At 72.6% G+C, this 230,686-nt stretch carries 194 protein-coding genes, 1 tRNA gene, 1 rRNA gene and 5 pseudogenes (1 of these 201 cut by a window edge); 130 read left to right on the forward strand and 71 right to left on the reverse strand.

The genetic code is table 11. From position 1 onward, the window contains the following. The 3 genes and pseudogenes from rrf to ACZ7LV_RS14330 all read left to right on the forward strand — a co-directional run. Positions 1-92: ribosomal RNA gene (gene rrf / locus ACZ7LV_RS14320) — 5S ribosomal RNA — on the forward strand; the annotation flags it as partial. 538 nt (positions 93-630) lie between these two features. Then, positions 631-1,239: pseudogene (locus ACZ7LV_RS14325) on the forward strand (hypothetical protein); the annotation flags it as partial. A gap of 291 nt (positions 1,240-1,530) precedes the next feature. Next, a complete protein-coding gene (locus tag ACZ7LV_RS14330; protein WP_471939880.1) occupies positions 1,531-2,328 on the forward strand; it encodes a tetratricopeptide repeat protein in 798 nt (265 codons plus the stop codon). A gap of 82 nt (positions 2,329-2,410) precedes the next feature. Here the strand turns inward: ACZ7LV_RS14330 and ACZ7LV_RS14335 are convergent, their stop codons facing one another. Continuing rightward, complete coding sequence (locus ACZ7LV_RS14335) at positions 2,411-3,697, reverse strand: DUF1015 family protein (RefSeq protein WP_471939237.1); 1,287 nt, start codon at positions 3,695-3,697, stop codon at positions 2,411-2,413. 82 nt (positions 3,698-3,779) lie between these two features. On the opposite strand from ACZ7LV_RS14335, the gene ACZ7LV_RS14340 reads away from it, so the two are divergent. The 4 genes from ACZ7LV_RS14340 to ACZ7LV_RS14355 all read left to right on the forward strand — a co-directional run bounded on the left by ACZ7LV_RS14340 (position 3,780) and on the right by ACZ7LV_RS14355 (position 7,871). Beyond that, positions 3,780-4,808, forward strand: a complete 1,029-nt coding sequence (locus tag ACZ7LV_RS14340) for an HAD hydrolase-like protein (protein WP_471939239.1) — start codon at positions 3,780-3,782, stop codon at positions 4,806-4,808. A gap of 77 nt (positions 4,809-4,885) precedes the next feature. Beyond that, on the forward strand, positions 4,886-5,929 hold the full coding sequence (locus tag ACZ7LV_RS14345; RefSeq protein WP_471939241.1) for a FecCD family ABC transporter permease: 1,044 nt from the start codon (positions 4,886-4,888) through the stop codon (positions 5,927-5,929). After that, complete coding sequence (locus ACZ7LV_RS14350; RefSeq protein ID WP_471939243.1) at positions 5,926-7,011, forward strand: FecCD family ABC transporter permease; 1,086 nt, start codon at positions 5,926-5,928, stop codon at positions 7,009-7,011. The genes ACZ7LV_RS14345 and ACZ7LV_RS14350 overlap by 4 nt, the downstream gene beginning before the upstream one ends. After that, positions 7,008-7,871: an ABC transporter ATP-binding protein gene (locus ACZ7LV_RS14355; protein WP_471939245.1), complete on the forward strand. Its 864-nt coding sequence runs from the start codon at positions 7,008-7,010 to the stop codon at positions 7,869-7,871. Before ACZ7LV_RS14350 ends, ACZ7LV_RS14355 begins: the two co-directional genes overlap by 4 nt. On the opposite strand, the gene ACZ7LV_RS14360 is transcribed toward ACZ7LV_RS14355, so the two are convergent. Next, entirely contained in the window at positions 7,855-8,202 is a 348-nt protein-coding gene (locus ACZ7LV_RS14360; protein WP_471939247.1) for an SCP2 sterol-binding domain-containing protein, read from the reverse strand. The genes ACZ7LV_RS14355 and ACZ7LV_RS14360 overlap by 17 nt on opposite strands. 42 nt (positions 8,203-8,244) lie before the next feature. Between ACZ7LV_RS14360 and ACZ7LV_RS14365 the strand changes: the two genes are divergently transcribed. The 5 genes from ACZ7LV_RS14365 (at position 8,245) to ACZ7LV_RS14385 (ending at position 13,528) form a co-directional block, all read left to right on the forward strand. Further along, positions 8,245-8,523: a hypothetical protein gene (locus ACZ7LV_RS14365; protein ID WP_471939249.1), complete on the forward strand. Its 279-nt coding sequence runs from the start codon at positions 8,245-8,247 to the stop codon at positions 8,521-8,523. Between the two features lie 7 nt (positions 8,524-8,530). Continuing rightward, positions 8,531-9,346, forward strand: coding sequence for a TlyA family RNA methyltransferase (locus ACZ7LV_RS14370; RefSeq protein WP_471939251.1), 816 nt, complete (start codon positions 8,531-8,533; stop codon positions 9,344-9,346). After that, complete coding sequence (locus tag ACZ7LV_RS14375; protein WP_471939253.1) at positions 9,343-10,248, forward strand: NAD kinase; 906 nt, start codon at positions 9,343-9,345, stop codon at positions 10,246-10,248. The genes ACZ7LV_RS14370 and ACZ7LV_RS14375 overlap by 4 nt, the downstream gene beginning before the upstream one ends. A gap of 135 nt (positions 10,249-10,383) precedes the next feature. Beyond that, positions 10,384-12,126 (forward strand): DNA repair protein RecN, encoded by a 1,743-nt coding sequence (gene recN / locus ACZ7LV_RS14380; protein ID WP_471939255.1) that lies wholly within the window; start codon positions 10,384-10,386, stop codon positions 12,124-12,126. Positions 12,127-12,391: 265 nt separating this feature from the next. Further along, on the forward strand, positions 12,392-13,528 hold the full coding sequence (locus ACZ7LV_RS14385) for a glycosyltransferase family 4 protein (RefSeq protein ID WP_471939257.1): 1,137 nt from the start codon (positions 12,392-12,394) through the stop codon (positions 13,526-13,528). A 10-nt stretch (positions 13,529-13,538) separates the two neighbouring features. Here ACZ7LV_RS14385 and ACZ7LV_RS14390 read toward each other — a convergent pair whose 3' ends face one another. The 3 genes from ACZ7LV_RS14390 to ACZ7LV_RS14400 form a co-directional block, all read right to left on the reverse strand. Continuing rightward, positions 13,539-15,185: a PucR family transcriptional regulator gene (locus ACZ7LV_RS14390; RefSeq protein ID WP_471939259.1), complete on the reverse strand. Its 1,647-nt coding sequence runs from the start codon at positions 15,183-15,185 to the stop codon at positions 13,539-13,541. 88 nt (positions 15,186-15,273) lie between these two features. Beyond that, on the reverse strand, positions 15,274-16,650 hold the full coding sequence (locus ACZ7LV_RS14395; protein ID WP_471939261.1) for an FAD-binding oxidoreductase: 1,377 nt from the start codon (positions 16,648-16,650) through the stop codon (positions 15,274-15,276). 43 nt (positions 16,651-16,693) lie between these two features. Continuing rightward, positions 16,694-18,496: a glycoside hydrolase family 15 protein gene (locus ACZ7LV_RS14400; RefSeq protein WP_471939881.1), complete on the reverse strand. Its 1,803-nt coding sequence runs from the start codon at positions 18,494-18,496 to the stop codon at positions 16,694-16,696. 504 nt (positions 18,497-19,000) lie between these two features. Between ACZ7LV_RS14400 and ACZ7LV_RS14405 the strand changes: the two genes are divergently transcribed. The 16 genes from ACZ7LV_RS14405 to der all read left to right on the forward strand — a co-directional run bounded on the left by ACZ7LV_RS14405 (position 19,001) and on the right by der (position 36,981). Next, positions 19,001-20,650 (forward strand): CTP synthase, encoded by a 1,650-nt coding sequence (locus ACZ7LV_RS14405; protein ID WP_471939263.1) that lies wholly within the window; start codon positions 19,001-19,003, stop codon positions 20,648-20,650. Between the two features lie 94 nt (positions 20,651-20,744). Next, a complete protein-coding gene (locus tag ACZ7LV_RS14410; RefSeq protein ID WP_471939264.1) occupies positions 20,745-21,371 on the forward strand; it encodes an NUDIX domain-containing protein in 627 nt (208 codons plus the stop codon). A gap of 206 nt (positions 21,372-21,577) precedes the next feature. Beyond that, positions 21,578-23,641, forward strand: a complete 2,064-nt coding sequence (locus ACZ7LV_RS14415) for a tetratricopeptide repeat protein (protein ID WP_471939266.1) — start codon at positions 21,578-21,580, stop codon at positions 23,639-23,641. Positions 23,642-23,772: 131 nt separating this feature from the next. Then, positions 23,773-24,897: an alanine dehydrogenase gene (ald, locus tag ACZ7LV_RS14420; protein ID WP_471939268.1), complete on the forward strand. Its 1,125-nt coding sequence runs from the start codon at positions 23,773-23,775 to the stop codon at positions 24,895-24,897. A gap of 360 nt (positions 24,898-25,257) precedes the next feature. Beyond that, positions 25,258-26,436 carry a ParA family protein gene (locus ACZ7LV_RS14425; RefSeq protein WP_471939270.1) on the forward strand — a complete coding sequence of 393 codons (1,179 nt, stop codon included), beginning with the start codon at positions 25,258-25,260 and terminating at the stop codon, positions 26,434-26,436. After that, positions 26,421-26,996 (forward strand): hypothetical protein, encoded by a 576-nt coding sequence (locus tag ACZ7LV_RS14430; RefSeq protein ID WP_471939272.1) that lies wholly within the window; start codon positions 26,421-26,423, stop codon positions 26,994-26,996. Before ACZ7LV_RS14425 ends, ACZ7LV_RS14430 begins: the two co-directional genes overlap by 16 nt. Positions 26,997-27,527: 531 nt before the next feature. Next, the gene (locus tag ACZ7LV_RS14435; RefSeq protein WP_471939883.1) at positions 27,528-28,736 is read left to right on the forward strand and encodes a segregation and condensation protein A; all 1,209 of its coding nucleotides are present in this window, start codon (positions 27,528-27,530) and stop codon (positions 28,734-28,736) included. Continuing rightward, positions 28,733-29,389: an SMC-Scp complex subunit ScpB gene (scpB, locus tag ACZ7LV_RS14440; RefSeq protein WP_401678230.1), complete on the forward strand. Its 657-nt coding sequence runs from the start codon at positions 28,733-28,735 to the stop codon at positions 29,387-29,389. Before ACZ7LV_RS14435 ends, scpB begins: the two co-directional genes overlap by 4 nt. Continuing rightward, positions 29,389-30,456, forward strand: a complete 1,068-nt coding sequence (locus ACZ7LV_RS14445; protein ID WP_471939274.1) for a pseudouridine synthase — start codon at positions 29,389-29,391, stop codon at positions 30,454-30,456. The genes scpB and ACZ7LV_RS14445 overlap by 1 nt, the downstream gene beginning before the upstream one ends. A gap of 67 nt (positions 30,457-30,523) precedes the next feature. Beyond that, positions 30,524-31,243: an NUDIX hydrolase gene (locus tag ACZ7LV_RS14450; protein WP_471939276.1), complete on the forward strand. Its 720-nt coding sequence runs from the start codon at positions 30,524-30,526 to the stop codon at positions 31,241-31,243. Further along, on the forward strand, positions 31,240-32,262 hold the full coding sequence (locus tag ACZ7LV_RS14455) for an ADP-ribosylglycohydrolase family protein (protein ID WP_471939278.1): 1,023 nt from the start codon (positions 31,240-31,242) through the stop codon (positions 32,260-32,262). Before ACZ7LV_RS14450 ends, ACZ7LV_RS14455 begins: the two co-directional genes overlap by 4 nt. A 117-nt stretch (positions 32,263-32,379) precedes the next feature. Next, the gene (gene aroH / locus ACZ7LV_RS14460) at positions 32,380-32,742 is read left to right on the forward strand and encodes a chorismate mutase (protein WP_471939280.1); all 363 of its coding nucleotides are present in this window, start codon (positions 32,380-32,382) and stop codon (positions 32,740-32,742) included. Continuing rightward, positions 32,739-33,824 (forward strand): prephenate dehydrogenase, encoded by a 1,086-nt coding sequence (locus tag ACZ7LV_RS14465; RefSeq protein WP_471939282.1) that lies wholly within the window; start codon positions 32,739-32,741, stop codon positions 33,822-33,824. Before aroH ends, ACZ7LV_RS14465 begins: the two co-directional genes overlap by 4 nt. A gap of 203 nt (positions 33,825-34,027) precedes the next feature. Then, positions 34,028-34,708: a (d)CMP kinase gene (gene cmk / locus ACZ7LV_RS14470; RefSeq protein WP_471939284.1), complete on the forward strand. Its 681-nt coding sequence runs from the start codon at positions 34,028-34,030 to the stop codon at positions 34,706-34,708. Continuing rightward, positions 34,705-35,376 (forward strand): lysophospholipid acyltransferase family protein, encoded by a 672-nt coding sequence (locus ACZ7LV_RS14475; RefSeq protein WP_471939286.1) that lies wholly within the window; start codon positions 34,705-34,707, stop codon positions 35,374-35,376. Before cmk ends, ACZ7LV_RS14475 begins: the two co-directional genes overlap by 4 nt. Positions 35,377-35,496: 120 nt before the next feature. Further along, complete coding sequence (der, locus tag ACZ7LV_RS14480; RefSeq protein WP_471939288.1) at positions 35,497-36,981, forward strand: ribosome biogenesis GTPase Der; 1,485 nt, start codon at positions 35,497-35,499, stop codon at positions 36,979-36,981. 38 nt (positions 36,982-37,019) lie between these two features. Here der and ACZ7LV_RS14485 read toward each other — a convergent pair whose 3' ends face one another. After that, the gene (locus ACZ7LV_RS14485; RefSeq protein ID WP_471939290.1) at positions 37,020-37,397 is read right to left on the reverse strand and encodes a hypothetical protein; all 378 of its coding nucleotides are present in this window, start codon (positions 37,395-37,397) and stop codon (positions 37,020-37,022) included. A 134-nt stretch (positions 37,398-37,531) separates the two neighbouring features. Then, entirely contained in the window at positions 37,532-38,314 is a 783-nt protein-coding gene (locus ACZ7LV_RS14490; RefSeq protein WP_401678205.1) for a hypothetical protein, read from the reverse strand. Positions 38,315-38,860: 546 nt separating this feature from the next. On the opposite strand from ACZ7LV_RS14490, the gene ACZ7LV_RS14495 reads away from it, so the two are divergent. From ACZ7LV_RS14495 to ACZ7LV_RS14515, 5 genes and pseudogenes are all read left to right on the forward strand, one after another. Further along, positions 38,861-39,535 carry a LysM peptidoglycan-binding domain-containing protein gene (locus tag ACZ7LV_RS14495; RefSeq protein WP_471939292.1) on the forward strand — a complete coding sequence of 225 codons (675 nt, stop codon included), beginning with the start codon at positions 38,861-38,863 and terminating at the stop codon, positions 39,533-39,535. 116 nt (positions 39,536-39,651) lie between these two features. After that, entirely contained in the window at positions 39,652-40,254 is a 603-nt protein-coding gene (locus tag ACZ7LV_RS14500; protein WP_471939294.1) for a LysM peptidoglycan-binding domain-containing protein, read from the forward strand. 245 nt (positions 40,255-40,499) lie between these two features. Beyond that, positions 40,500-42,674, forward strand: coding sequence for an acyltransferase family protein (locus ACZ7LV_RS14505; RefSeq protein ID WP_471939296.1), 2,175 nt, complete (start codon positions 40,500-40,502; stop codon positions 42,672-42,674). Positions 42,675-42,685: 11 nt separating this feature from the next. Further along, a pseudogene (locus tag ACZ7LV_RS14510) lies at positions 42,686-43,491 on the forward strand (helix-turn-helix transcriptional regulator). A 343-nt stretch (positions 43,492-43,834) separates the two neighbouring features. Next, entirely contained in the window at positions 43,835-44,044 is a 210-nt protein-coding gene (locus ACZ7LV_RS14515; protein WP_471939298.1) for an I78 family peptidase inhibitor, read from the forward strand. 93 nt (positions 44,045-44,137) lie between these two features. Here ACZ7LV_RS14515 and ACZ7LV_RS14520 read toward each other — a convergent pair whose 3' ends face one another. After that, the gene (locus ACZ7LV_RS14520; protein ID WP_401678190.1) at positions 44,138-45,193 is read right to left on the reverse strand and encodes a phosphatase PAP2 family protein; all 1,056 of its coding nucleotides are present in this window, start codon (positions 45,191-45,193) and stop codon (positions 44,138-44,140) included. A gap of 237 nt (positions 45,194-45,430) precedes the next feature. Further along, complete coding sequence (locus ACZ7LV_RS14525) at positions 45,431-46,672, reverse strand: mannosyltransferase family protein (RefSeq protein WP_471939300.1); 1,242 nt, start codon at positions 46,670-46,672, stop codon at positions 45,431-45,433. A 261-nt stretch (positions 46,673-46,933) separates the two neighbouring features. On the opposite strand from ACZ7LV_RS14525, the gene ACZ7LV_RS14530 reads away from it, so the two are divergent. Both ACZ7LV_RS14530 and ACZ7LV_RS14535 read left to right on the forward strand, forming a co-directional pair. Continuing rightward, positions 46,934-48,556, forward strand: coding sequence for an MFS transporter (locus ACZ7LV_RS14530; RefSeq protein WP_471939302.1), 1,623 nt, complete (start codon positions 46,934-46,936; stop codon positions 48,554-48,556). Positions 48,557-48,675: 119 nt separating this feature from the next. Continuing rightward, complete coding sequence (locus tag ACZ7LV_RS14535) at positions 48,676-49,866, forward strand: acyl-CoA dehydrogenase family protein (RefSeq protein ID WP_471939304.1); 1,191 nt, start codon at positions 48,676-48,678, stop codon at positions 49,864-49,866. A 35-nt stretch (positions 49,867-49,901) separates the two neighbouring features. Here ACZ7LV_RS14535 and ACZ7LV_RS14540 read toward each other — a convergent pair whose 3' ends face one another. Then, positions 49,902-50,339: a cell division protein SepF gene (locus ACZ7LV_RS14540; RefSeq protein ID WP_401678178.1), complete on the reverse strand. Its 438-nt coding sequence runs from the start codon at positions 50,337-50,339 to the stop codon at positions 49,902-49,904. Between the two features lie 335 nt (positions 50,340-50,674). Here ACZ7LV_RS14540 and ACZ7LV_RS14545 point away from each other — a divergent pair, with 335 nt between their 5' ends. From ACZ7LV_RS14545 to ACZ7LV_RS14555, 3 genes are all read left to right on the forward strand, one after another. After that, positions 50,675-51,829, forward strand: coding sequence for a DUF5685 family protein (locus tag ACZ7LV_RS14545; RefSeq protein ID WP_471939306.1), 1,155 nt, complete (start codon positions 50,675-50,677; stop codon positions 51,827-51,829). Between the two features lie 549 nt (positions 51,830-52,378). Beyond that, complete coding sequence (locus tag ACZ7LV_RS14550) at positions 52,379-53,284, forward strand: S1 family peptidase (protein WP_401678173.1); 906 nt, start codon at positions 52,379-52,381, stop codon at positions 53,282-53,284. A gap of 437 nt (positions 53,285-53,721) precedes the next feature. Next, positions 53,722-54,804: a S1 family peptidase gene (locus ACZ7LV_RS14555; RefSeq protein WP_471939308.1), complete on the forward strand. Its 1,083-nt coding sequence runs from the start codon at positions 53,722-53,724 to the stop codon at positions 54,802-54,804. A gap of 186 nt (positions 54,805-54,990) precedes the next feature. On the opposite strand, the gene ACZ7LV_RS14560 is transcribed toward ACZ7LV_RS14555, so the two are convergent. After that, positions 54,991-56,178, reverse strand: coding sequence for an AAA family ATPase (locus tag ACZ7LV_RS14560; protein ID WP_471939310.1), 1,188 nt, complete (start codon positions 56,176-56,178; stop codon positions 54,991-54,993). Positions 56,179-56,377: 199 nt separating this feature from the next. Between ACZ7LV_RS14560 and ACZ7LV_RS14565 the strand changes: the two genes are divergently transcribed. The 3 genes from ACZ7LV_RS14565 to ACZ7LV_RS14575 all read left to right on the forward strand — a co-directional run bounded on the left by ACZ7LV_RS14565 (position 56,378) and on the right by ACZ7LV_RS14575 (position 61,900). Continuing rightward, positions 56,378-59,896: a DNA polymerase III subunit alpha gene (locus ACZ7LV_RS14565; RefSeq protein ID WP_471939312.1), complete on the forward strand. Its 3,519-nt coding sequence runs from the start codon at positions 56,378-56,380 to the stop codon at positions 59,894-59,896. Then, complete coding sequence (locus ACZ7LV_RS14570; RefSeq protein ID WP_471939314.1) at positions 59,893-60,867, forward strand: DNA polymerase Y family protein; 975 nt, start codon at positions 59,893-59,895, stop codon at positions 60,865-60,867. Before ACZ7LV_RS14565 ends, ACZ7LV_RS14570 begins: the two co-directional genes overlap by 4 nt. A 160-nt stretch (positions 60,868-61,027) precedes the next feature. Then, positions 61,028-61,900 (forward strand): lipase family alpha/beta hydrolase, encoded by an 873-nt coding sequence (locus ACZ7LV_RS14575; RefSeq protein WP_471939316.1) that lies wholly within the window; start codon positions 61,028-61,030, stop codon positions 61,898-61,900. Positions 61,901-61,964: 64 nt separating this feature from the next. Here the strand turns inward: ACZ7LV_RS14575 and ACZ7LV_RS14580 are convergent, their stop codons facing one another. Beyond that, positions 61,965-63,026, reverse strand: coding sequence for a lytic polysaccharide monooxygenase auxiliary activity family 9 protein (locus ACZ7LV_RS14580; RefSeq protein WP_471939318.1), 1,062 nt, complete (start codon positions 63,024-63,026; stop codon positions 61,965-61,967). Positions 63,027-63,218: 192 nt separating this feature from the next. Next, entirely contained in the window at positions 63,219-63,356 is a 138-nt protein-coding gene (locus ACZ7LV_RS14585; RefSeq protein WP_471939320.1) for a hypothetical protein, read from the reverse strand. Between the two features lie 159 nt (positions 63,357-63,515). Here ACZ7LV_RS14585 and ACZ7LV_RS14590 point away from each other — a divergent pair. Next, positions 63,516-63,936, forward strand: a pseudogene (locus ACZ7LV_RS14590) (class I SAM-dependent methyltransferase); the annotation flags it as partial. A gap of 3 nt (positions 63,937-63,939) precedes the next feature. On the opposite strand, the gene ACZ7LV_RS14595 reads toward ACZ7LV_RS14590, so the two are convergent. Both ACZ7LV_RS14595 and ACZ7LV_RS14600 read right to left on the reverse strand, forming a co-directional pair. Continuing rightward, positions 63,940-64,455 (reverse strand): ribonuclease FAU-1 family protein, encoded by a 516-nt coding sequence (locus ACZ7LV_RS14595; protein WP_471939322.1) that lies wholly within the window; start codon positions 64,453-64,455, stop codon positions 63,940-63,942. Beyond that, positions 64,424-65,362: a GNAT family N-acetyltransferase gene (locus tag ACZ7LV_RS14600; RefSeq protein WP_471939324.1), complete on the reverse strand. Its 939-nt coding sequence runs from the start codon at positions 65,360-65,362 to the stop codon at positions 64,424-64,426. Before ACZ7LV_RS14600 ends, ACZ7LV_RS14595 begins: the two co-directional genes overlap by 32 nt. Before the next feature lie 71 nt (positions 65,363-65,433). On the opposite strand from ACZ7LV_RS14600, the gene ACZ7LV_RS14605 reads away from it, so the two are divergent. Next, a complete protein-coding gene (locus tag ACZ7LV_RS14605; RefSeq protein ID WP_471939326.1) occupies positions 65,434-65,823 on the forward strand; it encodes a GntR family transcriptional regulator in 390 nt (129 codons plus the stop codon). Between the two features lie 55 nt (positions 65,824-65,878). Here ACZ7LV_RS14605 and ACZ7LV_RS14610 read toward each other — a convergent pair whose 3' ends face one another. Beyond that, positions 65,879-66,652, reverse strand: a complete 774-nt coding sequence (locus ACZ7LV_RS14610) for a DUF72 domain-containing protein (RefSeq protein WP_471939327.1) — start codon at positions 66,650-66,652, stop codon at positions 65,879-65,881. 44 nt (positions 66,653-66,696) lie between these two features. Continuing rightward, entirely contained in the window at positions 66,697-67,791 is a 1,095-nt protein-coding gene (locus tag ACZ7LV_RS14615) for a DUF5925 domain-containing protein (RefSeq protein ID WP_471939329.1), read from the reverse strand. 168 nt (positions 67,792-67,959) lie between these two features. Between ACZ7LV_RS14615 and ACZ7LV_RS14620 the strand changes: the two genes are divergently transcribed. After that, a complete protein-coding gene (locus ACZ7LV_RS14620; RefSeq protein ID WP_471939331.1) occupies positions 67,960-69,372 on the forward strand; it encodes a GH39 family glycosyl hydrolase in 1,413 nt (470 codons plus the stop codon). 4 nt (positions 69,373-69,376) lie between these two features. Here the strand turns inward: ACZ7LV_RS14620 and ACZ7LV_RS14625 are convergent, their stop codons facing one another. The 6 genes from ACZ7LV_RS14625 to ACZ7LV_RS14650 all read right to left on the reverse strand — a co-directional run bounded on the left by ACZ7LV_RS14625 (position 69,377) and on the right by ACZ7LV_RS14650 (position 77,558). After that, entirely contained in the window at positions 69,377-73,024 is a 3,648-nt protein-coding gene (locus ACZ7LV_RS14625; protein ID WP_471939333.1) for a lipopolysaccharide biosynthesis protein, read from the reverse strand. Continuing rightward, complete coding sequence (locus ACZ7LV_RS14630; protein ID WP_471939335.1) at positions 73,017-73,817, reverse strand: polysaccharide deacetylase family protein; 801 nt, start codon at positions 73,815-73,817, stop codon at positions 73,017-73,019. Before ACZ7LV_RS14630 ends, ACZ7LV_RS14625 begins: the two co-directional genes overlap by 8 nt. Beyond that, positions 73,810-74,880, reverse strand: coding sequence for a glycosyltransferase family 2 protein (locus tag ACZ7LV_RS14635; protein ID WP_471939337.1), 1,071 nt, complete (start codon positions 74,878-74,880; stop codon positions 73,810-73,812). Before ACZ7LV_RS14635 ends, ACZ7LV_RS14630 begins: the two co-directional genes overlap by 8 nt. Then, positions 74,877-75,698, reverse strand: coding sequence for a glycosyltransferase family 2 protein (locus ACZ7LV_RS14640; protein ID WP_471939339.1), 822 nt, complete (start codon positions 75,696-75,698; stop codon positions 74,877-74,879). The genes ACZ7LV_RS14635 and ACZ7LV_RS14640 overlap by 4 nt, the downstream gene beginning before the upstream one ends. A 326-nt stretch (positions 75,699-76,024) precedes the next feature. Next, on the reverse strand, positions 76,025-77,122 hold the full coding sequence (locus ACZ7LV_RS14645; RefSeq protein WP_471939341.1) for a GNAT family N-acetyltransferase: 1,098 nt from the start codon (positions 77,120-77,122) through the stop codon (positions 76,025-76,027). 1 nt (position 77,123) lies between these two features. Next, positions 77,124-77,558 carry a hypothetical protein gene (locus ACZ7LV_RS14650; protein WP_471939343.1) on the reverse strand — a complete coding sequence of 145 codons (435 nt, stop codon included), beginning with the start codon at positions 77,556-77,558 and terminating at the stop codon, positions 77,124-77,126. A 186-nt stretch (positions 77,559-77,744) separates the two neighbouring features. Here ACZ7LV_RS14650 and ACZ7LV_RS14655 point away from each other — a divergent pair, with 186 nt between their 5' ends. Beyond that, positions 77,745-78,548, forward strand: coding sequence for an SGNH/GDSL hydrolase family protein (locus ACZ7LV_RS14655; RefSeq protein WP_471939345.1), 804 nt, complete (start codon positions 77,745-77,747; stop codon positions 78,546-78,548). Positions 78,549-78,552: 4 nt separating this feature from the next. Here the strand turns inward: ACZ7LV_RS14655 and ACZ7LV_RS14660 are convergent, their stop codons facing one another. From ACZ7LV_RS14660 to ACZ7LV_RS14675, 4 genes are all read right to left on the reverse strand, one after another. Next, on the reverse strand, positions 78,553-80,154 hold the full coding sequence (locus ACZ7LV_RS14660) for a serine/threonine-protein kinase (RefSeq protein WP_471939347.1): 1,602 nt from the start codon (positions 80,152-80,154) through the stop codon (positions 78,553-78,555). Positions 80,155-80,212: 58 nt separating this feature from the next. Next, complete coding sequence (locus ACZ7LV_RS14665; RefSeq protein WP_471939348.1) at positions 80,213-81,784, reverse strand: HoxN/HupN/NixA family nickel/cobalt transporter; 1,572 nt, start codon at positions 81,782-81,784, stop codon at positions 80,213-80,215. Continuing rightward, positions 81,781-83,778: a tetratricopeptide repeat protein gene (locus tag ACZ7LV_RS14670; protein ID WP_471939350.1), complete on the reverse strand. Its 1,998-nt coding sequence runs from the start codon at positions 83,776-83,778 to the stop codon at positions 81,781-81,783. Before ACZ7LV_RS14670 ends, ACZ7LV_RS14665 begins: the two co-directional genes overlap by 4 nt. 101 nt (positions 83,779-83,879) lie before the next feature. Then, entirely contained in the window at positions 83,880-85,403 is a 1,524-nt protein-coding gene (locus ACZ7LV_RS14675; RefSeq protein WP_471939352.1) for a DUF4331 domain-containing protein, read from the reverse strand. A gap of 213 nt (positions 85,404-85,616) precedes the next feature. On the opposite strand from ACZ7LV_RS14675, the gene ACZ7LV_RS14680 reads away from it, so the two are divergent. The 3 genes from ACZ7LV_RS14680 to ACZ7LV_RS14690 all read left to right on the forward strand — a co-directional run bounded on the left by ACZ7LV_RS14680 (position 85,617) and on the right by ACZ7LV_RS14690 (position 87,405). Then, the gene (locus tag ACZ7LV_RS14680) at positions 85,617-86,159 is read left to right on the forward strand and encodes a sigma-70 family RNA polymerase sigma factor (protein ID WP_471939354.1); all 543 of its coding nucleotides are present in this window, start codon (positions 85,617-85,619) and stop codon (positions 86,157-86,159) included. A gap of 43 nt (positions 86,160-86,202) precedes the next feature. Next, on the forward strand, positions 86,203-87,009 hold the full coding sequence (locus tag ACZ7LV_RS14685) for an anti-sigma factor (protein WP_471939356.1): 807 nt from the start codon (positions 86,203-86,205) through the stop codon (positions 87,007-87,009). Positions 87,010-87,135: 126 nt separating this feature from the next. Next, a complete protein-coding gene (locus ACZ7LV_RS14690; RefSeq protein WP_401678093.1) occupies positions 87,136-87,405 on the forward strand; it encodes a hypothetical protein in 270 nt (89 codons plus the stop codon). Between the two features lie 42 nt (positions 87,406-87,447). Here ACZ7LV_RS14690 and ACZ7LV_RS14695 read toward each other — a convergent pair. The 4 genes and pseudogenes from ACZ7LV_RS14695 to hmgA all read right to left on the reverse strand — a co-directional run. Then, positions 87,448-87,873, reverse strand: a pseudogene (locus tag ACZ7LV_RS14695) (CoA transferase); the annotation flags it as partial. 179 nt (positions 87,874-88,052) lie between these two features. After that, positions 88,053-89,195 (reverse strand): type ISP restriction/modification enzyme, encoded by a 1,143-nt coding sequence (locus ACZ7LV_RS14700; protein WP_471939358.1) that lies wholly within the window; start codon positions 89,193-89,195, stop codon positions 88,053-88,055. 26 nt (positions 89,196-89,221) lie between these two features. After that, positions 89,222-89,971: a GntR family transcriptional regulator gene (locus tag ACZ7LV_RS14705; protein ID WP_471939360.1), complete on the reverse strand. Its 750-nt coding sequence runs from the start codon at positions 89,969-89,971 to the stop codon at positions 89,222-89,224. 27 nt (positions 89,972-89,998) lie between these two features. Then, positions 89,999-91,351 (reverse strand): homogentisate 1,2-dioxygenase, encoded by a 1,353-nt coding sequence (hmgA, locus tag ACZ7LV_RS14710; RefSeq protein WP_471939362.1) that lies wholly within the window; start codon positions 91,349-91,351, stop codon positions 89,999-90,001. A 165-nt stretch (positions 91,352-91,516) separates the two neighbouring features. Here hmgA and ACZ7LV_RS14715 point away from each other — a divergent pair, with 165 nt between their 5' ends. From ACZ7LV_RS14715 to ACZ7LV_RS14755, 9 genes are all read left to right on the forward strand, one after another. After that, on the forward strand, positions 91,517-92,104 hold the full coding sequence (locus ACZ7LV_RS14715; protein WP_471939364.1) for a hypothetical protein: 588 nt from the start codon (positions 91,517-91,519) through the stop codon (positions 92,102-92,104). Then, a complete protein-coding gene (locus tag ACZ7LV_RS14720; RefSeq protein WP_471939366.1) occupies positions 92,101-92,718 on the forward strand; it encodes a TetR/AcrR family transcriptional regulator in 618 nt (205 codons plus the stop codon). Before ACZ7LV_RS14715 ends, ACZ7LV_RS14720 begins: the two co-directional genes overlap by 4 nt. 298 nt (positions 92,719-93,016) lie before the next feature. After that, positions 93,017-95,269, forward strand: a complete 2,253-nt coding sequence (locus ACZ7LV_RS14725; RefSeq protein ID WP_471939368.1) for a molybdopterin oxidoreductase family protein — start codon at positions 93,017-93,019, stop codon at positions 95,267-95,269. Between the two features lie 133 nt (positions 95,270-95,402). Next, a complete protein-coding gene (locus ACZ7LV_RS14730; RefSeq protein ID WP_471939370.1) occupies positions 95,403-96,815 on the forward strand; it encodes a CitMHS family transporter in 1,413 nt (470 codons plus the stop codon). A 39-nt stretch (positions 96,816-96,854) separates the two neighbouring features. After that, the gene (locus ACZ7LV_RS14735) at positions 96,855-98,099 is read left to right on the forward strand and encodes an MFS transporter (protein ID WP_471939372.1); all 1,245 of its coding nucleotides are present in this window, start codon (positions 96,855-96,857) and stop codon (positions 98,097-98,099) included. Between the two features lie 593 nt (positions 98,100-98,692). After that, positions 98,693-99,151 (forward strand): DUF3574 domain-containing protein, encoded by a 459-nt coding sequence (locus ACZ7LV_RS14740; RefSeq protein WP_471939374.1) that lies wholly within the window; start codon positions 98,693-98,695, stop codon positions 99,149-99,151. A gap of 101 nt (positions 99,152-99,252) precedes the next feature. Further along, positions 99,253-100,641, forward strand: a complete 1,389-nt coding sequence (locus ACZ7LV_RS14745; protein WP_471939376.1) for an aldehyde dehydrogenase family protein — start codon at positions 99,253-99,255, stop codon at positions 100,639-100,641. 14 nt (positions 100,642-100,655) lie between these two features. Further along, positions 100,656-101,741 (forward strand): Zn-dependent alcohol dehydrogenase, encoded by a 1,086-nt coding sequence (locus ACZ7LV_RS14750; RefSeq protein ID WP_471939377.1) that lies wholly within the window; start codon positions 100,656-100,658, stop codon positions 101,739-101,741. 205 nt (positions 101,742-101,946) lie between these two features. Further along, positions 101,947-103,275: an MFS transporter gene (locus ACZ7LV_RS14755; RefSeq protein WP_471939379.1), complete on the forward strand. Its 1,329-nt coding sequence runs from the start codon at positions 101,947-101,949 to the stop codon at positions 103,273-103,275. Here the strand turns inward: ACZ7LV_RS14755 and ACZ7LV_RS14760 are convergent. From ACZ7LV_RS14760 to ACZ7LV_RS14770, 3 genes are all read right to left on the reverse strand, one after another. After that, entirely contained in the window at positions 103,267-104,208 is a 942-nt protein-coding gene (locus ACZ7LV_RS14760; RefSeq protein ID WP_471939381.1) for a DMT family transporter, read from the reverse strand. The genes ACZ7LV_RS14755 and ACZ7LV_RS14760 overlap by 9 nt on opposite strands. An 89-nt stretch (positions 104,209-104,297) precedes the next feature. Further along, entirely contained in the window at positions 104,298-105,131 is an 834-nt protein-coding gene (locus ACZ7LV_RS14765) for an ArsR/SmtB family transcription factor (RefSeq protein WP_471939383.1), read from the reverse strand. Positions 105,132-105,177: 46 nt separating this feature from the next. Continuing rightward, positions 105,178-105,819, reverse strand: coding sequence for a TetR/AcrR family transcriptional regulator (locus ACZ7LV_RS14770; RefSeq protein ID WP_401678047.1), 642 nt, complete (start codon positions 105,817-105,819; stop codon positions 105,178-105,180). A gap of 89 nt (positions 105,820-105,908) precedes the next feature. Between ACZ7LV_RS14770 and ACZ7LV_RS14775 the strand changes: the two genes are divergently transcribed. The 3 genes from ACZ7LV_RS14775 to ACZ7LV_RS14785 all read left to right on the forward strand — a co-directional run bounded on the left by ACZ7LV_RS14775 (position 105,909) and on the right by ACZ7LV_RS14785 (position 108,149). Further along, the gene (locus tag ACZ7LV_RS14775; RefSeq protein ID WP_471939385.1) at positions 105,909-107,060 is read left to right on the forward strand and encodes an acyl-CoA dehydrogenase family protein; all 1,152 of its coding nucleotides are present in this window, start codon (positions 105,909-105,911) and stop codon (positions 107,058-107,060) included. A gap of 59 nt (positions 107,061-107,119) precedes the next feature. Beyond that, positions 107,120-107,407 carry a YiaA/YiaB family inner membrane protein gene (locus ACZ7LV_RS14780; RefSeq protein ID WP_471939387.1) on the forward strand — a complete coding sequence of 96 codons (288 nt, stop codon included), beginning with the start codon at positions 107,120-107,122 and terminating at the stop codon, positions 107,405-107,407. Positions 107,408-107,507: 100 nt separating this feature from the next. After that, complete coding sequence (locus ACZ7LV_RS14785; RefSeq protein WP_471939389.1) at positions 107,508-108,149, forward strand: TetR/AcrR family transcriptional regulator; 642 nt, start codon at positions 107,508-107,510, stop codon at positions 108,147-108,149. Between the two features lie 50 nt (positions 108,150-108,199). Here the strand turns inward: ACZ7LV_RS14785 and ACZ7LV_RS14790 are convergent, their stop codons facing one another. Continuing rightward, on the reverse strand, positions 108,200-108,661 hold the full coding sequence (locus ACZ7LV_RS14790) for a MaoC family dehydratase (protein ID WP_471939390.1): 462 nt from the start codon (positions 108,659-108,661) through the stop codon (positions 108,200-108,202). A 112-nt stretch (positions 108,662-108,773) separates the two neighbouring features. Between ACZ7LV_RS14790 and soxR the strand changes: the two genes are divergently transcribed. Further along, positions 108,774-109,319, forward strand: coding sequence for a redox-sensitive transcriptional activator SoxR (gene soxR / locus ACZ7LV_RS14795; protein WP_471939392.1), 546 nt, complete (start codon positions 108,774-108,776; stop codon positions 109,317-109,319). A gap of 148 nt (positions 109,320-109,467) precedes the next feature. Here the strand turns inward: soxR and ACZ7LV_RS14800 are convergent, their stop codons facing one another. The 4 genes from ACZ7LV_RS14800 to ACZ7LV_RS14815 all read right to left on the reverse strand — a co-directional run bounded on the left by ACZ7LV_RS14800 (position 109,468) and on the right by ACZ7LV_RS14815 (position 113,705). Continuing rightward, positions 109,468-110,535 carry an RNA ligase (ATP) gene (locus ACZ7LV_RS14800; RefSeq protein ID WP_471939394.1) on the reverse strand — a complete coding sequence of 356 codons (1,068 nt, stop codon included), beginning with the start codon at positions 110,533-110,535 and terminating at the stop codon, positions 109,468-109,470. 74 nt (positions 110,536-110,609) lie between these two features. Then, positions 110,610-111,350, reverse strand: a complete 741-nt coding sequence (locus ACZ7LV_RS14805; protein ID WP_471939396.1) for a 3-keto-5-aminohexanoate cleavage protein — start codon at positions 111,348-111,350, stop codon at positions 110,610-110,612. A 187-nt stretch (positions 111,351-111,537) separates the two neighbouring features. Further along, positions 111,538-112,140 carry a hypothetical protein gene (locus ACZ7LV_RS14810; protein ID WP_471939397.1) on the reverse strand — a complete coding sequence of 201 codons (603 nt, stop codon included), beginning with the start codon at positions 112,138-112,140 and terminating at the stop codon, positions 111,538-111,540. A 320-nt stretch (positions 112,141-112,460) separates the two neighbouring features. Further along, the gene (locus tag ACZ7LV_RS14815) at positions 112,461-113,705 is read right to left on the reverse strand and encodes an exo-beta-N-acetylmuramidase NamZ family protein (RefSeq protein WP_471939399.1); all 1,245 of its coding nucleotides are present in this window, start codon (positions 113,703-113,705) and stop codon (positions 112,461-112,463) included. A 181-nt stretch (positions 113,706-113,886) separates the two neighbouring features. Here ACZ7LV_RS14815 and ACZ7LV_RS14820 point away from each other — a divergent pair, with 181 nt between their 5' ends. Genes ACZ7LV_RS14820 through ACZ7LV_RS14830 form a run of 3 tightly spaced genes read left to right on the forward strand, consistent with a single transcriptional unit; the run spans position 113,887 to position 116,935 of the window. Then, positions 113,887-114,651 carry an SDR family oxidoreductase gene (locus tag ACZ7LV_RS14820; protein ID WP_471939401.1) on the forward strand — a complete coding sequence of 255 codons (765 nt, stop codon included), beginning with the start codon at positions 113,887-113,889 and terminating at the stop codon, positions 114,649-114,651. Beyond that, positions 114,648-116,315, forward strand: a complete 1,668-nt coding sequence (locus ACZ7LV_RS14825; RefSeq protein ID WP_471939403.1) for a class I adenylate-forming enzyme family protein — start codon at positions 114,648-114,650, stop codon at positions 116,313-116,315. Before ACZ7LV_RS14820 ends, ACZ7LV_RS14825 begins: the two co-directional genes overlap by 4 nt. A gap of 26 nt (positions 116,316-116,341) precedes the next feature. Then, positions 116,342-116,935 (forward strand): TetR/AcrR family transcriptional regulator, encoded by a 594-nt coding sequence (locus ACZ7LV_RS14830; protein ID WP_471939405.1) that lies wholly within the window; start codon positions 116,342-116,344, stop codon positions 116,933-116,935. A gap of 54 nt (positions 116,936-116,989) precedes the next feature. On the opposite strand, the gene ACZ7LV_RS14835 is transcribed toward ACZ7LV_RS14830, so the two are convergent. The 7 genes from ACZ7LV_RS14835 to ACZ7LV_RS14865 form a co-directional block, all read right to left on the reverse strand. Beyond that, positions 116,990-118,204: an acyl-CoA dehydrogenase family protein gene (locus ACZ7LV_RS14835; RefSeq protein WP_471939407.1), complete on the reverse strand. Its 1,215-nt coding sequence runs from the start codon at positions 118,202-118,204 to the stop codon at positions 116,990-116,992. Between the two features lie 5 nt (positions 118,205-118,209). After that, positions 118,210-119,232: a phosphotransferase family protein gene (locus ACZ7LV_RS14840; RefSeq protein ID WP_471939409.1), complete on the reverse strand. Its 1,023-nt coding sequence runs from the start codon at positions 119,230-119,232 to the stop codon at positions 118,210-118,212. Positions 119,233-119,397: 165 nt separating this feature from the next. Further along, a complete protein-coding gene (locus ACZ7LV_RS14845; RefSeq protein ID WP_471939411.1) occupies positions 119,398-119,694 on the reverse strand; it encodes a hypothetical protein in 297 nt (98 codons plus the stop codon). 214 nt (positions 119,695-119,908) lie between these two features. Then, positions 119,909-120,232, reverse strand: coding sequence for a DUF202 domain-containing protein (locus tag ACZ7LV_RS14850; protein ID WP_471939413.1), 324 nt, complete (start codon positions 120,230-120,232; stop codon positions 119,909-119,911). Then, positions 120,229-120,621, reverse strand: a complete 393-nt coding sequence (locus tag ACZ7LV_RS14855; RefSeq protein WP_471939415.1) for a YidH family protein — start codon at positions 120,619-120,621, stop codon at positions 120,229-120,231. Before ACZ7LV_RS14855 ends, ACZ7LV_RS14850 begins: the two co-directional genes overlap by 4 nt. 37 nt (positions 120,622-120,658) lie before the next feature. Next, on the reverse strand, positions 120,659-121,168 hold the full coding sequence (locus ACZ7LV_RS14860; protein WP_471939417.1) for an NUDIX hydrolase: 510 nt from the start codon (positions 121,166-121,168) through the stop codon (positions 120,659-120,661). Between the two features lie 34 nt (positions 121,169-121,202). Next, entirely contained in the window at positions 121,203-122,111 is a 909-nt protein-coding gene (locus ACZ7LV_RS14865) for a DMT family transporter (protein WP_471939419.1), read from the reverse strand. Between the two features lie 346 nt (positions 122,112-122,457). On the opposite strand from ACZ7LV_RS14865, the gene ACZ7LV_RS14870 reads away from it, so the two are divergent. The 3 genes from ACZ7LV_RS14870 to ACZ7LV_RS14880 all read left to right on the forward strand — a co-directional run bounded on the left by ACZ7LV_RS14870 (position 122,458) and on the right by ACZ7LV_RS14880 (position 125,055). Beyond that, complete coding sequence (locus tag ACZ7LV_RS14870; protein ID WP_471939421.1) at positions 122,458-123,408, forward strand: hypothetical protein; 951 nt, start codon at positions 122,458-122,460, stop codon at positions 123,406-123,408. Positions 123,409-123,713: 305 nt separating this feature from the next. Continuing rightward, positions 123,714-124,439 carry a molybdopterin-dependent oxidoreductase gene (locus ACZ7LV_RS14875; RefSeq protein ID WP_471939422.1) on the forward strand — a complete coding sequence of 242 codons (726 nt, stop codon included), beginning with the start codon at positions 123,714-123,716 and terminating at the stop codon, positions 124,437-124,439. After that, the gene (locus ACZ7LV_RS14880) at positions 124,423-125,055 is read left to right on the forward strand and encodes a cytochrome b/b6 domain-containing protein (RefSeq protein ID WP_471939424.1); all 633 of its coding nucleotides are present in this window, start codon (positions 124,423-124,425) and stop codon (positions 125,053-125,055) included. Before ACZ7LV_RS14875 ends, ACZ7LV_RS14880 begins: the two co-directional genes overlap by 17 nt. Here the strand turns inward: ACZ7LV_RS14880 and ACZ7LV_RS14885 are convergent. The 4 genes from ACZ7LV_RS14885 to ACZ7LV_RS14900 form a co-directional block, all read right to left on the reverse strand. Then, positions 125,044-126,102: an L-idonate 5-dehydrogenase gene (locus tag ACZ7LV_RS14885; protein ID WP_471939426.1), complete on the reverse strand. Its 1,059-nt coding sequence runs from the start codon at positions 126,100-126,102 to the stop codon at positions 125,044-125,046. The two genes, ACZ7LV_RS14880 and ACZ7LV_RS14885, sit on opposite strands and share 12 nt — an antisense overlap. 31 nt (positions 126,103-126,133) lie before the next feature. After that, complete coding sequence (locus tag ACZ7LV_RS14890; protein WP_471939428.1) at positions 126,134-126,895, reverse strand: SDR family oxidoreductase; 762 nt, start codon at positions 126,893-126,895, stop codon at positions 126,134-126,136. An 82-nt stretch (positions 126,896-126,977) separates the two neighbouring features. Beyond that, positions 126,978-128,375 carry a GntP family permease gene (locus ACZ7LV_RS14895; RefSeq protein ID WP_471939430.1) on the reverse strand — a complete coding sequence of 466 codons (1,398 nt, stop codon included), beginning with the start codon at positions 128,373-128,375 and terminating at the stop codon, positions 126,978-126,980. A 49-nt stretch (positions 128,376-128,424) separates the two neighbouring features. After that, the gene (locus ACZ7LV_RS14900; RefSeq protein WP_471939431.1) at positions 128,425-128,952 is read right to left on the reverse strand and encodes a gluconokinase; all 528 of its coding nucleotides are present in this window, start codon (positions 128,950-128,952) and stop codon (positions 128,425-128,427) included. A gap of 141 nt (positions 128,953-129,093) precedes the next feature. Between ACZ7LV_RS14900 and ACZ7LV_RS14905 the strand changes: the two genes are divergently transcribed. Continuing rightward, positions 129,094-129,795, forward strand: a complete 702-nt coding sequence (locus ACZ7LV_RS14905; protein WP_471939433.1) for a FadR/GntR family transcriptional regulator — start codon at positions 129,094-129,096, stop codon at positions 129,793-129,795. A 38-nt stretch (positions 129,796-129,833) separates the two neighbouring features. Here the strand turns inward: ACZ7LV_RS14905 and ACZ7LV_RS14910 are convergent, their stop codons facing one another. Beyond that, positions 129,834-130,256 (reverse strand): YchJ family protein, encoded by a 423-nt coding sequence (locus ACZ7LV_RS14910; protein ID WP_471939435.1) that lies wholly within the window; start codon positions 130,254-130,256, stop codon positions 129,834-129,836. Between the two features lie 371 nt (positions 130,257-130,627). Between ACZ7LV_RS14910 and ACZ7LV_RS14915 the strand changes: the two genes are divergently transcribed. The 20 genes from ACZ7LV_RS14915 (at position 130,628) to ACZ7LV_RS15010 (ending at position 160,617) form a co-directional block, all read left to right on the forward strand. Further along, the gene (locus ACZ7LV_RS14915) at positions 130,628-132,493 is read left to right on the forward strand and encodes a phage tail sheath family protein (protein WP_471939437.1); all 1,866 of its coding nucleotides are present in this window, start codon (positions 130,628-130,630) and stop codon (positions 132,491-132,493) included. Between the two features lie 33 nt (positions 132,494-132,526). Then, entirely contained in the window at positions 132,527-133,051 is a 525-nt protein-coding gene (locus tag ACZ7LV_RS14920) for a phage tail protein (protein ID WP_141309194.1), read from the forward strand. Positions 133,052-133,071: 20 nt separating this feature from the next. After that, a complete protein-coding gene (locus ACZ7LV_RS14925) occupies positions 133,072-133,800 on the forward strand; it encodes a T4 family baseplate hub assembly chaperone (RefSeq protein ID WP_471939439.1) in 729 nt (242 codons plus the stop codon). Continuing rightward, complete coding sequence (locus ACZ7LV_RS14930) at positions 133,793-134,602, forward strand: hypothetical protein (RefSeq protein ID WP_471939441.1); 810 nt, start codon at positions 133,793-133,795, stop codon at positions 134,600-134,602. Before ACZ7LV_RS14925 ends, ACZ7LV_RS14930 begins: the two co-directional genes overlap by 8 nt. 46 nt (positions 134,603-134,648) lie before the next feature. Beyond that, positions 134,649-135,629, forward strand: a complete 981-nt coding sequence (locus ACZ7LV_RS14935) for a Pvc16 family protein (RefSeq protein ID WP_471939443.1) — start codon at positions 134,649-134,651, stop codon at positions 135,627-135,629. A 33-nt stretch (positions 135,630-135,662) separates the two neighbouring features. Then, the gene (locus ACZ7LV_RS14940; RefSeq protein WP_471939445.1) at positions 135,663-137,645 is read left to right on the forward strand and encodes an ATP-binding protein; all 1,983 of its coding nucleotides are present in this window, start codon (positions 135,663-135,665) and stop codon (positions 137,643-137,645) included. After that, complete coding sequence (locus ACZ7LV_RS14945) at positions 137,642-137,950, forward strand: hypothetical protein (RefSeq protein ID WP_471939447.1); 309 nt, start codon at positions 137,642-137,644, stop codon at positions 137,948-137,950. The genes ACZ7LV_RS14940 and ACZ7LV_RS14945 overlap by 4 nt, the downstream gene beginning before the upstream one ends. Continuing rightward, complete coding sequence (locus ACZ7LV_RS14950; protein ID WP_471939449.1) at positions 137,947-144,483, forward strand: eCIS core domain-containing protein; 6,537 nt, start codon at positions 137,947-137,949, stop codon at positions 144,481-144,483. The genes ACZ7LV_RS14945 and ACZ7LV_RS14950 overlap by 4 nt, the downstream gene beginning before the upstream one ends. 33 nt (positions 144,484-144,516) lie before the next feature. Then, positions 144,517-145,224, forward strand: a complete 708-nt coding sequence (locus ACZ7LV_RS14955; RefSeq protein ID WP_471939451.1) for a hypothetical protein — start codon at positions 144,517-144,519, stop codon at positions 145,222-145,224. Continuing rightward, the gene (locus tag ACZ7LV_RS14960) at positions 145,221-145,907 is read left to right on the forward strand and encodes a hypothetical protein (protein WP_471939453.1); all 687 of its coding nucleotides are present in this window, start codon (positions 145,221-145,223) and stop codon (positions 145,905-145,907) included. Before ACZ7LV_RS14955 ends, ACZ7LV_RS14960 begins: the two co-directional genes overlap by 4 nt. Positions 145,908-145,914: 7 nt before the next feature. After that, positions 145,915-146,283 (forward strand): hypothetical protein, encoded by a 369-nt coding sequence (locus ACZ7LV_RS14965; RefSeq protein ID WP_471939455.1) that lies wholly within the window; start codon positions 145,915-145,917, stop codon positions 146,281-146,283. Next, the gene (locus ACZ7LV_RS14970; protein ID WP_471939456.1) at positions 146,276-147,415 is read left to right on the forward strand and encodes a hypothetical protein; all 1,140 of its coding nucleotides are present in this window, start codon (positions 146,276-146,278) and stop codon (positions 147,413-147,415) included. The genes ACZ7LV_RS14965 and ACZ7LV_RS14970 overlap by 8 nt, the downstream gene beginning before the upstream one ends. A 22-nt stretch (positions 147,416-147,437) precedes the next feature. Further along, a complete protein-coding gene (locus ACZ7LV_RS14975) occupies positions 147,438-147,974 on the forward strand; it encodes a phage baseplate assembly protein V (protein WP_471939458.1) in 537 nt (178 codons plus the stop codon). 22 nt (positions 147,975-147,996) lie between these two features. Next, positions 147,997-148,341, forward strand: coding sequence for a hypothetical protein (locus ACZ7LV_RS14980; protein ID WP_471939460.1), 345 nt, complete (start codon positions 147,997-147,999; stop codon positions 148,339-148,341). Positions 148,342-148,675: 334 nt separating this feature from the next. Further along, positions 148,676-149,056, forward strand: a complete 381-nt coding sequence (locus ACZ7LV_RS14985) for a GPW/gp25 family protein (RefSeq protein ID WP_471939462.1) — start codon at positions 148,676-148,678, stop codon at positions 149,054-149,056. Then, positions 149,053-152,160 carry a putative baseplate assembly protein gene (locus tag ACZ7LV_RS14990; protein ID WP_471939464.1) on the forward strand — a complete coding sequence of 1,036 codons (3,108 nt, stop codon included), beginning with the start codon at positions 149,053-149,055 and terminating at the stop codon, positions 152,158-152,160. Before ACZ7LV_RS14985 ends, ACZ7LV_RS14990 begins: the two co-directional genes overlap by 4 nt. Continuing rightward, complete coding sequence (locus ACZ7LV_RS14995; RefSeq protein ID WP_471939466.1) at positions 152,157-156,017, forward strand: putative baseplate assembly protein; 3,861 nt, start codon at positions 152,157-152,159, stop codon at positions 156,015-156,017. Before ACZ7LV_RS14990 ends, ACZ7LV_RS14995 begins: the two co-directional genes overlap by 4 nt. Next, a complete protein-coding gene (locus ACZ7LV_RS15000) occupies positions 156,017-158,170 on the forward strand; it encodes a hypothetical protein (protein ID WP_471939467.1) in 2,154 nt (717 codons plus the stop codon). Before ACZ7LV_RS14995 ends, ACZ7LV_RS15000 begins: the two co-directional genes overlap by 1 nt. Positions 158,171-158,203: 33 nt before the next feature. After that, positions 158,204-159,733, forward strand: a complete 1,530-nt coding sequence (locus tag ACZ7LV_RS15005; protein ID WP_471939468.1) for a DUF6519 domain-containing protein — start codon at positions 158,204-158,206, stop codon at positions 159,731-159,733. Continuing rightward, positions 159,733-160,617, forward strand: a complete 885-nt coding sequence (locus tag ACZ7LV_RS15010) for a peptidoglycan-binding protein (RefSeq protein ID WP_471939470.1) — start codon at positions 159,733-159,735, stop codon at positions 160,615-160,617. The genes ACZ7LV_RS15005 and ACZ7LV_RS15010 overlap by 1 nt, the downstream gene beginning before the upstream one ends. A 54-nt stretch (positions 160,618-160,671) precedes the next feature. Here the strand turns inward: ACZ7LV_RS15010 and ACZ7LV_RS15015 are convergent, their stop codons facing one another. The 3 genes from ACZ7LV_RS15015 to ACZ7LV_RS15025 all read right to left on the reverse strand — a co-directional run bounded on the left by ACZ7LV_RS15015 (position 160,672) and on the right by ACZ7LV_RS15025 (position 166,345). After that, the gene (locus tag ACZ7LV_RS15015; protein WP_471939471.1) at positions 160,672-162,042 is read right to left on the reverse strand and encodes a M1 family metallopeptidase; all 1,371 of its coding nucleotides are present in this window, start codon (positions 162,040-162,042) and stop codon (positions 160,672-160,674) included. A 65-nt stretch (positions 162,043-162,107) separates the two neighbouring features. After that, complete coding sequence (locus tag ACZ7LV_RS15020; RefSeq protein WP_471939473.1) at positions 162,108-165,977, reverse strand: Pls/PosA family non-ribosomal peptide synthetase; 3,870 nt, start codon at positions 165,975-165,977, stop codon at positions 162,108-162,110. A 280-nt stretch (positions 165,978-166,257) separates the two neighbouring features. After that, positions 166,258-166,345 (reverse strand) — tRNA-Leu (locus ACZ7LV_RS15025). A gap of 198 nt (positions 166,346-166,543) precedes the next feature. Here ACZ7LV_RS15025 and ACZ7LV_RS15030 point away from each other — a divergent pair. From ACZ7LV_RS15030 to ACZ7LV_RS15040, 3 genes are all read left to right on the forward strand, one after another. Further along, positions 166,544-167,869, forward strand: a complete 1,326-nt coding sequence (locus tag ACZ7LV_RS15030) for a M20/M25/M40 family metallo-hydrolase (RefSeq protein WP_471939475.1) — start codon at positions 166,544-166,546, stop codon at positions 167,867-167,869. 157 nt (positions 167,870-168,026) lie between these two features. Next, positions 168,027-168,260, forward strand: coding sequence for a chaplin ChpH (gene chpH / locus ACZ7LV_RS15035; RefSeq protein ID WP_401677907.1), 234 nt, complete (start codon positions 168,027-168,029; stop codon positions 168,258-168,260). A 111-nt stretch (positions 168,261-168,371) separates the two neighbouring features. Next, positions 168,372-169,202, forward strand: a complete 831-nt coding sequence (locus ACZ7LV_RS15040) for a chaplin (protein ID WP_471939476.1) — start codon at positions 168,372-168,374, stop codon at positions 169,200-169,202. Positions 169,203-169,294: 92 nt separating this feature from the next. Here ACZ7LV_RS15040 and ACZ7LV_RS15045 read toward each other — a convergent pair whose 3' ends face one another. Further along, positions 169,295-169,483 carry a DUF5703 family protein gene (locus ACZ7LV_RS15045; protein WP_401677901.1) on the reverse strand — a complete coding sequence of 63 codons (189 nt, stop codon included), beginning with the start codon at positions 169,481-169,483 and terminating at the stop codon, positions 169,295-169,297. A gap of 47 nt (positions 169,484-169,530) precedes the next feature. Between ACZ7LV_RS15045 and ACZ7LV_RS15050 the strand changes: the two genes are divergently transcribed. Beyond that, positions 169,531-170,238, forward strand: coding sequence for a hypothetical protein (locus ACZ7LV_RS15050; RefSeq protein ID WP_471939478.1), 708 nt, complete (start codon positions 169,531-169,533; stop codon positions 170,236-170,238). Positions 170,239-170,341: 103 nt separating this feature from the next. Here the strand turns inward: ACZ7LV_RS15050 and ACZ7LV_RS15055 are convergent, their stop codons facing one another. Both ACZ7LV_RS15055 and ACZ7LV_RS15060 read right to left on the reverse strand, forming a co-directional pair. Then, a complete protein-coding gene (locus tag ACZ7LV_RS15055; RefSeq protein ID WP_471939480.1) occupies positions 170,342-172,519 on the reverse strand; it encodes a helix-hairpin-helix domain-containing protein in 2,178 nt (725 codons plus the stop codon). Then, the gene (locus ACZ7LV_RS15060) at positions 172,516-173,502 is read right to left on the reverse strand and encodes an aldo/keto reductase (RefSeq protein WP_471939481.1); all 987 of its coding nucleotides are present in this window, start codon (positions 173,500-173,502) and stop codon (positions 172,516-172,518) included. The genes ACZ7LV_RS15055 and ACZ7LV_RS15060 overlap by 4 nt, the downstream gene beginning before the upstream one ends. A gap of 181 nt (positions 173,503-173,683) precedes the next feature. Here ACZ7LV_RS15060 and ACZ7LV_RS15065 point away from each other — a divergent pair, with 181 nt between their 5' ends. Together ACZ7LV_RS15065 and ACZ7LV_RS15070 are read left to right on the forward strand one after the other, a co-directional pair. After that, positions 173,684-174,739 carry an LLM class F420-dependent oxidoreductase gene (locus ACZ7LV_RS15065; RefSeq protein ID WP_471939885.1) on the forward strand — a complete coding sequence of 352 codons (1,056 nt, stop codon included), beginning with the start codon at positions 173,684-173,686 and terminating at the stop codon, positions 174,737-174,739. Positions 174,740-174,966: 227 nt separating this feature from the next. Beyond that, positions 174,967-175,755, forward strand: a complete 789-nt coding sequence (locus ACZ7LV_RS15070) for a ferritin-like domain-containing protein (protein WP_471939483.1) — start codon at positions 174,967-174,969, stop codon at positions 175,753-175,755. A gap of 12 nt (positions 175,756-175,767) precedes the next feature. On the opposite strand, the gene corA is transcribed toward ACZ7LV_RS15070, so the two are convergent. Beyond that, positions 175,768-176,763: a magnesium/cobalt transporter CorA gene (corA, locus tag ACZ7LV_RS15075; protein WP_471939485.1), complete on the reverse strand. Its 996-nt coding sequence runs from the start codon at positions 176,761-176,763 to the stop codon at positions 175,768-175,770. A 62-nt stretch (positions 176,764-176,825) separates the two neighbouring features. Between corA and ACZ7LV_RS15080 the strand changes: the two genes are divergently transcribed. The 4 genes from ACZ7LV_RS15080 (at position 176,826) to mshC (ending at position 180,350) form a co-directional block, all read left to right on the forward strand. Then, positions 176,826-177,512, forward strand: coding sequence for a histidine phosphatase family protein (locus tag ACZ7LV_RS15080; protein ID WP_471939486.1), 687 nt, complete (start codon positions 176,826-176,828; stop codon positions 177,510-177,512). Positions 177,513-177,634: 122 nt separating this feature from the next. Then, positions 177,635-178,225, forward strand: a complete 591-nt coding sequence (locus tag ACZ7LV_RS15085) for a DUF3090 domain-containing protein (protein WP_471939488.1) — start codon at positions 177,635-177,637, stop codon at positions 178,223-178,225. After that, the gene (locus ACZ7LV_RS15090) at positions 178,189-179,007 is read left to right on the forward strand and encodes an SCO1664 family protein (protein ID WP_471939489.1); all 819 of its coding nucleotides are present in this window, start codon (positions 178,189-178,191) and stop codon (positions 179,005-179,007) included. The genes ACZ7LV_RS15085 and ACZ7LV_RS15090 overlap by 37 nt, the downstream gene beginning before the upstream one ends. Before the next feature lie 113 nt (positions 179,008-179,120). Beyond that, entirely contained in the window at positions 179,121-180,350 is a 1,230-nt protein-coding gene (mshC, locus tag ACZ7LV_RS15095) for a cysteine--1-D-myo-inosityl 2-amino-2-deoxy-alpha-D-glucopyranoside ligase (protein WP_471939491.1), read from the forward strand. 52 nt (positions 180,351-180,402) lie between these two features. Here the strand turns inward: mshC and ACZ7LV_RS15100 are convergent, their stop codons facing one another. The 6 genes from ACZ7LV_RS15100 to ACZ7LV_RS15125 form a co-directional block, all read right to left on the reverse strand. Further along, positions 180,403-181,356 carry a PAC2 family protein gene (locus ACZ7LV_RS15100; RefSeq protein ID WP_471939493.1) on the reverse strand — a complete coding sequence of 318 codons (954 nt, stop codon included), beginning with the start codon at positions 181,354-181,356 and terminating at the stop codon, positions 180,403-180,405. 167 nt (positions 181,357-181,523) lie between these two features. Further along, entirely contained in the window at positions 181,524-182,195 is a 672-nt protein-coding gene (locus ACZ7LV_RS15105; protein WP_401677869.1) for a FadR/GntR family transcriptional regulator, read from the reverse strand. 148 nt (positions 182,196-182,343) lie between these two features. Beyond that, positions 182,344-183,960, reverse strand: coding sequence for a glycerol-3-phosphate dehydrogenase/oxidase (locus ACZ7LV_RS15110; protein WP_471939495.1), 1,617 nt, complete (start codon positions 183,958-183,960; stop codon positions 182,344-182,346). Positions 183,961-184,009: 49 nt separating this feature from the next. Continuing rightward, positions 184,010-185,551 (reverse strand): glycerol kinase GlpK, encoded by a 1,542-nt coding sequence (glpK, locus tag ACZ7LV_RS15115; RefSeq protein WP_471939497.1) that lies wholly within the window; start codon positions 185,549-185,551, stop codon positions 184,010-184,012. An 87-nt stretch (positions 185,552-185,638) separates the two neighbouring features. Further along, positions 185,639-186,427 carry an MIP/aquaporin family protein gene (locus ACZ7LV_RS15120; protein ID WP_471939499.1) on the reverse strand — a complete coding sequence of 263 codons (789 nt, stop codon included), beginning with the start codon at positions 186,425-186,427 and terminating at the stop codon, positions 185,639-185,641. 339 nt (positions 186,428-186,766) lie between these two features. Beyond that, on the reverse strand, positions 186,767-187,531 hold the full coding sequence (locus tag ACZ7LV_RS15125) for an IclR family transcriptional regulator (protein ID WP_471939501.1): 765 nt from the start codon (positions 187,529-187,531) through the stop codon (positions 186,767-186,769). 315 nt (positions 187,532-187,846) lie between these two features. Here ACZ7LV_RS15125 and metH point away from each other — a divergent pair, with 315 nt between their 5' ends. From metH to ACZ7LV_RS15145, 4 genes are all read left to right on the forward strand, one after another. After that, positions 187,847-191,362 carry a methionine synthase gene (gene metH, locus ACZ7LV_RS15130; RefSeq protein WP_471939503.1) on the forward strand — a complete coding sequence of 1,172 codons (3,516 nt, stop codon included), beginning with the start codon at positions 187,847-187,849 and terminating at the stop codon, positions 191,360-191,362. A gap of 125 nt (positions 191,363-191,487) precedes the next feature. Further along, on the forward strand, positions 191,488-192,180 hold the full coding sequence (locus tag ACZ7LV_RS15135) for an HAD family hydrolase (RefSeq protein WP_471939504.1): 693 nt from the start codon (positions 191,488-191,490) through the stop codon (positions 192,178-192,180). Between the two features lie 437 nt (positions 192,181-192,617). Continuing rightward, on the forward strand, positions 192,618-194,219 hold the full coding sequence (locus ACZ7LV_RS15140) for an ABC transporter substrate-binding protein (RefSeq protein ID WP_471939506.1): 1,602 nt from the start codon (positions 192,618-192,620) through the stop codon (positions 194,217-194,219). A gap of 68 nt (positions 194,220-194,287) precedes the next feature. Beyond that, positions 194,288-195,868: an ABC transporter substrate-binding protein gene (locus ACZ7LV_RS15145; RefSeq protein ID WP_471939507.1), complete on the forward strand. Its 1,581-nt coding sequence runs from the start codon at positions 194,288-194,290 to the stop codon at positions 195,866-195,868. Positions 195,869-195,951: 83 nt separating this feature from the next. Here the strand turns inward: ACZ7LV_RS15145 and ACZ7LV_RS15150 are convergent, their stop codons facing one another. Together ACZ7LV_RS15150 and ACZ7LV_RS15155 are read right to left on the reverse strand one after the other, a co-directional pair. Beyond that, positions 195,952-196,623, reverse strand: a complete 672-nt coding sequence (locus ACZ7LV_RS15150) for a response regulator (RefSeq protein WP_201840033.1) — start codon at positions 196,621-196,623, stop codon at positions 195,952-195,954. 14 nt (positions 196,624-196,637) lie between these two features. Beyond that, positions 196,638-197,693, reverse strand: a complete 1,056-nt coding sequence (locus ACZ7LV_RS15155) for a RecB family exonuclease (protein WP_471939508.1) — start codon at positions 197,691-197,693, stop codon at positions 196,638-196,640. Positions 197,694-197,868: 175 nt separating this feature from the next. Here ACZ7LV_RS15155 and ACZ7LV_RS15160 point away from each other — a divergent pair, with 175 nt between their 5' ends. The 3 genes from ACZ7LV_RS15160 (at position 197,869) to ACZ7LV_RS15170 (ending at position 201,078) form a co-directional block, all read left to right on the forward strand. After that, on the forward strand, positions 197,869-199,365 hold the full coding sequence (locus tag ACZ7LV_RS15160; protein WP_471939510.1) for a site-2 protease family protein: 1,497 nt from the start codon (positions 197,869-197,871) through the stop codon (positions 199,363-199,365). 38 nt (positions 199,366-199,403) lie between these two features. Next, positions 199,404-200,306: a tRNA (adenine-N1)-methyltransferase gene (locus ACZ7LV_RS15165; RefSeq protein ID WP_471939511.1), complete on the forward strand. Its 903-nt coding sequence runs from the start codon at positions 199,404-199,406 to the stop codon at positions 200,304-200,306. Positions 200,307-200,508: 202 nt separating this feature from the next. Then, the gene (locus ACZ7LV_RS15170) at positions 200,509-201,078 is read left to right on the forward strand and encodes a hypothetical protein (RefSeq protein ID WP_471939513.1); all 570 of its coding nucleotides are present in this window, start codon (positions 200,509-200,511) and stop codon (positions 201,076-201,078) included. Between the two features lie 58 nt (positions 201,079-201,136). On the opposite strand, the gene ACZ7LV_RS15175 is transcribed toward ACZ7LV_RS15170, so the two are convergent. Next, positions 201,137-201,442: a ferredoxin gene (locus ACZ7LV_RS15175; protein WP_471939515.1), complete on the reverse strand. Its 306-nt coding sequence runs from the start codon at positions 201,440-201,442 to the stop codon at positions 201,137-201,139. Positions 201,443-201,686: 244 nt separating this feature from the next. On the opposite strand from ACZ7LV_RS15175, the gene arc reads away from it, so the two are divergent. From arc to prcA, 6 genes and pseudogenes are all read left to right on the forward strand, one after another. Continuing rightward, a complete protein-coding gene (gene arc / locus ACZ7LV_RS15180) occupies positions 201,687-203,453 on the forward strand; it encodes a proteasome ATPase (RefSeq protein ID WP_401677831.1) in 1,767 nt (588 codons plus the stop codon). A gap of 234 nt (positions 203,454-203,687) precedes the next feature. Continuing rightward, entirely contained in the window at positions 203,688-205,199 is a 1,512-nt protein-coding gene (gene dop, locus ACZ7LV_RS15185) for a depupylase/deamidase Dop (RefSeq protein WP_471939517.1), read from the forward strand. A gap of 179 nt (positions 205,200-205,378) precedes the next feature. Beyond that, on the forward strand, positions 205,379-205,597 hold the full coding sequence (locus ACZ7LV_RS15190; RefSeq protein ID WP_393102727.1) for a ubiquitin-like protein Pup: 219 nt from the start codon (positions 205,379-205,381) through the stop codon (positions 205,595-205,597). 83 nt (positions 205,598-205,680) lie between these two features. Then, positions 205,681-205,867: pseudogene (locus ACZ7LV_RS15195) on the forward strand (endonuclease domain-containing protein); the annotation flags it as partial. Then, positions 205,819-206,664, forward strand: a complete 846-nt coding sequence (prcB, locus tag ACZ7LV_RS15200; RefSeq protein WP_401677823.1) for a proteasome subunit beta — start codon at positions 205,819-205,821, stop codon at positions 206,662-206,664. The pseudogene ACZ7LV_RS15195 and the gene prcB, both read left to right, overlap by 49 nt. A 61-nt stretch (positions 206,665-206,725) precedes the next feature. After that, positions 206,726-207,475, forward strand: a complete 750-nt coding sequence (prcA, locus tag ACZ7LV_RS15205; RefSeq protein ID WP_401677820.1) for a proteasome subunit alpha — start codon at positions 206,726-206,728, stop codon at positions 207,473-207,475. A gap of 76 nt (positions 207,476-207,551) precedes the next feature. Here the strand turns inward: prcA and ACZ7LV_RS15210 are convergent, their stop codons facing one another. Continuing rightward, a complete protein-coding gene (locus tag ACZ7LV_RS15210) occupies positions 207,552-208,562 on the reverse strand; it encodes a LacI family DNA-binding transcriptional regulator (RefSeq protein ID WP_471939519.1) in 1,011 nt (336 codons plus the stop codon). A gap of 114 nt (positions 208,563-208,676) precedes the next feature. Between ACZ7LV_RS15210 and ACZ7LV_RS15215 the strand changes: the two genes are divergently transcribed. The 17 genes from ACZ7LV_RS15215 (at position 208,677) to ACZ7LV_RS15295 (ending at position 225,998) form a co-directional block, all read left to right on the forward strand. Next, complete coding sequence (locus tag ACZ7LV_RS15215; RefSeq protein ID WP_471939520.1) at positions 208,677-209,936, forward strand: MFS transporter; 1,260 nt, start codon at positions 208,677-208,679, stop codon at positions 209,934-209,936. A 9-nt stretch (positions 209,937-209,945) separates the two neighbouring features. Beyond that, entirely contained in the window at positions 209,946-211,307 is a 1,362-nt protein-coding gene (gene pafA / locus ACZ7LV_RS15220) for a Pup--protein ligase (protein WP_471939521.1), read from the forward strand. 126 nt (positions 211,308-211,433) lie between these two features. Next, the gene (locus ACZ7LV_RS15225; RefSeq protein WP_471939523.1) at positions 211,434-212,438 is read left to right on the forward strand and encodes an FKBP-type peptidyl-prolyl cis-trans isomerase; all 1,005 of its coding nucleotides are present in this window, start codon (positions 211,434-211,436) and stop codon (positions 212,436-212,438) included. Positions 212,439-212,498: 60 nt separating this feature from the next. Next, positions 212,499-212,870 carry an FKBP-type peptidyl-prolyl cis-trans isomerase gene (locus tag ACZ7LV_RS15230; protein WP_471939525.1) on the forward strand — a complete coding sequence of 124 codons (372 nt, stop codon included), beginning with the start codon at positions 212,499-212,501 and terminating at the stop codon, positions 212,868-212,870. A gap of 122 nt (positions 212,871-212,992) precedes the next feature. Then, positions 212,993-213,946: a helix-turn-helix transcriptional regulator gene (locus ACZ7LV_RS15235; protein ID WP_401677803.1), complete on the forward strand. Its 954-nt coding sequence runs from the start codon at positions 212,993-212,995 to the stop codon at positions 213,944-213,946. 19 nt (positions 213,947-213,965) lie between these two features. Continuing rightward, entirely contained in the window at positions 213,966-215,027 is a 1,062-nt protein-coding gene (locus ACZ7LV_RS15240; protein ID WP_471939527.1) for a helix-turn-helix transcriptional regulator, read from the forward strand. A gap of 26 nt (positions 215,028-215,053) precedes the next feature. Continuing rightward, a complete protein-coding gene (locus ACZ7LV_RS15245) occupies positions 215,054-215,314 on the forward strand; it encodes a hypothetical protein (protein ID WP_401678307.1) in 261 nt (86 codons plus the stop codon). A gap of 57 nt (positions 215,315-215,371) precedes the next feature. Next, the gene (locus tag ACZ7LV_RS15250) at positions 215,372-215,566 is read left to right on the forward strand and encodes a hypothetical protein (protein ID WP_471939529.1); all 195 of its coding nucleotides are present in this window, start codon (positions 215,372-215,374) and stop codon (positions 215,564-215,566) included. A gap of 271 nt (positions 215,567-215,837) precedes the next feature. Then, the gene (gene tatA, locus ACZ7LV_RS15255) at positions 215,838-216,131 is read left to right on the forward strand and encodes a Sec-independent protein translocase subunit TatA (RefSeq protein ID WP_471939531.1); all 294 of its coding nucleotides are present in this window, start codon (positions 215,838-215,840) and stop codon (positions 216,129-216,131) included. Positions 216,132-216,179: 48 nt separating this feature from the next. Next, positions 216,180-217,142, forward strand: a complete 963-nt coding sequence (tatC, locus tag ACZ7LV_RS15260) for a twin-arginine translocase subunit TatC (RefSeq protein ID WP_471939533.1) — start codon at positions 216,180-216,182, stop codon at positions 217,140-217,142. A gap of 57 nt (positions 217,143-217,199) precedes the next feature. Further along, positions 217,200-218,093 (forward strand): diacylglycerol kinase, encoded by an 894-nt coding sequence (locus tag ACZ7LV_RS15265; RefSeq protein ID WP_471939534.1) that lies wholly within the window; start codon positions 217,200-217,202, stop codon positions 218,091-218,093. 39 nt (positions 218,094-218,132) lie between these two features. Beyond that, positions 218,133-220,982: a DEAD/DEAH box helicase gene (locus ACZ7LV_RS15270; RefSeq protein WP_471939536.1), complete on the forward strand. Its 2,850-nt coding sequence runs from the start codon at positions 218,133-218,135 to the stop codon at positions 220,980-220,982. A gap of 388 nt (positions 220,983-221,370) precedes the next feature. Continuing rightward, entirely contained in the window at positions 221,371-222,972 is a 1,602-nt protein-coding gene (locus ACZ7LV_RS15275) for a sensor histidine kinase (protein ID WP_471939538.1), read from the forward strand. Beyond that, positions 222,969-223,376, forward strand: a complete 408-nt coding sequence (locus ACZ7LV_RS15280) for a roadblock/LC7 domain-containing protein (RefSeq protein WP_189699588.1) — start codon at positions 222,969-222,971, stop codon at positions 223,374-223,376. The genes ACZ7LV_RS15275 and ACZ7LV_RS15280 overlap by 4 nt, the downstream gene beginning before the upstream one ends. Continuing rightward, positions 223,373-223,822 carry a DUF742 domain-containing protein gene (locus ACZ7LV_RS15285; RefSeq protein WP_471939539.1) on the forward strand — a complete coding sequence of 150 codons (450 nt, stop codon included), beginning with the start codon at positions 223,373-223,375 and terminating at the stop codon, positions 223,820-223,822. The genes ACZ7LV_RS15280 and ACZ7LV_RS15285 overlap by 4 nt, the downstream gene beginning before the upstream one ends. Next, positions 223,803-224,423, forward strand: coding sequence for a GTP-binding protein (locus ACZ7LV_RS15290; protein WP_471939541.1), 621 nt, complete (start codon positions 223,803-223,805; stop codon positions 224,421-224,423). The genes ACZ7LV_RS15285 and ACZ7LV_RS15290 overlap by 20 nt, the downstream gene beginning before the upstream one ends. Before the next feature lie 69 nt (positions 224,424-224,492). Next, positions 224,493-225,998, forward strand: coding sequence for a cytochrome P450 (locus tag ACZ7LV_RS15295; RefSeq protein ID WP_471939542.1), 1,506 nt, complete (start codon positions 224,493-224,495; stop codon positions 225,996-225,998). Here ACZ7LV_RS15295 and ACZ7LV_RS15300 read toward each other — a convergent pair. The 3 genes from ACZ7LV_RS15300 to ACZ7LV_RS15310 form a co-directional block, all read right to left on the reverse strand. Beyond that, positions 225,992-226,939: an RluA family pseudouridine synthase gene (locus tag ACZ7LV_RS15300; RefSeq protein ID WP_471939544.1), complete on the reverse strand. Its 948-nt coding sequence runs from the start codon at positions 226,937-226,939 to the stop codon at positions 225,992-225,994. The genes ACZ7LV_RS15295 and ACZ7LV_RS15300 overlap by 7 nt on opposite strands. Positions 226,940-227,028: 89 nt before the next feature. Next, positions 227,029-227,880, reverse strand: a complete 852-nt coding sequence (locus ACZ7LV_RS15305) for a siderophore-interacting protein (RefSeq protein ID WP_471939546.1) — start codon at positions 227,878-227,880, stop codon at positions 227,029-227,031. Positions 227,881-228,004: 124 nt separating this feature from the next. Beyond that, positions 228,005-228,967 (reverse strand): 5'-3' exonuclease, encoded by a 963-nt coding sequence (locus ACZ7LV_RS15310; RefSeq protein WP_471939548.1) that lies wholly within the window; start codon positions 228,965-228,967, stop codon positions 228,005-228,007. 168 nt (positions 228,968-229,135) lie between these two features. Here ACZ7LV_RS15310 and ACZ7LV_RS15315 point away from each other — a divergent pair, with 168 nt between their 5' ends. Both ACZ7LV_RS15315 and ACZ7LV_RS15320 read left to right on the forward strand, forming a co-directional pair. Continuing rightward, the gene (locus ACZ7LV_RS15315) at positions 229,136-230,218 is read left to right on the forward strand and encodes a quaternary amine ABC transporter ATP-binding protein (protein ID WP_471939550.1); all 1,083 of its coding nucleotides are present in this window, start codon (positions 229,136-229,138) and stop codon (positions 230,216-230,218) included. Then, positions 230,211-230,686, forward strand: the 5' portion of a protein-coding gene (locus tag ACZ7LV_RS15320; protein WP_471939552.1) for an ABC transporter permease/substrate binding protein. It continues 1,345 nt past the right edge of the window; the window shows 476 of its 1,821 coding nt (coding positions 1-476); it begins with the start codon at positions 230,211-230,213; its stop codon lies off the right edge, out of view. The genes ACZ7LV_RS15315 and ACZ7LV_RS15320 overlap by 8 nt, the downstream gene beginning before the upstream one ends.

Below are 230,686 nucleotides of genomic sequence, written 5' to 3' on the forward strand. Positions count from 1 at the left end.
CGCCCGGTTACATTCCGAACCCGGAAGCTAAGCCTTTCAGCGCCGATGGTACTGCAGGGGGGACCCTGTGGGAGAGTAGGACGCCGCCGAACAATCTTTGGAAGGACCCTTGGTCCCAGCGTTCAGCTGGGACCAAGGGTCCTTTTTGTTTTTACGGAGCGCGCCGGGTTGCCGGGTGCGCGAGAATGACTGCGGTAGCAAAGACAGGAGTCACCGATGTCCACCAACTCTCCCGAGGACCGACCGGAGCGCGACCAGCGGCGACGGGATGGTGGGGAACGCGGCGACCGTGGCGGCTTCCGACGCGACAACAGCCGTGGTGGCTACGGCCGTCGGGACGGCGAGCGCGGATCGCGGCCGTCGTTCCAGCGCGACGACCGTGATCGTGGGCCGCGTCGCGACGACCGCGAGGGACGGGACGGTGGCCGGCCCGGCGGGTTCCGCAGGGACGACCGCGGCGACCGCCCCGCCTTCCGCCGTGACGACCGCGGGGACCGTCGGGATGACCGGCGTGACGACCGTCGTGGTGATGACCGTGGTGGGTTCCGTCGGGACGACCGTCGTGGTGATGACCGCGGTGGCTTCCGTCGGGATGACCGCCGTGACGACCGCCGTGACGACCGTCGTGGTGACGACCGCGGTGGGTTCCGCCGTGACGACCGACGCGGCGACGACCGGGGCGGCTTCCGTCGCGACGACCAGCGCGGTGACGACCGGGGCGGTTACCGCCGCGACGACCGACGTGGCGACGACCGCGGTGGCTTCCGGCGTGACGACCGACGTGATGATCGTCGTGGTGATGACCGCGGTGGGTTCCGTCGGGATGACCGTCGTGACGAGCGCCGTAGTGACGACCGTGGTGGCTTCCGCCGGGACGACCGTCGCGGTGATGACCGTGGCGGGTTCCGTCGTGACGACCGACGTGGCGACGACCGGGGTGGCTTCCGTCGGGATGACCGTCGTGATGATCGTCGTGGTGACGACCGTGGTGGGTTCCGTCGGGATGACCGTCGCGGTGATGACCGTGGTGGCTTCCGCCGTGACGACCAGCGGGGCGACGACCGTGGCGGGTTCCGCCGCGATGACCGCCGTGGCGACGACCGTGGTGGCTTCCGTGGCGACGACCGCGGTGGTTTCCGCCGTGACGACAGGCGCGACGACCGGCGCGATGACCGGCGTGACGGGGACCGTGGCGCCTATGTCCGTCGGGACGACCGTCGGGAGGACCGGCGTGACGACCGTCGGGACGACCGGGACCGTGGCTTCCGAAGGGACGATCGCGGGGACCGCGGTGGCTTCGTGCGGCGGGACGACCGGGGTGAGCGTGGCGGGTTCCGGGGCCGGGACGACCGCGGTGCGCGCGGTCCGCGTCGTGACGACCGTGGCGGCCGTGACGGTGGCTACCGTGGACGCGACGACCGGCGCGGCGCCGGCGGCGGACGGTTCCGCGAGGAGCGGGAGCGCGACCGTGAGCCGATCAAGCGGCTGCCGATTCCGGAGGACGTCACCGGCGACGAGATCGACAAGGACGTGCGGCAGGAGCTGCAGAGCCTGCCGAAGACGCTCGCGGAGGATGTGGCCAAGAACCTCGTCATGGTCGCGCGGCTGATCGACGAGGACCCCGAGGGCGCCTACGGCTACTCCCGGGTGGCGCTGCGGCTGGCGTCGCGGGTCGCCGCCGTGCGCGAGGCGGCCGGGTTCGCGGCCTACGCGAACCAGAAGTACGCGGAGGCGCTCGCCGAGTTCCGTGCGGCGCGACGGATGACCGGCAGCGTGGAACTGTGGCCCGTCATGGCGGACTGCGAGCGGGGACTCGGACGGCCCGAGAAGGCGCTGGACATGGCCGGGGCGCCCGAGGTCCAGAAGCTCGACAAGGCCGGTCAGGTGGAGATGCGGCTCGTCGCGGCCGGCGCCCGGCGTGACATGGAGCAGCTGGACGCGGCCATCGTGACGCTGCAGAGCCCGGAGCTGGCCTCCAGTTCGGTCCAGCCGTGGACCGCGCGGCTGCGCTACGCGTACGCCGACGCGCTGCTCGCGGCCGGGCGGGACGGTGAGGCCCGCGAGTGGTTCGCCAAGGCCGTCGAGGCCGACCGGGACGGCAGCACGGACGCCTCGGACCGGCTGGCCGAGCTGGACGGAGTGGAGTTCGTCGACGCCCTCGACGAGACCCGGGCGGACGACGCCGTCGTGGCGACCCACGTCGCCGAGCCCAAGCCCGACTCGAAGGCCCGTGTGGACGACGCCGAGATCGACGGCATCGACGAGTTCGACGAGATCGACGAAGACGACAAGGACGACGAGTTCGACGAGGACGACGATCGGGACTGACGTCCGGGTGTGACAAGTGGTGGGCGGGACCTGAGATCAAGGTCCCGCCCACTTCGTGTTCCTGTCCGCGTGACTTCGTGCGTCAGAGGTCCAGCGCGCGGAGCACCAGTCCCGAGGCCGGTTTGGGGCCGAACGACGTCGACTTGCGGGGCATGGTCACGCCTTGGCGGGCGAGGTCGCGGACGACGTCCTCGTGGACCGGGTGGAGCAGGACCGCCGTTCCGCCCTGCCGTTCCGCCTTGCGGACCGTGGCCGCCGCGTCGTGGATGTAGGCGATGTGGGCGGGGGAGTCCTCGGGCACGTGCCAGATGTGGTCGAGCAGGGTGGCGTGCAGGACCGTGGCGTCGAGGGTGCGCCATGCCTCGGGGCGGCCGGTGGGGACCGTGCGGGCCAGCAGGTCGGGGTCGGGACGGTCGACCAGGTGGAACCCGCCGGCACCGGCGAGCAGGAAGGCGTTGCCCGCGGCCGCGGCCTCGGCGAGGGCCGTGAGGGCCTCGGGGAGCGGGGCGTCCAGGCGGCGTACCCGGAAGCGGCCGTCGAGCGCGCTCAGCGCGTCGGTCACCGCGAGGCCGTGCAGGAGGCGGTGGATGGCGCGGACCCGCAGGGGGTAGCGCGCGGTGTCGACCAGGAGGACCAGGCCGTAGTCCCAGGGGCTGGGGGAGGGGTGCTCGGCGCGCAGCCTGCGGTAGGTCGCCCAGCGGTGGTGGCCGTCGGCGATGAGGGCCACCTGGTGGGCCAGGCCGGACTGGACGCGGGCCACGTCGTCGGGGTCGGTGACGGACCACAGGCGGTGGCGGTAGCCGTCCTCGGTGGTGGTGGCGAGCAGGGGCGGCTTCTCGGCGGTCCGTTCCACGACCTCGGCACAGGCATGGCCGTCGCCGCGGTAGGTCAGCAGCAGGGGTTCGAGGTTCGCGGAGGTGGCCCGCATCAGGTCGGCGCGGTCGGCGACGATGTGCGGCATGACGTCCTCGTGCGGCAGGACCACGCCGTCGGAGGGGTCCGAGACCCGCAGGGCGCCGATGATGCCGCGCTGGAGCATGCCGTCGCCGTGGCGCTGTTCGTAGACGTACAGGCCGGGTTCGGCGTCGGCGGCCAGCACGCCCTCGGTGAGCCAGTCGTGCAGCGTGTCGGCGGCCTGGGCGTTGCGCGCGGTGGGCGTGGCGGCCTCGGGGAGGATCAGCCGGACGATGTTGTGCGGGTCCGCGGACTGCAGGTGGTGCACGCCGTCGGGGCGTACGACGACGTCGTACGGAGGGGACGTCACGGCCGCCAGGCTGCCGACCCGGTCGGGGTCGTAGCGAAGGCCTCGGAACGGGGTGAGTTCCAGGCCTCGGCGCCTCGTTGCTTCCGGGTGACCTGCTGTGTTCATCTCGGCATCGTACGTGCGCCGCGCCTGTCGGTGGCATGGGGCATGATCGGGGGAAAGCCGGTGGACCGAGGAGCGGTGCCAAATGAGCCAGCAGGTCAGGACCAGGCCCGACGCCAGTGGGCGGGCGCTGAGCGAGGCGTACGACACGGCGCTGCTCGACCTCGACGGGGTGGTGTACGCGGGCGGGGAGGCGATCGCGCACGCGGTCGACTCGCTGGGCACCGCCCGCGCGGGCGGCATGCACCTGGCGTACGTCACGAACAACGCGTTGCGGACTCCGGACGCCGTGGCCGCGCACCTGACGGAGCTGGGGATACCGGCGCGGGCCGATGACGTCATCACCTCGGCGCAGGCGGTCGCGCGGCTGATCGCCGAGGAGGTGCCCGCGGGGGCGCGGGTGCTGGTCGTCGGCGGTGAGGGGCTGCGGGTCGCGCTGCGGGAGCGGGGGCTCGAGCCGGTGGAGTCCGCGGACGACGATCCGGTGGCGGTCGTACAGGGGTACGGCGGGCCGGAGTTGCGGTGGGGGCGGTTCGCCGAGGCGTGTTACGCGATCGCGCGCGGAGTGCCCTGGTTCGCGTCCAACACGGATCTGACGATTCCCAGCGCGCGCGGCATCGCGCCGGGCAACGGGGCGGCGGTGGAGGTGGTGCGGATCGCGACCGGCGCCGAGCCGCGGGTGGCGGGCAAGCCGCTGCCGCCGATGCACCGGGAGACGATCCTGAGGACGGGCGCGCGTCGGCCGCTGGTGGTGGGCGACCGTTTGGACACGGACATCGAGGGCGCGTTCAACGGCGAGGTCGATTCGCTGTTGGTGCTGACCGGAGTGACCGACGGACCGCAGTTGCTGGCGGCGCCGCCGCGGCATCGGCCGACGTATGTCGACGCGGATCTGCGGGGGATGCTCACGGGTCAGCCGGAGGTCGTCGAGGCCGGTGCGGGCTTCCGTTGCGGCAGCTGGACGGCGACGGCCGGGGAGGAGCGGCTGGAACTGGACGGCGAGGGCGAGGCCCTGGACGGGTTGCGGGCCTTGTGCGCGGCTGCCTGGACGGCGGCCGGAGACGGGGTCTGCGAGCTGGACGGCGGGAAGGCGCTGACGCGGCTGGCGCTGTAGCGGTGGCGCCCGGCCGGGGTGGGGCCTGGCGCGGAGCAGGATCTTGATCCGATGCGAGGGTAGGCTAACCTAACTGCGTGTTGGTCGAGAGTCCCCCAGAAGAGCGCGCGGGCGCAGTCCCCGCGCCCCCGACCCGTCGGGCGATACGCGCCTTTGGTCTGCTTCTCGCCGTGTTGCTCGTGGTGCTGGTCGCGTTGACGAGTATCGCCGTCGGCGCGAAGGAGCTGTCCCTCGGGGAGGTCTGGCACGGCCTGTTCCAGGAGTCGGGGACGTACAGCGACGTCGTGGTCGGCGAGCGGTTGTCCCGGACCCTGCTCGGGCTGCTCGCCGGCGCCGCGCTCGGCCTGTCCGGAGCCGTGCTCCAGGCGCTCACCCGCAACCCGCTGGCGGACCCCGGGCTGCTCGGCATCAACGCGGGCGCGTCCGCGGCGGTCGTCACCGCCATCACCTTCTTCGGCGTCACCAGCGTCGGCGGCTATGTGTGGTTCGCGTTCTTCGGCGCGGCCGCGGTCGGCGCGCTCGTGTGGTTCCTCGGCGGCAGCCGGGGCGCGACGCCGGTACGGCTCGCCCTCGCCGGTACGGCGATCAGCGCCGCGCTCTACGGCTACCTCCAGGCCCTGATGATCCTGGACGACGCGGCACTGGACCGGATGCGTTTCTGGACGGTCGGTTCGCTGAGCGCGGCGACCGACCGCACCATCACCCAGGTGCTGCCGTTCCTGGTGGCCGGCTCGCTCCTCGCGCTCGCGCTGGCCCGCCCGCTGAACGCGATGGCCATGGGCGACGACACCGCCAAGGCCCTGGGCGCCCACCTCAACCGAACCCGGGCGCTGTCCATGCTGGCCGCCACCGTGCTGTGCGGGGCGGCGACCGCCGCCTGCGGGCCGATCGTGTTCGTCGGGCTGATGGTGCCGCACGTCGTGCGGTCCTTCACCGGGCCCGACCTGCGCTGGATCCTGCCGTACGCGGCCGTTCTGTCGCCGGTGCTGCTGCTCGGCGCCGACGTGCTGGGCCGGATCGTCGCGCGGCCCGCGGAGCTCCAGGTCGGCATCGTGACGGCGATCCTCGGCGGCCCGGTCTTCATCTTTCTCGTACGACGGCGGAGGACGGCCCAGCTGTGACCACCAACCGTGCCCGGCGAGCCGACGGCCCGGCCGCGACCACCGACCGCGCCCACCGCGCCGTACGGACGCCGGGCGGGCTCTCCGTCCGCCTGGACGCCCGGGCCCTGACCGTCGTCGTCCTGCTGCTGCTCGCCGCGCTCGCGGCGAGCGTGGTGCTGATCGGCACCGGCGACTTCCCGATCCCCGCGGGCGACGTGCTGCGGACGCTGTTCGGCGAAGGGGACCCCGGGCAGGAGTTCATCGTCACGGAGCTGCGGCTGCCGCGGGTCCTGGTGGGGCTGCTGGTCGGCGCCTCGCTGGGGCTCGGCGGCGCCCTGTTCCAGTCCATCTCCCGCAACCCGCTGGGCAGTCCGGACGTGCTGGGCCTCGGGCAGGGCGCGACCGCCGGCGCGCTCGTGGTGATCGTGCTGTTCTCCGGCGACGCGGGCGCCGTCACCCTCGGCGCGCTGGTGGGCGGCCTGGGCACGGGGCTTGCCATCTACGTGCTGGCCTGGAGGCAGGGTGTCCACGGATACCGGCTGGTGCTGGTCGGCATCGGTGTCTCCGCCGTCGTCACCGCCGTCAACGGCTATCTGCTGACCAAGGCCGACCTCGTCGACGCCGCCCGGGCCGTCGTCTGGATGACCGGCTCGCTCAGCGGCCGTGACTGGGCGCAGGTCTGGCCGCTGCTCGCGCTGTGCGCCGTCCTGGTGCCGCTCGTCCTGGCCAACGCGCGCGGGCTGCGGATGCTGGAGATGGGTGACGACGTGTCGTACTCCCTGGGGGTGCGGGTCGAGCGGGTACGGCTGGTGCTGCTGGTGTCCGCGGTGCTGCTGACCGCCGCCGCCACCGCCGCCGCCGGTCCCGTCAGTTTCGTGGCGCTCACCGCCCCGCAGCTGGCCCGTCGGCTGACCCGCTCGCCCGGCCCCAACCTGCTGCCGTCGCTGTGCATGGGCGCGGCCCTGCTGGTCACCGCCGACTGGGTCTCGCAGCGTGTCTTCGGTGCCGACCAGCTGCCGGTGGGGGTGGTCACCGGCGTGCTCGGCGGGGCCTACCTGCTGTGGCTGCTGGTCGCCGAGCGCAGGGCGGGCCGGATATGAGCGCCGCCGCCCACCCGAACATCCAAAGGAGCACCGTGAACCGCCTGTCCGCCGAGAACGTCACCCTCGCCTACGACCAGCGCGTCATCGCCGAGCGGCTGTCGGTGGAGATACCCGACAACTCGTTCACCGTGATCGTCGGCCCGAACGCCTGCGGCAAGTCGACGCTGCTGCGCGCGCTGTCGCGGATGCTCAGGCCGAACGAGGGCCGGGTGCTGCTGGACGGGCAGGTCATCCAGTCGATGCCGGCCAAGAAGGTCGCCCGCACGCTCGGCCTGCTGCCGCAGTCGTCGATCGCGCCCGACGGGATCACCGTCGGTGACCTGGTGGGCCGTGGACGGTATCCGCACCAGGGGATCCTGCGGCAGTGGTCGACCGAGGACGAGCGGGTCGTGCGGGAGTCCATGGCGCAGACCGGGGTCGCCGAGCTCGCCGATCGCTATGTCGACGAATTGTCCGGTGGTCAGCGACAGCGGGTGTGGATCGCGATGGCGCTGGCCCAGCAGACACCGTTGCTGCTGCTGGACGAGCCCACGACGTTCCTGGACATCCAGCACCAGATCGACGTGCTGGACCTGTGCGCGGAGCTGCACGAGGAGCAGGGGCGGACGCTCGTCGCCGTCCTGCACGACCTCAACCACGCCGCGCGCTACGCCACGCATCTCATCGCGCTGCGCGACGGCTCGGTGATCGCCGAGGGGGCCCCGGGCGAGATCGTCACCGCCGAGCTGGTGGAGGAGGTCTTCGGACTGCGCTGCCAGGTCGTCGAGGACCCGGAGACGGGGACGCCCCTGGTGGTGCCGGCGGCGCGCAAGGCGCGGGCGGACGTCCGGAAGGCCGCCGCTACAGAAGTTTCCTGAGGCGGAACAGGTCCCGCAGCCCTGCCTCCAGCTTCACCCGCCCCGACCCCCAGGCCTTGGCGAAGTGCAGTTCGCCGGCCACGAGGGCCACCAGGTCGTCGCCGGTCAGCGCGAGCCGGAGCTCCGCCTTCTCGCGCGGCGGCCCCTGGAGCGTCTCGCGCACCCTGATCCGGCCGTCCTCGAGGCGGCCGGCGAAGGTGACGTCCAGGTCGGTGACGTGGCAGCTCACCGAGCGGTCCAGGGCGGCGGCCGCACGGGCGTCGCCGTCGGCGTCCCGCAGGTTCCGGGAGAACTGTTCGAGCGCGGCGCGGCACTCCTCGATCGTTGCCATCGCGGTCGACGGTACCGCAGGCTCACGAGGTAGCGTCGGGGCATGAACGACGCGGTTCCCCCGGCGCAGGCCCCCCAAGCGGCCGCGCCGCCCGATCACGACCCCGCCGCACCGGCCTCGCTCGGCGTGCCTCGCATCCCCACGGGCGACGCCGAGGTGGACGCCCGGCTGGAGCGGCTGGCCGACGCCGACCACCTGGACACCGACGGACACGTCGAGGTGTACGAGGATGTACACCGGGGGCTGCGCGACGCGCTCACCGCGCTCGACGCCCGCCCGGGACCTCCGGCGCCCCCTTCGCCGTACCGACAGGGGAGCTGAACCGAACGTGGCAGGAGTCGCACGCCGCCGTCTCGACGCGGAGCTGGTCCGCCGCAAGCTCGCGCGCTCCCGCGAGCACGCCGGCCAGCTGATCGCCGCCGGGCGGGTCAGCGTCGGCAGGACGGTCGCGACCAAGTCGGCCACCCAGGTGGAGACCGCGGCGGCGATCGTCGTCACGGCGGACGAGGGCGATCCCGACTACGTCTCCCGGGGCGGGCACAAGCTCGCCGGGGCCCTGGAGGTCTTCGTACCGCAGGGGCTGGCCGTCGAGGGCCGGCGGGCGCTGGACGCCGGGGCCTCCACCGGCGGATTCACCGACGTGCTGCTGCGGGCGGGGGCCGCGCACGTCGTCGCCGTCGACGTGGGATACGGCCAACTCGCCTGGACGCTGCAGAGCGATGAACGCGTCACCGTCAAGGACCGTACGAACGTACGGGAGTTGACGCTTGAAGCGATCGATGGGGAGCCTGTGGATCTTGTCGTGGGGGATCTTTCGTTCATCCCGCTCGGGCTGGTCCTGCCCGCCCTCGTGCGCTGTGCGCGACCGGACGCCGATCTGGTGATGATGGTCAAGCCGCAGTTCGAGGTGGGCAAGGAACGGCTGGGCAGCGGGGGAGTGGTGCGCAGCCCGCAACTGCGGGCCGAGGCCGTGTGCGGTGTGGCCGAGCGGGCCGCGGAGCTGGGGCTCGGGGTGAAGGGCGTGACGGCCAGCCCGTTGCCCGGTCCCTCGGGGAATGTCGAGTACTTTCTGTGGCTTCGGGCCGGGGCTCCCCGACTGGACCCGGCCGACGTCGACCGTGCAGTTGCGGAGGGGCCGCGTTGACAGCGAACCGAGCTCGTACTGTTTTCCTGCTCGCCCACACCGGACGGCCCGCGGCCGTGCGCAGCGCCGAGCTGGTGGTCAAGGGACTCCTTCGGTCCGGGATCGGCGTGCGGGTGCTGGAGGCGGAGGCGCCGGACCTGCCGCTGCCCTCCGAGGTGCAGCTGGTCAAGGAGGCGACACCGCAGTGCCTCGACGGGTGCGAGCTGCTGATCGTGCTCGGCGGTGACGGGACGCTGCTGCGCGGCGCGGAGTTCGCGCGGGCGTCCGGGGTGCCGATGCTCGGCGTCAACCTCGGGCGGGTCGGGTTCCTCGCCGAGGCCGAGCGCGACGACCTCGACAAGGTCGTCGACCGTGTGGTGACGCGGGCGTACGAGGTCGAGGAGCGGATGACGGTCGACGTCGTCGTGCACAGCAACGGCGACATCGTGCACACCGACTGGGCGCTGAACGAGGCGGCGGTGCAGAAGGCGGGCGCCGAGAAGCTGCTGGAGGTCGTCCTGGAGATCGACGGGCGGCCGGTGACCGGGTTCGGGTGCGACGGGATCGTGCTGTCGACGCCGACCGGGTCGACGGCGTACGCGTTCTCCGCCGGCGGGCCCGTGGTGTGGCCCGAGGTGGAGGCGTTGCTGATGGTGCCGATCTCCGCCCACGCGCTGTTCGCCAAGCCCCTCGTGACCTCGCCGGACTCCGTGCTGGCGGTGGAGGTGCTGCCGCACATTCCGCCGGGAGTGCTGTGGTGCGACGGGCGGCGGACCGTGGAGCTGCCGCCGGGGGCACGGGTCGAGGTGCGGCGGGGGGCGGTGCCGGTGCGGCTGGCCCGGTTGCATCACGCCTCGTTCACGGATCGGCTGGTGGCGAAGTTCGCGTTGCCCGTGTCCGGGTGGCGGGGGGCTCCCCACTAGCGGTTCGCCGTACGGGTGCGGGGGCGGCCGATGCGCCGTCGTGGTCGCTCGCGCAGTTCCCCGCGCCCCTGAGCGGCGTGCACTCGCGTGAGTGACAAGGGGGACCGGCGTCGCGCTTTCGGGGCGGGACCTCGTATGGTCGTGTCCGTGTTGGAGGAGATGCGGATACGGTCGCTCGGAGTCATCGACGATGCCGTCGTCGAGTTGTCGCCGGGGTTCACCGCCGTCACCGGTGAGACCGGTGCGGGCAAGACCATGGTGGTCACCAGCCTGGGGCTGTTGCTCGGAGGCAGGGCGGACCCCGCGCTCGTGCGGATCGGCGCCGACAAGGCGGTCGTGGAGGGGCGGATCACCGTGCCCGCGGACGCCTCGGTCGCCGTACGCGCCGAGGAGGCGGGCGCCGAGCTCGACGACGGGGCCCTGCTGATCAGCCGTACCGTTTCCGCCGAGGGGCGGTCCCGGGCGCACGTCGGCGGGCGGTCCGTGCCCGTGGGCGTGCTGGCCGAGCTGGCCGACGAGCTGGTGGCCGTGCACGGGCAGACCGACCAGCAGGGGCTCCTGAAGCTCACGCGGCAGCGGCAGGCACTCGACCGGTACGCCGGCGACGCGGTCGCCGGGCCGCTCGCCAAGTACTCCGGGGCCTACCGTCGGCTGCGGGCGGTCTCCGCCGAGCTCGACGAGATCACCACGCGCGCGCGTGAGCGGGCCCAGGAAGCCGACATGCTGCGGTACGGGCTCGACGAGATCGCCGCCGTGGAACCGCGGGCCGGGGAGGACGTCGAGCTGGCCGAGGAGGCCGAGCGGCTCGGGCACGCGGAAGCGCTCGCGTCCGCCGCCACGGTCGGGCACGGCGCACTGGCCGGTAACCCCGAGGACCCCGAGGGCGTCGACGCCTCGACGCTCGTCGCGGGGGCGCACCGGGCCCTGGAGGCCGTACGGTCGCACGACCCCGCGCTGGCCGCGCTCGCCGACCGGATCGGGGAGATCGGCATCCTGCTGGGCGACGTGGCGGGCGAGCTGGCGGGGTACGCCGACGATCTGGACGCCGATCCGCTGCGGCTGGCGGCGGTCGAGGAACGGCGGGCCGCGCTGACCGCGCTGACCCGCAAGTACGGCGAGGACGTGGGCGCCGTCCTCGCCTGGGCCGAGCAGAGCGCCGCACGGCTCACCGAACTCGACGGCGACGACGAGCGGATCGGCGAGCTGACCGCCGAGCGCGACGCGCTGCGGGCCGAACTGGGCGGGCTGGCGCAGGCCTTGACGGACGCGCGGACGGAGGCGGCAGAGCGGTTCGCGGCGGCCGTGACGGCGGAGCTGGCCTCGCTCGCCATGCCGCACGCGCGCGTGTCGTTCGCGCTCCGGCAGACCGAGGACCCCGAGGGCGTCGAGGTGGGCGGCCGTCCGGTGGCGTACGGGCCGTCCGGCGCCGACGAGGTCGAGCTGCTGCTGGCGCCCCACCCGGGCGCGCCGCCCCGGCCGATCGCCAAGGGCGCGTCCGGCGGTGAGCTGTCGCGCGTGATGCTGGCCGTCGAGGTCGTGTTCGCGGGGACGGATCCGGTGCCGACGTACCTCTTCGACGAGGTGGACGCCGGAGTGGGCGGCAAGGCCGCGGTGGAGATCGGGCGGCGGCTGGCCCGGCTGGCGAAGAGCGCGCAGGTGGTCGTGGTGACGCATCTGCCGCAGGTCGCCGCGTTCGCCGACCGGCAGTTGCTGGTCGAGAAGACGAACGACGGCTCGGTGACCCGGTCCGGGGTCAAGGTGCTGGAGGGCGAGGACCGGATCCGCGAGCTGTCCCGGATGCTGGCCGGCCAGGAGGACTCGGAGACGGCCCGGGCGCACGCGGAGGAACTGCTGGCGACGGCGCGGGCGGACGGCTAGCGTCCGCCCCCGCCCGGGGCCGTCACGTCACACGGGATCACACCGGTCGTCACTCGGGCGAGTGACGCGGAGCGGCGCGTTGCCCCGGCGTGTGGGAGCGTGTGATCTCCGGCGTTGCCGGAACGGCCGTACGTCCTGGCATCCTTGAGCGTGTACGCGGAGGACGTCACGCGGTACACCCCCACCGCGGCGTCTTCTGTACGTTTCTCCGAGACCGTCGTGACGGCCGTGACCGTCCCACGCCGAACCCAGGAGCCCGGGCCACGTGACCCCCGCGAGCAGCCACTCCCCGCACGGCCGGCCGACGCTGCGCACCGTGCAGGTGCTGGGCGGAGGCAACGCCGGCAGCAGCGCGCACGTGCGCTCGCTGGCCGCGGGGCTCGTCGCGCGGGGCGTGCGGGTCACGGTCTGCGCCCCGGTCGAGGCGGAACGCTCCTACGACTTCGGCGGGGCCGGCGCCGAGCACATCCACGTGCCGCGCAGCAGCGACCCGGGGTCGGTGGCGGCGCTGCGGGCCGCCTGCACCGGCGCCGACCTGGTGCACGCGCACGGGCTGCACGCCTCCTTCCGTGCCGTGCTCGCCCTGGCCGGGCGGAGCACCCCGCTGATCGTCACCTGGCACAACCACACCCACTCCGAGGGCGCGCGCGCCCACTTCCTGCGGATGCTGGAACGCCGGGTGGTGCGGGCGGCCGCCGTGGTGCTCGGCACCACCTCCGACCTCGTCGACCGGGCGCGGAAGGCGGGCGCCCGGGACGCACGGCTCGCCGCCGTCACCCTGCCCGGCCGCCGCCCGCCCGTCGAGAGCGACGAGGCCGACCTCACGAGTCCCAAGGTCCGCGCCGAACTCGGCGCCATCGGACGGCCCTTGCTGATGGCCGTCGGCTCCCTCGACCCCCAGCGCGGCTACGACATGCTGCTCGACGCCGCTCGCGCCTGGCGGGGGCTCGACCCGGTGCCGCTGGTCGCCATCGCCGGGGAGGGGCCGCTGCGGGCGGCGCTGCAACGCCGGATCGAGGACGAGGAGCTCCCGGTGCGGCTCATCGGCCGGCGCGAGGACGTGCGCGACCTGCTCGCCGCCGCCGATCTGGCGCTGCTGCCGAGCCGCGCGGAGTCGCGGTCCGTGCTGGCGCAGGAGGCCCTGCACGCGCGCGTGCCGCTGGTCGCCACGTCCGTCGGCGGCGTCCCCGAACTCGTCGGCGACGCGGCCGCACTCGTCCCCGCCGAGGACGCGCGGGCCTTCGCCGCCGCCGTCGTCCGGTTGCTGGACGACCCCGAACAGCGGGAGCTGCTCCAGGAGAAGGGCCTGCGACAGGCGGCGACCTGGCCGACCGAGGACGAGACGGTCGCCCAAGTGCTCAGCGTGTACGACGAGTTGACGCAGCCCCGGCCGCTGATCTGACCTGCCGCCGCTAACCGGTACCGCCGCTGCGCCCGGTGTGCCGGCGGGCCCGCAGCGCGAGGCTCAACGCCAGCACCGTCTGCGGATCGTCGAGGTCGGTGCCCAGCAACTCGCCGATCCGGGCCAGCCGGTTGTAGAGCGTCTGACGGTTGAGATGCAGTTCGCGGGCCGTCTCGGCCTTGCGTCCCGCGTGCGCGAGATAGGTCTCCAGGGTCGGCAGCAACGGGGGCTTGGCACGGCTGTCGTGGTCCCGGACCGGCCCGATCGCCCGCTCCACGAAGGCGGCCAGGTCGGGATGGTCGCGCAGCCGCCACAGCAGCAGGTCGATGTCCAGGCGCCGGGCGTCGTACCAGGGCCGGTCCGTGAGCCCCTGTGCGGCGGTCGCCGTCTCCGCCGCGTGCCGCAGTCCCGCCGACGCCGCCGCCCAGCCGCCGGCCACCCCGACGACCACCACGGGCGGCTGCGCCCCCGGACGCTGCATCCCGGCCCGCTCCACACCGGCCCGCAGCGCCGCCGCGACCCGGTCGGCGACCGCCGAGCGCTCCGACTCCGAGCGCAGGCCGAGCAGTACCAGGACGCGGCCCTCCACCGGCCGCACGCCGAGCAGGACCGGCACGCCCACCGAGGCCAGCTCCTCCGAGACCGCACGCGCCAGCACCGCCCAGCCCCCGCCCGGGGACAGCGCGTCGCCCAGCCGCATCACCACCGGCAGCAGCGGGCCGCCGCCCGGCCGGAAGCCCAGGACGCGGGCCTGCGCCGGAGCGTCCTCCGCCGTGATCCGGCCCTCGGCGAGGTCGGTCAGGAAGTCGCCGCGCCCCCGCGCCGCCAGCTCCTCCTCCTGGCGGGCCTGCATCAGCACCACCGCCAGGACGCCCGCGGTCCGCTCCGCGGCGATGCGGTGCACCGGCGCCAGCGGCGCGCGCACCGGCAGCAGCGCCAGCCGCGCCCGCACCGAGCCCGCTCCCGGCCCGCCTCCCGGCACGTCCACCAGCACCGAACCGGCCGGCGGGGCGTCCTTGTGCTGGCCGCGCAGCCCCTCCCAGACCTGGAGCGGGTCCGCCCCCTCGGGTCCGGCCCCGGCGGCGTAGAGGAGCTGACCATCGGTGGTCTCCAGGAAGACCGGGTTGCCGCTGAAGTCGGCCAGGATGCACAGGACCTGCGGGATGCCGCCGCCGCCGAGCAGCGCCTCCGTGCAGCGGCGGTGCACCTCCTCGGCGCGCTGGAGCAGCGCGTAGTGCCCGTTGACGATCTCGGTGTGGATCTCTTCCGTGACGGTCACGAAGGCGACCTCGCGGTGCAGTTGGACCAGCGGCAGCCCGGCGGTGCGGGCCGTCTCCACGAGGGCCGAGGGCAGCCGTGCGAAGCGCGGGCCGAGCTCGACGACCAGCGCCGCGATACCGCGCTCGGCCAGGGTGCGCACGAACGCGCGCTGCTCGGCGGGACGGGTGCCGAGGCCGTAGCCGGTGGTCAGCAGCAGTTCGCCGCCCTTCAGCAGCGAGGCGATGTGCGGCACCTCGCCCGCGTGCACCCACCGCACGGTCCGCTGCAGCCGCTCCGCGCCGGCGAGCACCTCCGGGAGGCCGCTGCGCAGGCCGGGCAGCTCCAGCGCCCGCTGAACGGTGATGCCGGCGCCCGTGCTGTCGAATCGGCTGTCCATGCAGCGGACGCTACCCGCGCGCACGCTGCGACGACATCTCCGGTCGGTCACGGAAACGATCACCGCGCCGCCGGCGTCGCCCACGGGCCTACACGGGCTTGATGTTGTGGTTGAAGCGGAAGACGTTGTCCGGGTCGAAGCGCCGCTTCACCACGCCGAGGCGCCACAGGTTCCGCGGGCCGAGCCCGGCCCGTACGCGGTCCCGTCCCTCGTCGCCGACGAAGTCGGGATGGACCGCCCCGGTGCTCCACGGCCGGACGGCGGCGGCCGCGTCCCGGACCCAGTCCACGTACCGACCGTCGTCCGCCGGGTCCGTCCAGACGGCGTGGGGGTGCGCGACCCAGGAGGCGTCGCGGTACGGCACGGCGTGGTCGTCCGGGGCGTCCGCGACCGCGCCGCCCAGAGGGAACAGCAGGAGCTCGCAGCCCGCCCTCGCCGGCCGCGCGTCCGCGAGGGCGCAGAAGACGTCCACGAAGTCGTCCGGCGCACCGGACAGACACTCCGCCGAGCAGTGGTGGCGCAGGCCGGGCGGCTCGTCGAACAGGCACTGCGCGTCGGCGTACGGCAGCGCGCGGACGGCCTCCGAGACGTGCGGCAGCGCCAGCAGCGGCTCGGCGAGCTTGCGCAGGTCCTCCTCGGATCCCGCGTACGTCAGCAGCACACAGCACAGCGGCCGCCCGGCGAGCGACGGCGCCGGGAACGCGTCCGGCGGACCGGACCGGCAGACGACCGCGCCACCGGCCTCCAGCGGGCTGGATCCGATGACCTCCCGGTAGGTGCGGACCGCCGTACGGGCGTGTTCCGGGAGGTAGATCAGCAGGGCCAGGGAGAACTCCGGCACCTCGTACAGCTTGAGGGTGAGGGCGGTGGCGACGCCGAAGTTGCCGCCGCCGCCGTGCAGCGCCCAGAACAGCTCCGGGTTCTCGTCGGCGCCGGCGCGGATCCGGTCGCCGTTCGCGGTGACCAGCTCGACGCCGAGCAGGTTGTCGGCGCCGAGGCCGCAGGAGCGCTCCAGCCAGCCGCTGCCGCCGCCCAGGACGAAACCGGCGATGCCGGCGGCGGAGTCCCGGGCGCCGGTGGTGGCCAGGCCGTACGGCTGGGTGGCCCGGTCCAGCACGCCTGTCGTGACACCGCCCTCGACGCGGACCGCCTCGGACACGGGGTCGACGCTCACGCCCCGCATCCGGCGCAGGTCGATGACGAGACCGGCGTCGTTGGTGCCCGAGCCGCCGATGCCGTGGCCCCCGCCGCGCACCGCGACGGCGAGGTCGAGGTCCCGGGCGAACCGCACCGCCCGGACCACGTCGGCCTCGTGCGCGCAGCGCGCGATCACCGCGGGGCGCCGGTCCACCCGGGCGTCGAACACGGCGCGGGCCGTGTCGTAGCCCGGGTCCCACGGGGCGAACACCTCGCCGTCGAGGTCCTCGCGGAGCTCGACGAGGGCCGTGTGGGCCTTGGAGGACATGGCCGCCCCTTCCCCAACGGGATCAGGTGCGATTCCAGCCTACTCAGCCGCCGTAGGCCCCCGAGGCCGTCAGCCGCAGGGCGGTGTCGATCAGCGGGACATGGCTGAAGGCCTGCGGGAAGTTGCCCACCTGGCGCTGGAGGCGGGGGTCCCACTCCTCGGCGAGCAGCCCGAGGTCGTTGCGCAGCGACAGGAGCCTCTCGAACAGCTTGCGGGCCTCGTCGACGCGGCCGATCATCGCCAGGTCGTCGGCCATCCAGAACGAGCAGGCGAGGAAGGCGCCCTCGTCGCCGGGGAGGCCGTCGACGCCGGCGTCCTCGCCGGAGGTCGGGTACCGCAGGATGAAGCCGTCCGCCGTGGACAGTTCGCGCTGGATGGCCTCGATGGTGCCGATGACCCGCTTGTCGTCCGGCGGCAGGAAGCCCATCTGCGGGATCAGCAGCAGCGACGCGTCCAGCTCCTTCGAGCCGTACGACTGCGTGAACGTGTTGCGCTCCTTGTCGAAGCCTTTCTCGCACACGTCCCGGTGGATGTCGTCGCGCAGCTCGCGCCAGCGCTCCAGCGGTCCGTCCGCGTCGCCGGACTCCAGCAGCTTGATCGTGCGGTCGACGGCGACCCAGGCCATGACCTTGGAGTGCACGAAGTGGCGGCGCGGGCCGCGCACCTCCCAGATGCCCTCGTCCGGCTCCTGCCAGTGGTCCTCCAGGTAGCGGATCAGCTTCAGCTGGAGCAGCGAGGCGTAGTCGCTGCGGGCCAGGCCGGTCATGTGGGCCAGGTGCAGGGCCTCGGTGACCTCGCCGTACACGTCGAGCTGGAGCTGGTGGGCCGCGCCGTTGCCGACCCGCACGGGCGCCGAGTTCTCGTAGCCGGGCAGCCAGTCCAGCTCCGCCTCGCCCAGCTCGCGCTCACCGGCGATGCCGTACATGATCTGCAGGTTCTCCGGGTCGCCGGCGACCGCGCGCAGCAGCCACTCGCGCCAGGCGCGGGCCTCCTCGCGGTAGCCGGTGCGCAGCAGCGAGGACAGGGTGATCGCCGCGTCCCGCAGCCAGGTGTAGCGGTAGTCCCAGTTGCGCACGCCCCCGATCTCCTCGGGCAGCGAGGTGGTGGGCGCGGCGACGATGCCACCCGTGGGCGCGTACGTCAGCGCCTTCAGCGTGATCAGCGAGCGGACCACCGCCTCGCGGTAGGGGCCGTGGTACGTGCAGTGCTCCACCCACTCGCGCCAGAAGTCCTCCGTGGCCTCCAGCGACTGCTCCGGCTCCGGCAGCGGCGGCGGCTCACGGTGCGAGGCCTGCCACGAGATGGTGAACGCGATCCGGTCGCCGGGCGCGACCGTGAAGTCCGCGTACGTCGTCAGCGCCTTGCCGTAGGTCTCGGCGGAGGTGTCGAACCACACCGAGTCCGGGCCCGCCACGGCGACCGTGCGGCCGTCGTGCTTGTGCACCCACGGGACGATCCGGCCGTAGGAGAACCGCATCCGCAGCGCGGACCGCATCGGCACCCGGCCCGAGACTCCCTCGACGATCCGGATCAGCTGCGGGGCCCCGTCACGCGGGGGCATGAAGTCCGTCACGCGGACCGTGCCGCGGGGGGTGTCCCACTCCGACTCCAGGATCAACGAGTCACCGCGGTAGGTGCGCCGGGCGGCGGAGGGCGGCTCGGCGTCGGCGGCGTGCGCCGGGCCGATCCGCCAGAAACCGTGTTCCTCCGTACCCAGCAGACCGGCGAAGATGGCATGCGAGTCGAAGCGGGGCAGGCACAGCCAGTCGACTGTGCCGTCCCGGCAGACCAGGGCGGCGGTCTGCATGTCTCCGATGAGTGCGTAGTCTTCGATGCGCCCGGCCACGTGCAACTCCAGTCGAACGGCCACGTAGCCCCATGACGGGGCTTTCGCTATGTGCGGTCAAGGGGTCGTTGTAATGCGTCGTCGAGCTGTGAAGTAAAACCGCCGCTGTGCCCGGAGGCAAAACGACCGTCGTCGCCCGACGATCTGACGAGCTCTTGTTCTTCCGGTGCTTACGGGCGGGGGTGGTGCCGTGTTTCCGGCGGGCTCGGCAGCGAGTGTCCGAGCAGGATACGACGCACGTAGATGATCTGCGTGCCGCTCCGGGCAACCCACATGCGCCGAACGAGTGAGCACAGGGTGAGAAACAGGTGAGCAGTACGCGTACGTGGCGGGACGTACGCGGAGCGTGGCCGGACACCATCGCTTCGAGGCGCTGATACCCTGGTAGCCCGTGGACCGGTGGGCTCGAAACCCCCGAACCGCAGCGACGGCACCCCCGGCGAAGCCCGGCACGGCAGCCGCCCCGCACCCCCAGACCGAGACCACGGGAGCCTCCTCTTGGCCATGACGCCCAAATCTTCGACGACCAAGCACATCTTCGTCACCGGGGGTGTCGCCTCCTCTCTCGGCAAGGGCCTGACCGCGTCCAGCCTGGGAATGCTGCTCAAGGCCCGGGGTCTGCGCGTCGTGATGCAGAAGCTCGACCCGTACATCAACGTCGACCCCGGCACGATGAACCCCTTCCAGCACGGTGAGGTGTTCGTCACCAACGACGGCGCCGAGACCGACCTGGACATCGGCCACTACGAGCGCTTCCTGGACCGCGACCTCGACGGCACCGCCAACGTCACCACCGGCCAGGTCTACTCGACGGTCATCGCCAAGGAGCGGCGCGGCGAGTACCTGGGCGACACCGTGCAGGTCATCCCGCACATCACCAACGAGATCAAGCACCGCATCCGCCGCATGGCCACCGACGACGTGGACGTCGTCATCACCGAGGTCGGCGGGACGGTCGGCGACATCGAGTCCCTGCCGTTCCTGGAGACCGTCCGCCAGGTCCGCCACGAGGTCGGCCGCGACAACGTCTTCGTCGTGCACATCTCGCTGCTGCCGTACATCGGCCCCTCCGGCGAGCTGAAGACCAAGCCCACCCAGCACTCGGTCGCCGCCCTGCGCAACATCGGTATCCAGCCGGACGCCATCGTGCTGCGCTGCGACCGCGAGGTGCCGACCGCGATCAAGCGCAAGATCTCGCTGATGTGCGACGTCGACGAGGACGCCGTCGTGGCCTGCCCGGACGCGCCGTCGATCTACGACATTCCCAAGGTCGTGCACTCCGAGGGCCTGGACGCCTACGCCGTCCGCCGCCTCGACCTGCCGTTCCGGGACGTCGACTGGACGACCTGGGACGACCTGCTGGACCGCGTCCACAACCCGGACCACGAGATCACCCTCGCACTGGTCGGCAAGTACATCGACCTGCCCGACGCCTACCTCTCGGTCACCGAGGCGCTGCGTGCGGGCGGCTTCGCCAACAAGACCCGCGTGAAGATCAAGTGGGTCACGTCCGACGACTGCCGGACCCCGTCCGGCGCCGAGGCGCAGCTGTCCGACGTGGACGCCATCTGCATCCCGGGCGGCTTCGGCGACCGCGGTGTCTCCGGCAAGGTCGGCGCCATCCAGTACGCCCGCGAGCACCGGATCCCGCTGCTCGGCCTCTGCCTCGGCCTGCAGTGCATCGTGATCGACGCCGCGCGCAACCTGGCCGGCATCGCCGACGCCAACTCCACCGAGTTCGACCCGGCCACCGCCCACCCGGTCATCTCCACGATGGCCGAGCAGCTCGACATCGTCGCGGGCGAGGGCGACATGGGCGGCACCATGCGCCTCGGCATGTACCCGGCGAAGCTGGCCGAGGGCTCCATCGTGCGTGAGGTCTACGACGGCAAGGAGTACGTCGAGGAGCGGCACCGGCACCGCTACGAGGTGAACAACGCCTACCGCTCGGAGCTGGAGAAGAAGGCCGGCATCCTCTTCTCGGGCACCTCCCCGGACGGCAAGCTCGTCGAGTACGTGGAGTACCCGCGCGAGGTGCACCCGTACCTGGTCGCCACGCAGGCGCACCCGGAGCTGCGCTCCCGGCCGACACGCCCGCACCCGCTCTTCGCCGGGCTGGTCAAGGCCGCGGTCGAGCGGAAGATCGCGAAGTAGCACCGCAGTTGTACGGTTGCCGGGGTGTGGGCCTCGAAGGTGAGCACCCCGGCGTGGCACTCGCACGCCGGTGGCACGTCGGGAAGGACAGGGCATGACGATCAAGGACACCCACGAGGAGTGGGAGGTCCGGGCGACGCGGACCCCCTTCGTGGGCAACAAGACCTCGGTCCGTACGGACGACGTGGTCATGCCCGACGGCACGGTCGTGCACCGCGACTACCAGGTCCACCCCGGCTCCGTGGCGGTCCTCGCCCTCGACGACGCCGGCCGGGTGCTGGTGCTGCGCCAGTACCGGCACCCGGTGCGCCAGAAGCTGTGGGAGATCCCGGCGGGCCTGCTCGACGTGCCCGGGGAGAACCCGCTGCACGCCGCCCAGCGCGAGCTGTACGAGGAGGCGCACGTCAAGGCGGAGGACTGGCGGGTGCTGACCGACGTCTACACCACGCCCGGCGGCTGCGACGAGGCCGTGCGCGTCTTCCTCGCCCGGGGCCTGTCCGACGCCGAGGGCGCCCGCTTCGCGGCGGAGGACGAGGAGATCGACCTGGAGCTCGCGCGGGTTCCGGTGGAGGAGCTGGTACGGGGCGTCCTGGCCGGTGAGCTGCACAACACCTGCCTCGTCGTGGGCGTTCTCGCGCTGGTCGCCGCGGAACGGGGCGACGGACTCGACGCCCTGCGCCCCGCACAGGCCCCCTGGCCGGCCCGCCCCTTCCCAGCCTGACCGCATCGCCGGGCCGGTGTCGTTTCCCGGTCGGGGCGCCGCGTGGCGTAAGGGGTGTCCTCCGGTGTGACGATCGCCTGATCCGATCGGGGGACGTCCCCGCCGTGCTCGACCGGGTTCGTCGCAGAGCGTGAACTAGGCTCGGGAACGCCCGAACCGGAGTCCCGGCGGGCTTTTGCGCGTGCGGTGGGACGGGAGTGTGGCCCGTGACGGATCAGGCGGTGGACCGAGACGGCGTGCAGGTGCCGGGCGCGTCTGCGCAGAGCCAGTTCCTGGGCCGCACACGGGAGTTGAAGGAACTGCGCGCCGACATCGAGCGTGCCGGACTGGACACCCTCTCCGGCCGCAAGGCCCCTCGCGCGCGCGTCCTGCTGATCGCGGGCCGACCCGGTTCCGGCCGCACCGCCCTCGCCGAGGAACTCGTACGGCAGGTCGCCGCACGCTACCCCGACGGAGTGCTGCGCGCCCGGCTCAGCGAACCCGACGGCACCGCCGTGCCGACCGCCCGCACCGCGGGGGACCTGCTCGGGGCGCTGGGCCTGCCGACCCCGCCCGGCGCCGCCGACGACGACCTGGCGGCGACGCTCCGTGAGGCCCTGACCGACCGCCGGGCCCTGCTCCTGCTGGACGACGCGGCCGACGCCGAGCAGGTCGACGCCCTGCTGCCGGACACCCCGGAGTGCCTGGTCGTGGCGGTCGCCCGGGGCCCCCTGACCGGCATCTCCGACGTCCGCCCGTGCACGCTCGGCGGCCTCGACACCAAGTCCGCCGTCGAACTGCTGTCCCGGCACACCGGCTCCGTCCGGATCACCGTCGACCCGCGGGCGGCGGAAGGGCTGGTCGAGGCGTGCCAGGCCCAGCCCGCCGCGTTGATGCTGGCCGGCGGCTGGCTCGCCGCCCGCCCCCAGGCGGCCGTCGCCGACCTCACCAAGCAACTGCACGCCGAGGGCGACGACGGGACGCCCCTGAGCCGGGTCTTCCGGCTGGTGCACTCCTCGCTGCCGGGCAGCGCGGCCCGCATCCTGCGCCTGCTCTCGCTGGCGCCCGCGGGCCGTATCGACCAGCACACGGCGTCCGCGCTCGCCGGCTGCTCCGTGGGCGGCGCCCGGCACACCCTGGACGACTTCGCCGCCCTCGGCCTGCTGCGCAGGATCGACTCCGCACTGCCGGAGTACGAGGTCCCCGGCTGCCTGCACCCGCTGCTGCGCTCCGTCACCGAGACCGACGACCGCCCCGCCGAGCTCCAGCTGGCCCGCGCCCGGATGCTGGAGCGGACCGTACGGCTGCTGCAGTCCTGCCGGGCGGTCACCGAGACGGACAACCCGCAGGCCCGCGAGAAACTGGCCGGCACGCCGCGCACCCTGCGCTTTCCCACTCCCCGGGCGGCCGCGGACTGGCTGAGCATGCGTCGCCCGGCCCTGCTCGCCTCGGCCCGCCTCGCGGTCGCCGACGGGGAGCTGGACACGCTGGCCAGGCGGCTGATGTCCCAGCTGGTGCGGGCGATGGTGGCCCATTTCGGCATGCAGGCCGCGGCGCCCGACCTGTACGGCATCCACCGGCTCGTCCTCGACGTGGCCGAGCGCCAGGACCTGCCCCGGGAGCAGGCGGCGGCGCTGCTGAATCTGGGCGATCTGGACGCCAGAACCGGCCGGACAGCCGACGCCCTGGTCCGCTACCGGGCCGCGCTGGACGCCGGACGCCGGGCGAACGACCCGTACGCGACGGGTCGCGCGATGGAATCCGTAGGGGGCGCGCACCAGGAACTCGGGGATCACGACCGGGCGGCCGACTGGTTCGGCCGGGCCCTGGCCGAGCGGCTGGCCCGCGGGGAGGGCGAGGAGGCCGCCCGGCTGTACGGTCGGATCGCGACCGCCCACACCTACGCGGGCCGCTACGGCGAGGCGCAGCGCGGCTGGAAGGCGGCCATCGCCGGGTATCGCAGGCTGGGCGATGTGGCCGCCCACGCCCGGGCGTTGAGCGAGCTGGCGCGGGTCCAGGAGTACGCGGGGCGGCCCGAGGAATCGCTGCGCACCTGCCAGGAGGCGGTCGAGGGGGCGCGGCGCGCACAGGACGCGCGGCTCCAGGCCGCCCTGCACCTGCGGCTGGCCGACACCCTGGAGCGGCTCGGCGATCCCACGGCCGCCCTGCTGCACCGCAGCGCCGCCGAGCGCATGCTGGGGGAGGAGATCCACAAGGCCGAAACGCCAGATCCAGCCAGGGAACAACCCGCTAACGCCTGCGAAATCCGTAGTCCATCCGGAGAAGATTGATGCAATGAAAGGCTAGACAGCGGGAACGCCTTCATTAGACTGGCTCTGCCGCACGTTCTCCTGCGGTGTCTCCCGGTGTGCCCTGAACATCCGGGTATGTCGAGCAAAACACCCCCTCTGAGCCAAGGACCGTGATCGACGTGAAGGTCGGCATCCCCCGCGAGGTCAAGAACAACGAGTTCCGGGTGGCCATCACCCCCGCCGGCGTGCACGAGCTGGTGCGCAACGGCCACCAGGTCGTCATCGAGCGCAACGCCGGTCTCGGCTCCTCGATCACGGACGCCGAGTACGTGGCCGCCGGGGCGCAGATCCTGGAGACGGCCGACGAGGTGTGGGCCTCCGCCGACCTGCTGCTGAAGGTCAAGGAGCCCATCGCCGAGGAGTACCACCGCCTCCGCAAGGACCAGACGCTCTTCACGTACCTGCACCTGGCCGCGTCCAAGGAGTGCACGGACGCGCTGCTGGAGTCCGGGACCACCGCCATCGCCTACGAGACGGTCGAGCTGCCGAGCCGCGCGCTGCCGCTGCTCGCCCCGATGTCCGAGGTCGCGGGCCGTCTCGCCCCGCAGGTCGGCGCCTACCACCTGATGCGCGCGGCCGGCGGCCGCGGTGTGCTGCCGGGCGGCGTCCCCGGGGTGACCCCGGCCAAGGCCGTCGTCATCGGCGGCGGCGTCTCCGGCTGGAACGCCACCCAGATCGCCGTCGGCATGGGCTTCGAGGTGACCCTGCTGGACCGCGACATCAACAAGCTGCGCGAGGCCGACCGGATCTTCGGAACCAAGGTCAAGGCCATCATGTCCAACTCCTTCGAGCTGGAGAAGGCCGTCCTCGACGCCGACCTCGTCATCGGCGCGGTGCTGATCCCCGGCGCCAAGGCCCCGAAGCTCGTGACCAACGAGCTCGTCTCCCGGATGAAGCCGGGAAGTGTCCTTGTCGACATCGCGATCGACCAGGGCGGCTGCTTCGAGGACTCCCGTCCGACCACGCACGCCGAGCCGACCTTCGAGGTCCACCAGTCGGTCTTCTACTGCGTCGCCAACATGCCGGGCGCCGTGCCGAACACCTCCACCAACGCCCTCACCAACGCCACGCTCCCGTACATCGTGGAGCTGGCCAACCGGGGCTGGGCCGAGGCGCTGCGCCGCGACGCCGCGCTGGCCAAGGGCCTCAACACGCATGACGGCAAGGTCGTTTACCGCGAGGTCGCCGAGGCGCACGGGCTGGACCACGTCGAACTGGAGTCGCTGCTCGGCTGACCGCCGGCTCCCAAGTCGTCACAAGCGAAAAGGCGATACGTCAACACGACTCCTCAACCGTCAGCGCCCGGCCGGACCTTGCCCGACAAGGTCCGGCCGGGTGTGTGTATGGTCACTTTGCGACGCTCGGTCAACTCGCCTCGAACGTAACCCTTGAGCCGATTCGTACACCGGTGAAACCTGCCGTGCGACGGCCGTACGCCCTTGACAGAGGGATGTTTCATTGCCGACACATCCTGCCGGGTCCGGCGGATTGTGTTGCTGCGGACCGCCGACACGCCATAGAGTCGCCAACCGTCGGCATGGTGCCACGCTGACCTGTCTAGAAGTTTCCTGGTCACCAAGGAGGTAAGACGACTTGTGAATGAGTCGACATTTTCTCCCGGGGGTGGTCAACCAGGAAGCCCTGCGCGGGGCCAGGCTCCCGCGGGGTTCGAGGCTGTCGGCTCCGTCGCGGTGCGCACCTTCGCAGCCCACCAGAGTCACCGGACGTCAGGCGTGACTCACTCAGCACACCAGAGCATGGATGGCCATCACGTGAACGCCATGGCCGGCGACGGAAGTGGCGCGCCCCACAACCACTTCGCCGACTACGACGAACTGCCCGAGGGGCACTTCTACGACCCCGACGCCGAGTACGAGCCCGACCCCGAGTACGCGGCCACGCTCGCGCCCGACGCCGCTCGCCAGCGCCGAGAGCGCGTCGGCCCGACCGGTCGCCCGCTGCCGTACTTCCCGATCCCGGGACCGCTGACCGACCACGGCCCCGCGAAGATCATCGCGATGTGCAACCAGAAGGGCGGCGTGGGCAAGACCACGTCGACCATCAACCTGGGTGCCGCGCTCGCGGAGTACGGGCGCCGGGTGCTGCTCGTCGACTTCGACCCGCAGGGCGCGCTGTCGGTCGGCCTCGGCGTCAACCCGATGGAGCTCGACCTCACCGTCTACAACCTGCTCATGGAGCGGGGGATGGCGGCCGACGAGGTGCTGCTGAAGACGGCGGTCCCCAACATGGACCTGCTGCCCAGCAACATCGACCTGTCGGCGGCCGAGGTGCAGCTGGTCTCCGAGGTGGCCCGCGAGTCGACGCTCCAGCGCGCCCTGAAGCCGCTGCTGCCCGACTACGACTACATCGTGATCGACTGTCAGCCCTCGCTCGGCCTGCTCACGGTGAACGCCCTGACGGCCGCTCACAAGGTGATCGTGCCGCTGGAGTGCGAGTTTTTCGCCCTGCGCGGTGTGGCGCTGCTGACCGAGACCATCGAGAAGGTCCAGGAGCGGCTCAACCCGGATCTGGAGCTCGACGGGATCCTCGCCACGATGTACGACTCGCGCACGGTGCACAGTCGTGAGGTGCTCGCGCGCGTCGTCGAGGCGTTCGACGACCACGTCTACCACACGGTCATCGGGCGGACGGTCCGCTTCCCGGAGACCACGGTCGCCGGAGAGCCGATCACCACGTACGCGTCCAACTCCGTCGGTGCCGCCGCCTATCGCCAGCTCGCCAGGGAGGTGCTCGCCCGGTGTCACGCCGAGTGAGTCTGCCGGGGGCCGACGAACTGTTCCGTACGACAGGGGGAATGGCGCTCCAGGCATCCACTCCCCGGCGGGGGGCCAACGGCGAGGCCCGCGTGCCTGCCCCCGCGGGGGAGGGCGACGAGGCGGCCGTTCCGTCCGGTGAGGACGCGCCGCAGGCGGTGCCCGCGCAGGGCGGCGACGGGGACGGCGCCGAGCATGTCGCGGCCGACGCCGAACCGGTCGACGCCGAATCGCGCAGCCGGGGCGCGGAGCGCTCCTCGCGGCGTCAGGGCCAGCCGGCGGCGCAGGAAGGTTCTGCCGCCGCCGCGCCGCGCAACAAGCGCGGCCGGGCGGCCGCGCGGCGGCCCAGCGGGCGTGAGCGGCACGACGAGAAGATCACGGTGTACGTCTCCGCCGAGGAGCTGATGGATCTGGAGCACGCGCGCCTCGTGCTCCGCGGCGAGCACGGCCTGGCCGTCGACCGGGGACGCATCGTGCGCGAGGCGGTGGCCGTGGTGCTGGCCGACCTGGAGACCCGTGGGGACGCCAGCATCCTCGTACGACGGCTTCGCGGGCGCTAGCGGTAGCCTGCGGGGGCTATGACCTCGAACGGCTCCCCTGTCCCGCCCTCCGGCCCCGCCGGCCGTCGGCGCGCACTGGGGAGAGGCCCAGGGACCGCGGCCGCCCCGACGCCGCCGCCGGAACCGGCCCCCGAGGCCCCGACACCCGCACCGGAGTCCCCTCCGGCGCACCCCACGCAGCCCACGGTGACCCCGGAAGCCGCGGATGCGGCGCGGTTCGAGGATGCCGGGGAGATCGCGCAGGCCGCGGAGGCCCTGCGGGCGGAGACCCCGGTGACCGCGCACGCCGCGGACGCGGCGGAGGCCGTTCAGGTCGAGGATGCCGGGGAGACCGCGCAGTCCGCGGAGGCCCTGCGGGCGGAGACCCCGGTGACCGCGCACGCCGCGGACGCGGCGGAGGCCGTTCAGGTCGAGGATGCCGGGGAGACCGCGCGGGCCGCGAGGGCCACGCATGCGCCGAAGGCCGCAGCGGCCGCGGAGGCCGTGCAGGAGCCGGCCACCTTGGGGATCGCGGAAGCCACGCGGGCCCCGATGACCGAGCACGCCGCGGAAACCGTGCGGATCGGGGATGCCGGAAGGGCCACGCAGGCCCCGGGGGCCGCGGAGGTCTCGGGGAGCGCGCAAGCGGTGGACGCCGCGCAGACCGCGGATCCCGCGGAAGCCGTGCGGTGCGCGGATGCCCGGGAGACCGCGCCGACCGCGAAAGCTTCAGAAGCCCTGAGGAGTGCAGAGGTCACGGGGGGCGCAGGGGCCCCAGCGGCCTTGCCGGGCGCGGAAACCGGGGGGACCGCGCAGGCACCGGAAGTGTGGGGGACCGCGGAGGTCACGTCGGCCGCGCAGGCGCCGGAGGCCCCACGGGCCGCGGAGCCGCCGGAGGCCACGGCGGGCGGGGAGGGGGAGCCCGGTGGGTTCAAGGTGCGGCTGGCGAACTTCGAGGGGCCCTTCGATCTGCTGCTCCAGCTGATCTCCAAGCACAAGCTCGACGTCACCGAGGTCGCCCTGTCCAAGGTGACCGACGAGTTCATGGGGTACATCCGGGCGATGGGGCCGGAGTGGGACCTGGACGAGACGACCGAGTTCCTGGTCGTCGCCGCCACCCTGCTGGACCTGAAGGCCGCGCGGCTGCTGCCCGCCGCCGAGGTGGAGGACGAGGCCGACCTCGCGCTGCTGGAGGCCCGCGACCTGCTGTTCGCGCGGCTGCTCCAGTACCGCGCCTACAAGCACGTCGCCGACATCTTCACCCACCGCCTCGACGAGGAGGCCCGCCGCTTCCCCCGTACCGTCGGCCTGGAACCGCAGCACGCCGAGCTGCTGCCCGAGGTCGTCATCAGCATCGGCCCGGAGGGCTTCGCGAAGCTCGCCGTCAAGGCGATGCAGCCGAAGCCCAAGCCGCAGGTGTACGTCGACCACATCCACGCCCCGCTGGTGAGCGTGCAGGAGCAGGCCGGGATCGTCGTCGGACGGCTGCGGGAACTGGGCGAGGCCAGCTTCCGCGTGCTGGTCGAGGACACCGACGACACCCTCACCGTCGTCGCCAGGTTCCTCGCGCTGCTGGAGCTGTACCGCGAGAAGGCGGTGGCGCTGGAGCAGGAGACCGCCCTCGGTGAGCTGCTGGTGCGCTGGACCGGCGGCGAGCAGGACAGCGGTCCGATGGTGACCGACGAGTTCGACCGGCCCCCCGCGCCGCCCGGACCGGGCGAGCGGGCCGGGCGGCCCGAGGAGCAGGAGGAGAACGCGTGAGCGAGGAGACCACCGAGCTGCCGGCCGGGCTGCGCGCCGTCGCCGATCTGGAGCTCAGGCCCGCGCTGGAGGCCGTCCTCATGGTCGTGGACGAGCCCGCGACCGTGGAGCATCTCGCGAAGATACTGGAGCGGCCGCGGCGCGCGGTCCAGCGTGCGCTGCGCGAGCTGGCCGACGAGTACACCGCGCAGGGACGCGGCTTCGAGCTGCGGCTCGTCGCCGGGGGCTGGCGTTTCTACACCCGGCCCGAGTACGCGCCCGCCGTCGAGCGGCTCGCCCTGGAGGGCCAGACCGCCCGGCTCACGCAGGCGGCGCTGGAGACGCTCGCGGTGGTGGCGTACCGCCAGCCGGTCAGCCGCAGCCGGGTCTCGGCGGTGCGCGGAGTCAACTGTGACGGCGTCATGCGCACCCTGCTCCAGCGCGGTCTCGTCCAGGAGGAGGGCACGGAACCCGAAACAGGTGCGATCCTGTACACGACGACGAACTACTTCCTGGAGCGGATGGGCCTGCGCGGCCTGGACGAGCTCCCGGAACTCGCGCCCTTCCTCCCCGAGGCGGAGGCGATCGAGGCCGAGACGCAGGAAGGCGTGCCGTCGTTCGATCCGGACGCTCCGGATTCCGAGGACGCAGACGACAAGACGACGGAACTTTGATGCGAAGCAGCGGCAGTGGCAAGAGTGGCGGGACCGGCGGACGCGGCAACTACCGCGGTGCCGGTGACAACCGGGACCAGCAGGGGCAGGGCCGCCCCCGCAAGCCCCGTCCCGAGGAGCGCCGCTACGACGTGGGACCCGGGGCGACCAAGGACGGCCCGAAGGCGGGACGCGGCGGCGCGGCCCGGGGCGGCGCCAAGGGCGGCCCGAAGCGGCCCCAGCAGGACGGCCGTACGGCCCCCGCGCGCTCGCGCGAGTACGAGGCGCGCACCGAGGAGCGCAACCGGGAGCGGTACGCGGGCCGCAAGGACGTGCAGCTGCCCAAGACGTTCCCCGGTGCCGAGCAGGAGGGCGAGCGGCTCCAGAAGGTGCTCGCCCGCGCCGGCTACGGCTCCCGGCGTGCCTGCGAGGAGCTGATCGAGCAGGCCCGGGTCGAGGTCAACGGCGAGATCGTGCTGGAGCAGGGCAAGCGGGTCGACCCGGAGAAGGACGAGGTCAAGGTCGACGGCCTGACCGTCGCGACCCAGTCGTACCAGTTCTTCTCGCTGAACAAGCCCGCCGGTGTCGTCTCCACGATGGAGGACCCCGAGGGTCGCCAGTGCCTCGGCGACTACGTCACCAACCGGGAGACGCGGCTCTTCCACGTGGGGCGGCTGGACACCGAGACCGAGGGTGTCATCCTGCTGACCAACCACGGCGAGCTGGCCCACCGGCTGACCCACCCCAAGTACGGCGTGAAGAAGACCTACCTCGCGCACATCGTCGGCCCGATCCCGCGCGACCTGGGCAAGCAGCTCAAGGACGGCATCCAGCTGGAGGACGGGTACGCGCGCGCGGACCACTTCCGGGTGGTCGAGCAGACCGGGAAGAACTACCTCGTCGAGGTCACCCTGCACGAGGGCCGCAAGCACATCGTGCGCCGCATGCTGGCCGAAGCCGGATTCCCGGTCGACAAGCTGGTGCGCGTCGCCTTCGGGCCGATCACGCTGGGCGACCAGAAGTCGGGCTGGCTGCGGCGGCTGAGCAACACCGAGGTCGGCATGCTGATGAAGGAAGTGGATCTGTAGTCGGCCCCTTGTGAGGGACGGCCGTCCCCCTTTATAGTCAGTAAGACTATTAAGGGGGTGGTGCTGCGTGCCGGTCTACGACAAGTACGCGTACGAACCGTTCGCGGTCACCGTCGACCTGGCCGTCCTCACCATCCGCACCGGCGCGCTGCACGTGCTGCTCGTCGAGCGCGGACAGGAGCCGTACGCCGGCCGCTGGGCCCTGCCCGGCGGCTTCGTGCTGCCGCACGAGTCCGCCGAGACCGCCGCCCGGCGTGAACTCGCCGAGGAGACCGACCTGTCCGACGTCTCCGGCCTGCGTCTGGAGCAGCTGCGGACCTACAGCGAGCCGGACCGCGACCCCCGCATGCGGGTCGTGTCCGTCGCCTTCACGGCGCTGCTTCCCGACCTGCCCGAGCCGCTCGGCGGCGGCGACGCGGCACAGGCCCGCTGGATGCCGTACGACGCGGCCCGGCCGCTGGCCTTCGACCACGACCGGATCCTGGCCGACGCGCACGAGCGGGTCGGCGCCCGGTTCGAGTACACCGGCCTCGCCACCGCCTTCTGCCCGCCCGAGTTCACCCTCGGCGAGCTCCAGCAGGTCTACGAGGCGGTGTGGGGCACCCCGCTCGACCGGCCCAACTTCCGGCGCAAAGTGCTCGCCACCCCCGGATTCGTCGAACCGGTGCCCGGCGCCGCGCGCCTGACCGGGGGCCGCGGCAAACCCGCCGCCCTCTACCGCGCGGGCGCCGCCGCCGCGCTGCACCCGCCCCTCCTCCGCCCGTCCCGGGAAGGACGCCCCGCATGACCTCCACCACCGTCCGCAAGCGCGCCGCCACCGGTTCCCTCATCGGCCTCGCCCTCGGGGACGCACTCGGCTTCCCGACCGAGTTCAACGACGTGCCGTCGATCCTCGCCAAGTTCGGTCCCTGGCAACGGATGGAACTGCCCACACCCGCGATCGTCACCGACGACACCCAGATGACGCTGGCGCTGGCGCGCGGGCTGCGCACGGCGACGGACCGCGGAGTGCTCGGACCCGCCGAACTGGCCGGGCCGGTGCGGCAGGAGTTCATCGCCTGGAACCGCTCCCCGGAGAACAACCGGGCCCCCGGCAACACCTGCCTCCGGGCCTGTGACCTGCTGGAGCAGCCGGACCGCGCCTGGCAGGACGCCAGTCAGATCCACTCCAAGGGCTGCGGTGCCAACATGCGCGTCGCGCCGATCGGTCTGATCCCGCAGCTGAGCGACGAACAGCGCGCGGGCGCCGCCCAGTTGCAGGCCGCCCTCACCCACGGGCACCCGACGGCGCTGGCCGCCTCCGACCTCACCGCGCACGCCGTACGGCTGCTCGCGCAGGGCGCCGAGCCGACCGGACTGGTCGGGCTGCTGCGGTCGTACGCCTACGAGAACCGCGACCGGTACCACGAGCGGTGGCTGGGCGATCTGTGGACGCGGGCGCAGGACGCCTCCGCGGAGGAGTTCATCGCACGTGGCTGGGACGAGTGCCTGGGCGTGCTCGACCGGCTGCGCGACGCCGTACGGTCGTTCCCCCGGGAGAACGACCCCTGCCTCGCCACGGGGCAGGGCTGGATCGCCGAGGAGGCGCTGGCCACCGGGCTGCTGTGCTTCCTGCAGTTCGTGGACGAGCCCCTGACCGCCCTGCGCCGGGCCGCGTGCACCTCCGGCGACTCCGACTCGATCGCCTGCCTCGCCGGGGCCTTCGCGGGAGCCCACGTCGGAGCCGAGGCCTGGCCGACGGAGTGGGCGGACCGGATCGAGTACCGGAGCGAGCTGGTCACGCTCGGCGCGCTCTGGGACCAGTGAGCCCGCCGGTCCGTCCTGCGCGCCGTCTCAGCGGGCGAGCGGCCCGCACCCGTCCGTGGCGGGCTGACTAGGCTTGACGGACGGGGAACCGATGACGCACACCAGCAAGGAGCAGCCGTGGCGGTACGAGCGGTCCGGGGCGCCGTCCAACTCGAGCGGGACGAAGCGGGTCACATGGACGAGCAGGTGGGCGCCCTGCTCACCGCCGTCCTGGAGCGGAACGGGCTGACGGCCGACGACCTGATCAGCATCTGGTTCACGGCCACGCCCGACCTGCACTGCGACTTCCCGGCCGCCGCGGCCCGAAAGCTCGGCATCCTGGACGTCCCGCTGATCTGCGCCCAGGAGCTGGACATCGAGGGCGCCATGCCCCGGGTCGTGCGGGTGCTGGCGCACATCGAGTCCGACCGGTCGCGCGCCGACATCAACCACGTCTACCTCGGCGCCGCCGCCGCTCTGCGCAAGGACATCGCCCAGTGAGAACCGCACTCGTCATCGGCACCGGGCTGATCGGCACCTCCGCCGCCCTGGCTCTCGTGCAGCGCGGTGTCGTCGTCCACCTCGCCGACCACGACCCCGAGCAGGCCCGCACGGCCGCCGCGCTCGGCGCCGGCACCGAGGAGGCGCCCGAGGGGCCCGTCGACCTCGCGATCGTCGCCGCCCCGCCCGCGCACGTCGCCGCGGTGCTCGCCGACGCGATGCGGCGCGGCCTCGCCCACGGCTACGTCGACGTGGCGAGCATCAAGGGCGGGCCGCGCCGCGAGCTGGAGGCGCTCGGGCTGGACCTGACCCGGTACCTCGGCACGCACCCCATGTCCGGCCGGGAGAAGTCCGGACCCCTGGCCGCCAGCGGCGACCTCTTCGAGGGCCGCCCCTGGGTGCTCACCCCCACGAGGGACACCGACACCGAGGTGCTGAACCTCGCCCTCGAACTGGTCTCGCACTGCCGCGCCGTGCCGGTCGTCATGGACGCCGACGCGCACGACCGCGCCGTCGCGCTGGTCTCGCACATGCCCCACCTGGTCTCCAGCATGGTCGCCGCCCGCCTGGAGAACGCCGAGGAGGCGGCCGTACGGCTGTGCGGGCAGGGCATCCGGGACGTGACCCGGATCGCCGCCTCCGACCCGCGGATGTGGATCGACATCCTCTCCGCCAACCCCGGCCCGGTCGCCGACCTGCTCGGCGACGTCGCCGCCGACCTCGACGAGACCGTCCAGGCGCTGCGCGCCCTGCAGTCCTCCGACGAGGCCAAGCGCCGTACGGGCACCGACGGCATCGAGGACGTGCTGCGGCGGGGCAACGCCGGGCAGGTCCGCGTCCCGGGCAAGCACGGCTCCGCGCCGCGCGCGTACGAGGTCGTCGCCGTCCTCATCGACGACCAGCCCGGCCAGCTGGCCCGCATCTTCGCCGACGCGGGGCAGGCCGGCGTCAACATCGAGGACGTCCGGATCGAGCACGCGACGGGACAGCAGGCCGGTCTCGTGCAGCTCATGGTGGAGCCCAAGGCGGTGCCCGTACTCACGGCGGCACTGCGGGAGCGGGGCTGGGGCATCCGCGGCTAGCGCCTGTCGTCCGGATCAGGCCGCGGAGGATCGACGGTGGGTCGTCGGCACCCGTGGCCGGACCCCGCGTCCGCGGCGTGATCCAAACGGCCGGGCCCCAGGACGCCGGGCAGGTGGGCCGGACGAGTGACCCGCACCCAGTAACCTTGTGCGGGGCACCGTCTCGCCCCCTCTCGCCACCCCGGCCCAGGAAGGTCCCCACAGTGGAAAGCGTCCCGGCAGTGATTGTCGCCATCGACGGCCCCTCCGGCACGGGCAAGTCCAGCACGTCGAAGGCGGTGGCCGCGCGGCTCGGCCTGAGCTACCTGGACACCGGCGCCCAGTACCGGGCGATCACCTGGTGGATGGTGACCAACGGCATCGACGTCGCCGACCCCTCGGAGATCGCCGCCGTGGCCGGCAAGCCGGACATCGTCTCCGGCACCGACCCGGCCGACCCGACGATCACGGTCGACGGCGTGGACGTCGCCGGTCCGATCCGCACCCAGGAGGTCACCGCCAAGGTCAGCGCGGTCAGCGCGGTGCCCGAGGTGCGTGCCCGGATCACCGAGCTGCAGCGCCTGATCGCCACCGACGCGGAGCAGGGCATCGTCGTCGAGGGCCGCGACATCGGTACGACCGTGCTGCCGGACGCCGACCTCAAGGTCTTCCTCACCGCCTCCCCGGAGGCCCGCGCCGCCCGGCGCAGCGGTGAGCTGAAGAACGCGGACGTGCACGCCACCCGCGAGGCCCTGGTCAAGCGGGACCAGGCCGACTCCAGCCGGAAGACCTCGCCGCTCGCGAAGGCGGGCGATGCGGTCGAGGTGGACACCACCGACCTCACGCTGCAGCAGGTCATCGAGCGCGTGGTCACCCTCGTCGAGGAGAAGCGGGCGGCGAAGTGACCGAGGCACCGTCCCTGCGGGGCGCGGAGGTCGGCAGAAGGATCGGCCTCCCGCTGATGCACGCGCTGTGGCGGCCCCGGGTGCTCGGTGCCTGGAAGGTGCCGGCGAGCGGTCCGGTCATCCTGGCCGTCAACCACTCCCACAACGTCGACGGCCCGATGGTGATGGGCGTCGCGCCCCGGCCGGTGCACTTCCTGATCAAGAAGGAGGCGTTCGTCGGACCGCTCGACCCCTTCCTGACCGGAATCGGGCAGGTCAAGGTCGACCGGCAGAGCGCCGACCGCACGGCGATCACCCGGGCGCTGGACGTGCTGGCGGCCGGCGGGGTGCTGGGGATATTCCCCGAGGGCACCCGGGGCGAGGGTGACTTCGCCTCGCTGCGTGCCGGGCTCGCCTACTTCGCCGTGCGCAGCGGCGCTCCGGTCGTCCCGGTCGCCGTGCTGGGCAGCGCGGAGCGGCGGGGGCGGCTGGTCAAGGCGCTGCCCGCGCTGCGGCAGCGGATCGACGTCGTCTTCGGCGAACCCTTCGAGGCGGGCGACGGCAGCGGACGGCGGACGCGCACGGCGCTGGACGAGGCGACCGAGCGCATCCAGAAGCAGCTCACCGAGCACCTGGAGCTGGCCAGACGGCTCACCGGCCGGCTGTCCGCCCCCGGGGGCCGGCCCTGAGGCCCGGTGCGGGCCGAAAACGTCAGGCGCCCGACCGGGCGCTGGGCGACACTGAGTAGTGGATCACCCTGAACCGGGTGCTCCACCGATCACCACGATGAACGACGAGGTACGGACTTCATGAACGACCAGATCCAGCCCGACGGCTCGGACGCGTTCGAGCACGATCACGGGGCGCTCGGCGACGTCGAGTACGCGGAGTTCATGGAGCTCGCCGCCGAAGAGGGCTTCGACCTGGAGGAGGTCGAGGGCGCCATCGAGGAGGCGGGGCACGGACCCCTGCCCGTCCTCGCCGTCGTGGGCCGTCCGAATGTCGGCAAGTCGACCCTGGTGAACCGCATCATCGGTCGCCGCGAGGCCGTCGTCGAGGACAAGCCGGGCGTCACCCGCGACCGCGTCACCTACGAGGCCGAGTGGGCCGGCCGCCGCTTCAAGGTCGTCGACACCGGCGGCTGGGAGCAGGACGTCTTCGGCATCGACGCCTCCGTGGCCGCGCAGGCCGAGTTCGCCATCGAGGCGGCCGACGCCGTCGTCTTCGTGGTCGACGCCAAGGTGGGCGCCACCGACACCGACGAGGCGGTCGTACGCCTGCTGCGCAAGGCCGGCAAGCCCGTCGTCCTGTGCGCCAACAAGGTGGACGGCCCGAGCGGCGAGGCCGACGCGTCCTACCTGTGGTCCCTCGGCCTCGGTGAGCCGCATCCCGTCTCGGCGCTGCACGGCCGCGGCACCGGCGACATGCTGGACGCGGTCCTGGAGGCGCTGCCGGAAGCCCCGCGCCAGAGCTTCGGCGGCGCAGGCGTCGGCGGCCCGCGCCGCGTCGCCCTGATCGGCCGCCCGAACGTCGGCAAGTCCTCGCTGCTGAACAAGGTCGCGGGCGAGGAGCGCGTCGTCGTCAACGAACTCGCCGGCACCACCCGCGACCCGGTCGACGAGCTGATCGAACTCGGCGGCAGGATCTGGAAGTTCGTCGACACGGCGGGCATCCGCAAGCGGGTCCACCTGCAGCAGGGCGCCGACTACTACGCCTCGCTGCGCACGGCCGCCGCCGTGGAGAAGGCCGAGGTGGCCGTCGTCCTCATCGACGGCGCCGACTCCATCTCCGTGCAGGACCAGCGGATCGTCACCATGGCCGTGGAGGCGGGGCGTGCGCTCGTCCTCGCCTACAACAAGTGGGACACCCTCGACGAGGAGCGCCGCTACTACCTGGAGCGGGAGATCGAGACCGAGCTGGGGCAGGTCGCCTGGGCGCCGCGCGTCAATGTCTCGGCGCGCACCGGCCGGCACATGGAGAAACTGGTTCCGGCGATCGAGACGGCGCTCGCGGGCTGGGAGACCCGGGTCCCGACGGGACGGCTGAACGCCTTCCTGGGCGAGCTGGTCTCCGCCCATCCGCACCCGGTCCGGGGCGGCAAGCAGCCGCGCATCCTGTTCGGCACCCAGGCTGGCACGAAGCCCCCGCGGTTCGTGCTCTTCGCCTCCGGCTTCATCGAGGCGGGCTACCGGCGCTTCATCGAGCGCCGGCTGCGTGAGGAGTTCGGCTTCGAGGGGACGCCGATCCACATCTCGGTGCGGGTGCGCGAGAAGCGCGGCGCGAAGAAGAAGTAGCGACAGCGAGAGGGCGGCCCCCGACGGGGGCCGCCCTCTCAGATTCCCCGGCGGGGGCCGGGTGGCAGCGCGGGGATGTGATGCATCCCGGTGGAGTGCTGCTGCCCGAGCGTGCCGACCCGCTGCCAGGTCGGCTGCTGCCCACTGGTGTGCCGGGTGGTCTGCGCGCCCGCGCTGTAGGCGCTGTAGGAGCCGCTGTGCGAGTCCGAGCCCTGCGGGAGGATCCCGAACGCGGTGAACCCCAGGTTCTCCTCGCCGCGCCGGTCGCCCGGCAGCGCACGGAAGGACTTGACGTACTCGGCGTAGAGCGCGTCGTAGATCGGCGTGGCCGAGGACCCGCCGGTGGGATCCTGACCGGACCGAGCGGACGGAATCGGCTGCAAGGACTGGCGGCGGGAAACGTCGTATGCGTGCACGTATGTCCAAACGACCCCGAGCGGGAAGGGATGCGGTCGCGGCGGCGCCTCACGGTGCGTGGCGAACGGCCCGCCCGGCCCTGGACGACCCGCTAGCGTCCGGGTTCCTCACCCCCCCCGGACGCCGGGGGCCGTCAGGTCCCCGCGAGCGGCAGCACGCTCGCGACGAGCTTGCCGCCCGCCGCCGCCTTGTCCAGCGCGTCCCGCAGCAGGTCCTCCCGGGGCTGGCGTCCGATGGACCCGACCGGCGCGGCGAACATGAGCACCTGCTGGTGCTTGTTCGCGGCGGCCCGCCAGCCCTCGGTGACCTGCAGCGGCTGGTGCGCCTGCCACCACGCCACCGGCTGCCCGCCGTTCATCCCGGGCTGGAGCACCGCGTGCAGCTGGCCCATGGCGAGCAGCACGGACCAGCCGTGCAGCACCGGCGGCACGGAGTTCAGCTCGGTGACCGGCATGAAGCCCTGCTCGATCAGCAGCGGCAGGAAGTCGTCCCCGGCGGCGATGGAGCCGGGGCGCACGATGGGGCCGGTGGGCTCGACGACCAGCGCCGGGTGCAACTCCCCGGCGATCAGGACGAGCCCGCTGGTCACGCCGAGCACGGCCTGCTCGGGCACGACCCTCGCGGGCTCCAGGTCGGTGGAGTTGCCGCTGATGGACCTCACGGCGCCCTGGAGCTGCTCCTCGGTGACCTGGACGACCTGCGAGGGCAGGCAGCCGGCGTGGGCGAACGCGAGCACGGCGGTCTCGTCGCCGATGAACAGGACGGTGCTGGTGCGCTCGTGCTCGGAGTCGCCCGGGGTGCGGCAGGACGTGCAGTCGTAACTGCCCGGGGCGTTGTCTCCGGCAAGCAGCCGGTCGGCTTCTTCGTCGCCGATCTCGGCGCGTACCTCGTCGCTGACGTCGAGCATGCGCGGCACGGGTGGCTCCCTCGGGATGCGGTGCGTGGCGAGGCCGGGTGGCTCCCGGCCTGTGGGCCGAGGCAGGTCCCCGGCTCATGAAGAAGACAACGGCCGAGCTGTGGCGGTAGTCACGCAGTAGGGCGAACGGAATCGAACCATCCACCGCACACGGTCACGACCGGCATGAAATCGAACACACTGCGTCAAGTGGTCGTCACCATAAGGGACTTGGCTCGGTGAGGTGGGTCACAGGAATCGGAGGTCGCTGGTCGACAAATCCTGAAATCGGCGAATGAAGTGGGTGGCCGAAAATTTCCGCTACCCGGGGTAACGGTGAACTGGCCTGGGGGGACGAGCAGTTGGTTGAAACCGGCTCGGCATGCTCCGTACATTCCTGCGCCGTGTGCATCGAGCACCGCTCGGGTACGTCCACCGGCCCGGACCGGCCGCAGCAGGCCGGTCCACGGCACCACCGCCGGCGGACGGGGCCGGCGCGACCACCACGCCCTCGCGTGGGGAGCGCGCCCGGCCTGGGGGACCCCGGGTACGTGGAGAGGGAATTACATGTCCGATTGTGCCGACACCACCCGCGACACCGCGCGCAGGGCCCGTACGACGGCGGCGCTCGCCGGGGCGGTCCTGCTGGCTCCGCTGGGGCTGCTGGCCGCGAGCGGCACCGCCACGGCGGCGGACGGCGGGGTGTGGGACCGCATCGCCCAGTGCGAGAGCGGCGGCAACTGGCACATCAACACCGGCAACGGCTACTACGGCGGACTTCAGTTCTCCGCCGACACCTGGCGCGCGTACGGCGGCACCGCCTACGCGCCCACCGCCGACCAGGCGTCCAGGGAACAGCAGATCGCCGTCGCCACCAAGGTCCAGAGCGCCCAGGGCTGGGGCGCCTGGCCGACCTGCTCGACACGTGCCGGGGCCTACGGCGGCGCGCCGGCCGCGCCCGAGGCGTCCGCCGGGAACACGGCCCCGACGCGGTCCCAGCCGTCTGCGCCGTCCTCGTCGCCGTCGGCGCCCTCGTCGCGGTCGGCGCAGGCGCCGGCACGTGAGGCGGGGCACACCGACCGGGACGCGTCCCGCGGTGACCACACCGTCCGCCAGGGCGACACGCTGAGTGCCATCGCGGCCCGCAACGGCACCACCTGGCAGCGGCTCTTCGCCGCCAACAAGGCGGTCATCGGCGGTGATCCCGACGTGATCGTGCCCGGGCAGCGTCTCGTCCTCTGAGCCGCGCGCCCTGCTGACGTGGCACGGCCCCGCCCGGTCCGCCGACCGGGTGGGGCCCGCACGCCTGCCGGGCGCGGCACGGCCGGTCGGCGCGGCACCCTGCCTAGCGTGATCCGATGAACAGAAAATCACTCACGCTCGGCCTCACCGCGGCCCTGCTCACCGTCCTGGCCCCCGTCGTCGCCCAGGCGGCCGCCCCAGGAGAACCGGCGACCGCGCGGACCGCCCCGCGCACCGCCCTCGCGTGCGCCGACGACCAGTGGCCCTGGGGCTGCGTCGCCAAGTGCGAGAGCGGCGGGCGCTGGAAGCTCAACACCGGGAACGGCTACTACGGCGGCCTGCAGTTCTCGCAGCCCACCTGGAAGGCGTTCGGTGGCCTGAAGTACGCCCCGCGCGCGGACCTCGCCACGCGGGCGGAGCAGATCACCGTCGCACGGGAAGTGGTCGCCGAGCAGGGCTGGGGTGCCTGGCCGGTCTGCGCGAAGCGGTACGGCCTCCAGGGCCGCTGGTACACCGTCAAGCGCGGCGACACGCTGGCCTCGATCGCCCGCGAGTACCGGATCGGGGGCGGCTGGAAGGCCCTCTACGACGCCAACAGGCAGACCATCGGGCCGAGTCCCGGCCGCATCGAGGTCGGGCTCACCCTGATCATCCCGGGCAGCGCGGCCCGCACGCAGGACGCCCCCGCGGTGTTCGGCCCGCCGCTCCCCGTTCGATGACGTGCGCCACTTCCAACCCCTTGTGCGCGGTGCGGCGAACGGCCGACGTGCCTCACCTGGACCGGAAGGCCTAAGGTGTCCCACGCCGTCGGTTTCGATTCAAACCCGGTTCACCTGCCCGTTGTGCTGATGTGACGGCAACGTCATCATTCGCGGACCCGGTCGAGGGTAAGTTCGATCGACCGGCTCCGGGGCGACAGCCAGCGCCGGCCGGGTGACGCCCCACGAGCAAGGAGATCCTCACGGTGCCCGTCCGCCGCCTCGCCGATCCCCCGCGGCCCAGTTCCGACGACGTCCCCTCCGTAGCGCGACCACGGGACGGTGCTCCCGGGGACCATGGCAAGCCGTCGGCTCCGGCGGCGGGTGGCGCGGGACTGAGACTCGACATCCAGGGCCTGCGCGCGGTGGCCGTCACCCTCGTGGTGCTCGGGCACTCAGGAGTGTCCTCGGTGGCCGGCGGCTTCGTCGGCGTGGACGTCTTCTTCGTGATATCCGGATTCCTGATCACCTCGCTGATGCTCCGCGAGTGGGGCCGCGACGGCCGGATATCGCTCGGCCGCTTCTACGCCCGCCGCGCGCTGCGCCTGCTGCCCGCCTCCACCCTGGTGGTGCTGGCGACGCTCGCCGGTTCCTGGCTCTTCCTCGGGCCGCTGCGCTTCGCGGACTACGCCAAGGACGCCATCGCCTCCGCCTGGTACGTGGTCAACTTCCGGCTGGCCGAGGTCGGCACGGACTACTTCAACACCGATGTGCCTCCCTCGCCGTTCCAGCACTTCTGGTCGCTGGCGGTGGAGGAGCAGTTCTATCTGATGTGGCCCATCGTCCTGATCGTCGGGCTCAAGCTGTTCCGGCGCCGGGTGCTGCTCGCGATCCCGTTGCTCACCTTGGCCGCCGCCTCCTTCGCCCTGAGCCTCCACCTCACCGAAACCTCCCCGTCCTGGGCCTACTTCGGTTCGCAGACGCGGATCTGGGAGCTCGCGGTGGGTGCCCTGCTGGCCCTCGCGGCACACCGCCTGGACGACATCCCGCGCCCCGTCGCGGCCGTCGTCAGCTGGGCCGGTCTGGCCGCCATCGCCTACGCGGCCGTCTCCTTCGACGAGAGCACGCCCTTCCCCGGCTACAACGCCGTGATCCCGGTCGCCGGTGCCGCCGCCGTCCTCGCCGGGGGCGCCGCGGCGGGCCGCTGGGGCGCCGGCGCGGTCCTCGCGCTGCGCCCGGCCGTCTGGATCGGCGGGATCTCCTACGCCTGGTACCTCTGGCACTGGCCGCTCATCATCATCGTCCCGGCCGCGCTCGGGTTCGGTGAGCACGAGGGGCCGCTGCGGCTGATCGCCGCGCTCGGCGGCATCGTCCTGGCCTGGGCCACCCTCCACCTGGTGGAGAACCCGATGCGCTTCCACCGCGCGTTCAAGGCCCGGGCCCGCCGCGGCCTGTCGCTGGGCCTCGGCCTGTCGGCCGCGGCGGCAGCGGCGGCCGTGCTCGCCGTGCAGTTCCCGCCGACCCTGAGCGAGGGCGTGGCACGGCCGGACACCAAGGAGACCATCGCCACCGCGTCCGACCCGCGCGCCGCGCTGACCGAACTGCTGCGGCAGCCGGTCGAGAAGCTGCCGTCCAACCTCACCCCGAGCATGCGGGACACGGCCTACAAGCGATCCGCGGTCTACACCGACGACTGCGCGCTGACCATGACCGGGACGGAGCAGACGCAGCCCTGCCTGTACGGCGACAAGGACGCCGAACGCACCGTGGTCCTCTTCGGCGACTCGCACGTCGCGCAGTGGTTCCCGGCCCTGGACGCGATCGCGCGCAAGCACCACTGGAAGCTGTACTCGCTCACCAAGAACGCGTGCAAGATCTCCCAGATCACCATCGAATGGAACGGCGGCCCGTACTCGACCTGTGACGACTGGCGGGCCGTCACCCTCGAGAAGATCCGCAAGATGAAGCCCGAACTCGTCATCACGTCGAGCTCCAACTCGGCGAAGCTGTACGGCGAGGGCGACATGGCCGAGGTCTGGGGCAAGGGCCAGGCCGAGACGTACCGGCTGCTCAAGGAGGGCGGCACCCGGGTGCTCACCGTGCTGGACACCCCCTGGCCGAAGAACAACGCGGTGGACTGCGCGGTGGCGCACCCGGACAGCCTCAGCGACTGCGCCCGGCACCGCTCGCAGGCCGACCGCAAGCCCGAGGTCACCCGGGCCATCCGCGAGGCGGCCGCCGCCGAGGACGTGACGATCCTCGACCCCTACGACTGGATCTGCGCCCCGTCCGGCACCTGCCCGACCGTGGTCGGCAACACCATGGTGTACCGCGACTTCGGACACCTGGCGGACGGTTACGTCGAGGCGCTCACCCCGGTCGTGGAGGACTACCTGCTGGGGCTCTACGGAGAGGACCTGAGCCGGCGCCCGGGTGCGTGATACTCGCGCCCGTGCCGGAAACCTCCGCTCGTCTGCTGCGCCTGCTGTCCCTGCTCCAGGCACACCGTGACTGGCCGGGCGCCGAGCTCGCCGATCGGCTCGGCGTCACCCCGCCCACCGTGCGCCGGGACGTCGACCGGCTGCGCGCGCTCGGCCACCCGGTCGACGCCGGCCCGGGCACGGGCGGCGGCTACCAGCTGGGCGCGGGCGCCGAACTGCCGCCGCTGCTGCTGGACGACGACGAGGCGGTCGCCGTCGCCGTCGGCCTGCGCACGGCCGCCGGGCAGGGCACCGAGGGCATCGACGAGACCTCCGTACGGGCGCTCGCCGAGCTGCGCTCAACGCCTTCACCGTCCCGATGCTCAAGGGCCCGGGGGCCGTCGTCGACCCGGCCGTGCTGACCGAGCTGGCGGGACTGTGCCGGGACGCCGAACGGCTGCGCTTCGAGTACCTCGCCCACGACGGCACGGTCAGCCGCCGCTTCGTGGAGCCCCATCGGCTGGTGTGCACCGAGCGGCGCTGGTACCTGGTCGCCTAGGACCTCGACCGGGCCGGCTGGCGGACCCTCCGTGTCGACCGGGTGGCGCCGCTCGCCGAGGAGGACGAGCGCGTCTCGCCGTCCGACGGGACGCTAGAGCCCGACGGCGAGGACGCGTGCATCCTGCGTACCGGGGCGGCGAGCCTGGACGTGATGGTGATCCACGTGATGCTGATGGGCTTCGGGTTCGAGGTGCTGCGGCCGGCGGAGCTGACCGAGGCCCTCACGGCCGCCCGGGACCGCCTGAGCCGGGCCCTGGAACGCCAGGCAGTTCCGTGACCCGGCGGGCGTACGGGGATTCTGTGGGGAATGCGTGTGTTTTCTGTGCCGCTCCGCCGTCTCCGCGGGCCGGGTCCGCATCGGAAAGGAATGGCGGTCGCCGGACCGTCCAGGAGCAGTCCTCCGTGCGCTTTCCACCGACAATTCGGAGTGCCGTGCCGGCTCTCGGGAATTGCGTTCGAATACGTGCGCAAGGCATACGGAACCGCCCGTCCACGGGAAGAAGGGGTGCCGAAACGAATCGTCGTGATCCTGTGACAGAAGTGTGACCGGAGGGGGATCAGTGACGGACGGTGCACGGCTCGGTCTTCCCCGCCCGTCCCGCAGGCCCTAGCGTGGCGGCATGGCACCGTTCTCGACATCCGAACCCGATGACGATCCCGAGACCTACGTCGGCCTCGCCCAGGCCGACGCCGAGGAACGCGCGCGTGGGCACGGCTGGACGACGGTGCGCTCGTTGCCGCCGGGGGCGATCATCACCATGGAGTACCGGGTGGGCCGGCTGAACTTCGAGGTGAAGGACGGCACCGTGGCCCGGTCCTGGAAGGGCTGAGCGGCTTCGGTCCCGGCGCGACCGCAGGACGGCGAAGGCCCCGGTTCCCCGCGCGGGGAACCGGGGCCTTCGCCGTGCGTCCGTCGGGGCCGGTCAGCCGCCCGAGGCGGCGCCGCCGGTGAGCGGGCGGGCCGCCGGTGCCGAGCCGCGTGCGGCGCGCTCGGGGTGTGCCGGGCGGCGGCTGCCCGACGGGGTGACCGGCGTGCGCTCCGAGCGGGTGAGGTGCGCGTTCGGCGTCCGGAAGACCGGTGCGCGGGGGGTGCGAGCCGTCGTCTGCGACACGGTCTCGCGCGGCGGTGCCTCCTCGTCGGCGGCCGTGATCGGGGTGAGCGCCACCGGCGCCGTGGCCGGCACCGGCGCGGGCCGTGGCTCCGTGCGGCGCGCTCCGGCGAGCAGGCGGTCGCGCAGTTCCAGCAGCCAGGCCTCGGCCTGGGCGATCGGCGGCTCGAACCACGGCAGGCCGAGCAGGATCAGCAGCCCCGCTGCCCAGCCGAGCAGTACGTCGCTCAGCCAGTGCGTACCGAGGTAGACGGTGGTCAGGCCGACGCTGAGCGACAGCACGGCCGACAGGGCCGACAGCCAGCGCCGGGCCCGCGGCGAGGTTGCCAGGTAGGCGAGGATGCCCCAGGTCACCACGGCGTTCGCCGTGTGACCCGAGGGAAATATGTCGCTGCCGGCTTGGAACCAGTGCCACATCTCGTTGGAGCCGACCTCGGTCGCGTAGTGCGGGCCCGAGCGGCCGAGGCCGTACTTCACGGCGCCCACCGTCACGTTCAGCAGCAGCAGCGCCGCACCGAAGGCCAGCAGCGGCCGCACGGTGTGCTGCCGCCAGGAGCGCCAGCCGAGCCACGCGGCGACCATCACGGCGGTCGGGCCGCGCTGGCCGAGGACCACCCAGTAGTCGAGGAACGCGTGGATCTCGGGCCACTGCTGGTACGGCCGGAAGAGCATCGCCTGCCAGTCGAACCGGACCAGCCACGAGGAGGTCACCACGGCCAGGACGATCGTGAGGTAGAAGGCGAGCGTCGCGCCGAAGAGCACCACCCGGTGCCGCGTCATACGCGGCACGTCGAGGGCCGGCCGCTCGGGTTCACGGTCCAGCCGGGCGAAGATCCGGTCGAGCCGGGTCAGCTTTGGTTCGGTACGCACCCAATCGACGTTACAGCGAGTGAGCTCAGTTCCCCGACGAATCACCGGGGTTGTAATGACGATGTGATGTGGGATTGCTCTCAGGAACGGGTTTATTTCCAAGGAATCCGGCAATAGTGCGGTCCCGTTCCCTTCATTTCCTTTGATCATTCCAGAGGGGGTGTATTAGGCCGCTTGTGTAATCGTTCACCCGAACATCCGAAGGAATTCTCCCGGGGCTCACCGAACTCTCCGGGGTCACGGCGGACCGGAACCGTTCAGCCAGAACGCTCCGTACAGCGCGGAGGCCAGCGCGACACCGCCGATGACCAGCGCGGAGGCTGTGGTGCGCAGCCGGGCCAGGGCGAGGGCGAGCGGCAGCAGCAGGGGGAACGCCGGGAGCAACAGGCGCGGTTTGGAGCCGAAGTAGCTCGACGCGCACAGGGCGAGGAGGGTGACGACCCCGGCGTAGACCAGCAGCGGGAGCGGCTGGCGCTGCCGTACGCAGACGACGTACAGCCAGATCAGCAGCGCCACGCCGACCAGCAGCCCGAGGCCGGCCAGGGCCGAGGGGAACGCGGTGAACTTCTCGGCGACGAAGCGGGCGAACGCGTATCCGCCGTCGAAGCCGTTGCGCCAGCCCGCCTGGACGTCGAGATAGCCGAGCGGACCGGCGCCGGTGCGGTGGCCGACCCACAGGACGTACCCGGCGGCGCCGAGGGGTGCGAGGAGCATGCCGAGGGCGCGCCGCCGGCCCGGTGCGCCCTCGTGCGGCAGGGGACGGGCGGGGGAGGGGGCGTGTTCGTCGCGGTGCGCGCCGGCTTCGGGCGCCGTGCTCCGGAGATGCGCGGATGGAGCAGTGGCGGCGCGCTCCCGGAGGAAGGCGGCGACGCCCGCGGCCCACACCGCCGCGACCACCGCGAGTCCCACCGGCCGGGTGAGACCCGCCAGCATCGCCAAGGTGCCCGCGGTGAGCCAGCGCCCGGTGAGGACCGCGTACAGCGACCAGGCGGCCAGCGCGGTGAACAGGGACTCGCTGTACGCCATCGACTGCACGATCCCCACCGGGAGCACCGCCCACAGCAGCACCGCGCAGACGCCCGCCCGCCGTCCGTACAGATGGGTGGCGACCGCGTAAATCCCCCAGGCCGCCGCGAGCGAGGCGAGCAGGCTCACGACCAGGCCGGCGCCGGCGTACGACAGCGGGGACAGGGCGTGCAGCAGCCGCTCCAGCCAGGGGAGCAGCGGGAAGAAGGCGAGGTTGGAGTGCACGTCGCCGTTCGGCAGCCGCACCTCGTAGCCGTACCCCAGTTCCGCGACCCGGGTGTACCAGAGGGAGTCCCAGCGGGCGGTCAGCAGGGTGTACGCGCTCTTGTCGCGCGCGGCGCTCCAGACGGCCAGCACCAGCAGGCCCAGGGCGCGGACGGCCGCGTACCCGAGCAGGGCCGGGGCCGCAGCGGCCAGTCCTCGGGGTGCCACGCGTGTCTCAAGATCGGTCACGGGCTCGATTATCGACCGCTGCCGGAACCGGCCCGACGGACCCCGCGTGGTGGAGGAAGGGGGGAGTGGCACACGCCACACCCTTACGCCATATGTATGAGAGGTCCGCCACGCGACCCCGGTGGGAACTCGCGTACGCTGACGTGTCACTCGCCGTTCGTTGCGCGGGCCGGAGACCACCGCTCCTCTCCGGCCGAGTCACGGGAGGTCCCCGCCCCCGTGAGCCCGCCGAACCCGAGGGAACATCTGGGAGGTACGTACATGTCCGGGACGACCACGGCCGTCGCCGGGCTGCGCCGTCGGGCGGCCGGGGCCGGTGCCAACCGCTGGGTCGTCCTCGTGGTCCTCTGCACCAGCCTGCTGCTGGTCGCGGTCGACGCGACCGTGCTGCACGTGGCGGTGCCCGCCGTCACCGAGGACCTCCGGCCCAGCGCGATAGAGCTGCTCTGGATCGTCGACACCTACCCCCTCGTCTGCGCCTCGCTGCTGATCCTCTTCGGCACCCTCGGTGACCGGGTGGGCCGCAGACGGATCCTGCTGCTCGGATACGCCCTGTTCGGTGTCGCCTCCGCACTGGCCTCCGTCGCCCAGGACCCGCAGGTGCTGATCCTGGCCCGGGCGCTGCTCGGCGTCGGCGGCGCGATGATCATGCCGGCGACGCTGTCGATCCTGCGGCAGGTCTTCCCCGGCCGGCGCGAGCGGGCGCTCGCCATCGGCATCTGGAGCGCGGTGGCCGCGGTCGGCGCGGCCGTGGGGCCGCTGCTCGGCGGCTTCCTCCTGGAGCACTTCTGGTGGGGCTCCGTCTTCCTCGTCAACATCCCGCTGATGCTGGTCAGTCTCCCGGTCGGGCGGCTTCTGCTGCCCGAGTCGACGGGCAGCGGGGACGGTCCCTGGGACGTGGTCGGCGCGCTGACGGCGGCGGCCGGACTGTTCGGCGTGGTGTTCGGGGTCAAGCGGCTGGGCGGCGGGGAGCCGGCCGGCAGCGTGCTCACCGTGGTGCCCCTGCTCGTGGGCGCGGCCCTGCTCGTGCTGTTCGTACGGCGGCAGCGGCACCGCAAGCATCCGCTGGTGGACCTGCGGATGTTCGCGCGGCCGGCGTTCAGCACGTCGGTCGGGTGCATCGTGCTGGCGATGCTCGCCCTGGTCGGGCTGGAGCTGATCGCGGCGCAGTATCTGCAGCTCGTGCTCGGGCTCTCGCCCCTGGAGACCGGACTGAGGCTGCTGCCGCTGACCGTCGCGGCGATGGCGGCGGGACTGGTCGGGGCGCGGATGCTGCGGCGGTTCGGACCGCGCCGGATGGTCTGTGCCGGGTTCTGCCTGACCGCGCTGGCGGTCATGCTCCTCACGGCGATGGGGCGGCAGGACGACGCCCCGTTGATGCTGGCCGGGTTCGTGCTGCTGGGGTTCGGGCTGGAGACCACGCTGTTCGGGGCGTACGAGTCCATGCTGAGCGAGGCCCCGGCGGAGCAGGCGGGTGGCGCGGCGGCCATAGGGGAGACGTCGTACCAGCTCGGGGCCGGGATCGGAATCGCGCTGCTCGGCACGGTGATGAACGTCGCGTACGCGCCCGGGCTGTCCTCCGTGCCGGGTGTCCCGGCGGCGGCGTCGGCCGCGGCGGGGCACTCCCTGGGCGAGGCGTACGACGTGGCCGGGGAGCTCGGCGGTTCGGCCGGGGTGGCCCTGCGACGGGCGGCCAGGGACAGCTTCGTGCACGGACTGCATGCGACCTTGCTGGTGAGCGCGGGGTTGCTGCTGCTGGGGGCGGTGATGGCGCTGCGGTTGCCGCGGGTGATGCAGTGCGAGGCCGACGTCGCCGTCGAGGTGCCTTCGCCCCGTGCCGATCTCGGGGCCGCCGCCCATGCGCCCCCCGTGCGGGTGCGTTGACACCGGGTGGCCCGTCGAGGTGATCGCCGGCGGCTCGCGGGTGGTTGCCCCGCGACTTCCCGCGCCGTAACGTCACCCCCAGTCCGTGACTAGCGCTGCTAGTTTGAGCTGCCCGGAGGATGCCCGTGTCCCCGAAACCGCCCCCCTTCGATCCGTCGGACCCGCTCGGGCTCGACGACCTGCTGGAGCCCGAGGACCTGGCCGTCCGGGACACCGTGCGCAGCTGGGCCGCGGATCGCGTGCTGCCGTTCGTCGCCGAGTGGTACGAGGCGGGGGAGCTGCCCGGCATCCGGGAACTGGCGAAGGAGCTCGGGGGGATCGGCGCCCTCGGTATGTCGCTCAGCGGGTACGGGTGCGCGGGGGCCAGCGCGGTGCAGTACGGCCTCGCCTGCCTGGAGCTGGAGGCCGCCGACTCCGGGATCCGGTCGTTGGTGTCCGTGCAGGGCTCGCTGGCGATGTACGCCATCCACCGGTTCGGCTCCGAGGAGCAGAAGGAGCGCTGGCTGCCGGCCATGGCCGCCGGTGACGTCATCGGCTGCTTCGGGCTGACCGAGCCCGACCACGGGTCCGACCCGGCCTCCATGCGCACGTACGCCCGGCGGGACGGCGGCGACTGGGTGCTCGACGGGCGCAAGATGTGGATCACCAACGGGTCCGTCGCCGGCGTGGCCGTGGTGTGGGCGCAGACCGAGGAGGGGATCCGCGGGTTCGCCGTGCCCACGGACGTCCCGGGGTTCTCGGCGCCCGAGATCAGGCACAAGTGGTCGTTGCGGGCGAGCGTCACGAGCGAGCTGGTCCTCGACGACGTGCGGTTGCCCGCGGACGCCGTACTGCCGGAGGTCTCCGGGCTGCGGGGGCCGCTCAGCTGTCTGTCGCACGCGCGCTACGGCATCGTGTGGGGGGCGATGGGGGCGGCGCGGGCCAGTTTCGAGGCCGCCGTCGACTACGCGAGGACCCGGGAGCAGTTCGGGCGGCCCATCGGGGGGTTCCAGCTGACCCAGGCCAAGCTCGCCGACATGGCGGTCGAACTGCACAAGGGGATTCTGCTCGCCCATCATCTGGGGCGGCGGATGGACGCCGGGCGGCTGCGTCCCGAGCAGGTCAGCTTCGGCAAGCTCAACAACGTGCGGGAGGCCATCGACATCTGCCGCACGGCCCGGACGATCCTCGGTGCCAACGGGATCTCCCTGGAGTACCCGGTGATGCGGCACGCGACCAATCTGGAGTCGGTACTCACCTACGAGGGCACCGTCGAGATGCACCAGCTCGTGCTGGGCAAGGCGCTCACCGGTCTCGATGCCTTCCGCTAGCCCCGGTGGGGGCGGCTCCGGTGAGCGGCCCTGCCTCAGCTCTGGTTGAAGAACCCGTCCGTCCGGTGGGCGGACGGGTCGCCGCTGACGATCTCCGTGTCGGAGGGGGTCAGCAGGAAGACCCGGTTGGACACCCGGTCGATCGATCCGCGCAGCCCGAAGATCAGGCCGGCCGCGAAGTCCACGACGCGCTTGGCGTCGGCGGCTTCCATGGACGTGAGGTTCATGATGACCGGGACGCCGTCCCGGAACAGCTCGCCGACGGTGCGGGCGTCCCGGAAGCTGTCCGGGGTCACCGTGGCGATCCGACGGTCCTTCTGCTCGGCCGTGTCCGCGGCCACCTTGACCCGCGGGTCCGTGACCCAGGCGTCGCCGGACTCGGTCCCCTCGGAGTACTCGTCGTCGTAGTAACGCTCGTCATCGTTGTCGTCGACGAGGCCGAGCCACGCACTCGCCTTGCGCACCGATCCCATGGACGCCTCCTCTCACAGCAATCCTTCTTGCTTTCCGCATCCCTATGGTCATCCATGATGCGGACGGCGCGCCAAGTGGATAGACGCCGCGCGGGGGGTTTGTGACGGTACTGGTGCACGGCGGATACGTCGAGAGCCCGGATACCCCAAGGGTGTTGCCATACACAGCTGCTGACTGTGAGTGAAATATGATTCTTACGGGCGTACGGGTGAGCGGCGGGGCGTACGGGTGAACCGGAGTGGTCGAACCGATGTGAAAATCGGCCGATACGAAGAAGTGCCGGACGCCGATACGATGCCGCCGCTCAACATCGCGCGTATCACGGGGGATCAGGATGTTCGGAATCGTCAGACCCTGCCGGCACCGGCTGGGAGAGCGGCTCAAGACGGAGTGGATGGCGCATTTGTGCGGGCTGTGTCTCGCGCTGCGCAGCGACCACGGGCAGTTCGCGCGCGTGGTGACCAATTACGACGGGCTGCTGGTCTCCGTTCTGACGGAGGCTCAGGCGTTCGCGCCGGACGGCGGCGGACTGCGGCGTACGGCAGGACCGTGCCCGTTGCGCGGGATGCGGAGCGCCTCCGTCGCCCAGGGCGACGGGGCACGGCTGGCGGCCGCCGTCTCGCTGGTGCTGGCCTCGGCCAAGATGCGTGACCACGTGGCCGACGGGGACGGACTGCTGGGCCGGGCGCCGGTGTCCGTCGCCGCGCGCCGGGTGGCGGACCGGTGGGGGCGTGCCGGGGCCCGGGGCGGGGCCGGCGTCGGCTTCGACACGGCAGTGCTGGTCGACGCCGTGGACCGGCAGGCGGGCGTCGAGGCGCTGGCCGGGCGCGGGACGCCGATCCTGAGGGTGACCGAACCGACGGAGACCGCGACGGCCGCCGCCTTCGCCCACACCGCCGTGCTGGCCGGACGGCCGGGCAACACCGAGCCGCTCGCCGAGGCCGGGCGGCTGTTCGGGAGGCTCGCGCATCTGCTGGACGCCGTGGAGGACCGGGAAACTGACGCGGCGTCGGGTGCCTGGAACCCGCTCGCCGCTACGGGCACCTCGCTGACCGAGGCCCGTCGCCTGGCCGGTGACGCCGTGCACGGGATCCGGCTCGCGCTGCGCGAGGTGGAGTTCACCGACGGGCGGCTGGCGCACCGGCTGCTCGTGCACGAGCTGCCCGCCTCGGTCGACCGCGCCTTCGGCACCGCCTCCTGCGGGCACCGGCCGGAACTGGCCGGTCCCTACCTGCCGCCCGGCGGACCCGGCGGGCCGCCGCCGCCCGGGCCGCCGCGCCGGGACCGGCGGGGACTGCTCGCGGGCTGCCTGGTCTGGGCGGGCCTCGCGTGCACGTGCCAGATGTGCTGCGGGGAGTACGAGGATCCGTGGACCCGGGAGCCCAAGGAAGGCCTCTGTCAACGGTGCGACGACTGTTCCGACTGCTGCGAAGGCTGTGACTGCTGCGGGAACTGCTGCGACGGCTGCTGCTGCGACTGCAACTGCTGATCCCGCCGCGCACGCCCACGGATCCCACCGGACCGACGACCATCCGGAGGAGCGACTTCCGGACATCCCCCGGGGCGCTTGCGACAGGCGTCCCGGGGGCGTTCGCCGCGGGCGGGCCTGTCGTCCGGGGCGCTGAAGGGGGCCGGGGCGCAGGTGACTTCGCACCGGCGTCCGGCACCCGGAGCCGGTTCCTCCCGCACCGGGGCCGCGCCGTACGATCCGCGCTGTTCGGTGCGGGGGAGCCGCCCCCGGCCGGCGGCACTCGCGCCGCGCACGCGGAGAACGCCGACGGGCGCAGGCGGGACCACGGGCCCGGGCGCCGGCGGCGGAAAGCGCTTCGACGGGGCAGGCGGACCGCTCTGATCCATCGTTCAAATGTTGACGGCCGAAAGGTGCCCTTGCGCCCGTCGGTCGACCGGCCGAATACTCCCCCTCAGCGCTTGTCAGGGGCACGACGGGTTCGGAATCCGGACACCGATGCCGCTGGCTGCGCCTCACCGGGCCCCGACCCCACGCGGGCCCCCTACTTCCCCTGTGGAGGAACGAAAAGTGAGGATCAAGCGCACCACCCCCCGCAGTTCGGTCGCGAGACGGACCCGGCTGATCGCCGTTTCCGCCGGCCTCGTGGCCGCCGCCGCGTTCACGGTCCCCAGCGCGAACGCGTCGGACACTCCCACCACCTTCAGCGCCGCCGAGCTCAAGGGCGTCAGCGGCTCCGTGCTGGAGGCCGACGTCCCGGGCACCGCCTGGGCCGTCGACAGCAAGACCAACCGGGTCGTCGTCACCGTCGACAGCACGGTGTCGCAGGCCGAGATAGCCGAGATCAAGCGGCAGGCCGGCGGCGACGCGGACGCGCTGACCATCAAGCGCACCCCGGGCACGTTCAGCAAGCTCATCCAGGGCGGCGACGCCATCTATGCGAGTAGCTGGCGCTGCTCCCTCGGCTTCAACGTCCGTGCCAGCAACGGCACCGAGTACTTCCTGACCGCCGGTCACTGCACCGACGGCGCGGGCACCTGGTACTCCAACTCCGGCCGCACCACGGTCATCGGCTCGACCGCCGGCTCCAGCTTCCCCGGCAACGACTACGGCATCGTGCGCTACTCCGGTTCCGTGGCCCGGCCCGGCACCGCCAACGGCGTCGACATCACCCGTGCCGCCACCCCGAGCGTGGGCACCACCGTCATCCGTGACGGTTCCACCACGGGTACGCACAGCGGCCGGGTCACCGCGCTCAACGCGACCGTGAACTACGGCGGCGGCGACATCGTCTCGGGCCTCATCCAGACCACGGTCTGCGCCGAGCCCGGCGACTCCGGCGGCGCGCTCTACGGCAGCAACGGCACCGCGTACGGTCTGACCTCCGGCGGCAGCGGCAACTGCTCCTCCGGCGGTACGACGTTCTTCCAGCCCGTCACCGAGGCGCTGAGCGCGTACGGCGTGAGCGTGTACTGAACGCCCCGCCGATGACGGTCGCGGGCGGCGGTGAGCCGTCCGTGGTCCGTCGCGCGATTCCCACCGCCCCGTGAGGGCACCGGTCCGGCCGGCCGTGAGTGAGCCCCCGTACGCGAGCGCGTACGGGGGCTCACGTCTGTCCGGGCTCCGACCGGATCCGGCCTGAGGGGCGATTTCAAGACAGGACTAGACCTCACGGACCGCATACAGGTTACTCGCACGTAGTGTTTGCACTGCGAAAAATCCTGTGCTGACCGTGAACAGTCAAGGTGAGGCAAGGGGTCGGGAGCGCACGGCAGTTGCCGTACGCGCGTCCTGAAGTCGACCTTGTGTGCTCCCTGTGGGGCTAGGAATAGTGGTCGCCCAGTCCACAGACCTTCTGATCCGGCGCGGCCCCCACAGCCTCGCCGGATCAACCCCCCACAGGAGGACGTGAGTTGAAGCACCGACGCATACCCAAGCGGCGGGCCGCCGTGGTAGGTGCGGGCATCGCCGCACTGGTTGCCGCGGGAGTGACCTTCCAGAGTGCGAACGCCAGCGAGACCCCGGCCACCCCGGAGGTCAAGACGCTGTCGGTCCTCGCGGCCGGAAAGCTCGCCTCGACGCTCGGCCAGGACCTCGGCACCGACGCCGCGGGCACGTACTACGACGCCGAGGCCAAGAGCCTCGTCGTGAACGTGCTCGACGAGGCCGCCGCCCAGCTGGTCGAGGAGGCCGGCGCCCAGGCGAGAATCGTCGAGAACTCCCTCGCCGAGCTGAAGAGCGCGCGGACCACGCTCCGGCAGGACGCGACCATCCCCGGCACCGCCTGGGTGACCGACCCGACCACCAACAAGGTCGTGGTCACCGCCGACCGCACCGTCTCCGCGGCGGAGTGGAAGAAGCTGAGCCAGGTCGTCGAGGGGCTCGGCGGCACGGCCGAACTCCAGCGGTCGAAGGGGGAGTACAAGCCCTTCATCGCCGGTGGTGACGCGATCACCGACGGCAGCGGGCGGTGCTCGCTCGGCTTCAACGTGGTCAAGGGCGGCGAGCCGCACTTCCTGACCGCCGGACACTGCACCGAGTCCATCACCACGTGGTCCGACTCGGCCGGCACCGTCCTCGGTGAGAACGCGGACTCCAGCTTCCCGGACAACGACTACGGTCTGGTGAAGTACACCGCCGAGGTCGACCACCCGAGCGAGGTCAACCTCTACAACGGTTCGACGCAGCAGATCTCCGGCGCGGCCGAGGCGACCGTCGGTATGCAGGTCACCCGCAGCGGTTCGACCACGCAGGTGCACTCCGGCGCGGTCACCGGCCTGGACGCCACCGTGAACTACGGCAACGGCGACATCGTCAACGGCCTCATCCAGACCGACGTCTGCGCCGAGCCCGGTGACAGCGGCGGCTCGCTCTTCTCGGGCGACAAGGCGGTCGGCCTCACCTCCGGCGGCAGCGGTGACTGCACCTCCGGCGGCGAGACGTTCTTCCAGCCGGTGACCGAGGCGCTGTCGGCGACCGGTACGCAGATCGGCTGATCCCGTCGCACGGGATGTGCTGATGCCCGTGCCTGTGTGAAGTCCCGTCCCGCGCGCGAGGGGCGGGACTTCCGCATGCGCGGGGGGCGTTCGTCCTGGGGGGTGCTCTGTTCGGGGCTCTGCGGGCCGTCGGGGGCTTGTCGCGCGGTTCCCCGCGCCCCTTGACGGCGTGTTGTCCCGCCCGTCTCATCGTTCGGGCCAGTGCCACTGCGGCTCGTCCAGCGGGCCCTCCCGGCCCGCCACCTCCGTCTGCCCGAACTCCTTGACCAGTTCGACGGAGTTGACGTCGAGACGGTGGCGCGCCGCGCCCTCGGCGAGCGCCTCGGCGAGCGGGCGGGCGTGGGTGACCACGACGATCTGGGTGTCCCGGGCGGCGGTGAGGATCAGGTCGGCGAGGTGGGGGACCAGGTCGGGGTGGAGGCTGGTCTCCGGCTCGTTGAGGACGAGCAGGGCCGGGGGACGCGGGGTGAGCAGGGCGGCCGCCCAGAGCAGATAGCGCAGAGTGCCGTCGGAGAGTTCGGCGGCGGTCAGGGGGCGCAGCAGCCCCTGCTGGCGCAGGGCGACCTCGAAACGCCCGCCGTGGCCCGCGATCGTGACGCTGCTGCCCGGGAAGGCCGCGTCCACCGCCGCGTCCAGCGCGTCGGCGTCGCCGGTCTCCCGGATCGTCTGGAGCGCGGCCGCCAGGTCCGAGCCGTCGCCGCTGAGCACCGGCGTGCGGGTGCCGATGCGGGCGGCGCGGGCGGGTGCGTGGGCGTCGGTGCGGACATGGTCGTAGAACCGCCAGGACCGGATGAACTCCCGCACCGCCAGCACGTCCGGCGCGTGCTGGGGGTCGGCCAGCTCGCCGAGCATGCTGTCGTACGGCCGGAGGGCGCCGTGCGCCCGGGACCACGTGCCGCTCGCGCCGCGCAGCCTGACGGCCGCGTTCGTTCGGTCCGAGAGCACGGCGGCGGGGCGCAGCACCGGCCCGCTCCAGATGCACTCACGCTTGATCTCGGGGTCGAGGTCGAACAGGGAGGGGCCGCCCGCGGGGCTCGGGTGCCCGAAGTCCACCGCGTAGCCGAACTCGTCGCCCGCGAAGCCCAGCCGCAGGCTGACCGGGCCCGAGCGGACCGTGCCCTGCACCGGGTGGTGGCCCTCGCGGACCGCGCGGCTGATCCTCTCCGGGCCGGCCCACAGCACCGAGGGCAGGCCGCCCTCCTGGGCCAGCGCCGCGATCGCGCCGCCGCGCGCGGACTCGGCGAGCAGGCGCAGCGACCGGTACAGGCTGGACTTGCCCGTGCCGTTCGCACCCGTGATCACGTTCAGCCTGTCCAGGGGCACGATCAGGCGGCGCAGGGAGCGGTAGTTCTCGACGGCCAGGGTGCGGATCATGCGTCCAGGCTGGCAGACGGGTCTGACAACGCCCTTCCCCGTCATGTCCCCGCTGTCCGGCGGAAGCGCGTTTCCGCAGGTGAAACCCGCTCGAACGGATGTCGCACAGATGTTCGGGAAATTGGTCTATGGTGGGGGTGGGAGAGTTGGGAACTGATGTTCGAGAGCCGGGTCGGGTTCGCGAGTGCGGGAGGTGCGTGTGCCGGGTTTCACGCATCTGCACGCCGTCTCCGGGTTCTCCCTGCGGTACGGCGCCTCGCACCCGGAGCGGCTGGCGGAGCGCGCCTCCGAGCGGGGCATGGACGCCCTCGCGCTCACCGACCGCGACACGCTCGCCGGCTCCGTCCGCTTCGCCAAGGCCTGCGCGAAGGCGGGCGTCCGTCCACTGTTCGGGGTGGAGCTGGCGGTGGCGGAGCCCGAGCCCGCGCGCGTGCGGCAGGACCGGCGGCGTCGCGCCCCCGTGCGGGGTGGTGCCTTCATCGACGAGTCGACACCGCGGGTCACCTTCCTCGCCCGGGACGGCGCCCGCGGCTGGGCCGACCTGTGCAGAATCGTCACTGCGGCGCATCAGGGCGAGGGCGCGCCCCTGCTGCCCTGGGCCGCCAACCACGCCGACGGCCTCACCGTCCTGCTGGGCCCCGCCTCCGACGTCGGCCGCGCGCTCGCCGCGGGCCGTCCGGACCGCGCCGCGAGGCTTCTCGTGCCCTGGCGGGAGATCTACGGCGACGCCCTGCGTCTGGAGGCCGTCTGGCACGGCCGCAAGGGCACCGGACCGGGCTCCCTGCGCCTGGCCGCCCGTACCGTCGGCTTCGCCGCCGAGCAGCGCGTCCGGCCCGTGCTCAGCAACGCCGTCCGGTACGCCGATCCCGGTATGGGCCCGGTCGCCGACGTCCTGGACGCCGCCCGCCGCCTGGTGCCGATCGACCCCGCCAAGGAGCTGGACTCCGGCGAGGCCTGGCTGAAGGACGCCGGTGCCATGCTCGGGGTGGCGGAGCGGGTCGTGGAGGCCGCCGGTTTCCGGCGGGACACCGCGCACCGGTTGCTGGAGCAGACGCGGGCCACCGCCGCCGAGTGCCTGGTCGACCCCGAGGACGACCTCGGCGTCGGCACCGTCCACTTCCCCGAGCCGCACCTGGTCGGCGCGGGCCGCCGCAGCGCCCAGCGCGTGCTCGCCTCCCGGGCGGCGGCGGGGATGGTGCGGCACGGCTACGCCGGCCGGCGCCACTACTGGGAGCGGATGCACGACGAGCTGGACATCATCGCCCACCACGGCTTCGCCTCCTACTTCCTGACCGTCGCCCAGGTCGTCGACGACGTGAAGGACATGGGCATCCGGGTCGCCGCGCGCGGTTCCGGCGCGGGCTCCCTCGTCAACCATCTGCTCGGCATCGCCCACGCCGACCCGGTCGAGCACGGGCTGCTGATGGAGCGCTTCCTGTCCGAGCGCCGCCTGGTGCTGCCCGACATCGACATCGACGTGGAGTCCGCCCGCCGGATCGAGGTCTACCGGGCGATCATCGAACGGTTCGGCGCCGAGCGGGTCGCGACGGTCGCGATGCCGGAGACGTACCGCGTCCGCCACGCCGTCCGGGACGTGGGCGCGGCCCTGTCCATGGACCCCGCCGACATCGACCGCATCGCCAAGTCCTTCCCGCACATCCGCGCGCGGGACGCCCGTGCCGCCCTCGACGAGCTGCCCGAGCTCAAGCGGCTGGCCGGTGAGAAGGAGCGTCACGGGAGGCTGTGGGAACTGGTCGAGGCCCTCGACGCCCTCCCGCGCGGGGTCGCGATGCACCCGTGCGGGGTGCTCCTGTCCGACGCCTCCCTGCTCTCCCGTACGCCGGTCATGCCGACCAGCGGCGAGGGGCTGCCCATGTCCCAGTTCGACAAGGACGACGTCGAGGACCTCGGGCTGCTCAAGCTGGACGTGCTCGGGGTGCGGATGCAGTCGGCGATGGCCCACGCGGTCGCCGAGGTACGGCGGGCGACGGGGGAGCGGATCGACCTCGACGCGGTCCGCGACGGCGATCCGGCGACGTACGGACTGATCCGCACCGCCGAGACGCTGGGCTGCTTCCAGATCGAGTCGCCGGGACAGCGGGACCTGGTCGGCCGGCTGCAGCCGGCCACCTTCCACGATCTGGTCGTCGACATCTCGCTCTTCCGGCCCGGGCCGGTCGCCGCCGACATGGTGCGGCCGTTCATCGAGGCGCGGCACGGGCGGGCGCCGGTCCGCTATCCGCACCCCGATCTGGAGGGGCCGCTGAAGGAGACGTACGGGGTCGTCGTCTTCCACGAGCAGATCATCCACATCGTCGACATCATGACCGGCTGCGGGCGCGACGAGGCGGACCGGGTGCGGCGCGGGCTGTCGGACCCGGAGTCGCAGGGGCGGATCAAGGTGTGGTTCGCCCAGCACGCGACGGCGCGCGGATACGACCCGGAGACGATCGGGCGGACCTGGGAGATCGTCGAGGCGTTCGGCTCGTACGGCTTCTGCAAGGCGCACGCGGTCGCCTTCGCCGTGCCGACGTACCAGTCGGCCTGGCTGAAGGCGCATCACCCCGCCGCCTTCTACGCGGGGCTGCTCACGCACGACCCCGGGATGTATCCGAAGCGGCTGCTGCTGGCGGACGCGCGGCGACGGGGGGTGCCGATCCTGCCGTTGGACGTGAACAGGTCCGGCGTCGCCCACCGGATCGAACTGGTGTCTGAATCAAAGGTGTGGGGACTCCGGTTGGCCCTCTCCGACGTGCACGGCATCAGCGAGGCCGAGGCGGCGCGGGTCGCGGACGGGCAGCCGTACGCCTCACTGGTGGACTTCTGGGAGCGGGCGCGGCCCAGCAGGCCGTTGGCGCAGCGGCTGGCCCAGGTCGGGGCGTTGGACTCGTTCGGCGCCAACCGCCGCGACCTGCAACTGCATCTGACCGAGCTGCACCGGTCCGCCCGGAGCCGGGGCGGGGCCCAGCTCCCGCTGTCCGGCGGACGGCGGACCGCGCCGGCCGGGCTGCCCGACCTGTCCGCGGCGGAGCGGCTCAGCGCCGAACTGGGGGTGCTGTCCATGGACGCCTCGCGCAACCTGATGGACGACCACCGGGAGTTCCTCGACGAGCTCGGCGTGGTGTCGGCGCGGCGGCTGCGCGACGCCCGGCACGGCGAGACGGTGCTGGTCGCCGGTGCCAAGGCGGCCACCCAGACGCCGCCGATCCGGTCCGGCAAGCGGGTCGTCTTCACCACGCTGGACGACGGTACGGGCCTGGTCGACCTCGCCTTCTTCGACGACTCGCACGACGCCTGCGCGTACACCGTCTTCCACTCCTGGCTGCTGCTGGTGCGCGGAGTGGTGCAGCGGCGCGGCCCGCGCAGCGTCAGCGTGGTGGGGGCCGCCGCCTGGAACCTCGCCGAACTCCAGGAGGTGCGCCGGGAGGAAGGGCTGGAGGGCGTCGCGGCCCGGCTCGCGGACACGCGCGGCACCGGCCCCGCGTCCGGCGACGGCGACGGTGACGAAGGCGCAGGCGCAGGCCGGGACGGCGAGGGCCGGCGGGCGGCCGGGACGGCGGGGGAGGGGGAGACGGAGGGCCGGGGGAACGCGGGGGACCGGAAGATCCGGATGTCCACGGGGTACGAGATGCACCCCTGGGCCGATCTGCGCCCCGCGGGCGAAGGGCCCGCGGTGGGAAGGAAGTTGTGGCACCAGAGCCCGGGGAGTGCGGGATGACCATCCTCTGCGTACGTTTCCAGCTGCCGCCGGAGTACGAGGCGGCCCTGCCCCGGCTGCTGGGGCTGCTGGAGGAGTTCACGCCGGTCGTCGAGGCGTTGCCGCCGGACGGGGCGCTCGCCGACCTGCGGGGCGCCGAGCGGTACTTCGGACGCGGCGCCGTGGAGCTCGCGGCGGTGATCCGGGTGCGGGCGCTCGCCCACCACGGGGTCGACTGCGCGATCGGCGCCGGGCCGGGGCCGATGCTCGCCCGCGTGGCGCTGCGGTACGCCCGTCCCGGGGTGACCTGCGTGGCGCCCGAGGAGCCGGACGCCGTGACGGAGTTCCTCGCCGACAAGCCCGTCGCCGTGCTGCCCGGGGTCGGCACCGCGACCGCCCGCACGCTGTGCGAGTACGGCCTCGACACCCACGGCCGGGTGGCCGGCGCGCCGCTGCCCACGCTCCAGCGGCTGATCGGCGCGAAGGCGGGCCGGGAACTGCACGAGAAGGCGAACGGCCTCGATCGCGGGCGGGTGGTCCCGAACGCCGTGTCGCGGTCGCTGGCCGCCGAGCGCCTCTTCCCGCGCGACGAACTGGATCCCGGGCGGCACCGCCGTGCGCTGCTGTCGGCGACCGAGGAACTCGGCACCCGGCTGCGCGCCGTGGAGAAGGTGTGCCGCGCCCTGACCCTCACCGTCCGCTACGCGGACCGGTCCTCGACCACCCGCACCCGTACCCTCCAGGAACCCACCGCGCACTCGCCCGCGCTGGCACGCGCGGCGTACGGGATGTACGAGGCGCTCGGCCTCCAGCGGGCCCGGGTCCGTGCGATCGCCCTGCGCGCGGAGGGGCTCACGTCCGTCGAACTCTCCTCCCACCAGCTGACCTTCGACCCCGTGGACGAGAAGGTCCGCAGGATCGAGGAGGCGGCGGACCGCGCGCGGGCGAAGTTCGGGCCACGGGCGGTGATCCCGGGGTCGTTGGCGGCATGACCCCCTGCCGGCGAGCGGTTATCACTGGAAGTTTTTACTGACGCGTAACTTCCCCCTTGTACTACTCGCCCGTAACTTGACGAGTGAACAGCATCCTCGTGATCCGGGTCACAGGGCGTAAGGCCATCGCAACTCCCTTGAGCCGCAAGGAGATCACTCGATGCTGCCCTGGAAACGCGTGCTCAGACCCGTGGTCGCACTGCTGCTGACCGCCGTCGCCGCCACCCTTCCCGCCGCCACCGCGCAAGCCGCCACCACCGGCCAGGCCGCCACCAGCAGTGGCTGGAACGACTACTCCTGCAAGCCCTCCACCGCCCACCCCCGCCCCGTCGTCCTGGTCCACGGCACGTTCGGCAACTCGGTCGACAACTGGCTCGGACTCGCCCCGTACCTGACCGCGCGCGGCTACTGCGTCTTCTCCCTCGACTACGGCCAGTTGCCCGGCGTCCCCTTCTTCCACGGCCTCGGCCCCATCGACAGGTCGGCCGGACAGCTCGACGTGTTCGTCGACAAGGTGCGCGCCGCGACCGGCGCCGCGAAGGTCGACCTCGTCGGCCACTCCCAGGGCGGCATGATGCCCCGCCACTACCTCAAGTTCCTCGGCGGAGCGGCCGAGGTGAACGCCCTCGTCGGCATCGCCCCCGACAACCACGGCACCACCCTGTCCGGCCTCACCCAGCTGCTGCCGTACTTCCCCGGCGCCGAGGACCTGCTGTCCACCGCCACCCCGGCGCTCGCCGACCAGATCGCCGGCTCCGCCTTCCTCACCCGGCTCAACGCGGGCGGCGACACCGTGCCCGGCGTGCGCTACACGGTCATCGCCACCAGATACGACCAGGTGGTCACGCCGTACCGCAGTCAGTTCCTGAACGGGCCGGACGTGCGCAACGTCCTGCTCCAGGACCTGTGCCCGGTCGACCTCTCCGAGCACCTGGCGATCGGGCTGTTCGACCGGATCGCCTTCCACGAGGTGGCCAACGCCCTCGATCCGGCGCGGGCCAGGCCGACCACCTGCGCGTCGGTGTTCAGCTGACGCCCGCACCACGACGCCGGGGCCTGACCGGCCTGAGCCGCCGGTCGGGCCCCGGAGTACCTCGTCAGCGGCTGTGCCGGCCGCCGCTCACCGCTCGCCGGCGGACCGAGGCGAACAGGGCCGCCGAGCCCAGCGCGAGCGCGGCCGCGCCGCCGACGGCGATGTACGTGGTGCCGCTGTCACCGCCCGTCTCGGCGAGGTTCTCGGTGGCTCCGGCGGCCGCGGCCTTCGGCTGGTTGGCCGTGGGGGCGTCCGGGGTGGCGTCCTGTGCGGCCGGCTCGGCGGACGTGCGGGGGTCGTCGTCGCCGTGGCCGTGGTTCTCGACGGTGGAGTGCTCGGCACCGGCCTCGATCTGCTCGTCGCTGGGGGCGGAGGCGGCGGGCGCGGGTACGGCGGCGCCGCCCTCCCCGCCGTCGCCGCCCGCGCCGTCGTCACCGGCGTCGGCACCGGTGCCGGTGCCGGCGTCGGTCCCGATGTCGCCCGCGCTGCCGCCGCCGAAGGTGACGTCCGAGCAGGAGTAGAAGGCCTCCGGGCTGTCCGAGCGCTGCCAGACCGCGTACAGGACGTGCTTGCCGGAGCGCTCCGGGAGGGTGCCGGAGAAGGTGTAGAAACCGCCGGACGCGGCCGGGTCGGTGGCCGTCGCCACCGGCTTCGCCAGATCCAGGTCGTCCCAGGCGAGCGCCTTCGCGGAGTCGAAGCCGGGCTTGGTGACATAGACCTTGAAGGTGCCCTTGTGCGGGGCGGTCACGCGGTACTTGAACGTGTACGAACCGCTGCGGACGGACGTCGCCGGCCAGTCGGCGCGGGCCAGGTCGAGGCCCTTGAACGCCTCGTTGTTCGCGCTGCACAGCTTGCCGTCCGGGATGAGCGCCTCGTGCTGTCCGGCCGCGTTGCCGATGCGGATGCCGTTCCAGTCGTACAGCGCCTGGGTGCCGCCCGCCGCGACCGCCGCCTTGCACGCGTCGGACCTCGGGCTCTCCGGGCCCTCCGCGTAGCACTGGGAGACCCGGCTGACCGGGTCGCCCATCGAGCCGTGCGCGGACGCGGGCGCGGTGGACAGCGCGGTCAGGGCGAGCGGGGCGAGGCCGACGGCGGCGACGGTGGCGGCCTTGCGGCGTGCGGGCATGGGGGAACTCCTCGTAGCGGTCACGTGGGCGGATCCCGGGATCGGATGGACGTAGGGGGATCCCGTGGGGGGCGCTTCGAAGCTAGCCCGTGGTGAGCGCGAAATCGCCTGCTGAGGGCGTTGGGAGGAGATCCTTATGGTCCCTTTAAGGGACCGCTCAGACTGCGCTGAGGTAGGAGTGCCAGGTCCGGATCAGTCGGCCGGCCACCAGGTGCGCGCGATGTCCTTGCGCACCTCGGGCCGGCGTTCGTAAGTGGGCTCGTCGGTCTCCTCGCGGAGTCTTCGGGAGTCCGTCTTCCGCGGGGGCTTGTGCACTGTGATGCGGCGCATGGCTGCCTCCTTCAGTGCCTACCGTGTTCCGTGTTCTCACGGAGGTAGACCCTTTCGGGGAGAGTTCCTCATCGCGGGCGATATGTCTGTGGTCGCCGTCACCATTCGGCTGTCAGTGGCGCCTGTCACCCTGAGGGGCATGACGGAGCAGACAGCGGCTGGGCGCGGCGGCTGCGCTCCTGGTTGCCCGGCGCCCCAGCGAGGTCCTCGACCTCGGCTGCGGCACCGGCAGCATGTCGCTCCTCGTGGCCGGGCAGGGACACCGCGTCACCGGCGTCGACCTCTCCCCGGCCATGGTGGACCTGGCCCGCGCGAAGCTCGCCGGCCGTGACGCCGTGTTCCCCGTCGGTGACGCGGCGGCGCCGGTGGACGGGCGGCGGTTCGACGTCGTGCTCGTACGCCATGTGCTGTGGACGCTGCCGGATCAGGGCGGGGCGAGCTGTCGCACTGACGGGACCGGCTGCGGGAGCTGCTCGCGTCGGTGGCGGGGGCGGTGCGGGTGGAGCGGCTGTCGCAGGACACGGCGCTGTGGGGGAGGGCCGTGGACGACGAGCGGTACGCGGTGCTCGCCCTGACGTGACCTTCAGTCGCCGAGCAGGGCCTCGAAGCCGTCGCCGCGCGCCAGCGCCTCCAGCGCGTCCAGCGCCGCCACGGCCGCGGCGACCGCCGCAGGGTCCGACTCGGACAGGCCGCTGTCGGCGAACTCGTCCTCGTCCAGCCGGCGCACGTCCGTGCCGTCGGCCGAGCGCCACAGGTCCAGGTCGAGGTCCTCGACGACCAGCTCGGTGCCGGAGAACGTCGCCGGGCGGGCGATGTCGCAGTACCAGCCCTTGAGCACGCCGGCCGGGTCGCGGACCTCCATCACCGCGTACCAGCGGTCCCGCCAGTAGTACTCGGTGAAGACGTCACCGGGCTCGAAGCGCACGAAGCCGAAGTCGCGCACGGCGGCGCCCGCGAAGGGGGCGCGGACCACGATCCGGGTGCCGTCGTCCCGGAGCAGCTCGGCCGGGTAGCGGATCTTCGTCCGGCCGGCCTTGCGCAGGACGACCTCGACGGCAGAGCTCGGCTCAGCCTTCGGTCCGGCCGAGTTGACGGGCATGGCGCACCTCCGTCGCGCAGATGTCGTATCCGAACCATTTGTTGATCGCGAGCATCGGGCCGTTGCCGGTGTCGTTGCCCGTGAACGCCTCCGTGCACCCGGCCGCGCGGGCCCGGTGCAGGGAGGCGTTCTTGGCGAGCTTGGCCAGTCCCCGGCCGCGGAAGGCGCGGGCGGTTCCGGTCATCGCGGAGCTGTAGCGGGTGCCGTCCGTGTAGGCGACGCTGAAGGCGGCGGGGCGGCCGTCCACGACCACGACCGAGGTCAGGGAGCGGTCGAGGAGCGGGTGCTCCCAGGTCCCCCGGAGCCACGCCTCGTAGTCGGTGAACTCGGTGTCGATGTCGCTGGGTTCGTCGGACGTCGTCTCCGCGTCCAGCGCGAACAACGGACGCGGGTCGTCGGCGTAGTCGGCCGCCGTGTGCAGGGCGACGCCCGGCGGCGGGTCCTGGAGCGGCGGCAGGGTGCCGTGGGCCAGGTCCAGGCGGAGGAAGTGCGCGGAGCGGCTCGCGTGGTAGCCGTGGCGTTCGGCGAAGGCGCGGTGGGCGGGCGCGTCCAGGACCCAGGAGAAAAGCCTGGTCGCCCCGTGGGCGGCCAGATGCTCCTCGGCCGTCCGGACCAGCAACGAGCCGGCGCCGCTTCGGGTCCGCTCGGGGTGCACGTAGACGTTGAGCGAGCCCTGGCCCGGCTCCGGGCTGTCGTACGCCATGTGGACCTGCGCGGTGCCGATGACCTCCCCGTCCAGCTCAGCGACGAGGGAACGGAAGTGGGCGTCGGGATGGGTCCGGGTGAGGTGGTGGACGACGGACTCCGGCGTGACCAGGATGAACGGCAGGGCCAGCCGGCGGACCCGGGCGAAGCCCTCGAGGTCGGCCGGCTCCTCGGGGCGGAGGTCGCGCACGATCACTGTCATGGGGGCGCACGCTACGCGGGGGAACGCGACGGATGCCTCTCATTTTCCCGCGGGTACGGGAGAATCGGGCCGTGACCTTGAAGATCCACATTGACGAGGGCGCCGCGGCGGCCCCGTACGAGCAGGTGCGGGCGCAGATCTCGGCGCAGGCCCGGTCCGGGGAGCTCCCGGTGGGGTACCGGCTGCCCACGGTGCGCGGGCTGGCCGAGACGCTGGGGCTGGCCGCGAACACCGTGGCGAAGGCGTACCGGGCGCTGGAGACGGACGGCGTGATCGAGACCCGCGGGCGCAACGGGACGTTCGTCGCCGCCGCGGGAGGGGCGGCACAGCGGGAGGCGGCGGGGGCCGCGCAGGCCTACGCCGAGCGGGCGCGCAGGCTGGGGCTCGGCGAGGCGGACGCGCTGGACGCCGTACGGGACGCGCTGCGGGCCGCGTACGGCGAGCGGGAGGCGACACCCTGACCGGCCATCCGTGCTCCGGACACCCGACCGCCTTCCCCCGGAGGGCTCGGGCGGCTCACCGTCGGGTCGCCGGTATGCCGGGTGTGCGGGTCGGCGTGCGTCCCGCGCGCCTCGCCAGCTCGGCGAAGGTCACGGCGTCCTCCACCGCCGCGCCGCCCGGGTCGTTGTTGAAGTACACGTACACGTCGCGGTCGTCGGGGAACGCGGACGTGACGCGGTGGAGCCAGGTCCGCAGGGACTGCCGGCCGTAGTGGGGCCAGGGCCGGGCGCGGCCCTGGTGGAAGCGGACGTAGCCCCAGTCGGCGGTCCGCCACAGCGGCGTCACGGGACGGGAGCGGACGTCGGCCCAGCACAGGGCCGCCCCGCGCGAGCGCAGGACCTCCTCCACCTCCGGCGTCCACCAGGAGTCGTGCCGTGGTTCGACCGCGATCCGGGTGCCGGAGGGGAAGCAGGCCAGGCAGGCGTCCAGCAGCCCGGGATCCGCGCGCAGCGTAGGCGGGAGCTGCACGAGCACCGGGCCGAGCCGCCCGGCGAGCCCGGACGCGTGGGTCATCAGGCGCCGCACGGGCTCCTCGGGGTCCTTCAGGCGCTTGATGTGTGTCAGATAGCGGCTGGCCTTGACCGCGACCACGAAGTCCGACGGCACCCGGTCCCGCCACGCCTCGAAGTTCTCCCGGGTCGGCAGCCGGTAGAACGCGTTGTTGATCTCGACCGTGGCGAAGCCGGCGGCGTACTCCTCCAGCCACAGCCGCATCGGGCACCCGCCCGGATACAGCAGCCCTCGCCAGTCCTTGTACTGCCAGCCCGACGTGCCGACGAACAGGGTCATACGACCATCAAAGCACCGGTCCGGACCGGGCGGCCCGACAGGCCCTAGAGGTACAGGCCCGCCTCCGACCCGCCCCGCGGCTCCGGCAGCGCCGTCGGGGAGGTGCCCCGGCGCAGCGCGTACAGCTCGGCCAGCGTCGCCCCCTCCCGGCCGACTCCCTCCTCGGTGCCGAGCCAGGTGACCGCCTCACGCCGGGTCAGCGGCCCCACCTCGATGCGGGCCAGGCAGCGGCCGGGGCGCACGACGGCCGGGTGGAGGCGTTCGAGGTCCTCGTTGGTGGTGACGCCCACCAGGACGTTGCGGCCCTGGCCCAGCAGCCCGTCCGTCAGGTTCAGCAGCCGCGACAGTGCCTGTCCCGCCGTGTGCTTGGCCTCGCCGCGGATCAGTTCGTCGCAGTCCTCCAGCAGCAGCAGCCGCCAGCGGGCCTTGCCGGCCGCGTCCTCCTCGCCGATCGCGATGTCCATGAGGTAGCCGACGTCGCTGAACAGCCGTTCCGGGTCCAGGACGCAGTCCACCTGGCACCAGTCCCGCCACGAACGCGCCAGCGTGCGCAGCGCCGACGTCTTGCCCGTGCCCGGCGGGCCGTGCAGCAGCAGCAGCCGGCCCGCGATGTCCTCGGGCGTGGTCTTCATCAGCTGGTCCATGGCCTGCGCGACCGGCTCGGTGTAGTTGGGGCGCACCTCGTCCCAGGTGCCCGCGGAGATCTGCCGCGTCGTACGGTGCGGACCGCGCCGGGGGGAGACGTACCAGAAGCCCATCGTGACGTTCTCCGGCTGCGGCTCGGGCTCGTCCGCCGCCCCGTCCGTCGCCTGGTCGAGAACCTTCTTGGCCAGGTCGGCGCTGGTCGCGGTCACCGTGACGTCCGCGCCCCGGTTCCAGCGGGAGACCAGCAGCGTCCAGCCGTCGCCCTCCGCGAGCGTGGCGCTGCGGTCCTCGTCGCGGGCCACGCGCAGCACCCGCGCGCCCGACGGCAGCAGCGTCGCCCCGGAGCGGACACGATCGATGTTGGCCGCGTGCGAGTACGGCTGCTCGCCCGTCGCGAAGCGCCCGAGGAACAGCGCGTCGACGACGTCGGACGGCGAGTCGCTGTCGTCGACGTGGAGCCGGATCGGCAGAGCGTCGTGTGGGTTGGCAGACATGCCGCCATGATCGGGCACAAGGGCGCCCGGTGCACCCGCTTTCCGTGGTGCGCGCGGAGTGTCGGCCGCGCGCGCCGCGTTCCGCTGTGCCCCGGTACCTCCGCCTGCCGGGGTCGTACATGTGCGACATCTGCCCCAACCCCGGCCCCCGCGGCTACTGTTGCCCCGATGGGACGTCATGAGTGGCACACGGGGGCTCGGTGGTGGCGGCTCACCGCGCTGCTCGGCGTGTCGGCGGCCGTCGTGGCGCTGGTGGTGACCCTGCTCGGGACGTTCCCCGGCGACGGCGCGAGCACGGCCGGCACCTCACCCGACGGCGACAAGGTGCACGGCACACCCGTCGTCCCGCCCGGGCAGCCGCGCCCCGACGTCGGCTGGGGCTTCACCCACACCCAGTACAGCGCCGACGAGGGCGCCGCCGCGGCCGTGCGCAGGGTCGGCGACCGCCTGCGACGGTCGGGGCTGCCGCAGAACCAGCACATCATGGGCTGGGGCGCCGACAACCCCGAGCCGCTGAAGGGGCGTTACGACTTCGCGGCCCTCGACCGCCGTGTCGACCTGGCCCGCGCCTCCGGCGGCACCCCGGTCATCACGCTGTGCTGTGCCCCGGACTGGATGAAGGGCGGGGAGGCCGGCGCCGGTCGCACCGACTGGAGCCGGAAGGCCCTGGAGACGGCCCCGCGGCCCGAGCACTACGCCGACTTCGCCGCCCTGGCCGCGACCGTCGCCAGGCGTTATCCGGACGTACGCCACTTCATCGTCTGGAACGAGTTCAAGGGCTTCTGGAACGACGCCGAGCAGCGCTGGGACCAGGAGGGCTACACCGAGCTGTACAACCTGGTCCACAAGGCACTGAAGGACGTCGACGAGGACATCATGGTGGGCGGGCCCTACCTGGTGATGGACAGCGTCGACCCACGGCGGACGGAGATCGCCTCCACCACCGTCAGGGGCCCGTGGGGCGCCCTGGACCAGCGGGTCCTCGACGCCTTCACCTATTGGAACGCGCACAAGGCGGGCGCCGACTTCGTCGTCGTGGACGGCTCCAGCTACACCAAGGACGACGAACTGCTGCCGGACGAGTTCGCCGCCACGGAGAAGTTCACGGCCGTGGGACGGTGGGTGCGCCGCCAGACCGGCGGCGAGCTGCCGCTGTGGTGGGCCGAGTACTATGTCGAGCCCGCCGACGGGAACGACGACCGGCACGGCTGGTCCGAGCCCCACCGCCGTGCCGTCCAGGCCGCCGCCATGATCGCCATGGTCGGGGGCGGCGCGTCCTCCGGCTTCTACTGGAACCCGTTGGAGAAGACCGGCCCCGACTGCCCCGGCTGCCTGTGGTCGCCGACGGACACCGAGGACGGGGGCGTGGAGCTCCCCATGTACGACCTGGTCGCGCGCTTCGACGCCGCGTTCCCGCCCGGGACGGCGTACGAGCGCGTGGCCGCCCCGGCCGGCGTACGGGTCCTCGCCACCGCGCGGACACTGCTGGTCGTCAACACCCGCGACCGGGCGGGGGCGGCCGAGGTCGACGGCAGACGGCTGGATCTGCGGCCCTACGAGGTGAAGTGGGTCGCGCGTTAGCGGGTCACCTCATCGTCACGAACCGCTGCACCAGCGCCGCGCACACCACCGCCAGCAGCGGCAGCGAGAACCAGAAACCGCCCTGCAGCCGGCGCAGTTGCCGCACGCCCGGCCGCGTCGCCACGCGGACCACCTCCCGTCCCGACAGCAGCACGACCAGCGCGACCGCCGCGAGGCCGCCCACCACCGACCAGGGCGTCCAGGTCACCAGCGGCCCCGGTGGGCCGGGACGGGCCTCGGGGACGGGGCCGGCCGGCTGCGTGTCCAGGGCGTAGACCGTCACGTCCGCGTTGGCGAACGCCCGTCCCAGCTCCGGACGTCCGTCGAGGTTCCGGATCAGCCGGGGCTCCCAGTCCGCCGGGTAGCCGGCATCCAGGCGGAGAGAGGCGACCTGACCGGCGTTGACCATCAGATAGGAGTTCGGACCGGCGTCCCGCAACGCCTTGACCAGGCCCGACACCAGCTCCGGGTCGACCGGTGCCTGCGTCGGCACGTACTGCACCTTCTCCATGTCCCGCGCGCCCCACGGCATCGCGGGCGTCACGGTCTCCAGCGGGTCGTCGCTGAGCCACAGCAGCCGCACGCTCGGCTCGTCGTGCGCGTACACGAACTCCATGGCCGCGACCTCACCGGGCCGCACCCGCTCGAACGGCTCGTTGCCCCACCGCGCCACCAGGAACCCGCCCATCAGCACCAGCCCCGCCGTCAGCGCGGCCAGCGGGGCGAGGCTCGCCCGGAACACGCTCCGTTCCCCGGCGCCCGCGCCGACGCGCGGGAAGAGCGCGAGGCCGGCCAGCAGGGCGGCGCCGGGCAGCGCGAACAGGAAGACGCGCAGCGCCATCTCGCCGCCGTAGGACTGCATGCCGAAGCCGAGGAACGGCACGAAGGTGAGCACGAGCAGCGACCGCTCGCGGTACTGGTGCGCGCGCCGCCGCCACCAGCCGCAGCAGGCGAGGGCCAGCACGGCGCCGGCGAGCGCCACGCGCGCGTACAGCACGAGTGCGTGGGTCGAGCTTCCGCCCTCGATCCGCCCGGACACCGAGGACGACACGTTGCCGCCGACGCCGCCCACGCCGCCGAACAGCTCGTCGAAGTGCCCCGACCAGTACGGCTCCGCCATGAAGCCGATCCACGCCACCACCGTCACGCCGAACAGCACCGGCAGTCCGCGCAGTTCGCACATGCCGACCAGCACCAGGGCGGTGACCACGCCCAGCATCACGAACGGCGTGAGCTGGTGGGCCGGGACGGTCGCCGCGAACAGCCCGATCACGACGAGCAGCAGCACCCCCCGCTGCCGCCTGCCGGCCGGCTCCACCTCCGCCTCGCCGGGGCGCGACCTCGTCCAGATCACGCGCGGTGCGCGGAACCAGACCAGCAGGATCGCCACCAGGGCGAGGTAGAGCAGATAGGTGAAGCCCTGCGGGGAGAAGTAGTCCTGACCCACCCAGCCGCTGAGCACGAAGATCCACACGCCGGCCCACCGGGCACGCCAGCTCGTCCGGAACGCGCGGGTGAGCAGGAACAGCGGTGCCAGGTAGAGCAGTTGTACGGTCAGCGGCCACCAGCGGATGATCTCGGTGAGGTCGCCGACCCCGCAGGCCTGGGCGACGAGCGCGGCCACCGCGAAGAACCCGGGCCAGCTCCAGCGCGCGTCCAGGTCGGGTACGGCAGTGCCGGTGCGGTCGATGTGGTCGAGGAAGCCGAGATGCTGCCAGGCCGTCGCGAACCGGGGCTCGGTCTCGATCACGGCCGGCAGCGCGTGCAGCGACACCACCGTCGCCAGCAGCGTGACCAGCAGCAGCGTCCGGCGTTCGCGGCCCGGCCACAGCAGCGCGGCGAACACCACGACCAGCAGCGCGGCGCCGATCAGCGTCCGGACGGGCAGCACGGAGACCAGGCCCAGCCCGCCCATGCGGTCCAGGTCGGCCTCGCCCAGGCGGGACGCCGGGACCCAGTACAGCAGCAGCGCGGCGGCCAGCAGAGAACCGAGGACCGCACCGAGCGGGGTCGGCAGCAGCCGCTGCCACCAGGTGGCCCCGGGGCCTTTGTCGCGCGCATCCCCGCTCGCGGCGGGCTCCGGCTGTTCCGCGCGCACCGCGACCCCGGTGGGCGGCGTGCCCGGCCCCGGGCGTACGTCCGGCCGCCGTTCCTGGTGGTCGAAGTCGACCGGCAGACCCAGCACAAGGGTGTCGCTGTCCCGCGCCCAGGCCGGGACACGCCCGCGCGCCGGTCCGGGTGTCGCCGCGACCTCGCGCGCCCCCAGGTCGGCGAGGTCCCCGTCGGGAGCCGTGGCGGGCGGGACGTCGGACGCGGCGCCCCGGAGGGTGCGGTACAGCCGTGGCGCGGCGATCGCCACGATCACCGAGAGGCTGACGATCTCGGCCACGCCCGCCCCGGTCAGGCCCATCCGCGGCAGCAGCACCAGCGTCAGGCCGAGCACCAGGGCGCACAGCAGCCCCTGCAACCAGGCCAGCCCCGCGGTGCGGCTCTGGGCGCGCAGCACCGCGAAGTACGTCTCCATCACCACCCGCAGCACCGCCCCGGCCGCCAGCCAGCGCAGCAGCGGCGTGGCCGCCTCCGCGTACCCCGCTCCGAAGACGCCGAGGATCCAGGGAGCGCCGAAGAACAGCACCGCGGCGACCGGCAGCATGATGCGGGCCATCCGCCGCAGCGCGGCCCGGGTGTTCGCGGCGAGCCTGCCCGGGTCGTGCGAGGCCTCGACGGTCAGCGAGGCGCCCATGTTGATGGCGAGCAGGTTGACCGTCCCCGCGATGGTGGCGGTGATGTAGAAGTACGCGTTGTCCTCGGCGGCGACCCGCGCGGCCACGATCACCGGCACCAGATGGACCACGGCGAGCGAGAACAGCGAGCCCGTCCAGTCACCGGCGAGGAATCGCCCGACCTCGCGGAGCGTCGGCGTCCGCGCCTGCTCCTCGGTCGCCCGTACGTGCCGGGGCACCAGCCGCCGGAACACCAGCCAGCCGAGCGGCAGCACCGAGGTGGCGATGGCCGCGACCCAGGAGACGAAGACGCCGGCCATCGGGATCGCCACCGCGAACGCGATCAGCAGCCCCAGCTTCACCGCCGAGAAGACGGTGTTCCCGACCGGCACCCACAGCGCGTTGCGCAGCCCGGTGAGCACCCCGTCCTGGAGGGTGAGCAGGTTCCAGGCGACGACCGCCACCACGAAACCGACGGCGGGCAGCGGCGAGTGCAGGAAGCGGTACGACGGCCCCCACACGTCCAGCGTCAGCAGGAACACCCCCGCCGCCAGCGCCACCACGAGCGAACTGCCCGCGTACGTACGGAAGATCAACCGTCCGGTGCCCCGGCCGGCCACCGGGATGAACCGGGCGAGGGCACCGGTGAGCGTCACCGCGGTGAGCCCGGCGAGGAGCTTCATCGCGGCGATCGCGGCGGACCCCTGTCCGACCGCCGCCTCGGAGTAGTGGCGGGCCGCGAGCAGCCAGTAGCCGAGCCCCAGTACGGCCGAGATGCCGGTGTTCAGCATCAACGCGTAGGCGTTGCGCAGCAGCTGGCCACCGCCCGGCGACCGGCGCGACCCGGGCAGCAGCGGGCGGCGCCGGACCTCGTCGGCGGGTTCCTTCCCGGTCGGTGCGGCCGGTGGGGTGGTGGTCGTGTCAGACACGGGTACGGGTGGCCTTCCGGCGAACCTGACGTGCTCTGCGGACCAGCGCGTAGCCCTTGGTGAGGGCGCGGTCCCTGACGAAGGTGCGGGTGATCGCGCGGCCCTCGACGAGCCGCGCGAACTCCTCGATCCCGGTGCCGCGGCGCACGGTGACCCGGCGCAGGGCGTACGGCCCCTGGGCGGGGCGGGCGAGGTCGTTGCCGACGGCGAGCGCCTGGCCGTACCCCGTCGCCCGTACCGCGCGCCGGACCCGGCGGCTGGAGTAGCCGTACGGGTAGGCGAACGACGGGGGCGGCGCGCCCAGTTCCTCGGCGACGATCTGGCGGCAGCGGCTCAGCTCCCGGCGCAGGGCGTCGTCGCCCAGCTGGTCGAGCTGCGGGTGACTGTGGCTGTGACCGCCGATCTCGACGCCCGAATCGGCCAGTTCGCGCACCTGGTCCCAGTCGAGCATCCGGTCCAGGCCGCCCCCGGTGTCATGGGCACCCCTGATCCAGCCGGTGGTGACGAACAGCGTCGCGGGGAAGCCGTGCGCGGCGAGCGCGGGCAGGGCGTGGCCGTGGACCCCCTCGTAACCGTCGTCGAAGGTGACCAGCACCGGGCGCGGCGGCAGCGGACGGCCCGAGCGCCACCGCCCCGCGAGCTCGGCCGTGGTCAGCGGGGTGAGCCCCAGGTCGCCGACGACCTCCATCTGCCGCGCGAAGGCCTCGGGAGCGACCGACAGGGCCCGGGTCGCGTCGTTCGGCTCGGCCGCGACCGCGTGGTACATCAGGATCGGCACGCGGAGGTCAGTCACGTCCGCCGCCCCCGATCGGCGCCACCGAGAACGCCGGGCCGCGCCCGCGCGCCCGCACGCTGCCGACCACGTAGCCGCCGGCCGCCGCGCACACGCCCGCGACGATGGCTCCCGCCCTGCCCGCGCCGCCCGGCCGGGCCAGCACCGCGTCCCGCAGGCCGCGCGCCACACCGGCCGGCAGCACCCGGGTCGTGTACCGGCGTTCGGACTCCAGCCCTTTGTGCGCGCCCACGCTCCGCGCCACCAGTGCCTTCGACAGGCCCTCGGCGTACGTGCGGGTGCGGAAGTAGGCGAACCGCTCGCGGCCCGACGGCACCCGGTGGTGGATCACCGCGCGGTCGTCGATCAGCAGGATTGCCTCGGGCACGGCGCGGGTCAGACGGATGCACAGCTCCGTCTCCTCGCAGCCCAGCGGGCGCTTGTCGCCGTCCCGGCCGATGCCGGTGGCGAAGCCGCCCGCCGCCTCGAACGCCGCGCGGCGGAAGGACGCGTTGCCGCCCAGCACGTTGCGGACCCGGACCAGGCCGGGCGGCAGGCCCCGGTAGGTGCAGCCGACCACCCAGTCGAACTCCTCGGGGAACCAGGCCGGGCGGCGCCCCGACGCCCAGACGGGCACCGTTCGGCCGCCGACCGCCATCACGCGCGGGTCGGCGTAGGACGCGGCGAAGTGCCGCAGCCAGTCGGGTTCCGCGACGGCGTCGTCGTCGAGGAAGGCGATCACCTCGCCGCGCGCGGCGGCGATGCCGGTGTTGCGGCCGGCGGACAGGCCGCGGGGGCCCGCGTTGGCGAGCACCCGCACGACGGCGTCCTCCCCGGGCCGCCGGGACCGCCCGGACTGCTCGGACTCGACGGTCCGCCCGGATTCGACGGTCCGCCCGGACTCGCCCGACTCCTTGTACTCCCGGGCGAGCCGGTCCAGAAGGGCCTGGTTGTGGTCCACGACCAGGAGCGTCTCCAGGGCGGGCCGGGACTGCGCCCGCACGGAGTCGACGGCCGCGAGGATGTCCTCCCAGCGGTCCTCGGTGTAGGCGCAGATCACGACGGAGATGCCGGGATCGCTCAAGAGATCTCTCCCCGGGGCGCGTCGAACATCGGCGAGGGGTGGTGGCGGCGGCGCAGCGCGCGCCGGTTGGAGCGCTCCCGCAGGATCACTCTCAGCACCCGCAGTCCGTCGCGCACCGCGCTGAGGTTGCTGGTGCCGTGGATGCGGAGGTACTCGTGGCTCGGGATCTCCTGCACCCTCAGCCCGGCCTTGACCACCCGGATGTTCATCAGCGTCTCGACCTCGAAGCCGGTGCAGTCGAGGTCGATCTTGTCGAGGCAGTGCCGCCAGAAGGCGTTGTAGCCGTAGCACAGGTCGGTGTAGCGGGCGCCGAACTTGCGGTTGACGACCGCGCACAGGGTGCGGTTGCCCAGCTTGCGGACGAAGGTCATGTCGTCGGTGCCGCCGCCGTTGGCGAACCGGGACCCCTTGGCGAAGTCCGCGCCGGAGACCAGCGCGGAGACATAGCTGACGATCTCGTTGCCGTCGGCCGAGCCGTCCGCGTCGACCATCACGATGATGTCGCCGGTGCACGCCTCGAATCCGGTGATCAGCGCGTCGCCCTTGCCTTTCCCGCGCTGTTCGACGACCTTGACGTCCGGCCGCAGCCCGCGCGCGACCTCGACCGTGTCGTCGGTGGAATTGCCGTCCACCAGCACCACTTCGTGGATCCAGTCCGGAAGGGTCTTGAAGACGTACGGGAGATTCTCCGCCTCGTTCATGGCGGGGATCACCACGCTCACCGGCGGTGTGATGGCCAGGTGCGTGGATATCGGCCGGTAGGCGCCGGCCGTCGACGGTTTCCGCTCTGTCGCGGCGGAGCCCAGAACAGCGCTCATGAGTTGGTCCCTCTCGTCCGGTGGACCGCCCACCCCCGGGCGGCCCGGCTCTTTGTCCGGTGCGAAAGGGGGGTTTGTACTGGCACAGCTCACCAGCCCCGAAAAACGGCAGCCGGTTGCGCGGAACGGCCCGGTCACACCTCAGGCGTCACCGGGCACGGCACCCCCCACCGCGCGCCGCTCCGGCACAGCGCCACGGCCCCTGAGCCCTCCCCTGGGTCCGCTGTGGCGATGGTCCGGTGCGGATGAGATGTAAGACGGTATTGACGAATCACTCCTTATGGCAAGACCTGCGACCTCCCCTCGCTTTTTGGCCGGTATGGCCGTTACCGGTCACCTGAGCGGATCTTGCCCATTTTCTTCAGCAGTCTGTCCGCCGGTTCGAACAACTCCGGTCTCGCGACCACGGCATTGCGCAGTGCGCGCACCGGCGCACGCCGGGCGCGATGCCCGAACGCCACGGGGTGACGTCGCGTCACCCATCCTTCGGACACGAGAATTTCCCGTGTCTTCAGGGAATCCTTGTATTCCTTCGGTCCCCGCCCGAGATCGAGATGGGCGATCCCGTCCGCGGCGGCCCCTTCGGCCATCCGTAGATGCAGCACGAGGCCGGGGGAGTATTTCGCGTACGCCGGGTCGTACGCCGGGAACCAGCAGGCGAGCACGCGTTCGGTCCGCAGCCCGAAATGCGCGGCGATCGGCCTGCCGCCCGCGTACAGCACCGACAGGATTCCCGCGAAGTGATCCGAACGGGTGTGGAACAACCGCTCCACGAGCCGAGTGATCCACTCGTGCGCGAAACGGTCGCTGCGCCCGGTCCTGCGGTACTGCGCGGACTTCCACCCCATCAGCGTGCGCAGCACGGCGGGGTCCCGTTCGTCGTGGACGTACACGACCTCCCCGGCGTCCCGGCCGAGCTTGCGCTCCTTGGCGAGGGTGGACCTGGTGAACTTAGGCGACCGGTCGCGCAGTCCGGCCAGATACGCGTCGTACCCCTGGTCCACGTCGATGACCGGAGACGGGAAGGTGCCGGAGGCGTGCGCCTCGAACGGCCGCTGGCCCGCCACCAGGTGGTCGAACTCCCAGACGGCGAGCCCGCAGGCCCGCAGCAGCTCCCGGGCGTCCCAGGTGAACCCGGGGCGGTGCACCACGCCCTGGGCGTCGGAGACGCCGAGCCCGACGGCCCGGCCGACTCCGGTGGCCGTTCTCTGGAAGGGCAGGAACGCGGCGGGCTCGCCGTCCTCGCGGGCCACCGCGATCCGTACGCCGCGTCTGCACCGCCCCACGGCCAGCGCGAACTCCGGGGACAGGAACGGGTTGGCCAGGTCGGGCGCACCGTGCAGATGGGCCTTGGCCTGGAGCGCCGTCCAGGCCGTCCGGTCGGCGGCGGTCAGCTCGCCCGGACGGTACACACTGATGTCCACGTCACCAGCCCTGTCTTCCATCGGTGCGGCCGCCGAGGCGCCGGACCAGAACCAGCAGGAGAGTGAGGGCGCTGAGGACGGTCACGGCCACGACACCGCCGCGTACCGACCACAGGTGCAGGGCCAGCATGCCCTGGGCCACCAGCATGTCCACGGCGATGGCGCCCGCCAGCGCCACGATGGCGCGGCCGAGCGGATCGAGCCCGTCGAGCGCCGCGGCGATGGCCGTGGCCGGCGCGGCCAGCAGGAAGAACAGCGTGAACGGACCGTGCAGTGGCGAGTCCGACTCGATGAGCGCGAGTGTCGCGCCGATCCCGCCGACGGCGGTCGCGGCGCCCGCGAGCGCCAGAACCAGGTCCCTCCGCGCACCGGGCCGAGTCCGCTCGACGCCGCCGGAAGGGTCTGATGCGTCAGTCTTCGCACGGATGGTCTGCATGGGCGACTTTGCCCCCCGAAGCGCCGGATGCCGGGCTTCAATGTCGCGCAGCCCTCGGGGGGCCGTCAAGACGCGGAATGCGCTTTCGACGTTCTGACATGGACACAGTTTTGGCATGGACACTTCCATTCAACACGCGTAGTTGGTACCACGGTTGAGGCAGAGATCCTGCTAAAGGGAGGTTCCATGAGACGTTCCCGACTTGTCGTTCTCCTCGGCTCACTCCTCCTCGCCGTCACGGCCGCCTTCACCGGCGCGGCCACGGCGCAGGCGTCGGAAGCCGCCGCCACCAGCTATGTGGCGCTCGGCGACTCCTACTCCTCCGGCGTCGGCGCGGGCAGCTACATCAGCTCCAGCGGCGACTGCAAGCGCAGCACACGGGCGTACCCGTACCTCTGGGCCGCCGCCAACTCACCCTCCACGTTCCACTTCACGGCCTGCTCCGGCGCCCGAACGGATGAAGTTCTCGCCGGTCAACTGGCGCCCGTCAACGCCACCACCGGCCTCGTCTCGATCACCGTCGGCGGCAACGACGCCGGCTTCGCCGACGTCATGACGACGTGTGTGCTCCAGTCCGACAGCGCCTGCATCTCCCGCATCAACACCGCGCGTGCGTACGTCGACACCACGCTCCCCGGCAAGCTCGACAACGTCTACGCGACGATCCGCAGCCGCGCCCCCTCCGCCCACGTCGTCGTCGTCGGCTACCCCCGCTTCTACAAGCTCGGCCAGGCCTGCCTCGGTCTGTCCGAGACCAAGCGCAGGGCCATCAACGACGCCTCCGACCTCCTGAACACCGCCATCGAGAAGCGCGCCCTGAACCACGGCTTCACCTTCGCCGACGTCCGCACCACCTTCACCGGCCACGAGATCTGCTCCGGCTCCTCCTGGCTGCACAGCGTCAACTGGCTCAACATCGGCGACTCGTACCACCCGACCGCGAACGGTCAGTCCGGCGGCTATCTGCCGGTGTTCGACAGCGCCGCCTGATCCCTCAGGAAGAGGACGGCGAAACAGGTGAGGAGGAGGCCCCGCCCGTCGGGGTCTCCGTCACGCAGGTCACCGAGAAGCCCACCGCGTCGGACGTGACCCGCGCCGGCTCCCGTACCTCCACGCCGAGCGCGTTCTCGTACGTCCCGCTCTCCTCGTACGTCGTCACGATCACCCGGTCCTGCCGGGTCCGTTCCCCGCCCGCCGGGAAGGACAGCGTCCGCCAGCCCGGGTCGGTCACCCTGCCGTCCCGGGTCACCCACCGGTACTTCACCTCGGCCGGGAGCCTGCCCACGGTGAAGGTCGCCGTGAACGCGGGCGCCCGGTCGCCCGGCGGCGGGCACGGTCCCGAGTAGTGGGTGCGGGTGCCGGCGACGGCGACGGTCACCGTCTGGGGCGGGGGAGTGGACGAGGCGCTCCCGCTCGGCGTGGGGCTGGTGGCCTCGGAGGTGCCGGTCTCCTCCTGCGGGCTCGACACGGTCGGTCCCGCCGTCCGCGGGGCGGACGTGCCGGTGCCCCCGGCCGTCCCGTCGCCGCCGCCGTCACCGTCGTCGTTCAGAAGGGCGTACGTCAGCCCGCCGACGGCCAGCGCGAGCGCCACGACGCCCGCCACCAGCGCGGCGACGGCGCGCCGGTCGCGCCGCGGCGGCTCGGCGGTCGTCGTGGTGGACGCCGGGACCGGTCGCGGCGGACCGGGGGAGCGCGGCTGCTGATGCCCGGCGACCGTGGGCGGGTAGGGGGTGTACGGCGTCGTCGGCGCGGTCTCCGCGCGCGGAGTGCCCCCGGCGGCGGCCAACCGCAGGTCCTGCTCGGCACGTTCGGCCGACAGCCGCTCGGCCGGGTCCTTGCGCAGCAGCCCTTCGACGACCGGGGTGAGCGGGCCGGCCCGGTGCGGCGTCGGCAGTTCCTCGTCCACGATGGCGCGCAGGGTGCTCAGCGGGGTGTCGTGCCGGAACGGCGAATGACCCTCGACCGCCGCGTACAGCAGCACCCCCAGCGACCACAGGTCGGACTCCGGCCCCGGGGTGCGGCCGAGCGCCCGCTCCGGCGCGAGGAACTCGGGCGAGCCGACGACCTCGCCGGTCATGGTCAGCGCGGAGCTGCCCTCGACCGTGGCGATGCCGAAGTCCGTGAGGACGACCCGGCCGTCGTTCGACAGCAGGACGTTGGCCGGCTTCACGTCCCGGTGCAGCACCCCGGCCTCGTGCGCGGCGCGCAGCGCCGACAGCACCTCGGCGCCGATCTGCGCCGCACGCCGTGGCGGCAGCGGGCCCTCGGCGTCCAGCAGGTCCGCGAGCGAAATACCGCGGACCAGCTCCATCACGATCCAGGGCCGGCCCTCCTCCGTGGCCACGTCGTACACCGTCACGACATTGCGGTCGGCGACCCGCGCCGTCGCCCAGGCCTCGCGCTCCAGCCGGGCGTACATCCGCTCCACGTCGGAGGACGGCAGCCCGGCCGGGGCGCGTACCTCCTTGACGGCGACCTCGCGGTTGAGCACCTCGTCGCGGGCGCGCCACACGGTGCCCATGCCGCCCTCCCCGAGCGGGGACAGCAGGCGGTACCGGCCGGCGATCACGCGTTCACTGCCCGGTTGCACGGACACGGGCGCCCCCATTCGCAGCCGCGAGTGATGCGTCGTCTGATTTCTCCCCAAAAGTAGCTCACCCGAATGCCGTTGCCGCCCCCCTGAGCACCAATCCGGCGCCCAGGGCCACCACGACGAAGGCGGAACCCACCGGTGCGCTGCGACGGACCAGCGCGGCCAGCGGGTTGGCGGTCCAGCGCGGCCGCCGGGCCAGCGCACGGGTCACACCGGCACCGAACCTCACCACCGCGAAACCGGCGGCGGTCAGGGTGAGCGCCAGGCCGGCGCCGTAGGCGACGACGAGCAGGAGTCCGAACCAGGCGTGCCCGAGGGCGGCGGCGCCCACGAGCACGACGACCGCGGAGGGGCTCGGGACCATGCCGCCGGCGAAGCCCATGAGGATCGTGCCGCGCAGGGTGGGGGCGACGGGGTGCGAGTGGGTGTGGCCTCCGTGGGTGTGGGTGTGGGTGTGGGTGTGAGGGTGCGGGTGCGGGTGATCGTGTCCCGCAGGGGCGTGCGGGTGGTCGCCGTGGTGGTGTGCGTGGTCCCGGTGGTCGGCCGCGTGGGTGTGCTCGTGGCCGTCGTGGGCGTGCTCCGCACCGTGCTCGTGCTCGAGTGCGGGGGCCTGCCGGTTCCGGATCGCCCTGCGGACCAGACCCGCTCCCGCGAGCGTCACCAGCACGCCGCTGGCGATGCCGAGCCAGGCGACCACCGAGGGCGCCGCCGCGGAGCCGCCTGTGACCAGGAGTCCGAGGGCGACCACCCCGAGGGTGTGGGTGACCGTGACGGAGGCGGCCAGGGGCAGCACGTCCTTCATACGGGCCCGGCCGCCGTGGGCCGCCGCGGTGGCGGCCATCAGCGTTTTGCCGTGCCCGGGTGCGAGGGCGTGCAGGGCGCCCAGGCCGGTCGCGACGAGCAGCGCGAGCGCGGCGAAGCCGGCGTCGAGGTCCTCGCGGGCGACCAACGAGTCCAGGGCCCTGGTCCAGCGGTCGACGCCGCGTGGCAGGACGGACGCGGCGGGCGCGTCGTCACGCCCCTCCGCCAGGGCCGGGCCGCCGGGCCTCACCCGCAGGGCGGCCGCACCCGTGTCGGCCGGGGACGACAGCAACTCCTGCGGGTACGACGTCAGTTCCCGCGACACCGACTCCCGTGGCACGTCCGACGCGGTGAGCGTCGTACGGTCCCCGCGTGCGGTGATCTCCCGCCAGCCGGGCCCCGATCCGGCACCGGCGCCGCGGAATCCGACGGCGGCCGGTTCGTCCGCGGGGAGGGGCGCGGAGAGCCCGCACTCCAGCCGGAGGGTGTCGAGCCCGGCCTGCCCGGGCCGCACCTCCGCGTGGCCGGCGGTGACCCGGAGGGGGACCGCGCGCCCGTCGACGGTGACCTCGCTGTCCCGGGCGGCGGCGGCGCACCGCCGGTCGGCCCAGCCGCTCAGACCGAGGCGTTCGACGTCGGGAGCGGCCTGGGTCGCGGGGATCTCGGCGAGGTCCTCCACATGGTCGACGCGGAGTTCGCCGGGGGCGACGACCAGGCCGTCGTAGTGGTTGACGGTGAAGTTGCCGAGCGGGTGCGCGGACGCGGCGCCGGCGGGAAGCAGCAGCAGGACGCCGGTGGCGGCCAGGACGGCGAGCGGACGAGAGAGCTTCACCCGGCCGCCTCCAGGGACTTCAGGGCCGTACGGGCCTCGCGGGCGCCCAGCGGTGAGAAGCCGGGGTTCAGCCTGAGGGCCGCCGTCAGGGAGGCGCGGGCCTCCTCCGGGCGGCCCGTGGCCAGCTCGATCATGCCTCGGTGGTACAGGAAGGCGGCGTCGCGGTAACCGGCGGCGGTGGCCCGGCGGGCGTACGGCAGGGCCTCCTCGTCACGGCCGTTGACGTGCAGCGCCCAGGCGAGGGCGTCCGCGGTGTGCACGGTCCGGCGCCGGTCCCACTCGGCGCGGGCGGCCTTCAGGGCGAGCCCCCTGTCACCGTGGTCGGCGGCGGCCAGCGCCGTGTCGAGGTCGGCGTTGACGCCACCCGCGCGCGCGAGGGCGGTCCAGGCGTGGACGAGGGCGTACTGCTCACGGGCCTTGGCGCGCTCGCCGCCCGCCTCGTACAGCTCGCCGAGAGCCACGAGCGCTCCGGGCAGCGGGGCACGCGCGACGACCGCCTCCATGCCCCGCACGGCCGCGGCACGGTCGCCGCCCGCCGCCTGTGCGCGGGCCCGCCCCTCCAGGGCGGGGAGGTAGCCGTCGTCGGCGGCGAGGGCGCGGGCGTAGTGCCGCAGGGCGCCGGCGTGGTCGCCCTGGTTCCAGGCGAGCCGGCCGAGCGCGGTGGCCACGTAGGCGGCGTCGGCGGGTGTCGCGGCGGCGTCGAGGGCCTGTTCCAGGACGCGGCGGGCGGTGCCGATGTCGCCGCGCAGCTCGCGCACGTAGGCGTACCGCGTGAAGACGGGGATGCCCGGCCGCCGGGCGTCGGCGGTGCGGGCGGCCTGCGCCGCCTGCTCGTACCGGCCCAGTTCGAGCAGGGCGTCGACGCGGCTGCACAGGGCGCGTTCGTTGTAAGGGTTCCGCTCCAGGGCCCGCTCGGCGTGGTCCAGGGCGCCGGTGAAGTCGTGGCGGGCGGCGGCGAGGGCGGCACGGCCGGCCAGCGCCTGGTCGTTGCCGGGGCGCAGGCCGAGCGAGCGGTCCAGCGCCTTGTCGGCCTGCGGGTAGCGGGAGGGGTCGCCGTCGACCCTGGCCTGCTCGACGTAGCCGAGCCCGAGGGTGGCCCAGGCGCCGAAGTCGCGGGGCTGGGCCCGGAGATGGGCCTGAAGCCCGGTGACGGTCGCGTCCAGGTCGCCGCCACCGAGCAGCGCGGCGGGGGAGATCCCACTGCCCGTCCTCGCCAGGGCCGGTTCGTCGGGGGCGCGGGTGTGGCCGATCGCGATGGACGCTCCGGTGAGCGCCACGGCCAGCAGGACGACGCACCCGGCGAGCTGGGCCCGCCGCCGCCCGGCCGCCGCGACCCGCCGCACCGCGGCGACCCGCGGATCGGCGCCCGCCGCGGACGGGACACCACCGCGCCGGCTCCCGCCGACCGGGACGCCGCCGGATGCGGTCCCGCCGGAGGGGGTGTCGTCGGATGCGATGCCGCCGGGCGCGGTGTTGGGGGACGGGGTGCCGTCCGAGGGAGCGCGGTCGACCTGGTGATCGTCGGACGGGGTGCCGCTGGCCGGGGTGCTGCCCGACGGGATGTCGTCGGACGGGTTGTCGTCCGAGGGGGCGTGGTGGGACTGGTTGACGTCGCACGGGGTGCCGCCGGCCGGCGTGCTGCCCGACGGGATGTCGTCCGGCCGGGTGCCGTCGGGAGAGGTGTCGCCGGACGGAGCCGGAGCGTCGGACAGGCCCGGGGTGTCGGACATGTTCGGGGTGTTGGACGCGGCCGGGGTGTCGGACAGGCCTGCGGTGTCGGACGCGGCCGGGGTGTCGTCCGGCCGGGTGCCGTCGGGAGAGGTGTCGCCGGACGGAGCCGGAGCGTCGGACAGGCCCGGGGTGTCGGACAGGCCCGGGGTGTCGGACAGGTCCGGGGTGTTGGACGTACCCGGGGGGCGGGTCAGGGGCGGTGGGGCGGGCTTTTCGGGCGTCGGCCCGGGGGTGGTCTCTTTGTCGTTGGGGCGCGGGACCATGCCTCTCCTCGGGTGCGGGCGGGTCGTGGGACGTCGGCGGGGAGGCGCGGCCCGCGCCGTGGGGGGCGGGAGGGGTGCGGGCCGCGCCGTTCGGTGGGGCGTCAGTACGCGCGGCCCCGCATCCGGCGCCACCACAGCAGGGCGGCGCCGATCAGCAGGATCCCGCCGGCGCCCGCGCCCGCGGAGGCGGCGATCAGGGTCGTGTCGTCCGAGCCGGCGGGCTGGAGCGCGTCACCGATCTGGCTGCGCACGTCGTTGCCGCCCGAGGTGCCCTTGGCGAGCGGGCCGCGCGAGCCCTCCGTCGGCAGGGCCACGTACGGGAAGGCCTTCTCGAACTCCTTGTCGTTCTTGTCCACGGCGTCGCCCAGGTCGTTCTTGGCGCCGAGCAGTTCACCCTCGACGACCTGGAGGGAGGCGTCGATCACGTCGTCCGTGAGACGGCGGCCGTTGGGGAAGCCCGCGTTGTCGCCGTCCAGCACGCCGAGCCGCTTCGGCGCGGCGGTGGGCTTGACGGACGTGTTCAGGCGCAGCATCTCGGACGGCGTCACATGGGGCGGTTGGTTGAGGTCCTTCACACCCTTGAGGAAGACGTCCACCAGGTCGTTGCGCGGCTCGGCGGGCGCCGGGATCTTGTAGATCGCCTCGATCAGCTCGGGCAGTTCGGGCTGGGTGACGTTCTCCAGGAACTGGGCGTCGTCCCAGGGACCGGACGCGTTGAAGGTGTCCTTGTCCTCGATCGGGTTGACGACCTCGTTGACCAGCGGGTTGCCGAGGCGCGAGACCTGCCGGAAGTGCCCTTGGGCGTTCTTGCGCTGGGTCGTCGACCAGATGCCGACGACGGGCTGCCGGGCCGACTCCTGGATCAGGTGGTTGGGCACCTGGAGGGCGATGGAGTTGACGTTGTAGCCCTTGAGTGTGTCGTTGCCGACCTCGGAGAGGTCCCCGCCGTAGAGCAGGTCGAAGACGCGCAGGTCGAGGAAGAACGGATCGTCGGCCTGACCGGCGAACGTCGTGGAGCCGCCCGCCAGTTCGTGCACCGCCGCCTTGCGCAGCCCCGCGTAGTCGGGCATGGACGCCTTGCCGACGTTCGACGGCGCGACCGGGACGTCGTCGGCGATCTTCGTGCGGGACAGCAGCCGCTGCTTCTTCAGCCGCAGCAACTCGACGTCGTAGGTCTGCGTGACGTTGAGGTCCTTGTCGTCCAGGGTCTCGACGGGACCGGTGTTGTAGAGGAACGTCTTCTTGTTCTTGACGTGCGTGCGGAAGGTGTAGCGGAACAGCAGCTCGCCCTGTCCGTCACCGTTGTTGTCGATGTGCAGGTCGTACTGGGCGTCCTCGGCGAACGTGAAGAAGTTCGGGCCGCCGGCCGGCTCCTCGAACGGGATCCAGTTCGCGATGATCGTCGTCGTGTCCGGCTTGTCCGGGCTCACGAACGCGTACACGTCGGTGTTGTCGTACTGCGGGGTCCCCGATATCAGCGGGGCCTCCCGGTGACTGGAGGCGGCGACCGCCCCCGGTTCCAGCGTGGTCACGCCGGCGGCCGCGAGCCCTCCGGCGGCCAGCGCGCCGCAGACGAGGGTGGCGACGCTCCTGAGTCCCGTGCCGCGCTTGGGGTTTGCTGTCATGCCGTCCGTCCTCCGTGCCGACTTGCCTGATGCCGGGGATTCGGGACCAGGGGTGGACCGGATTGGTCGGACGCGAAATTCTTTTCCCGGCCGCCCGACCCGCGTTTTCCGCGCGCTGATCCGTAACCCCATCCGGAGGTGCGTGCGTTGCGAATGTCTGGTGTGACGGGGCGGCCGGGGTGCGGTCGCGGAGGTCGCGGAAAGGGGGAGCGCGTGGAGGCGGACAGACTGCTGATCCGCGTCGCGGGCGGGGACCAGGTGGCGTTCGAGGAGCTCTACGCACTGGTGTCCGGGCCCGTGTTCGGGCTCGTCAGGCGAGTGGTGCGGGACGCGGCACAGTCCGAGGAGGTGGCCCAGGAGGTCCTGCTCGAACTGTGGCGGTCCGCCGCCCGCTTCGACCCCGCCCGCGGCAGTGCCCTGTCCTGGATCCTCACGCTCGCCCACCGTCGTGCCGTGGACCGGGTGCGCAGCGCCCGCGCGGCCGGCGAACGGGAGCAGCGCGAGGCGCTGCGCTCCGGGACGCCCGCCTTCGACCAGGTCGCCGAGGAGGTGGAGGCGGGACTCGAACGCGAGTGGGTGCGCCGGTGCCTGAACCGGCTCACCGCGCTTCAGCGGGAGTCCGTCACGCTCGCCTACTACGACGGCTACACCTACCGTGAAGTGGCCGAACGGCTCTCGTTGCCGCTCGGCACGGTCAAGACCCGGATGCGCGACGGACTGACCCGGCTGCGCGAGTGCCTCGGAGGAGTCGCGTGAGCTTCCTGGACCGTCCGCTCCCCGAGGGCCGAGGGGGTACGGCATGAGCCTGCTCGACCGGCTGCGCGGTCGCGCCGACCTGCACGGCCTCGCCGCGCCCTACGCGCTCGACGCCCTGGAACCGGACGAACGCGCGCGCTTCGAGAAGCACCTCGCGTCCTGCGAGCGCTGTGCGCGGGAGGTACGGGAGCTGTCCGAGGACGCCGTGCGGCTCGCCTGGTCCACGGCCGCCCCCGCTCCGGCGGCGCTGCGCGAGCGGGTGCTGACCGCCGTGCGCACGACCCCGCAGGAGCCGCCCCGCGCGCGCGAGGCGCTGCTGCCTCCGCACGTGTGGGGCACGCAGCCGCCACCGGCACGCGCCCGCGCGCCCCGGACGCGCCCCCTGTTCGTCCCGTTCGCCACCGCGACCGCCGCCGCCGCGCTGGTCGTCGCCGCCCTTTTCGCCGTCCAGGCGAACCGGACCGGTGAGCAACTGGCCGCCGAGCGGGACAGATCACGTGAGATCGCCCACGTCCTGGCCGCCCCGGACGCCCGTGCGGCCACCGGACGGGATGCCGAGGGAAGAACGATCGGAGTGATCGCCTCCGCATCGGAGGGGCGCGCGGTCGTCACCCTGAACGGGTACGACACCCTGCCGGACGACCGCGTGCATCAACTGTGGGTCATGCGCCCCCAGGCGCCACCACGCTCCCTCGGTCTCCTGGACGGCGACACGCCCTTCGTGGCGAACGGCCTGGACAGAGGGGCGGTGTCACTCGCTGTGACCGTCGAGCCCGACGGGGGGTCGCTCCGGCCCACCACCCAGCCGGTTGTCCAACTCGCCCTGGAATCGGTTGGATTCGGAAAGTGATCGAAGAGGGATGGTCAACACCCTTACGGGGAAGGTGAATCCTGTGACCGCGATACACGCGTGCCCCAAGGGGGAGATAGGGTTACCCTGCCCGGGCCGGGTGGACTCGTACGGGTGGGGAGTGACATGGAACAGATAACAGTGCGCAGCAGGGCAAGGGTCCCTGCGATCACCTGCGGGAGCAGCGCGACCAGTTCGCGCCTCGACCGCCATCTCTCGGTGCTGGCCGGCCCTGCCGTCCCGCAGCGTGAGGCGGCCGAGGCGACCTCGCTGATGCGTGAGATAACCGCACGTGACACCGCGCACGAGCGCAGCGACCGGGTGTCGCGGGTGCGTCGGGTCTCGCTCTTCGCCCCCCTGCGTCGCCTGCGCCGTTCGCTGTTCGGCGGCCACTGACCCGCACGGTCGTCCCCCGACGCATTCTTCGAGGGCCCGCGCTCAGGCGGCCACACCGTCCCGGCGCAGCGCTGCGATCTCGCCGTCCGTCATCCCCACGGCACGCAGCAAAGCTTCGGTGTGCTGCCCGAGCGCGGGTACGTCCCCGCTCCGCTCCGGCTCCCCACCCGGCCAGGTGATCGGGGGCAGCGGCGCCCTGAGCGGCCCGGCGGGCGAACCCACCTCCCGCCACCGCTTCCGAGGCCGCCGGCCGCGGATGCTCCGCCACCTCCCGTACGTCCCCGTTTCCCAGGTCCGGCCGACCGACGATCTGTTCGGCGAGCAGCCGCCACTCCCGGTCGTTCCGCACCGACAGCGCCCGCCCGCCGTCCACCGTGGCACAGGCGTCGTAGGGGCGATGACGGCGTGCGCGAGGCCCGTGCGCGCCGGTGGTGCGCCGTCGTGCATCGAATGGTGCGGCGGGTGTCCCCGCGGCTGATCGGCGTGGACATCTCGGTGCGCCAGGTTCCGCACGAACACGTCCGCCGCCGGCCGCGGTGTCGCAGCCGCGGGCGAAGTCGCCGCCGTCGGCGCCCGCTCGACTGCGACGACGGCGACGAAGGTGATCGACGGTGATCCCGTGCGTGGGCGCCGGCCTTCTCGCCGCGTTAGAGCAGGGCGAACTGGCCCTCCGGACCCTCCTCGTGGTGGTCCAGGACCGAGGCGGGACGGCGGGCCGGGGCCGGGACCGGCAGGACGCCCGCGGTGCGCAGCTCGGTCGCGGTGAGGGTCGACTCCACCTCCAGGGAGGGCAGTTCGGCCAGCAGGGTGAGGACCGTGATCAGTTCCAGCAGCTCCGAGGTCCACGTCTGGGGCCAGGTCGCCGGGCGGATCGCGAGGAGGGTGCCGGGCTCGCCCTCCGCCGTCCGGGCCGCGAACCACTGCTCCAGGACGCGGACGCCGCCCGCCTCGAAGTCCCAGGCCTCGGACGGCACGGGGGAGACGCGGCCCTCGTCGAGGTACAGGGCCTCCTCGTCGCGGTCGTAGTGGAGCGCGCGCGGCCGGGCGGGCAGCGGGGCGCGGACGTAGGGGCGGCGGCCGCCGGGCAGTTTGGGGCGGTCGCCGTCGCGGCGCAGCAGCCAGAGCATGCGGCGGCCCCTCGCCACGCCCCGCGACCAGAGCGCGGGGTCCGCGGTGAGGGGGACCGTGAGGTCCGCCCGTACCGCGCCCAGGATCCACGCCAGGACGTCGACCGGTTCGAGGGCCTCGCCGAGGCGCACGGCCAGCTGCTCCAGCAGGCCCGGGGCCAGGTTCGGCTCGGCGCCGCCGGGGCGGCGGTACAGGGGCCGTACCCGGCCGGGGCGGAGCAGCGGGACCAAGGAGGTGGCCAGCAGGCGGGGGGCGCCCTCGGGGTTCTCGACCACGAAGACCTGCCGCTCGTCGGCCACCCGCCACAACTCCGGCCGGGCCACGTCGATCAGCCGGTGGTCCGGAATCAGCCACTGCTCGTCGAAGGGGGCCGGCAGCACCCGCACCGGCTCCGGGCAGGGCCCCTGGGCGCGCAGCAGCTTCTCCGTGCCGGTGGGGCGGCCCGGCAGCTGCCCGACAGCCGAGTGCAGGGTGCGGGAGCGCGACGGCTGGAAGAGGGCCTCGCGGTCGGCGCCCTCGGCCTTCATCAGGGCGTCCCAGCGCGCCGTCAGGGAGGACGGGTCGGGGGCCGTCGGCCACCCCCGGCCGATGCGCGGCGGTGCGACGGACCACGGCATGAGGTCCGCGAGCAGCGGAGCGTCGTCGTGCGTCACGCTGGGCATCGTACGTCGGCCCCCCGGCGCATGGGTCAGGTGGCGTCCAGCGTCACCGTGAAGGAGAAGCGGTCGCCCCGGTAGTGGATGACGGCGACGTCCAGCACCCGTCCGTCCGCGTCGTACGTCACGCCCGTGTAGTGCAGGATCGGGCTGAGCAGCGGCACGTTGAGCAGCCGTGCCGTCTCCGGGTCCGCGAGCCGGGCCTCCACCGTGTCCGTGATGCGGCTGATGTCCGCCCCGACCACGTCCCGCAGCACCTTGGTCATCGGCCAGCGGCCCAGATCGTCCAGGTCGATCCGGCCGGCCACCTCGGGGCGGACGTAGTTGTGGGCGTGGTTGGTCGGCTCGCCCGTCTTCTCGTCGCTGCGCAGCCGGTGGTACGTCGCCACCTCGCCGAGGTCGGGGAAGTACTCGGCGAGTTCCGTGGGCACCGGCGTGCGGCCGTGGTCCAGCAACTCGGCGGTCATGCCGGACTGCTGGGCCACGATCGCGTCCACCGAGCCCAGCAGCCGCACCGGGGCGCCCCGCCGCGCGCTGGGCTCGATGAAGGTGCCGCGCCTGCGGTGCCGGCTGATCAGGCCCTCGTCCTCCAGTTCCTTCAGCGCCTGCCGCATGGTCAGCACGCTCACGCCGTAGTGCCCCGCGAGCTGCTCCTCGGTCGGCAGGCGCAGCGGGTCCCGGGGCGAGCGGCCGAGTATCGAGGCGCGCAGCGACTGCGAGACCTGGTACCAGAGCGGCAGCTTGCGGTTCAGGACGATCGAGTCCGGGGCGAAGGAGGTCACGGGGCCATCCGTACCGGCAGGGTCCGGTCAGTGCAAGGGGCGGAAGTGCCGCTCCATGCCCTGCCACACGTCGTCGTAGCGCTGTTGCAGGTGGTCCGCCTGCTCCGCCTGCGGTGTCAGGGTCATCGGCCAGCGCGTCTCGAACATGAACGCCAGTCCGTCGTCGACCCGCTGCGGCCGCAGCTCGGCCGCGCTCGCCCGGTCGAACGTCTCCCGGTCCGGGCCGTGCGCCGACATCATGTTGTGCAGCGAGCCGCCGCCCGGCACGAAGCCCTCGGCCTTCGCGTCGTACGCGCCCTCGACGAGTCCCATGTACTCGCTCATCACGTTCCGGTGGAAGTACGGCGGCCGGAACGTGTCCTCGCCCACCAGCCAGCGCGGCGCGAAGACCACGAAGTCGACGCCCGCGAGCCCGGGGGTGTCGGACGGCGAGGTGAGCACCGTGAAGATCGACGGGTCCGGGTGGTCGTAGGAGATGGTGCCGATCACATTGAAGCGGCGCAGGTCGTAGACGTAGGGCACGTGGTTGCCGTGCCAGGCGACCACGTCGAGCGGCGAGTGGTCGTACGTCGCCGTCCAGAGGTTGCCGCAGAACTTGTTGACCACCTCCACCGGGCCCTCGACGTCCTCGTACGCGGCGACCGGCGCCCGGAAGTCCCGGGGGTTGGCGAGGCCGTTGGCGCCGATCGGGCCGAGGTCCGGCAGGCGGAAGGGGGCGCCGTAGTTCTCGCAGACGTAGCCGCGGGCGACGTCGTCGAGGAGCTCCACGCGGAAGCGGACCCCGCGCGGGATCAGCGCGACATGGCCGGGCTCCACCGCCAGCAGCCCGAACTCCGTGCGCAGCAGCAGCCCGCCGCGTTCCGGCACGATCAGCAGCTCGCCGTCCGCGTCGCTGAGGACGCGGTCCATGTCGGCGGTGGCGTGGTAGAGGTGCACGGCCATGCCGGTGCGCTGGGTGACGTCGCCGTTGCCGCCGAGGGTCCACAGGCCCGCCAGGAAGTCGGTGCCGGGCGGCGGTTCGGGCAGCGGGTTCCAGCGCAGCCGGTTGGGGTCCGGGACGGTCTCGGTGAAGGGGGCCGAGCGCAGGCCGCCGTTGTCGGTGCGGGTGAACGCCGGGTGTGCGGCCGAGGGACGGATGCGGTAGAGCCACGAGCGGCGGTTGTGGGCGCGGGGCTCGGTGAACGCCGTGCCGCTGAGCTGTTCCGCGTAGAGGCCGAGGGGGGCGCGCTGGGGTGAGTTGCGGCCCTCGGGCAGTGCGCCCGGAAGGGCCTGTGAGCTGTGCTCGTTGCCGAATCCGGACAGGTAATCCAGCCCTTCGGCGGTCTTCCGCGCTTCCCCACGCTCGAACACGCTCGCGCGGGAGGTACCCCCATCGCTCATGATCGCTGCTCCCTTGCACGCCGATTCCTATGGTTCACCGTAGGATTGCGGTTGCTCCGGCGCAAGGGGGACGTGCGCCCTCCTCTCGGCGGACGACGGAGGACGGCCGAGAACCAGACTCCAGGGGGATTCGGGGTGTCGTACCGGTGTTCTACGCTCGCCCGCATGTCGTGGACGCACCGATCCCGTACCGCCCTCGCGGTCTGTGCCCTGGTGGTGGTCGCGGCCGCGGGCTGTGGCACGAGCGATGCCGGGGAGCCGAAGAACGGGGACTCGCCGCCGGCGGCGGGCCGGCTGCTCGACGACACCGACGAGGCCGGACGCCCCTACCGCGAGGTGCGCGCGCAGGACGCGCCCGAGATCGGCATAGAGGTGCAGCCCGATGCCTCCGGCGCCGGGTGGGACGTGCGTCTGCGCCTGCGCGACTTCGGCTTCTCGCCGGCCGGTACGGCGCCCCGGGCGGTCCCCGGCCGGGGCGTCGCGCGCCTCTTCGTGGACGGCCGCCCGGTGGCCGAACTGCGCGACCCCGAGCACCGGCTGGCCGCGGCGCTCGTCCCGCGCGGCACACACCAGGTGACCGCGCGGCTGTACGCGGACGACGGGACCGTGTGGGCGGTCGACGGCGAGCCCGTCGAGTGCACGGCCGACATCACCGCCTCGGGCAGCGAGCCGACGGCCACCACGGGTGCGCCGCAAGTGAACGGGCGGACCGGAGGCGGAGGTTCACCGGATCCCGGCGGAACGGCATCATGAAGCCCGTGCCCCAACCGACCACGCTCCGTCGTGCGCCCGTCCAGCGGCGCAGTGCCGAACGGCTGACCCGCATCCTCGACGCCTGCGCCGACCTCCTCGACGAGGTCGGCTACGACGACCTGAGCACCCGCGCCGTGGCCCAGCGGGCCGGCGTGCCCATCGGCTCCGTCTACCGCTTCTTCGGCAACAAGAGGCAGATGGCCCACGCGCTGGCCCAGCGCAATCTGGACCGTTACGCCGAGCGGGTCAAAGCCCGCCTGGAGGGCGCGGAGCGGGGCGACTGGCGGGCCGCCATGGACGCCGTGCTGGACGAGTACCTCCTCATGAAGCGGACCGCGCCCGGCTTCTCCCTCGTGGACTTCGGCAACCAGATCCCGGTCGGCAGCCGCCAGTCCGAGCCCAACCACCGTGTGGCGGACAGGCTCACCGAGCTCCTCGGCGGCCATCTCACCCGCGAGCCGGACGCGGAGCTGCGGCGCACCTTCCTGATCGCCGTGGAGACCGCGGACGCCCTGGTGCAACTGGCGTTCCGGGTGGATCCGGAGGGGGACGAGGGCATCGTCGCGGAGATGCGGGAGATGCTGCGGGCCTACCTGGGGCGGGTGCTGGACTGACGGGAGACCCGCGACGGCTCCTCGCGACGGCTCCTCGCGACGGCTCCTCGCGACGGCTCGGGTCCAAGGGCTCCCGTAGGAGTGCTTCCGCGCGCGGGCTCTCGTGGAAGGGCTCGCGTGCACGGGCTTTCGTGGAAGGGCTCGCGTGCACGGGCTTTCGTGGAAGGGCTCCCGCACAAGGGCTCTCGTGGAAGGGCTCCCGCACAAGGGCTCTCGTAGGGGGCTCCCCGACATGCGTACCGGTCGGTATGCTCGTCGCGTCCGTGTGTCGCCGTCGTCGTCAGACCCGGGAGGACCCATGCCCCGCACCGCCCTGCGAATCTGCCCCCTGTGCGAGGCCACCTGCGGGCTGACGCTCACCATCGAGGGGACCCGGGTCACCGGCGCCCGCGGGGACCGCGAGGACGTCTTCAGCGACGGGTTCATCTGCCCCAAGGGCGCCGCCTTCGGAGCCGTCGACGGCGACCCCGACCGGCTGCGCGGGCCCCTCGTGCGCCGGGACGGCGAGCTGCGCGAGGCCAGTTGGCAGGAGGCGTTCGACGCCGTGGCCGCCGGGATCCGCCCGGTCGTCGAGCGCTACGGGGCGCACGCCGTCGGCGTCGTCCTCGGCAACCCCAACGTGCACACCATGGCCGGCGCCCTCTACCCGCCGGTCCTGCTCGGAGCCCTCGGCACCCGCAGCGTCTTCACCGCCTCCACGGTCGACCAGATGCCCAAGCACGTCTCCAGCGGGCTCCTGTACGGCGACGCGAACGCGATCCCCGTGCCCGACCTCGACCACACCGCCCATCTCCTGCTGATCGGCGCCAACCCCCTGGAGTCCAACGGGAGTCTGTGCACCGCGCCCGACTTCCCCGGCAAGCTCAAGGCGCTCAAGGCGCGCGGCGGCACGCTGACCGTGATCGACCCGCGCCGCACCCGCACCGCCAGGCTCGCCGACCGTCACATCGCCATCCGGCCCGGCGCGGACGCCCTGCTGCTCGCCGCGATGGCACACGTCCTCTTCGAGGAGGACCTGGTCGCGCTCGGCGACCTCGCCCCGCATGTCGAGGGACTCACGGAACTCCGGGAAGCGATAGAGGACTTCACTCCTGAGGCCGTCGCCGGTGCCTGCGACGTCGAGCCCGCCGTCACACGCGCCCTCGCCCGGGAACTGGCCGCCGCCCCCACCGCCGCCGTCTACGGACGCATCGGCAGCTGCACGGTCCCGCACGGCACGCTCGCCAGCTGGCTCGTCGACGTCCTCAACATCCTCACCGGCAACCTCGACCGGCCGGGCGGCGCCCTCTTCCCGCAGGCCGCCACCGACCGCACACCCCGCCCGGCAGGGCCCGGCCGGGGCTTCGCGCTCGGGCGCTGGCGGTCCCGGGTGAGCGGGCATCCCGAGGCGAAGGGCGAGGTGCCGCTCTCCGCGCTCGCCGAGGAGATCGACACCGCCACCGACGAGGGCGAGCCGGTACGGGCACTGATCGCGATCGCCGCCAATCCGGTGCTGTCCGCGCCCGACGGCGACCGGCTCGACAAGGCCCTCGACTCGCTGGACTTCATGGTAAGCGTCGACCCCTACCTCAACGAGACCTCCCGCCACGCCCACGTCGTGCTGCCGCCGCCCCCGCCGTCCCAGAGCGCCCACCACGACTTCGCCTTCAACGCCCTCGCCGTGCGCAACCAGGTCCGCTACACCCGCCCCGCCGTCCCGCTGGAGCCGGGCCGGATGGCCGAGACCGAGATCCTCGCCCGGCTCGTGCTGGCCGTCTCCGGCATGCACGGCGCCGACCCCGCCGCCGTCGACGCGACGGTCGTCGAGCAGACCCTCGGCAAGGCCGTCACGGACCCCCACTCACCGGTGCACGGCCGGGACCCGCGCGAACTCGCCGCCCGGCTCGACGGCGACAACGGTCCCGAGCGGCGTCTCGACATGATGCTGCGTCTCGGCCCGTACGGCGACGGCTTCGGCGCACGTCCCGGCGGGCTGGGCCTGGCCGAACTGCTCGCGCATCCGCACGGCATCGACCTCGGGCCGCTGCGCCCTCGGCTGCCGCAGCCGCTGAAGACGGCGAGCGGCAAGGTCGAGCTGCTGCCGGCGCCCCTCGCCGGCGATCTGCCGCGGCTGCGCCGGGCCATGACGGAGCGCGCCGCCGGCCTCGTGCTCGTCGGACGCCGCCATCTGCGGTCCAACAACAGCTGGATGCACAACGTCCCCGCCCTGACCGGCGGAACCAACCGCTGCACCCTGCAGATCCACCCCGAGGACGCCGCCCGGCTCGGCGTGCGCGACGGGGCGCCGGTCCGGGTGAAGGGCGCCGGGGGAGAGGTCACGGCCCCCGCCGAGGTCACCGACGGCGTACGGCCCGGCGTGGTCAGCCTCCCGCACGGCTGGGGCCACGACCGCCCCGGCACCCGTCTCGCGCACGCCGCCACCGACCCCGGCGTCAACGTCAACCAGCTCCTCGACGGCAGCCTGCTCGACCCGCTCTCCGGCAACGCGGTCCTCAACGGCGTGCCCGTGGAGCTCGCGCCGGTGACCGAAACGCTCACCGCGCTGACCTGAGCAAAGCCGTGACCAGGAGTTTTGCGCTTATTGCTCGCACGTCAACGTCTTGTTAACGCCGTTTGACGGGACCTAACGTCGTCGAACCGCCGGCCCTGGTGGGAGTTCAAGGGCGAACGTTAGGTATCCATTCATGCTGACCATCCTCGGCTTCGCCATGATCGCGACCTTCCTGGTCCTGATCATGTTGAAGAAGATGTCGCCGATCGCGGCGCTCGTGCTCATCCCCGCGCTCTTCTGCGTGGTCGTGGGCAAGGGCGCGCACCTCGGCGACTACGTCATCGACGGAGTCTCCAGCCTCGCCCCCACCGCGGCGATGCTCATGTTCGCGATCGTCTACTTCGGGGTGATGATCGACGTCGGTCTCTTCGACCCGATCGTCCGGGGCATCCTCAAGTTCTGCAAGGCCGACCCGATGCGCATCGTCGTCGGGACGGCGCTGCTCGCCGCGATCGTGTCGCTGGACGGCGACGGCTCGACCACGTTCATGATCACCGTTTCGGCGATGTACCCGCTCTACAAGCGGCTGAAGATGAGCCTGGTCGTGATGACCGGTGTCGCGGCGACCGCCAACGGCGTGATGAACACCCTGCCGTGGGGCGGCCCGACCGCCCGCGCCGCCACCGCACTGAAGCTGGACGCCGGCGACATCTTCGTGCCCATGATCCCGGCCCTCGCCGTCGGTCTGGTCTTCGTCGTCGCCCTCTCGTACGTCCTCGGTCTGCGCGAGCGCCGACGGCTCGGCGTGCTGACGCTGGACGAGGTGCTGGAGGAGGAGAAGGAGACCGTGCTCGTGGGCTCGGGCGGCGTCGGTGCGGCCGGTGCCTCCGGTGGCTCCGGTGCGGGCGCCGGGCGGGCCACCGTCGGCTCCGGCACCGACGCCGAGAACCTCGGCGACGACGACTTCCAGGGCCTGGACCCCGACCGCGCCACCCTGCGTCCCAAGCTGCTCTGGTTCAACGCGCTGCTCACGGCGGGCCTGCTCACCGCCATGATCATGGAGGTGCTGCCGATCCCCGTGCTGTTCCTGATCGGCGCCGCCCTCGCGCTCACCGTCAACTTCCCGAAGATCCCGGACCAGAAAGCTCGCCTCGCCGCACACGCCGACAACGTCCTCAACGTCTCCGGCATGGTCTTCGCCGCCGCCGTCTTCACCGGCGTGCTCCAGGGCACCGGGATGGTCGACGGCATGGCCACCTGGCTGGTCGACATCATCCCCGACAGCATGGGGCCGCACATGGCCCTGGTCACCGGCGTGCTGAGCCTCCCGCTCACCTACTTCATGTCCAACGACGGCTTCTACTTCGGGGTCCTGCCGGTCCTTGCCGAGGCCGGCGCGGCGCACGGGGTGACGCCGGTGGAGATGGCCCGCGCCGCGCTGGTCGGGCAGCCGCTGCACATGTCGAGCCCGCTGGTGCCCGCCGTGTACGTGCTGGTCGGCATGGCGAAGGTCGAGTTCGGCGACCACACGCGGTTCGTCGTCAAGTACGCGGCCATGACGTGCCTGGTGATCCTGGGCGCCGGAATCCTGTTCGGCATCATCTGACGCATCCGCACCCGAACTTCAGCCGGGAGGTACACGCCCATGGGGCCCGCTGGGAACCGCGGCTGGCTGCTCCGCCTCGTCATCGCCTTCAGCTTCGCGCAGGCGGCGGTGTCGATGGCCCGGCCCGCCGTCTCCTACCGGGCCCTCGCGCTCGGCGCCGACGAACGGGCGATCGGGGTGATCGCGGGGGTGTACGCCCTGCTCCCGCTGTTCGCCGCCGTGCCGCTGGGCCGCCGTACCGACCACGGCCGCTGCGCGCCCCTGCTGCCCGCCGGTGTCGTCCTGATATCCGGCGGCTGCGCGCTCAGCGGCCTCGTCGACTCCCTGTGGGGGATGGCGATCTGGAGCGGAGTGATGGGCCTCGGGCACCTCGGCTTCGTCATCGGCGCCCAGTCGCTGGTCGCCCGCCAGTCCGCCCCGCACGAACAGGACCGCAACTTCGGGCACTTCACCATCGGCGCCTCCCTCGGACAGCTGGTCGGACCCGTCGCGGCCGGCGCCCTGATCGGCGGCCACGACATGGCGGGCAGCAGCGCGCTCGCCCTGCTCGTCGCGGGGGCGGTCGCCGCGGTCGCGTGCACGTCGCTGTGGCGCATTGAGCAGCGCCGCCTGCCGCACGGTGCCCGCGCGGCAGGCGGCGAACGTGTCCCGGTGCGGGGCATCCTGCGGGCCCGGGGCGTCCCCGCGGGCATCCTGGTCAGCCTCTCCGTGCTCTCCGCGACCGACGTCCTCACCGCCTACCTGCCGGTGGTCGGCGAGGATCGGGGCATCGCACCCTCGGTGGTCGGTCTGCTGCTCGGTCTGCGAGCGGCGGCGACCATCACGTGCCGGCTCGTGCTGACCCCGCTGCTGAAGCTGGGCCGCACCCTGCTGCTCGCCCTGAGCTGTCTGCTGGCGGCGCTGCTGTGCGCCGCGATCGCGTTGCCGGTGCCGGTGTGGGCGCTGGCACCGGTCCTCGCGGCGCTGGGCTTCTGCCTGGGGGTCGGGCAGCCGCTGTCCATGACGACGGTGGTCCGGGCCGCCCCGCCCGACGCCCGCTCCACCGCCCTGGCGCTGCGCCTCACGGGCAACCGCCTGGGCCAGGTCGCGGCCCCGGCGACGGCGGGTCTGATCGCCGGGGTCGCGGGGGTGGCGGCCCCGTTCGTGATGCTCGGCGGTCTGCTGCTGCTGTCGGCGGGAGTCGCGATGCGCTCACCCACCCGCCCGCCGCGCGACGCGACAGCGTCCGCCCGCCCGGCCTCCCCTCACCCGACCACAAGAGGCCGGGAGAAGAGCGGCTCGTGAACGGAGTTCCCCCGGGCACGCGGCCCCGACCGGCACGCCGACCACCGGGACGCCCGCGGTGCGGCGGCGGTGCGTGGGCTGCGCGGAGCCGTCGCACTCGGCCGGCCGGGATGCCGATCGCCGGGATGCCCCGCGGTGCGGCGGCGGTGCGTGGGCTGCGTGACGCAGTCCGCTGCGGCGCGGTGCGACGGTGGTGTCGTCGACTGTGTGACGTCGGCGCCGGCGGTGCGGCAGTCGTGCGTGCGGTGGTGGCGCCGGTCCTGTGGCGCGGGCGGGAGTTGCGGGGCGGCGCGACGGCGGTGGGTGCGCTGGGTGGCGCCCGGTCCTGCGGTGCGAAGCGGCCGTCGCGGACCGGTCCGGTCACCCGCCGCCGGGTGCGGTCCGGTCCGTGCGGTGCCGTGCCGCCCATGCGTGTGCGGGGGCGGGTGACCGGGCTCCCACGGCGCGGATGGGACGCCGGGGGCGTCAGGGGAGTTGACGTACGCGCCCCCTTCTTCGTGCGCGCCCTTCGTGCTTCCGTGCGGTCCGTTCCCTGGGCGGTCCGCGGCGTGGGCACCGTGGTGCGGTCCGCCGGGGGCGGTAAGGGAAGGGGCATGACTGTTCAGCTCACTCGTGGCCGCATCTCCCTCGCGGCCGGCGCCGCCCTGCTCGTCCTCGGGGCGCCGACCGCCTACGCCGCCTTCGACGAGGAGGCCCCTGCCCCCCCCACCCCGGTGCGCGGCGCGGCCTACACCGAGACGCGGCTCCTGTTCGGTACGGCACGGCCCGACGGCGGACCGGCCGTCACCGAAGGGCAGTTCATGGCCTTCGTCGACAAGGAGGTGACCCCGGACTTCCCCGACGGCCTGACCGTGCAGAGCGGATACGGGCAGTGGCGCGAGGCGAGCGGCACCCTCGCGAAGGAGCGGTCCTACGAGCTGATCCTGCTGTACCCGGCGGGCGAGGCGGCGCTCAGGGACCGCGAGGTCGAGGAGATCCGCCGGGACTACGAGAAGGCCTTCGGCCAGGAGTCGGTCGGCCGCGTGGACGATCAGGTGCGGGTCGACTTCTGAGCACTCGGCGGCGCCTTCGTACCCTCCCCGCCGGGCCTGGCGCCGAAAAACTATCGCCGCTAGTTTGGGTGCCGACGACGCCGCTGTTCGGGAGGTAGGCCATGAAGGCCCGGGACGGGATGTACATCGACGGTGCCTGGCGCCCCGCCGCAGGCCAGGACGTGATCGAGGTGGTGAACCCGGCCGACGAGGAGGTCGTCGGCCGGGTCCCGGCCGGCACCGCCGAGGACGTGGACCAGGCCGTGCGGGCCGCCCGCGCCGCGCTGCCGGGCTGGTCGGTCACGCCGCCCGCCGAGCGCGCCGCGCGCCTGGCCGCCCTGCGCGACGAACTGGTCGCCCGCAAGGACGAGATCGCGCAGACGATCACCACCGAGCTCGGCTCGCCCCTGCCCTTCTCGCAGGCGGTGCACATGGGCGCCCCGATCGCGGTCGCGGGCTCGTACGCCGAACTGGCCGCGACCTACGCCTTCGAGGAGAAGGTCGGCAACTCGACCGTCTACCAGGAGCCCGTCGGCGTGGTCGGCGCGATCACCCCCTGGAACTACCCCCTGCACCAGATCGTCGCCAAGGTCGCCCCGGCTCTCGCCGCGGGCTGCACCGTCGTCCTGAAGCCGGCGGAGGACACCCCGCTGACCGCCCAGGCCTTCGCGGAGGCGGTGCACGAGGCGGGCGTGCCGGCCGGCGTGTTCAACCTCGTGACCGGCCTCGGCCCGGTGGCCGGGCAGGCACTCGCCGAGCACCCGGGCGTCGACCTGGTCTCCTTCACCGGCTCCACGGCGGTCGGCAGCAGGATCGCCGCCACGGCGGGCGCCGCTGTCAAGAAGGTCGCCCTCGAACTCGGCGGCAAGTCCGCCAACGTCATCCTGCCGAGCGCCGACCTGGCCAAGGCGGTCGGCGTCGGTGTGGCCAACGTGATGTCCAACTCCGGTCAGACATGCAGCGCGTGGACCCGGATGCTCGTGCACACCTCGCAGTACACCGCCGCCGTCGAACTGGCCGTCGCCGCGGCCGCCAAGTACGGCGAGCGCCTCGGTCCCCTCGTCAACGCCCGGCAGCGCGACCGCGTGCGCGGATACATCGACAAGGGCGTCGCCGAGGGCGCCCGCCTGGTCGCGGGCGGCACGCAGGCGCCGCGGGAGCGCGGCTACTTCGTCAGCCCGACCGTCTTCGCCGACGTCACGCCGGAGATGGCCATCGCCCAGGAGGAGATCTTCGGGCCGGTCCTGTCGATCCTGCGGTACGAGGACGAGGCGGACGCCCTGCGGATCGCCAACGGCACGGTGTACGGGCTCGCCGGCGCGGTCTGGGCGGGCGAGGAGGCGGAGGCGGTGGCCTTCGCGCGCCGGATGGAGACGGGCCAGGTCGACATCAACGGCGGCCGTTTCAACCCGCTCGCGCCCTTCGGCGGCTACAAGCGCTCGGGTGTCGGCCGCGAACTGGGCGTGCACGGCCTGACCGAGTACCTCCAGACCAAGTCCCTCCAGTTCTAGAGGAGTTCACTGTCATGGCTGTGCGTGCCGCCGTCCTTCCGGCTGTCGGGGCCCCGCTGGAGGTCACGGAGATCGACCTCCCCGCTCCAGGACCGGGCCAGATCCGGGTCCGCCTGGCCGCCGCCGGGGTGTGCCACTCCGACCTGTCCCTGTCCGACGGCACCATGCGCGTCCCGGTCCCGGCCGTGCTCGGCCACGAGGGCGCGGGAACGGTGGTCGCCGTCGGCGAAGGGGTCGACCGGCTCGCACCGGGCGACGGCGTGGTCCTCAACTGGGCTCCGTCGTGCGGCGACTGCCCCGCCTGCGCGCGGGGGGAGGTGTGGCTGTGCGCCAACGCCCTGAACGGTTCCGCGGCCGTCCACGCCCACCGCACGTCCGACGGTGCCGCCTTGCACCCCGGGCTGAACGTGGCCGCGTTCGCCGAGGAGACGGTGGTGCCGACGTCCTGCGCGCTGCCCGCGCCCGCCGGGGTGCCGCTGACCGACGCGGCGCTCCTGGGCTGCGCGGTCCTCACGGGCTACGGCGCCGTGCACCACTCGGCCCAGGTCCGGCCCGGTGAGACGGTCGCGGTGTTCGGCGTCGGCGGGGTGGGCCTGGCGGCCCTCCAGGCGGCGCGGATCGCGGGCGCGTCCCGGATCGTCGCGGTGGACGTCTCGCCGGCGAAGGAGGAACTGGCCCGCGCGGCCGGCGCCACCGACTACGTCGTCGCCTCCGACACCACGGCCCGCGAGATCCGCGCGCTGACCGGCAAGCAGGGCGTCGACGTGGCGGTGGAATGCGTGGGCCGGGCGGTCACCATCCGCGCGGCCTGGGAGTCGACCCGGCGCGGCGGGCGCACCACGGTGGTCGGCATCGGCGGCAAGGACCAGCAGGTCACCTTCAACGCCCTGGAGATCTTCCACTGGGGCCGCACCCTGTCCGGCTGCGTCTACGGCAACTGCGACCCGGAACGGGACCTGCCGGTCCTGGCCGAGCACATCCGGGCGGGGCGGCTGGACCTGTCGGCCCTCGTGACGGAACGGATCGCCCTGGACGGCATCCCGGCCGCGTTCGAGAACATGCTGGCGGGCAAGGGCGGCCGGGCGTTGGTGGTCTTCTGACGCGCTTCTGACGCGGCGCGTCGAGCAGTTCCGCCACAGGGGACCCGGGGACCACCCGGGTCCCCCTTGTCTCCCCGGTACCTTCACGCACGACCGTTGACCCCATACCGTCCGGTCAGTACGTTCCCCGGAACCTCCCCACGTCCCGACGTCCCCCACGTCCCCACGCACCCACGCACCCACGCACCCACCGGAGTGTGCACGCATGGACACGCCCCCCTCCGCTCACCCCACCCCCACCGCCACCACCGCCCGCCCCACGGGCAACCGCCGCCGGGTCGCCACGGCGGCCGCTCTCGCCTCGGCCGTCGAGTGGTACGACTACTTCGTCTTCGGCATCGCCGCCGCCCTGATACTCGGCGACCTGTACTTCCCCTCCGGCAGTTCCACCGCCGGTGTGCTCGCCGCCTTCGCCACCTTCGCCGTCGGGTTCCTCGCCCGCCCGCTCGGGGGCGTCGTCGCCGGTCATCTCGGTGACAAGCGCGGCCGCAAGCCGATGCTGGTCCTCGCGCTCACGCTGATGGGCGTCGCCACCACCGGCATCGGCCTGCTGCCGACGTACGAGACGATCGGTGTCGCCGCGCCGGTCCTCCTGGTCCTCCTGCGGGTGGCGCAGGGTGTCGCGGTCGGCGCCCAGTGGGGCGGCGCGATGCTGCTGGCCACGGAGTACGCCCCCGAGGGCAAGCGCGGCGTCTACGGCAGCGTCGTCCAACTCGGCGTCCCCATCGGCGTGGTGACCGCCAACACCGTTTTCCTGCTGGCCGGCGCGCTCACCTCGGAGAAGGCGTTCGAGTCCTGGGGCTGGCGCCTGCCGTTCCTGGTCGGCGTCCTCGTGCTCGCGCTCGCCTGGTACATCCACACCCGCGTCGAGGAGACCCCCGAGTTCCGGGACGCGGAGAAGGCCTTGGCCGCACGGGAGGAGTCCGAGCAGAACAGCCCGCTGCGCACGATCCTGCGCCACCACCTCGGCACCGTCCTGCTCGCCGGCGGCTCCTTCGCCGTGAACACCGCGACGTTCTACATCCTGATCACCGGCGTCCTCGACTACACCACCCGCGAACTCGACATGCGGCGCGGCGCGGTGCTCACCGTCTCGCTCTGCGTCAGCCTCACCCAGCTCGTCCTGATCCCCGCCTCGGCCGCGCTCTCCGACCGTGTCGGCCGGATCAGGATCTACGCTCTCGGCGCGGTCGGCATCGGGCTGTGGGCCGTCCCCCTGTTCCTGCTGATCGACACCGGTTCACTGCTGTGGCTGGCGGTCGGCACCTTCGTCGCCAGCTGCTTCCTCAGCATCATGTACGGCCCCCAGGCCGCCCTGTTCGCCGAGCTGTTCACGCCCGAGATGCGCTACACGGGCGCCTCCCTCGGCTACCAGATCGCGGCGGTCGCCGGTGGCGGTCTCGCGCCGTTCGTCATGGTGCTGCTGCTGGAGGCGACCGGCACGTCGATGGCGGTGTCCGCCTACATCATCGGCCTCGCCGTGATCGCGCTGCTGTCCATCAAGGTGCTGGCGGACCGGGCGCGTTCACGCTGACTTCGAGGCCGTCCGCTCGGTCCGCGACGCCGGTGCGCTCCCCGGCGCCGCGGACCGCGGCCGGGACCGCGACACCGCCACACCGGCCAGGCACAGCGCGCCGCCCGCCATCGTCAGCAGCCCCGGCACCTCGCCGAGCGCCAGCCACGACATCAGCACGACCAGGGCGGGGACGGCGTAGGTCGTCGCGCCCATGCGGCTGGCGGTCGTACGGGACAGCGCGTACGCCCAGGTGGTGAAGGCCAGCGCGGTCGGGAAGACGCCCAGATACACCATGTTGAGGGTGGCCGTGACCGGGGCGTGGGCCGCCTCCGTCACCAGCTGCCAGGAGAACGGCAGGCAGCACACCGCGCCGACCAGGCATCCGTACGTCGTCACCTGCAGCACGCTCGCACGGCCGAGGGCCGGCTTCTGCGCCACGACCCCGCCCGCGTACGCGATCGCGGCCAGCAGGCACAGGGCCACCCCGAGCACCGAGGAGCCGCCCTCGCCGGACATCGACAGCCCCACGGTCACCGCTCCGGCGAACGACACCGCCATCCCGGCCAGCAGGCGCGGCGGCATGGGATCGCCGAGGAGCCGGGCGCCGAGCAGGGCGATGAGGATCGGCCCGACGTTCACGACCAGGGCCGCCGTGCCGGCGTCGACCTGCTGTTCGCCCCAGTTGAGGGCGACCATGTAGAAGCCGAACCACAGCACGCCCGATATCGCGATGCCGTGCCAGGCCTCCCGGGGGGGCGGGCCCTCCCCCCTGACGAGGAGGACCGCCCCCAGCACGAGGGCTCCGGCGAGCAGCCGCCCGAGCGCCAGAGCGCCCGGCGAGTACGCGGCTCCCGCGCTGCGGATCGAGACGAAGGCGGAGGCCCAGAGCACCACCGTGACGGTGGCGGCGCCGGCGGCCAGCAGCTGGGTACGAGGGGCGACGTTCATCATGCTCCGAGGCTAGAAGGGGGAGGGTGCCGCGGGCTCGCGGATTTCGGACGGGGAACGGGCCGAGGTGCGGGGTGCCGCGTGCGGGATGCTCAGAGCAGCGCGTCCGCGTCGACGCCGAGCAGTTCGGACAGCGCACGCTCGCCTGCCGGGGTCACCTTGACCGCCCGCTCCGAGCCGATGCGCACGCACCAACCCGTGTCCAGGGCGTGCCGGCACAGGGCGGCGCCCGCGACGCCCGCGAGATGAGGCCGGCGCTCGGTCCAGTCCAGGCAGGCGCGGGCCAGCGGACGGCGCCCGGTGCGGTCCAGGGAGATACCCGTCCGCGCGAACCACCGCTCGCCGGCGTCCGTGAGCGCGAACCCCGTGTCCCGCCGGCCCTCCGCCCCCGGGGCCCGTCCGCCGTGGTGGTCGTGCCCGGCGGTGCGCGGATCCTTGGCCTGCGGCGGGGGAGACGTCCCGCCGTCGGGCCCCTGCCGCGCCGCACTCGTCGCCCGCAGCAGGCCGCGCGCCGTCAGCGCGTCGGTGAGCGTGATGCCGAGCCGCCCGGCGAGATGGTCGTAGCAGGTGCGCCCGCGCGCCATGGCGGAACCGGCGCTCGCCGCGCGCAGCCCGCCCGGCCGCCGCGGCAAGGTGCCCGGCGCGACCTGGGCGGCGAGATCCTCCACCAGCTGCGCGGTGCGCGCGTCGGCCAGCCGGACGTACCGGTGCCGCCCCTGCCGTGCCTCCGCCAGCACCCCGCCCGCGACCAGCTTGCCGAGATGCTCGCTCGCCGTCGACGCGGCCACTCCCGCGTGCCGCGCCAGCTCACCGGCGGTCCACGCCCGCCCGTCGAGCAGCGCCAGCAGACAGGCGGCCCGTGTCTCGTCGGCCAGCAGCCCGGCGAGCCGCGCGAGCGCGGGTGCCCTGGGGTCCTTGGAGGTCATGCCCCCAGCATGGGGCACGCATCTTTCGGCGGGCACCGAAGTATGCCTACCCGAGCCGCGCGACCTGGGCGTACTGCTGCGCCAGCCCCTCCAGCAGTGCGCCGAGCCCCGTCTCGAAGGCCCGCTCGTCGATCTTCTCCTGCCGCTCGGCGAGGAGGTGCGCCTGCCCGAGATGGGGGTAGTCGGCGGGGTCGTAGGCGCTCTCGTCGGTCACGAACCCCCCGGCGAACGAGCCGAGCGCGGAACCCATGATGAAGTACCGCATCAGCGCGCCGATGGACGTGGCCTGCGCCGGCGGCCAGCCGGCCTCGACCATCGCGCCGTAGACGGCGTCGGCGAGCCGCAGCGCGGCCGGGCGGCGGCCGGGACCGCGGGCGAGCACGGGCACGATGTTCGGATGCGCGCGCAGCGCGGCCCGGTAGGAGACCGCCCAGTCGTGCAGCGCGGTCCGCCAGTCCCGTCCGTCCTCGAACATCGACAGATCGACCTGCGCGCTCACCGAGTCGGCGACCGCCTCGAGGATCTCGTCCTTGGTACGGAAGTGGTTGTAGAGCGAGGGCCCGCTCACCCCGAGCTCCGCGGCGAGCCGCCGGGTCGAGACGGCCGCGAGGCCCTCCGTGTCCACCAGCGCCCGGGCCGCGTCCACGATCCGGTCGGTGCTGAGCAGGGGCTTGCGCGGTCGGGCCATGGCGCACATAGTAGGGCTGAGCCAGAAACTAGCAGTGCTAATTTAAAGCACGACTTTCAAGGTGTGCCTTTCCTGTGGGGTGACGTGTCATGAACCTGGAACTGAGCGAGGAGCAGACCGCCGTACGGCGGCTCGCCCGGGACTTCGTGGACCGCGAGATCGCCCCCTACGTCATCGCCTGGGACCGGGCCGAGGAAGTCGACCGGGGGATCGTGGAGAAGCTCGGCAAGGTCGGTTTCCTCGGCCTGACGGTCGACGAGGAGTACGGCGGCAGCGGCGGCGACCATCTCGCCTACTGCCTGGTCACCGAGGAACTCGGCCGCGGTGACTCCTCCGTGCGCGGCATCGTCTCCGTCTCCCTCGGACTGGTCGCCAAGACCGTCGCGGCCTGGGGCGACGAGGACCAGAAGCGGCGCTGGCTGCCCGGCCTGACCTCCGGCGCGTACGTCGGCTGCTTCGGCCTGACCGAGCCGGGCACCGGCTCCAACGCCGGCAACCTCACCACCCGCGCCGTCCGTGACGGCGGGGACTACGTCATCGACGGCACCAAGATGTTCATCACCAACGGCACCTGGGCCGACGTCGTGCTGCTCTTCGCCCGGTCCACGGACGCGCCCGGTCACAAGGGTGTCTCCGCGTTCCTGGTGCCGGCGGACGCGCCCGGACTGACCCGCCGCACCCTCCACGGCAAGCTCGGCCTGCGCGGCCAGGCCACCGCCGAACTGGTCCTGGAGGGCGTGCGGGTGCCCGCCTCCGCGATGCTGGGCCCCGAGGGCAAGGGTTTCTCCGTGGCCATGTCCGCCCTGGCGAAGGGGCGGATGTCGGTCGCGGCCGGATGCGTCGGCATCGCCCAGGCCGCACTCGACGCGGCGGTCCGCCACGCGGGGGAGCGCGAGCAGTTCGGCCGGTCCATCGCCCATCACCAGCTCGTCCAGGAGCTGATCAGCGACATCGCCGTGGACGTCGACGCCGCCCGGCTGCTCACCTGGCGGGTCGCCGACCTGATCGACCGCGGGCTCCCCTTCGCCACCGAGGCCTCCAAGGCCAAGCTCTTCGCCTCGGAGGCGGCCGTGCGCGCGGCCAACAACGCCCTCCAGGTCTACGGCGGCTACGGCTACATCGACGAGTACCCGGCGGGCAAACTGCTGCGCGACGCACGCGTGATGACCCTCTACGAGGGCACGAGTCAGATCCAGAAACTGCTCATCGGACGGGCGCTCACGGGGGTCTCCGCGTTCTGAGTACCTTCTGAGTACTTCGGCGGATGTGGTGGGCGCCACATCCGCCGATCCTGTACCTCATGACTGACACACCGGTGAAGCAGCAGAGCACGGCCGCCTTCTACGGGCAGGCCGTCGCGTCGTTCGCGGTCGCCCTCGGCGCCACCGCCGTCGGCATCTTCCGGATGGACGCCGACCCGTGGGTGCGGGCCTTCCTCGCCATCGCCGTCCTCTACCTCGTCACGTCCGCCTTCACGCTCGCCAAGGTCATCCGGGACCGGCAGGAGGCAGGGCAGATCGTGAGCCGGGTGGACCAGGCCCGGCTGGAGAAGCTGCTCGCCGAGCACGACCCGTTCGAGAAGCTCTGAGCGCCCGGCGTGCCAGGGCGCCCGGGGCGGCCTCGCTAAGCGCCCGCTCAGCTTCGGCGGTATGGTGGTGCCTCTGGTCGGCGAGAGGGGCGAACGAGCGATGACTACGGCGGAGGAGACGGCCGGCGGCGAGACGCAGCCATGGGCCGAGGTCACCCCCGAGGCGGCCCGGCGACTGCTGATCGCCGCCGTGGAGGCCTTCGCCGAGCGTGGCTACCACGCGACGACGACCCGTGACATCGCGGGTCGCGCCGGGATGAGCCCGGCCGCGCTCTACATCCACTACAAGACCAAGGAAGAGCTGCTGCACCGCATCAGCAGGATCGGCCACGAGCGGGCCCTCGACATCCTGCGCACCGCGGCGCGCCGCGAGGGCACCGCGAGCGAGCGGCTCGCCGACGCGGTGAGCTCCTTCGTGCGCTGGCACGCCGGGGGGCGCACCACCGCGCGCGTGGTCCAGTACGAACTCGACTCGCTGGGCCCCGAGGCCCGCGCCGAGATCGTCGCGCTGCGCCGGCAGTGCGACGCCGAGGTGCGCGGCGTCATCGAGGACGGCGTGGCCGCGGGCGAGTTCGAGGTGCTCGACGTGCAGGGCACGACCCTCGCGGTGCTGTCGCTCTGCATCGACGTGGCGCGCTGGTTCAGCATCGACGGGGCCTGGACGCCCGACGAGGTCGGCGCGCTCTACGCCGACCTCGTGCTGCGGATGGTGGGTGCGCGCAAGGCGCCGGCCGCGCGGTAGCTCCCGCGGGTCCCGCGGTGCGGAGCGCGCCGCTGCCGGGCGGCCGCGGCTCAGAGGTAGTACCGCGACACCGACTCGGCCACGCACACCGGCTTGTCCCCGCCCTCGCGCTCCACGCTGAAGGCGACGCTCACCTGGATGCCGCCGGCGACGTCCTCGACGCCGGTGATCTTCGCGGTCGCCCGCAGCCGTGAGCCGACCGGGACGGGGGCGGGGAAACGGACCTTGTTCGTCCCGTAGTTGACGCCCATCTTCACACCCTCGACGCCGATCAGCTGCGGGCCGAAGAGCGGCAGCAGGGAGAGCGTGAGGTAGCCGTGCGCGATCGTCGTGCCGAAGGGGCCGGCGGCGGCCTTCTCCGGGTCGACGTGGATCCACTGGTGGTCGCCGGTGGCCTCGGCGAACAGGTCGATCCGCTTCTGGTCGACCTCCAGCCAGTCCGTGTACCCCAGTTGCTCGCCCACCGCCGCCTTCAGCTCGTCGGGTGACGTGAAGATCCTCGGCTCTGCCATGTCCCGGCCTCTCGCGTGGCGACTGCAATGTCTAAGCAACTGCTTAGCATGGTGCCGTCCCGGGCCGCTGTCAACGGACCCGGGCCGTCGGTGACTGGGTAGGGTGCGAGAGGTGCCCCAGATTCCGGAGAAGATCCACGAGCTCACGGTCGGCCAGCTCGCCGCGCGCAGCGGCGCCGCCGTTTCCGCCCTGCACTTCTACGAGGCGAAGGGGCTGATCAGCAGCCGCCGCACCGCGGGAAACCAGCGCCGCTACACCCGGGACACGCTGCGCCGCGTCGCCTTCGTCCGCGCCGCCCAGCGGGTCGGCATCCCGCTGGCCACGATCCGCGAGGCGCTCGCCGAACTGCCCGAGGAGCGCACGCCGACCCGGGACGACTGGGCCCGCCTGTCCGAGGCCTGGCGCTCCGAGCTGGACCAACGGATCAAGCAGCTCAACCGGCTCCGCGACCACCTCACGGACTGCATCGGCTGCGGCTGCCTGTCCCTGGCCACCTGCGTCCTGTCCAACCCCGACGACATCTCCGGCGAACACCTCTCCGGCTCCCGCCTCCTGGTGGAACGCCCGGCCGGCGCGCGGCTGCGGGCCCCAGGGAAGCGGGAGCGCGAACAGGGGCGGGAGCGGGGGCGGCACCCGGAGCGGGGGGAGTGCGGTTAGCGACGGACGGCCGGTCGCTCACTCGTACTCGGTTCCGCCCCTTTCGTGGAAACGCCCGGCCGGGCGGCGGCTGCGGGCCCCAGGGAAGCGGGAGCGCGAACAGGGGCGGGAGCGGGGGGAGTGCGGCTAGCGACGGACGGCCGCTCGCTCACTCGTACTCGGTTCCGCCCTTCCGGGTCAGGTACGCCGGGCTCACCGCCTTGGCGATCGCCCGGCCGCCGGTCACCGGGCTGTGGCGTTCCGTCGCCGGGCGGACGACCACGCCCTCGCGCAGGTGCAGATCCCGTCCGGACACCGTCTCGCGGCCCGAGGCGAACGCGAGCACGCGCGCGATGTCGTACGGCCCGGCGAACAGGCGCGGCACCAACGGCAGCTCACCGCCGAGCAGTTGCTCCGCGTCCAGCCAGCGCACCTGCCCGTCGATCTCGGCGGACACGTCGAACACCGCGTACCCCAGGGTGTCGCGCCGTCCGTCCGCGCCGTACGTCAGGTCCTGCACCCCCGCGCCGTACACCTCGCCGAAGATCCCGACCCGTCGCGCCCCGAGCCGCTTCGCCAGCCGTGCCGCGGCACCGGCGACGCCGTGCCCGTGCACCGCGCGCCAGTACAGGTTGCGTGGGTCCTCCTTCAGCGCCAGCGACTTCGACCCGAAGCCCTTGGAGGAGACGTACACCCGGTCCTCGCCGGCCACATAGGTCACCAGGCACGCCGTGCCGTGCAGCTTCTCCGTCAGCACGACGGGCTCGCCCGGCGTGAAGATGTCCGGGTGGCGCTGGACGTTCTCGATGTCGACCCAGGGCAGCAGCTCGGGCGCCGACTCGACCTCGCCGTTCATCATGGGCGGCACCGGCGGCACCCACTTGGTGATGCCGAGCCGCTCCGCGAAGTCCGTGCCCGCGGCCGCCGCGGCCGCGAGGTCGACGTCCGCCAGCGCCCTCGGGCGGCACACGATGCCCTGCGACAGCTCACCGCGCAGCCGCACCGCCTTGACCCGGTCCGCCTTGCCGCCCGCCAGCCGCCCGGTCAGCCCCAGCTCCTCGATCAGGCCGGCCGGCAGCACGGCCTGCTCGGGGATGTAGAGCGCGGCATCACCGGTGCGGTAGGCGCCCTTGGCGACGACGGCCCGGTACAGGCCCACCTGCGCCAGGTCGAGCGCGTCCGCGTTCGGATGCTCGTGGACGGTCAGCACTTCGGCGGTGACGCGCAGCGTCGACATGGGGGACTCCTCGGTCCTCAGCGGTGTCTCATCGCCCCCAACTCTCCGCATCCGAAAGCACTGGTGCGATCGGTTTACCGGCTGCTACCGTCCGCTGCTTCCGCGTACGCCCGCAGCGCCTCGGTCACCAACCGCGCGTTGGAGTCGGCAGGCTGACCGTCCGGCAGGACCAGCACGTCCTCCAGGCCGACGCGGGTCGCGAGCCCCAGTCGGCCCGCCAGCCGCAGCAGGGGCCACGCGCCCTCGTCCGTGCCGTGCAGCAGCACCGGGCGGCCGTGCGCGGAGCCCAGCTCGGCCAGCAGCGCCCGCGCCCCGTCCTCGGCCGTCACCGGCGACGGATCCGTCACCTCCGCGAGCACCCGCAGCACCCGCGGCCCGAGCGGCGAGCGCGCGAACCGTGCCGCGCCGTCCGTCCCGGACCAGATGCCCGCCTCGACGCCCACCCCCGCGTCGAGCAACGCGGCGGCCAGTTCCTCGGCGCCGGGCTCGTGCCAGTTGACCGACGCGTGGTCGGGCAGCACGGTCCAGCCGCGCACGCGCTCCAGACGGGCCGCCGGGTCGGGCTCGGCCCAGGCGCCGGTGGTCACCCCGACCGGCACCGGCACCCGCCGGCGCAGCGCCTGAAGCGACGCGGCCACCACGCGAGGGGACACGGAGTCGTGTCCGCACGGGGTCTTGGGGTGGACATGGACGTCCACCGCCCCGGCCGCGACGGCCCGCGCGGCGTCCTCGGCCATCGCCTCGGGCGTCAACGGCACCCTCGCGCCGTCCGTGGCCGCCCGCGTCCCGTTGAGACAGACCTGCACGCTCACCATGCCTCGATGGTGCCGCACGCCACCCGTCCCCCGCGCGTGCCGAGCCGTCCGCCGGCATCCGCCGCGGCCGGGTCACCGGTACCGGGAGTGCGGCATCCCCTTCGCACCCCCGGCCGGTCCGCGGCGGACGGCGCCTGCCGCGCCGCGCACTCGCCGTTCCCCCGTGGCCGTGGCACGCGCGGCGTCCTCAGGCGGACATCAGCAGTCGTTCGCGCCTCGCGTAGGCCAGGGCCTCGGGCGTGAGCACGGGGCGCGGGACGAGAATGCCGCAGTCCGTGCAGACCGGGCCCGACGAGGGCTCGTGATCCAGGTCGTACTTCCAGCGCAGGCGCCCCCCGTCACAGACGGGGCACGCCGATCCGGGCTCGCGCTCCAGCGCGGCGATGATCTGCCGCAACACCTCGGCCAGCGGCTCGGCCGGGTGCACCTCGGGGTCGTCGCACCAGGCGACACCGAAACCGCCCCAGGTCAGCCGGTGCCAGTCGTCCACCGTGCCCGGCCGGCGCAGCCCGTCGTGCTTCTCCTTCTTGCGGCGCTCGGCGAAATCGACCTCGTAGGCCAGCCACACCGCGCGGGCCGCCTCCAACTCCTCCAACGCGGCCACGAGCCGCGCAGGGTCGGGAGAACGGTCCTCCGGGCCGAAGCCGGCCCGGTTGCACAAGTGGTCCCAGGTCGCCCTGTGCCCGTAGGGGGCGAACCGCTCAAGGCACTTGCGCAGCGAATAGCGCCGTAGCGCCAGATCGCATCGAGGGTCGCGTACCTGTCTCGCCAGACTCCGGAAACCGGCCATCGCCCTGCACCTCCGTCACACCTGCACCTGTACTTCGGTCACTTCGGCGTCGTCGTACGGACGTCGCCGAATAGACGTATCGACCGGCGATTCGGCTCCATCCGTTCTCCTCCGCGTGACGACGGCCACCCCCGGACGGTCGTCGCGCCCCGCGCGAAGCGGTGGCGCGCCCGACAGACTGAGAACTCGCCGCAGATCCCACGGGTTCCTGAAGACGGCTTCCGTATGCGTCCTGATTGCCGGTCTTTTGTCCTCGCTTTGCACCGGGGACCGCGGCGTCGGCCCGGTGGCACAGGTGCGGGTGTGACACCGCGGACGGTTCAGCGGTACAGGAGGTACTCCCGCCGGGTCTTCCGGAACGCCGTCAGCTCCTGTTCCCAGCCCGCCACCACGTCGTCCGTGTCCGCCCCGGCGTCGATCATGGTGCGGACGAGCGTGGAGCCGGTGAGCTTGTCGATCCAGTTGTCCGAGCGCCAGGCGAATCCGCTCCAGGTCCGCTTGGCGGTGATCAGCAGGGCGATCCCGGTGCGCACGGGGTCGAACGCCGCCCGGTCGTGCACGTGCAGCTGTACGCCGCCGACGGTGCGGCCCTGGAACTTGGAGAAGGTGGGTGCGAAGTAGGCCTCGCGCAAGTGCACGCCCGGCAGGCCGAGTTCGTTCACGGCGGCCGCCCAGGCGCGGTCGACGCCCTCCGCCCCGAGCAGTTCGAAGGGGCGGGTGGTGCCCCGGCCCTCGGAGAGGTTCGTGCCCTCGAACAGACAGGTGCCCGCATAGACCAGGGCGGTCTCGGGCGTCGGCATGTTGGGGCTGGGCGGCACCCACGGCAGCCCGGAGGCGTCGTAGAAGTCGGACCGCCGCCACCCGCTCATGCGGACGGTGTCCAGGGGCACCGGTGAGGTGAGGAACTCCTCGTTGAACAGCAGCGCCAGTTCCGCGACCGTCATGCCGTGCGACTGCGAGATCGGCTGCCGCCCCACGAAGGTGGCGAACTCCTTGTGCAGCACCGGCCCTTCGGCCGACACCCCGGTCACCGGGTTCGGCCGGTCCAGCACGACGACGCGCTTGCCCGCGAGCCGGGCGGACTCCATGCAGTCGTACAGGGTCCAGATGTACGTGTAGAAGCGCGCGCCCACGTCCTGGATGTCGAAGACGACGGTGTCCACGCCGGAGGCCGTGAAGATGTCGGCCAGCGGCTGACCGCTCTTCTGGTAGGTGTCATAGACGGGCAGGCCGGTCGCCGGGTCGTCGTAGCGGCCCTCGGAGCCGCCGGCCTGCGCGGTGCCGCGGAAGCCGTGCTCCGGGCCGAAGACGGCCGTGAGGTCCACCCGGTCGTCGGCGTGCATCACGTCGACGATGTGGCGTACGTCCCTGGTGACGCCGGTCGGGTTGGTGACGACGCCGACGCGGTCGCCGTCGAGGAGGTCGTAGCCGGCGGCGGCGAGGCGCTCGAACCCCGTACGCATCCGGCGGTCGCCGCCTGCCGGGGGTGCGGCCGCCGCCGGGGCACCCGAGGCCGCGACCGCTGCGGTGGTGGTGGCGAGCAGGCTGCGTCTGGACAGCTTCATGCGAAGGGCCTCCGTGATCGCGGCGGGTGTCATGCTCACGCACGCTAGCGCGCACCCGCCGCCCACGGGAACGAACCGGGCCGGACTTCGGCCTCCGCTTCGCCCTTCCGCCACTACATACCGACCGGTTAGTCTGACCAGCGCGGGGGCAGAGCCGAGGCGCGTCGAAGGAGCCGAACCGATGGTGGGAGCCGTGCAGGGTGCCGGAGTGGTCGTGACCGGCGCAGGAGGCGGGATCGGGGCCGCGCTGGCCCGCCGGTTCGCCGCCGAGGGCGGCCGGGTCGTGGTCAACGACCTCGACGCGGACAAGGCCAAGGCCGTCGCCGACGAGATCGGCGGCATCGCCCTTGCGGGCGACGCCTCGGCGATCGTGGCCGAGGCCAAGGACGCCCTCGGCGGCGCCGTGGACGTCTACTGCGCCAACGCCGGAGTCGGCTCCGGCGGTTCCGAGGCGGCCCCCGAGGAGGTCTGGCAACTGGCCTGGGACGTCAACGTGATGGCGCACGTGCGCGCCGCCCACGCGCTGCTGCCCGACTGGCTGGAGCGCGGCGGGGGGCGATTCGTGTCCACCGTGTCCGCCGCCGGACTGCTCACCATGATCGGCGCCGCCCCCTACAGCGTCACCAAGCACGGCGCCTACGCCTTCGCCGAATGGCTGTCCCTCACCTACCGCCACCGCGGGGTCAAGGTGCACGCCATCTGCCCGCAGGGCGTGCGCACCGACATGCTGGCCGCCACCGGCAGCGCCGGCGACCTGGTGCTGGTGCCGACCGCGATCGAGCCGGCGGACGTCGCGGACGCGCTGTTCGAGGGGATCGAGGAGGACCGCTTCCTGATCCTGCCGCACCCCGAGGTCGCCGCGTACTACCAGGCCCGGGCCGCCCAGCCGGACCGCTGGCTGACCAGCATGAACCACATCCAGCAGAAGTGGGAGGCGGCCCTGTGACCGGCTCCCCCTACGCCGCCAAGCCCTGGCTGGCGCTGCTCGACGAGGCCCAGCGGGCGCCCGTCAGCCCCGACGACTCCCTGGTGCACGCCCTGCGCCGGGTCACGGGCGAGGCACCGGAGCGGACCTTCCTCGCCTACTTCGACGGACGGCTCGGCTTCCGCGAGGTGGACGAGCTGAGCGACTCCGTCGCAGGCCACCTCGCCGAGCGGGGCGTCGCGCGCGGCGACCGCGTCGCCGTGCTGCTGCAGAACTCGCCGCACTTCGTGCTCGCCGTGCTGGGCGCCTGGAAGGCGGGCGCGGTGGTCGTGCCGGTCAACCCCATGTACAAGTCGGGCGAGGTCGGGCACGTCCTGCGGGACGGCGAGGTCGCCGCGCTGATCTGTTCCGACCGGGCCTGGGAGTCGTACCTGCGCGAGACCGCGGCCGACTCGCCGGTGCGCGTCGTGCTCACCGCGTGCGAGCTCGACTTCCAGACGCGGGGCGACGCGCGTGTGCTGACCTTCGAGCGGGTCGCGCCGGCCGGGGACACCGACGACCTGACCGCCGTCGCGCGGGCCGGCGGCAAGGCGCCGGAGGGCCGCCTGCCGGGCCCCGACGACATCGCGCTGATCAGCTACACCTCCGGTACCAGCGGCACCCCCAAGGGGGCCACCAACACGCACCGCAACATCATGTACAACGCCGAGCGGCAGCGGACCGGGCTGGGGCTGCCCGAGGCACCGGTGTACTTCGCGACGGCGCCGCTCTTCCACATCACCGGGATGGTCTGCGAGCTCGGCGCGTGCCTGAACAGCGCGGGCACGCTGGTCCTCGCGTACCGCTTCGAGGCGGGCGTCGTCCTCGACGCGTTCGCCGAGCACCGGCCGCACTACACGGTCGGTCCGGCGACCGCCTTCATGGCGCTCGCCGCCCACCCCTCGGTCACCCGCGACCACTTCTCGTCGTTCCGGATCATCTCCTCCGGCGGAGCGCCGCTGCCGCCCGCGCTGGTGGAGAAGTTCCGGGCCGGTTTCGGGCCGTACCTTCGCAACGGCTACGGGCTCACCGAGTGCACCGCCCCGTGCGCCGCCGTGCCGCCCGGCCGGGAGGCGCCCGTGGACCCGGCCTCGGGGACGCTGGCGGTGGGCGTGCCCGGTCCCGACGGCGTCGTGCGGATCGTCGACGAGCAGGGCGCGGAGGTGCCGCTCGGGGAGCCGGGTGAGATCGTCGTACGGGGTCCGCAGGTCGTGCCCGGCTACTGGCGGCGGCCCGACGCCACCGACGAGACGTTCCCCGGCGGTGAGCTGCGCACCGGGGACATCGGGTTCATGGACGCCGACGGCTGGCTGTACGTGGTCGACCGCAAGAAGGACATGATCAACGCGTCCGGGTTCAAGGTCTGGCCCCGCGAGGTCGAGGACGTGCTCTACACCCATCCGGCGGTGCGCGAGGCCGCCGTCGTCGGGGTGCCCGACGGGTACCGGGGAGAGACCGTCAAGGCCTACATCAGCCTCCGTCCGGGGGCCGCGCCGGACCCGGACGAACTCGCGCGGTACTGCAGGGAGAGACTGGCCGCCTACAAGTACCCGCGGCAGGTGGAGATCCTGCCGGACTTGCCGAAGACGGCGAGTGGGAAGATCCTCCGTCGGGAGTTGCGATCCCGTTCGCGAGAAAGCCAGTAGGACATCACGGAAGGCAGGTGGCGGCAGTGCCCAGGACGACGGACACGGACGGGACGCCCGTGCCGCAGCGGCTGCTGGCCGCCGCCACCCGGCTCTTCGCCGAGCAGGGCTACGACCGCACCTCGGTGCAGGAGATCGTCGAGGCCGCGGGCGTCACCAAGGGAGCCCTGTACCACTACTTCGGCTCCAAGGACGATCTGCTGCACGAGGTGTACGCGCGCGTGCTGCGCGTCCAGCAGGAGCGCCTGGACGCGCTGGCGGACGCCGACGAGCCGGTCGAGAAGCGGGTGCGCGACGCCGCCGCCGACGTCGTGGTGACGACCATCGAGAACCTCGACGACGCGATGATCTTCTTCCGGTCCATGCACCATCTGAGCCCGGAGAAGAACAAGCAGGTCCGCGCCGAGCGCCGCCGCTACCACGAGCGGTTCCGCGCGCTGATCGAGGAGGGCCAGCGGGAGGGCGTCTTCTCCACGGCGACGCCGGCCGACCTGGTGGTGGACTACCACTTCGGGTCCGTCCACCATCTGTCCACCTGGTACCGCCCCGACGGGCCGATGAGCCCCCAGCAGGTCGCCGACCACCTGGCCGACCTGCTGCTGCGGGCGCTCCGGCCGTAGCGCGGTCCGTGCCGGGGGCGGATCACCGACGGCGCTCCGCCCCCGAGCCCCGGCTCAGAGGTACTTCTTCAGCTCCCGCCGCGCCAGCGACCGCTGGTGCACCTCGTCCGGGCCGTCCGCGATCATCAGCGTGCGCGCGCTCGCGTACAGCTCGGCCAACGGGAAGTCCTGGCTGACACCGCCCGCGCCGTGCAGCTGGATCGCCTTGTCGAGGATGCCGACGACCGTGCGCGGCGTGGCGATCTTGATGGCCTGGATCTCGGTGTGGGCACCCCTGTTGCCGACCGTGTCCATCATCCAGGCGGTCTTCAGGACCAGCAGGCGCAGCTGCTCGACGGCCACCCGGGCGTCCGCGATCCAGTTGTGCACGACGCCCTGCGCGGCCAGCGGCTTGCCGAACGCCTCGCGCGCCACCGCGCGCCGGCACATCAGCTCGATCGCCCGCTCCGCGATGCCGATCAGCCGCATGCAGTGGTGGATCCGGCCGGGACCGAGCCGGGCCTGGGCGATGGCGAAGCCGCCGCCCTCCTCGCCGACGAGGTGCGACACCGGCACGCGCGCGTGGTCGAAGATCACCTCGGCGTGGCCGCCGTGGGAGTGGTCCTCGTAGCCGAAGACCCGCATCGCCCGCTCGACCCGCACGCCCGGGGTGTCGCGCGGGACCAGGACCATGGACTGCTGGCGGCGTATGTCCGGCCCGTCCGGGTCGGTCTTGCCCATCACGATGAAGATCTTGCAGTCCGGGTTCATCGCCCCGGAGATGTACCACTTGCGGCCGGTCACGACGTACTCGTCGCCGTCCCGCTCGATGCGCGTGGTGATGTTGGTGGCGTCCGAGGAGGCCACGTCCGGCTCGGTCATCGCGAAGGCCGACCGGATCTCCCCGGCGAGCAGCGGTTCGAGCCACTGCTTCTTCTGCGCGTCGTCGCCGAACTGGGCGAGCACCTCCATGTTCCCGGTGTCCGGCGCGGCGCAGTTCGTCGCCGTGGGTGCCAGGTGCGGGGAGCGGCCGGTGATCTCGGCCAGCGGGGCGTACTGCAGGTTGGTGAGTCCGGCGCCGTGCTCGGCGTCGGGCAGGAAGAGGTTCCACAGGCCCTGGCGGCGTGCCTCGGCCTTCAGCTCACCGACGACCGCCGGGGTGTCCCACGGGGAGGCGAGCGCGGCCCGCTGCTCCTCGGCCACGGCCTCGGCCGGGTACACGTACTCGTCCATGAAGGCGAGCAGCCTGGCGCGCAGTTCCTCGGTGCGGGCGTCGAACGCGAAGTCCATGCCGGTCAGCCTTCCTGAAGTGTGGTGAGACCGTGCTCGATGAAGACGGGAACGAGGTCGCCGATGCGGTCGAAGCCGCGGCCGACGGTCTGGCCCAGGGTGTAGCGGTAGTGGATGCCCTCCAGGATCACGGCGAGCTTGAACCAGGCGAACGCCGTGTACCAGGCGACGGCGGAGACGTCGCGGCCGGAGCGGACCGCGTACCGCTCGATCAGCTCGGCCGGGCTCGGGTGCCCGGGGGCCTCGGCGGTGGTGGAGACCGGGGACTTCGGCATGCCGAGCGGCATGCTGTACATCACCAGCAGCCCGAGGTCGGTCAGCGGGTCGCCGAGGGTGGACATCTCCCAGTCGAGGACCGCGTTGATCCGGTCGTCGGCGCCCACCAGGACGTTGTCGAGGCGGAAGTCGCCGTGCACGACGGCCGGGGCGGGGGAGGTGGGCAGGGCCCGGCCGAGCGCCGCGTGCAGCTCGTCGATGCCGGCGAGGTCGCGGTTGCGGGAGGCGTCCAGCTGCTTGCCCCAGCGGCGCAGCTGGCGGTCCAGGAACCCCTCGGGACGGCCGAAGTCGCCGAGGCCGACCTCCTCGGGGTCCACCGCGTGCAGCTCGACCAGGGTGTCCACCAGCGAGAGGACCACCTCCCGGGTGCGCTCGGGACCGAGTGGGGTGAGCTGGTCGGCGGTGCGGTACGGCGTGCCGGGCACGAACTCCATGACGTAGAAGGGCGCCCCGAGGACCTCCTCGTCCTCGCACAGCAGCAGCGTCCGCGGCACCGGCACGTGCGTCGGGCCGAGGGCGCTGATCACCCGGTGCTCGCGCCTCATGTCGTGCGCGGTGGCGAGGACGTGGCCGAGCGGGGGGCGGCGTACGACCCACCGGGACTCGCCGTCGGAGACCGCGTAGGTGAGGTTCGACCGTCCGCCCTCGATCAGCCGGCCGGTCAGCGGGCCGCGCACCAGACCGGGCCGCTCACGGTCGAGCAGGCCCCGCAGCCGGACGGGATCGAGGCCTGGCGGGTGGTCGGAAGCCATCGTCGCTCCTACGGACGTGTGACCGTGACGCGACCAATGATGCCGACCGGTCGGTATGCCGTCCAGAGCGCCGGGCCAACGTGATCGGCGCCACGATAGGCCGACAGCTCCCCGCGCGGGAGGCGGGGAGCTGTCGGCGGGTCGTCGCGCGCGGAGCGGCCGGTCTCAGTGGTCGTCCCAGTGCCCTTCGTGCTCGGCGTGCCGGTGGCCGTCGTGGAGGTAGTCCACGTGGTCGCCGTGCTGCACGCGCAGATGACCGCAGCCCTCGCCGTGCTGATGGTCGTGACCGGTGTGGGCGTGGTGCCCGGCGGGCTCGCACTCGTCCCAGTGGCCGTCGTGGGCGCGGTGCAGATGGCCGTCGTGCGCGTAGTCGATGTGGTCGCCGTGCGGGACCTCGTCGTGCCCGCAGGCGGGGCCGTGGGTGTGCGGGTGGGTGGGGTGTTCCTCGTGCAGGGTGGTCATGGCGCTCACCTTCGGATGCGGGTGATGGACGACCGAAAGGCTGCCACGGAAATCCGGCATATCCGGGCATCCGTACCATCGTGGCGCCCGAGTTCCCCGCACGAGCGGTGATCAGCGACGACCACTCCACCCGCCATCACCGCGGCGACTCACCCCACCGGCCACGCCTCCCCGCCGCTGCTCCGGTCGACCGGCCCCACCCGGCGGCGCCTTGTCAGAAGAGCAGTGCCGAGGCGCAGGCGGCGAGGGCGACGGTGCACAGGGTGGCGGCGCCGGCGTGCCGGGGGGTGAGGGGCGGGGGGTGGCCCGAGGCGGTGAGGGTGCGGATGCGGACGTGGGCGATCAGGAGGAGACCGAGCCACAGGGCGCAGCACAGGGCGCAGACGATCACGCGGGAGGCCGAGGGACCCTCGTGCAGGGCCGAGCGCCCGGCCAGGACCGCCGCGACCGTGGCGGAGAGCGTCGTGCGCCGCCATGCGAGCCGGGTCCGCTCCGGCTGGAGCCCGGGGTCCCGCTCCACGGCTGCGGGGGCACTCATCCGTCCCATCCCACGAGCACCACGACGACCATCGCCAACGCCACCACGGCGACGACCACACTCAGCAGGGCCGGGAAGCGCGACATCGGCAGGTCCTCGCCGCGGCGCATCGCGCGCTCGCAGCGCATCCAGTGGTTCACCGCCCGCAGGGAGCACAGCACGCCCGCCCCGAGCAGGGCCAGCGCCAGCCCCACCCGCCAGCCCCAACGGAGGTCCGGCAGGAACTGGTCCACCGCGAACCCGCCACCGATCAGCGCGAGCGCGGTGCGCAGCCAAGCCAGGAACGTGCGCTCGTTCGCCAGCGAGAACCGGTAGTCGGGCGTGTCGCCCTCCTCCCGGATCCGCCGGGGCCCGAACCAGAGCCGGACGTTTCGCACGAGTTCGATCATGCGCACGACCCTATCCGGATCGCCGCGCCCGACGCCCTCAGCGCCGGTGCGCCTCCAGCCGGTGGTACGCCGCCAGACCGTCCGGCACCCACTCCCACTCGTCCAGCCGCCGCCGTACCTCCTCCTCGGGCAGGAAGTCGTGCCAGGCGACCTCCTCGGCCTGCGGGCTGACCGGCAGGTCGCAGCGGACCTCGTACACCGCGGACCACCAGCTCAGGCCGGTGCCGTCGGCGTACAGGAACTTGAAGAGGTACGTGGGGCGGGGCAGGCCGCGCACGCCGAGTTCCTCCTCCGCCTCGCGCAGCGCCGCGTCGTCGTAGGACTCGCCCGCGCCGACCACACCGCCGACGAACATGTCGTGGAGGGAGGGGAAGACCAGCTTCGTCGCGGTGCGGCGGTGCACGAACATCCGGCCCTCGGCGTCCCGGGCCTGGACGAACACGCACCGGTGGCGCAGCCCGCGCCCGTACACCTCGCCGCGAGGGGCCTGCCCGATCACGTGGTCGTGTTCGTCGACGACGTCGAGGATCTCGTCAGCAGCGCTCATGGGGCCATCCAAGCAGCCCCCGGAGCCCGGCGGATCAGCGCGTCGCGGCGCCCTGGAGCGCGGGTACCGGCACGGCGGCCCGTACCACCGTGCCGCGTGGCATCGCCGGGTGCATGCCGAGCAGGACGATGCCCGTCACCACGGCGGCGAGCCCCGACGCCTGCCAGGCGAGCGCGCCGGTGTCCATGTGCAACCGGTCACCGAGGAAGCCGACGCCGCAGAGGATGCCGGCGAGCGGCTGGGCGGCGGTGAGGGCGGGCAGCGACTTGCACAGCGACCCGGTCTCGAACGCGCTCTGCACCAGGATCAGCCCGGTGACGCCGATCAGCAGCACGGCGTACGGCTGCCAGGAGGTGAGGAGTCCGCCCAGGCCGGTCGCGGCGAAGCGGTCGCCGCTGACCCGCGTCAAGGCGTCCTGCACGCCGTAGAGCAGGCCGGCCGCCAGGGCCAGCAGGACCGGGGCCGAGCTCATCCGGGAGCGCTTGGCGCGCACGGTCAGCAGGACCGCGAGACCCACCGTCGCGCCGACGATCATCCACATCCGCTGCGGATCGGCCACGGCGGCTCCGGGGCGCGGCTCACCGGCCACGATGAACGTGATCACGCCACCCGCGAGCAGTGCCAGACCCGCCCAGCCCTGGCGGCCCAGCGGCCGCCCCGTGCGGCGGCGGGACAGGCCGAGGGCGAAGAGCAGATTGGTCGCCAGCAGCGGCTCCACCAGGGAGAGCTGCCCCTGGCCGAGCGCGGCGGCGCCGAGGCCCATGCCGGCCACCATCAGCGCGATGCCGCCGAGCCAGCTCGGCACCCTCATCAGGTCCAGCAGCAGCCGGGGGGAGAGGAAGTCGGCGCGGGGCGCGTGCTGGGCCGCGTTCTGCTGCAGGACGAAGCCGAAGCCCAGGCAGCAGGCGGCGCTCACGGCGAGTACCAGAACCAGGACCGACAAGCTGCCTACCTCGATGATCGTCATGGGGGGTGGGGGACCGCGGCGGAGGCGGTGCGGCGCACCGCGTCAGGCGGTCGCGTCGGGTCACGGCGGCCGGCGTGGGGCCGGAACGGTGGCGTGACGTTCGTGCCATCGTCAGGGGCCCGTCGCCATGGCGCTATGACGTACGTCACAGGACCCTGGCCCGCAGATGATCCACTCGCTTCTGCGCTGCGTCAACTCTCCCGGCAGGACGTGCGGTTGGCGCCCGCGGTGGCGCGGCAAAGCTTGACGACAGGCCTTGGCTATGGGTTGGCTGTCCGAGTTCGGCCGACTACCGGCGCCGTAGCCCGAGGAAAGTTCCGCGTTGTCCTTACCGCCGCCACCCCCCGGCCCTACCCACGGGCCCGCGGACCTGGCCTTCGACGCGGCCCTCGACGACACCGAGCTCGCAGCCGCACGGGCCGCGCTGGCCCAGGGCCGCTGGCAGACCGCCCGTTCCCTGCTCGCGCGCACCGGCGACGACTGGGACCGGCGCGGACACCGGATCACGGTCCTGGCGCTCGAACCGTACAGCGCGGCCTGGGCCGCGACGTGGCTGCTCGCCGAGCCGGCCTCGGCCGACGCCGCGACCCTCCTCGCCCTGGCCGAGGTGCGGCGCGCCCTGCGCGGCAAGGACGGGCCGTGCCGGGCCCGCGAGGCCTGCCACCGGGCCGTGGCGCTCGCCCCCGCCGACCCGACCCCCTGGCTGGGCCTGCTCATGCTGGAGCGGAGGCTGGGCAGCCGGCGGGAGATGGTGCGGATCTTCGACGAGGTCCGGGCGCGGCACGCCGACCACCACCACGCCCACCACCTCATGGTCGCCCGGCTCGCGGAGCGCCGTGCCGAGGCCGGGCCCGACCCCCTGCACGAGGTGTACGACTTCGCCCACCGGGCCGCCGAGCGGGCGCCGGCCGACTCGCCGCTCGCCGTGCTGCCCGTCGTCGCGCACGCCGAGCGGTACCGGGTCCTGGCCACCGGTGGGTTCGAGGCCGCCGATCCGGCGGACTCGGCGCACTGGAGCGGACGGCCGGCCCGGCGGACCCTGGAGGCCGCCTACGACTGGTGGCTGGAGTGGGAGCACGACGGCCACCCCCGCCGCCTGATCGACCTCAACTACCTGGCCCACGCCACGTGCTGCGTGGGGCGCGCCGCCGAGGCCGCCGCCCTTCTGGAGCGGATCGGCGACCACGTGACGCCGCGGCCCTGGTCCTATCCGTCGCGTGACCCCGGCGCCGCCTTCCGGCAGGCCCGCGAACGCACCCTCGGCATGACCTGACACACCCGGCGGCGCCGGCGCAGCCCCCTGGGGTGTCGTCGGGGCGGGGCAGCGTGGGCGTGGATGTGGGGCCACGGTCCGGCGCCCGGCGGGCCTGGCCGGTCGCCGGCCGCCGGGGCGCGGTGCCGGTCGAGGTCGTGTCGGCCTCCGGCACCCCGGAGAGTCACGTCGGCCGGGCACGGTGAGGTTCGGTGTGGGGGACGGGGACGGGCTCGGGGTCCGGTGGCGGGATCGTGTGGTTACGGAATTCTGACGGGCGGCGCGATCGCTGGCCCGTTCGCCCGTCGCGGTGCTCGAATGGTCGGGTGAACTCCGGACAACCCGAGCAGGAGGGCCGGCCGATAGGCCGCCGTGTGCTGCTCGGCACCCTCGGCCTGGGCGCTCTCGGCGTGATCGCCGCGCCCACCCTGCAACGCGGACTGGAGTCCTTCCTCGGCAGCGCCGCCGACAAGGACCCCACCGGCCTGACCGGTCTGCTCCCGAACGGCGGCGGCTTCCGCTACTACTCCGTCGCCGCCTCCGTCCCGCGCGAGAACGCCACGACCTACCGCCTCACCGTCGACGGCCTGGTCGACCGGCCGCGCACCTACACGCTCCCCGAGCTGCGCGCCCTGCCGCAGACCCGGCTGATCCGGGACGTGCAGTGCGTCACCGGCTGGCGGGTCCCGGACACCCCCTTCGAGGGCGTCCGGCTGTCCCGGCTGCTGGACGCGGCCGGCGTGCGCCCCACCGCGAAGGCGATCCGCTTCACCTGCTTCGACGGCACCTACTCGGAGAGCCTCACCCTCGGCCAGGCACGCCGCGCCGACGTCCTGGTCGCCCTGCGGATGCGCGACGAGGACCTCAGCCACGCCCATGGCGGCCCCGTCCGCCTCTACGCCGCGCCGATGTACTTCTACAAGTCGGCGAAGTGGCTCTCCGGCATCACCGTCACCGAGGACGTGCAGCCCGGGTACTGGGAGGAGCGCGGCTACGACATCGACGCCTGGGTCGGCCGTTCGAACGGACGCGACGATGAGCCTACGAGCTGACGCGCCCGCCCGGGCCACCCGCGTCCACCGGTTCAGCCGGGCCGAGCGGTGGGTGCACCGTACGTCCGCCGCGCTGATGGGGGTGTGCGTGCTGACGGCGGCCTGCCTGTACGTCCCCGAACTCGCGCAGCTCGTCGGGCGCCGTGCGCTCGTCGTCACGATCCACCAGTGGGCGGGCCTCGCCCTGCCGGTGCCCGTCCTGCTGGGCCTCGCCTCCCGGGCCTTCCGCTCCGACCTGCGCCTGCTGAACCGCTTCGGCCCCCACGACCGGGTCTGGCTGCGGGCCGCGCTGCGCCGGGACAAACGGCACTCGGCACGTCCGGCGGGGAAGTTCAACGCCGGGCAGAAGGTCTACGCCGCCTGGATCGCCGGGGCGACGCTGGTCATGCTGGGCACCGGTCTGATCATGTGGTTCACCCACCTCACCCCGCTGGTCTGGCGGACCGGCGCGACCTTCGTCCACGACTGGCTGGCACTCACCCTCGGCATCGTGCTCGCCGGCCACATCGGCATGGCGCTCGCGGACCCCGAGGCCCGGCGCGGGATGCGCACCGGCGAGGTGGGCCGGGACTGGGCGGACCGGGAGCACTCCCTGTGGCGTCACTCAGGGGACTGAGGGACCGGCAGTACCGACGGCGTCCGGGGCGAAGTCCAGCAGCACCTTGCAGGACCGGCCCCGGTCGGCCGCCAGCGCGAACGCCGACTCCGCCTCCCGCACCGGCATCACCGCGCTGATCAGCCCGTCCAGCGTGGGTTCCGCCGCCAGCAGCGCCAGGGCGTCGTCGAACTCCACGTCGAACCGGAACGACCCGCGCAGTTCGATCTCCCGGCTCACCAGCAGGTTCGCGGCGATCGGCGCGCGCCCCGGCGGCAGCATGCCCAGCTGCACCACGACTCCGCCGCGCCGCACGAGCCGCAGGCAGGTGTCCAGACCCGCGGCCACGCCGGACGCCTCGATCGCCACGTCGGCCTCGGCCGGCCATCCGGGATCGCCCGGATCGTCCGCCCGTACGACCGTCCCGGCGCCGGCGGTGCGCGCGTACGCCAGGGCCGCGGGCAGCAGGTCGGTCACCGTGACGTGGGCGGCCCCGGCCGCCCGGGCGGCGGCGACCACCAGGCAGCCGATGGGCCCGGCACCGGTCACGAGCACGTGCCTGTCGGCCACGTCGCCCGCCCGGCGCACCGCGTGCAGGGCGACGGACAGCGGCTCGGCGAGCGCGGCCGGACGCGGCCCGAGTCCGGGCGGCAGGGGCCGCGCCTGTTCCGCCGGGACCCCGAGGAGGCCGGCGAAGCCGCCCTGCACGTGCGGCACGCGGGCGGCGCTGCCCAGGTAGCGGGTGTCGCGGCAGACGTTGCGGCGGCCGTCCCGGCACTCCGGGCACGTGCCGCACGGGGTGGCCGGATGCACCGCGACCAGGGTGCCGGGCGGCGGGCCCGACCCTCCGGCGCCGTACGAGACCACGGTCCCGACGACTTCGTGCCCGAGCACCATGGGTGCGCGCAGCCGGAAGTCGCCCACCCCGCCGTGCCGCCAGTAGTGCAGATCGGAACCGCAGACCCCGCCGTACCGGACCGCCACGAGGACGTCGCCGGGTCCGGCCTCGGGCGCGGCCAGCTCCTCGACCCGGAGATCGCCCCGACCGTGGATCACACAACCGAGCATCCGCGTTCCCCTCTCACCGCTGTCACCGCTGTCACAGCACGCTGGTCATGCCGCCGTCGACGTACAGCACCTGTCCGCCGACGAAGTCGGCCGCCGGCGAGGCGAGGAAGAGCACCCCGCCGACGAGGTCCTCCGTGCGTCCCCAGCGTCCGGCGGGGGTACGCCTGCGCACCCACGAGCTGAACTCCTCGTCCTCGACGAGGGGCCGGGTCAGTTCCGTCGCGATGTAGCCGGGGCCCAGGCCGTTGACCTGGACGCCGTGCGGGCCCCAGTCGGCGCACATGCCCTTGGTGAGCATCTTCAGCGCGCCCTTGGTGGCCGCGTAGGGCGCGATGCCGGGGCGGGCCACCTCGCTCTGGAGCGAGCAGATGTTGATGATCTTGCCGTGGCCGCGTTCCGTCATCCGCCGGGCCGCCTCGCGGCCGACCAGGAACGCGCTCGTGAGGTTGGTGTCCAGGATGCGGTGCCAGTCCGCGTCCGTGAACTCGAGGAGCGGGGCGCGCAGTTGCATGCCCGCGTTGTTGACCAGGATGTCGAGCGGGCCCACCCGCTCCTCGACCTCGGCGATCCCGGCGGCCACCGAGGGACCGTCCGTGACGTCGAACGCCGCCGTGCGGACGTCGCCGGGCAGACCGGCCGCCGCCCGGGCCAGCCGGTCCGGGTCGCGGCCGTTCAGCACGACCGTGCACCCGGCCTCCAGCAGGCCGCGGGCCAGCGCGTGCCCGATGCCCCGGCTGGAGCCGGTGACCAGGGCGATCCGGCCGCCGATGTCGAAGAGGGGGTGTGCCGTCATCGTCGTATGCCTCAATGAAGTCGTGCGCCTCTATGACGTCGTACGCCTCTATGAAGTCGTACGCCTCTATGAAGTCGTACGCCTATATGAAGAGGGACAACAGGAGGACGAGGGCGCCCGCGACCACCGAGATGATGGTCTCCATCACCGACCAGGTCTTGACCGTCTGGCCGACGGTCAGCCCGAAGTACTCCTTCACCAGCCAGAAACCGGCGTCGTTGACATGGCTGAAGAAGAGCGAACCGGCGCCGATGGCGAGCACCAGCAGGGCCGTCTCCCCGGTCGACATGCCGGCCGCGAGCGGCGCGACCAGACCGGCCGCCGAGACGGTCGCCACGGTCGCCGAACCGGTCGCGAGCCGGATCGCCACCGCGATCAGCCAGGCCAGCAGCAGCGCCGGGATCGACCAGTCCTTGGAGATGTCCAGGACCATCTGCCCGACACCGGTGTCGATCAGCGTCTGCTTGAAGCCACCGCCCGCACCGACGATCAGCAGGATGCCGGCGATGGGCGCGAGCCCCTTCTCCACCAGCCCGGAGACGCGCTCCTTGGCGAACCCGGCGGGGCGCAGCAGCGTGAAGATGCCCAGCAGGACGGAGGCGAGCAGCGCGATCAGCGGGGAGCCGACGACGTCGAAGACCCGCTGGGTGGTGTTCTCGGGGTCGTCGATCACGATGTCGACGAGCGCCTTGGAGAGCATCAGGATGACCGGCAGCATGATCGTGAGCAGCGTGGCGCCGAACCCGGGGCGCCTCGCGAGGTCCTCGGACGGCCGCTGCGGGATCATGCGCTCCGGCGCCGGGACGTCCACCCAGCGGGCGGCGTACCGGGAGAACAGCGGACCGGCGATGATCACGGTCGGGATGGCGACCAGCACACCGAGCGCCAGCGTCACGCCGAGGTCGGCCTTGAGCGCGTCGATCGCGACCAGCGGACCGGGGTGCGGGGGCACCAGGCCGTGCATCACGGACAGGCCCGCGAGCGCCGGGATGCCGATCCGCATCAGCGAGTAGTTGCCGCGCTTGGCGACCATGAGGACGACCGGGATTAGCAGCACGACGCCGACCTCGAAGAACAGCGGGAGGCCGATCACCGAGGCGATGAGCACCATCGCCCAGGGCATCGAGCGTCCGCTCGCCTTCGCGAGGATCGTGTCGACGATCTCGTCCGCGCCGCCGGAGTCGGCGAGCATCTTGCCGAGGATCGCGCCGAGCGCGATCAGCACGCCCACGCCGGCGACGGTGGTGCCGAGGCCGGTGGTGAAGGTGGTGATGACCTTGTCGAGGGGCGCGCCGGCGAAGGCTCCGAGCGCCAGTGACCCGATGGTCAGCGCCAGGAAGGCGTGCAGCTTGAACTTGGTGATGAGCACGACGATGACGGCGATGCCCGCCAGTACCGCGATGCCCAGTTGGGCGTGTCCCGCCGAGGTGATCGGCTCGACGGGGTCCGCCGCCAGCATCTCGACGCTGAGTCTGGTCACGGGGGATTCCCTTGCAGATACGGGGATGGGGGGGATGGGGGAGGGGCTGTTACGGCGCCGCGGGCGACGTCGGGTCGAGGGCGTCCAGCGCGGTCACCGCGCGTGCGGTGATGTCCTCGGGGGTACCGGAGACGTCGACGGCGACTCCCGCCTCGTCCGCCTGGAGCGGCTGGAGCGTGGCGAACTGGGAGTCCAGCAGCGCGGTCGGCATGAAGTGGCCCCGCCGGTGCGCCATCCGGTCCTCGATCAGCTCCCGGTCACCTGTGAGGTGCACGAACACGATCCCGGGCGCGGCGGAACGGAGCCGGTCGCGGTAGGACCGTTTCAGCGCCGAGCTGCTGACCACCCCGCCCAGCCCGGACCGCTCGTGGGCCCAGGCGCCGATGGCGTCCAGCCACGGCCACCGGTCCGCGTCGTCGAGCGGGGTACCGGCCGTCATCTTGGCGATGTTGGCCGGCGGGTGGAAGTCGTCGCCCTCGGCGTAGGGGACGCCGAGCCGGGCGGCGAGCAGCGGACCGATCGTGGTCTTGCCCGTGCCCGCGACGCCCATCACCACGACGACGTGGGGGGTACGCATGACTGCCTCGCTGTCTTCCTCGACATACGACGTCGCATCCGACGTCGGCCAAATGAAACCCATTAGGTACGACGAATTCAAGAGTCTGTGATGAATAAGTCTGACTTTTTAAACGTGTGATCCGCCCCGTACGCTGAGTGCATGAGCACGATGGGCCGGGGGCTGCACGGCCGTGTACTGGACACCCTCGGCCCCGAGATCACGGCGGGCGAGTACCCCCCTGGCAGCGTGTTGCGCACCGACGAGCTGGCGCAGCGTTTCGACGTCTCACGCTCGGTGATGCGCGAGGCCGTGCGGGTGCTGGAGTCGATGCACCTGGTCGAGTCCCGCCGCCGGGTGGGCGTCACGGTCCGGGCCAGGTCCGAGTGGAACGTCTACGACCCGCAGGTCATCCGCTGGCGGCTGGCCGGCGCCGACCGCCCCCACCAGCTGCGGTCCCTCACCGTGCTGCGCTCCGCCGTCGAGCCGGTCGCCGCCGGGCTGGCCGCGCGCCACGCCACCGCCGAGCAGTGCGCCGAGCTCACCGAGTGCGCCCTCGGCATGGTCGCCCACTCACGCGGGCACCAGCTGGAGGGCTATCTGATCCACGACGTGGCCTTCCACCGGGTGATCCTGAACGCCTCGGGCAACGAGATGTTCGCCCGCCTCGGCGATGTCGTCGCCGAGGTGCTGGCCGGCCGTACCCATCACGACGTGATGTTCGAGGACCCCGACCCGGCCGCCGTCACCCTGCACGTCCAGGTCGCCGAGGCGGTGCGGGCGGGCGACGCGGTGCGCGCGCGGGAGCTGACCCGGGAGATCACGGTCGGAGCGCTCCAGGAGCTGGACATCCTCGCCCCGTAGCGCCAGGGCCCTCGCCCGGGGTCAGGGCCTGTCGTGGCTCAGTCGAGGAACTCCCCGTCGACGTACACCCAGGCGCCGTCGACCCGCTCGAACCGGCTGCGCTCGTGCAGCGCCCCGCCCTGGAAGGACGCCCGGAAGGTCACGGTGCCCGTGCCGTGGAACGCCGACCCCTCGCTCGTCGCCAGGACCTCCAGCCCCGTCCACCGCGTCCCGGCGTCGAGGCCGAGCCGGGTCGGGCGGGTGCGCGGATGCCAGGTCCGCAACAGGTACCCCTCGTCACCCCGGACGAAAGCGGTGTAGCGCGAGCGCATCAGCGCCTCGGCGGTCGGCGCCGCGGCCTCACCCCGAAGGAATCGGCCACAGCACATCTCGAATGTCTCCGCAAGACCGCACGGACATTCCGGGTGGTGTACCGGTGCGGCGTGGTGGGGGCCGCGGGAACGGCCGGTGCGTCGGGACATGCGCTCCATTGTGCTGCACCACGGCGTGTGGGGATTGTGTGCATCACCTGCCCCGACACGCGCACATCGTGTGCGAGTCGTGTTCGCCGCCCTTCATGGAAACTCCCTCAGGCCTGGCGTGAACCCGCCTTGTTCCCGCAACTCCCCAGTCACCAAGGTGGGTTGAGCACCTGAGCATCAGGAGTCACAAGCATGTGCTTGCCCTGGGTGACCGACCGCCCGGGGTGCCGACGGGGGACTGATGCGGTGCGCGTACCACCGCCGCCCATGGGGGCTGCGTCCTTGCGCGCCGATCCGGAACGTCTCCGGAATGTCTCCCTCTGTCATCTCTTGGTGTCTTCGTTCGTGCCCGAGAAGGGATTGGAGGGGGAATGCCGACGCATGCAGTGGGCCCCACCCGGCCGACGTATCCCGGCGTCTACGTCGAAGAGCTTCCCAGCAGCACCCGCACCATCTCCGCCGTGACCACGTCGGTGACCGCTTTCGTCGGTCACACCCGGCGCGGTCCGCTGAACGAACCGGTGCGCGTCACCGGCTTCACGGAGTTCGAGCGCCGCTTCGGAGGGCTCGGCTCGCAGAACGCCCTCGCCTACGCGGTGCACCAGTTCTTCGCGAACGGCGGCGGTGTCGCCGTGATCGTCCGGGTCGCCGAGGCCGGCAGCGGCAAGGCCGCCCGCGTCGTCCTGGAGTCCACCGAGGGCCACAGCGAGAGCCGGGTCCTGGAGGTCCACGCCAAGGAGCACGGCGTCTGGGGCAACGGCCTGCGCGTGGCCGTCGACCACGACACCCCGCACCCCGGCGACACCTTCAACCTGCGGGTTCACGACGCCAAGGGCGAGGCCCGCGAGAGCTTCACGGGCCTGTCCATGGACCCCGGTCACGGCCGCCACGCGCCGACCGTGATCAACGCCGGTTCCCGCCTCATCCGCGTCGAGGCCGTCGGTGAAGGCCGTCCCGACCCGTCCGGCACCGTCTCCAAGCCGTTCGGCGACGAGCTGCCGAACCTGGAGGTCGACCTCACCGTCAAGATCGGCGACGTCGAGCGCGAGTTCCGGCTCCACGACCCCGACTGCGACGGCGAGAGCCCGTGCAGCGTCGCCGAGTTGGCGCTCCTGCTGGAGCGCAAGCTGCGGGCGCTGCCCGACGCGCCCGGCAAGCACGCCTTCGCCGGCGTCGAGGTCACCGCCTTCGGCCGGCGCGTCCAGGTCGTCGCCGGGTCCACCGACCCCCAGGACGTCGTGCGCTTCCTCGGCGAGTGCGCCAACGACCTGGGCCTGGAGGCCTCCGTCAACCCGCCGGTGTTCCCGCTGGAGGGCGGCGAGGACGGCGCTGCCCCCGGTCCGCGCGACCTCATCGGTTCCGAGGGCGACAAGACCGGCATTCACGCCCTGCGCCAGGTGGCCGACGTCAACCTGCTGTCGCTGCCCGAGCTGGCCTCGTACGAGAAGACCGAGGACATGCTCACCGTCGTCTCGGCGGCCCAGCGGTTGTGCCAGGAACGGCGGATCTTCCTCCTCGTCGACGCGCCGGGCACCTGGCTGAGCGTCGACACGGCACGGGCCGGCGTCGCCGCCTTCGACGCCGTGCGCGGCGACCACGCGGGCCTGTACTTCCCGCACATCCAGCTCACCGACCCGCTCACCGGGCGGCTGCGCGCCTTCCCGCCGTCCGGCGCGGTCGCCGGCGTCATCGCGCGCACCGACGCCGAGCGCGGCGTGTGGAAGGCCCCGGCCGGCACCGAGGCCCGGCTGGTGGGCGTGCACTCGCTCACCGTCGACCTCACCGACCGCGAGAGCGGCCTGCTCAACCCGCTCGGCGTCAACTGCCTGCGCACCTTCCCGCTCACCGGCCCGCTGGTCTGGGGGGCGCGCACCCTGCACGGCTCGGACGCCCTCGACAGCGAGTGGAAGTACGTGCCGGTGCGGCGGCTCGCGCTGCATGTGGAGGAGAGCCTGCAACGGGGCCTGCAGTGGGTCGTGTTCGAGCCCAACGACGAGTCGCTGTGGCAGCAGATCAGGCTCAGCGCCTCCTCGTACCTGCACACCCTCTTCCGCCAGGGCGCCTTCAAGGGCAGCACCCCGCGCGAGGCCTACTTCGTCAAGTGCGACCACGAGACCACCACCGCCGAGGACGTCGCGAACGGCGTCGTCAACGTCCTGGTGGGCATCGCGCCGGTCCGGCCGGCCGAGTTCGTGATCGTCAGGATCCAGCAGACGTCCGGGCAGTTCGCGCTCTAGCCGCGGCCCCAGGAATACCGAGGACATTCTCCGATGGCTGAGTTCACGGTCAACGCCCATCGTTTCGACCCGTACAAGAACTTCAAGTTCCTGGTCCTGTGGGACGGTCGGACGGTCGCGGGCATCAGCAAGATCAGTCCACTGAAGCGGACCACCGAGGTCGTCAAGCACCGGCACGGCGGCGACCCCTCCTCCCCGCGCAAGTCGCCGGGCCGCTCCGAGTTCGAGGGCATCACCTTGGAGCGCGGGGTGACCCACGATCCCGAGTTCGACCGCTGGGCCAACAAGGTCTGGCAGGTCGGCGCCGGTCTCGGCTCCGAGGTGTCCCTCGCGGACTTCCGCAAGGACATCGTCATCCAGGTGCTGAACGAGGCCGGCCAGGTCGCCGTCTCGCACAAGCTGTACCGGACCTGGCCCAGCGAGTACCAGGTGCTCGGCGAGCTGGACGCCAACGCCAACGCGGTGGCCATCCAGTCGCTGAAGCTGGAGTGCGAGGGCTGGGAGCGGGACTACGAGGTGCCCGAGCCCACCGAGCCCTCCTTCCTCAACCCGGCCTGACCCAGGAGGAGTTCGCGGTCATGGCGATCACGGGGGCGGCCGGCCTGCTGGCCACCTGGGAGGCGGGGCTCGCCGAGGCGCCCGCCGGGCGCGCGCTGCTGCTGCACCGCACCGCGCGCCCGGACCTCGACGCCCGGGCCCTGCCCGCGCTCCCGGTGGGGGAGCGCGAGACGGACCTGTTCGCGCTGCGCCGGGCGCTGTTCGGCGAGCGCATGCAGGTACGGCTGGACTGCGCGGCGTGCGGCGAGGACATGGAGTTCGACCTGGACGCCGGGGAGTTCGCCCGGTCGGTGAGCGGGCGCGGCGAGTCCGTCGTACGGGTCGCGCAGGACGGCTGGGAGGCCGAGTTCCGGCTGCCCGGGATCGCCGACCTGGCCGTGGCCGCGCGTGCCGCGGACCCGCGCGCCGCGCTGCTGGCGCGGTGTCTGGTGGCGGCGGCGCACGAGGGTGCGGCGGTCACCGCCGACGACCTGCCCGAGCCCGTGCGGCGCCGGATCGCCGAGGCGGCCGAGGCCGCCGACCCGGCTGCCGACTTGACGCTCGACGTGGCCTGCCCCGAGTGCGGGGACGCCACACGGGCGGAGCTGGACATCGCCTCGTACCTGTGGACCGAACTGGACTCCTGGGCGCGGGACCTGCTGCTCGACGTCCATCTGCTCGCGACGGCCTACGGCTGGAGCGAGCCGGAGATCCTGGCGCTCAGCCCGCTGCGGCGCCGCTACTACCTGGAGATGTGCGCCGATGTCTGACTCCACGTCCGGCTCCGGGGAGTCCGGTGCCCTGCCCGGCTCCCCGGCCGAAGGTGCCGGCGCCGCCCGGCCCGGTGCCGGGGCCGCCGACTTCCTCGACCGGCTGATCGCCCGGCACGCCCCGGCCGCCGCCGGTCCGCGTCCGGGAGTGGTGCGGGTGCAGCCCCGGCTGCCCGGCCCGTTCGAACGCGTCGAGGCGGTACGGGACCGGACCCGGGACGACGACGCGGACACCGGCCCGCTGTCGCCCACCGCGGCGCCGTCGCCCACGCTCCGCGCCGGCGTCCCGCGGCCCGGCCCCGCCGCCGAGGCCGCGCGTCCGCACCCGGAGCGGGAGCGGACCGTCGTACACACCGAACGCCTGACCGGTGAGACGGCGCCGAGCGCGGTACGGCCCGGCCTCGCCGAGCTGCCGCTGCTGCGTCCCGCCGCACCGCCGGTCAGCGGCCCCCGGCCCGTGCCGGACGCCGGGCGGCGCGTGTCCGGGCGACCGGAACCGGCCGGGCGCCGGCCCGAGGCGTCCGTGCCCGTACCCCAGGGCGCCTACACCGCCCGCCCCGCCCCGCCGGCCTTCGCACGACCCCGCGCCGCGGACACCGCGGCGGCCCGGGACGTCGTCCGGCAGGCGGCCGCACGGCGGGCGGGGCGGACGCCCGAGCAGGTGGTGCAGGTGCAGATCGGGAGGCTGGAAGTGACGGCGGCACCGGGGCCGTCCGACGGCGACCGGCAACGCCCGCCGGCGAACCGCCGGCCGGGGACGACGGTGAGCCTCGCCGAGTATCTGGCCCGGGGGCGCGAATGAGCGGCACGGCAGGCATCAGGACGACAGGGACCGAGGAACGCACGCCATGAGCAACGCACTTGCCATCGCCCATGTGACCCAGGCCCTCGCCCTGCTGATCGAGACCAACATCGGGCCCGAGACCGACATGGCGGTCAAGGTCGAGCCGCGCAGGCCGCCCGCGGAGCCCACCCTGGACCAGCCCACCATCTCGGTCTTCCTGTATCAGGTGACGCCCGACGTCTCGCAGCGCAACAACGACCTGCCGACCCGCGCGGGCGACGGCACCCTCGTCAGGCGACCCGCCGCCGCGCTCGCCCTGCACTACCTGATCAGTGCCTACGGCGACGAGAACGAACTCGTCGGGCAGCGGCTGATCGGCTCCGTGGTGCGCACGCTGCACGAGATCCCGATCCTGCCGAAGGACATCATCGAACTCGCCCGCGAGAAGGCCCATCTGGCGGCCAGTGACCTCGGCGAGGCGGCGCAGCGGGTGCGGTTCACGCCGACGGTGATGGACATCGACGAGACGTCGAAGCTGTGGGGGATGCTCCACCAGACGCCGTACGCGCTGTCCGTGGTCTACCAGGCGTCACTGGTCCTCATCGAGGGACGGGAGATCCCGGTGCCGCGCCCGCCGGTGGAGCGGGCGGACGTACGCGTGCTGCCGTTCGGTGCGCCGGGTGCGCAGGAGCCCGGGGGCGGTCAGGGGGACGCGGCCGGGTCCGCCACGCCGGAGGACGGGACGCCGCAGCCCGCCAAGAAGGCCGCGAAGGCGCCCGCGAAGGCGCCCGCGAAGGAGCCCGCTAAGTCCGGGGCGCGCGCGAAGGCGCCGGAGAAGGCGGTCGCCAAGGCACCGGCCCGCACACGGCGGCAGACCACCCGAGGCCGGGCGGGCGGCGCCGCCCCCGTCGGGGAGTCGAGCGGCTCCGACAAGACGGACAAGGCGAACACGACGGACAACGCCGAGAAGGCCGAGGCGGCGGACCGGGCCGGGAAGGCCGGGGCGGACGCGAAGGCCCGGCGCACGGACAGGACGGAGCACTGAGGCGGCATGGGAACCACGGGGGCAGGTGAGGACATGGGGACGCACGGGACGGCGGCCACCGGCGGTGACTCCGCCGTGCTCATGGCGGAGATCCGCCGCGTCCTGGCCCGCGTGGACGCCCACGCGGCGCGCGGCGCCCGGCCGGAGGCGAACCCCGCCGCGAACGCCGACACCGACGCCGAACCGGCCGCCGCCGGCTCCCTCGATCCCGTACGGCAGTCCGCCGCACCCCTCGACGCCCTCGTCGCCTGCTTCGGGCTGACCCCCTTCGAGCGCGACCTCGTCCTGCTCACCGCCGCCCAGGAACTGGAGCCCACGACCGCTGCCCGCTGTGCCGCCGCCTGTGGTGATCCGGAGCGCGCCCACCCCACGTTCGGCCTCGCGCTGGCGGCCCTCGACGCGCCGCACTGGAGCGCGCTCACGCCGGTGGCCCCCCTGCGCCGCTGGCGGATCGCCGAACTCGACGACGAGACCCGGCTCACCACGTCCCGGCTCCGGCTGGACGAACGCATCCTGCACTTCCTGCTGGGCTCGCCCTACCTGGACGCCCGGCTGCACGGCCAGTTGCGGCGCGCACCCGCCCCGGACCGGCTGCCGCCGTCGTACGACCTGACCGCGCACCGGGTCGCCGAGGGCTGGACGACGGCGGGAGCGGACGTACCGCCCCTGGTCGAGGTGACCGGCGGGGACCCGCGCAGCCGGGCCGACATCGCGGCGGCCGGCGCCGGCCGGTGCGGGCTCGGGCTGTACACGACGAACGCCGAGGACCTGCCCACCGACCCCGCCGCACGGGACCGGCTGGCCCGGCTGTGGCAGCGCGAGGCGATCCTGCTGCCCGCCGCGCTCCTCGTCGAGGTGGGCGACCTGGACCGCGAGCAACGGGCGGCCCTGGAGGCGTTCCTGGCCGGGGCGGCCGTGCCCGTGGTGGTCTCCAGCGAGGACCCGCTGCGCTCCGACCGCCCGCACGGCGCGCGCGTGACGGTCCCGCGGCTCGACGACGACGAGCAACTCGCCCTGTGGTCCGAGGCGTTCGCGGAGACCGACCTGGCGGAGCGCGAACTGCGCTCCCTGGTCGCGCAGTTCCAGCTTCCGCCGCACGTCGTCCGGTCCGCCGCCGCCACGGTACGGCGCGACCTCCCCCGCGAGGAGGACCTGGACGTCGCGGGACTCGCCTGGCGGGCCGGGATGCGGGAGGCCCGGATCGGGATGGACGAGCTGGGCCGGCGCGTCGAACCGCGGGCCGGCTGGGACGACCTGGTGCTGCACGAGCGGCAGGTGGCCGTGCTGCGCGAGATCGTCGCGCACGTACGGCAGCGGCCCACCGTCCACCAGGAGTGGGGCTTCGCGGGCACCCTGCGCCGGGGACTCGGCGTGACCGCCCTGTTCGCCGGCGGCTCGGGCACCGGCAAGACGCTCGCCGCCGAGGTCATGGCCGGTGAACTGGGCCTCGACCTGTTCGTCATCGACCTGTCCCAGGTGGTCAGCAAGTACATCGGCGAGACCGAGAAGAACCTGCGCCGGGTCTTCGACGCGGCCGAACGCGGTGGCGCGCTGCTCCTCTTCGACGAGGCGGACGCGCTGTTCGGCAAGCGCAGCGAGGTCAAGGACAGCCACGACCGGTACGCCAACCTCGAAGTCAGCTATCTGCTGATGCGGATGGAGGCCTACCGCGGCCTGGCGGTCCTCACCACCAACATGAAGAAGGCGCTGGACACGGCCTTCCTGCGGCGCATCCGCTTCGTCGTCGACTTCCCCTTCCCCGCCGAGCACGAGCGCGCGGAGATCTGGCGCCGCGTGCTGCCGCCGCAGGCACCGGTGAAGGACATCGACTGCGGCCTGCTCGCCCAGCTCACGGTCGCGGGCGGCTCGATCCGCAACATCGCCCTGTCCGGGGCGTTCCTGGCCGCCGAGGAGGACGACCGCCTCCAGATGCGGCACATGCTCGCGGCGGCGCGCACCGAGTACCTGAAGCTGGAGCGGTCCCTGACGCCGACGGAGGTCCGGGGATGGGTGTGACCGGAGGACCTTCGCCGAAGGGACGGGCGGGGAGCGCGCCCTCGGCGATCCGGGTGGAGATCGGCGAACTGGCCCTGGAGGGCTTCCGCGTGGACGCGGAGCGGGTCCGCGCGGAGTTCGCGCACGAGCTGACCCGGCTGGTCAGGGAACGCGGCGTGCCGCTGGCCACCGACGGCCCGGTCACCCTGGACGCCGTGTCCGGGCTGCCGCCCCTGCCCGCCGGCCTGACCGCCCGCCGCCTCGGACAGGAACTGGCGCGCGCGGTCCATCACGGGCTGAGCGGCCGCGGGGAGGTGACGCGGTGAGCGACTCCCGCACGCCCGGGACCGCTTCCGAGCAGTCGGCCGAGCAGCGGCGCCGCAAGCGCAGGGAGCGGGCCGCCGCGTCCCGTGCGCCCGAGCCCAAGAACATCGTCAGCGGCGCCGGTCAGCCCCTCGACCCCGGCGTACGCCGCGAACTGGAGGAACGGCTCGGTCACGACCTGGGCCGGGTCCGGCTGCACACCGGCCGCGACGCCGGGGCGCTGACCGAGCTGCTCGGCGCGGACGCGGTCGCGGTCGGCCAGGACGTCTTCTTCCGCGACGGGGCCTTCAAGCCCGGCACGGACGAGGGCCGCCGCCTGCTCGCCCACGAGTTGCTGCACACCGTGCAGAACCCGCACGGCCTCGGCGCCCTGCGCGCCGGACGCGAACCCGGCGCCGTCAGCCTGCCCCAGCAGGCCATCGAGCGGGAGGCGGAGTCGGCGGCCCAGGACGTCGTACGCGGCCTGGAGGCCCCCGAGGTCGAGGAGGGCCGGGCCACCCCGGGCTGGCTGCGCTACGCCACCGTCGACGCCGACCGCAGCCGCGCCGAGGCCGTCGACCCGGCGACCCTCCTCGACCGGCTCACGAACTCGGTCGTGCGGTCGCTGCGCAGCGACCCGGAGGACCTGTCCCAACGCACCCGTAAGCAACTCGCCCGACTGCCGGGGGAGTTGCTCGACGGAGTCCTGATACGCCTGGAGAGCAGGCTGCTCGGTTCCGAGCAGGACCGGGTGCTCGACCTCGTCGACGAGATCGAGGCGTACGACGACTTCGCCGACGACGGCCTGGAACGGGACGCCCACGAGGCGCCCGCTCTCGCGCCGGACCTCGCCGAGGAGGTGCGGGCCGAACGAGAGCGCGAGGACCGGTCCGCGCGCGAACGGCGGACGCCGGAGCGGGAGCCGGAGGCGGCGCCCGACCAGGAGGGTTCCCCGAAGGGTACCCAGGAGCAGGAGCAGGAGCAGGAGCAGGAGCAGGAGCAGGAGCAGGAGCAGCGGCAGAAGGGGCAGGGGCAGCGGAACGGGGAGGGGCGGACCGGCTCCGGTCAGGCGGAGCGGCGCACCGGCGGGGAGCAGGAGGCCGGCGGCGGGGCGGAGGGCACCGGCGGCAAGGAGCAGGACCCCGGAGGCAAGGGGCAGGACTCCGGAGGCAAGGAGCAGGCATCCGGCGTCCAGGAGGCGACCGAGCGGCAGGAGACGCTGGCCGCGAGCGAGGAGGAGTCGGCCGCACGCAACCGCCCCGGCGCCGCCGAGGCCGCCGTCGCGGGAGGACAGGTCAGGCCGCAGGACAAGCGCGGCCAGCGGCAGCCGACCGGTTCGCCGACGGCGTCCGGCAAGGACACCCAGCTGCCCGGCGCGTTCAGCACCCTCGACGGCCGGCGCAACCAGGACGTCGAAGGCCTGGAGGAGGAGTCCGGCGAAGAATCGCTCGGCGCCGGGAGCGAGTCCGAGGTCGACGCCGGGGCGGGGGAGCCGAGCGCCTGGGACGTGAAGCTCCAGCCCGAGGACTTCCTGCCGAAGGACGACCTGGACGTCTCCGGCGTGCCGACCGCCGACGAGCTGGACCCGTCGTCGTCCGCGTCCCCCTCCCTGCCCTTCTTCCCCGCACCGCCGCCCACCAGGGCCGACCAGGTGCAGGCCGAGCGGGAGGCGGAGGACGCCGGGGACGCGGCGGCGGAGGCGGAGCCGGAGGAGGAGACCGGTACGGCGCGGGACGCCCGGTCCCCGGCCCCCGAGACCGAGGGCGACCCGCAGGGCACGGGGGCGCCGGACGCCCTCGCTGTCGAGCGGACCGCCCTGCCCCCGACCGTCCCCACCACCGGCGCCAGGGACCCCAAGAACGGCGACGATCCCAAGGCAGGACCGGTCGCGGCCCAGACCACCGTGCAGGAGGCGCCGAACAGGGCGGAGTCGAAGTCCGAGGGCGGCGGCGAGGCCCGGGAGTCCGCCGCCAAGGAGGAGAAGGGCACCGCGGCGGCGGGCGACAACGCTCCGGCGGCTCCGGAGAAGGAGTCCCCGCAGGCGGCGGGAGGCCGGTCGGCGCAGTCCGAGGCAGGGGCGGGATCCGCGGGTGCGGCCACGCCTGCGGCGGCCGCTCAGGAGGCCCGTACGGAACCGGCGTCGCGTACCGAACCGGGACCTGAGTCCCGTACCGAACCGGGACCCGCGGCACGTACCGAACCGGGACCCGCGTCGCGTACCGAGCCTGGCCCGGGATCACGTACCGAACCCGAGACCCGCACGGCGTCGCACACCCCCGCCGAACACACCGCCTCCACCGCCGGCCGTGGCGAAACCCCCGCACCCGCATCCGTATCCGCGCCCTCGACCGCCCCCAGCGCCCCTCCCGCCTCCGCCGCCCCGAAGGAGGCCCCGCAGAGCGCGCCGGCCGCCGGGGGTCCCGCACCGGCACGGGCGGGCGGAGGCGGGGGAGGGGCCGCGGCCGGGCGCGGCAAGGGCAGGAGGAAGGACTCCGCGCCGGCACCGGACCTCTCCGGCGTCTCCCCCGAAGCGGGCCTGGCCTCGGCGGCCGGACTCAAGCCGCACAAGGCACTTCAGGCCATGGGCGGGGTGGGCGGCGCGGTCGACCGCTCGGTCGGGGACGAGCGCCGGACGCTGGCGGCGGCGCCCCCCTCGATGGAACGACCGGCGGGCGCCCCCCGGACCCTCCAGGGCAAGCCGAGGACGGACGCCCCGGCGCAGTACTCGCAGGACCCGGCCCGGCAGGCCCAGGAACCGGAACGTGAGGACGCCGAGGTCACCGGGGCGAAGGCGCCGGAGGGCCGGATCGAGGCGGAGGAGGCCGAGGAGCCGGGCGGCTGGGACACCTTCAAGATGGCGCTGGGCTTCGGCATCGGCAAGGTGGCGAGCTGGCTCGGATTCGAGGTGGACGCGCAGGAACTGGCGGCCAAGTTCGCCGGGCTGCCGACGAAGGACGAGGCCCTCAGGCAGGCGCAGGCGGGCAGCGCGCCCGGCGTACGGATGCAGGGCGCGGCCGACGGGAAGGCCGGGGAGCAGAGCGGGCACGTCGACGCCAAGGGCCGGCAGACCGTGGCCACGGCGCGGGACGACGCGGGCCGTGCGATGGGCGAGGACCAGGTCTATCCGGATGCGCCCGCGGAGCGGCTCACGGCGCGGGTGCCGGGTGCCGGGGGCGGCAGCGGTGCGGGAGTCGGCGCGACGGGCACCGGCGGTGCCGTGCCGGCCGAGGCGGCGTCCGAGGTGGCGGAGCACGACCGCGGGCCGCAGCTCCAGGCGGCGTTCGCGGACGGGCAGAAGGGCGTCGCGGAGGGCCGGCAGGCCAAGGACCGCGACTTCCGGGGCGCCCAGGCCAGGCACAGGCAGCAGGTGGACGCCGAGATCGCTGCGAACACGCGGACGCAGGCGGACGAGCGCGAGAAGGCGAGGAGCGAGGTCGGCGCCCGGCGCGAGGACTGGCGGGCGCAGCAGGACGAGGAGCTGCGCGGCCTCGGCGACAAGAAGAGCGAACGGCGCGAGCAGGTCCGCAAGGACGTCGAGGACCGGGAGAAGAAGACCGACGACGACGTCGAGAAGGAGAAGGAGGGCAGCGACAGGAAGATCAAGGACGAGGGCGAGAAGGCGGAACGGGAGGCGGAGCGGAAGAAGGACGACTCCGTCCAGGAGTCCGGCAACTGGATCACGAAGGCCTTCGACTGGATCAAGCAGAAGGTCATCGAGATCAAGAACGCGATCGTCCGGGTGATCCGGGCGGCGCGGGACGCGGTCGTCGGCTTCATCCGCACGTTCAAGGAGACGGTGGAGCGCTGGATCGACGAGGCCCGCAAGGGGATCGTCGAGGCGATCAAGAAGTTCATCACGGACCTGATCGAGTTCGCGAAGGCGATGGTCCGCGCCGTCGTCGAACTGGCCCGCCGCGTGCGCAAGTTCGTCACCGATCTGATCGCGGCGGCGATCGCGCTGGTCAACCGCCTCGCGCAGGCGCTGAAGCAGGCGATCTCGGACCTTCTCGACGCCGTCGGCAAGTTGCTCAGCGGCATCCTGGACCTGCTGAAGAGGATGCTCCTGGCCGCGGTCCAGGCCGTCGTGGCCGCGGTGAAGGCGATCATGGACTTCGCGGCGGGCCTGCTCGGCGCGCTGGGCGACTTCATGCTGATCGCGGTCGACTTCCTCTCGGACCCGGGCGGCTGGCTCGGCGGCGCGAAGAACTCCGCGGTGGACGGCGCGAAGAACCACCTCTTCCGGGAAGTGAAGTCGGCGGTCAAGGAGTGGTTCCAGTCCAAGATCGAGGAGATCCTGGGCATCCCGCGGGCCGTCCTGGACAAGCTGATCAAGGGCGGCATCACCCTCGAACGGATCGTCAAGGAGACCTGGGACGCCATCGTCCCGCAACTCCCCGTGATCATCGGTGAGATCGTCGTCACCAAGGTCATCGCCAAGCTCATTCCCGGCGCCGGCTGGGTGATGGCCGTCATCGACGCCCTCCGCACGGCCATCGGCGCCCTCGGCGAGATCCTGCGCGCGTTCGGCGCGGTCCTCGACTGGCTCAGGGCCGTCCGTTCCGGCGGCGCGGGCATCCTCTTCGCCAAGGCGGTCGCGGCCGGCATCGTCGCCCTCCTCGAACTGGCCTACGAGGCCCTCCTGTCCGGCATAGGCAAGTACGTCGCCAAGGTGGGCCGCCGCCTCAAGAGCGTGGCGGAGCGGCTCGGCAGGGGCAGGCCGGGCGGCGGCAGGCCTGGCGCGGCCGGCCCGGACGGGGACGTCCCGCCGCAGCGGGTACCCGTCAGGAACGGGCCCGGCACGCACACCCCGTCCCGGACCGCGCCCGCGACCCCGACGCAGCCGAAGGCGGGCGAGGCCACCCAGGGCAGGCCCAAGTCGCCCGCCGACACCAAGGCGCCGAAGGGCAGGGACGGCGCGTCGGGGCAGGAGGAGCGGAAGCCGGACAGCGCACCCACTCCGGCCGCGAAGCCCGCACCGAAGCCGGAACCCCGTCCCCGGCCGAAGCCCGAGCCCGCGGCGCGACCCGAGGGAGCCGACGGCAGGACCCCGGACAGGTCGAAGGACACGGGGCAGCGGCCGAAGGGCGACGGCAAGGAACCCGTCAGGCCCAGGAACGACGCCAGGGACGCCGCGGACGCCACCTCCCGGGACACGACCAGGCCCAAGGACCCGAACGCGCCCAAGGACCCGGTCCAGCCCAGGAACTCGACCGAACCGAAGGGCGCCGCCGAGCCGGACCGGGACTCGCCCGGGCGGGACAGGAGCGGCGACACCCCCGCACGGCGTGGATCCGACCGGGACCGGCACAGGCGTGCACCGAGGCCGGACCACGACGGACGCAGGCCCAAGTCACGGGACGACGGCAGGAAGCCGGGCTCGACACGCCACCAGCGCGACAGGAGGGACGGCAGGCGACCGAAGTCCCGGCAGGACAAGGAGAACAGGAGAACCGAGGAGGAGAAGCGGAGCGGCCCGAAGCAGCAGCGGCTGACCAAGGCCGTGGCCAGGATCAGGGCCATCCTCACCCGGCTGCTCCGCCCCGGCCTGCCACGCCCCGCGCACCAGGCCACGCTCGTGGCGCTGCGCAGGTGGTACCGACTGCAGTCGCTGGAGCGTCAGCAGCCCAGCCGCACCGCGTTCGAGGTCAGGGCGAAGCTGAACCCCGAGGAGAGGGTGATCGACGGCTTCCCGCAGGACCTCAACGACTACCTCAACAAGTGGGATCTCCCGCGCCCCGAGGTCGTCCCGACACCGGAGAACGGCGTGGCGCCCGGACCGGACACCAACGCGCGGTACATCAACCCCGAGTACGCGCGGGCGTTCGGAAGGCCGCCGAGCCAGCAGTTCACCTACGGGTTCCCCTATCTGGAGAACCTCTACAAGCACACCAGCAACCCTCCGCAGTGGGACCGGATGCACCTGATACCGCGCGAGGTGGGCGGACCGGCCAAGACGTCCAACTTCGTGCCGGCCAGGAACGACGACAACGCGGGCTTCTACCACACGATCGAGAAGTTCGCGGCCCAGGCGTTCGGCGAGAAGAACGAGGACGAGCCGCCGATCCCGGGGTGGTACCGCACCCTTCTGACGCGCTACGACGGCCCTGTCTCCGCGAATCCGCAGTATCCGTACGGGCAGTACCCGAAAGGCTTCCCGCGGAAGATCGAGGTCGAGTGGGGCCTGTACCGCAAGCGGGGCGACGGCTCCGGCAGGAACCGGTCCGACTGGATGAAGCTCCCTGCCACGCGGACGGCCACGAAGACGTTCAACCCGCCGCCGTCATCGGCCGCCAAGGACCTCAACCCGGTGAACATCAACAGGGATTCCCGAGAAGATCTGAAGCGCGCGCTCGGCAGGCCGACGAATCTCTTCATGGCGGCGGTCATGAAAGTGCGGGAAAGGGCCGCGCCAGGCACCAAGGCTTTCCATGACATCAATGACATGCGCGACAAGCTGTCGAAGTTCCGGTCGGACAGCGGGAAGGGCCTTTACTCGTTGGAGAAGAACATGAAGGACATAGAGGATCGCTTCAACCGAGGGTTCTTCACCTTCTGACCAAGAGGCACCGCCCAGGAAAGGCCTACGTCCATGACACATCTGACCGCCGACGAAGAGCGGCACGCCGCATCGCTCACGGCGATCCGTGACAGCCCGCGACTGAACGCCCGGTGCGGAGACCTGACCCAGCTCGCGGAGCCCGTCGAGGAATTGCTTCCGCTGTACGAGCACAACGAGGACTGGGACGAGGTCCGGCTCGACGACGACCTCATGACCTGTGCGCTGCGCTTCACCGATCTCGGTGCGCAGTGGGAGACGACGGACGGTCTTCCGGAGCTCTACGGTGAATTCCGCGTCCTGCATTTCTACGATGTGTTCGAGCAGCCCGAAGGGCCGTCGCCGCTGCCGGACGCCACCGACTTCCAGCGGGACTTCCTTTCGGAACTGCGCAGCTTCGACCGCACACCCCGTTCCGGGGCAGGAATGATGTCCTACCTCCGGATGCGGCCCCGGACCACCCCGCTGGAGATCTGGTACCAGGACATCGCCGACATCGGCGTCGATCCGTATCCGCCGGGTCTTCTGAAGATGGACGTCACCTACTGCCAGTATCTCGATGCCCTGTTGCTCACGAAGGGCACCTACGGATGGCAGTACCTCTTCACCGACATCTCCTTGGGCGGCAGCGGTTTCCGGAGCACCGTCCGGTATCTGGAGCGGATGCTGGAGATCTTTCCCGAGCTCTTTCCGGAACACGACTACAGCGAGCTGCGTGACCGTCTGGAGGCCCGCCGGTGACCCGCTACGCAGACATCCCCAAACCCATCCGCTCGGGCCTGGTGGTGGTGAACCCCGACACCGGTACGCCCCAGCGCGTCATCGTGCTGCAGTTCAACCCGGACACCCTGGAGCGGAGCGTCGCTCCGCAGTCTGCCGGGGACGGTGGGGACGCCGGGGGCGGGGGGACCGGGAGCGGGGACCGGAACGAGGCGCTCCGGCTGAAGGGCCCCGCCCAGGAGACCTGGAAGTTCACCGCCGAGATCGACGCCACCGACCAGTTGGAGATCGCCGCGCCCGACGGCATCCATCCGCAGCTGGCGACGCTGGAGATGCTCGTGCAGCCGACCACCGGGCAACTGCGCGCGGCGAGCCGGCTGGCGGAGCGGGGCACCATCGAGATCAGCCCGATCGAGATGCCGCTGACCCTGTTCACCTGGGGCAGCAAGCGGGTCATGCCGGTGCGCCTGACGGAGCTGTCCATCAACGAGTCCGCGTTCGACGTGAACCTCAACCCCATCCGGGCCTCGCTCGCCGTCGGCATGAAGATCCTCACCGTCAGCGACCTGCCCGCCGGGCACCGCGGCGCGGACCTCTACATGGCGCACCTCGCGCAGAAGGAGCGGCTGGCCGCCGCCGCACGCAGCGGCGGCCCCGGCGCCCTCGGCCTCAGCGGCACCGGCGTACTGAGCGGAAGGAGCTGAACCCACCATGACCGGCATCGAGCCCTACGAGAACGCCTTCGACTCCATACCGGGCGCCCACCCCTACCCCCGGACCAGCCGCTACCACGACGCCGAGATCGGGGTCCACCGCAGGCCCGACGGCACGGAAGTGCGCTACACCAAGCGGCGGTTGCTGCCCCCGCTGGACGACGACCGGCCGACCCGGGAGCACACCGTCGCCGCCGGCGACCGCCCCGACCTCCTCGCGCAACGCTACTTCGGCGACCCCGGCCAGTGGTGGCAGATCGCCGACGCCAACCCCGTGCTCGACCCGAGGGAGCTGACCGCGGAGGCCGGCCGGGTCGTCGACATCCCCCTCGACGACGGGACCCCGCGGGGGGACCGACGTGTTTGACCTGCCCGTGGGGCAGGGCCCCGTCCACGTCACGCTCCAGATGGGGCCGCAACTCGTCCGGCCCGTCCCGGCCGAGGTCACCCAGGCCCTGCTGTCCGCGCAGATCACCGCGACGGCGGGGGAGCGCAGCGGCTTCCAGCTGGCCTTCGACATGACCAAGAACGGCGTCATCAGCCGGCGTCTGCTGCCCGAGGGCTTCTTCGACCCCAAGACCCGGCTGGTCGTCACCGTCACCGTCAGGGGCACCACCGAGGTCCTCTTCGACGGACTGGTCGTACGGCAGGAGGTCGGCGCCAGCAACCAGCCCGGCCACTCCACCCTCACCGTCACCGGCGAGGACCTCACCCTCCTGATGGACCTGGAGGAGCGCACCGCCCGGTACCCCAACCTGCCGCCCTCCGAGCGGGTGCTGGCCATCCTGCGCCGGTACTCCGACTACGGCATCCGGCCCGACGTCTACACGGAGAAGGTGGCCCAGCCCCCGCACCAGGACCTGCGGGTGCACTACCAGACCGGCACCGACCTGCAGTACGTCACCGAGCTGGCCCGCGCCAACGGGTACACCTTCTACCTCGAACCCGGCCCCACCCCCGGCCGCTCCTCCGCCCGCTGGGGACCCGAGGTGCGGCTCGGCATCCGCCAGCACGCCCTCAGCGTGAACCTGGACGCCAACTCCACCGTCGACCAGCTGACGTTCGCCTACGACGGCACCGCCCGCGAGGAGCCCCAGGCCCGTTGGCAGGACCCGGGGACCCGGCTGTCCACGCTGCTCCCGCAGCCGCCGATCAGCCCGCTCCGCCCGCCCCTGGGCAAGCGGCCCACACCGGCCCTGAAGCGGCGGACCCTGGCCGGCACCGCCAAGCAGCAACGCGGCCAGGCCGAGGCGGAGTTGCTCGCGCGGGCCGCGGTCTCGGCCGACGTCGTCTCCGGCTCCGGCTCGCTCGACGTCAACCGGCACGGCTACATCCTGCAGCCCCGGCAGCTCGTCGGCGTACGCGGGGCGGGGCGGGCGTACGACGGCGACTACTACGTCAAGTCCGTGACGCACAACCTGCGGCCGGGCTCCTTCCAGCAGAACTTCACGCTCTCCCGAGAGGGCCTCGAAGCGCGCAGCGACCACGTCAGGCCCTAACACCCATCAGGAGCACCTCAGCATGGCGGCACCCAGCAATCGCTACCTCGGCAAGTACCGCGGCCGGGTCGTGGACAACAACGACCCGCTGCGCATCGGCCGCATCACCGTCGAGGTCCCGGACGTCCTCGGCGACGAGCCGTCGACCTGGGCGCTGCCCTGCCTGCCGTTCACCGGGCCCGAGTCGGGGCAGTTCGTCGTACCGCCGCCCGGCACGGGCGTGTGGGTGGAGTTCGAGCAGGGGGACCCGAGCTTCCCGGTGTGGACCGGGTGCTGGTGGGGCGCGGCCGAGGAACTGCCGCCCGACGCCCGCCGCGAGCTGCGGGCCGACGCGCCGAACAAGCCGGTCGTCGTCCAGACGCCGCTGGCGCACAAGCTCGTCATGAGTGACACGCCCGGTGCCGAGGAGGGGATCCTCCTCCAGGCCAAGGGCGGCGCGTACATCCGCATCACCGAGGAGGCCGTGGTCATCGCGACCGGGGCGGGTGCGCAGGTGGTGCTGCGGGGACGTGAAGTGACCATCAACGAGGGCCAGTTGACCGTGCTCTCGAAGCGTTGACAGAAGACGGGGGAGATGCGAAGTGACCGGGACATCCGGGGGGCTGCTCGGCGCGGCCGCCGTGATCAGCTGTCCGCACGGCGGCCGAGCCACCGCCGCGACCACATCCGAGACAACCGTGTTCATCGACGGGGTGCCGGTGGCGACCGCCGCGCACGCCTACGTCGTCACCGGCTGCCCGCACACCGTCGACCAGGTGCCCATGCCCTGTGTCGCGGTCCGCTGGACCGGCTCCGACACCGGCGTCACCGTCGACGGCACGCCGGTACTGCTCGACACCTCCACGGCCGAGTGCTTCACGGCGGCGTTCGTCCCCCAGGGACCACCCGTCGTCCAGGCCGTGCAGCGAAAGGTCACGCTCCGATGAGCCCCACCCCGCCCCGCCTCCCGACAGCCGCCCCGACCCGCCCGGCACCGGGCGCCCCGAGCCGCCGCCCGGCCCTCGCGACGCACGTGTCCGCAGCCGACGCCCCGAGCCGCCGCCCGGCCGCATCGAGGAGCGTCCCCCCGAGCGACGCCCCGAGCCGCCCGGCAGCCGAGGCCTCGATCAGGCCGTCGGCACACGCCCCGAGCCGTCGCACGGCCCCCACCCCGGCCCGCCCCAGGGGAGGCGTCCGATGACCCGGCACGTCGGTTCGACGTCCGGCCCCGTGCGGCCGCAGAGCCCCCCGCCCGCCCCCCGATCCCTGACGAGCCGCCCGATGAGCGTCCGCCCCCGCACCGACATCGCCTTCCCCTTCCGCCCCGACCGCCGCGGCCGCACCGCCCACGCCACCCCGGCCGAGCACGTCCACGACCTGATCGAGCAACTCCTCTTCACCAGCCCCGGCGAACGCGTCATGCGACCCGACTTCGGCTGCGGCCTGCTCGACCTGGTCTTCGCCCCCAACAGCCCCGAGCTGATCCACACCCTGGAACTCTCCGTGCACGCCTCCCTCCAGCGCTGGCTCGGTGACCTCATCGACGTCGAGGCCCTCGACGTGACCAGCGAGGACCACGTGGTCCGCGTCCACCTCGCCTACGTCGTGCGCGCCACCGGCGCCCGGCGCGAGGACGTCTTCGAGGGGAGGGCCACCGCATGACCGGCACGACCTCACCCCGCCGGGCCAAGGTGCGCGCCGCCCAGCTCAACGGCATCGACGCCGTGGAGGCCGACGACGGGCTGCTGCTCACCGTCACCTTCCTCGGCAAGGCCCCGCACGGCCTGACTCCCGAGAACGTCCGTATCGACGGCGGCCGCCGCGTCACCGGCGTCACCGCGCTCGACGTCGCCGTCGAACGCGAGGACGACCCGGAGCTCGACGACCGGCTCCTCGTCACCCTCGACCGCACCGGCGACACCTCCCGCTACCGCCTGTCCCTGGTCGAGACCGACCCCTACGGCCGCCCCGGCACGGAACCCTTCCGCGGTTTCGACCAGCGCTACCACAGCGCGACGTTCGTGTTCCGGCCCGACGGCCCGACCCCCTTCGACTGCGCCGACGGGCACGACGAGCGGCCGGACTTCCCCGAGGCGCCGGTCGTCGACTACACCGCCCGCGACTACGACACCATCCGCAAGCTCCTGCTCGACCGGCTCGCGCTCACCACGCCCGACTGGCGTGAACGCAGCCCCGCCGACCTCGGCACGACCCTCGTCGAACTGCTCGCCCACGCCGGCGACCAGATCAGCCACCAGCAGGACGCGGTCGCCACCGAGGCGTACCTGGACACCGCCCGCCGCCGGGTCTCCGTACGGCGCCACGTCCGCCTCATCGACTACGCCATGCACGACGGCTGCACCGCCCGGGCGTACGTCACCGTCGAGACCACCGGTGACCGCACCCTCGCCCCCGGCACCTTCCGCTTCGCCTCCGTCGACGTCCGCACCCTCGACCCGCACGACCGCCCCGAGCCGGGCACCGTCATCGGGGAAGGAGACCTCGCCGACCTCGACGAGCGAGGCTCCGTCGAGGTGTTCGAGCCGGTCGTCGGCGCCGACCCGCTCCAGCTGCGGGTCGCGCACAACGCGATCCGGCTGTGGACGTGGGGCGGCGAGGTCTGCGCCCTGCCCGAGGGCGCCACCTCGGCGACCCTGCGCGACGCCTGGACCGACCCGGAGACCTGCCGGGACCGCCGGCTCGACCTGCGGCCGGGCGATCTGCTCCTGCTGGAGGAGGTGCGGGGCGCGCGCACCGGCACCCCCGGCGACGCAGACCCGGGCCACCGCCAGGCGGTACGCCTGACCTCCGTCACCCCGGCCGTCGACCGCATCGAGGACCAGCCGGTCCTGGAGGTCACCTGGGCCGTCGAGGACGCCCTGCGCCGCCCGTTCCACCTCACCGTCCGCGTCGGCCGCGACTGCCTGCCGGTCGAGGACGTCACCCTCGCCCGCGGCAACGTCGTCCTCGTCGACCACGGCCGCACCCTGCCCGCCCCGGAGACGGTCACCGTGCCGCCCGAGCCGGCCGTCACCGCCCCCTGTGACCCTCCCGGGCCGTGCTCCTCGCTCGCCTGCGGCTGCGCCGACCGCACCGAGGGCAACGCGCCCGCGCGGCTCATCGAGGCCCTGACGGACCGGACGGAGGCGGGCGACGCCCTCGGCGCCGACGACGTACGCGAACTGTTCGACGTCGTCGGACTCGCCGCCACCACCCGCGCCGGCCTCGGGCTGCAAAGCGCCGGCCAGCGGCACGAGAGGGTCGTGCCCGGGACGGCGTACGCCCAGGCCGCCGCGCTGCGGACACTGCTCGCGCAGACCGTGTACCCCGGCATCCGGCCCCGCTTCCGGCCGGTCCTCGGGCACGCGCCCGTCGCCCAGAGCGTGCCGTTCCCCGAGCCCGCGACCGTGGCCGCCGGGCAGGCGGAGCGGATCGCGGCGATCCCGGGACGGGTCCGGCAGCGGCTCGTGGAGCTGTGGCGCAGCGCCCGCGACCGCGACGGACTCGGCGACCGGGAGATCTCCGAACTGGCCGTCCTCTACGGCCTCAAGGTGCTGGAGCGCCTCGAACTGCGCCTGCACCCGGTCCGCGCCCTGCGGGAACTGCTCCACCGCAGCGACCAGTTGCTCGACGCCGAACTCCGGCGCGTCGAGGTCCTCGCCGCCCGCGCCCGCGCGGGCACCGTCCTCGGCGCTCCCGTCGCCTGGGAGATCGCGCACAGCTGGGGCCCGGCGTACGCCGAGGGCCTGCACCCCGACGAGCCCGTGCTGCGGGGACCGGCCGCCGCTGCCCTTGCCCAGGACCCGCGCCGCGCCCTGCCCGCCGTACGCCTCGAAGGCCCCGAGGGCGACTGGCGGCCCCGCCGCGACCTGCTCGCGTCCGGCCCGCGCGAGCGCCACTTCGTGGGCGAGCTGGAGGACGACGGCCGCCTGGCCCTGCGCTTCGGTGACGGCCGGCACGGCGCCCGCCCCACCCCCGGCGCCCGCCCGCACGTCCACTACCGCCTCGGCGGGGGCCCGGGAGGCAACGTCGGCGCGGAGGCCATCAACCACCTGGTCGTCACCGCCGACTGCGAGGCCCCGCCCGCCGCCGCGGTCCGCAACCCGCTGCCCGCCACCGGCGGCACCGCACCCGAACCCGTCGAGCAGGTGCGCCAGCTGGCCCCGCTCGACCTGCGGCGCACCCGGCTGCGCGCGGTCACCGCCGACGACTACGCCGCACTCGCCTCCGCCCTGCCCGGCGTGCAGCGCGCCGCCGCCGAGCTGCGCTGGACCGGCAGCGTCCAGGAGGCGCACCTCGCGATCGACGCGTACGGCGACGCCGCCCCCTCGCAGCGACTGCTGAGGACCGTGGAGCAGGACCTGGAGCCGTACCGGCGCATCGGCCACGACCTCGTCGTCGGACCCGCGCGCCGGGTGCCGCTCGACATCGCCCTGACCGTGTGCGCCGCGCCCGGCCACCAGCACGGGCAGATCCTCGCCGAGCTGTACCGCGTGCTCGGCGCCGGCCGCGGCGGCTTCTTCCACCCGGACGCGCTGACCTTCGGCGGACCGGTCCGGCTGAGCCGGCTGGTCGCCGTCGCCGCGGCCGTCCCCGGCGTCGAGAGCGCGCACGTGACGCGGCTGCGGCGGCTGTTCGAGCAGGACCGAGGAGAGAGGGAGGACGGCGTGCTGCGGCTCGGCCGGCTGGAGATCGCCACCTGCGACAACGACCCCGACCGGCCGGAGAACGGCCGCCTGGCGATCTCCCTGGGAGGCGACCGATGACGTACGCGGGCCACGAGAACCCGACGGCCGCGGGGGCCCCGGTCCCCGTGACCGGTGACGACCACTGCTCCTGCGGCCGCGCCCGCGGCGGCCACGACGAGCGTCTCGCGCCGGCCGCGCCGCACAACCCGCCGGGCCGCACCGCGCTCGACCTCCGCGTCGGCGAGTACGGCTCCTTCCTCGCCGCGCTGCGCGACCGCCTCGCCTCCCCCGCGTACCCGGCGCTGCGCGGCCTGACGGTACGCACCCCGGACGACCCGGCGATCGGTCTGCTCGACGCCGCCGCGGTCCTCGCCGACCTGCTCACCTTCCACTCCGAGCGGATCGCCGACGAGGCCTACGTCCGCACCGCCGACGAGCACCGCTCCCTCGTGCTGCTGGGCCGCCTGGTCGGTCACCGGCCGCGCCCCGGTGTCGCCGCCTCCACGCATCTGGCGTACACCCTCGAACGCGACCCGCGTGCCGAGACCTTGCCCGTCGTCGTCCCGCGCGGCGCCCGCAGCCACAGCGTGCCGGCCTCGGCCACCGAGGAGTCGCTGACGTTCGAGACCGGGCGCGACCTGACGGCCCGCTGGGACTGGAACGAGCTCACGGTGCGCCGCCGGCGCCCCACCCTCGTCACCCCCGCGGACCTGGAACGCCGCTCGGAGCTGTTCGTCCAGGGCACCGCCCATTCGCTGCGGGCCGGCGACCAGTTGCTGTTCGTCTTCGGTGAACGGGCGGGCGGCGAGCGGAAGCTGCTGCCGGTGGCGAGGGCCCGCGTCGACCGCGAGGACGACGTCACGGCGATCTCCCTGCCCCGGTCGGCCCCGCCGACGCTGCGGGAACTCGTCGACGAGGTGCGCCGCTGGACCGCCGTGCCGGCCGCCCCGGGCGAGCCCGGGGACGAGCCGCTGACCCCCGAGGTGCCCAACCCGCGCCCGGTCAGCAGGCTGATCGAGGACGTCGAGGACCAGGTCCTCGCCCCGCTGCGGGCCGACCTGGACACCGTGAGGACCCCCGAACGGCTCGCGGCACGCCTGGCCGAGCCGGTCGAACGGCTGGGCGAGGCCCAGGTGCTGGCGACGCCGTACGAGGACGTGGCCGCGTGGTGCGAGCAGTTGGAGGCGGTGCTCGCGGAACTCGCGGAGCGGGCCCGGGAACTGGCCCCGGCGCAGTCGACCGGCCCCACCGAGGCCGAGACGCCGCCCGCCTCCCGCCGGGCCGGGCCCCGGGCTGCGGAAACCGGCCCCCGCCACGCCGAGGACCACCCCGGGTCCCCGTCCGCGGCGCCCGACCCCCGGCACACCGCCCTGCAGACCCTCGCCTCCGTGCTCCCCGCCCTGCGCCCCGCGCCCCGGCGGACCACGGCCCGGGTCCCGCGCCCCGCCACCGACCCGGCGCGCCTGCTGACCGTCCTCGACCCTCGCCTCGGAGCCCTCTACCCGGCCTGGCGCACGGCCGCCGCGCCCGGCGCCCCGCAGCTCCTGCGCGAACTGCTCGCCCTGCGCGTCACCGCGGCCCCCTTCGGCGCCACGGCCCCGCTCAAGCCGGTCCAGGACGACCGCGGCCGGGTCATCCGCACCGCCGACTGGCCGCTCACCGGAGCCGTGCTGGTCACCGTGCGCGTCGTCCACGACCCGGCGGGCAGGGTGCCGGTCCGGGCGGAGTTCCAGTACGTCGAGGGCCCCGGCTCGGACCAGCGCGCCGAGAACCTCCCGGTGCCCCAGCCGCTCGCCTTCCCGCTGGGCCCCGGCCAGGTGGAGCTGTCCACCCGCAGCGGCCAGGACCGCGACCTCAGCTGGCTGAACCGGCGCCCCACCGACTCCCAGGACCCCGGCGTCACCGTCCGGCTGCACTCCGGCCTGCCCGAGCGCACGGTGTTCGTGTCCCGGCCGGACGCGGACGGCCTGGTCCACGTCGGCGTGCACAACGGCACCTCCGAGCAGATCGCCCTGCGCCCGGGCACGGCGGAGCAGTTCACGCACGGCGAGTACGAGATCGGCGTCCGCTACACCGTGGGCAGCACCGAGCCCGGCATCGAGGTGGTCGTCGCGGGCAAGCCCGAGCCCCTCAACCGCAAGGTGCTCCAGCTCGACACCGTGCACAGCGGCATCACGCCCGGCAGCTGGGTGGCGATCCGGCGCCCCGCCAAGGGCGCCCCGGACGGCGTGCCCGGCGACGCCGCGCTCGCCTTCGTCACCACGCAGGTCGTGGCCGCGCGCACGGCGGCGTACACCAACTACGGCATCACCGGCCGCGGCACCGAACTCACCCTGGCCGACCCGTGGCTGGACGAGTTCGACGTCCTGCTCTCGCACATCCGCGACACCACGGTGCACGCGGCGGGCGAGCCGCTGCTCCTGGCCGACGAACCGCTCGGCGAGGACGTGCACGGCGACGAGATCGAACTGGCCGAGCTGCACGACGGACTGCGTCCCGGCCGCACCCTGATGGTCACCGGCGAGCGCTCCGACGTGCCCGGCGTCCCCGCCACCGAGGTGGCCGTGATCGCCACCGCGGAACCGGCCGTCGACCCCCGGCTCCCCGGCGACCACGTCCACACCCGGCTCACCCTCACCGCCCGGCTCGCCCACCGCTACCGGCGCGACACCGTCCGGATCCTCGGCAACGTCGTGGAGGCCACCCACGGCGAGAGCCGCGAGGAGGCCATCGGCAGCGGCGACTCCGACCGGGTGAACCAGACGTTCGCGCTCTGGCAGACCCCGCTCACCTGGCTCGCCGACACCAGCCCCCTGGGTGCCAGGCCCGTCCTGGAGATCCGGGTGGACGGCGTGCTCTGGCACCAGGTCGACAGCCTCGCCGGGCGCGGCCCGCGCGAGCGCGTCTACATCACCGGCAGCACCGCCGACGGCCGCACCACGGTGACCTTCGGCGACGGCGCGAGCGGCGCCCGGCTGCCCACCGGCCACGAGAACGTCCGCGCCCGCTACCGCTTCGGCACCGGCAGGGCCGCCAACCTGCCCGCCGGGCGCGTCACCCAGGCGCTCACGCGTCCCCTGGGTGTCTTTGCGGTCACCAACCCGCTTCCCGCGACGGGCGGTTCGGACGCCGACGGGCCGGGCCTGACCCGCCGTACCGTCCCGCTCGCCGTCTCCGCCCTGGACCGGCTGGTCTCGGCCGGCGACTACGAGGACTTCGCCCGCTCCCGCGCCGGCATCGGCCGGGCGGCGGCCGTCGAACTCTTCGACGGCAGGCGGCGCGTGCTGCACGTCACGGTCGCCGGCACGGACGACGTGCCGATCGCCGAGGACTCCGACACCCTGCGCGCCCTGCGCGCCGCCCTGACCGAGTACGGCGACCCGCACCTCCCCGTCCGCGTGGACGTCCGCGAACCGGTCCTGCTGCTGATCGGCGCCAAGGTCGGACTCGCCCCGGACCACGCCTGGGAGGTCGTCGAGCCCCGCCTGCGCCGGGCACTGCTGGGACGGCTCGGCTTCGAGGGCCGGGAACTGGGACGGCCCGCCCGCCTCTCCGAGGTGCTCGCGACCGCCCACGGCGTGCCCGGCGTCGACTTCGTCGACGTCGACGTCTTCACCGGCCTGTCCGCCTCGGCCACCCCCGAGCAACTGGCCGCCCGCCCCGGCACGCCCGAGCCGCGGGTACGGGCGCACCCGGCCAGGTACGACGAGAAGCTCCACACCGTCCGCGCCGACGAGGGCGAGACCCTCACCTCGATCTGCGCCCGCCACGGCGTGCCGCTCGCCGCACTGCTGCGTCTCAACCCCGACATCACCGACACCCGGCGCCTGCCCAAGGGCCGTTCGGTGTACGTCTTCCGCGGCATCCGCCCGGCCCAGCTCGCCCTGCTGTCGCCGCGCGCCGCCGACACCCTGATTCTGACGGAGGTCAAGTGATGTCCCGGGACGTCCCGTTCGACAGCTCCCGCGATCCGGACGCGCTCGCCGCGCTGCTGCCCCGCCGGCACCGGCTGCGCGACGCCGAGGAGGGCGAGCCGCTGCGCGCGCTGCTCGCCGTCGTCACCGAGCAACTCGACCGCGTCCGCGACTCCGTGGCACAGGGCTACGAGGACCTGTTCGTGGAGACGGCGGCGCCCTGGGCACTGCCCTACCTGGGCGACCTGGTCGGCTACCGCACCCTGCCCGGCTACGCACGCGTCCTCACCACCGGCCTGCACGACGGCGGACGCCCCGCGCTCGCCGAGGCGATCGCGCCGCGGGCCGACGTGGCCGCGACGGTCGCGGGCCGCCGCCGCAAGGGCACCCTGCACCTGCTGGAGGAGGTCTGCGGGCGGGTCGCCGGGTGGCCGGCGCGCGCGGTGGAACTGTCCCGGCTGGTGGCCCACACACAGCCCGTGAAGCTGTACGGGGACACGGGCACCCACCGCGCCGGCCGCGGCCGTCTCGCCGACCTGCGCGACGGCGCGGCCCTGGACCTGGCGGGCGGCCCGTTCGACGGCACGGCCCGCACCGCCGACATCCGCCGGGCGAACTCCGGCCGGCGCCAGGGCGGGCTGACCCCGGCCGGCGTGGCGCTGTTCGTCTGGCGGCTGAAGGCGCACTCGCTGACGTCGTCCCCGGCGTACTGCGTCGACCGCGCCCGCAACCTCTACACCTTCTCGATCCTCGGCAACGACACCCCGCTGGTCACCAAGCCGTTCCCGGAGCCGTCGCCCACCCACATCGCCACCGCCGACAACGTCCCGGCGTTCATCCGGCGCCGTCAGCTCCACGACCGGCTGCTGGACCACTACGGCCCCGGCAAGAGCTTCGTCATCCGGCGCGACGGCGAGGACCGGCCCGTGCCGCCGTCCGACGTGGTCGTCGCCGACCTGTCCGACTGGCGTTACCGCCCCCGGCGCGGCCAGGTGGCCGTCGACCCGGAGCTCGGCCGTATCGCCTTCGGCTCCCGCACCGCTCCCCGCCAGGGCGTCTGGGTGGACTACCACCACGCCGCCGGCGCGGACATGGGCGGCGGCGAGTACGCCCGGGACGACCGGGGCCCGCGTCCCGACGCGACGTTCTACCGGGTCGGGCCCGGACAGCCGTACCGGCAGATCATGGACGCCTACCGGGCCTGGCGGGACGACCGGCGGGCGGACCGCACCGGCCCCGAGGGCATCATCGAGATCACGCACAGCGGCGCCTACCAGGAACAGCTCGACCTCGACCTCGACCCCGGCGACCGCCTCGAACTGCGCGCCGCCGAGGGCACCCGCCCGGTCGTGCGCCTGCTCGACTGGTACAGCAACCGCCCCGACGCCCTCAACATCCGCGCCGTGTCCGAGGACTGCGCCCCGCACGAGCGCCCGCGCGTCGTGCTCGACGGTCTGCTCGTCGCCGGCCGTGGCATCCACGTCGCCGGCCCCGTCGGCGCCGTCGTCCTGCGGCACTCCACCCTCGTCCCCGGCTGGTCGCTGGAACCCGAGTGCGATCCGCACTCGCCCGAGGAGCCCAGCATCGTCCTGGAGCGCACCACGGCCTGCCTCCAGGTCGAGCACAGCGTCCTCGGCACCATCGAGGTCATCGGCGACGAGGTCGGCGAGGAGCCCCTCGACATCCATCTGCGCGACAGCGTCCTGGACGCCACCGCAGACGACCGCGAGGCCCTGTCCGCCCCGGACTGCCGCCACGCCCACGCGGTGCTCCATCTGCACCGCACCACTGTCATCGGCGAGATCCACACCCACGCCGTCCGCGTGGCCGAGAACTCGCTCTTCACGGGGCGACTGCACGTGGCCCGCCGCGGCGTCGGCTGCCTGCGCCACTCGTACGTCCCGGCCGGGTCGCGCACCCCCCGCAGGTTCCGCTGCCTGCCGGACTCACCCGGCGGGGCACGGCCGCTGTTCGTCTCCCAGCGCTACGGGACGCCCTGGTACGCCCTGCTCGCCGACGCCTGCGCCGAGGAGATCCGGCGCGGCGCGGACGACGGCGCGGAGCTGGGCGCCTTCCACGACCTCTACCGGCCGCAGCGCGAGGACGGCCTGCGCGCCCGCCTCGCCGAGTACACCCCGGCGGGCACGGACGCCGGGCTCTTCTTCGTGACGTGAACAGCACCGACCTGAACCAGGGGGACCCCCTTCATGCACGCTGACCTCTCCCGCCACACGTTCCGACCGGAACGGCACTACTCCGCGGTCCTCGCCCAGCAGGGCCGGGTGCAGCTCGACGCCGACACCAACGAGCAGACGGCGATCCAGCTGCACCGCGCGCGCACCCTCGCCGCCGACCTGATCGGCCCGCACGGCGGCCCGCGCGACACGGCCGGCTTCCGTGTCGAGTACGTCGGCGGCCGGCACGACCTGGACACCCTGCACATCCACGGCGGCCGCTACTACGTCGACGGCATCCTGTGCGAAGCCGACCGCCCGGCGCCCGGCGTCCCGGTCCCCGACGAGGACGACCGGGAGGCCCCGGAGCCCCTCGGCCACTGGACGTACTGGGACCAGCCCGACGGACACCGCGACCCCGAGAGGCCCGGCGACCGCCTGCCCTCGCCCGCGCAGTCGCCGTTCGTGGTCTACCTGCACGTCTGGGAGCGCTCGGTCACCGCCGCCGAGGACCCGGCGCTGCGCGAGGTCGCGCTGGGCGCGGCCATGCCCGACACCGCCGCCCGCCTCAAGGTGGTCTGGCAGGTGCTGCCGTTGTCGCTGGCCGCGCTGGAGATCGAGGAGCCCGACCCGTCCAAGGAGACCGTGCGGGCCGCGTTCGCCCGCTGGGCGCGGCGTGAGTCCGCGCCCTCGGCCCGGCTCGCCGCCCGCGCCGAGCGGCCCGACCACGCCGACGAGGACCCCTGCCTGGTCCGGCCCGACGCCCGGTACCGGGGGACGGAGAACCAGCTCTACCGCGTCGAGGTGCACACCGGAGGCGAGGCGCCGGACGCCACCTTCAAGTGGTCCCGCGAGAACGGCTCGGTGGTCTTCCCGGTCGACGAACTGGACGGCACCTGGGTGCGGTTGGCCACGCTCGGACACGACGAGAAGCTGGACCTCGACGTCGGCGACCACGTGGAGCTCGTCGACACCGCCCGGGCCTCCCGCCGGGAGGCCCGGCCCCTGCTGCGGGTGGAGGAACTGGACCTGCCCGGCCGCCGCGTCCGCCTCTCCGCCGAACCCGCGCCGGGCGTCGGCCGGCTCCCGCACCTGAACCCGTTCCTGCGCCGCTGGGACCATCGGACGGGCCCCCGGCGCAAGGGCCGCACCACCGACCTGCGCGGGGGCGGCGTGCCCGTCGTCGAGGGGGAGTGGCTGCCCCTGGAGGACGGTGTGGAGGTCTACTTCGCCGCGGGCGGCACCTACCGCACCGGCGACCACTGGATCGTCCCCGCCCGCACCGCCACCGGCGGCGTCGAATGGCCCACCGACCCGGCCCGCCGCCCGCTTCTCGAAGCGCCCGCCGGCATCGCCCGCCACTTCGCGCCCCTGGCCCTGGTCAAGGGCGAGCACGGCGCCGTCGACCTGCGGCTCGCCTTCGGGCCGATGGCCGCCGACATGCCCGCCGCCGACGAGGCGGCACTCGCGGCCGAGGAGCGGGCCCGCCATGAGGAGCAGGCGGCCGAGAGCCGGTCGCGGACCACAGCGGAGGCCGACGCGGCCGCGGAAGGGGACAACTGATGGCCAAGCCACTGAGCGCGTCCAAGATGGTGGAGATACTCCGCGCCGAGGGCCTGACGGTCCATGAGGTACGCAACTGGCGCAACCACAACCGCAACAGCAAGGGACCCTGGGGTCCGGTCAACGGCGTGATGATCCACCACACCGTCACCTCCGGGACCGCCGCCTCCGTCGACATCTGCTACGACGGCTACTCCGGCCTCCCCGGCCCGCTCTGCCACGGCGTCATCGACAAGCAGGGCCATGTCCACCTCGTCGGCAACGGCCGCGCCAACCACGCGGGACTCGGCGACGGCGACGTCCTGCGCGCGGTGATCGACGAGTCGAGGCTGCCGGCCGACAACGAGGCCGACACCGACGGCAACCGGCACTTCTACGGCTTCGAGTGCGTCAACCTCGGCAACGGCAAGGACCCGTGGCCGGAAGCGCAGAAGGAGGCCATCGAGAAGGTGTCGGCCGCGATCTGCCGCCACCACGGCTGGTCGGAACGCTCGGTCATCGGCCACAAGGAGTGGCAGCCCGGCAAGGTGGACCCGCGCGGATTCACGATGGACGGCATGCGCGCACGGATCGCCGACCGGCTCGGCGGCCGGCCCCAGCCGCCGGACCCCGGGCCGCGGCCCCAGCCGAAGCCCAGGTACGAACCCTTCCCCGGCAGCGGCTTCTTCCACGTCGGCCAGAAGTCCCCGGTCATCACCGCGATGGGCCGCCGGCTGGTCGCCGAGGGCTGCGACCGCTACCAGGAGGGGCCGAGCCCCGAATGGACGGAGGCCGACCGCCGTTCCTACCAGGCCTGGCAGCAGAAACTGGGCTTCAAGGGCAAGGACGCGGACGGCATCCCGGGCAAGTCCAGCTGGGACAGGCTGAAGGTGCCGAACACCTGAGCGGGCCCCGGCTCCGCGCTCCCGGGCGCGGAGCCGCACGCCCGCCGGCCGGGCTCAGGCACCGCTCGGCGGGAAGGACGGCCGGACGGGAATCCGCACGTCCTGCTCCGGCAACGGCGGCAGCGCCCGCTCCTGCAGCCACACCCGGAACAGCTCGTCCAGCGGCCCGGACGCGAACCGGGCGGCGTGCGCGGTGAACGCCGCCGTGGTGACCGCGCCGCCCCGATGCTGTCCGGTCCAGCCCCGCAGCATCCGGAAGAAGGCCTCGTCGCCCAGCGCGCACCGGACGGCGTGCACCACGAGACCGCCCCGCTGGTACAGCCGGTCGTCGAACATCGACTTGCGTCCGGGGTCGGCGAGCCTCAGATCCTGCGCCTGCCCCGAGAGCAGCCGGTGGGCGGTGGCGGCGAGCTGCTGCGCGGTGGGTCCGCCCGAGCGCTCCGACCACAGCCACTCGGCGTACTTGGCGAACCCCTCGTTCAGCCAGATGTGCCGCCAGTCGGCGAGGGACACGCTGTTGCCGAACCACTGGTGCGCCAGCTCGTGCGCTATCAGCCGCTCCCAGCCCCGCGCCCCGTCCACGTGGTTGGCGCCGAAGAGCGACAGCCCCTGCGCCTCCACCGGCACGTCGAGCTCCTCCTCCGTCACGACGACGGCGTACTCCTCGAACGGGTAGGGCCCGAAGAGCTCCTGGAAGAGCTCCATCATGGCCGGCTGCCGGGCGAAGTCCCGCGAGAACTCCGGCAGCAGCTGCGCCGGGATGTGCCCGTGCTGCGGCACGCCGCCGGGACCCGGGTCGCCCAGCAGCACCGTCCGGTACTTCCCGATGGCCAGCCCCACCAGATAGCTCGGCGTCGGCGCGGGCTGCTCGTAGACCCAGGTCGTCGTGGAGGCCTTCGTCGTCCGGGTCAGCAGCCGCCCACCGGCGACCACCGTGTACGAGGACGGCGTGGTGACGGAGATCTGGTACGACGCCTTGTCGGCCGGCCGGTCGTTGCACGGGTACCACGACGGCGCCCCGACCGGCTGACTCGCCACCAGCGCCCCGTCGACCAGTTCCTCCCAGCCGATCCCGCCCCATGGGCTGTTCACCGGACGGGGGTTGCCCGACCAGTGCACCTCGACGGTGAACGCCGCCCCGGCCCGCACCGCCTTGCCCGGCCGCACCCGCAGCCGGCCGCCGCGATGCGTGTAGTGCGCCTGCCGGCCGTCCACCCGCACCCGCCCGATCTTGAAGTCGGCCAGGTTGAGCTGGAACTCGGCGAGCGCGGCCCGCCCCGCGATGGCGTTGATCCGCGCCGTGCCCGACAGCCGGTTGGGCCCCGGCCGGTAGTCCAGCGCCAGTTCGTAGCGGTGCACCCGGTACCGGTGATCGCCGTTGGCCGGAAAGTACGGGTCCGGACCCGCCGCCTGCTGAACCGCCACTGCCGCGTCTGCTCCCTGCGCCGTGCTCGTACGACCGCCCTCGTCCCCCGCCGCGGCGGGGGACGCTAGCGGCGCCATGCCTCGATCGGGTTGCCCAGCCACCGGGTGTCGTCGGGGACGGACTCCGCCGCCATCACGAGCGACGCGGGACCCAGTGTCGTGCGGGCCCCCACGGTGCTGCCGGGCAGGACGATCCCGCCAGGGCCGAGCGTCGCGCCCTCACGGAGAACCACAGTATCCGTCCGCAAGATCCGGTCGTGGAAGAGGTGTGTCTGCAGTACACAGCCCCGATTCACGGTGCTCGCGTCCTCCAGGGTCACCAGATCCGCCTCCGGCAGCCAGTAGCTCTCCACCCATGTGCCCCGCCCGATCCGCGCACCCAGGGCGCGCAGCCAGGCGGTCATCACCGGAGTACCCGGTACCGCGCCGGCCAGCCACGGCACGGCCAGCACCTCGACGAAGGTGTCCGCCAGCTCGTTGCGCCACACGAATCCGCTCCACAGCGGATGCTCCGCGGCGCGGTGCCGCCCCACGAGCACCCACTTGGCCACCACGGACCCGGCACCCGCGAGCACCCCCACCGCGAGCAGCACGACCCCGCCCAGCGGCCACGCCCAGCCGCCCAGCGCGCACAGCGCGGCCACCGTCAGCAGGGCGAGCCCCGCCGAGCAGAACACCGGCACGAGCCGACACAGCTCCACCAGCGCCCGCGCCCACAGCAACCGGGCCGGCGGATCGTACGTCCGGCTCTGGTCGCCGTCGGCGGCGCTGCGCGGCAACTTCATCGGCGGCAGCCCCAGATAGGAGCCGCCCTTCTTCGCCTTCTTCGGCGTGGCCGAGAGCACCCCGACCAGCCCGCCGTCCGGCACGCTGCGACCCGGCGCGGTCATCCCGGAGTTGCCGAGGAACGCCCGTCGCCCGATCTCCGCGCGCCCGATCCGCATCCACCCGCCGCCGAGCTCGTAGGGCGCGGTGAGGGTGTCGTCCGCGAGGAACGCCCCCTCGCCCACCGTCGTCAGGCCGGGCAGCGCGAGCACGGTCGAGACCTCGGCCCCGCGTCCGATCCGCATCCCCAGCAGCCGCAGCCACACCGGCGTCACCAGCCCGGCGTACAGCGGGAACAGCGTGTCCCGGGCCCGGTCCATGAGCTGCGTGACGGTCCAGGCCTGCCATCCGGCCCGGCTGTGCGTCGGATACGTCCCCTCCCGCAGCCCGAGGCTCAGCAGCCGCACCCCGACGAGGATCGCCAGCGCGTACGCCGCCCCGTAGGCCAGCGTCGCCGGCACCAGCGCGAGCGCGCCACCCGCGAGGGCCCGCCCGAGCCCCGCACCGGGGGCGACGAACCGGCTCGCCACCAGGAGCGCGGCCCCCGCGGCCAGCACCGGCAGGGCCGACAGCGCCAGACCGCAGGCCCCGTACATCACCCGCCAGAACAGCCCGCGTGCCGGCCGCTCCTTCGGCCAGTTGCGCTTGGCCTTGCCGAGCTTGACCGCGGGGGACCCGGCCCACCGCTGCCCGGTGGGAACCTGCCCCGCGACGGCCGACCCCGGGGCCACCTCGGCCCGCTTGCCGACCCGCGCCCCCGGGAAGAGCGTGCTGCGCGTCCCGACCACGGCGTGCGCGCCCACCTTCACCGGCCCGACCTCGAGCCGGTCCCCGTCCAGCCAGTACCCCGACAGATCGACCTCGGACTCGACGGCAGCGCCCCGGCCCAGCTTGAGCATGCCGGTGACCGGCGGCAGCGAATGCAGATCGACGTCCGGCCCGACCCTGGCACCCAGCGCCCGCGCGTACCGCTCCAGCCACACGCCGGTCAGCGAGGTCGCCCCGGCGGCCTCGGCGAGCCGCTCCGCCGCCCACAGCCGCACGTGCACGCCTCCGCCGCGCGGATACGTGCCCGGCCGCAGGCCGCGCAGCAGGAGCCGGGCTCCACCGGCGGCGACGGCGAGTCGCCCCGGCGGCGTGAACAGCAGCGCCGCCAGGAGGCCGACGGCCCACCAGGGTGCGGTCGGCAACCAGGCGTATCCGCCCAGCACGTTCCCGACGGCCGCCAGCACGACCGTCCACCGCAGTCCGGTCAGCGCGAACAGCGGCACCAGGGCGAGCAGCTGCACCACCTGGGCACGTCGGGGCACCGGGGCGACCGTGCGCCGCGCACCCTCGTCCCGCGCCGACTCCGCAAGCCGCCGGGCGAGCTTGCGCAGCGTGGGCCGCTGGTAGATGTCGAGGACGGCGGCGTCCGGGTAGCGGGTGCGCAGCCGGGTGGTCAGCTGGGCGGCGGCCAGACTGCCTCCGCCGATCGCGAAGAAGTCGTCGGTGGCGGCCGTGACCGGAATCCCCAGCACCGCGGTCCACTGCTCGGCGAGCCAGGCCTCGGTGCCGTGGAGCCGTTCGGCCTCGGCACCCGCCTCGACTCCCTGAAGGGGCCAGGGCAGGGCGTTCCGGTCCACCTTCCCGGACGTGCGGGTCGGCAGCTCGGCGACCGGCGCGAGCAGCGGCACCAGCGCGGCCGGCAGCTCGGCCCGCAGCCGCTCCACCGCCGCCGCCGCGTCCCAGCCCTCCTGGGTGACGACATAGCCGACCAGCAGCTGGTTGCCGCTGCGCGCGGTCCGTACGGCGGCGGCGGCACCGGCGACGCCGGGCAGCGCCTGCAACGCGGCGTCCACCTCGCCCAGCTCGATCCGCCGCCCGCCGAGCTTGATCTGCTCGTCGGCCCGCCCGAGGAAGACCAGCCCCTCCGGTTCGGCCCGCACCAGGTCACCGCTGCGGTAGGCCCGCTCCCAGCCGAGCGAGCGCAGCGGCGCGTACTTCTCCGCGTCCTTCGCGGCGTCGAGGTACCGGGCGAGGCCGACACCCCCGATCACCAACTGGCCGCTCGCCCCCATCGCGACCGGCTCCCCGGCCTCGTCCACGACGGCCAGCTCCCAGCCCCGCAGCGGCAGCCCGATCCGCACCGGACCCTCGCCGCCCATCAGCGACGCACAGGCCACGACGGTCGCCTCGGTCGGCCCGTAGGTGTTCCAGACCTCGCGGCCCTCGGTCACCAGCCGCTGGACCAGCTCGGGCGGACACGCCTCGCCGCCGAAGATGAGCAGCCGCACGTCGTTGAGCGTCTCCGGCTCCCACAGCGCGGCGAGCGTGGGCACGGTCGACACGACCGTGATCTCCTGCTCGACCAGCCACGGCCCCAGATCGGCCCCGCTGCGCACCTGCGCCCGCGGCACCGGTACCAGACAGGCCCCGTACCGCCAGGCCAGCCACATCTCCTCGCAGGACGCGTCGAACGCGACCGACAGCCCCGCCATCACCCGGTCCCCGGGTCCGATCGGCTCCTCGGTCAGGAACAGCGCGGCCTCGGCGTCCACGAACGCGGCGGCGCTGCGGTGGCTGACGGCGACACCCTTGGGCCTGCCGGTGGACCCGGAGGTGAAGATGATCCAGGCGTCGTGCTCGGCCCCGGGCCGTCCCGCGGGCACGCCGGCCACCGCCGCCTCGACGCTCAGCTCGTGCCCGGCCCCGACGACGGCCCGTACCCCCGCCTCCCCGAACACCAGCTCGGCCCGCTCGTCCGGGTCCTCGGCATCCACCGGCACGTAGGCGGCGCCGGCCGCGAGCACGGCGAGAATCGCGACGTACAGGTCGTTGGTCCCCGACGGGACGCGCACCCCCACCCGGTCCCCGAGCCCCACCCCGGCCGCGGCGAGTCGCACCCGCAGCCGCTCCACCTCGACGGCGAGCGCCCGGTAGGTGAGCCGGACCGCCCCGTCGTCCAGGGCGAGTTCGTCGGGATGCGCGCGGACGGACGCCTCGAAGACGTCCACGAGCGTGCGCGGGGAGGCGGCCGGCCCCCCGGAGAAACGTGCCCTGTCACCGAACCGTTCGCGGATCTCTTCGTCGAGCAGGCCGAGAGCACTGCTCTCGTGTATGGCTGCCATCGGGTCCTCGCGTCTCGATCCCGGAAGCCTCCGGGGCGCTGGCGGGCCCGCAGGTCTGCCTGGGGTTGTCCGGCTCCAGCCCGTAACAAGCCGGAAATTTTAGTACGACGTTAAGTTCGTGGTTTTCCCGCGGCCACCTGGAGGGGCCGTTCGGGCCGTCGGCACGGGGTGCCGGGGGCCTTGACCTCGGGATCCTCCCGGCCGGGGAGAGATGGCCCACACAGCGCCGGGCGGGCCGTCCCGAAAAAGCAGAAGACCCCTGGTGAACAGGGGTCTGAGCTGGTGTCCGAGGGGGGACTTGAACCCCCACGCCCGATAAAGGGCACTAGCACCTCAAGCTAGCGCGTCTGCCATTCCGCCACCCGGACAAGGTGTCTGTCGCGCTGGGTTGCCCCCGCGGCGACGACGTAAACATTACCAGGCTTTCGGGGGTGGCTGATCACACCCCCGTGCGGGCCCGGAGCGCCGTGAACGGCCTGTGACGGGCCGGGAGCGGTCTTGGGGAGGAAGCGGGCTCGGGGGGAGGATGAGGGGGACCACCAGCGGCGACTGCGGAAGGAAGCGGCGTGAGTGACACGGGCACGGCCGAAGGCGTCACCGGCGAGGACGAGGTCGTCGACCTCTGCCGCGAGCTGATCCAGATCGACACCAGCAACTACGGCGACCACTCGGGGCCGGGTGAGCGCGAGGCGGCCGAGTACGTCGCCGGCAAGCTCGCCGAGGTGGGCCTCGCACCACGGATCATCGAGTCCCACAAGGGCCGGGCCTCCACGGTGGCCAGGATCGAGGGCGAGGACCCGTCCCGGCCCGCGCTCCTCATCCACGGCCACCTCGACGTGGTTCCGGCCAACGCGGCGGACTGGACCCACCACCCGTTCTCGGGCGAGATCGCGGACGGCTGCGTGTGGGGCCGCGGGGCCGTCGACATGAAGGACATGGACGCGATGACCCTCGCGGTCGTCCGCGACCGGCTGCGCAGCGGGCGCAAGCCCCCGCGCGACATCGTGCTGGCCTTCCTCGCCGACGAGGAGGCCGGCGGCACCTGGGGGGCGCGCCACCTGGTCGACAAGCACCCCGAGCTGTTCGAGGGCGTGAGCGAGGGGATCGGCGAGGTCGGCGGGTTCTCCTTCACCGTCAACGAGCAGCTGCGGCTCTACCTCGTCGAGACCGCCCAGAAGGGCATGCACTGGATGCGGCTCACCGTGGACGGCACGGCCGGGCACGGCTCCATGACCAACACCGACAACGCGATCACCGAGCTGTGCGAGGCCGTCGGGCGGCTCGGCCGGCACACCTGGCCGGTGCGGGTCACCAAGACCGTGCGGTCCTTCCTCGACGAGCTCTCCGACGCCCTCGGGGTCGAGCTCGACCCCGAGAACATGGAGGAGACCCTCGCCACGCTCGGCGGCATCGCCAAGATGATCGGCGCCACCCTGCGCAACTCGGCCGCGCCCACCATGCTCGGCGCCGGCTACAAGGTCAACGTCATCCCGGGACAGGCCACCGCGCACATCGACGGGCGGTTCCTGCCGGGGCACGAGGAGGAGTTCCTCGCCGACCTCGACCGGCTGCTCGGCCCCCGGGTGCGGCGCGAGGACGTGCACGCCGACAAGGCGCTGGAGACGGACTTCGACGGCAGTCTCGTCGACGCCATGCAGAGCGCGCTCAGCGCCGAGGACCCGATCGCGCGGGCCGTGCCCTACATGCTCTCCGGCGGCACCGACGCCAAGTCCTTCGACGACCTCGGCATCCGCTGCTTCGGCTTCGCGCCGCTGAAGCTGCCGCCGGAGCTGGACTTCGCCGGGATGTTCCACGGCGTCGACGAGCGGGTGCCGGTGGACGGGCTGAAGTTCGGGGTGCGGGTGCTCGACAGGTTCATCGACGCGTCCTGAAATGGCCCACTGAAACGACACTTCAGTATTCGCCCGTGTGTGCCCGCCGTGACCGTCCAGGGTGAATGCGCTCATCAGGTCGTAGCCCTATTAGTTCCTCCTCGTTACTGGTGATGCGATCAGCTACTTGGGATCGCATTGCCAACAAGGAGGAATAATGATCAAGAAGGTCGTCGCCGCTGCGGCTGCCACCGGTGGCCTGGTTCTCGCGGGCGCGGGCCTCGCCGTCGCCGACTCGGGTGCCCAGGGTGCCGCCGTGGGTTCCCCGGGCGTTCTGTCCGGCAACGTGATTCAGGTTCCCGTGCACGTCCCCGTGAACGTCTGCGGCAACACGATCTCGGTGATCGGCGTGCTGAACCCCGCCTTCGGCAACACCTGCATCAACAAGTGACGCTGCCTTTCTAGGTTCGTCCACGCCGTCGGTCCCGGAGCGCGCGCCATGCGCTCCGGGACCGACCGGTCTTTTCACGTAGGTCCACAGGGGGAAGGCAGGAATTCAGCAATGCGACAGGGCACCCGCAAGGGACTGATGACCATGGCGGCGGCCACCGGCGTGATCGCCGCCGCGAGCGGTCACGCCCACGCCGACTCGGGCGCGAGCGGATCCAGTGCGAACTCGCCGGGCGTGCTGTCCGGCAACACGGTGCAGGTGCCGGTGCACGTGCCGGTCAACGTCTGCGGCAACACCATCAGCGTGGTCGGCATCCTCAACCCGGCGGTCGGCAACTCGTGCGCCGAGGGCGGGGGCCACGGGACGCCGGGCGGCTACGGCGACGACCACGGCGGCCACGGCTCCTCCGGCGGCGGGGCGCAGGCGGACGGGCACAGCGAGGGCTCCCCGGGCGTCGGCTCCGGCAACACGGTGCAGGTGCCGGTACACGTGCCGGTCAACGTCTGCGGCAACAGCGTCAGCGTCGTCGGCGTCGGCAACGCGGCCGTGGGCGGCGACTGCGCCCATGACGGCACCGGCCGCACCACGCCGCCGGGCGGTGGCGACGGCGGTACGACCCCGCCGGGGACGCCGGACGATCCCGACAACCCCGGTAACCCCGGCAACCCAGGTGGCCCCGGGACGCCGGGTGACGGCGGCACCGGACCCGACCGCGGCGTCGACGCCGACTCGGGCACCAGGGACGTCGGCTCCGGCACCGGGGACCACACCGGTTCCCGGGACGGCGACCGTGCCGAGGGCGCGGCCGACACCCAGCTCGGCCGCGACTCCCAGCTCGCGCAGACCGGAAGCGGCCTGCCGATGGGCGCGGCCGCCTCGCTGAGCGCGGGGGCGCTGCTGGCGGGCGCCGTGCTCTACCGCAGGGCGCGCGCCTCGGCCTAGCCCCCACGGTCCGCGCACACCCGTGATCGAGGACGGAGCGGGTCCCGCAGCAGGCGGGGCCCGCTCCGTCACGTCCGGGCGGCCGCCTCAGCTCACCACGTGGCCCGTACCTGGCGGATGATCCGGCGGCGCAGCCGCACCCTGCGGCTGCCGTCGCGCATCAGGCTCAGGCGGTGCAACTCCCAGTTCCCGTACTCGGCATGGTCCGTCAGCAGGCGTGTGGCGTCCTTGCGGGAGACCCCGCGCGGCACGTACACGTCGACAAATTCGTATTCCGGCATCGCATCTATTGTGCGGGCAACGGCCCGGTACGGATAGCGTCTGCCCTATGTCTGATGCTGCGCAGCCCACCGCTGCCGAGGTACGCGCCGCCGCCGAGGCGGTCAAGACCGCGCTCGACCGTCATCTCGCGGCGGTCGAACGCAGGTCGGGGGAGGACGACCCTGCCGTCTACGAGGCGTTCAACCAGCTGGCCGCTGCCGCGGAGGCGTACGACGAGCTGCTCTACGACCGCTACGACGAGGTCACGCCCTTCGAGATCCCCGGCGCGGAGGACACGCTGCCGCCGTACACGGGGCCCGAGGAACCCAACGCCTTGAGTGTGCTGATCCGCCGCGACTACGCGGTGGCGGAGCCGCAGCGCCTGCTGGCGCAGGCCGAGCGGATCGAGGCGGCGGACGAGGACAGCACGGACGCGGAGGCCGCGAGCACGATCCACGGGGCGCTGGGCATCCTCTTCGGGGAGTTCGAGCCGGACGAGATCGCCTCCCGGCACAAGGAGTTCGGCCTGGAGGAGGGTGACTCCACGCTGTGGGTGACGGCGGCGGACGAGCCCGCGGAACCCGGCGAGTGGCTGGAGGCGCCGTTCGAGGGCGTCGACCCGCAGAGCGTGGTGTGCCGCTTCGACGTCAGCGCGGTCTTCGACGACGACGAGCCGGACGACGAGGACGAGCCCGAGGATCTCGAGGCTCTTGAGGACGAGCTGGACCTGGACGAGGACGAGGACCTGGAACCCCTGGACGCGGACCGCCGCTGACGGGCCACGCGGCAGACGGCGTGCGGCGGCCACGGGGTGCCTCCCCGTGGCCGCCGCTTCATGTCATGCCGCCCACGGCTGCGTGCCGGGCCGCCGCCGCTGGTCAGCCCTCCGCCGGGAGCTGCGCCTGAAGCAGTTCCGCCAGGCGCGTCGTCCGGGGTCTGGGCAGGACCTCGGCGACCGCCCTCGGCAGGGCCTGGTCGACTCCGTGGACCACGGACAGATGGCGTTCCGCGCGGCCGAACGCCGTGTACACCCAGGGGCGGCTCAGTGCCTGGGCGGCGTCGCCGGGCAGCACCGCGACCACCGCGGGCCAGCGCGTCCCCACCGCCTGGTGCGCGGTCAGGGCCCAGCCGTGCCGTACGGACTGCTCCACCCGCTCCTGCGGTACGACCACGGTGTCCCCGGCGCACGACAGGTGCAGTCCCTCGGCGTCGGCCCCGACGACATGGCCCGGGAGCGTACGGCCCGGCGCGGGGGAGTAGGCGACACGGTCCCCGGGGTCGAAGCCGCCGAAGCGCCCGGGGCCGGGGTTGAGCCGTTCCTTCAGCGCGACGTTCAGCGCCCGCGTCCCCGCGGCGCCCCCGTGCCCCGGCGTGAGGACCACCGTCTGCTCCGGGGGCACGCCGATCGCCCGCGGCACCGAGTCGGCGACGAGCTGCACCGTCCGGTGCACCGCCTCGCCCGCGTCCCGCACCGGAACGATCACGACCTCCTTGCCGGGCGCTTCGACGGCGAGCAGCTCACCCACGCCGATGCCCGAGACCAGTTCCCCGAGCGGCCCGGGATCCGGCTGCCGTGAGGCGACGGAGGGACAGCCGCGCACCGCCAGCAGATCCGCGAAGACCCGTCCGGGGCCGGTCGACCACAGCACGCCGGGATCCCCGGCGAGCACCAGGCGGGCCCCGTCCGGCAGCGACTCGACCAGCAGCGCCGCCGCCTCCACGTCGAGCTGGGGCGCGTCGAGGACGACGAGCAGATCGAGGTCGAGCGCGCCGTCGGCGTCCCGTCCGGGCCCCTCCGCCCCGGCCGACAGCCCGGCGACGGTCGTCACACCGGCCTCGACCCCCTCCAGCCGCGCCGCGAACCGATCGCGGCCGTCGGGGCCGTGCGCGGCGGCCCAGACGCGCAGGCCGAGCCCCTGCGCCGCCCGCACGAGGTCCGCGACCTCGCTGCGGGACGCCTCCCCGCCGGTGTGCAGCACCAGCCCGTGCCCGGCGACGGCCCGGATCAGCTCGGCCGCGGCGCCCCGCGCACCGCCGGCCGCCCGCTCCCACGCCTCGCGCGAACCGTCCTCCTTGGGCACGGAGTTGATCAACCGGGCCAGACCGTCGGCCAGGCTCTCCTCGGCGAGCGCGTACCGCTCCAGCCCGACCAGGACCCGGACGGGACCTTCCGCGTCCTCGTCCGAGGCGGTCTCGCCCCCCGCCGCGCCCTCGTCCTCGTCCTCGGTCTCGGTCTCGTTCTCGTCCAGCCCGTCCTGGAAGGCCAGGGCGTCCCCCTCGGCGAGCGCGCCCTGCACGGCCTGCGCGGGGTCCGGCACCCCGCGCTGGGTGAGCGCGGCGCTCAGCGCGGGCATCTCCAGCGCGGTGTGCCCGGCGAGCGCCGCCTGGTCCAGGAGCCACACCGTGACCGCGCGCCCGCGCCGCTCGTCGCCGGGCCCGCACTCCGGCCCCAGCAGGGCCCGCGCGAAACCGTCGGCCTGCTCGGGACGCACCCCGGCCACGCGCAGCAACTGCCAGGGATCGGCGCGCAACCGCTCCTCCGCCCCCTCACCGAGGACGGACGCGACCTGCGCGGCGAGCGCTTCGGGAGCACCCCCCTCGCCCAGCACGCGCCGCACCCCCTCGACGGCCTCCGGCGCGGGCACCCCCACGGCCACGGGCGCCACGGGCTGCGTCCGCCGTACCGGCTCGGGGGCCTGACGCCGGGCCGGCGGCTCCTCGAACACCGTCGCGGGCGGCTTCGCCCCGCTCTCCACCGCGCGTACCGCCGCGAGCAGTTCGGCCGCCTGGCCGCTGAGCTTCGCACCGGCGTCCACGGGCGCCTGCTTCTCGGCCTTGCGCCGCGCGATCCGCTCCCGCTCCACCCGCTGGGCCGCCAGCTCCGCCTCGGCCTCCGAGGGCCCGCCGGTCCGCCCGGCCTCGGCGTCGCCGGCCGCCGCCTCACCGGTCCCCGCGTCCGCGGCGCCCGCCCCCTCAGTGGCCCCGGTCTCCGTGGCGTCGGGCTTCCTCGGCTCGGTGCCCTCGGCGTCCCCGGCGGTCTCCGGCTCCGTGCTCACAGCGTGCTCCAGTCGTGATCGGGATAGCGGTGCACGGGCGCCGACACGTCGTCGAGCGCCCGGCAGATCTCGTCAGGAAGACTAAGGGCCTCCACTGACAACGCCGCCGTGAGCTGCTGCGCGTTGCGCGCGCCGACGACCGGCGCCGCCACCCCCGGTCTGTCCCGCACCCAGGCGAGGGCCACCTGGAGCGGCGTGACCGCCAGCCCGTCCGCCGCCGTCGACACGGCGTCCACGATGCGGCTCGCGGTGTCGTCGAGATACGGCTCGACGAACGGCGACAGATGGTCCGAGGCGCCCCGGGAGTCCGGCGGCAGCGCGTTGCCCCGGTACTTGCCGGTCAGTACCCCGCGCCCCAGCGGCGAGGAAGGCAGCATCCCGATGCCGAGGTCCAGCGCGGCCGGCAGCACCTCCCGCTCGACGCCGCGCTGGAGCAGCGAGTACTCCATCTGCGTGCTCGCCAGCCGGGTCCGGGTCCCGGGCGCGGCCAGCTGCCAGGTTCCCGCCTTGGCCAGTTGCCAGCCGCAGAAGTTGGAGACGCCCGCGTAGCGGACCCGACCGCTGCTCACCGCCAGGTCCAGTGCCTGGAGCGTCTCCTCCAGCGGGGTCTGCGGGTCGAAGGCGTGGATGTGCCACACGTCGACGTAGTCCGTGCCGAGCCGGGCGAGCGAGGCGTCCAGCGCGGCCAGCAGATGGCCCCGCGACCCGTCGAACCGCCGGTCCGGGTCCGGCACGCTCCCGGCCTTGGTCGACAGCACCAGGTCCCGGCGCGGCACGAGTCCTTCCATGAGCCGGCCGAGCAGGTACTCCGACTCACCGTTCCCGTAGACGTCCGCGGTGTCGACGAGGGTCCCGCCCGCCTCCCAGAACGTCTTCAGCAGGTCCGCGGCATCATGTTCGTCGGTGTCCCGCCCCCAGGTCAGGGTGCCGAGTCCGATCCGGGACACACGCAGGCCGGTACGGCCGAGATGCCTCTGCTCCATGTCCGCCGAGATTACTGGCCAGAACTGGTGCCGTGGGTTGCCTGTGGACAACCGATTCACTTGATCCGGGCCCGAGTTCCCGACCGGCGCGCCCGCGGGGCCACCGTGCCCTGGGCGATCCCCGTGCCCCACGCTAGTGTCGAGGCCACAAGGGACGTTACTGATGAGTAAGGGGAAGGCCATGCAGCTCGGGATCAACCTCGGCTACTGGGGCGCCGGAATGGACGCGGACAACCTCGCCGTGGCCCAGGAGGCCGACCGCCTCGGATACGCCGTCTGCTGGGCCGCGGAGGCGTACGGCTCCGACGCCGCCACCGTGCTCAGCTGGGTCGCGGCCCAGACGGAGCGCATCGACGTCGGCTCGGCCATCTTCCAGATCCCGGCACGCCAGCCCGCGATGACCGCGATGACCGCCGCGACCCTCGACTCGCTGTCCGGCGGCCGCTTCCGCCTCGGCCTCGGCGTCTCCGGCCCGCAGGTCTCCGAGGGCTGGTACGGCGTCAAGTTCGACAAGCCGCTGGCCCGCACACGCGAGTACGTCGAGATCGTCCGCAGGGCCATGACCCGCGAACGTCTCAGCTACGACGGCGAGCACTGGACCCTGCCCCTGCCCGGCGGCCCCGGCAAGCCGATCAAGCTCACCGTCCACCCGCAGCGCGAGCACATCCCGCTGTACATCGCCGCGATCGGCCCCAAGAACCTCGAACAGACCGGTGAGATCGCCGACGGCGCCCTGCTGATCTTCCCGTCCGCCGACCATCTGGAGGACACCGCGATCAGGCACCTGCGCGCGGGGCGTGAGAAGGCCGGGAAGACGATGGACGGCTTCGACGTCTGCCCGACGCTGCCTCTCGCCGTCGGCGACGACAAGGACGTGAGCGCCCTCGCCGACACGTTCCGCCCCTACACCGCCCTGTACGTCGGCGGCATGGGCAGCCCCAAGCAGAACTTCTACAACCAGCTCGCCCGCCGCATGGGCTACGAGAAGGCGGCCGCCGAGATCCAGGAGAAGTACCTCTCCGGCGACAAGCAGGGCGCCGCGGCCGCCGTACCGCACGAGCTGATCGACCGGACCACGCTGCTCGGCTCCGTGGAGCGCATCGCCGACCGGATGAAGGCGTACGCGGCGGCCGGCGTCACGACGCTGTCGCTGGCGCCCGCGGGCTTCACGCTGGAGGAGCGGCTCACCTCGCTGCGGGCGGGTTCCGAGGCGCTGGAGCGGGCCGGACTCGCGTAGGGCGGCCGTACACCGCCGAGGAATTCCCTACGGCCGTGGTGGGGGCTCGGGGGTCTTCCCCGCCACGGCCGTCACGGAGAACAACGCGCTCGCCCGCGCCCGGTTACGCTCCCGACGCGCGGTCGTCGGTCCGTCTTTCGGCGGAGTTGTCCCGCACAGCTGTTGCCGTGGGCCCTCGTGGGCATTTGACTCGTTCTTTGCGGAATTCTGCAGAGAGGTGCTCTCAGATGCTTTCGGCCAAGAGTCTGTTCCAGGAGATCCTCGACCACGACCAGTCGTTCCGGCTGTTCTGCTCCATCGCGGCCAGCGGTGAGGCGCAGGGCGGCTGGGAGAACGCCCGTATCGCCGCGCTCGTGCCCGCGAGCGAGCGCGCCCTCGCCCCCAAGATCACCCGTCACGGCGCGGACGAGGACAAGCACGGGCGGATCTTCAACGCGCTGCTGCGCAAGCGCGGCCTCGAACCCGTCGAGGTCCCGCCCGAGACCGACTACACGATGCTGCTGGAGAAGCAGGGCATCGGCCTCGCCCACGAGAAGCTCAAGGCGGACCAGCCGCTCACCGTGGCGGACATCATCACCTACCTCGCCCACAGCCGGGTCACCGAACAGCGCGCCGCCGAACAGATGATGATGCTCGGGAAGCACTTCGCGGACCACCCGGTGCTCGGCAGGGCGGTCCGGATGATCTCCCAGGACGAGGACAGGCACCTCGCCTACACCCACGAGGAACTGCTGCGCCTCGCGGCCGCCGGGCACGGCCGGGACATCCAGCACGTCCTGCGCGTGAGCGCGCTCGCGGAGATCCGTGTCTACCGGGACGTCAGCCTCGCGGTCATGGCCCACATGGGCCGCATCCTCGGCTGGTCCCGTCCCAAGGCCGCGGTGCTCGCGTTCGGCATCCACGCCGTGTACGGGTACGAGCGGCTCGGCGGCTGGCGGCGGATGGTGAGCCTGAGGATGCCGGAACGCCGCGACGCCCTCGGCGGCCCGGCCACGAGCACCCCCGAGTTCGCCTGACGTCCCGGCTCCTCACATCCAGCCCCGCTGCTTGAACGTCCGGTAGAGGAGGACCTCCAGGACGGCCATGACCGCGATCACCGCCGGATAGGCCCACACCCAGTGCAGTTCCGGCATGTGCTCGAAGTTCATCCCGTAGATCCCGGCGATCATCGTCGGGATCGCGGCCATGGCCGCCCAGGCGGAGATCTTCCGCATGTCGTCGTTCTGCCGGACGCTCATCTGCGCCAGATGCGCCGACAGGACGTCCGACACCAGACGGTCCAGGCCCTCCACCGACTCGTTCACGCGCGTGAGGTGGTCGTTCACGTCACGGAAGAAGGGCCGCGCCTTCGCGTCGACGAACGGCACGGCACTCCCCAGGGTGCCCACCGCCGCCAGCCGGTTCAGCGGCATGGTCAACGGCCCGGTGGCCCGGCGGAACTCCATGATCTGCCGCTTGAAGCCGTAGATCCGCGACGCCGAGTGCCGTGAGCCGCCGCTGTCCGGCGAGAAGACCTCCGACTCCAGTTCCTCCAGGTCGGTCTGCAGTTCGGCCGAGACCTCCAGATAGTGGTCCACGGTCGCGTCGGCGATGGCGTACAGCACCGAGGTGGGGCCCTTGCCGAGCAGTTCCGGCTCCTGTTCCAGCCGACGGCGCACGGCGGCCAGCGGAGAGCCCACGCCGTGACGGACGGTCACCACGAAGGCGTCCCCGATGAAGATCATGACCTCGCCGGTGGAGACCGCGTCGCTCTCTGGCTCGTAGACCACCGGCTTGAGGACCATGAACAGGGAGTCGTCGTACACCTCCAGCTTGGGCCGCTGGTGTGCCTTCAGGGCGTCCTCCACGGACAGGGGATGCAGCGCGAACTCCTCGGTGACCAGCGAGAACTCCCGCTCGCTGGGCTCGTGCAGACCGATCCAGACGAATCCGCCGACCGAGCGCGCCTCGGCGAGGGCGTCCGACAGGTCCTCGGGTCCCTCCGTCCGGTGTCCGTCACGGTAGATGGCACAGTCGACGATCACGGAGCGTATTCTCCCGTCGCCGCCGGGACGTCGCACCCGGACCTGCGCCTACCCTGGGCCGCATGCCCACGCTGATCCTCGTCCGGCACGGACGTTCCACCGCCAACACCGAGGGATTGCTCGCCGGCCGGACCCCCGGCGTCGCCCTCGACGAGCGCGGTACCGCGCAGGCCGCCGCGCTGCCCGGCCGGCTCGCCGCACTGCCCATCTCCGAGGTAGTCACCAGTCCGCTGCAACGGTGCGAGGAGACCGTGCGGCCGCTGCTCGACGCCCGCCCCGGGCTGCGCGCGCACACCGAGGAGCGGATCGGGGAGTGCGACTACGGCGACTGGTCCGGGCGCAAGCTCGCCGAACTCAAGGACGAGCCGCTGATGGAGGTGGTCCAGGCCCACCCGACGGCGGCCGCGTTCCCGGGCGGCGAGTCGATGCGGCAGATGCAGCACCGCGCCGCCGAGGCGGTGCGGGAGTGGAACGCGCGCGTGGAGCGCGATCACGGCGCCGACGCCGTGTACCTCATGTGTTCGCACGGGGACGTCATCAAGTCTCTCGTCGCCGACGCACTCGGACTTCATCTCGACCTCTTCCAGCGGATCTCCGTAGAACCGTGTTCCATCACCGCGATCCGTTACACCCGTCTCAGGCCGTTTCTCGTACGCCTCGGCGACACCGGCGACTTCGCGTCGCTGGCGCCCCGCGAGGAGCCCGCGGGCGGGGACGCACCGGTGGGAGGCGGTGCGGGCGCACCGTGATCGTCGGCCGCAGTAGGGTGAAGCGGTCGCAGTAACGCCGTACTTGTCCGCAGCCGAGCGTCCGCACGGCGGCCGGTCGGTCAACGAAGTCGAAGTCGACCCACGATCAATGGAGACAGGACGTGTCCCGTCAGGTGTTCCTCTACGACCCCCCGGAGCGCTTCGTGGCCGGCACGGTCGGACTGCCCGGGCGCCGTACCTTCTTCCTCCAAGCCACCGCCGGCCCCCGGGTGACCAGCGTGGCCCTGGAGAAGACACAGGTCGCAGCGCTCGCCGAGCGCATGGACGAACTGCTCGACGAGGTGGTGCGGCGCAGCGGCGGAAGCGCCGCGGTACCGGCCATGGCACCCAGCGAGATCGCCGACAGCGCCCCGCTGGAGACCCCCATCGAGGAGGAGTTCCGCGTCGGCACGATGGCTCTCGCCTGGGACGGCGACGAGCAGCGCATGATCGTCGAGGCGCAGGCGCTGGTGGAACTCGACGCCGACACCGACGAGGACCTCGCCGAGGCCGAGGAGCGGCTCCTGCAGGACGAGGAGAACGGGCCCCCGATGCTGCGGGTCCGGCTCACCGGCGCGCAGGCCCGCGCCTTCGCCAAGCGCGCCCTCGACGTCGTCAACGCCGGCCGGCCGCCGTGCCCGCTGTGCAGTCTGCCGCTCGACCCGGAAGGACACGTATGCCCGCGCCAGAACGGATACCGCCGCGGAGCCTGACCTCCGAGGAACTGCTCACCACCGGTGAGCTGACGGTGCGCGGACGCATCCGTGAAGCCTCCAACGCGGCGCTGTACTGCACCCTCACGCTCGACGGGCAGGAGGCGACCTGCGTCTACAAGCCGGTGGCGGGGGAGCGTCCCCTGTGGGACTTCCCCGACGGGACCCTCGCCGGGCGCGAGGTCGCCGCGTACGTCCTGTCCGAGGCCACCGGCTGGGACCTGGTCCCGCCCACGGTGCTGCGCGACGGGCCGTACGGCGAGGGCATGTGCCAGTTGTGGGTCGAGGCGCTGCCGGACGCCGAACTGCTCGCCCTGGTCGACGCCGAGGAGCCCGCACCGGGCTGGAAGGCGATCGGGTTCGCCGAGGTCGGCGACGGGAAGACGGCGCTGCTGGTGCACGCCGACGACGAGCGGCTGCGGCGGCTCGCCGTGCTCGACGCCGTGATCAACAACGCCGACCGCAAGGGCGGCCACCTGCTCCCGACCTCCGGCGGGCAGTTGTACGGCATCGACCACGGGGTCACCTTCAACGTCGAGAACAAGCTGCGCACGCTCCTGTGGGGCTGGGCGGGCGAGCCGCTCACCGCCGAGGCCGTGGCGGTCCTGCGGCGGCTCCAGGGAGAGCTGAAGGAGGGCGGGGCGCTCGCCGAGCGGCTGGGCGCGCTGATCACCGGCGCCGAGATCGAGGCCACCCGCGCGCGGGTCGCCGCACTGCTGGCCACCGGGGTGCACCCGGAGCCGGACGGTCAGTGGCCGGCGATCCCGTGGCCGCCCGTGTGACGGCCCGGCGCGGCGCCGACCGCACAACCCGCAAGATCGCGCAAGAGGGCCTTACCGGCCATCCGGCCTGGTCCGGTTCGTATACGGAACTTCAGTCCGGTTAGGCTCAGGACATGCATGCCTGGCCCGCTTCCGAGGTCCCCGCCCTGCCTGGCAAGGGCCGCGACCTGAGGATCCACGACACCGCGACCGGGGGCCCCGTGACCCTCGCTCCCGGCCCCGTCGCCCGTATCTACGTCTGCGGCATCACCCCGTACGACGCGACCCACATGGGTCACGCGGCGACCTACAACGCGTTCGACCTCGTGCAGCGCGTGTGGCTCGACACGAAGCGGCAGGTCCACTACGTCCAGAACGTGACGGACGTCGACGACCCACTCCTGCAGCGCGCCGACCGTGACGGCCTCGACTGGGCCGCCCTGGCCGAGCGCGAGACCGCGCTGTTCCGCGAGGACATGACCGCGCTGCGGATGCTGCCCCCGCGCCACTACATCGGTGCCGTCGAGGCGATACCCGGCATCGTGCCGCTGGTGGAACGGCTGCGCGACATGGGCGCCGCCTACGAACTCGACGGCGACATCTACTTCTCCGTCGACGCCGACCCGCACTTCGGTGAGGTGTCCCACCTGGACGCCGCGGCGATGCGGCTGCTCTGTGCCGAGCGGGGCGGCGACCCGGAGCGCCCGGGCAAGAAGGACCCCGTCGACCCGATGCTCTGGATGGCGGCCCGCGAGGGCGAGCCGAGCTGGGACGGCGGCTCGCTGGGCCGTGGCCGGCCCGGCTGGCACATCGAGTGCGTCGCCATCGCCCTCGACCACCTCGGGATGGGCTTCGACGTCCAGGGCGGCGGCTCCGACCTCGCCTTCCCGCACCACGAGATGGGCGCCTCCCACGCCCAGGTGCTGACCGGCGAGTTCCCCATGGCCAAGGCGTACGTGCACGCCGGGATGGTCGCCCTGGACGGCGAGAAGATGTCCAAGTCCAAGGGCAACCTCGTCTTCGTCTCCCAGCTGCGCCGGGACGGCGTCGACCCCGCCGCCATCCGGCTCTCGCTGCTCGCCCACCACTACCGGACCGACTGGGAGTGGACCGACCAGGTGCTCCAGGACGCCGTGGAGCGGCTCGGCCGCTGGCGCGCCGCCGTCTCCCGGCCCGACGGGCCGGGCGCGGACCGGCTCGTGGAGGAGCTGCGCGAGGCCCTCGCCGACGACCTGGACTCCCCGGCCGCGCTGGCCGCCGTCGACCGCTGGGCGGCCGAGCAGCAGGAACGGGGCGGCACGGACCCCGGCGCCCCCGGCGTCGTCTCCCGTGCGGTGGACGCGCTGCTCGGCGTGGCGCTGTAGCGACGACGGTGGGCCGCCGCCTCCCCGCGGAGGCGGCGGCCCACCGTCGTGCTCACTCGTCGGACGAGTCCTCGTCCTCGTTGCTCGGCTTCGGCGGGCGCTTGTCCCGCAGGTACGGAGGGCCGTCCCCGCCGTCCGTGGCGTGTCCGCCGGGCGGGGTGCCGCCGCCGTCCCGGCGCCGCAGATACCGCTCGAACTCACGGGCGATCGCCTCGCCCGACGCCTCCGGCAGCTCCGCGGTGTCGCGGGCCTCCTCCAGGGTCTGCACGTACTCCGCGACCTCGCTGTCCTCGGCGGCCAGCTGGTCCACGCCCGTCTGCCAGGCCCGCGCGTCCTCGGGCAGCTCGCCCAGCGGGATGCGCAGGTCGATCAGGTCCTCCAGGCGGTTGAGCAGGGCGAGCGTGGCCTTCGGGTTGGGCGGCTGCGAGACGTAGTGCGGTACGGCCGCCCAGAGCGACACCGCCGGCACGCCCGCGTGCGTGCACGCCTCCTGGAGGACGCCGACGATGCCCGTGGGGCCCTCGTACTTGGTCTCCTCCAGGTTCATGCGCTGCGCCAGGTCCGCGTCGGACGTGGTCCCGCTGATCGGGACCGGACGCGTGTGCGGGGTGTCACCGAGCAGGGCGCCCAGGATCACCACCAGCTCCACGCCCAGCTCGTGCGCGAAGCCGAGCAGCTCGTTGCAGAACGAGCGCCACCGCATGGACGGTTCGATGCCGCGGACCAGGACCAGGTCACGGGGCTTCTCGCCGCCGACCCGGACCACCGACAATCTGGTCGTCGGCCAGGTGATCTTGCGCACACCGGCGTCCATCCACACCGTGGGCCGGTTCACCTGGAAGTCGTAGTAGTCCTCGGCGTCGAGCGCCGCGAACACCTCGCCCTTCCACTCCCTTTCCAGATGCGCGACCGCGGTGGAGGCGGCGTCGCCGGCATCGTTCCAGCCCTCGAACGCGGCCACCATGACCGGGTCGATCAGCTCGGGAACCCCCTCGAGCTCGATCACCCAGCGCCTCCTTCCGACGTGCCCTCGCCTGACGTCCCAACCTTACGGCGTGCGGCGGGGGCGCCCGCAGCCCCCTTGCACGGGGGAGTGAACGGATCACTGCCCCGTTCACCTGCCCCGGACACCCCGCGATTCATCCGAGCTGTTCCCCTTTCGTACACCTGTGCTCACAGCGAATCGCGCAGCCACTGCTCCACGCTCGCGATGTGCACCGTGGCCCAGGAGCGGGCCGCCTCCGCGTCCCGGTCGCGCAGCGCGGCGAGGATCGCCCGGTGCTCGTGCAGGGTGCGGCTGACCGCGTCGCGCTGGGTCAGGCCACGCCAGATCCGGGCCCGGGTGGTGGGCCCGGACAGGCCGTCGAGCAGGGAGCACAGCACCGAGTTGCCCGACGCCTGCACGATGCTGCGGTGGAACTCCAGATCGCAGGCGACGAGTTCCTCGACCGAGGGCGCACCGCCGAGCGCGTCCAACTGGGCGGTGAGCACGTCCAGTTCCCGCTCGCCGATGCGCGCGGCCGCCATCGCCGTCGCGGCCGGCTCCAGGATGCGCCGCACGGCGAGGAACTCCAGCACCGTGTCGTCGCGGTGGAAGTCGACGACGAAGCTCAGTGCCTCCAGCAGCAGTTGGGGGTCCAGACTGGTCACGTAGGTGCCGTCGCCCTGGCGCACGTCCAGGATCCGGATCAGCGACAGCGCGCGCACGGCCTCCCGCAGCGAGTTGCGGGACAGGCCCAGGTCGGCGGCGAGCTCGCTCTCCTTGGGCAGCCGGTCGCCGGGCCGCAGCGCGCCGGAGACGATCATGCCCTTGATCTTCTCGATCGCCTCGTCCGTCACTGCCATGGCCGGCCTCCCTGTCGCCCAGACCTCCGAGGTCTTCGCCACATTATGCGGCCTCACCAGCGGCGACGGCCCGCTCCGCGGCTCCTCGTGACGGGCGCGCGCAGGGGGCGGCTCCCTCGGCGGGGAGCCGCCCCCTGGGTCGTAGCGGCTACTTCTTGTCGAGCAGGTCCTGGACCTTCGCGCGGACGTCGTCGGTGGCGAGGCCGCGGATCGTCAGGGTCGTGCGGCGGCGCAGCACGTCGTCCGCGGTCTGCGCCCACTCGTGGTCGCGGGCCCAGACGACCTGCGCCCAGATCTCCGGCGCGTCCGGGTGCACCCGCCGGGCGAGCTCCGGGTCGTCGTTGGCGATACGGGCGATGTCGAAGGCCAGCGAACCGTAGTGCGTGGCCAGGTGCCTGGCCGTGTCGGCCGCCATCCGCGGGCCGGGGGCCGGGCCGTCGACCAGGAGCCGGTGGGCGACCGCGCGCGGGTTGGCGACACCCGGCAGCGGCAGCTTCTTCGGCAGCGAGGAGATCGGCTCGAAGTCCTCGCCCAGCGGGTGTCCGGGCAGCGACTCCAGCTTCTTCATGATCGTGCGGCCGATGTGGCGGAAGGTCGTCCACTTGCCGCCCGCCACCGACAGCATCCCGCCGCGTCCCTCGGTGACCACCGTCTCGCGCTTGGCCTTGGCGGTGTCGCCGGGTCCGCCGGGCAGCACCCGCAGACCCGCGAAGGCGTAGGTGATGAGGTCCCGGTCGAGCTGCTGGTCGCGGATGGAGAAGGCCGCCTCGTCCAGGATCTGGGACATGTCCCGCTCGGTGACCGCGACGTCCGCCGGGTCGCCGTCGTACATCTCGTCGGTGGTGCCCAGCAGCAGCATGTCCTCCCAGGGGAGGGCGAAGGTGATGCGGTACTTGTCGATCGGGGTGGCGAGCGCGGCCTTCCAGGGGGCGGTGCGCTTCAGGACCAGATGCGCGCCCTTCGACAGACGGATCGACGGGGCGGCATTCGGGTTCTCCATCCGGCGCAGGTGGTCCACCCAGGGACCGGTCGCGTTCAGCACCAGGCGGGCGTCGACGCCGAACTCGTCGCCGGACAGGCGGTCGCGCAGTTCGGCGCCGGTCACCCGGCCCTGGGTGAAGCGCAGGCCGGTGACCTCGGCGTGGTTGAGGACGACGGCGCCCGACTCGACGGCCGCGCGGACCGTCATCAGCGCCATGCGGGCGTCGTTCATCTGGTCGTCGCCGTACACGGCCACGGCCTTGAGGTTCTCGGTGCGCAGCTCGGGCACGTCCGCCTGCGCCTTGGCGGGGGAGAGCAGGTGGCCGACACCGTCGCCGAAGGCGGACAGCATCGAGTACGCGAACACGCCCGCGCCGAGCTTCGCGGCGCCGTGCGGGCCGCCCTTGTACACGGGGAGGTAGAAGGTGAGCGGGTTCGCCAGGTGGGGTGCCACCTGGCGGGAGACCGCACGGCGCTCGAAATGGTTCTCCGCCACCAGCTTCACCGCGCCGGTCTGCAGGTAGCGCAGACCGCCGTGGAGCAGCTTGGAGGAGGCGGAGGAGGTGGCTCCGGCGAAGTCGCCGGCGTCGACCAGGGCCACCCTGAGGCCGGACTGCGCGGCGTGCCAGGCGGTGGAGATGCCCAGGATGCCGCCGCCGATCACGAGAAGGTCGTACGACGCCTTGGAGAGCTGCTCCCGGGTCTCGGCGCGGCTCGGGTTCGAGCCGGAGGCCGGGTGCGTACCCAGGGCAGGCACGGACTGCAGGGTGGACTGGCTGGTCATGTGGGGTTCTTACTCCTCGTCAGCCGACGATGCGTCGGCACTCGTCGGATCAGCTCTCGTCTTCGTCGAGCCAGCCCATGGTCCGCTCGACGGCCTTGAGCCAGTTCTTGTACTCACGGTCGCGGTCGCCCGCGTCCATGCGGGGGGTCCACTCGGCGGCCCGGCGCCAGTTGGCGCGCAGGTCGTCGGTGTTGTTCCAGAAGCCGACGGCGAGACCGGCGGCGTAGGCGGCACCGAGGCAGGTCGTCTCCGCGACCATCGGGCGCACCACGGGGGCGTCCACGAAGTCCGAGAGCGTCTGCATCAGCAGGTTGTTGGAGGTCATGCCGCCGTCGACCTTGAGGGCCGTCAGCTCCACGCCGGAGTCCTTCGTCATGGCGTCGGCGATCTCCCGCGTCTGCCAGGCGGTGGCCTCCAGCACGGCGCGCGCGAGATGTGCCTTGGTGACGTACCGCGTCAGACCGGCGATCACACCGCGGGCGTCGGAGCGCCAGTACGGGGCGAACAGACCGGAGAAGGCCGGGACGAAGTAGGCGCCGCCGTTGTCCTCGACGGTCAGCGCGAGCGTCTCGATCTCGGCGGCCGTGGAGATCAGGCCCATCTGGTCGCGCATCCACTGCACCAGCGCACCGGTGACCGCGATGGAGCCCTCGAGGGCGTAGACCGGCTTCTGGTCGCCGATCTGGTATCCGACGGTGGTCAGCAGGCCGCTGTAGGAGTTGATGATCTTGTCACCGGTGTTCATCACCATGAAGGTGCCGGTGCCGTACGTCGACTTGGTCTCGCCCTCGGAGAAACAGGTCTGCCCGAACAGGGCCGCCTGCTGGTCGCCCAGCGCCGAGGCGACCGGGATGCCGCCGAGCAGGTCGCCCAGCTTGCCGCCGGTGATCTCGCCGTAGACCTCGGCGGAGGAGCGGATCTCCGGCAGCATCGCCAGCGGGACGCCGATGGACTCGGCGATCTTCTCGTCCCACTGCATGGTGTGCAGGTTCATGAGCAGGGTGCGCGAGGCGTTGGTGACGTCCGTGACGTGGTGGCCGCCGTTGACGCCGCCGGTCAGGTTCCAGATGACCCAGGTGTCCATGGTGCCGAAGAGGATGTCGCCCGCCTCGGCGCGCTCCTTGAGGCCCTCGACGTTGTCGAGCAGCCAGCGGGCCTTGGGGCCGGCGAAGTAGGAGGCGAGGGGGAGGCCCGTCTCGCGGCGGAAGCGGTCCTGGCCGACGTTGCGGCCGAGCTCCCGGCACAGGGCGTCGGTGCGGGTGTCCTGCCAGACGATGGCGTTGTGGACGGGCTCACCGGTGTTCCTGTCCCACAGCACGGTGGTCTCGCGCTGGTTGGTGATGCCGATGGCCTTGATGTCGTCGCGGGTGATGCCGGCCTTCTCGACGGCTCCGGCGACGACCTCCTGGACGTTGGTCCAGATCTCGGTGGCGTCGTGCTCGACCCAGCCCGGCTTGGGGAAGATCTGCTCGTGCTCCTTCTGGTCGACGGAGACGATCCGTCCGTCCCGGTCGAAGACGATGCAGCGGCTGGAGGTCGTGCCCTGGTCGATGGCTGCGATGAAGGGGCCGGCCGTGTGGGCGTCGGTCACTGTGTGCTCCTGGAGGTCCGTGTGTCTGGGGCTGTGTACGGCGTGGTTCCTGCGGCCGGTCAGTGGCCGCTGCGAGGGCGACCCGCTCTAGACGAAGGCGAGGTTGTAGAGGCCCGCGGCCGCCGCACCGCCGATCAGCGGTCCGACCACCGGGATCCAGGCGTAGCTCCAGTCGGAACCGCCCTTGTTGGGCAGGGGCAGCAGGGCGTGCACGATGCGCGGACCGAGGTCACGTGCCGGGTTGATGGCGTAACCGGTCGGGCCGCCGAGCGAGAGGCCGATGCCGACCACGACGAGGGCGACGAGCAGACCGCCGAGGGTGCCAAGACCGTTGCCCTCGTCGTTGAGACCCTGCGTGAGGATGGCGAGGACCAGCACGAACGTGCCGATGATCTCGGTGGCGAGGTTCATCGCCGCGTTGCGGACCTCGGGACCGGTGGAGAAGATGCCGAGCACCGGGCCGGCGCCCTTCTCCCGGGCCTCCACCGCCTTGGTGTCGTCGGCGTCCGTCGAGCCGACGATCGCGCTGTCGGTGAGGTGCGCGTGGAACTGGCCGTAGTAGGCGATCCAGACGAGGGCCGCGCCGATCATGGCGCCGAGCAGCTGACCGCCCCAGTAGATCCAGACGTTCGACCAGTCGTCATTGGCGATCGCGAGGCCGAGGGTGACCGCCGGGTTGAGGTGGGCGCCCGAAAGCGGCGCGGAGATGTAGACGGCCGTCATGACCGCGAAACCCCACCCGAAGGTGATCGCGAGCCAGCCGGCGTTCCGGGCCTTGGAGGCCTTGAGCACCACGGCGGCGACGACGCCTCCGCCGAGGAGGATGAGTATGGCGGTACCTATGGTCTCGCCGATGAAGATGTCGGAGCTGGACACCCGCGACTCCTTTGTCCTGTCCAGGGGAGTTGAACCCCGCGTCCCTTCCGGGGTCCGTCGGCCCTTGGCGTCATCACACTCTAACGCGTATTGCCGGTAGGTGTTCGACAATGCCGACCGATGGACGGGAGTCTTGCCTCGGCGTTACGCGCCGTCAAGAGGTCTCTTGCCGAAAGCGCGATGGTGGTGGGTTGTGTTGAGTTATGAACCCATCGACACGGTAGGTCGATCTATGACCAATATGTTCCGTTTTGGGCAGACCGGCAGCCGGAACGCCTCCCGGCGTCCCGGTCTGTCCTGCGCGATACCGCGTATGTGCTGGTCAGCGCCCCAAGGCGGTCAGAACCGGCCCGCGCCCAAATCGCGCGAGACCGCGCGGGCGCAGTCCCGCACGGCGGCGATCAGCTCGGGCCGCAGCTCCCCGTCCCGGCCCAGCCGCTCCACGGCGCCGGCGATGCCGACCGCGCCGACGGGCATGCGCCGCCGGTCGTGGATGGGGGCGGCGACGGACGCGACGCCCTCCCAGGTCTCCTCGACGTCCGCGGCGTACCCCCGCGCGCGGGTGAGGTCCAGGACGTGCTCGAAGGCGCTGAGGTCGCACACCGTGCGATCCGTGAAGGCCTTGCGGTCGGATTCCAGCGCCTCGCTGTGCGCGACCGGGTCGTAGGCCGACAGGACCTTGCCCAGGGCGGTGGAGTGCAGCGGCTGCATGGCGCCGATCTCCAGCACCTGCCGGCTGTCGTCGGGCCGGAAGACGTGGTGCACGATCAGCACGCCCTGCTGGTGCAGCACCCCCAGGTAGACGCTCTCGCCGCTGGAGCGGGCCAGGTCGTCCGTCCACACCAGCGCACGCGCGCGCAGTTCGTGCACGTCGAGGTAGGTGGTGCCCAGCCGCAGCAGCTCGGCGCCCAGCTGGTAGCGGCCGGAGGCGTCGTCCTGCTCGACGAAGCCCTCCTGCTGGAGGGTGCGCAGGATGCCGTGGGCCGTGCCCTTGGCGAGACCCAGCGCCGAGGCGATGTCCGACAGGCCCAGCCGCCGCTCACCGCCCGCGAGCAGGCGCAGCATCGCGGCCGCCCGTTCGAGCGACTGGATGTTCCGTGCCATCGCCGTCCTGCCTCCGTCCCCTTCGACCGTCGAGCTGCGACGTCGCTGCCGCCGTACGGCAATGTCCACTGTTCGGCAATGCCGAACACTACCGGTCCATCCCGACCTCCCGCCAATGCGCGGTCGACACTTGTCGTGTCGCCGGTCCCCCGGAGCGGGCGGGGACGCCACGCCGGTCCGTCCCGTGGACGCCCCTGACCCCAGGCGCCCGGTCCCGGCTACGCTGGCCGCGTGCGCCCTCCCACGGGACGTTCCACCGGAGCATCCCGGGAAGGCGCAAAGCCGACAGCCGTCGCATTCCAGGGAGCCCCTTACATGGCCTCGTCGCCGCAGACCCCCGTCACCGACAGCCGGACCCGTGCGTCCGCCCTCCGTGAGGCACTCGCCACCCGTGTGGTGGTGGCCGACGGAGCGATGGGCACCATGCTCCAGGCGCAGGACCCCACGCTGGAGGACTTCCAGAACCTCGAAGGCTGCAACGAGGTGCTGAACGTCACCCGCCCGGACATCGTCCGCTCGGTGCACGCCGAGTACTTCGACGCGGGTGTCGACTGCGTCGAGACCAACACCTTCGGCGCCAACCTCTCCGCGCTCGGCGAGTACGACATCGCCGACCGGATCGTCGAGCTGTCCGAGGCCGGCGCGCGCCTCGCCCGCGAGACGGCCGACGACTACACGCAGCGCACCGGACAGCAGCGCTGGGTGCTCGGCTCGATGGGCCCCGGCACCAAGCTGCCCACCCTCGGCCACACCACCTTCGCCGCGATCCGCGACGCCTATCAGCGCAACGCCGAGGGCCTGCTCGCGGGCGGCGCCGACGCCCTCCTCGTCGAGACCACCCAGGACCTGCTCCAGACCAAGGCGTCGGTCGTCGCCGCCCGCCGGGCCATGGAGACGGCCGGGTACGACGTGCCCCTGATCGTCTCGGTGACCGTCGAGACCACCGGCACCATGCTGCTCGGCTCCGAGATCGGCGCGGCGCTGACCGCGCTGGAGCCGCTCGGCATCGACATGATCGGCCTGAACTGCGCGACCGGCCCGGCCGAGATGAGCGAGCACCTGCGCTTCCTCGCCCGGCACTCGCGGGTCCGCCTGTCCTGCATGCCCAACGCCGGCCTGCCCGTGCTGACCTCGGCCGGGGCCCACTACCCGCTGACCGCGCCGGAGCTGGCCGACGCCCAGGAGAACTTCGTCCGCGACTACGGCCTCTCCCTGGTCGGCGGCTGCTGCGGCACGACGCCGGAGCACCTGCGCCAGGTCGTCGAGCGGGTCCGCGACCTCGCCCCCGGCGAGCGCACCCCCCGCCCGGAGCCGGGCGCCGCGTCCCTCTACCAGTCGGTCCCGTTCCGCCAGGACACCTCGTACCTGGCGATCGGTGAGCGCACCAACGCCAACGGCTCGAAGAAGTTCCGCGAGGCCATGCTGGACGCCCGCTGGGACGACTGCGTGGAGATGGCCCGCGAGCAGATCCGTGAGGGCGCGCACCTGCTCGACCTGTGCGTCGACTACGTCGGCCGGGACGGCGTCGCCGACATGGAGGAGCTGGCCGGCCGCTTCGCCACCGCCTCCACCCTGCCGATCGTCCTCGACTCCACCGAGGTCGAGGTCCTCCGGGCCGGGCTGGAGAAGCTCGGCGGCCGCGCGGTGATCAACTCCGTCAACTACGAGGACGGCGACGGCCCGGAGTCACGCTTCGCCAAGGTCACCCGGCTGGCCCAGGAGCACGGCGCCGCGCTGATCGCCCTCACCATCGACGAGGAGGGCCAGGCCCGCACGGTCGAGAAGAAGGTCGGCATCGCCGAACGGATCATCGACGATCTGACCGGCAACTGGGGCATCCGCGAGGAGGACATCCTCATCGACTGCCTCACCTTCACGATCTGCACCGGCCAGGAGGAGTCGCGGGGGGACGGCATCGCCACCATCGAGGCGATCCGCGAGCTCAAGCGCCGCCACCCCGCCGTGCAGACCACGCTGGGCCTGTCGAACATCTCCTTCGGCCTCAACCCGGCCGCCCGCATCCTGCTCAACTCCGTCTTCCTCGACGAGTGCGTCAAGGCGGGCCTGGACTCGGCGATCGTGCACGCCTCGAAGATCCTGCCGATCGCCCGCTTCGACGACGAGCAGGTCAACACCGCCCTCGACCTGATCCACGACCGCCGCAGCGAGGGCTACGACCCGTTGCAGAAGCTGATGGAGCTGTTCGAGGGCGCCACGGCGAAGTCGCTGAAGGCGGGCAAGGCCGAGGAACTGGCCGCCCTGCCGCTGGAGGAGCGCCTTCAGCGGCGCATCATCGACGGCGAGCGCAACGGCCTGGAGCAGGACCTGGACGCGGCCCTCCAGGACCGGCCCGCCCTGGACATCGTCAACGACACCCTCCTGGAGGGCATGAAGGTCGTCGGCGAGCTGTTCGGCTCCGGCCAGATGCAGCTGCCGTTCGTGCTCCAGTCCGCCGAGGTGATGAAGACCGCGGTGGCCTATCTGGAGCCGCACATGGAGAAGACCGACGACGACGGCAAGGGCACGATCGTGCTGGCCACCGTGCGCGGGGACGTGCACGACATCGGCAAGAACCTGGTCGACATCATCCTGTCCAACAACGGCTACAACGTCGTCAACCTGGGCATCAAGCAGCCGGTCTCCGCGATCCTGGAAGCCGCCGAGGAGCACCGCGCCGACGTCATCGGCATGTCGGGCCTCCTGGTGAAGTCCACCGTGATCATGAAGGAGAACCTGGAGGAGCTCAACGCCCGAGGCCTGGCCGCCGACTACCCGGTCATCCTCGGCGGCGCCGCGCTCACCCGGGCGTACGTCGAGCAGGACCTGCACGAGGTCTACGAGGGCGAGGTCCGCTACGCCCGGGACGCCTTCGAGGGCCTGCGCCTGATGGACGCGCTGATCGGCGTCAAGCGCGGCCTGCCGGGCGCGAAGCTGCCGGAGCTGCGCCAGCGGCGGGTGCGGGCGGCGGCCGCCGTCGAGGTGGAGGAGCGCCCGGAGGAGGGCCACGTCCGCTCCGACGTCGCCACCGACAACCCGATCCCCGAGCCGCCGTTCCGGGGCACGCGGGTGATCAAGGGCATCCAGCTCAAGGAATACGCGTCCTGGCTCGACGAGGGCGCGCTGTTCAAGGGCCAGTGGGGCCTGAAGCAGGCCCGCACCGGCGAGGGACCCTCGTACGAGGAACTGGTCGAGACCGAGGGCCGGCCCCGGCTGCGCGGGCTGCTGGACCGGCTCCAGACGGAGAACCTGCTGGAGGCGGCCGTCGTCTACGGCTACTTCCCCTGCGTCTCCAAGGACGACGACCTGATCATCCTCGACGACGCCGGCAACGAGCGCACCCGCTTCACCTTCCCGCGCCAGCGCCGCGGCCGCAGGCTGTGCCTGGCGGACTTCTTCCGCCCGGAGGAGTCCGGTGAGACCGACGTCGTCGGGCTCCAGGTCGTCACCGTCGGCTCGCGGATCGGCGAGGAGACCGCCCGTCTCTTCGCGTCCGACTCCTACCGTGACTACCTGGAACTCCACGGACTGTCCGTGCAGTTGGCCGAGGCGCTCGCCGAGTACTGGCACGCGCGCGTGCGCGCCGAACTCGGCTACGCCGGCGAGGACCCGGCCGACATCGAGGACATGTTCGCGCTGAAGTACCGCGGCGCCCGCTTCTCGCTGGGCTACGGTGCCTGCCCCGACCTGGAGGACCGGGCGAAGATCGCGGCCCTGCTGGAGCCGGAGCGGATCGGCGTGCGGCTCTCGGAGGAGTTCCAGCTGCACCCCGAGCAGTCCACGGACGCCATCGTGATCCACCACCCGGAGGCGAAGTACTTCAACGCACGGTGACCGGGCACGACGCCGTGACCTGCCACACCGCGCGCTGATCGGATTAGTCGTACACTGGTCGGTCCACAGTAGGCCGGTTCCCTACCCGGGAACCGGCCTGCTCGTCCCTCCAGGAGGTACGCCGGATGACGACGACCGTCCCCGCTATCGGCACCCGTACGGCCGAAGGCTCCGCGCTGCAGGCCGTGCTCCTCGACATGGACGGCACCCTGGTGGACACCGAGGGCTTCTGGTGGGACGTGGAGCGCGAGGTCTTCGCCGGCCTCGGGCACACCCTCGACGACGCCTGGCGCCAGGTGGTGGTCGGCGGCCCGATGACCCGCAGCGCGGGGTTCCTGATCGAGGCGACCGGCGCCGACATCACCCTCGCCGAGCTCACCGTGCTGCTCAACGAGGGCTTCGAGGACCGCATCGACCGGGCGCTGCCGCTGATGCCGGGAGCCGCGCGGCTGCTGGGCGAGCTGGCCCTGCACGAGATCCCGACGGCCCTGGTCTCGGCCTCCCACCGGCGCATCATCGACCGCGTCCTCGGCATCCTCGGAACGGAGTACTTCGCCCTCACGGTGGCGGGCGACGAGGTCGCGCGCACCAAGCCGCACCCGGACCCGTATCTGTTCGCCGCGGCCGGGCTCGGTGCCGATCCGGCCAGATGCGCGGTCGTCGAGGACACCGCGACCGGGGTGGCCGCGGCCGAGGCGGCGGGCTGCCATGTGGTCGCCGTCCCCTCGGTGGCGCCGATCGCCCCGGCCGCGCGGCGCACCGTGGTGCGCTCGCTCGAACAGGTCGACCTCGCCTTCCTGCGCGGCCTGCTCAACTGACGACGCGCACGCGGCCGGGCGCCCGAGGCGGCGTCCGGGGCCCGCACCTCGGGCGAACAGCACGGCACGGGCGGGGAATTCGCGTGGTGCGGATGGCTGAATTCCGTGGGCCCGCTCCCAGTTGCCGGTGTGACGTTCCCCACGTCAACAGGGGTCGACAGGGCGGCACGTATGTGCAGCCGGGGCCCATAACGGGGCGGTTGCCCCGCCCTTGTGTCCTGATTCATGGGATGCTGCACGAATCCTTCCCCAGTCGGGTTTTCGGTGCGTCCGCGCCCGGTTTCGCAGCGTGATGGACGCTCAACTCCGGTGGCCGACGGCCCCGTCATGAGGGCGCACTAATCTCATCGCGAGAACCTCACCCCCGTCCCCGTGACCGGCTGCCACACCCCTGCATGCCGCGTACACGGACCTGACAGCTGTGGAGAATCCCGAGCATGAACCGCAAGACCTTGGTGCTGCCGGCCGTGGTCGGACTGCTTGCTCCCGCGCTTGCCGCGTGCGGCGGGTCCGACGGGGGCAGTGACGGTGGTGGCTCGATCGTCGTGGGCACCACCGACCGGTTCATCGCCTCCAAGGACGCCCCCGCACCGCTCGACCCGGCGTACGCGTACGACGTGGGCACCTGGAACGTGCTCCGTCAGACCGTGCAGACCCTGATGGTCCAGCCGCGCGGCGAGGGCGCTCCCGTTCCCGAGGCCGCCGAGAGCTGCGGGTTCACCGACAACGGCAACGAGCGCTACGCCTGCAAGCTGCGCTCGGACCTCAAGTTCTCCAACGGCGACGCCATCACGGCCGCCGATGTGAAGTTCTCCATCGACCGGGCCCTCGCCATCCAGGCCGACAGTGGTGTCTTCGCCCTGCTGTCCACCGTGGACACCGTCGAGGTCAAGGGCGACAAGGAGGTCATCTTCCACCTGAAGACCGCCGACGCCACCTTCCCGTACAAGTTGTCGACCCCGGTCGCGGGCATCGTGAACCCCGACAACTACGAGAAGAACAAGCTGCGCGACGGCTTCGAGGTGGACGGCTCCGGCCCCTACGTGCTCGAGGGCGAGGAGAAGGACGGCGAGCTGGTCCGGGCGGTGTTCACCAGGAACCCGAACTACAAGGGCGCGCTGAAGGTCCAGAACAACGAGGTCGACATGGTCTCGTACGAGGACGCCGAGGCCATGGGAGCCGCCCTGGAGGCCGGTGACATCGACGTCATGACCCGCTCCATGACGCCGGAGCAGATCGAGAAGCTGGCGGTCGCCGACGGCGACGTCGACCTCGTCGAGATGCCCGGCCTGGAGATCCGGTACCTGGCCTTCAACACCGAGGCCCCGACGGTCAAGTCCAAGGCCGTCCGGCAGGCCATGGCACAGCTCCTCAACCGCGACGAGCTCGTCTCCGCGGTCTACGGCTCGCAGGCCGACCCCCTGTACTCGCTGGTCCCGGCCTCCATCACCGGCCACTCCAACGCCTTCTTCAACAAGTACGGCGACCCCAGCGTCGCCAAGGCCAAGGGGCTGCTGGAGGAGGCCGGCGTCGACACCCCGGTGAAGCTGACCCTGCACTACACGACCGACCACTACGGCTCGGCCACCAAGAAGGAGTTCGAGGAGCTGCGCAGGCAGCTCAACGGCAGCGGCCTGTTCCAGGTCGCGATCGAGGGCGCCCCGTGGGACACCTTCGTGCCGGCCGAACGCAACGGCGAGTACGACGTCTTCGGGATGGGCTGGTTCCCGGACTTCCCGGACCCCGACAGCTACATCGCGCCGTTCCTCGACAAGGACAACTTCCTCAAGTCGCCGTACGCGAACAACGACATCCGCGAGAACCTGATCCCGGAGTCCCGCAAGGAGGCCGACCGTCTGGCCGCCGGCGACAGCCTGAACCGGATCCAGGACATCGTTGCCGAGGACGTACCCCTGCTGCCCCTGTGGCAGGGAAAGCAGTACGTGGCGGCACGCGACGACGTCACCGGCGTCTCCTACGCGCTCAACTCCTCGGCCACTCTCCAGCTGTGGGAGCTCGGCCGCGGTGTGAGCGGCTGACACCTCCGAGCACGACCGGGTGCTGGAAGACGGCCCGGGGTACTTCAAGAACGACGTAAGGCAAGCACGTGAACATACGCAACCAGTGGCCGGTCCTGCCGATCGTTGCCGGTCTGGCCACCGGCCTGCTGACCGGATGCGGTGCCGAGTCCGGCGACTCCGGGGAGAACGGCTCCAACGTGGTCGTCGGGATGTCGGACGACGTCCTCGCCACCGACCCGGCGTCCGGTTACGACCCGGGCTCCTGGCTGCTGTTCAACAACGTCTTCCAGTCCTTGCTCAGCTTCCCCAAGGGCGGCACCGAGCCCGAGCCGGAGCTGGCCCAGTCGTGCAACTTCACCGACAGCTCGGCGAAGGTCTACGAGTGCACGCTGAAGGACGGCCTGAAGTTCAGCAACGGTGACCCGCTCACCTCGAAGGACGTCAAGTTCTCCTTCGACCGCATGCTGAAGGTCAACGACGAGGCCGGCCCGGCCATCATGTTCCCGATGCTCGACACGGTCGAGACGCCGGACAAGAACACCGTCGTCTTCCGCCTGAAGGTCGCCGACGCCACCTTCCCGAGCAAGATCGCCTCCGGCGCCGGCTCCATCGTGGACCACCGTGAGTACGACGCGGGCACGCTGCGCACGGACGGCCAGGCCGTCGGCTCCGGCCCCTACAAGCTCGACTCCTTCAGCGAGAACGAGGCCGTCTTCTCGGTCAACGAGAACTACCAGGGCACGGCCGAGGTGCAGAACGCCGGCGTCACCCTGAAGTTCTTCCACGGCGACCGCGGCGCGCTGAAGAAGGCGCTGCAGTCCGAGGACGTCGACATCGCCTACCGAGGTCTGAGCGCGAACGACATCGCCGACGTCGAGCAGGCCGACTCCGACTCCGGCGTCAAGGTCATCGAGGGCAGCAGCGCCGAGGTCCAGCACCTGGTCTTCAACATGGACGACCCGGTCGCCGGACGGCTCGGCGTCCGCCAGGCCATCGCCCACCTGATCGACCGCGAGGCCCTCATGGAGGACGTCTACCAGGGCACCGCGACCCCGCTGTACTCGATCATCCCGGCCGGGATCGCGGGCCACAACACCGCCTTCTTCGACACCTACGGTGCCCGGCCCTCCAAGGCCAAGGCCGAGGCCGCGCTGCGCGCCGACGGGATCACCGACAAGGTGAAGATCACCCTGTGGTCCACCCCGTCCCGCTACGGCCCCGCCACCGACGAGGAGCTGGAGGCCATCGCGGCCCAGCTCAACGGCAGCGGGCTGTTCGCCGCCGACGTGAAGTCGGTCGCGTTCGACCAGTACGAGAAGGACATCGCCGACGGCAAGTACGGCGTGTACGTCAAGGGCTGGGTGCCCGACTACCCGGACGCCGACAACTTCACCGCCCCGTTCTTCGGCGAGGGCAACGTGCTGGAGAACAACTACAGCAACGACACGATCACCGGCTCGCTCATCCCGCGCACGGCCGCGCAGAGCGACCGCGCCGCCACCGACGACGAGTACGGCGAGCTCCAGGACCTGGTCGCCGAGGAGGTCCCGCTGCTGCCGGTCTGGCAGGCCAAGCAGTACGCGGTCGTCCGCGAGGAGGTCTACGGCCTGGAGTACTGCCTCGACGCCTCGACCGTCTTCCGCTTCTGGGAGATCAGCAAGGGCTGAGGCCCCGCACGCCGAACGCCGAGGGCGCCCGTCTCCCCAGGGAGGCGGGCGCCCTCGGCGTCGTGCCGGTGTGTGTGCTCGGGTCACTGGGCGCCGGGACGCACCAGACCGCTCTCGTAGGCGTACACCGCGGCCTGCACCCGATCGCGCAGTCCCAGCTTGGTCAGGACATGGCCCACGTGCGTCTTGACCGTGGTCTCGCTGACGAACAGGTCGGCCGCGATCTCGGCGTTCGACAGACCGCGCGCGACCAGCTTCAGCACCTCCACCTCGCGATCGGTGAGCGTGCCCAGGGTGTCGGGCACCGGCTCCTCGCCGGACGGCAGATGCGTGGCGTACTTGTCGAGCAGGCGACGCGTGATGCTCGGCGCGAGCATCGCCTCCCCGGCCGCGACCACCCGGATCGCCTGCACCAGTTCGTTGGCGGGGGCGTCCTTGAGCAGGAAGCCGCTGGCCCCGGCCCGCAGCGCCTCCACCACGTACTCGTCGAGGTCGAAGGTGGTCAGCACCAGCACCTTCGCCGGGCCGTCCCGGCCGGGGCCGGTGATCTGCCGGGTCGCCTCCACCCCGTCCATCCGCGGCATGCGGATGTCCATCAGGACCACGTCGGGCTGCAGCGCCCGCACCTGGTCGAGTGCCTGCAGGCCGTCTCCGGCCTCGCCGACGACCGCGATGTCCTGTTCGGCCTCCAGGATCATCCGGAAGCCCGTACGCAGCAGCGGCTGGTCGTCGACCAGTAGGACGCGGATGGCCACGTAAGTCTCCTTCGCTAGTCCGGCCCCATTCTGCCCTGCTCCGCCGCGGGGGATTCCGGCGCCCTCGTCGGGCCGGGCAGGACGTCGCCGACGGAGGGGCGCACCGGCAGGGGATAGGGCGGGGGAGTGCCGCCGAACTCCGGACAGTGGGCCTGGTGGTCGCACCAGCCGCACAGCTTGGTCGGGCGGGGCCGCCAGTCGCCGGTCTCGGTGGCCGCACGGATCGCTTCCCACAGCGCGAGCAGCTTGCGCTCCACCCGCTCCAGGTCGGCGCGGACCGGGTCGTAGGTGAGCACGTCACCGCTGCCGAGGTAGACGAGCTGGAGCCGGCGCGGGATCACCTGCTTCAGCCGCCAGACGACCAGCGCGTAGAACTTCATCTGGAACAGGGCGCCCTCGGCGTACTCGGGCCGGGGCGCCTTGCCCGTCTTGTAGTCCACGATCCGGACCTCGCCGGTCGGCGCCACGTCGACCCGGTCGATGATCCCGCGCAGCCGCAGCCCCGAGTCCAGCTCCGTCTCGACGAACAGCTCCCGCTCCGCGGGCTCCAGCCGCGTCGGGTCCTCCAGCGTGAACCAGCGCTCGACGAGCTGCTCCGCCTCCGTCAGCCAGCCGGCCAGCCGCTCGCCTTGCGGATCGTCGGCGAACAGCTCCTCGACCTCCGGCCTGCTCTCCCGCAGCCGCTCCCACTGGCCGGGGACCAGCGCCTTGGCGCGCGGCGGGGTGCGCTCCGCCGCGGGGGCGTCGAAGAGGCGCTCCAGGACCGCGTGGACGAGGGTGCCCCGGGTCGCCGCCGCGCTGGGCTTCTCGGGCAGCCGGTCGATCACCCGGAACCGGTACAGCAGCGGGCACTGCATGAAGTCGCCGGCACGTGAGGGGGACAGGGAGGTGGGCGCCATGGCGACGGTCCCGGTGACCGCGGTCGCCGTCTCGGCCGCCGTCGCCTCGACCGCCGCCGTCGGGCCGTCGGCCGTAGGCTCGACCACGACGGACGGATCCGGATCCGTGGCCGCCTCGGCGCTCCCGCCGGATGGGGGCCGCCGCTGCGCGCCCTCGGTGCTGGTGTCCATGTCCACAGACGATACGGCCCGCCACCGACAGTGACCCGGCCTCGGGTCATGACGGGGCGACGACGGGGAAAACAGAGGGGGTGCCGGGGCGGAACGCGCCCCGACGGACGCATACCATCGACCCGAGACCCTTCCGCCCGGCAGGTGCGGGAGACGCTGCGAACGAGGGGACACCGTGGACGAGAGCGGCGGGAGCGGGCAGCCGCGGCCGGGCACCGACGAGGCGCATCGGCACCAGCCGGACCGTGCGACCCCGGCCACGGACTCCCCACGCCCTGACCATCCCGGGCCCGGGCCCGCCGGCACCGAGCCGGACCCCGCGGGTCGAGCCCCGCAGGCCGGCACCGGCGGCGACCGGCCGGACCGGCCGGACGACCCGCACGGCCCCCACGCCCACGGAGGCGACGACCGCACCACCGGCGGGCGTCGCGAGCGGCCCGGCGCCTCCGACCCCCACGAGGCCCACCGCACCCTCGCCCACTCCGCCCCCGGCAAGGGCCCCGCCCCCCGGCGCGCCCCCGAGCCGCGGGGCGGCCTGCTGATGGGACGCCCGTTCGGGGTGCCGGTGTACGTCGCGCCCAGCTGGTTCCTGGTGGCCGCCCTGATCACCTGGGTGTTCGGCGGGCAGCTGGAGCGTGTGCTGCCCGAGCTGGGCGCCGCCCGCTATCTGGTCTCCCTCTTCTTCGCCGTCGCCTTCTACGCCTCCGTGCTCGTGCACGAGCTGGCCCACACGGTGGCGGCCCTGCGCTACAAACTGCCGGTGCGCCGCATCCAGCTCCAGTTCTTCGGCGGGGTCTCCGAGATCGAGAAGGAGGCCGAGACACCGGGCCGCGAGTTCGTCCTCGCGTTCGTGGGACCGCTCCTGTCCCTCGTGCTGGCCGGCCTCTTCTACCTGGCCCTGCAGCCGGTCGAGCCGGGCACGGTGCCCGGCGTCCTGCTGGCCGGGCTGATGATCTCCAACCTCATCGTGGCCGCCTTCAACCTCCTGCCCGGTCTCCCGCTCGACGGCGGCCGGATGCTCCGCGCCGTCGTCTGGAAGATCACCGGCAGGGCGATGAGCGGCACCGTCGCCGCCGCCTGGGTCGGCCGCGCCCTCGCCGTCTCCGTGCTGATCGGGCTCCCGCTGCTCACCCAGTCCGGCGCGCTCGGCCGCGACGCCGTGGACAACGTCGGCATGGACACCGTGATGGACGCCCTGCTGGCCGCCATCCTCGCCGCGATCATCTGGACCGGCGCGGGCAACAGCCTGCGCGTCGCCCGGCTGCGTGAGCACCTCCCGGAGCTGCGCGCCCGCGCGCTCACCCGCCGCGCGGTGCCGGTCGAGAGCGACACCCCCCTCTCGGAGGCACTGCGGCGTGCCAACGCCGCGGGAGCCCGCGCCCTGGTCGTCGTCGACGCCGACGGCGACCCCGTCTCGCTGGTCCGCGAGGCCGCCATCGTCGGCGTCCCCGAACACCGCCGCCCCTGGGTCGCGGTGAGCGGCCTCGCCCAGGACATCACCGACGGCATGCGGGTCTCCGCCGAACTGGCCGGCGAGGACCTCCTGGAGGTGCTGCGGGCCACCCCCGCCACCGAGTACCTGGTGGTCGAGGACACCGGGGAGATCTACGGCGTGCTGTCCGCGGCGGACGTCGAGCGGGCCTTCGTCAAGGCCATGGCCAGGCCCTCCTAGTGGTCGGCGGCCCCCGCAATCGCCGGTAGGCTGTTCACATGTCCGAACCGACCGGTGCCGCCCGCAGGCGCGGGCCCTTCAAGGTCGGGGACCAGGTTCAGCTGACCGACCCCAAGGGCCGCCACTACACGTTCACGCTCGAGGCCGGGAAGAACTTCCACACCCACAAGGGTTCCTTCCCGCACGACGAACTGATCGGCGCTCCCGAGGGCAGCGTTGTCCGCACCACCGGAAACGTCGCCTACCTCGCGCTGCGCCCCCTGCTCCCCGACTACGTCCTGTCCATGCCCCGTGGGGCAGCAGTCGTCTATCCCAAGGACGCGGGGCAGATCCTCTCCTTCGCCGACATCTTCCCCGGCGCGCGCGTCGTGGAGGCCGGCGTCGGCTCGGGGTCGCTCAGCAGCTTCCTGCTGCGGGCCATCGGCGACCAGGGCATGCTGCACAGCTACGAGCGCCGCGCGGACTTCGCCGAGATCGCCCAGGCGAACGTGGAGCGCTACTTCGGCGGCCCGCACCCGGCCTGGCAGCTCACCGTCGGCGACCTCCAGGACAACCTGTCGGACACCGACGTCGACCGCGTCATCCTCGACATGCTCGCCCCGTGGGAGTGCCTGGAGGCCGTCTCCAAGGCGCTCGTCCCCGGCGGCATCCTGTGCTGCTACGTCGCGACCACCACGCAGCTCGCCCGGACCGTCGAGTCCATCCGTGAGATCGGCTGCTTCAACGAGCCGACCTCCTGGGAGACGATGATCCGCAACTGGCACGTCGAGGGTCTCGCCGTCCGCCCGGACCACCGGATGATCGGCCACACCGGCTTCCTCCTCACCGCCCGTCGCCTGGCCGACGGGGTCGAGCCGCCCATGCGCCGCCGCCGCCCCGCCAAGGGCGCCTACGGCGAGGACTACTCCGGCCCCAACGCCGATGGAGGCATGGACCGCTGAGGCGGCCGTACCGCGTACAACGTGTCGGCGCCGTGGCCGAGTTCCCGCATACCGCAGGGAACGCGGCCACGGCGCCGACCCGTTGACGCACCGGAAGACGCCCCACCTCACAAGGGCCGACCCCCGCCGTTCCCCCGCACTGTGACGTGTGGCACCATGCTGGCCACCCCCACCGGCACAGCCCTCACAGGAGACACTCCTCGTGCAGCAACCCGCCGTTCCGGAACTGGCACACACGCACACCCGGCCCATCCACTGGGTCGCCACCGCGACCGCCGTCGCCGGTGTCGTCGCCCTGTCCTCGCTGCTGCCGCCGGACTCGGCGACCGCCGCGCAGGCGCCGGGCCGCCCCGCCCGGCCGGCCGCCGCGCCGCCCGCCACCGAGGGCGTCAGCTTCCCCCTCGAATGCGGGCCCGTGAAGGCCGTGGTGGAGACGCAGGCGTCCGGGGACCTCGACGGCGACGGGCGGCCGGAAACGGTCGCCGTGGTGCACTGCGACGCGGGCATCAGCACACCCCCCGACGGCGTGTACGTCCTCACCCACGGCGACGACGCGACCGGCCCCCGGGTGGTGGCCACGCTCGTCGACCCCAAGGACCGCTCCACCGTCCGTGACTTCACCGTCCGGGACGGAGCCGTCCTCGCGACGCTGCTCGGTTACTCCTCCACGGACGTCCCGACCTGCTGTCCGGACGTGACGGAGGACGCGAAGTGGCAGTGGCGCAACGGGGCGTTCGTCCGCTCGTCACCGGCCGACGCCCGCAGCGTCTGACGCACGCAACCGAGCCGTGTGAGAAATCAGACAGTCGTAACGGGACGTAAGGATCCAGTCACTCTGCGTCCGGGCCGTAGACCTCGACCCTGTCCGAAACCCGTCGCACATGGATGCAGTCGCCCGGACACTCCTTCGCCGAGTCGATCACATCCGTGAGGAGCGGCAGCGGTACGGGCGTTGTGGCCCCCTGGGCCTGCAACAGCTCGTCGCCCTCGCCCTTCACGTAGGCCAGGCCGTCGATGTCCAGCTCGAACACCTCGGGCGCGTACTGGGCGCAGATGCCGTCGCCGGTACAGAGATCCTGGTCGATCCAGACCTCGAGTGCCTCGCCGTCGACTCCGGCCTCCTGCTGCACGGTCACCTCTCCTGTCGATTGCCCACCCGGCCGTACGGGAATCCGGCCAGCTCTGACGGGTGTTGAACGCTTCGACCCTACCTTCGCTCGCTTTCGTATCCCGTTCGCTGGGTATTCCCCTGGCGTGAGGGAGAGCGCAAGGGTGAAGATCGGACACACCCCGACAGTCTTTGTGATCTAGGGGTTTCAATCGACACCCACCCAGGTAGGGTCTGGAAGCGTCCAGCTCCCCTTGGAGGAGGTGAGGACCGTGGCAGCCCACGACGACGACATGAACCGCGGCATCCGCCCGGGACGCGGGTCCGACGACCCGGCCGGGCAGATTGCCTACCTTGAGCAGGAGATCGCCGTCCTGCGACGCAAGCTCGCCGACTCTCCGCGGCACACGAGGATTCTCGAAGAGCGGATCGTCGAGCTGCAGACCAACCTGGCCGGCGTGTCCGCGCAGAACGAGCGACTCGCCAACACGCTCCGTGAGGCCCGTGACCAGATCGTGGCCCTCAAGGAAGAGGTCGACCGGCTGGCCCAGCCGCCGGCCGGCTTCGGAGTCTTCCTGCAGGCGATCGAGGACGGCACGGCCGACATCTTCACGGGGGGCCGCAAGCTCCGCGTGAACGTCAGCCCCAGCGTCGACCTCGAGGACCTGCGGCGCGGCCAGGAAGTAATGCTCAACGAGGCGCTCAACGTGGTCGAGGCCATGGAGTACGAGCGTGTCGGGGACATCGTCACCCTCAAGGAGATCCTGGAGGACGGCGAGCGCGCCCTGGTGCTCGGGCACACCGACGAGGAACGGGTGGTACGGCTCGCCGAGCCGCTGCTGGACGTCACCATCCGCCCCGGCGACGCCCTGCTGCTCGAACCCCGATCCGGCTACGTCTACGAGATCGTTCCCAAGAGCGAGGTCGAGGAGCTCGTCCTCGAAGAGGTCCCCGACATCGGCTACGAGCAGATCGGCGGTCTCGGCGGCCAGATCGAGGCCATCCGCGACGCGGTCGAGCTGCCGTACCTCTACCCGGACCTGTTCAAGGAGCACGAACTGCGCCCGCCCAAGGGCGTGCTGCTCTACGGGCCGCCCGGATGCGGCAAGACGCTCATCGCCAAGGCCGTCGCCAACTCGCTGGCCAAGAAGGTCGCCGAGGTCACCGGCCAGGCCGCCGGCAAGAGCTTCTTCCTGAACATCAAGGGCCCCGAGCTGCTGAACAAGTACGTCGGTGAGACGGAGCGGCAGATCCGCCTCGTCTTCCAGCGGGCCCGGGAGAAGGCCAGCGAGGGCACCCCCGTCATTGTCTTCTTCGACGAGATGGAGTCCCTCTTCCGCACCCGCGGCTCCGGTGTCAGCTCGGACGTGGAGAACACCATCGTCCCGCAGCTGCTCGCCGAGATCGACGGTGTGGAGGGCCTGCAGAACGTGGTCGTGATCGGTGCCTCCAACCGTGAGGACATGATCGACCCCGCGATCCTGCGCCCCGGCCGGCTCGACGTGAAGATCAAGATCGAGCGTCCGGACGCCGAGGCGGCCAAGGACATCTTCGGCAAGTACCTCACCGAGCGTCTTCCGCTGCACTCCGACGACGTGACCGAGCACGGCAACGACAAGTCCATGACGGTCCAGAGCATGATCCAGACCGCGGTGGAACACATGTACGCCGAATCCGAGGAGAACCGCTTCCTCGAGGTGACGTACGCCAATGGCGACAAGGAAGTCCTCTATTTCAAGGACTTCAATTCCGGCGCCATGATCGAGAACATCGTCGGCCGGGCCAAGAAGATGGCGATCAAGGACTTCCTGGAGCACAACCAGAAGGGCCTGCGCGTCTCCCATCTCCTCCAGGCCTGCGTGGACGAGTTCAAGGAGAACGAGGACCTGCCCAACACCACGAACCCGGACGACTGGGCCCGCATCTCCGGCAAGAAGGGCGAACGGATCGTGTACATCCGTACGCTCATCACCGGAAAGCAGGGCGCGGACACCGGACGCTCCATCGACACGGTGGCGAACACCGGTCAGTACCTGTAAAAGGCAGGGCGGCTGCGGGTGCCCTCAGCGGGTACCCGCAGCCGACTGTTTTTCGGGCCACGGCTGGAGCACAGCAATGACGCAAATGATCTCCCCACCAGCGCAAAGGCGTTCTAGGCTCTTCCGTACCGCCGGATCGCGCAGTGCGGGGACGGGCACCGCACACGCAACCGAGCGCCAGCGGTATCTGAGCGGCGTCCACGACCGAGGGCACCGCCGGGCAAGGAGGGCCGCATGACCGTACGGCGAGTAATGGGCATCGAGACGGAGTACGGGATCTCCGTCCCCGGCCACCCCAACGCCAATGCCATGCTCACCTCGTCCCAGATCGTCAACGCCTACGCGGCGGCGATGCACCGGGCCCGCCGGGCCCGCTGGGACTTCGAGGAGGAGAATCCGCTGCGCGACGCACGGGGCTTCGACCTCGCCCGTGAGGCCGCCGACTCCAGCCAGCTCACCGACGAGGACATCGGCCTCGCCAACGTCATCCTGACCAACGGGGCACGTCTCTACGTGGACCACGCGCACCCCGAGTACAGCGCTCCCGAGGTGACCAACCCCCGCGACGCCGTGCTCTGGGACAAGGCCGGTGAGCGGATCATGGCGGAGGCCGCCGAGCGGGCCGCGCAGCTGCCCGGCGCCCAGCAGATCCATCTCTACAAGAACAACACCGACAACAAGGGCGCCTCCTACGGCACGCACGAGAACTACCTGATGAAGCGGGAGACCCCCTTCTCGGACATCGTGCGCCACCTGACGCCCTTCTTCGTCTCCCGCCAGGTCTTCGCCGGAGCGGGCCGCGTCGGCATCGGCCAGGACGGGCACGAGCACGGCTTCCAGCTGAGCCAGCGCGCGGACTACTTCGAGGTCGAGGTCGGCCTGGAGACGACGCTCAAGCGCCCGATCATCAACACGCGCGACGAGCCGCACGCCGACGCGGAGAAGTACCGCCGCCTGCACGTGATCATCGGTGACGCGAACCTGTCGGAGATCTCGACGTACCTCAAGCTGGGCACCACGGCCCTCGTGCTGTCCATGATCGAGGACGGCTTCATCGCCGTCGACCTGGCCGTCGACCAGCCGGTACGCACTTTGCACCAGGTCTCCCACGACCCCTCGCTCCAGCGCCTCGTCACGCTCCGCAGCGGCCGGACGCTGACCGCGGTCCAGTTGCAGATGGAGTACTACGAGCTGTCCCGCAAGTACGTCGAGGAGCGCTTCGGGGCCGACGCGGACGAGCAGACGAAGGACGTGCTGCAGCGCTGGGAGGACACCCTCAACCGGCTGGAGCACGATCCGATGAGCCTGTCCGGCGAGCTGGACTGGGTCGCCAAGCGGGAGCTGATGGAGGGCTACCGGCGCCGTGACGACCTCGACTGGGACGCCGCCCGGCTGCACCTGGTCGACCTCCAGTACGCGGACGTACGCCCCGACAAGGGCCTGTACAACCGTCTGGTCTCGCGCGGCCGGATCAAGCGCCTGCTGACCGAGGAGGACGTCGAGCGGGCGAAGTCCAAGCCGCCGGAGGACACCCGGGCCTACTTCCGCGGGCGCTGCCTGGAGCAGTACGCCGACGACGTGGCCGCGGCCTCCTGGGACTCGGTGATCTTCGACCTGCCCGGCAGGGACTCCCTGCAGCGGGTTCCAACCCTGGAACCGCTTCGCGGAACGCGTAATCACGTCAAGGAGCTCCTGGACCGCTGCCGCACCGCGGAAGACCTGGTCAAGGTCCTCAGCGGCGGCTGAGCGGGTACTCGGGCGGGTCCGGGCGCGAGGGTGGAAATCCCGGCGCCCGGGAATCATCGAGGTGGCCCCCGTACGTTGCAGAAACTGCGGGGCCATTGTCGGACCCGGCTTGTAGGGTCTGATCATGACCGATCGGCAGCGATGCCGAACATTCGGGCGAACCGAGCGGGGTGAGGGTTATGGCGACCAAGGACACCGGCGGCGGACAGCAGAAGGCGACGCGCTCCACCGAGGAGGTCGAGGAGCAGGCGACCGAGGCGCAGGCTTCGGAGGACCTCAAGGAGCGACACGAGAAGCTCTCGGACGATGTGGACTCGGTACTCGACGAGATCGACGACGTCCTGGAGGAGAACGCAGAGGACTTCGTGCGGTCCTTCGTGCAAAAGGGTGGGCAGTAGCCCACTCGTCCTTCGGATCGAAGGTCGGCGGGGGTGTGGTTGTTCGGCACCCGGCAGACGTGGCGCTACGCGCGGCCCGGTGAGTTCGAGCCGCGCGTGGCCTCCGCGGGATCTGCCGGAAGGCTTCCGCCGTTCATGTGGATCACTGCCGTGAGCCGGGTAGGGTCCGTGGCGTACCTTGCATCAACTGCGATACCTGCTGACTACTTGGAAGGAAACGCGTGGAAGCCAACACTCGTAGCACCGGGCGTCTACCAGCTGCCTTCCTGACGCCTGGATCCTCCTCCTTCATGGACTTCCTGGCCGAGCACCAGCCGGAGCTGCTGCCCGGCAAGCGGCAACTGCCACCCACCCAGGGTGTGATCGAGGCGCCGCACGGCACCACGATCGTGGCGGTGACGTTCCCGGGCGGTGTCGTCCTGGCCGGCGACCGCCGCGCCACCATGGGCAACGTCATCGCGCAGCGCGACATCGAGAAGGTCTTCCCGGCGGACGAGTACTCGGCCGTCGGCATCGCGGGCACGGCGGGTCTCGCCGTCGAGATGGTCAAGCTCTTCCAGCTGGAGCTGGAGCACTTCGAGAAGGTCGAGGGCGCCCAGCTGTCCCTGGAGGGCAAGGCGAACCGGCTGTCCACCATGATCCGTTCCAACCTCGGCATGGCCATGCAGGGCCTGGCCGTGGTGCCCCTCTTCGCCGGCTACGACGTGGACCGCGACAAGGGCCGCATCTTCTCCTACGACGTCACGGGCGGCCGCTCCGAGGAGCAGGGCTTCGCGGCCACGGGCTCCGGCTCGATCTTCGCGCGCGGCGCCATGAAGAAGCTCTACCGCGAGGACCTGACCGAGGAGCAGGCCACGACCCTCGTGGTCCAGGCCCTCTACGACGCGGCAGACGACGACTCGGCGACCGGTGGTCCCGATGTCGCCCGCCGGATCTACCCGATCGTCACCGTGATCACCGAGGACGGCTTCCGCCGGCTCACCGAGGACGAGGGCTCCGCGATCGCCCGCTCGATCCTGGAGCGCCGGATGGAGCAGCCCGACGGCCCGCGGGCCGCGCTGCTGTAGCCGGCGGCCCGTGGTGTCCGAGGCTGGTCCAGTGACTTCGACAGAAAGGGACGGATAACCGGTGTCGACGCCGTTCTATGTCTCACCTCAGCAGGCCATGGCCGACCGGGCGGAGTACGCCCGCAAGGGCATCGCCCGGGGCCGCAGCCTGGTCGTGCTGCAGTACGCCGACGGCATCGTCTTCGTCGGCGAGAACCCGTCCCGCGCGCTGCACAAGTTCAGCGAGATCTACGACCGGATCGGCTTCGCCGCCGCCGGCAAGTACAACGAGTACGAGAACCTGCGCATCGGCGGCGTCCGCTACGCCGACCTGCGCGGCTACACCTACGACCGCGACGACGTGACCGCCCGCGGCCTGGCCAACGTCTACGCGCAGACGCTGGGCACGATCTTCTCCAGCGCGGCCGAGAAGCCGTACGAGGTGGAGCTGGTCGTCGCCGAGGTCGGCGAGACGCCCGAGGGCGACCAGATCTACCGGCTGCCGCACGACGGCTCCATCGTGGACGAGCACGGCTCGGTCGCGGTGGGCGGCAACGCCGAGCAGATCAGCGGTTATCTGGACCAGCGCCACCAGGACGGCATGACGCTCGCCGAGGCGCTCGAGCTGGCCGTGCAGGCCCTGTCCCGCGACACCAACGGCAGCCAGCGGGAGATCCCCGCCGAGCGCCTGGAGGTGGCGGTGCTGGACCGTACGCGCCCGCAGCAGCGCAAGTTCCGCCGGATCACCGGCCGGCAGCTCGGCCGGCTGCTGGAGGCCGGCGGCGCCTCGTCGGCCGCGGAGGCCGAGGACGAGGCGGGCGAGGACGAGTAGTCCGCCGGCGGCCCCGTCGGCCGCCCGAGTCCCGTGACGGATGCCCCGGTCGGAAAGCGGCCGGGGTATCCGGCGTTCAGCGCGCCGGTGGCGGCGCCGTGGAGCCCCGTACGACCAGTTCGACGGGGATGTCCCCGCCCTCGGGCTCCCGGCCCTCCAGGACCGCCAGCAGGGCCCGCATGCCCCGCTCCCCGAACAGCTCGGCGTCCAGGCGCACGGTCGTCAGCTCCGGGTCGATCGCGGTGGCCAGGGCGAGGTCGTCCAGGCCGGTGACGGAGACGTCGTCGGGGACGCGCAGGCCGAGCCGCCGTACGGCCTTGCAGGCGCCCGCGGCCAGCTTGTCGTCGTCGCAGACGACCGCGGTGGCCGGGCGGCTCCGGAGCGCGGCCTCGGCGGCGCCCAGGGCTTCGTCGATGGAGATGGGCGCGCGGGTCGTGTGCAGGGTGGTCCCGGGGACGGCCGCGACCCGCGCGGCGAGCTCCCGGGCGCGGACCTCGAAGGTCCAGGACGGCACGTCGGCCGCCAGGTGCAGGAAGTGCCGGTGGCCGAGGCCCAGCAGGTGCTCGGTGACCTGGCGGACACCGTCGGCGATGTCGAGGTTGACCGTGGCCGCGCCGAGGCTCCCCGCCGGGTCGCTGTCGAGCATCACCAGGGGCAGCTGGTCGCCGCGGATGGCGGTGAGGGCGTCGGCCGCCATGGAGGAGGCGATGACGCCGTCCAGGGCGGCCTGGGCGGACGCGAAGGGGTCGCGGGCGGGTCCGACGCCCTCGGGGGAGGGGTAGAGCACCACGCCGAAGCCGTGTTCGGCGGCGACGCGGGCGGCCCCGGTGTAGACGCCGGCGAAGAACTCGGTGGTGAGGGCGGGGACGACCAGCAGGACCGTGCGGGTGTGGCCGAGGCGCAGGTTGCGGGCGGCGAGGTTGGGGCGGTAGCCCAGGTCGCGGGCGGCCTCCCGGACCCGCTCCGCGGTCGCCTCGGAGACGCGGCCGCGCCACTTCTCGCCGAGCACCAGCGAGACCGCGGCCTGCGAGACACCGGCGGCCTCGGCGACGTCCCGGCTCGTGGGGCGGGTGCCGGCTCGTGCCACTCGGCCTGCTCCTTCGAACGCGTGGGGTCCGGGCCTCGCCTGGACGGGTGAACAGCGCACATGGTACGTATGGAAGTGGACGTTATACGTAACACTTCGGCGGAGGGCGGGGCCATGGCCGCGGGATACGGGGAGATCCTCAGGGCGAAACACGCCGCGAGACTGCTGACCGGCACGCTCGTGGGCAGGCTGCCCAACGCCACCGCCGCGATCGCGATCGTGCTGTTCATCCGTGCCGAGGGCGGCTCCTACAGCCTGGCCGGCGCCCTCGCGGCCGTGTACGGCGTCGCCAACGCGGTGGGCCAGCCCCTGCTGGGGCGGCTGGTCGACCTGCACGGCCAGCCTCGGATCCAGCTGCCCGCCGCACTGCTCTCGGCGCTCGCCATGGCCGCCTTCGCCTTCAGTGGCACCGGGACGCCCGCGCTCTCCTACGCCGCCGTCGCCCTCTCCGGGCTCTTCACACCGCCCCTGGAAGGCGGTCTGCGCGCGCTGTGGCCCTCCGTGCTGCGCCGCGAGGACCAGGTCCACAAGGCGTACGCCATGGACGCGGTGGCCCAGGAAGTCATGTTCACGGTCGGACCGCTGCTGGTGACGCTCTGCGTGTCCCTGTGGTCGGCGCAGGCCGCGCTGCTCGTGCTGAACGTCCTGGGCGTCCTCGGCGCGCTCTCCGTGGTGCTGTCGCCGCCCTCGCGCGCCTGGCGGTCGGCGCCGCGTGAGGCGCACTGGCTGGGCGCGCTGCGCTCGCCGGGGCTGCTGGTCCTGCTGGCCGCGTTCCTGTTCGTCGGCGTGGCACTGGGCTCCATCACGGTCGCCGCGGTGTCCTACGCGGACGGCCGGGGCGGGGACGCGGTGTACGGCGCGCTGATGGCGGCCCTGGGGCTCGGCGCGCTGGTCGGCGGGATCGGCTACGGGGCGCGGGAGTGGCCCGGTTCCCCCGAACGGCGACTGCGGGTCCTGGTGGGTCTGCTGGCGGTCTGTTACCTCCCCCTGACGCTGATGCCGGGCCCGGTCGCGATGTCGGCCCTGTCCGGGCTGGCCGGCGTCTTCCTGGCACCCGCCATCGCGTGCGCCTTCGTCATCGTCGACCGGCACGCCCCGCGCGGGACCGTCACCGAGGCTTTCTCCTGGCTTGTGACGACGTTCACCGTGGGCGCCTCGGTCGGAACGGGGCTGACCGGGCCCGTCGTCGAGTGGGGCGGGGCGCTGTGGGGCTTCACCGTGCCGGGCGCGGCGGGAGCCGTGTCGTTGCTGGTTCTGCTGGCCACGGGGCGGGTCCTCGCAGCTCCCGCCCGGACTGCGGTCGTTGCGGCTTCATCGGAAAATGATCCAAATCGTGCTGCCGAACCCCGTTTCAGTTCAGGGGATCGGGCGTAATGTTCAGTCATGGACCGCCGCATTTTCGGGCTGGAGAACGAGTACGGCGTCACGTGCACGTTCAGGGGACAGCGCCGTCTGTCGCCTGACGAGGTGGCGCGGTACCTCTTCCGCCGTGTCGTGTCATGGGGCCGCAGCAGCAATGTCTTTCTGCGGAACGGCGCCCGCCTCTATCTCGACGTGGGATCACATCCGGAATACGCGACACCCGAATGTGACAACGTGATCGAGCTGGTCACCCACGACAAGGCCGGCGAGCGCATTCTCGAAGGACTGCTGGTGGACGCCGAACGACGCCTGCACGAGGAAGGAATCGCGGGCGACGTCTACCTCTTCAAGAACAACACCGACTCCGCCGGCAACTCCTACGGCTGCCACGAGAACTATCTGGTGGCCCGCCACGGGGAGTTCTCCCGGCTGGCGGACATCCTCATCCCGTTCCTCGTCACCCGGCAGCTGCTGTGCGGCGCCGGCAAGGTGCTGCAGACGCCCCGCGGGGCCGTGTACTGCGTCAGCCAGCGCGCCGAGCACATCTGGGAGGGCGTCTCGTCGGCGACGACCCGCTCCCGGCCCATCATCAACACCCGCGACGAACCGCACGCGGACGCCGAGCGCTACCGCCGGCTGCACGTCATCGTCGGCGACTCGAACATGTCCGAGACGACCATGCTGCTCAAGGTCGGCGCCACCGACCTGGTGCTGCGCATGATCGAGGCGGGCACGGTGATGCGCGACCTCACCCTGGAGAACCCCATTCGGGCGATCCGCGAGGTCAGCCACGACATAACGGGCCGGCGCAAGGTGCGGCTGGCCAGCGGCCGGGAGGCCTCGGCGCTGGAGGTGCAGCGCGAGTACTTCGAGAAGGCCGTCGACTTCTGCGAGCGCCGCGGCATCCGCACCGGCGTCGTCGAACAGGTGCTTGAGCTCTGGGGCCGTACGCTCGACGCGATCGAGGCCGAGGACCTGGACCGGATCGACACCGAGATCGACTGGGTCATGAAGTACAAGCTCATCGAGCGGTACCGGGCAAAGCACAACATGACCATGTCGCATCCGCGGGTCGCCCAGATAGACCTCGCCTATCACGACATCCACCGCCGTCGTGGCCTCTACTACCTGCTGGAGAAAAAGGGCCAAGCCACCCGGATCTGCAACGACTTGAAGATCTTCGAAGGCAAGTCGGTCCCGCCGCAGACCACTCGGGCCCGGCTGCGCGGCGACTTCATCCGGCGGGCCCAGGAACAGCGCCGGGACTTCACCGTCGACTGGGTCCACCTCAAGCTCAACGACCAGGCCCAGCGGACCGTGTTGTGCAAGGACCCGTTCCGTTCGGTGGACGACCGGGTGGAGAAGCTGATCGCCGGTATGTGAGCCATGTGTTCCGAGTGAAGCCGGAACGCCACACGGGCGCCGTACGTTTCCCGTACGGCGCCCTTCTCACACCGTAGAGTTGCGCGCACGCCATCAACAAGATCGACCGATTACGAGGCCCCCACCGTGCGCCGACGCTCATTGCTCATCGCCGTTCCCGCTGGACTCGCCACACTCGCCGCCTGCGGCGACGAAGGGTCCGACTCCGGCAAGGCCAGCGACACCGCGTCGCCCTCGGACCCGGCCTCGCCCTCCGCCGCGCCGTCGCCGAAGATCGTCGACGGACCGCTGCCGGCGATCACCGCGGGCACGAAGTTCGGCGAGAAGCCCACGGTGGCCAAGGGCAGCGGCGAGCCGTCGAAGGACCTCGCCGTCAAGACCGTGATCGCGGGCGGTGGCCGCACCGTCGCGGAGAACGACTACCTCGTGGCCAACTACCTGGGCCAGATCTGGTCCACCGCGAAGGTCTTCGACAACTCCTACGACCGCAAGACGCCGCTGCTCATCCAGCTCTCCCAGGGCAGCATCATCGACGGCTGGCGCTACGGGCTGGCGGGCAAGAAGACCGGCAGCCGCGTCCAGATGGCCGTGCCCCCGGCCTGGGGGTACGGCGAGCAGGGCAACCCCCAGGCGGGCATCAAGGGCACCGACACGCTCGTGTTCGTCATCGACATCGAGGACACGTACAACGCGAGCAGCTCCGCCAAGGGCACCGACGTCGCGCAGGACGACGCGGACCTGCCCAAGGTCGGCACCAACACCGACGGCAAGGCGCCCTCCATCGAGATCCCCAAGACCGACGCGCCGACCGAGCTGGTGGCGACCTACGTCATCGAGGGCGACGGCGAGGAGCTGAGCGCCGACAGCACCGTCCTCGTCCAGTACAAGGGCGTGCTCTGGGACACCGGCAAGGAGTTCGACTCGTCGTACAGCCGCAAGGCGCTGACCTCCTTCTCGCTCCAGCAGGTCGTCAAGGGCTGGTCGCAGGGACTGACCGGCAAGAAGGTCGGCAGCCGGGTCCTCGTCGTCGTCCCGCCGGAGCTCGGGTACGGCGACAACCCGCCGCAGGGCAGCGGCATCGAGAAGGACTCGACGCTGGTGTTCTCGGTGGACATCCTCGCGGCGATGTGATCGCCGGGAATGTAAGACTGTGCGTGTTCGCCTTTCCACACACGAGCAGGAGCTGAAGACGTGAGCATCGACAAGCCCGAGATCGACTTCCCGGGCGGCGAGCCCCCGGCGGACCTCGAGATCAAGGACATCTGGGAAGGCGACGGCCCCGTTGCGCAGGCCGGCCAGACGGTCAGCGTGCACTACGTCGGTGTCGCCTTCAGCACGGGCGAGGAGTTCGACGCCAGCTGGAACCGCGGCACGCCGTTCCGCTTCCCGCTCGGCGGCGGCCGCGTCATCGCCGGCTGGGACCAGGGTGTGCAGGGCATGAAGGTCGGCGGCCGCCGCCAGCTGACCATCCCGGCCCACCTCGCCTACGGCAACCAGAGCCCGACCCCGGCCATCAAGCCCGGTGAGACCCTGATCTTCGTGGTCGACCTGCTCGGCGTCTGAGCAGGACCGACCGGAGTCGATCACCTGGGGCCCATGCCTGTCCGGGCATGGGCCTCGGCTTTTGCCACGGCCCCGCGGAGCGGTACGGTCAACGATCGGAAGCACCTTAGGGAAGGGCGTCGATGGCCATTGCCAAGGCCGAGCGGCTGATGAACCTGGCGCTGTGTCTGCTGGGGACGCGGCGGCCGCTCAGCAAGCGTGAGCTTCGAGAGTCCATCGAGGCCTATCTCGAAGCGGGCAGCGACGACTCCTTCAACCGGATGTTCGAGCGGGACAAGGACGACCTGCGCGAGCTCGGCCTCGTCATCGAGACCGTGGAGAACCTCGACGGCGAGGTCGGCTACCTGGCCCGCCGTGACAGCAACCGCCTCCCGCCCATCACCCTGGACGCCGAGGAGGCCGCCGCCCTGGGCCTGGCCGCCAAGGTCTGGCAGCAGGCCCGGCTGGCCGGCGCGGCCAGCGGCGCCCTGCAGAAGCTGCGCGCCGCGGGCCTGCCCGAGGACGTCGACCCCTACGAGGCGCACGGCGCCCTGGAGCCGCGCATCCCCGTGCACGAGGCCGCCTTCGAGCCGCTGATGCTGGCCTGCCGCGACCGCCGCCCCGTCGTCTTCGAGTACCGCAAGGCGAACGCCGCCCACCCCGAGGCCCGGCAGGTCGAGCCGTGGGCACTGGAGTGCTGGCGCGGCCACTGGTACCTCGCGGGCTGGGACCGGGAGCGCGGCGCCGAGCGGGTCTTCCGGCTCTCCCGGATCACCGGCAGGGTGCGCGCCCGTGCGGGCCGCTACACCGCGCCGGTCCCGGACGTCGTCACCGTGCGCGAGACCGTCGCCGGATGGGCCGGTGAGACGGCCGACCGCAGCGCCCGGATCCGGCTGCGCTCCGGCGCCGGGTACCCCCTGCGGGCGAAGGCGACCGCCGTGCGGGAACTCGGTGACGGCTGGGACGAGTTGGAGATTCCGTACGGGCACGGACTGGACGCCTGGCTGGTCGAGTTCGGACCGGACGTGGTGGTCATCGAGCCCGCGGAGCTGCGGGCCGACGTGGTGGACCGGCTGCGTGCCGTGGCCAAGGGCTGAGGGGGAGCGGAAGAGGACTGTGGCCGGCAAACCGACGAGGCCCACGAACGCCATCGACCAGACCCGGCGGATGCTCTCCCTGGTGACCTACCTCAGGGAGCGTCCCGGAGCCCGGGTCGAGGACGTCGCCCGCGCCTTCGGGATCACCGAGGACGAGCTGGTCTCCGACCTCGACCTGCTGCCCATGTGCGGCACCAGCTTCCGCGGCGGCGACCTGCTAGACATCGACACCGACGGCGAGCGCATCTGGTGGCACAACCCCGCCGCCCTCGGCGCCGACGCGGCCGAGCCGCTGCGTCTCGCCGCCGACGAGGCGACCGCCCTGCTGGTCGCCGCCCGGGCCGTGTCCACCCTGCCCGGCCTGCGCGAGAGCGACCGGCAGGCGCTGCTGCGCGCCACCGCCAAGGTGGAGGCCTCGGCCGGCGAGGCGGCCGGAGCCAGCTCCCGGCTGTCGGTGACCTTCGAGTCCGAGGGCGGCGTCTTCGCCGACGTCGACCGGGCGATCTCGGAGCGCCGCAGGCTGTGGATCCGCTACTACTCACCGGCCCGTGACGAGGTCACCGAGCGTGAGGTCGACCCGATCCGCCTGGTCAGCGTCGGCCACACCTATGTCGAGGGCTGGTGCTACCGCTCGGAGGCGCGCCGCACCTTCCGGCTCGACCGGGTCGCCGAGATCAAGGTCCTCGACGAGCCCTCCGCACCGCCCGAGATCGAGCTGCGGGACCTCTCGGAGGGGCTCGTGCAGCCCGCCGCCGAGGACCCGGAGGTCGTCGTCGAGGTCGGCCCCGGCGGTCGCTGGGTGGCCGAGTACTACCCGCACGACACCGCGGATGAGCTGGCGGACGGCGGACTGCGTATCACCCTGCGCACGCCCGACCCGGCGTCGCTGCGCCGCCTCGCCCTGCGGCTCGGGCGTGACGGCCGGATCGTGGCGCCGCCGGAGCTGGCGGACAGCGCCCGGCAGGCGGCCCGCGAGGCGCTGGCGGCGTACGACGACGGGATCGAGGCGGCGCTTCCGGGAGGCGGGGATCCGGTCCGTCCGGACGGCGAGGCACACGACAGTCAGGAGCAGGGACTTTGAGCGAGCCGGCGGCTGGGGTGCGGGAGATGACGGTGGCGTCCGCGTTCGCGGGGATGAGAGGCGTGGCTCCCGTGGTGTTCAGAGCCGGCTGCCCGGACTGCCGGGGCCGCTTCGAGCTGGCCGCGGGCGCCCTGCGCCTGGCCATCGGCGCCACGAGCCGTACGACGTTCTACTCGTTCACCTGCCCCGACTGCGGCGCCTCGGTGCGCAAGCCGGCGGGGGAGCGGGTGGTGGAGCTGCTCACCGGCGGCGGGGTCCGGACACTGCGGCTGCACTCCGCGCTGTAGCGGTGTCGGCGCACCCCGTGCGCGTCCGTCCGCGGACGAGGCCCTAGGCTCAGGGGCATGTTCTGGCCGATGTTCGCGGTAGCCGTGGGTTTCCTGGGAATCGCCGTTCTCGGCGTGCTCGCCGTCCGGGTCTTCCTGGAGGCCCAGCGCCTGGGCAAGCAGGTCGCGGACTCCGCGCGCCGCATCAACCGCGCCGCGGAGGAGCTGGAGCGTGCGGCGGCGAACACGGCACGGTCCGTCGACACCCTGTGAGCGGCCGCTGACCTGGCCGGACGGGCCCGTGATTCCGGCGCTTGGTGTCCGTTTGGGCCGCTTCGCCCTGTCAACTTCCCCCACGTAAAAGGTACGCTGCTGATCGCGGCCCGGAAAACGAGGCCCGGGCCGTGGACCGGGAGTACGCACAGGGATTGCTTCACGTTCACCCCTGAGCGTTACGATCGCTGCCAGCACGGTCGTTCGGATTCTCCTGTCCGACCGGTCGGACAGCACCCACCCGCCCGCCTCGGTGAGAAGGTAAAGACTTATGTTCGGAAGGCTCGGAGCCCCCGAGATCATTCTCATCCTCGTCGTCATCATCCTGCTGTTCGGCGCGAAGAAGCTTCCGGACATGGCTCGCTCGCTCGGCAAGTCGGCGCGGATCCTGAAGAGCGAGGCCAAGGCGATGAAGGACGACAGCAAGTCCTCCGCCCCCGCCGACCCGCCGCACACCACCGACGAGCAGCAGGCTGCCCCGTCCCAGCGCATCATCCAGGCTTCCCCCGGCGACGTGTCCAGCTCCCGACCGGTCAACGAGCCGACGGACACGACCAAGCGCTGACGCCGGGCCGGTGACCCCCCGGCCTGCCGCACGAGATGGGAATGTGGGTTGCTGAAGCCTGCCCGCGACAAGGAGAAGGATCCCGAGGGGCGGATGCCCCTCGCGGAACACCTGCGTGAGCTCCGCAACCGGCTCGCGAAGGCCCTGCTGGCGATCGTCGGTGTCACGGTCGTCGCCGCCTTCTTCTACAACGACATCATCAACTTCTTCACCGAGCCGATCCTCGACTCGGTGGGCTGCTCCCAGTCGTTCGAGGAGCTGGCCAGGGCGTCCGCCGACAACGCCAAGAACACGGAACCCTGCGCGCAGATCACGATCAACGGTCTGCTCGCTCCGTTCACCCTGGCCCTGAAGGTCTCCCTGATGGCCGGCGTCGTACTGGCCTCGCCGGTCTGGCTCTACCAGCTGTGGGCCTTCATCGCCCCGGGACTGCACCGGCACGAGAAGAAGTACGCGTACGCGTTCGTCGGCACCGGTGCCCCGCTGTTCCTCGGTGGCGCGTTCTTCGCCTACAAGGTGCTGCCCACCACCGCCAACGTGCTGATCGAGTTCACCCCGTTCGGCGTCGACAACCTGCTGCCGCTCGACGACCTGCTCGACCTCGTCACCCGCATGGTGATCGTCTTCGGTCTCTCCTTCGAGCTGCCGCTGCTGCTGGTCATGCTCAACTTCAGCGGCGCCATCTCCGGCAAGCGGATGCTGGGCTGGTGGCGGGCCATGATCATGGGCATCACGGTGTTCGCCGCGATCGCCACGCCCAGCACCGACCCGCTCACCATGCTGGCGCTGGCCGGGCCGATCTGGATCCTGTACTTCGCCGCCGTGGCCGTCTCCCTGATCAACGACCGGCGCAGGCGCCGCCGCGAGGCGCTGGGGCCCGACGACGACGAGGCCTCCGAACTGGACCTCACCCCGGAGGCGATCGGCGAGGTCGAGACCGTCAGCGCGAGCCGCGCCCTGCCCGAGCAGCCGGGCAAGGACCGGATCAACGGATACGACGACGTGACCTGAGCCAACGGTTATGACGGCGTGATCCGCGGATCGCCGCATGACTCGTAGGGTCACGGGGTGACCAGCGACGACATCACCCTCCTCGTCAACCCCACCGCGGGCCGCGGCCGGGGCGCCCACGCGGCGCACCCGGCCGCTTCCGCTCTGCGCGCGGCCGGGTTCACGGTGCGTGCGGTCACCGGACGCGACGCCGACGACGCCCTGGCACGCGCGCGTGCCGCCGTCGCGGAAGGCACGCGCGCGCTGGTGGCCGTCGGAGGAGACGGCATGGCCCATCTCGCCCTCCAGGCCGTCGCCGGCACGGACACCCCGCTCGGTCTGGTCCCCGTCGGAACCGGCAACGACTTCGCCCGCGCCCTCGGCCTGCCGTTGCGCGACCCGGCCGGGGCGGGCCGGGTGATCGCCGAGGGACTGACGGACGGCAGGGTGCGGGACATCGACCTCGGACGGGTCGGCGAGCGGTGGTTCGCCACCGTCCTCGCCTCCGGCTTCGACTCGCGGGTCAACGACCGCGGCAACCGGATGCGGCTACGGGCCGGGCGGTTCACCTACGACCTCGCGATGATCGCCGAACTGGCCGCGTTCCGCCCGTCCCCGTATCGGCTGACGCTGGACGGCGGCGAGGTCCGGGAGATCGAGGCGACGCTCGTGGCGGTCGGGAACGGGTCGTCGTACGGGGGTGGCATGCGGATCTGCCCCGACGCGGATCCCACCGACGGGCTCTTCGACATCACGGTGGTCGGCGACTGCACCCGCCGCACTCTCCTGCGGGTGTTCCCGACGGTGTACCGGGGGCGGCACGTCGACCATCCCAAGGTCACCGTCCACCGGGCGGCGCGGGTCGAGCTCGCGGCGGACCGGATCACCGGCTACGCCGACGGGGAACCGCTGGGACCGCTGCCGCTGAGCGTGCGGTGCGTGCCGGGGGCGGTGCGCGTCGTGGGGCGCTGAGCTGGGCGGATCACCGTACTCACCGCGGGGATCCGGATAATGATCGTCCTGTTGTCGGTGCGGGCCGGTACGCTCGAAAGCACGATGACTGAGGACCTCTCCCCGGCCGAGCGGTACGTGGCGGCGCGTCGGCGCGCCGCCGAGCAGGCCACAGCGCTCGCGTCCTTCCGCGAGATGTACGACTTCGGCCTCGACCCCTTCCAGATCGAGGCCTGTGAGGCACTCGAAGCGGGAAAGGGCGTGCTGGTGGCGGCGCCCACCGGCTCGGGCAAGACGATCGTCGGCGAGTTCGCCGTGCACCTCGCCCTCCAGCAGGGCAAGAAATGCTTCTACACGACGCCCATCAAGGCGCTGTCGAATCAGAAGTACAACGACCTGTCCCGGCGCTACGGCGCCGACAAGGTCGGCCTGCTCACCGGCGACAACAGCGTCAACTCCGACGCCCCGGTGGTCGTGATGACCACCGAGGTGCTGCGGAACATGCTCTACGCCGGCTCGCAGACGCTGCTCGGCCTCGGCCATGTGGTGATGGACGAGGTGCACTACCTCTCCGACCGGTTCCGGGGCGCCGTCTGGGAGGAGGTGATCATCCACCTTCCCGAGTCCGTGACGCTGGTGTCACTGTCCGCGACCGTCTCCAACGCCGAGGAGTTCGGCGACTGGCTCGACACCGTCCGCGGCGACACCGAGGTGATCGTCTCCGAGCACCGGCCGGTGCCGCTGTTCCAGCACGTGCTGGCCGGGCGCCGGATGTACGACCTCTTCGAGGAGGGCGAGGGGCACCGCAGGGCCGTCAATCCCGATCTCACGCGCATGGCGCGCATGGAGGCGAGCCGGCCGTCGTACCAGGACCGCAGGCGGGGCCGCGCGATGCGCGAGGCCGACCGGGAGCGCGAGCGCCGGCAGCGGTCGCGGATCTGGACGCCGAGCCGCCCGGAGGTCATAGAACGGCTGGACACCGAAGGGCTGCTGCCCGCCATCACGTTCATCTTCAGCCGCGCCGCGTGCGAGGCCGCCGTCCAGCAGTGCCTGCACGCAGGGTTGCGGCTGAACGACGAGGAGGCCCGGGAGCGGGTCCGGGCGCTGGTGGAGGAGCGCACCTCCTCGATCCCGGCCGAGGACCTGCACGTGCTCGGGTACTACGAGTGGCTGGAGGGCCTGGAGCGCGGCATCGCCGCCCACCACGCGGGCATGCTGCCGACGTTCAAGGAGGTCGTCGAGGAGCTGTTCGTGCGCGGGCTGGTGAAGGCGGTCTTCGCCACCGAGACGCTGGCCCTCGGCATCAACATGCCCGCGCGGTCCGTGGTCCTGGAGAAGCTCGTCAAGTGGAACGGCGAGCAGCACGCCGACATCACCCCGGGCGAGTACACGCAGTTGACGGGGCGTGCGGGGCGGCGCGGCATCGACGTCGAGGGTCACGCCGTGGTGCTGTGGCAGCGCGGGATGAACCCCGACCACCTCGCGGGGCTGGCCGGGACCCGCACGTATCCGCTGAAGTCCAGCTTCAAGCCGTCGTACAACATGGCGGTCAACCTGGTCGAGCAGTTCGGGCGGCATCGCTCGCGGGAGCTGCTGGAGACCTCGTTCGCGCAGTTCCAGGCCGACAAGTCGGTCGTCGGCATCTCGCGTCAGGTGCAGCGCAACGAGGAAGGTCTCGATGGCTACAAGGAGTCGATGACCTGCCACCTCGGGGACTTCGAGGAGTACGCGCGGCTGCGGCGCGAACTGAAGGACCGCGAGACCGAGCTGGCGCGTCAGGGCGTGGCGGAGCGGCGGGCCGAGGCGGCCGTCGCGCTGGAGAAGCTGCGGCCGGGCGATGTCATCCACGTGCCGACCGGGAAGTACGCCGGGCTCGCGCTGGTGCTGGATCCGGGGCTGCCGGCCGGCCGGTCCAACGGCCACCGCGGGTTCGATTCCCACGACGGGCCGCGGCCGCTCGTGCTGACGGCGGAGCGGCAGGTCAAGCGGCTCGCGTCGATCGACTTCCCGGTGCCGGTCGAGGCACTGGAGCGGATGCGGATCCCGAAGTCCTTCAACCCGCGCTCGCCGCAGTCCCGGCGGGATCTGGCGTCGGCGCTGCGCAGCAAGGCGGGGCACATCGCGCCGGAGCGGCAGCGCAAGCGGCGTTCGCAGGCGGCCGACGACCGGGAGATCGCACGGCTGCGGACGGCGCTGCGCGCCCACCCGTGCCATGGGTGCAACGACCGTGAGGACCACGCCCGTTGGGCCGAGCGCTACCACCGGCTGATGCGGGACACCTCGCAGCTGGAGCGGCGCATCGAGGGGCGTACGAACACCATCGCCCGGACGTTCGACCGGATCGTCGCGCTGCTGACCGAGCTGGACTACCTGCGCGGTGACGAGGTCACCGAGCACGGCAAGCGGCTGGCCCGGCTCTACGGCGAGCTGGACCTGCTCGCCAGCGAGTGTCTGCGCGAGGGGGTCTGGGAAGGGCTCTCACCGGAGGAACTCGCCGGGTGCGTCTCGGCGTTGGTGTTCGAGGCGCGGGCCGGGGACGACGCGATGGCGCCCAAGCTGCCCTCGGGCAAGGCCAAGGCCGCCCTCGGTGAGATGGTGCGCATCTGGGGACGGCTGGACGCCCTGGAGGAGGACTTCCGGATCACGCAGACCGAGGGGGTCGGGCAGCGTGAGCCGGACCTCGGCTTCGCCTGGGCCGCGTACATGTGGGCCTCGGGCAAGGGGCTCGACGAGGTGCTGCGCGAGGCGGAGATGCCGGCGGGCGACTTCGTGCGCTGGTGCAAGCAGGTCATCGACGTGCTGGGGCAGATCAGTGCGGCGGCGCCGCAGGGCTCGACCGTGGTGAAGAACGCGCGCAAGGCCGTCGAGGGGTTGCTCCGGGGCGTGGTCGCCTACTCGTCGGTGGGATGACGTAGTACCGGGCGGGCGCGGGGAGTGGCGGGGCGGATCGCCCGGCTCCCCGCGCCGTCCGCTGGACGCGGTCGGACGAGGCCGGTCCAGCTCACTTCACTCATCACGGTGAGTGGTTTTCGTATGCTCGAACACCGTTACGCACCGTGTTCGAATGTGATCTCAGCGTGCAAATGGGGCCGAGCGTACTCCTGTTGCCTGCCCTGTTTCAGGTGCTTGCTGAATATGACACGGCGATGATCCGGTCGGACTAAGCTCGCCCGCAGCGCACCGAGTTGCGGTGTATTCGTGCGTTTGTTCCCAAAAATCCTGATGATCCCAACAGTCCCATGACGCATACCCCCACAAGCTCCCCCGACTCCCCGCCGACTGCTTTCAGAGGGCCCACATGGTGAGTGTTCAATCCCCACCCGCACGGCGTGAACTTCCCTACGCGCGCGTGCTGTTGCTCCCGGCGATACTGATGGCCGCGGCGACCGGAGCCGCCGTCGCACTCGTGACCGACTCGGCCCGGACCGCGGTCGCCCTGTGCGGCACCGTCGCCACGCTCCTTGTGATCGCCGCGGCGGCCGAGGCGGTGCGCCGCGGCCGCGCGCTGCGGGACGCGCACGCCGAGCACGCCCGTCACCGCGCGTCGCTGGAGCGGCAGATCGCCGACCACCACGACGACTGGGTCCGGTTCGGCGAGGAGGTCGTGCCGACCGCCCTGCGGCGGATGGCCGGCGGTGTCACCGCCGTCGAGGTGATCCGCCAGCTGAGCCTCGTGGACCCGGTCTTCCGGGAGATGCCCGACCCGCAGCGCCGGCTCCTGAAGAAGCTGATGCGCATCGTCGACCACGAGGAGGCCCTGCGGGACTCCGCGGCGGCCTCGTTCGTCAGCGTCGCCCGGCGCGTGCAGGCGATCGTCCACCAGCAGGCCAACGAACTCCGGGAGATGGAGGAGGACCACGGCCGCAACCCCGAGGTCTTCGACGACCTGCTGCGCATCGACCACGGCAACGCGCTGATCGGCCGCCTCGCCGACTCCATCTCCGTCCTCGGCGGCGGCCGTCCGGGCCGCCAGTGGCCCCTGCCGGTGTCGCTGTACAGCACCCTGCGCGGCGCGATGTCGCGCATCCTGGAGTACCGGCGCATCAAGCTCGACAACATCTGCCGCATCAGCGTCAAGGGCATCCACGTCGAGCCCGTCATCCACGCCTGCGCCGAGCTCTTCGACAACGCCACCCGCTACTCGCCGCCGCACACCGACGTGCACGTCACCGCCGTCCAGGTGCAGACCGGTATCGCCATCGAGATCGAGGACGCCGGCGTCAGCTTCAGCGAGGAGGCCCGCGAGCGCATCGAGGGCATGCTGGAGCGAGCCAAGGCCGGCGTCGACCTCCAGGACCTCGGAGACGCGGCGCGCCTCGGCCTCGCCGTGGTGGGCCGGCTGTGCCGGACGTACAACATGCAGGTCGCGCTGCGCTCCTCGGCCTACGGCGGGGTGCGCGCCGTGGTCATCGTGCCCAGCAACATGCTGACCGACGAGCCCGGTGTCGGACTCGCCCACGGCATCGGCGCCACCTCCGTGCCCACCGTCTCGCCCGACGCGCTGGAGGGCCCCAAGCGTCCCCCGAAGCGGCGCCGCCCGACCAGCCCGAAGATCCCCGCCTCGGTCTCCATGGAGGACGACGTCCCGGTCGTCACCGAGTGGACCGCGGGCGGCCTGCCGCAGCGCCGCAGCCGGATGAAGACCCCGCTGAGTCAGCGGATCGCCGAGCAGTACGCCGCCGAACGCGAGGAACGCGAGGCCGCCGAGCGGGAGGGACGGGAACCCCGGCCGGTCTGGGGCGCCCCCGAGCCCAAGCCCGAGAACAAGGACCAGCCCCCGCCCGGAATGTGGGTCGAGGCGTTCATGGAGGGGCTCAAGCGACCCACGCCGGCCCCGTCCACCCAGCCGACCGACGAGCCGGCCCGTGCCCAGGCCGACGACGAGAGGGACTCCCACTGATGGCGTACCGAGCGAACTTCGACTGGATGCTCCAGGACCTCGCCAAAGGCGTACCGGGCATCCAGATGATCGTGGTGCTCTCCGCCGACGGACTGCGCATCGCCCGGCACGGCGGCGACCCCGACACCGCCGACCGGGTCGCCGCGGCCTGTGCCGGACTGCAGAGCCTCGCGAGCGCCGTGGCCGACGAGATCCCGACGAGCGACGGCCAGATGCGCATGGTCCTCATCGAGGTCAACGGCGGCTACTTCTACCTGATGGCCGCGGGGCCCAACGCCTATCTCGCGGTGCTGTCCAACATCGTCGCCGAGCCGGGTCTGATGAGCGCCCAGATGCGTGACCTGGTCGACCGGATCGGTCCCCACCTGACCAGTCCGCCGAGGCGCAACGGGAAGGCCGTATGACTCCCCCGAAACGCAAGCGGCGCTCCCCGAGTCAGGAGCCCCCACCGCGACCGCAGTTGTCCCCCCAGAGGGGCGCGGCGGGCGACGGCGGCACGGACGGCCCGGAGGGCAAGGACGGCAAGCCCTCCAACCCCGAGCGCCTGTTCGTGATCGGCGAGGTGGACGGCGACCGCGCGGAGCTCGACCTGGTCACGTTGATCGTGGCGCGCGCCGAGCCGAAGCCGTCCACCAGCCCGGAGCAGGCGGCCGTCCTGCGGCTGTGCTCCGCCCCGCTCTCCGTGGCCGAGTTGTCGGCCTACCTCAGTCTGCCGTTCAGCGTGATCACCGTGCTGCTCACCCAGATGCTGACGGCCGAACTCGTACAGGCACGCGCCCCGGTCGTCCGCCAGGCGCTGCCCGACCGTTCCATCCTCGAAGCGGTGATGCATGGACTTCAAAAGCTCTGAGACCATCCCGGGCCCACGCGCCGAGGACCATCTGCCGCACACGGCGCAGGCCGCGGTGAAGATCGTCATCGTGGGCGGGTTCGGGGTCGGCAAGACCACCATGGTCGGCTCGGTCAGCGAGATCAAACCGCTGACGACCGAGGAGACCATGACGCAGGCCGGCGTCGGCGTCGACGACAACTACGGCTCCGACTCCAAGACCGCCACCACCGTCGCGATGGACTTCGGCCGCATCAGCATCACGGACCAACTGGTGCTGTACCTCTTCGGCACACCCGGTCAGGAACGCTTCTGGTTCCTGTGGAACGGGCTGTTCGAGGGCGCGCTCGGCGCGGTGGTCCTGGTGGACACCCGCCGGCTGGAGGTCAGTTTCGACGTCATGGGCCGGCTGGAGGAGTGCGGCGTGCCCTTCGTGGTCGCCGTCAACACCTTCCCGGACGGCCCGCGTTACCCGCTCCCGGATCTGCGCGCGGCGCTCGACCTGTCGGAGGAGATCCCGATCCTGGAGTGCGACGTCCGCCGCCGTGCCTCCAGCAAGGAGGTCCTCATGACGCTGATGCGGTTCCTGCACTCCCTCGCCATGACGGGCCAGCTCACCTGACCCGCCCGCGCCGCCGCAGCCCCACACCCCAGACAACGGCCCCCCCACAGTCTCCGAAAGCGACTCGCTGTGACGCCTGAATCCCACTCCACGACAGACACGGACGACCTCGGCATCAGCCCGCCCCCGGGCTGTCCCGCGCACAACCTCGGCCCCGGCGGACTGCACCGGCTCTACGGGCCCGACGCGCGTGACCTGGGTGCCCTGTACGAGCGGCTCCGCGCCGAGCACGGTGCGGTGGCGCCGGTCCTCCTCCACGACGACGTACCGATGTGGGTGGTCCTCGGCCACGCCGAGAACCTGCACATGGTGCGCTCGCCCACCCAGTTCACCCGCGACAGCCGCATCTGGAGCCCGCTGCTGGAGGGCATGGTCAAGCCCGACCACCCGCTGATGCCGCACATCGCCTGGCAGCCCATCTGCTCGCACGCCGAGGGCGACGAGCACCTCAGGCTGCGCGGCGCGGTCACCGGGGCCGTCTCCACCATCGACTTCCGCAGCCTGCGCAGGCACATCTCCCGCTACACGCAGATCCTCGTCAACCGGTTCTGCGAGGTGGGGGAGGCCGACCTGGTCGGCCAGTACGCCGACCACCTGCCGATGGCCGTGATGTGCGAGATCCTCGGCATGCCCGACGAGTACGGCGACCGGATCGTGCACGCCGCGCGCGACATGCTCAAGGGCACCGAGACCGCGATCGCCAGCAACCAGTACATCGTCGACGCCCTCGGCCGGCTCGCCGCCCAGCGGCGCGCCCAGCCCGAGGACGACTTCACCAGCCACCTCGTCACCCACCCGGCCGGCCTCACCGACGACGAGGTGCGCGAACACCTGCGGGTCGTCCTGATCGCCGCCTACGAGGCCACCGCCAACCTCCTGGCCAACGTGCTGCGCACGGTGCTCACCGACCCGCGCTTCCGCGCCCAGCTCAACGGTGGGCAGATGACCGTGCCCGAGGCGGTCGAGCAGTCGCTGTGGGACGAGCCGCCGTTCAGCGCGGTGTTCGCCTACTTTGCCAAGCAGGAGACCGAGCTGGGCGGGCAGCGGATCCGCAAGGGCGACGGGCTGCTGTTCGCGCCGGCCCCGGGCAACGTCGATCCGCGGGTGCGGCCCGACCTGACCGCCAACATGCAGGGCAACCGCTCCCACCTCGCCTTCGGTGGCGGCCCGCACGAGTGCCCCGGCCAGGACATCGGCCGCGCCATCGCCGACATCGGTGTCGACGCGCTGCTGATGCGGATGCCGGACGTCGAACTCGACTGCGACGAGGAGGACCTGCACTGGTCCGAGTCGATCTCCTCACGCCATCTGGTGGAGCTTCCGGTGCGGTTCGAACCCTCGCCGCGCCAGGACGTGATGGAGAAGCCGGGGTTGGAGCCCGTGCACCGCCCGCGCGCCGAGTGGCAGTTCGCCACCGCGGCCCCCGACCCGGCCCCCGGCGCCGTCCCGGCGGCGGCCGCCGCGCAGCCGGCGGTACCCCCGTACCCGGCGGACGCCGCACCCGTCGCGGAACCGGTGGGCCCCCGCAGGATGGGCGCCTGGCCGCGGTTCCTGCGCTGGTGGCGCGGTTACTGACCGGCCCACTCCGGATCGCCGGACCAGGCCGTCAGGGTCCGCCCGCTCCGGAAGGCGTGCGCCAACCCCGTGACCGGGTCGGTGAACTCCAGCTCCCGCGCCAGCAGTTGCAGCGGGCGCCGGAAGTCACCGGCCGGCACGGGGTCCTTCACAGCCGGATACAGCGGGTCACCGAGGATCGGGACGCCCAACGCGTTCATGTGCACCCGCAGTTGATGCGTCTGCCCGGTGCCGGGCACCAGCCGGTACCGGCCGAGGCCCGCGCGGTGCTCGATCAGCTCGACCCGGCTCACCGCGTTCGGCTCGCCCTCGACCTCGCGGGCGGTCAGCGTCCCGCGCTCCTTCACGATCCGGCTGCGTACGGTCCGGGGCAGTGCGAGCGCCGGATCGTACGGCGCCACCGCCTCGTACACCTTGCGTACCTGCCGGCGCTGGAACAGCCCCTGGTAGGCGCCCCGTTCCGCGGGCCGCACCGTGAAGAGCACGAGCCCGGCCGTGAGGCGGTCCAGCCGGTGCGCGGCACTGAGCGTCGGGATGTCCAGCTCGCGGCGGAGCCGGGCGAGCGCGGTCTCGGTGACATGGCTGCCGCGCGGGGTGGTGGCGAGGAAGTGCGGTTTGTCGGCGACGACGACGTGCTCGTCGCGGTAGGCGACCTCCAGGGGGAACGGCACCCGCACCTCGGCGGGCAGTTCGCGGTGGAACCACACGAACATCCCGGGCTCGTACCCCGCGTCCGGCGCCACCGCCGTGCCGTCCGCCCCGACGATCAGCCCGGCCGCGAACATCGCGTCCAAGGCTCCGGCTCCGGCGCCCGTGAGCCGCTCCACCAGATGCTCCCGTACGGTCGCCCACGTCCCCTCGAAGGGCAGCCGCACCCGTACCGGGTCCACCCCGTCGCGCTGCGGCAGCGGGGAGGGCGGAATGCGGGTCCTGCGTGTCATAGCCGCTCAGCCTAGGCGCTGGGGCGAGGACGAGGACTGGGCGGGAGGCTCCGCGGACGTCGACGTGTGCCGACGCCCCGCGCGCACGCCTACGCGGCCGAGACCGCCGCTCCGGTCTCCTGCTCCGCCTCGATCCGGGCATTCCACTCGCGCTTCGAGGCCTGCCAGCCGTCCTCGTTGTGGCCGAGGCGCCAGTAGCCGGAGATGGACAGGTCCTCGCGCGGCACCTGGCGCTCCAGCCGCAGCAGGGCGCGCAGCTGCTTCACGAAGGCCGCCTCGCCGTGCACGAAGGCGTGCATCCGGCCCTCGGGGCAGTCCAGCGTGCGCACCGCGTCCACCAGGAGTTCGCCCACGGGCCGCTCGCCACGGTGCAGCCAGACGACCTCCACGTCCGAGTCGATCTTCTGCTCCTCCTCGGGCCCGGAGATCTCCACGAAGGCCCGTACGTCGGCGCCGTCGGGAAGCGACTCCAGGGCGGCGGCGATCGCGGGCAGCGCGCTCTCGTCACCGGCGAGCAGATGCCAGTCGGCGCTCGGGTCCGGGGCGTAGGCGCCGCCGGGGCCGAGAAAGCGCAGGGTGTCGCCCGGCCTGGCGCGCATCGCCCACGGTCCGGCCAGGCCCTCGTCGCCGTGGAGCACGAAGTCCAGGGTCAGTTCGCGCAGTTCGGGGTCCCAGCACCGCACGGTGTACGTCCGGGTGACCGGCCACTGGTCGCGGGGGAACTCCTCGCGGATCCGCTGCAGGTCGAAGGGCTCCGGATAGACGGCGCCCCCGGTCGGGAAGAGCAGCTTCACATAGTGATCGGTACAGGTGGCAGCCTCGAATTCGGCGAGACCGTCGCCGCCGAGCACCACTCGCTGCATGTGCGGGGTCAGCCGTTCGGTGCGGACGACCTGCGCGGAGTGGGCCTTGCGCGGCTGGCGGGCCGGACGATCTGCCATGACGGCCTCCCTGATCCGATAACTTAGGCTTACCTAAGCTAGCATCCCCGCCCCGCAGACGCCTCTCACCTGTTCAAGTGCGTCCTCAGGTGTTCCAGTGTAGGAGTCCGACTCGCCGGGATCGTCATGATGCGAGCGTGGTCAGGAGGCGGCGCAGCGCGCCGCCCAGTCCCCAGCGCTCCGACAGCGCCTCCAGCGCCGCCGGATCGCGCGGGTCGTGCGGCACGGCCGTGTCGACGTCCGGCAGCGGTACGTCGGACGCGACCCGCACGACCGTCGGCGCCACCGCCAGGTAGGGGCGCGACTCGTCCAGCCGCTTGCGCTGGGTGGGCGTGAGCTTGGCCTTCCGGTCGTCGACCGCGGCCAGGATGCCGGCCAGGTCGCCGAACTCGGCGAGCAGCTTCGCCGCCGTCTTCTCGCCGATGCCCGGCACGCCCGGCAGGCCGTCGCTGGGGTCGCCGCGCAGCAGGGCGAGGTCGGCGTACCCGCTGCCCGCGACACCGTACTTCTCGCGCAGCCACGCCTCGTCCGTGAGCTGGAGGGTGCCCACCCCCTTCAGCGGGTACAGCACCCGCACGCCGCGCGCGTCGTCCACCAGCTGGTACAGGTCGCGGTCGCCGGTCACGATGTCGACCGGGCCGGCGGCCCGCACGGTGTACGTGCCGATGACGTCGTCCGCCTCGTACCCCGCGACGCCCACCCGCGCGATCCCGAGGGCGTCCAGAACCGCCTCGATGACCGGCACCTGCGGTGACAGCGTGTCCGGCACCTGCTCCTCGTCCGGGCCGCCCTCGTGTTCCTCGGCGACCCGGTGCGCCTTGTACGAGGGGATCAGGTCGACCCGCCACTGCGGGCGCCAGTCGGCGTCCATGCACGCCACCAGGTGCGCGGGCCGGTGGTCCCTGACCAGGCGCTCGATGAAGTCGAGCAGTCCGCGCACGGCGTTCACCGGGGTGCCGTCCGGTGCCTTCACGGAGTCCGGGACGCCGAAGTAGGCGCGGAAGTAGAGCGAGGCGGTGTCGAGGAGCATCAGTCGTCCGGTCACGTCCCGCATCATGCCGTACCCCGCCGACAGCCACCCGGTCATGGCCGGGGCGTGGCAGCCGTGATCGTTCTGTGAACCGCATCACGGTCGCGTTTGCCTCGGAGGCCTTTGGGCAGGCGCCGCCTCGGAGCGAGCCCGGTTGCGTGTTCAACCGTTTGCGGCTTTACGGCCCGTCGTCTCCGATCCTTGCCGTCGAGACGAGAGGTACGCGTGTCAGCCAGGCTTGAGGTCCAGCATCTCCACAAGGTGTTCGGCAGACGACCGGACGAGGCGGTGGAAAGGCTCCGCGCGGGAGCCGACCGGGAGGAGTTGCGGGCGGACGGCGCCACCGCCGCCGTGATCGACGCGTCCTTCACCGTGGAACCGGGCGAGATCTTCGTCGTGATGGGCCTGTCCGGGTCCGGCAAGTCCACGCTGCTGCGCATGCTCAACGGGCTGCTGGAGCCGACCGCGGGAACGGTCGCCTTCGACGGCCAGGACCTGACGGCGCTCGGCGACCGCGAGCTGCGCGAGGTCCGGGCGAAGAAGATCAGCATGGTCTTCCAGCACTTCGCGCTGTTCCCGCACCGCAGCGTCCTGGAGAACGCCGCCTACGGCCTGGCGGTGCAGGGCGTGCCCCGCGCCGAGCGCGAGCGCCGCGCCGGCGAGGCGCTGGCCCTGTGCGGCCTGGACGGCTGGGCCGGGTCCTGGCCCGACGAGCTGTCCGGCGGCATGCAGCAGCGCGTGGGCCTCGCCCGCGCGCTCGCCACCGACGCCGACGTGCTGCTCATGGACGAGTCCTTCAGCGCGCTGGACCCGCTGATCCGCCGCGACATGCAGGACCAGCTGCTGGAGCTGCAGCGCACGCTGAGGAAGACCATCGTCTTCATCACCCACGACCTGAACGAGGCCATGCGCCTCGGCGACCGGATCGCCGTCATGCGCGACGGCCGGATCGTGCAGACCGGCACCGCCGAGGACATCCTGCTGCGCCCCGCGAACGACTACGTCGCCTCCTTCATCCAGGACGTCGACCGCTCCCGGGTGCTGACCGCGGGGGCCGTCATGGACGCCGAGGTCCGCGGTGACGAGGCCGACTGCGGCTGCGAGACCGCGACGCCCGACACCCCCTTCACCGAGCTGTGCGCGATCAGCGCCCGGGTGACGCACCCCGTCGCCGTGCTCGGCCCCGAGCACGAGCTCGTCGGAGTGGTGCCCAAGCAGCGCCTGGTCGGCTTCCTCGGCGACGAACGCGGCGCACCTCCCGTGTCCTGCGGCCGGCCGCGCGCCAAGGCGGTGACCGCCGATGCCTAGGCTGCGTCTCGGCGACTGGGTCGACTCCGGGGTCGCCTGGCTCGTCAACCACCTCTCCTGGCTCTTCGACGCCGTCAAGGCCCTCGTCGAGGGCATGTACGACGTCATCAGCGACGTCCTCACCGCCCCGCAGCCGCTGCTCCTGGCCGGCATCCTCGCGGTGCTCGCCTGGTGGCTGCGCGGCCTGCTCGGCGGCCTCCTGGCCTTCGCGGGCTTCGCCCTGATCGACTCGCTGGACCTGTGGGACCAGACCATGTCGACCCTGTCGCTGGTGATCGTGGCGACCGTGATCGCCCTGGCGGTCTCGGTACCCCTCGGCATCTGGGCCGCCCGCTCCCGGACCGTGAGCGCCTTCGTACGGCCCGTGCTGGACCTGCTCCAGACGATGCCGTCGATGGTGCTGCTGATCCCGGCGATCCTGTTCTTCGGCATGGGCGTACCGGCCGGCGTGGTGGCCACGCTGATCTT

It is taken from the genome of Streptomyces sp. NPDC107562 (assembly GCF_055657325.1).

What these genes read in the sequence shown, in the direction of transcription:
- ACZ7LV_RS14335 (WP_471939237.1), bottom strand. Translation starts at nt 3,697, where the DNA reads ATGAACACAGCAGGTCACCCGGAAGCAACGAGGCGCCGAGGCCTGGAA.
- ACZ7LV_RS14340 (WP_471939239.1), top strand. Translation starts at nt 3,780, where the DNA reads ATGAGCCAGCAGGTCAGGACCAGGCCCGACGCCAGTGGGCGGGCGCTG.
- ACZ7LV_RS14355 (WP_471939245.1), top strand. Translation starts at nt 7,008, where the DNA reads ATGAGCGCCGCCGCCCACCCGAACATCCAAAGGAGCACCGTGAACCGC.
- ACZ7LV_RS14360 (WP_471939247.1), bottom strand. Translation starts at nt 8,202, where the DNA reads ATGGCAACGATCGAGGAGTGCCGCGCCGCGCTCGAACAGTTCTCCCGG.
- ACZ7LV_RS14365 (WP_471939249.1), top strand. Translation starts at nt 8,245, where the DNA reads ATGAACGACGCGGTTCCCCCGGCGCAGGCCCCCCAAGCGGCCGCGCCG.
- recN (WP_471939255.1), top strand. Translation starts at nt 10,384, where the DNA reads ATGGTCGTGTCCGTGTTGGAGGAGATGCGGATACGGTCGCTCGGAGTC.
- ACZ7LV_RS14390 (WP_471939259.1), bottom strand. Translation starts at nt 15,185, where the DNA reads ATGGACAGCCGATTCGACAGCACGGGCGCCGGCATCACCGTTCAGCGG.
- ACZ7LV_RS14395 (WP_471939261.1), bottom strand. Translation starts at nt 16,650, where the DNA reads ATGTCCTCCAAGGCCCACACGGCCCTCGTCGAGCTCCGCGAGGACCTC.
- ACZ7LV_RS14405 (WP_471939263.1), top strand. Translation starts at nt 19,001, where the DNA reads ATGACGCCCAAATCTTCGACGACCAAGCACATCTTCGTCACCGGGGGT.
- ACZ7LV_RS14410 (WP_471939264.1), top strand. Translation starts at nt 20,745, where the DNA reads ATGACGATCAAGGACACCCACGAGGAGTGGGAGGTCCGGGCGACGCGG.
- ACZ7LV_RS14435 (WP_471939883.1), top strand. Translation starts at nt 27,528, where the DNA reads ATGACCGAGCACGCCGCGGAAACCGTGCGGATCGGGGATGCCGGAAGG.
- ACZ7LV_RS14445 (WP_471939274.1), top strand. Translation starts at nt 29,389, where the DNA reads ATGCGAAGCAGCGGCAGTGGCAAGAGTGGCGGGACCGGCGGACGCGGC.
- ACZ7LV_RS14455 (WP_471939278.1), top strand. Translation starts at nt 31,240, where the DNA reads ATGACCTCCACCACCGTCCGCAAGCGCGCCGCCACCGGTTCCCTCATC.
- der (WP_471939288.1), top strand. Translation starts at nt 35,497, where the DNA reads ATGAACGACCAGATCCAGCCCGACGGCTCGGACGCGTTCGAGCACGAT.
- ACZ7LV_RS14495 (WP_471939292.1), top strand. Translation starts at nt 38,861, where the DNA reads ATGTCCGATTGTGCCGACACCACCCGCGACACCGCGCGCAGGGCCCGT.
- ACZ7LV_RS14500 (WP_471939294.1), top strand. Translation starts at nt 39,652, where the DNA reads ATGAACAGAAAATCACTCACGCTCGGCCTCACCGCGGCCCTGCTCACC.
- ACZ7LV_RS14515 (WP_471939298.1), top strand. Translation starts at nt 43,835, where the DNA reads ATGGCACCGTTCTCGACATCCGAACCCGATGACGATCCCGAGACCTAC.
- ACZ7LV_RS14530 (WP_471939302.1), top strand. Translation starts at nt 46,934, where the DNA reads ATGTCCGGGACGACCACGGCCGTCGCCGGGCTGCGCCGTCGGGCGGCC.
- ACZ7LV_RS14535 (WP_471939304.1), top strand. Translation starts at nt 48,676, where the DNA reads ATGCCCGTGTCCCCGAAACCGCCCCCCTTCGATCCGTCGGACCCGCTC.
- ACZ7LV_RS14540 (WP_401678178.1), bottom strand. Translation starts at nt 50,339, where the DNA reads ATGGGATCGGTGCGCAAGGCGAGTGCGTGGCTCGGCCTCGTCGACGAC.
- ACZ7LV_RS14545 (WP_471939306.1), top strand. Translation starts at nt 50,675, where the DNA reads ATGTTCGGAATCGTCAGACCCTGCCGGCACCGGCTGGGAGAGCGGCTC.
- ACZ7LV_RS14560 (WP_471939310.1), bottom strand. Translation starts at nt 56,178, where the DNA reads ATGATCCGCACCCTGGCCGTCGAGAACTACCGCTCCCTGCGCCGCCTG.
- ACZ7LV_RS14570 (WP_471939314.1), top strand. Translation starts at nt 59,893, where the DNA reads ATGACCATCCTCTGCGTACGTTTCCAGCTGCCGCCGGAGTACGAGGCG.
- ACZ7LV_RS14575 (WP_471939316.1), top strand. Translation starts at nt 61,028, where the DNA reads ATGCTGCCCTGGAAACGCGTGCTCAGACCCGTGGTCGCACTGCTGCTG.
- ACZ7LV_RS14580 (WP_471939318.1), bottom strand. Translation starts at nt 63,026, where the DNA reads ATGCCCGCACGCCGCAAGGCCGCCACCGTCGCCGCCGTCGGCCTCGCC.
- ACZ7LV_RS14585 (WP_471939320.1), bottom strand. Translation starts at nt 63,356, where the DNA reads ATGCGCCGCATCACAGTGCACAAGCCCCCGCGGAAGACGGACTCCCGA.
- ACZ7LV_RS14595 (WP_471939322.1), bottom strand. Translation starts at nt 64,455, where the DNA reads ATGCCCGTCAACTCGGCCGGACCGAAGGCTGAGCCGAGCTCTGCCGTC.
- ACZ7LV_RS14600 (WP_471939324.1), bottom strand. Translation starts at nt 65,362, where the DNA reads ATGACAGTGATCGTGCGCGACCTCCGCCCCGAGGAGCCGGCCGACCTC.
- ACZ7LV_RS14610 (WP_471939327.1), bottom strand. Translation starts at nt 66,652, where the DNA reads ATGACCCTGTTCGTCGGCACGTCGGGCTGGCAGTACAAGGACTGGCGA.
- ACZ7LV_RS14615 (WP_471939329.1), bottom strand. Translation starts at nt 67,791, where the DNA reads ATGTCTGCCAACCCACACGACGCTCTGCCGATCCGGCTCCACGTCGAC.
- ACZ7LV_RS14620 (WP_471939331.1), top strand. Translation starts at nt 67,960, where the DNA reads ATGGGACGTCATGAGTGGCACACGGGGGCTCGGTGGTGGCGGCTCACC.
- ACZ7LV_RS14640 (WP_471939339.1), bottom strand. Translation starts at nt 75,698, where the DNA reads ATGAGCGCTGTTCTGGGCTCCGCCGCGACAGAGCGGAAACCGTCGACG.
- ACZ7LV_RS14650 (WP_471939343.1), bottom strand. Translation starts at nt 77,558, where the DNA reads ATGCAGACCATCCGTGCGAAGACTGACGCATCAGACCCTTCCGGCGGC.
- ACZ7LV_RS14655 (WP_471939345.1), top strand. Translation starts at nt 77,745, where the DNA reads ATGAGACGTTCCCGACTTGTCGTTCTCCTCGGCTCACTCCTCCTCGCC.
- ACZ7LV_RS14670 (WP_471939350.1), bottom strand. Translation starts at nt 83,778, where the DNA reads ATGGTCCCGCGCCCCAACGACAAAGAGACCACCCCCGGGCCGACGCCC.
- ACZ7LV_RS14675 (WP_471939352.1), bottom strand. Translation starts at nt 85,403, where the DNA reads ATGACAGCAAACCCCAAGCGCGGCACGGGACTCAGGAGCGTCGCCACC.
- ACZ7LV_RS14685 (WP_471939356.1), top strand. Translation starts at nt 86,203, where the DNA reads ATGAGCCTGCTCGACCGGCTGCGCGGTCGCGCCGACCTGCACGGCCTC.
- ACZ7LV_RS14690 (WP_401678093.1), top strand. Translation starts at nt 87,136, where the DNA reads ATGGAACAGATAACAGTGCGCAGCAGGGCAAGGGTCCCTGCGATCACC.
- ACZ7LV_RS14700 (WP_471939358.1), bottom strand. Translation starts at nt 89,195, where the DNA reads ATGCCCAGCGTGACGCACGACGACGCTCCGCTGCTCGCGGACCTCATG.
- hmgA (WP_471939362.1), bottom strand. Translation starts at nt 91,351, where the DNA reads ATGAGCGATGGGGGTACCTCCCGCGCGAGCGTGTTCGAGCGTGGGGAA.
- ACZ7LV_RS14715 (WP_471939364.1), top strand. Translation starts at nt 91,517, where the DNA reads ATGTCGTGGACGCACCGATCCCGTACCGCCCTCGCGGTCTGTGCCCTG.
- ACZ7LV_RS14720 (WP_471939366.1), top strand. Translation starts at nt 92,101, where the DNA reads ATGAAGCCCGTGCCCCAACCGACCACGCTCCGTCGTGCGCCCGTCCAG.
- ACZ7LV_RS14725 (WP_471939368.1), top strand. Translation starts at nt 93,017, where the DNA reads ATGCCCCGCACCGCCCTGCGAATCTGCCCCCTGTGCGAGGCCACCTGC.
- ACZ7LV_RS14730 (WP_471939370.1), top strand. Translation starts at nt 95,403, where the DNA reads ATGCTGACCATCCTCGGCTTCGCCATGATCGCGACCTTCCTGGTCCTG.
- ACZ7LV_RS14735 (WP_471939372.1), top strand. Translation starts at nt 96,855, where the DNA reads ATGGGGCCCGCTGGGAACCGCGGCTGGCTGCTCCGCCTCGTCATCGCC.
- ACZ7LV_RS14740 (WP_471939374.1), top strand. Translation starts at nt 98,693, where the DNA reads ATGACTGTTCAGCTCACTCGTGGCCGCATCTCCCTCGCGGCCGGCGCC.
- ACZ7LV_RS14745 (WP_471939376.1), top strand. Translation starts at nt 99,253, where the DNA reads ATGAAGGCCCGGGACGGGATGTACATCGACGGTGCCTGGCGCCCCGCC.
- ACZ7LV_RS14750 (WP_471939377.1), top strand. Translation starts at nt 100,656, where the DNA reads ATGGCTGTGCGTGCCGCCGTCCTTCCGGCTGTCGGGGCCCCGCTGGAG.
- ACZ7LV_RS14755 (WP_471939379.1), top strand. Translation starts at nt 101,947, where the DNA reads ATGGACACGCCCCCCTCCGCTCACCCCACCCCCACCGCCACCACCGCC.
- ACZ7LV_RS14760 (WP_471939381.1), bottom strand. Translation starts at nt 104,208, where the DNA reads ATGATGAACGTCGCCCCTCGTACCCAGCTGCTGGCCGCCGGCGCCGCC.
- ACZ7LV_RS14765 (WP_471939383.1), bottom strand. Translation starts at nt 105,131, where the DNA reads ATGACCTCCAAGGACCCCAGGGCACCCGCGCTCGCGCGGCTCGCCGGG.
- ACZ7LV_RS14770 (WP_401678047.1), bottom strand. Translation starts at nt 105,819, where the DNA reads ATGGCCCGACCGCGCAAGCCCCTGCTCAGCACCGACCGGATCGTGGAC.
- ACZ7LV_RS14775 (WP_471939385.1), top strand. Translation starts at nt 105,909, where the DNA reads ATGAACCTGGAACTGAGCGAGGAGCAGACCGCCGTACGGCGGCTCGCC.
- ACZ7LV_RS14780 (WP_471939387.1), top strand. Translation starts at nt 107,120, where the DNA reads ATGACTGACACACCGGTGAAGCAGCAGAGCACGGCCGCCTTCTACGGG.
- ACZ7LV_RS14785 (WP_471939389.1), top strand. Translation starts at nt 107,508, where the DNA reads ATGACTACGGCGGAGGAGACGGCCGGCGGCGAGACGCAGCCATGGGCC.
- ACZ7LV_RS14790 (WP_471939390.1), bottom strand. Translation starts at nt 108,661, where the DNA reads ATGGCAGAGCCGAGGATCTTCACGTCACCCGACGAGCTGAAGGCGGCG.
- ACZ7LV_RS14800 (WP_471939394.1), bottom strand. Translation starts at nt 110,535, where the DNA reads ATGTCGACGCTGCGCGTCACCGCCGAAGTGCTGACCGTCCACGAGCAT.
- ACZ7LV_RS14805 (WP_471939396.1), bottom strand. Translation starts at nt 111,350, where the DNA reads ATGGTGAGCGTGCAGGTCTGTCTCAACGGGACGCGGGCGGCCACGGAC.
- ACZ7LV_RS14810 (WP_471939397.1), bottom strand. Translation starts at nt 112,140, where the DNA reads ATGGCCGGTTTCCGGAGTCTGGCGAGACAGGTACGCGACCCTCGATGC.
- ACZ7LV_RS14815 (WP_471939399.1), bottom strand. Translation starts at nt 113,705, where the DNA reads ATGAAGCTGTCCAGACGCAGCCTGCTCGCCACCACCACCGCAGCGGTC.
- ACZ7LV_RS14820 (WP_471939401.1), top strand. Translation starts at nt 113,887, where the DNA reads ATGGTGGGAGCCGTGCAGGGTGCCGGAGTGGTCGTGACCGGCGCAGGA.
- ACZ7LV_RS14835 (WP_471939407.1), bottom strand. Translation starts at nt 118,204, where the DNA reads ATGGACTTCGCGTTCGACGCCCGCACCGAGGAACTGCGCGCCAGGCTG.
- ACZ7LV_RS14840 (WP_471939409.1), bottom strand. Translation starts at nt 119,232, where the DNA reads ATGGCTTCCGACCACCCGCCAGGCCTCGATCCCGTCCGGCTGCGGGGC.
- ACZ7LV_RS14845 (WP_471939411.1), bottom strand. Translation starts at nt 119,694, where the DNA reads ATGACCACCCTGCACGAGGAACACCCCACCCACCCGCACACCCACGGC.
- ACZ7LV_RS14850 (WP_471939413.1), bottom strand. Translation starts at nt 120,232, where the DNA reads ATGAGTGCCCCCGCAGCCGTGGAGCGGGACCCCGGGCTCCAGCCGGAG.
- ACZ7LV_RS14855 (WP_471939415.1), bottom strand. Translation starts at nt 120,621, where the DNA reads ATGATCGAACTCGTGCGAAACGTCCGGCTCTGGTTCGGGCCCCGGCGG.
- ACZ7LV_RS14860 (WP_471939417.1), bottom strand. Translation starts at nt 121,168, where the DNA reads ATGAGCGCTGCTGACGAGATCCTCGACGTCGTCGACGAACACGACCAC.
- ACZ7LV_RS14880 (WP_471939424.1), top strand. Translation starts at nt 124,423, where the DNA reads ATGAGCCTACGAGCTGACGCGCCCGCCCGGGCCACCCGCGTCCACCGG.
- ACZ7LV_RS14885 (WP_471939426.1), bottom strand. Translation starts at nt 126,102, where the DNA reads ATGCTCGGTTGTGTGATCCACGGTCGGGGCGATCTCCGGGTCGAGGAG.
- ACZ7LV_RS14890 (WP_471939428.1), bottom strand. Translation starts at nt 126,895, where the DNA reads ATGACGGCACACCCCCTCTTCGACATCGGCGGCCGGATCGCCCTGGTC.
- ACZ7LV_RS14900 (WP_471939431.1), bottom strand. Translation starts at nt 128,952, where the DNA reads ATGCGTACCCCCCACGTCGTCGTGGTGATGGGCGTCGCGGGCACGGGC.
- ACZ7LV_RS14905 (WP_471939433.1), top strand. Translation starts at nt 129,094, where the DNA reads ATGAGCACGATGGGCCGGGGGCTGCACGGCCGTGTACTGGACACCCTC.
- ACZ7LV_RS14910 (WP_471939435.1), bottom strand. Translation starts at nt 130,256, where the DNA reads ATGTCCCGACGCACCGGCCGTTCCCGCGGCCCCCACCACGCCGCACCG.
- ACZ7LV_RS14915 (WP_471939437.1), top strand. Translation starts at nt 130,628, where the DNA reads ATGCCGACGCATGCAGTGGGCCCCACCCGGCCGACGTATCCCGGCGTC.
- ACZ7LV_RS14920 (WP_141309194.1), top strand. Translation starts at nt 132,527, where the DNA reads ATGGCTGAGTTCACGGTCAACGCCCATCGTTTCGACCCGTACAAGAAC.
- ACZ7LV_RS14925 (WP_471939439.1), top strand. Translation starts at nt 133,072, where the DNA reads ATGGCGATCACGGGGGCGGCCGGCCTGCTGGCCACCTGGGAGGCGGGG.
- ACZ7LV_RS14930 (WP_471939441.1), top strand. Translation starts at nt 133,793, where the DNA reads ATGTCTGACTCCACGTCCGGCTCCGGGGAGTCCGGTGCCCTGCCCGGC.
- ACZ7LV_RS14935 (WP_471939443.1), top strand. Translation starts at nt 134,649, where the DNA reads ATGAGCAACGCACTTGCCATCGCCCATGTGACCCAGGCCCTCGCCCTG.
- ACZ7LV_RS14940 (WP_471939445.1), top strand. Translation starts at nt 135,663, where the DNA reads ATGGGGACGCACGGGACGGCGGCCACCGGCGGTGACTCCGCCGTGCTC.
- ACZ7LV_RS14955 (WP_471939451.1), top strand. Translation starts at nt 144,517, where the DNA reads ATGACACATCTGACCGCCGACGAAGAGCGGCACGCCGCATCGCTCACG.
- ACZ7LV_RS14965 (WP_471939455.1), top strand. Translation starts at nt 145,915, where the DNA reads ATGACCGGCATCGAGCCCTACGAGAACGCCTTCGACTCCATACCGGGC.
- ACZ7LV_RS14975 (WP_471939458.1), top strand. Translation starts at nt 147,438, where the DNA reads ATGGCGGCACCCAGCAATCGCTACCTCGGCAAGTACCGCGGCCGGGTC.
- ACZ7LV_RS14985 (WP_471939462.1), top strand. Translation starts at nt 148,676, where the DNA reads ATGAGCGTCCGCCCCCGCACCGACATCGCCTTCCCCTTCCGCCCCGAC.
- ACZ7LV_RS14990 (WP_471939464.1), top strand. Translation starts at nt 149,053, where the DNA reads ATGACCGGCACGACCTCACCCCGCCGGGCCAAGGTGCGCGCCGCCCAG.
- ACZ7LV_RS14995 (WP_471939466.1), top strand. Translation starts at nt 152,157, where the DNA reads ATGACGTACGCGGGCCACGAGAACCCGACGGCCGCGGGGGCCCCGGTC.
- ACZ7LV_RS15000 (WP_471939467.1), top strand. Translation starts at nt 156,017, where the DNA reads ATGTCCCGGGACGTCCCGTTCGACAGCTCCCGCGATCCGGACGCGCTC.
- ACZ7LV_RS15005 (WP_471939468.1), top strand. Translation starts at nt 158,204, where the DNA reads ATGCACGCTGACCTCTCCCGCCACACGTTCCGACCGGAACGGCACTAC.
- ACZ7LV_RS15010 (WP_471939470.1), top strand. Translation starts at nt 159,733, where the DNA reads ATGGCCAAGCCACTGAGCGCGTCCAAGATGGTGGAGATACTCCGCGCC.
- ACZ7LV_RS15020 (WP_471939473.1), bottom strand. Translation starts at nt 165,977, where the DNA reads ATGGCAGCCATACACGAGAGCAGTGCTCTCGGCCTGCTCGACGAAGAG.
- chpH (WP_401677907.1), top strand. Translation starts at nt 168,027, where the DNA reads ATGATCAAGAAGGTCGTCGCCGCTGCGGCTGCCACCGGTGGCCTGGTT.
- ACZ7LV_RS15040 (WP_471939476.1), top strand. Translation starts at nt 168,372, where the DNA reads ATGCGACAGGGCACCCGCAAGGGACTGATGACCATGGCGGCGGCCACC.
- ACZ7LV_RS15045 (WP_401677901.1), bottom strand. Translation starts at nt 169,483, where the DNA reads ATGCCGGAATACGAATTTGTCGACGTGTACGTGCCGCGCGGGGTCTCC.
- ACZ7LV_RS15050 (WP_471939478.1), top strand. Translation starts at nt 169,531, where the DNA reads ATGTCTGATGCTGCGCAGCCCACCGCTGCCGAGGTACGCGCCGCCGCC.
- ACZ7LV_RS15060 (WP_471939481.1), bottom strand. Translation starts at nt 173,502, where the DNA reads ATGGAGCAGAGGCATCTCGGCCGTACCGGCCTGCGTGTGTCCCGGATC.
- ACZ7LV_RS15065 (WP_471939885.1), top strand. Translation starts at nt 173,684, where the DNA reads ATGCAGCTCGGGATCAACCTCGGCTACTGGGGCGCCGGAATGGACGCG.
- ACZ7LV_RS15070 (WP_471939483.1), top strand. Translation starts at nt 174,967, where the DNA reads ATGCTTTCGGCCAAGAGTCTGTTCCAGGAGATCCTCGACCACGACCAG.
- ACZ7LV_RS15080 (WP_471939486.1), top strand. Translation starts at nt 176,826, where the DNA reads ATGCCCACGCTGATCCTCGTCCGGCACGGACGTTCCACCGCCAACACC.
- ACZ7LV_RS15090 (WP_471939489.1), top strand. Translation starts at nt 178,189, where the DNA reads ATGCCCGCGCCAGAACGGATACCGCCGCGGAGCCTGACCTCCGAGGAA.
- mshC (WP_471939491.1), top strand. Translation starts at nt 179,121, where the DNA reads ATGCATGCCTGGCCCGCTTCCGAGGTCCCCGCCCTGCCTGGCAAGGGC.
- ACZ7LV_RS15105 (WP_401677869.1), bottom strand. Translation starts at nt 182,195, where the DNA reads ATGGCAGTGACGGACGAGGCGATCGAGAAGATCAAGGGCATGATCGTC.
- ACZ7LV_RS15110 (WP_471939495.1), bottom strand. Translation starts at nt 183,960, where the DNA reads ATGACCAGCCAGTCCACCCTGCAGTCCGTGCCTGCCCTGGGTACGCAC.
- ACZ7LV_RS15125 (WP_471939501.1), bottom strand. Translation starts at nt 187,531, where the DNA reads ATGGCACGGAACATCCAGTCGCTCGAACGGGCGGCCGCGATGCTGCGC.
- metH (WP_471939503.1), top strand. Translation starts at nt 187,847, where the DNA reads ATGGCCTCGTCGCCGCAGACCCCCGTCACCGACAGCCGGACCCGTGCG.
- ACZ7LV_RS15135 (WP_471939504.1), top strand. Translation starts at nt 191,488, where the DNA reads ATGACGACGACCGTCCCCGCTATCGGCACCCGTACGGCCGAAGGCTCC.
- ACZ7LV_RS15140 (WP_471939506.1), top strand. Translation starts at nt 192,618, where the DNA reads ATGAACCGCAAGACCTTGGTGCTGCCGGCCGTGGTCGGACTGCTTGCT.
- ACZ7LV_RS15155 (WP_471939508.1), bottom strand. Translation starts at nt 197,693, where the DNA reads ATGGACACCAGCACCGAGGGCGCGCAGCGGCGGCCCCCATCCGGCGGG.
- ACZ7LV_RS15165 (WP_471939511.1), top strand. Translation starts at nt 199,404, where the DNA reads ATGTCCGAACCGACCGGTGCCGCCCGCAGGCGCGGGCCCTTCAAGGTC.
- dop (WP_471939517.1), top strand. Translation starts at nt 203,688, where the DNA reads ATGACCGTACGGCGAGTAATGGGCATCGAGACGGAGTACGGGATCTCC.
- ACZ7LV_RS15190 (WP_393102727.1), top strand. Translation starts at nt 205,379, where the DNA reads ATGGCGACCAAGGACACCGGCGGCGGACAGCAGAAGGCGACGCGCTCC.
- ACZ7LV_RS15215 (WP_471939520.1), top strand. Translation starts at nt 208,677, where the DNA reads ATGGCCGCGGGATACGGGGAGATCCTCAGGGCGAAACACGCCGCGAGA.
- pafA (WP_471939521.1), top strand. Translation starts at nt 209,946, where the DNA reads ATGGACCGCCGCATTTTCGGGCTGGAGAACGAGTACGGCGTCACGTGC.
- ACZ7LV_RS15235 (WP_401677803.1), top strand. Translation starts at nt 212,993, where the DNA reads ATGGCCATTGCCAAGGCCGAGCGGCTGATGAACCTGGCGCTGTGTCTG.
- ACZ7LV_RS15245 (WP_401678307.1), top strand. Translation starts at nt 215,054, where the DNA reads ATGACGGTGGCGTCCGCGTTCGCGGGGATGAGAGGCGTGGCTCCCGTG.
- ACZ7LV_RS15250 (WP_471939529.1), top strand. Translation starts at nt 215,372, where the DNA reads ATGTTCTGGCCGATGTTCGCGGTAGCCGTGGGTTTCCTGGGAATCGCC.
- tatA (WP_471939531.1), top strand. Translation starts at nt 215,838, where the DNA reads ATGTTCGGAAGGCTCGGAGCCCCCGAGATCATTCTCATCCTCGTCGTC.
- ACZ7LV_RS15270 (WP_471939536.1), top strand. Translation starts at nt 218,133, where the DNA reads ATGATCGTCCTGTTGTCGGTGCGGGCCGGTACGCTCGAAAGCACGATG.
- ACZ7LV_RS15275 (WP_471939538.1), top strand. Translation starts at nt 221,371, where the DNA reads ATGGTGAGTGTTCAATCCCCACCCGCACGGCGTGAACTTCCCTACGCG.
- ACZ7LV_RS15285 (WP_471939539.1), top strand. Translation starts at nt 223,373, where the DNA reads ATGACTCCCCCGAAACGCAAGCGGCGCTCCCCGAGTCAGGAGCCCCCA.
- ACZ7LV_RS15290 (WP_471939541.1), top strand. Translation starts at nt 223,803, where the DNA reads ATGGACTTCAAAAGCTCTGAGACCATCCCGGGCCCACGCGCCGAGGAC.
- ACZ7LV_RS15300 (WP_471939544.1), bottom strand. Translation starts at nt 226,939, where the DNA reads ATGACACGCAGGACCCGCATTCCGCCCTCCCCGCTGCCGCAGCGCGAC.
- ACZ7LV_RS15305 (WP_471939546.1), bottom strand. Translation starts at nt 227,880, where the DNA reads ATGGCAGATCGTCCGGCCCGCCAGCCGCGCAAGGCCCACTCCGCGCAG.
- ACZ7LV_RS15310 (WP_471939548.1), bottom strand. Translation starts at nt 228,967, where the DNA reads ATGACCGGGTGGCTGTCGGCGGGGTACGGCATGATGCGGGACGTGACC.